The organism is Pseudomonas fluorescens, assembly GCF_001307275.1.
Classification (GTDB): Bacteria; Pseudomonadota; Gammaproteobacteria; order Pseudomonadales; family Pseudomonadaceae; genus Aquipseudomonas; species Aquipseudomonas fluorescens_AA.
Window position 1 is genome coordinate 3,779,420 of the sequence record NZ_CP012831.1, and the last position, 230,686, is coordinate 4,010,105.

200 protein-coding genes and 1 other RNA gene (1 of these 201 only partly in view) are annotated in these 230,686 nt (G+C 61.5%); 110 read left to right on the forward strand and 91 right to left on the reverse strand.

Features of this window, described 5'->3' with window-relative positions; all coding sequences use genetic code 11:
• The 6 genes from AO356_RS16795 to AO356_RS16820 form a co-directional block, all read left to right on the forward strand.
• Positions 1-450: the 3' portion of a class II aldolase/adducin family protein gene (locus AO356_RS16795; protein ID WP_060740697.1), read on the forward strand. 333 nt of this gene lie to the left of the window's left edge; 450 of the gene's 783 nt are visible here — the last part of the coding sequence; its start codon lies off the left edge, out of view; the stop codon is at positions 448-450.
• Positions 450-1,352: an alpha/beta fold hydrolase gene (locus tag AO356_RS16800; RefSeq protein ID WP_060740698.1), complete on the forward strand. Its 903-nt coding sequence runs from the start codon at positions 450-452 to the stop codon at positions 1,350-1,352. The genes AO356_RS16795 and AO356_RS16800 overlap by 1 nt, the downstream gene beginning before the upstream one ends.
• Before the next feature lie 287 nt (positions 1,353-1,639).
• A complete protein-coding gene (locus AO356_RS16805) occupies positions 1,640-2,551 on the forward strand; it encodes an SDR family oxidoreductase (RefSeq protein WP_060740699.1) in 912 nt (303 codons plus the stop codon).
• 639 nt (positions 2,552-3,190) lie between these two features.
• Positions 3,191-4,984, forward strand: a complete 1,794-nt coding sequence (locus AO356_RS16810) for a DUF1302 domain-containing protein (protein WP_060740700.1) — start codon at positions 3,191-3,193, stop codon at positions 4,982-4,984.
• Positions 4,985-5,006: 22 nt separating this feature from the next.
• Entirely contained in the window at positions 5,007-6,374 is a 1,368-nt protein-coding gene (locus AO356_RS16815) for a DUF1329 domain-containing protein (protein ID WP_060740701.1), read from the forward strand.
• A 299-nt stretch (positions 6,375-6,673) separates the two neighbouring features.
• A complete protein-coding gene (locus tag AO356_RS16820; protein ID WP_060740702.1) occupies positions 6,674-9,223 on the forward strand; it encodes a helix-turn-helix transcriptional regulator in 2,550 nt (849 codons plus the stop codon).
• A gap of 332 nt (positions 9,224-9,555) precedes the next feature.
• Here AO356_RS16820 and AO356_RS16825 read toward each other — a convergent pair whose 3' ends face one another.
• Together AO356_RS16825 and AO356_RS16830 are read right to left on the reverse strand one after the other, a co-directional pair.
• Entirely contained in the window at positions 9,556-10,560 is a 1,005-nt protein-coding gene (locus tag AO356_RS16825; protein ID WP_060740703.1) for a hypothetical protein, read from the reverse strand.
• Positions 10,561-10,565: 5 nt separating this feature from the next.
• A complete protein-coding gene (locus AO356_RS16830; RefSeq protein ID WP_060740704.1) occupies positions 10,566-11,318 on the reverse strand; it encodes a hypothetical protein in 753 nt (250 codons plus the stop codon).
• A 558-nt stretch (positions 11,319-11,876) separates the two neighbouring features.
• Here AO356_RS16830 and AO356_RS16835 point away from each other — a divergent pair.
• Positions 11,877-12,578 (forward strand): hypothetical protein, encoded by a 702-nt coding sequence (locus tag AO356_RS16835; RefSeq protein WP_060740705.1) that lies wholly within the window; start codon positions 11,877-11,879, stop codon positions 12,576-12,578.
• On the opposite strand, the gene AO356_RS16840 is transcribed toward AO356_RS16835, so the two are convergent.
• The gene (locus AO356_RS16840) at positions 12,543-13,364 is read right to left on the reverse strand and encodes an IclR family transcriptional regulator (RefSeq protein ID WP_060740706.1); all 822 of its coding nucleotides are present in this window, start codon (positions 13,362-13,364) and stop codon (positions 12,543-12,545) included. The two genes, AO356_RS16835 and AO356_RS16840, sit on opposite strands and share 36 nt — an antisense overlap.
• Before the next feature lie 152 nt (positions 13,365-13,516).
• On the opposite strand from AO356_RS16840, the gene hmgA reads away from it, so the two are divergent.
• The 3 genes from hmgA to maiA are packed head-to-tail and all read left to right on the forward strand — an operon-like array spanning position 13,517 to position 16,776.
• A complete protein-coding gene (hmgA, locus tag AO356_RS16845) occupies positions 13,517-14,821 on the forward strand; it encodes a homogentisate 1,2-dioxygenase (protein WP_060740707.1) in 1,305 nt (434 codons plus the stop codon).
• Positions 14,822-14,823: 2 nt separating this feature from the next.
• On the forward strand, positions 14,824-16,128 hold the full coding sequence (gene fahA, locus AO356_RS16850; RefSeq protein WP_060740708.1) for a fumarylacetoacetase: 1,305 nt from the start codon (positions 14,824-14,826) through the stop codon (positions 16,126-16,128).
• A gap of 12 nt (positions 16,129-16,140) precedes the next feature.
• Positions 16,141-16,776 (forward strand): maleylacetoacetate isomerase, encoded by a 636-nt coding sequence (gene maiA / locus AO356_RS16855; RefSeq protein ID WP_060740709.1) that lies wholly within the window; start codon positions 16,141-16,143, stop codon positions 16,774-16,776.
• Between the two features lie 162 nt (positions 16,777-16,938).
• Here the strand turns inward: maiA and AO356_RS16860 are convergent, their stop codons facing one another.
• Complete coding sequence (locus tag AO356_RS16860; RefSeq protein WP_060740710.1) at positions 16,939-17,742, reverse strand: SirB1 family protein; 804 nt, start codon at positions 17,740-17,742, stop codon at positions 16,939-16,941.
• Between the two features lie 187 nt (positions 17,743-17,929).
• Here AO356_RS16860 and AO356_RS16865 point away from each other — a divergent pair, with 187 nt between their 5' ends.
• Positions 17,930-18,949: a Glu/Leu/Phe/Val dehydrogenase family protein gene (locus tag AO356_RS16865; protein WP_060740711.1), complete on the forward strand. Its 1,020-nt coding sequence runs from the start codon at positions 17,930-17,932 to the stop codon at positions 18,947-18,949.
• 138 nt (positions 18,950-19,087) lie between these two features.
• Here AO356_RS16865 and glyA read toward each other — a convergent pair whose 3' ends face one another.
• The 5 genes from glyA to AO356_RS16890 all read right to left on the reverse strand — a co-directional run bounded on the left by glyA (position 19,088) and on the right by AO356_RS16890 (position 24,520).
• The gene (gene glyA / locus AO356_RS16870) at positions 19,088-20,326 is read right to left on the reverse strand and encodes a serine hydroxymethyltransferase (protein ID WP_060740712.1); all 1,239 of its coding nucleotides are present in this window, start codon (positions 20,324-20,326) and stop codon (positions 19,088-19,090) included.
• A gap of 12 nt (positions 20,327-20,338) precedes the next feature.
• Positions 20,339-21,592 (reverse strand): threonine synthase, encoded by a 1,254-nt coding sequence (thrC, locus tag AO356_RS16875; protein WP_060740713.1) that lies wholly within the window; start codon positions 21,590-21,592, stop codon positions 20,339-20,341.
• A 94-nt stretch (positions 21,593-21,686) separates the two neighbouring features.
• Positions 21,687-22,118, reverse strand: coding sequence for a Rid family detoxifying hydrolase (locus AO356_RS16880; protein WP_060740714.1), 432 nt, complete (start codon positions 22,116-22,118; stop codon positions 21,687-21,689).
• Between the two features lie 27 nt (positions 22,119-22,145).
• Positions 22,146-23,318, reverse strand: a complete 1,173-nt coding sequence (locus AO356_RS16885; protein ID WP_060740715.1) for an NAD(P)/FAD-dependent oxidoreductase — start codon at positions 23,316-23,318, stop codon at positions 22,146-22,148.
• Positions 23,315-24,520 (reverse strand): benzoate/H(+) symporter BenE family transporter, encoded by a 1,206-nt coding sequence (locus AO356_RS16890; protein WP_060740716.1) that lies wholly within the window; start codon positions 24,518-24,520, stop codon positions 23,315-23,317. Before AO356_RS16890 ends, AO356_RS16885 begins: the two co-directional genes overlap by 4 nt.
• Before the next feature lie 342 nt (positions 24,521-24,862).
• Between AO356_RS16890 and AO356_RS16895 the strand changes: the two genes are divergently transcribed.
• Entirely contained in the window at positions 24,863-26,254 is a 1,392-nt protein-coding gene (locus AO356_RS16895) for a PLP-dependent aminotransferase family protein (RefSeq protein ID WP_060740717.1), read from the forward strand.
• A gap of 74 nt (positions 26,255-26,328) precedes the next feature.
• Here the strand turns inward: AO356_RS16895 and AO356_RS16900 are convergent, their stop codons facing one another.
• Complete coding sequence (locus AO356_RS16900; protein ID WP_003205410.1) at positions 26,329-26,589, reverse strand: YebG family protein; 261 nt, start codon at positions 26,587-26,589, stop codon at positions 26,329-26,331.
• A gap of 322 nt (positions 26,590-26,911) precedes the next feature.
• Between AO356_RS16900 and AO356_RS16905 the strand changes: the two genes are divergently transcribed.
• Positions 26,912-27,412, forward strand: coding sequence for a phosphate-starvation-inducible protein PsiE (locus tag AO356_RS16905; RefSeq protein WP_053125067.1), 501 nt, complete (start codon positions 26,912-26,914; stop codon positions 27,410-27,412).
• On the opposite strand, the gene AO356_RS16910 is transcribed toward AO356_RS16905, so the two are convergent.
• The gene (locus tag AO356_RS16910; protein ID WP_060740718.1) at positions 27,409-27,726 is read right to left on the reverse strand and encodes a DUF3509 domain-containing protein; all 318 of its coding nucleotides are present in this window, start codon (positions 27,724-27,726) and stop codon (positions 27,409-27,411) included. The genes AO356_RS16905 and AO356_RS16910 overlap by 4 nt on opposite strands.
• 496 nt (positions 27,727-28,222) lie before the next feature.
• Here AO356_RS16910 and AO356_RS16915 point away from each other — a divergent pair, with 496 nt between their 5' ends.
• Positions 28,223-28,633 (forward strand): HPF/RaiA family ribosome-associated protein, encoded by a 411-nt coding sequence (locus AO356_RS16915; RefSeq protein WP_060740719.1) that lies wholly within the window; start codon positions 28,223-28,225, stop codon positions 28,631-28,633.
• Between the two features lie 81 nt (positions 28,634-28,714).
• Here AO356_RS16915 and fecA read toward each other — a convergent pair whose 3' ends face one another.
• From fecA to AO356_RS16935, 4 genes are all read right to left on the reverse strand, one after another.
• A complete protein-coding gene (gene fecA / locus AO356_RS16920) occupies positions 28,715-31,054 on the reverse strand; it encodes a TonB-dependent Fe(3+) dicitrate receptor FecA (RefSeq protein WP_060740720.1) in 2,340 nt (779 codons plus the stop codon).
• Positions 31,055-31,164: 110 nt separating this feature from the next.
• On the reverse strand, positions 31,165-32,124 hold the full coding sequence (locus AO356_RS16925; RefSeq protein ID WP_060740721.1) for a FecR domain-containing protein: 960 nt from the start codon (positions 32,122-32,124) through the stop codon (positions 31,165-31,167).
• Positions 32,121-32,609, reverse strand: coding sequence for a sigma-70 family RNA polymerase sigma factor (locus tag AO356_RS16930; protein ID WP_060740722.1), 489 nt, complete (start codon positions 32,607-32,609; stop codon positions 32,121-32,123). The genes AO356_RS16925 and AO356_RS16930 overlap by 4 nt, the downstream gene beginning before the upstream one ends.
• 129 nt (positions 32,610-32,738) lie before the next feature.
• Positions 32,739-33,614, reverse strand: coding sequence for a helix-turn-helix domain-containing protein (locus AO356_RS16935; protein ID WP_060740723.1), 876 nt, complete (start codon positions 33,612-33,614; stop codon positions 32,739-32,741).
• Positions 33,615-33,753: 139 nt separating this feature from the next.
• On the opposite strand from AO356_RS16935, the gene AO356_RS16940 reads away from it, so the two are divergent.
• The gene (locus tag AO356_RS16940) at positions 33,754-34,656 is read left to right on the forward strand and encodes a DMT family transporter (protein WP_060740724.1); all 903 of its coding nucleotides are present in this window, start codon (positions 33,754-33,756) and stop codon (positions 34,654-34,656) included.
• Positions 34,657-34,836: 180 nt separating this feature from the next.
• Here AO356_RS16940 and AO356_RS16945 read toward each other — a convergent pair whose 3' ends face one another.
• The 5 genes from AO356_RS16945 to norR form a co-directional block, all read right to left on the reverse strand.
• Positions 34,837-35,808 (reverse strand): 2-hydroxyacid dehydrogenase, encoded by a 972-nt coding sequence (locus AO356_RS16945; RefSeq protein ID WP_060740725.1) that lies wholly within the window; start codon positions 35,806-35,808, stop codon positions 34,837-34,839.
• A 201-nt stretch (positions 35,809-36,009) separates the two neighbouring features.
• Entirely contained in the window at positions 36,010-36,759 is a 750-nt protein-coding gene (locus AO356_RS16950) for a YkgJ family cysteine cluster protein (RefSeq protein WP_060740726.1), read from the reverse strand.
• 79 nt (positions 36,760-36,838) lie between these two features.
• Positions 36,839-37,168: a hypothetical protein gene (locus tag AO356_RS16955; RefSeq protein ID WP_060740727.1), complete on the reverse strand. Its 330-nt coding sequence runs from the start codon at positions 37,166-37,168 to the stop codon at positions 36,839-36,841.
• A gap of 133 nt (positions 37,169-37,301) precedes the next feature.
• Positions 37,302-38,204 carry a chemotaxis protein CheV gene (locus AO356_RS16960; RefSeq protein ID WP_030139917.1) on the reverse strand — a complete coding sequence of 301 codons (903 nt, stop codon included), beginning with the start codon at positions 38,202-38,204 and terminating at the stop codon, positions 37,302-37,304.
• 280 nt (positions 38,205-38,484) lie between these two features.
• The gene (gene norR / locus AO356_RS16965; RefSeq protein WP_060740728.1) at positions 38,485-40,041 is read right to left on the reverse strand and encodes a nitric oxide reductase transcriptional regulator NorR; all 1,557 of its coding nucleotides are present in this window, start codon (positions 40,039-40,041) and stop codon (positions 38,485-38,487) included.
• A 153-nt stretch (positions 40,042-40,194) separates the two neighbouring features.
• On the opposite strand from norR, the gene hmpA reads away from it, so the two are divergent.
• The 9 genes from hmpA (at position 40,195) to AO356_RS17010 (ending at position 48,737) form a co-directional block, all read left to right on the forward strand.
• Positions 40,195-41,376: an NO-inducible flavohemoprotein gene (hmpA, locus tag AO356_RS16970; protein ID WP_060740729.1), complete on the forward strand. Its 1,182-nt coding sequence runs from the start codon at positions 40,195-40,197 to the stop codon at positions 41,374-41,376.
• Positions 41,377-41,961: 585 nt separating this feature from the next.
• Positions 41,962-42,471 (forward strand): disulfide bond formation protein B, encoded by a 510-nt coding sequence (locus AO356_RS16975; protein ID WP_060740730.1) that lies wholly within the window; start codon positions 41,962-41,964, stop codon positions 42,469-42,471.
• 93 nt (positions 42,472-42,564) lie between these two features.
• Positions 42,565-42,912, forward strand: a complete 348-nt coding sequence (locus AO356_RS32590; protein ID WP_146042604.1) for a hypothetical protein — start codon at positions 42,565-42,567, stop codon at positions 42,910-42,912.
• A 333-nt stretch (positions 42,913-43,245) separates the two neighbouring features.
• Positions 43,246-44,193 (forward strand): ubiquinol oxidase subunit II, encoded by a 948-nt coding sequence (gene cyoA, locus AO356_RS16980; protein ID WP_060740731.1) that lies wholly within the window; start codon positions 43,246-43,248, stop codon positions 44,191-44,193.
• A 3-nt stretch (positions 44,194-44,196) separates the two neighbouring features.
• Complete coding sequence (gene cyoB, locus AO356_RS16985) at positions 44,197-46,227, forward strand: cytochrome o ubiquinol oxidase subunit I (RefSeq protein ID WP_060740732.1); 2,031 nt, start codon at positions 44,197-44,199, stop codon at positions 46,225-46,227.
• Between the two features lie 3 nt (positions 46,228-46,230).
• Positions 46,231-46,857: a cytochrome o ubiquinol oxidase subunit III gene (locus AO356_RS16990; RefSeq protein ID WP_060740733.1), complete on the forward strand. Its 627-nt coding sequence runs from the start codon at positions 46,231-46,233 to the stop codon at positions 46,855-46,857.
• Positions 46,858-47,193 (forward strand): cytochrome o ubiquinol oxidase subunit IV, encoded by a 336-nt coding sequence (gene cyoD, locus AO356_RS16995; RefSeq protein WP_014340102.1) that lies wholly within the window; start codon positions 46,858-46,860, stop codon positions 47,191-47,193.
• A gap of 11 nt (positions 47,194-47,204) precedes the next feature.
• On the forward strand, positions 47,205-48,092 hold the full coding sequence (gene cyoE / locus AO356_RS17000; RefSeq protein WP_003178131.1) for a heme o synthase: 888 nt from the start codon (positions 47,205-47,207) through the stop codon (positions 48,090-48,092).
• Positions 48,093-48,422: 330 nt separating this feature from the next.
• Complete coding sequence (locus tag AO356_RS17010) at positions 48,423-48,737, forward strand: helix-turn-helix domain-containing protein (RefSeq protein WP_060740734.1); 315 nt, start codon at positions 48,423-48,425, stop codon at positions 48,735-48,737.
• Positions 48,738-48,930: 193 nt separating this feature from the next.
• Here the strand turns inward: AO356_RS17010 and AO356_RS17015 are convergent, their stop codons facing one another.
• The 4 genes from AO356_RS17015 to AO356_RS17025 form a co-directional block, all read right to left on the reverse strand.
• Positions 48,931-49,632: a hypothetical protein gene (locus tag AO356_RS17015; RefSeq protein ID WP_060740735.1), complete on the reverse strand. Its 702-nt coding sequence runs from the start codon at positions 49,630-49,632 to the stop codon at positions 48,931-48,933.
• A 91-nt stretch (positions 49,633-49,723) separates the two neighbouring features.
• A complete protein-coding gene (locus AO356_RS32730; protein WP_146042603.1) occupies positions 49,724-49,867 on the reverse strand; it encodes a DUF72 domain-containing protein in 144 nt (47 codons plus the stop codon).
• Entirely contained in the window at positions 49,864-50,877 is a 1,014-nt protein-coding gene (locus tag AO356_RS17020) for a sensor domain-containing diguanylate cyclase (RefSeq protein WP_060740736.1), read from the reverse strand. Before AO356_RS17020 ends, AO356_RS32730 begins: the two co-directional genes overlap by 4 nt.
• 242 nt (positions 50,878-51,119) lie before the next feature.
• On the reverse strand, positions 51,120-52,037 hold the full coding sequence (locus AO356_RS17025; RefSeq protein ID WP_060740737.1) for a LysR family transcriptional regulator: 918 nt from the start codon (positions 52,035-52,037) through the stop codon (positions 51,120-51,122).
• 98 nt (positions 52,038-52,135) lie between these two features.
• Here AO356_RS17025 and AO356_RS17030 point away from each other — a divergent pair, with 98 nt between their 5' ends.
• Positions 52,136-53,311: an aspartate aminotransferase family protein gene (locus AO356_RS17030; RefSeq protein WP_060740738.1), complete on the forward strand. Its 1,176-nt coding sequence runs from the start codon at positions 52,136-52,138 to the stop codon at positions 53,309-53,311.
• A 150-nt stretch (positions 53,312-53,461) separates the two neighbouring features.
• On the forward strand, positions 53,462-54,199 hold the full coding sequence (locus tag AO356_RS17035; RefSeq protein WP_060740739.1) for an OmpA family protein: 738 nt from the start codon (positions 53,462-53,464) through the stop codon (positions 54,197-54,199).
• A 230-nt stretch (positions 54,200-54,429) separates the two neighbouring features.
• Here AO356_RS17035 and AO356_RS17040 read toward each other — a convergent pair whose 3' ends face one another.
• Positions 54,430-54,867 carry a YhcB family protein gene (locus AO356_RS17040; RefSeq protein ID WP_003205372.1) on the reverse strand — a complete coding sequence of 146 codons (438 nt, stop codon included), beginning with the start codon at positions 54,865-54,867 and terminating at the stop codon, positions 54,430-54,432.
• Positions 54,868-55,014: 147 nt separating this feature from the next.
• Between AO356_RS17040 and AO356_RS17045 the strand changes: the two genes are divergently transcribed.
• The 3 genes from AO356_RS17045 (at position 55,015) to zapE (ending at position 58,221) form a co-directional block, all read left to right on the forward strand.
• Positions 55,015-55,644 (forward strand): alpha/beta hydrolase, encoded by a 630-nt coding sequence (locus AO356_RS17045; RefSeq protein ID WP_060740740.1) that lies wholly within the window; start codon positions 55,015-55,017, stop codon positions 55,642-55,644.
• Between the two features lie 24 nt (positions 55,645-55,668).
• Positions 55,669-57,024, forward strand: coding sequence for a tryptophan--tRNA ligase (locus tag AO356_RS17050; RefSeq protein WP_060740741.1), 1,356 nt, complete (start codon positions 55,669-55,671; stop codon positions 57,022-57,024).
• A gap of 102 nt (positions 57,025-57,126) precedes the next feature.
• The gene (zapE, locus tag AO356_RS17055) at positions 57,127-58,221 is read left to right on the forward strand and encodes a cell division protein ZapE (RefSeq protein ID WP_060740742.1); all 1,095 of its coding nucleotides are present in this window, start codon (positions 57,127-57,129) and stop codon (positions 58,219-58,221) included.
• Between the two features lie 190 nt (positions 58,222-58,411).
• Here the strand turns inward: zapE and AO356_RS17060 are convergent, their stop codons facing one another.
• Positions 58,412-59,308 (reverse strand): GlxA family transcriptional regulator, encoded by an 897-nt coding sequence (locus AO356_RS17060; RefSeq protein ID WP_203225795.1) that lies wholly within the window; start codon positions 59,306-59,308, stop codon positions 58,412-58,414.
• Between the two features lie 244 nt (positions 59,309-59,552).
• Here AO356_RS17060 and AO356_RS17065 point away from each other — a divergent pair, with 244 nt between their 5' ends.
• Positions 59,553-60,689 carry an acyl-CoA dehydrogenase family protein gene (locus AO356_RS17065; protein WP_060740744.1) on the forward strand — a complete coding sequence of 379 codons (1,137 nt, stop codon included), beginning with the start codon at positions 59,553-59,555 and terminating at the stop codon, positions 60,687-60,689.
• Between the two features lie 116 nt (positions 60,690-60,805).
• Here the strand turns inward: AO356_RS17065 and AO356_RS17070 are convergent, their stop codons facing one another.
• A complete protein-coding gene (locus AO356_RS17070; protein ID WP_060740745.1) occupies positions 60,806-61,846 on the reverse strand; it encodes an NADP(H)-dependent aldo-keto reductase in 1,041 nt (346 codons plus the stop codon).
• A gap of 245 nt (positions 61,847-62,091) precedes the next feature.
• On the opposite strand from AO356_RS17070, the gene rplM reads away from it, so the two are divergent.
• From rplM to AO356_RS17105, 7 genes are all read left to right on the forward strand, one after another.
• Positions 62,092-62,520 (forward strand): 50S ribosomal protein L13, encoded by a 429-nt coding sequence (gene rplM, locus AO356_RS17075; protein WP_003205365.1) that lies wholly within the window; start codon positions 62,092-62,094, stop codon positions 62,518-62,520.
• 14 nt (positions 62,521-62,534) lie between these two features.
• Positions 62,535-62,927 (forward strand): 30S ribosomal protein S9, encoded by a 393-nt coding sequence (gene rpsI / locus AO356_RS17080; RefSeq protein ID WP_003205364.1) that lies wholly within the window; start codon positions 62,535-62,537, stop codon positions 62,925-62,927.
• Between the two features lie 256 nt (positions 62,928-63,183).
• Positions 63,184-63,777: a ubiquinol-cytochrome c reductase iron-sulfur subunit gene (gene petA / locus AO356_RS17085; protein ID WP_060740746.1), complete on the forward strand. Its 594-nt coding sequence runs from the start codon at positions 63,184-63,186 to the stop codon at positions 63,775-63,777.
• Positions 63,777-64,988 (forward strand): cytochrome b, encoded by a 1,212-nt coding sequence (locus AO356_RS17090; RefSeq protein ID WP_030138561.1) that lies wholly within the window; start codon positions 63,777-63,779, stop codon positions 64,986-64,988. Before petA ends, AO356_RS17090 begins: the two co-directional genes overlap by 1 nt.
• Positions 64,988-65,770 carry a cytochrome c1 gene (locus AO356_RS17095; RefSeq protein WP_060740747.1) on the forward strand — a complete coding sequence of 261 codons (783 nt, stop codon included), beginning with the start codon at positions 64,988-64,990 and terminating at the stop codon, positions 65,768-65,770. The genes AO356_RS17090 and AO356_RS17095 overlap by 1 nt, the downstream gene beginning before the upstream one ends.
• Before the next feature lie 151 nt (positions 65,771-65,921).
• Positions 65,922-66,539: a glutathione S-transferase N-terminal domain-containing protein gene (locus tag AO356_RS17100; protein ID WP_003178195.1), complete on the forward strand. Its 618-nt coding sequence runs from the start codon at positions 65,922-65,924 to the stop codon at positions 66,537-66,539.
• Positions 66,540-66,555: 16 nt separating this feature from the next.
• A complete protein-coding gene (locus AO356_RS17105; RefSeq protein ID WP_053124982.1) occupies positions 66,556-66,969 on the forward strand; it encodes a ClpXP protease specificity-enhancing factor in 414 nt (137 codons plus the stop codon).
• A 676-nt stretch (positions 66,970-67,645) separates the two neighbouring features.
• On the opposite strand, the gene AO356_RS17110 is transcribed toward AO356_RS17105, so the two are convergent.
• The 4 genes from AO356_RS17110 to AO356_RS17125 all read right to left on the reverse strand — a co-directional run bounded on the left by AO356_RS17110 (position 67,646) and on the right by AO356_RS17125 (position 71,090).
• The gene (locus AO356_RS17110) at positions 67,646-68,224 is read right to left on the reverse strand and encodes a BON domain-containing protein (RefSeq protein WP_030139689.1); all 579 of its coding nucleotides are present in this window, start codon (positions 68,222-68,224) and stop codon (positions 67,646-67,648) included.
• Entirely contained in the window at positions 68,221-68,814 is a 594-nt protein-coding gene (locus tag AO356_RS17115) for a phosphoheptose isomerase (protein ID WP_007928463.1), read from the reverse strand. Before AO356_RS17115 ends, AO356_RS17110 begins: the two co-directional genes overlap by 4 nt.
• 102 nt (positions 68,815-68,916) lie before the next feature.
• Positions 68,917-69,279 carry a YraN family protein gene (locus AO356_RS17120; RefSeq protein ID WP_060740748.1) on the reverse strand — a complete coding sequence of 121 codons (363 nt, stop codon included), beginning with the start codon at positions 69,277-69,279 and terminating at the stop codon, positions 68,917-68,919.
• Positions 69,279-71,090, reverse strand: coding sequence for a penicillin-binding protein activator (locus tag AO356_RS17125; RefSeq protein WP_060740749.1), 1,812 nt, complete (start codon positions 71,088-71,090; stop codon positions 69,279-69,281). The genes AO356_RS17120 and AO356_RS17125 overlap by 1 nt, the downstream gene beginning before the upstream one ends.
• Before the next feature lie 207 nt (positions 71,091-71,297).
• On the opposite strand from AO356_RS17125, the gene rsmI reads away from it, so the two are divergent.
• From rsmI to lpxC, 18 genes are all read left to right on the forward strand, one after another.
• A complete protein-coding gene (rsmI, locus tag AO356_RS17130; protein WP_060740750.1) occupies positions 71,298-72,170 on the forward strand; it encodes a 16S rRNA (cytidine(1402)-2'-O)-methyltransferase in 873 nt (290 codons plus the stop codon).
• Between the two features lie 74 nt (positions 72,171-72,244).
• An RNA gene (gene rnpB / locus AO356_RS17135) (RNase P RNA component class A) lies at positions 72,245-72,598 on the forward strand.
• Positions 72,599-72,906: 308 nt separating this feature from the next.
• Complete coding sequence (mraZ, locus tag AO356_RS17140; RefSeq protein ID WP_011063319.1) at positions 72,907-73,362, forward strand: division/cell wall cluster transcriptional repressor MraZ; 456 nt, start codon at positions 72,907-72,909, stop codon at positions 73,360-73,362.
• A complete protein-coding gene (gene rsmH, locus AO356_RS17145; protein ID WP_060740751.1) occupies positions 73,359-74,306 on the forward strand; it encodes a 16S rRNA (cytosine(1402)-N(4))-methyltransferase RsmH in 948 nt (315 codons plus the stop codon). The genes mraZ and rsmH overlap by 4 nt, the downstream gene beginning before the upstream one ends.
• Positions 74,303-74,596: a cell division protein FtsL gene (gene ftsL, locus AO356_RS17150; RefSeq protein ID WP_003178214.1), complete on the forward strand. Its 294-nt coding sequence runs from the start codon at positions 74,303-74,305 to the stop codon at positions 74,594-74,596. The genes rsmH and ftsL overlap by 4 nt, the downstream gene beginning before the upstream one ends.
• Entirely contained in the window at positions 74,596-76,335 is a 1,740-nt protein-coding gene (locus AO356_RS17155) for a peptidoglycan D,D-transpeptidase FtsI family protein (RefSeq protein WP_170842280.1), read from the forward strand. Before ftsL ends, AO356_RS17155 begins: the two co-directional genes overlap by 1 nt.
• The gene (locus tag AO356_RS17160) at positions 76,335-77,798 is read left to right on the forward strand and encodes a UDP-N-acetylmuramoyl-L-alanyl-D-glutamate--2,6-diaminopimelate ligase (protein ID WP_060740753.1); all 1,464 of its coding nucleotides are present in this window, start codon (positions 76,335-76,337) and stop codon (positions 77,796-77,798) included. Before AO356_RS17155 ends, AO356_RS17160 begins: the two co-directional genes overlap by 1 nt.
• Positions 77,791-79,158, forward strand: a complete 1,368-nt coding sequence (locus AO356_RS17165) for a UDP-N-acetylmuramoyl-tripeptide--D-alanyl-D-alanine ligase (RefSeq protein WP_060740754.1) — start codon at positions 77,791-77,793, stop codon at positions 79,156-79,158. Before AO356_RS17160 ends, AO356_RS17165 begins: the two co-directional genes overlap by 8 nt.
• Positions 79,158-80,240 carry a phospho-N-acetylmuramoyl-pentapeptide-transferase gene (gene mraY / locus AO356_RS17170; protein WP_003205349.1) on the forward strand — a complete coding sequence of 361 codons (1,083 nt, stop codon included), beginning with the start codon at positions 79,158-79,160 and terminating at the stop codon, positions 80,238-80,240. Before AO356_RS17165 ends, mraY begins: the two co-directional genes overlap by 1 nt.
• A 5-nt stretch (positions 80,241-80,245) precedes the next feature.
• Positions 80,246-81,592: a UDP-N-acetylmuramoyl-L-alanine--D-glutamate ligase gene (murD, locus tag AO356_RS17175; protein WP_060740755.1), complete on the forward strand. Its 1,347-nt coding sequence runs from the start codon at positions 80,246-80,248 to the stop codon at positions 81,590-81,592.
• Positions 81,589-82,806: a putative lipid II flippase FtsW gene (gene ftsW, locus AO356_RS17180; protein ID WP_060740756.1), complete on the forward strand. Its 1,218-nt coding sequence runs from the start codon at positions 81,589-81,591 to the stop codon at positions 82,804-82,806. The genes murD and ftsW overlap by 4 nt, the downstream gene beginning before the upstream one ends.
• Complete coding sequence (murG, locus tag AO356_RS17185) at positions 82,796-83,866, forward strand: undecaprenyldiphospho-muramoylpentapeptide beta-N-acetylglucosaminyltransferase (RefSeq protein WP_060740757.1); 1,071 nt, start codon at positions 82,796-82,798, stop codon at positions 83,864-83,866. The genes ftsW and murG overlap by 11 nt, the downstream gene beginning before the upstream one ends.
• Positions 83,859-85,319 (forward strand): UDP-N-acetylmuramate--L-alanine ligase, encoded by a 1,461-nt coding sequence (gene murC / locus AO356_RS17190; RefSeq protein WP_060740758.1) that lies wholly within the window; start codon positions 83,859-83,861, stop codon positions 85,317-85,319. The genes murG and murC overlap by 8 nt, the downstream gene beginning before the upstream one ends.
• Positions 85,316-86,281 carry a D-alanine--D-alanine ligase gene (locus tag AO356_RS17195; RefSeq protein ID WP_060740759.1) on the forward strand — a complete coding sequence of 322 codons (966 nt, stop codon included), beginning with the start codon at positions 85,316-85,318 and terminating at the stop codon, positions 86,279-86,281. Before murC ends, AO356_RS17195 begins: the two co-directional genes overlap by 4 nt.
• A 3-nt stretch (positions 86,282-86,284) precedes the next feature.
• Complete coding sequence (locus AO356_RS17200) at positions 86,285-87,151, forward strand: cell division protein FtsQ/DivIB (protein WP_042729561.1); 867 nt, start codon at positions 86,285-86,287, stop codon at positions 87,149-87,151.
• Positions 87,152-87,166: 15 nt separating this feature from the next.
• Positions 87,167-88,426, forward strand: coding sequence for a cell division protein FtsA (gene ftsA / locus AO356_RS17205; protein WP_003205342.1), 1,260 nt, complete (start codon positions 87,167-87,169; stop codon positions 88,424-88,426).
• 98 nt (positions 88,427-88,524) lie between these two features.
• Entirely contained in the window at positions 88,525-89,718 is a 1,194-nt protein-coding gene (gene ftsZ / locus AO356_RS17210) for a cell division protein FtsZ (RefSeq protein WP_003205341.1), read from the forward strand.
• Between the two features lie 112 nt (positions 89,719-89,830).
• Positions 89,831-90,742 carry a UDP-3-O-acyl-N-acetylglucosamine deacetylase gene (gene lpxC, locus AO356_RS17215; RefSeq protein WP_003178240.1) on the forward strand — a complete coding sequence of 304 codons (912 nt, stop codon included), beginning with the start codon at positions 89,831-89,833 and terminating at the stop codon, positions 90,740-90,742.
• 252 nt (positions 90,743-90,994) lie between these two features.
• On the opposite strand, the gene AO356_RS17220 is transcribed toward lpxC, so the two are convergent.
• The 5 genes from AO356_RS17220 to AO356_RS17240 form a co-directional block, all read right to left on the reverse strand.
• Positions 90,995-92,488 carry a sensor domain-containing diguanylate cyclase gene (locus AO356_RS17220; protein ID WP_060740760.1) on the reverse strand — a complete coding sequence of 498 codons (1,494 nt, stop codon included), beginning with the start codon at positions 92,486-92,488 and terminating at the stop codon, positions 90,995-90,997.
• 261 nt (positions 92,489-92,749) lie between these two features.
• Positions 92,750-94,117, reverse strand: coding sequence for a heavy metal sensor histidine kinase (locus AO356_RS17225; RefSeq protein WP_060740761.1), 1,368 nt, complete (start codon positions 94,115-94,117; stop codon positions 92,750-92,752).
• A complete protein-coding gene (locus AO356_RS17230; protein ID WP_060740762.1) occupies positions 94,104-94,787 on the reverse strand; it encodes a heavy metal response regulator transcription factor in 684 nt (227 codons plus the stop codon). Before AO356_RS17230 ends, AO356_RS17225 begins: the two co-directional genes overlap by 14 nt.
• Before the next feature lie 9 nt (positions 94,788-94,796).
• Positions 94,797-97,910 carry a multidrug efflux RND transporter permease subunit gene (locus tag AO356_RS17235; RefSeq protein ID WP_060740763.1) on the reverse strand — a complete coding sequence of 1,038 codons (3,114 nt, stop codon included), beginning with the start codon at positions 97,908-97,910 and terminating at the stop codon, positions 94,797-94,799.
• A complete protein-coding gene (locus AO356_RS17240) occupies positions 97,907-99,064 on the reverse strand; it encodes an efflux RND transporter periplasmic adaptor subunit (protein ID WP_060740764.1) in 1,158 nt (385 codons plus the stop codon). Before AO356_RS17240 ends, AO356_RS17235 begins: the two co-directional genes overlap by 4 nt.
• Before the next feature lie 235 nt (positions 99,065-99,299).
• On the opposite strand from AO356_RS17240, the gene AO356_RS17245 reads away from it, so the two are divergent.
• Entirely contained in the window at positions 99,300-99,557 is a 258-nt protein-coding gene (locus AO356_RS17245) for a hypothetical protein (RefSeq protein ID WP_060740765.1), read from the forward strand.
• 27 nt (positions 99,558-99,584) lie between these two features.
• On the opposite strand, the gene AO356_RS17250 is transcribed toward AO356_RS17245, so the two are convergent.
• Positions 99,585-100,553 carry a LysR family transcriptional regulator gene (locus AO356_RS17250; protein WP_060740766.1) on the reverse strand — a complete coding sequence of 323 codons (969 nt, stop codon included), beginning with the start codon at positions 100,551-100,553 and terminating at the stop codon, positions 99,585-99,587.
• A gap of 324 nt (positions 100,554-100,877) precedes the next feature.
• On the opposite strand from AO356_RS17250, the gene AO356_RS17255 reads away from it, so the two are divergent.
• From AO356_RS17255 to AO356_RS17270, 4 genes are read left to right on the forward strand one after another with little or no spacing between them, the layout of a single operon-like run.
• Positions 100,878-102,353 carry an efflux transporter outer membrane subunit gene (locus AO356_RS17255; protein ID WP_060740767.1) on the forward strand — a complete coding sequence of 492 codons (1,476 nt, stop codon included), beginning with the start codon at positions 100,878-100,880 and terminating at the stop codon, positions 102,351-102,353.
• A gap of 7 nt (positions 102,354-102,360) precedes the next feature.
• A complete protein-coding gene (locus AO356_RS17260; RefSeq protein ID WP_060743136.1) occupies positions 102,361-104,565 on the forward strand; it encodes an FUSC family protein in 2,205 nt (734 codons plus the stop codon).
• Positions 104,555-104,755 (forward strand): DUF1656 domain-containing protein, encoded by a 201-nt coding sequence (locus tag AO356_RS17265; protein WP_003205331.1) that lies wholly within the window; start codon positions 104,555-104,557, stop codon positions 104,753-104,755. The genes AO356_RS17260 and AO356_RS17265 overlap by 11 nt, the downstream gene beginning before the upstream one ends.
• Positions 104,756-104,765: 10 nt before the next feature.
• The gene (locus AO356_RS17270; RefSeq protein WP_060740768.1) at positions 104,766-105,629 is read left to right on the forward strand and encodes an HlyD family secretion protein; all 864 of its coding nucleotides are present in this window, start codon (positions 104,766-104,768) and stop codon (positions 105,627-105,629) included.
• A 448-nt stretch (positions 105,630-106,077) separates the two neighbouring features.
• Here AO356_RS17270 and AO356_RS17275 read toward each other — a convergent pair whose 3' ends face one another.
• From AO356_RS17275 to AO356_RS17340, 14 genes are all read right to left on the reverse strand, one after another.
• Positions 106,078-106,902, reverse strand: a complete 825-nt coding sequence (locus AO356_RS17275) for an SDR family oxidoreductase (RefSeq protein WP_060740769.1) — start codon at positions 106,900-106,902, stop codon at positions 106,078-106,080.
• A gap of 35 nt (positions 106,903-106,937) precedes the next feature.
• Complete coding sequence (locus AO356_RS17280; RefSeq protein ID WP_060740770.1) at positions 106,938-107,402, reverse strand: hypothetical protein; 465 nt, start codon at positions 107,400-107,402, stop codon at positions 106,938-106,940.
• Positions 107,403-107,584: 182 nt separating this feature from the next.
• Positions 107,585-109,036 (reverse strand): mannose-1-phosphate guanylyltransferase/mannose-6-phosphate isomerase, encoded by a 1,452-nt coding sequence (locus tag AO356_RS17285; RefSeq protein WP_060740771.1) that lies wholly within the window; start codon positions 109,034-109,036, stop codon positions 107,585-107,587.
• A 216-nt stretch (positions 109,037-109,252) separates the two neighbouring features.
• Positions 109,253-109,918 carry an alginate O-acetyltransferase AlgF gene (locus tag AO356_RS17290; RefSeq protein ID WP_060740772.1) on the reverse strand — a complete coding sequence of 222 codons (666 nt, stop codon included), beginning with the start codon at positions 109,916-109,918 and terminating at the stop codon, positions 109,253-109,255.
• Between the two features lie 14 nt (positions 109,919-109,932).
• Positions 109,933-111,108 carry an alginate O-acetyltransferase gene (locus tag AO356_RS17295; protein ID WP_060740773.1) on the reverse strand — a complete coding sequence of 392 codons (1,176 nt, stop codon included), beginning with the start codon at positions 111,106-111,108 and terminating at the stop codon, positions 109,933-109,935.
• A gap of 11 nt (positions 111,109-111,119) precedes the next feature.
• The gene (locus AO356_RS17300; RefSeq protein ID WP_060740774.1) at positions 111,120-112,685 is read right to left on the reverse strand and encodes an MBOAT family O-acyltransferase; all 1,566 of its coding nucleotides are present in this window, start codon (positions 112,683-112,685) and stop codon (positions 111,120-111,122) included.
• Between the two features lie 220 nt (positions 112,686-112,905).
• A complete protein-coding gene (locus AO356_RS17305; RefSeq protein ID WP_060740775.1) occupies positions 112,906-114,042 on the reverse strand; it encodes a mannuronate-specific alginate lyase in 1,137 nt (378 codons plus the stop codon).
• An 11-nt stretch (positions 114,043-114,053) separates the two neighbouring features.
• Positions 114,054-115,505 (reverse strand): alginate O-acetyltransferase, encoded by a 1,452-nt coding sequence (locus AO356_RS17310; RefSeq protein ID WP_060740776.1) that lies wholly within the window; start codon positions 115,503-115,505, stop codon positions 114,054-114,056.
• An 11-nt stretch (positions 115,506-115,516) separates the two neighbouring features.
• On the reverse strand, positions 115,517-117,106 hold the full coding sequence (gene algG / locus AO356_RS17315; protein ID WP_060740777.1) for a mannuronan 5-epimerase AlgG: 1,590 nt from the start codon (positions 117,104-117,106) through the stop codon (positions 115,517-115,519).
• Between the two features lie 26 nt (positions 117,107-117,132).
• Entirely contained in the window at positions 117,133-118,623 is a 1,491-nt protein-coding gene (locus AO356_RS17320) for an alginate export family protein (RefSeq protein ID WP_060743137.1), read from the reverse strand.
• Positions 118,624-118,628: 5 nt separating this feature from the next.
• Positions 118,629-120,140 (reverse strand): alginate biosynthesis TPR repeat lipoprotein AlgK, encoded by a 1,512-nt coding sequence (gene algK / locus AO356_RS17325; protein ID WP_103310896.1) that lies wholly within the window; start codon positions 120,138-120,140, stop codon positions 118,629-118,631.
• Positions 120,141-120,149: 9 nt separating this feature from the next.
• Positions 120,150-121,319, reverse strand: a complete 1,170-nt coding sequence (locus AO356_RS17330) for an alginate biosynthesis protein Alg44 (protein WP_060740778.1) — start codon at positions 121,317-121,319, stop codon at positions 120,150-120,152.
• A 35-nt stretch (positions 121,320-121,354) separates the two neighbouring features.
• Positions 121,355-122,836 carry a mannuronan synthase gene (gene alg8 / locus AO356_RS17335; RefSeq protein WP_371919231.1) on the reverse strand — a complete coding sequence of 494 codons (1,482 nt, stop codon included), beginning with the start codon at positions 122,834-122,836 and terminating at the stop codon, positions 121,355-121,357.
• Between the two features lie 100 nt (positions 122,837-122,936).
• Complete coding sequence (locus tag AO356_RS17340) at positions 122,937-124,253, reverse strand: nucleotide sugar dehydrogenase (protein ID WP_053124910.1); 1,317 nt, start codon at positions 124,251-124,253, stop codon at positions 122,937-122,939.
• A 472-nt stretch (positions 124,254-124,725) separates the two neighbouring features.
• On the opposite strand from AO356_RS17340, the gene AO356_RS32595 reads away from it, so the two are divergent.
• Positions 124,726-125,079 carry a hypothetical protein gene (locus tag AO356_RS32595; RefSeq protein ID WP_146042675.1) on the forward strand — a complete coding sequence of 118 codons (354 nt, stop codon included), beginning with the start codon at positions 124,726-124,728 and terminating at the stop codon, positions 125,077-125,079.
• On the opposite strand, the gene yaaA is transcribed toward AO356_RS32595, so the two are convergent.
• A complete protein-coding gene (gene yaaA / locus AO356_RS17345) occupies positions 125,064-125,843 on the reverse strand; it encodes a peroxide stress protein YaaA (RefSeq protein WP_060740780.1) in 780 nt (259 codons plus the stop codon). The genes AO356_RS32595 and yaaA overlap by 16 nt on opposite strands.
• 292 nt (positions 125,844-126,135) lie before the next feature.
• Here yaaA and AO356_RS17350 point away from each other — a divergent pair, with 292 nt between their 5' ends.
• The 6 genes from AO356_RS17350 to AO356_RS17375 all read left to right on the forward strand — a co-directional run bounded on the left by AO356_RS17350 (position 126,136) and on the right by AO356_RS17375 (position 131,445).
• A complete protein-coding gene (locus AO356_RS17350; protein WP_060740781.1) occupies positions 126,136-127,260 on the forward strand; it encodes a polysaccharide deacetylase family protein in 1,125 nt (374 codons plus the stop codon).
• Positions 127,261-127,596: 336 nt separating this feature from the next.
• Positions 127,597-128,991, forward strand: coding sequence for a PhoH family protein (locus AO356_RS17355; protein ID WP_060740782.1), 1,395 nt, complete (start codon positions 127,597-127,599; stop codon positions 128,989-128,991).
• A 256-nt stretch (positions 128,992-129,247) separates the two neighbouring features.
• The gene (moaC, locus tag AO356_RS17360) at positions 129,248-129,721 is read left to right on the forward strand and encodes a cyclic pyranopterin monophosphate synthase MoaC (RefSeq protein WP_060740783.1); all 474 of its coding nucleotides are present in this window, start codon (positions 129,248-129,250) and stop codon (positions 129,719-129,721) included.
• A complete protein-coding gene (gene moaD, locus AO356_RS17365) occupies positions 129,718-129,960 on the forward strand; it encodes a molybdopterin converting factor subunit 1 (protein ID WP_060740784.1) in 243 nt (80 codons plus the stop codon). The genes moaC and moaD overlap by 4 nt, the downstream gene beginning before the upstream one ends.
• Positions 129,961-129,963: 3 nt before the next feature.
• Positions 129,964-130,416, forward strand: coding sequence for a molybdopterin synthase catalytic subunit MoaE (gene moaE, locus AO356_RS17370; protein WP_060740785.1), 453 nt, complete (start codon positions 129,964-129,966; stop codon positions 130,414-130,416).
• A gap of 252 nt (positions 130,417-130,668) precedes the next feature.
• Positions 130,669-131,445, forward strand: coding sequence for an ABC transporter substrate-binding protein (locus AO356_RS17375; protein WP_060740786.1), 777 nt, complete (start codon positions 130,669-130,671; stop codon positions 131,443-131,445).
• A 126-nt stretch (positions 131,446-131,571) separates the two neighbouring features.
• Here the strand turns inward: AO356_RS17375 and AO356_RS17380 are convergent, their stop codons facing one another.
• The 5 genes from AO356_RS17380 to AO356_RS17400 all read right to left on the reverse strand — a co-directional run bounded on the left by AO356_RS17380 (position 131,572) and on the right by AO356_RS17400 (position 136,854).
• On the reverse strand, positions 131,572-132,198 hold the full coding sequence (locus AO356_RS17380; RefSeq protein ID WP_060740787.1) for a helix-turn-helix transcriptional regulator: 627 nt from the start codon (positions 132,196-132,198) through the stop codon (positions 131,572-131,574).
• Between the two features lie 88 nt (positions 132,199-132,286).
• Complete coding sequence (locus AO356_RS17385) at positions 132,287-133,414, reverse strand: NAD(P)/FAD-dependent oxidoreductase (RefSeq protein ID WP_060740788.1); 1,128 nt, start codon at positions 133,412-133,414, stop codon at positions 132,287-132,289.
• Positions 133,415-133,564: 150 nt separating this feature from the next.
• On the reverse strand, positions 133,565-134,512 hold the full coding sequence (locus AO356_RS17390) for an ornithine cyclodeaminase family protein (protein ID WP_060740789.1): 948 nt from the start codon (positions 134,510-134,512) through the stop codon (positions 133,565-133,567).
• 123 nt (positions 134,513-134,635) lie between these two features.
• On the reverse strand, positions 134,636-136,099 hold the full coding sequence (gene rhlB, locus AO356_RS17395) for an ATP-dependent RNA helicase RhlB (RefSeq protein ID WP_060740790.1): 1,464 nt from the start codon (positions 136,097-136,099) through the stop codon (positions 134,636-134,638).
• 98 nt (positions 136,100-136,197) lie between these two features.
• On the reverse strand, positions 136,198-136,854 hold the full coding sequence (locus AO356_RS17400; protein ID WP_060740791.1) for an alpha/beta hydrolase: 657 nt from the start codon (positions 136,852-136,854) through the stop codon (positions 136,198-136,200).
• 472 nt (positions 136,855-137,326) lie between these two features.
• Here AO356_RS17400 and AO356_RS17405 point away from each other — a divergent pair, with 472 nt between their 5' ends.
• The 4 genes from AO356_RS17405 to AO356_RS17420 all read left to right on the forward strand — a co-directional run bounded on the left by AO356_RS17405 (position 137,327) and on the right by AO356_RS17420 (position 141,489).
• Complete coding sequence (locus tag AO356_RS17405; protein ID WP_060740792.1) at positions 137,327-138,358, forward strand: amino acid ABC transporter substrate-binding protein; 1,032 nt, start codon at positions 137,327-137,329, stop codon at positions 138,356-138,358.
• A gap of 65 nt (positions 138,359-138,423) precedes the next feature.
• Positions 138,424-139,605, forward strand: coding sequence for an amino acid ABC transporter permease (locus tag AO356_RS17410; RefSeq protein ID WP_060740793.1), 1,182 nt, complete (start codon positions 138,424-138,426; stop codon positions 139,603-139,605).
• Positions 139,606-139,615: 10 nt separating this feature from the next.
• Complete coding sequence (locus AO356_RS17415) at positions 139,616-140,713, forward strand: amino acid ABC transporter permease (protein ID WP_060740794.1); 1,098 nt, start codon at positions 139,616-139,618, stop codon at positions 140,711-140,713.
• Positions 140,714-140,724: 11 nt separating this feature from the next.
• Complete coding sequence (locus AO356_RS17420) at positions 140,725-141,489, forward strand: amino acid ABC transporter ATP-binding protein (RefSeq protein ID WP_003205299.1); 765 nt, start codon at positions 140,725-140,727, stop codon at positions 141,487-141,489.
• Positions 141,490-141,551: 62 nt separating this feature from the next.
• On the opposite strand, the gene AO356_RS17425 is transcribed toward AO356_RS17420, so the two are convergent.
• Entirely contained in the window at positions 141,552-142,034 is a 483-nt protein-coding gene (locus tag AO356_RS17425; protein WP_060740795.1) for a type II toxin-antitoxin system MqsA family antitoxin, read from the reverse strand.
• On the reverse strand, positions 142,031-142,342 hold the full coding sequence (locus tag AO356_RS17430) for a type II toxin-antitoxin system MqsR family toxin (protein WP_053213349.1): 312 nt from the start codon (positions 142,340-142,342) through the stop codon (positions 142,031-142,033). Before AO356_RS17430 ends, AO356_RS17425 begins: the two co-directional genes overlap by 4 nt.
• A 164-nt stretch (positions 142,343-142,506) precedes the next feature.
• Between AO356_RS17430 and AO356_RS17435 the strand changes: the two genes are divergently transcribed.
• The 5 genes from AO356_RS17435 to AO356_RS17455 all read left to right on the forward strand — a co-directional run bounded on the left by AO356_RS17435 (position 142,507) and on the right by AO356_RS17455 (position 146,421).
• Positions 142,507-143,166, forward strand: coding sequence for a FadR/GntR family transcriptional regulator (locus AO356_RS17435; protein ID WP_060740796.1), 660 nt, complete (start codon positions 142,507-142,509; stop codon positions 143,164-143,166).
• Positions 143,156-144,484 (forward strand): CynX/NimT family MFS transporter, encoded by a 1,329-nt coding sequence (locus tag AO356_RS17440; RefSeq protein ID WP_060740797.1) that lies wholly within the window; start codon positions 143,156-143,158, stop codon positions 144,482-144,484. The genes AO356_RS17435 and AO356_RS17440 overlap by 11 nt, the downstream gene beginning before the upstream one ends.
• A gap of 87 nt (positions 144,485-144,571) precedes the next feature.
• On the forward strand, positions 144,572-145,042 hold the full coding sequence (locus AO356_RS17445; RefSeq protein ID WP_060740798.1) for a nuclear transport factor 2 family protein: 471 nt from the start codon (positions 144,572-144,574) through the stop codon (positions 145,040-145,042).
• Between the two features lie 40 nt (positions 145,043-145,082).
• Entirely contained in the window at positions 145,083-145,406 is a 324-nt protein-coding gene (locus AO356_RS17450) for a GIY-YIG nuclease family protein (protein WP_060740799.1), read from the forward strand.
• Positions 145,407-145,485: 79 nt separating this feature from the next.
• Positions 145,486-146,421 carry a glutathione S-transferase family protein gene (locus AO356_RS17455; RefSeq protein WP_060740800.1) on the forward strand — a complete coding sequence of 312 codons (936 nt, stop codon included), beginning with the start codon at positions 145,486-145,488 and terminating at the stop codon, positions 146,419-146,421.
• 121 nt (positions 146,422-146,542) lie between these two features.
• On the opposite strand, the gene AO356_RS17460 is transcribed toward AO356_RS17455, so the two are convergent.
• Both AO356_RS17460 and yejK read right to left on the reverse strand, forming a co-directional pair.
• Positions 146,543-146,899, reverse strand: coding sequence for a glutaredoxin family protein (locus AO356_RS17460; protein WP_060740801.1), 357 nt, complete (start codon positions 146,897-146,899; stop codon positions 146,543-146,545).
• Positions 146,899-147,903, reverse strand: a complete 1,005-nt coding sequence (yejK, locus tag AO356_RS17465; RefSeq protein ID WP_014340016.1) for a nucleoid-associated protein YejK — start codon at positions 147,901-147,903, stop codon at positions 146,899-146,901. The genes AO356_RS17460 and yejK overlap by 1 nt, the downstream gene beginning before the upstream one ends.
• A 395-nt stretch (positions 147,904-148,298) precedes the next feature.
• Here yejK and AO356_RS17470 point away from each other — a divergent pair, with 395 nt between their 5' ends.
• Positions 148,299-148,580, forward strand: a complete 282-nt coding sequence (locus AO356_RS17470; protein WP_007905514.1) for an HU family DNA-binding protein — start codon at positions 148,299-148,301, stop codon at positions 148,578-148,580.
• Positions 148,581-148,771: 191 nt separating this feature from the next.
• Here the strand turns inward: AO356_RS17470 and rlmF are convergent, their stop codons facing one another.
• The 5 genes from rlmF to AO356_RS17495 all read right to left on the reverse strand — a co-directional run bounded on the left by rlmF (position 148,772) and on the right by AO356_RS17495 (position 155,486).
• On the reverse strand, positions 148,772-149,797 hold the full coding sequence (rlmF, locus tag AO356_RS17475; protein WP_060740802.1) for a 23S rRNA (adenine(1618)-N(6))-methyltransferase RlmF: 1,026 nt from the start codon (positions 149,795-149,797) through the stop codon (positions 148,772-148,774).
• 253 nt (positions 149,798-150,050) lie between these two features.
• A complete protein-coding gene (locus AO356_RS17480) occupies positions 150,051-152,897 on the reverse strand; it encodes a valine--tRNA ligase (RefSeq protein WP_060740803.1) in 2,847 nt (948 codons plus the stop codon).
• Positions 152,898-153,132: 235 nt separating this feature from the next.
• Positions 153,133-153,498 carry a hypothetical protein gene (locus tag AO356_RS17485; protein ID WP_060740804.1) on the reverse strand — a complete coding sequence of 122 codons (366 nt, stop codon included), beginning with the start codon at positions 153,496-153,498 and terminating at the stop codon, positions 153,133-153,135.
• Positions 153,499-153,506: 8 nt separating this feature from the next.
• Positions 153,507-153,935, reverse strand: a complete 429-nt coding sequence (locus AO356_RS17490; RefSeq protein WP_060740805.1) for a DNA polymerase III subunit chi — start codon at positions 153,933-153,935, stop codon at positions 153,507-153,509.
• 60 nt (positions 153,936-153,995) lie between these two features.
• Positions 153,996-155,486, reverse strand: coding sequence for a leucyl aminopeptidase (locus AO356_RS17495; RefSeq protein WP_060740806.1), 1,491 nt, complete (start codon positions 155,484-155,486; stop codon positions 153,996-153,998).
• Positions 155,487-155,799: 313 nt separating this feature from the next.
• Between AO356_RS17495 and lptF the strand changes: the two genes are divergently transcribed.
• The 8 genes from lptF to pdxJ all read left to right on the forward strand — a co-directional run bounded on the left by lptF (position 155,800) and on the right by pdxJ (position 164,314).
• Positions 155,800-156,921 (forward strand): LPS export ABC transporter permease LptF, encoded by a 1,122-nt coding sequence (gene lptF, locus AO356_RS17500; protein ID WP_060740807.1) that lies wholly within the window; start codon positions 155,800-155,802, stop codon positions 156,919-156,921.
• Complete coding sequence (gene lptG, locus AO356_RS17505) at positions 156,914-157,975, forward strand: LPS export ABC transporter permease LptG (RefSeq protein ID WP_060740808.1); 1,062 nt, start codon at positions 156,914-156,916, stop codon at positions 157,973-157,975. Before lptF ends, lptG begins: the two co-directional genes overlap by 8 nt.
• Before the next feature lie 256 nt (positions 157,976-158,231).
• Positions 158,232-160,031 carry a translation elongation factor 4 gene (lepA, locus tag AO356_RS17510; protein WP_060740809.1) on the forward strand — a complete coding sequence of 600 codons (1,800 nt, stop codon included), beginning with the start codon at positions 158,232-158,234 and terminating at the stop codon, positions 160,029-160,031.
• A gap of 5 nt (positions 160,032-160,036) precedes the next feature.
• The gene (gene lepB, locus AO356_RS17515) at positions 160,037-160,891 is read left to right on the forward strand and encodes a signal peptidase I (RefSeq protein ID WP_060740810.1); all 855 of its coding nucleotides are present in this window, start codon (positions 160,037-160,039) and stop codon (positions 160,889-160,891) included.
• A gap of 184 nt (positions 160,892-161,075) precedes the next feature.
• Entirely contained in the window at positions 161,076-161,765 is a 690-nt protein-coding gene (rnc, locus tag AO356_RS17520) for a ribonuclease III (RefSeq protein ID WP_060740811.1), read from the forward strand.
• On the forward strand, positions 161,758-162,660 hold the full coding sequence (era, locus tag AO356_RS17525) for a GTPase Era (RefSeq protein WP_003205264.1): 903 nt from the start codon (positions 161,758-161,760) through the stop codon (positions 162,658-162,660). Before rnc ends, era begins: the two co-directional genes overlap by 8 nt.
• Positions 162,661-162,831: 171 nt before the next feature.
• A complete protein-coding gene (recO, locus tag AO356_RS17530; protein ID WP_060740812.1) occupies positions 162,832-163,521 on the forward strand; it encodes a DNA repair protein RecO in 690 nt (229 codons plus the stop codon).
• A 49-nt stretch (positions 163,522-163,570) separates the two neighbouring features.
• The gene (gene pdxJ, locus AO356_RS17535) at positions 163,571-164,314 is read left to right on the forward strand and encodes a pyridoxine 5'-phosphate synthase (RefSeq protein ID WP_060740813.1); all 744 of its coding nucleotides are present in this window, start codon (positions 163,571-163,573) and stop codon (positions 164,312-164,314) included.
• Positions 164,315-164,480: 166 nt separating this feature from the next.
• Here pdxJ and mltF read toward each other — a convergent pair whose 3' ends face one another.
• Entirely contained in the window at positions 164,481-165,941 is a 1,461-nt protein-coding gene (gene mltF / locus AO356_RS17540) for a membrane-bound lytic murein transglycosylase MltF (protein ID WP_081015374.1), read from the reverse strand.
• A 288-nt stretch (positions 165,942-166,229) separates the two neighbouring features.
• On the opposite strand from mltF, the gene purL reads away from it, so the two are divergent.
• Complete coding sequence (gene purL, locus AO356_RS17545) at positions 166,230-170,126, forward strand: phosphoribosylformylglycinamidine synthase (protein ID WP_060740815.1); 3,897 nt, start codon at positions 166,230-166,232, stop codon at positions 170,124-170,126.
• A 4-nt stretch (positions 170,127-170,130) separates the two neighbouring features.
• Positions 170,131-170,442 carry a YqfO family protein gene (locus AO356_RS17550; protein ID WP_060740816.1) on the forward strand — a complete coding sequence of 104 codons (312 nt, stop codon included), beginning with the start codon at positions 170,131-170,133 and terminating at the stop codon, positions 170,440-170,442.
• Positions 170,443-170,819: 377 nt separating this feature from the next.
• On the opposite strand, the gene AO356_RS17555 is transcribed toward AO356_RS17550, so the two are convergent.
• The 8 genes from AO356_RS17555 to AO356_RS17590 all read right to left on the reverse strand — a co-directional run bounded on the left by AO356_RS17555 (position 170,820) and on the right by AO356_RS17590 (position 181,799).
• Complete coding sequence (locus AO356_RS17555) at positions 170,820-171,902, reverse strand: scabin-related ADP-ribosyltransferase (RefSeq protein WP_146042669.1); 1,083 nt, start codon at positions 171,900-171,902, stop codon at positions 170,820-170,822.
• A 516-nt stretch (positions 171,903-172,418) separates the two neighbouring features.
• A complete protein-coding gene (gene nagE, locus AO356_RS17560; RefSeq protein WP_060740818.1) occupies positions 172,419-174,134 on the reverse strand; it encodes an N-acetylglucosamine-specific PTS transporter subunit IIBC in 1,716 nt (571 codons plus the stop codon).
• A gap of 33 nt (positions 174,135-174,167) precedes the next feature.
• Entirely contained in the window at positions 174,168-176,681 is a 2,514-nt protein-coding gene (gene ptsP, locus AO356_RS17565) for a phosphoenolpyruvate--protein phosphotransferase (protein WP_060740819.1), read from the reverse strand.
• Positions 176,682-176,722: 41 nt separating this feature from the next.
• A complete protein-coding gene (locus tag AO356_RS17570; RefSeq protein WP_109791076.1) occupies positions 176,723-177,745 on the reverse strand; it encodes an SIS domain-containing protein in 1,023 nt (340 codons plus the stop codon).
• Positions 177,726-178,832 (reverse strand): N-acetylglucosamine-6-phosphate deacetylase, encoded by a 1,107-nt coding sequence (nagA, locus tag AO356_RS17575; protein ID WP_060740821.1) that lies wholly within the window; start codon positions 178,830-178,832, stop codon positions 177,726-177,728. Before nagA ends, AO356_RS17570 begins: the two co-directional genes overlap by 20 nt.
• Positions 178,833-178,850: 18 nt before the next feature.
• Positions 178,851-179,582: a GntR family transcriptional regulator gene (locus tag AO356_RS17580; protein ID WP_060740822.1), complete on the reverse strand. Its 732-nt coding sequence runs from the start codon at positions 179,580-179,582 to the stop codon at positions 178,851-178,853.
• A gap of 1,118 nt (positions 179,583-180,700) precedes the next feature.
• Complete coding sequence (locus AO356_RS17585) at positions 180,701-181,207, reverse strand: L,D-transpeptidase family protein (RefSeq protein WP_053124801.1); 507 nt, start codon at positions 181,205-181,207, stop codon at positions 180,701-180,703.
• A 40-nt stretch (positions 181,208-181,247) separates the two neighbouring features.
• On the reverse strand, positions 181,248-181,799 hold the full coding sequence (locus AO356_RS17590) for an NUDIX hydrolase (protein ID WP_060740823.1): 552 nt from the start codon (positions 181,797-181,799) through the stop codon (positions 181,248-181,250).
• 146 nt (positions 181,800-181,945) lie between these two features.
• On the opposite strand from AO356_RS17590, the gene AO356_RS17595 reads away from it, so the two are divergent.
• Genes AO356_RS17595 through AO356_RS17605 form a run of 3 tightly spaced genes read left to right on the forward strand, consistent with a single transcriptional unit; the run spans position 181,946 to position 183,292 of the window.
• Positions 181,946-182,545 carry a CoA pyrophosphatase gene (locus tag AO356_RS17595; RefSeq protein WP_060740824.1) on the forward strand — a complete coding sequence of 200 codons (600 nt, stop codon included), beginning with the start codon at positions 181,946-181,948 and terminating at the stop codon, positions 182,543-182,545.
• 16 nt (positions 182,546-182,561) lie between these two features.
• Positions 182,562-183,086, forward strand: a complete 525-nt coding sequence (locus AO356_RS17600) for a gamma carbonic anhydrase family protein (RefSeq protein ID WP_060740825.1) — start codon at positions 182,562-182,564, stop codon at positions 183,084-183,086.
• Positions 183,083-183,292 carry a DUF1289 domain-containing protein gene (locus AO356_RS17605; RefSeq protein ID WP_024619283.1) on the forward strand — a complete coding sequence of 70 codons (210 nt, stop codon included), beginning with the start codon at positions 183,083-183,085 and terminating at the stop codon, positions 183,290-183,292. The genes AO356_RS17600 and AO356_RS17605 overlap by 4 nt, the downstream gene beginning before the upstream one ends.
• 116 nt (positions 183,293-183,408) lie before the next feature.
• Here the strand turns inward: AO356_RS17605 and AO356_RS17610 are convergent, their stop codons facing one another.
• Both AO356_RS17610 and AO356_RS17615 read right to left on the reverse strand, forming a co-directional pair.
• Entirely contained in the window at positions 183,409-184,071 is a 663-nt protein-coding gene (locus AO356_RS17610) for a Pr6Pr family membrane protein (RefSeq protein ID WP_060740826.1), read from the reverse strand.
• A gap of 6 nt (positions 184,072-184,077) precedes the next feature.
• A complete protein-coding gene (locus AO356_RS17615) occupies positions 184,078-184,308 on the reverse strand; it encodes a VF530 family DNA-binding protein (RefSeq protein ID WP_003205228.1) in 231 nt (76 codons plus the stop codon).
• 497 nt (positions 184,309-184,805) lie between these two features.
• Between AO356_RS17615 and AO356_RS17625 the strand changes: the two genes are divergently transcribed.
• On the forward strand, positions 184,806-187,220 hold the full coding sequence (locus AO356_RS17625; RefSeq protein ID WP_060740828.1) for a glucose/quinate/shikimate family membrane-bound PQQ-dependent dehydrogenase: 2,415 nt from the start codon (positions 184,806-184,808) through the stop codon (positions 187,218-187,220).
• A gap of 266 nt (positions 187,221-187,486) precedes the next feature.
• Here AO356_RS17625 and purT read toward each other — a convergent pair whose 3' ends face one another.
• The 4 genes from purT to AO356_RS17645 all read right to left on the reverse strand — a co-directional run bounded on the left by purT (position 187,487) and on the right by AO356_RS17645 (position 190,828).
• Positions 187,487-188,668: a formate-dependent phosphoribosylglycinamide formyltransferase gene (gene purT / locus AO356_RS17630; protein WP_060740829.1), complete on the reverse strand. Its 1,182-nt coding sequence runs from the start codon at positions 188,666-188,668 to the stop codon at positions 187,487-187,489.
• Positions 188,669-188,770: 102 nt separating this feature from the next.
• The gene (locus AO356_RS17635; RefSeq protein ID WP_060740830.1) at positions 188,771-189,238 is read right to left on the reverse strand and encodes a preQ0 transporter; all 468 of its coding nucleotides are present in this window, start codon (positions 189,236-189,238) and stop codon (positions 188,771-188,773) included.
• 230 nt (positions 189,239-189,468) lie between these two features.
• Positions 189,469-190,254, reverse strand: a complete 786-nt coding sequence (locus AO356_RS17640) for a siderophore-interacting protein (RefSeq protein ID WP_060740831.1) — start codon at positions 190,252-190,254, stop codon at positions 189,469-189,471.
• On the reverse strand, positions 190,247-190,828 hold the full coding sequence (locus AO356_RS17645) for a PadR family transcriptional regulator (RefSeq protein WP_060740832.1): 582 nt from the start codon (positions 190,826-190,828) through the stop codon (positions 190,247-190,249). The genes AO356_RS17640 and AO356_RS17645 overlap by 8 nt, the downstream gene beginning before the upstream one ends.
• A 422-nt stretch (positions 190,829-191,250) precedes the next feature.
• On the opposite strand from AO356_RS17645, the gene AO356_RS17650 reads away from it, so the two are divergent.
• From AO356_RS17650 to AO356_RS17680, 7 genes are all read left to right on the forward strand, one after another.
• Entirely contained in the window at positions 191,251-191,736 is a 486-nt protein-coding gene (locus tag AO356_RS17650) for a CS1 type fimbrial major subunit (protein ID WP_060740833.1), read from the forward strand.
• 125 nt (positions 191,737-191,861) lie between these two features.
• Positions 191,862-194,396 carry a CS1-pili formation C-terminal domain-containing protein gene (locus AO356_RS17655; protein WP_060740834.1) on the forward strand — a complete coding sequence of 845 codons (2,535 nt, stop codon included), beginning with the start codon at positions 191,862-191,864 and terminating at the stop codon, positions 194,394-194,396.
• Positions 194,397-194,550: 154 nt separating this feature from the next.
• Positions 194,551-195,795 carry a hypothetical protein gene (locus AO356_RS17660; protein ID WP_060740835.1) on the forward strand — a complete coding sequence of 415 codons (1,245 nt, stop codon included), beginning with the start codon at positions 194,551-194,553 and terminating at the stop codon, positions 195,793-195,795.
• Positions 195,796-195,841: 46 nt separating this feature from the next.
• On the forward strand, positions 195,842-197,089 hold the full coding sequence (locus tag AO356_RS17665; protein WP_060740836.1) for a hypothetical protein: 1,248 nt from the start codon (positions 195,842-195,844) through the stop codon (positions 197,087-197,089).
• A gap of 59 nt (positions 197,090-197,148) precedes the next feature.
• On the forward strand, positions 197,149-197,892 hold the full coding sequence (locus tag AO356_RS17670; RefSeq protein ID WP_060740837.1) for a hypothetical protein: 744 nt from the start codon (positions 197,149-197,151) through the stop codon (positions 197,890-197,892).
• A 45-nt stretch (positions 197,893-197,937) separates the two neighbouring features.
• Positions 197,938-198,420, forward strand: coding sequence for a CS1 type fimbrial major subunit (locus AO356_RS17675; RefSeq protein ID WP_060740838.1), 483 nt, complete (start codon positions 197,938-197,940; stop codon positions 198,418-198,420).
• A 125-nt stretch (positions 198,421-198,545) separates the two neighbouring features.
• Positions 198,546-199,055 carry a CS1 type fimbrial major subunit gene (locus AO356_RS17680; protein WP_060740839.1) on the forward strand — a complete coding sequence of 170 codons (510 nt, stop codon included), beginning with the start codon at positions 198,546-198,548 and terminating at the stop codon, positions 199,053-199,055.
• 66 nt (positions 199,056-199,121) lie between these two features.
• Here the strand turns inward: AO356_RS17680 and AO356_RS17685 are convergent, their stop codons facing one another.
• Positions 199,122-202,229: a transglycosylase domain-containing protein gene (locus tag AO356_RS17685; protein ID WP_060740840.1), complete on the reverse strand. Its 3,108-nt coding sequence runs from the start codon at positions 202,227-202,229 to the stop codon at positions 199,122-199,124.
• A gap of 233 nt (positions 202,230-202,462) precedes the next feature.
• On the opposite strand from AO356_RS17685, the gene AO356_RS17690 reads away from it, so the two are divergent.
• The 4 genes from AO356_RS17690 to AO356_RS17705 all read left to right on the forward strand — a co-directional run bounded on the left by AO356_RS17690 (position 202,463) and on the right by AO356_RS17705 (position 207,515).
• Entirely contained in the window at positions 202,463-202,921 is a 459-nt protein-coding gene (locus AO356_RS17690) for an REP-associated tyrosine transposase (RefSeq protein WP_060740841.1), read from the forward strand.
• Between the two features lie 594 nt (positions 202,922-203,515).
• On the forward strand, positions 203,516-204,937 hold the full coding sequence (locus tag AO356_RS17695; protein ID WP_060740842.1) for an amino acid permease: 1,422 nt from the start codon (positions 203,516-203,518) through the stop codon (positions 204,935-204,937).
• A 163-nt stretch (positions 204,938-205,100) separates the two neighbouring features.
• Entirely contained in the window at positions 205,101-205,475 is a 375-nt protein-coding gene (locus AO356_RS17700; RefSeq protein ID WP_060740843.1) for a GtrA family protein, read from the forward strand.
• Positions 205,476-205,994: 519 nt separating this feature from the next.
• Positions 205,995-207,515, forward strand: coding sequence for a glucosyltransferase domain-containing protein (locus tag AO356_RS17705; RefSeq protein WP_404942823.1), 1,521 nt, complete (start codon positions 205,995-205,997; stop codon positions 207,513-207,515).
• Between the two features lie 72 nt (positions 207,516-207,587).
• Here the strand turns inward: AO356_RS17705 and AO356_RS17710 are convergent, their stop codons facing one another.
• From AO356_RS17710 to AO356_RS17735, 6 genes are all read right to left on the reverse strand, one after another.
• Positions 207,588-209,207 carry an FMN-binding glutamate synthase family protein gene (locus AO356_RS17710; protein WP_060740845.1) on the reverse strand — a complete coding sequence of 540 codons (1,620 nt, stop codon included), beginning with the start codon at positions 209,205-209,207 and terminating at the stop codon, positions 207,588-207,590.
• 388 nt (positions 209,208-209,595) lie between these two features.
• Positions 209,596-211,002, reverse strand: a complete 1,407-nt coding sequence (locus AO356_RS17715) for an ATP-binding protein (protein WP_060740846.1) — start codon at positions 211,000-211,002, stop codon at positions 209,596-209,598.
• Positions 210,999-212,801 (reverse strand): DAHL domain-containing protein, encoded by a 1,803-nt coding sequence (locus AO356_RS17720; protein ID WP_060740847.1) that lies wholly within the window; start codon positions 212,799-212,801, stop codon positions 210,999-211,001. The genes AO356_RS17715 and AO356_RS17720 overlap by 4 nt, the downstream gene beginning before the upstream one ends.
• Positions 212,798-213,757 (reverse strand): cytochrome-c peroxidase, encoded by a 960-nt coding sequence (locus AO356_RS17725; RefSeq protein WP_060740848.1) that lies wholly within the window; start codon positions 213,755-213,757, stop codon positions 212,798-212,800. Before AO356_RS17725 ends, AO356_RS17720 begins: the two co-directional genes overlap by 4 nt.
• A 42-nt stretch (positions 213,758-213,799) precedes the next feature.
• On the reverse strand, positions 213,800-215,674 hold the full coding sequence (locus tag AO356_RS17730) for a putative bifunctional diguanylate cyclase/phosphodiesterase (RefSeq protein ID WP_060740849.1): 1,875 nt from the start codon (positions 215,672-215,674) through the stop codon (positions 213,800-213,802).
• Entirely contained in the window at positions 215,671-217,962 is a 2,292-nt protein-coding gene (locus AO356_RS17735; protein WP_060740850.1) for an EAL domain-containing protein, read from the reverse strand. The genes AO356_RS17730 and AO356_RS17735 overlap by 4 nt, the downstream gene beginning before the upstream one ends.
• A 226-nt stretch (positions 217,963-218,188) precedes the next feature.
• Between AO356_RS17735 and AO356_RS17740 the strand changes: the two genes are divergently transcribed.
• The 4 genes from AO356_RS17740 (at position 218,189) to AO356_RS17755 (ending at position 221,337) form a co-directional block, all read left to right on the forward strand.
• Complete coding sequence (locus AO356_RS17740) at positions 218,189-219,556, forward strand: HD domain-containing phosphohydrolase (RefSeq protein ID WP_060740851.1); 1,368 nt, start codon at positions 218,189-218,191, stop codon at positions 219,554-219,556.
• Between the two features lie 207 nt (positions 219,557-219,763).
• Positions 219,764-220,180: an NUDIX hydrolase gene (locus AO356_RS17745; RefSeq protein WP_060740852.1), complete on the forward strand. Its 417-nt coding sequence runs from the start codon at positions 219,764-219,766 to the stop codon at positions 220,178-220,180.
• Positions 220,181-220,204: 24 nt separating this feature from the next.
• On the forward strand, positions 220,205-220,843 hold the full coding sequence (locus AO356_RS17750; protein ID WP_053124734.1) for a LysE family translocator: 639 nt from the start codon (positions 220,205-220,207) through the stop codon (positions 220,841-220,843).
• Positions 220,840-221,337: a GNAT family N-acetyltransferase gene (locus AO356_RS17755; protein ID WP_060740853.1), complete on the forward strand. Its 498-nt coding sequence runs from the start codon at positions 220,840-220,842 to the stop codon at positions 221,335-221,337. The genes AO356_RS17750 and AO356_RS17755 overlap by 4 nt, the downstream gene beginning before the upstream one ends.
• Positions 221,338-221,444: 107 nt before the next feature.
• Here AO356_RS17755 and metR read toward each other — a convergent pair whose 3' ends face one another.
• Positions 221,445-222,362, reverse strand: coding sequence for a transcriptional regulator MetR (gene metR, locus AO356_RS17760; RefSeq protein WP_060740854.1), 918 nt, complete (start codon positions 222,360-222,362; stop codon positions 221,445-221,447).
• 109 nt (positions 222,363-222,471) lie between these two features.
• Here metR and metE point away from each other — a divergent pair, with 109 nt between their 5' ends.
• Positions 222,472-224,784 carry a 5-methyltetrahydropteroyltriglutamate--homocysteine S-methyltransferase gene (metE, locus tag AO356_RS17765; protein WP_060740855.1) on the forward strand — a complete coding sequence of 771 codons (2,313 nt, stop codon included), beginning with the start codon at positions 222,472-222,474 and terminating at the stop codon, positions 224,782-224,784.
• Between the two features lie 306 nt (positions 224,785-225,090).
• Positions 225,091-226,110, forward strand: a complete 1,020-nt coding sequence (locus AO356_RS17770; protein WP_060740856.1) for an alpha/beta fold hydrolase — start codon at positions 225,091-225,093, stop codon at positions 226,108-226,110.
• Positions 226,111-226,252: 142 nt separating this feature from the next.
• Here the strand turns inward: AO356_RS17770 and AO356_RS17775 are convergent, their stop codons facing one another.
• Complete coding sequence (locus AO356_RS17775; RefSeq protein WP_060743139.1) at positions 226,253-227,134, reverse strand: LysR substrate-binding domain-containing protein; 882 nt, start codon at positions 227,132-227,134, stop codon at positions 226,253-226,255.
• A 157-nt stretch (positions 227,135-227,291) separates the two neighbouring features.
• Here AO356_RS17775 and AO356_RS17780 point away from each other — a divergent pair, with 157 nt between their 5' ends.
• Positions 227,292-228,923, forward strand: a complete 1,632-nt coding sequence (locus tag AO356_RS17780; protein WP_060740857.1) for a 5-guanidino-2-oxopentanoate decarboxylase — start codon at positions 227,292-227,294, stop codon at positions 228,921-228,923.
• A 141-nt stretch (positions 228,924-229,064) separates the two neighbouring features.
• On the opposite strand, the gene AO356_RS17785 is transcribed toward AO356_RS17780, so the two are convergent.
• On the reverse strand, positions 229,065-229,994 hold the full coding sequence (locus AO356_RS17785; protein WP_060740858.1) for an AraC family transcriptional regulator: 930 nt from the start codon (positions 229,992-229,994) through the stop codon (positions 229,065-229,067).
• 327 nt (positions 229,995-230,321) lie between these two features.
• On the opposite strand from AO356_RS17785, the gene AO356_RS17790 reads away from it, so the two are divergent.
• Positions 230,322-230,675, forward strand: a complete 354-nt coding sequence (locus tag AO356_RS17790; protein WP_060740859.1) for a putative quinol monooxygenase — start codon at positions 230,322-230,324, stop codon at positions 230,673-230,675.
• The last annotated feature ends 11 nt before the right edge of the window (positions 230,676-230,686 follow it).

A 230,686-nucleotide genomic window follows, 5' to 3' on the forward strand; every position in this document is an offset into this window, starting at 1 on the left:
GTGCTGCACACCCACACCGCCGCCGGTGTCGCGGTGTCGGCGCAGAAGCAAGGCGTGTTGCCGATCAGCCAGCAAGCGTTGTTCGTGCTGTCGAGCCTGGCCTATCACGCTTACGAAGGGGTGGCCTTGAATCACGAAGAAAAGGCGCGCCTGCAGGCCGATCTGGGCGACAGCAATTTCCTGATGCTGCACAACCATGGCTTGCTGACATGCGGCGGAACCATCGCCGACACCTTCCTGATGATGTTCACCTTTCAACGGGCCTGTGACATCCAGGTCCTGGCCCAGAACGGCGGGGCCGAATTGATTGCCATCGAACCGCAGATTCTGGCCGGCGCCCGGGCGATGATCGCCGGGGTGACCAAAAGCGCCCAAGGCATGGGCGGCGCCTTGGCCTGGCCGGCGTTGCTGCGCAAGCTTGATCAACAAGACACCGGGTATAGAAGCTGATGCCCCTGGCCCAGATTCCCCTGCGTATTTGGCGCCAGCGCGGCCAGACTTTCCTGTTCCGTGGCCACGCCATCCGTTACTGGGTGGCGGGCCAGGGTGAGCCGCTGCTGTTGATCCATGGTTTTCCCACCGCCAGTTGGGATTGGCATTACCTGTGGCAACCCTTGGCGCAACGCTACCGGGTGATCGCGTGCGACATGCTCGGTTTCGGCGATTCCGCCAAACCGATGGATCACGCTTACAGCCTGCTGGAGCAAGCCGATCTGCAGCAAGCCTTGCTGGCGCACTTGAATGTGAAGGGCGCGGTGCATGTGCTGGCCCACGATTACGGTGACAGCGTGGCCCAGGAACTGCTCGCCCGGCATTACGAAGCACGCATCCACCTTGAGAGTTGTGTCTTTCTCAATGGCGGCCTGTTCCCCGAAACACACCGGCCGGTATGGGCTCAGAAACTCTTGTTGAGCCCCCTGGGCTGGCTGCTGGGGCGGATGTTCTCCCGGGAAAGCCTGGCCAGCAACTTTCGGCAGATTTTCGGCCCCGGGACCGGCCCTACCGAAAGCGAGCTGGATGACTTCTGGAGCCTCGTGGAGGCTCATCACGGTCCGCGGATCATGCACAAACTCATCGGCTATATTCCCGAACGCCGTGTGCAGCGTGATCGCTGGGTGCTGGCGATGCAGCGCGGCGAAGTGCCGTTGCGGGTGATCGACGGTGCGGTCGATCCGATTTCCGGTGAACACATGGTGGCGCGCTACGAGGCCCTGATCCCAAACCCGGACACGGTGTTGCTGCCCGACATCGGGCATTACCCGCACACCGAGGCACCGGTGCAGGTGCTCAAGCATTACCTGGCGTTTCGCGAAACCATCGTCGCGCCGCACAGACAAATGGCCTGTTCCTGACGACATCTCTTCTGACTGAAAGACCGCTATCGCGAGCAAGCTCGCTCCCACAGTGGGTCGATTGTAAATACGGAATTTGTGAACAACAAAATCCCTTGTGGGAGCGAGCTTGCTCGCGATAGCGGTCCCCTGGCCAGCAGGAAAATCGAATGCGCTGCCGTCGCTTGGGCCTGCATCATCCCCCCGCCTTATCGGCCACCATTCACTGGCAGTCGTGTTGATTGTGACCGGCCGAGAGGTGCCGGACACTCGTGGTCATTGTCCTGTCCGCCTGCTGGAGTTCTGCCATGAGTGAGTCTGTGCGCTTCGAAGATAAAGTCGTGATCGTCACGGGAGCCGGCGGAGGCCTGGGACGCGCCCATGCGTTGCTGTTCGCCAGACAAGGCGCGAAAGTGCTTGTCAACGATCTTGGCGGCTCGGCGCAAGGGGAAGGGGCCAATGCCTCGGCAGCGGATCGGGTGGTCGCCGAAATCCGCGAGGCGGGCGGCATCGCCGAGGCCAACCACGACTCGGTCACCGATGGCGACAAGCTGGTACAAAACGCGCTCGATGCGTTCGGTCGCGTCGACGTGGTGGTCAACAATGCCGGGATCCTGCGGGACAAGACGTTCCACAAAATGGACGACGCCGATTGGGACCTGGTCTACCGCGTCCACGTCGAGGGTGCCTACAAGGTGACCCGGGCCGCATGGCCGCACCTGCGTGAGCAAAACTACGGGCGGGTGATCTTCACCGCGTCCACCTCGGGCATCTACGGCAACTTCGGCCAATCCAACTACGGCATGGCCAAGCTCGGCCTTTATGGCCTGACGCGGACCCTGGCCATCGAAGGCCGCAAGAACAACATCCTGGTCAATGCCATCGCCCCCACTGGCGGCACCCGCATGACCGAAGGCCTGATCCCGCCGCAGGTGTTCGAACAACTCAAGCCCGAACTCGTCAGCCCGCTGGTGGTGTACCTGGCCAGTGAGACCTGCCAGGAAACCTCCGGCTTGTTCGAAGTGGGCGGCGGCTGGATGGGCAAGGTGCGCTGGGAGCGCAGCCTGGGTGCGGGCTTCGACCCGCGCAAAGGCTTTTCGCCCGAAGACGTCGCCGCCCATTGGCAGCAGATCTGCGACTTCGAGGATGCGGTACACCCGAACGACAACCTGGAAGCCTTGAAAGAAATGATGGCGAATCTGCAACGCCACGCTATCTAAACCTCACCGCCCGTGCCGCTTGCCGCCAGGCGCGGCAAGCGTGCTGATGGACAATTCTTTGTTCACCCGGGCCGCCAGGTTCGCGGTGGTCTCGATAGGGCCCTATCTCACACGGCTCAACATCCAGGCAAAGCGCGCGCCGGGGATTTCCTACAGCAACGTAGGAAACAAGAAGTTTTAACTCGGAAATCACCGCACATAAAAAAGGCCGCTGCAAAAAGCAGCGGCCTAAGCGTGACGTTGCAAAGGAGCTACAAACCAACGTCGATAAACACGGGATGATGGACCGATACACCAATCCATCCGAATGACGGTGCGCCAGGCTGGAGGGAAAGCCATGGCGACTTGCGCTTGCAGGCCCGTTGCCCTGCAAGCCCGGCCAGCATAGGGAACGAGCCCGACGGGAAACAGCCCGGATCCGGACATGCACCGTTGCAGGGCGCGTAACAGTCGCAGGCGGGGCAGGAATATGCGTGGCGCTGATGGCCCATCATCCAGTCCGTCCATGGGGCGCGCAAACGCCCGTCCCGCAGGGGCTGTAATCCTTTTGAGGTACAGCGCGAATACCTCCTTGGTGCGCTTATCGCCCATGGCGTGCGGCAGTAGGGTGAAGCCTCTGTCACTCACCGGGGAAGACGCATGACAACAATAACAATGCGCGCCATCTTCAAGCCGCAGGCGCTGGCCGTCGCGGTGGCCTTGGGTTGCTCTGCCCAGGCGCAGGCCGTTTCATTCAACATTGGCGAGATCGAGGGTCAGTTCGATTCGTCGCTGTCCGTGGGCGCGAGCTGGGGCATGCGCGATGCCGACAAAGACCTGGTCGGCACGGTCAACGGCGGGCGAGGCCAATCCTCCACCGGTGATGACGGACGGCTGAATTTCAAGAAAGGCGAGACCTTTTCCAAAATCTTCAAGGGCCTGCACGACCTCGAGCTCAAGTACGGCGATACCGGTGTGTTCGTGCGTGGCAAGTACTGGTATGACTTCGAGCTCAAGGATGAGGGCCGCGAGTTCAAGGACATCAGCGACAGCAATCGCAAGGAAGGCGCCAAGTCCTCGGGGGCACAGATTCTCGATGCCTTCGTCTATCACAACTATTCCATCGCCGATTTGCCAGGCACCGTGCGCGCCGGCAAGCAGGTGGTCAGCTGGGGGGAAAGCACCTTCATCGGCAACTCCATCAACAGCATCAACCCGGTGGACGTGTCCGCGTTCCGTCGCCCCGGTGCGGAGATCAAGGAAGGCCTGATCCCGGTGAACATGCTGTTCGCCTCCCAGGGCCTGACCGACAAGCTCACCATCGAAGGTTTCTACCAGTTGGAGTGGGATCAGACCGTGGTGGATAACTGCGGCACGTTCTTCGGCAATGACGTGGTGGCCGATGGTTGCACCAGTGGTTACACCGTGGGCAGTCCGGCGATTGCGCCGTTCGTGCCCTTGACCCAGGCATTCGGCCAGGAGATCCAGGTGTCCAGCGAAGGGGTGATCATTCCCCGTGGCGGCGACCGCGACGCTCGCGACTCCGGCCAGTGGGGCACGGCGTTGCGCTGGCTCGGCGATGACACCGAGTATGGCCTGTACTTCATGAATTACCACAGCCGTACGCCTACCGTCGGGACCACCACGGCGGGGCTGTCGACGCTGGCGGCGTTGCCGGGAATGGTCGCGATCGCCAACGGCCTGGCCCCTGGCAGCGGTGCGGGTCTGGCGCAAAGCGTGATGCTGGGCCGTGGTGGGTACTACCTTGAATACCCGGAAGACATCCGCCTGTACGGCGCCAGTTTCTCCACGACGTTGCCCACCGGCACCGCCTGGACCGGGGAAGTCAGCTACCGTCCCAACGCGCCGGTGCAGGTCAATACCAACGACCTGACCCTGGCCCTGGTCAACCCGATTGCCGGTGGCGCGGCATCGCCCATCGCGACCGCACCGGGAGCCGACAACACCGGTTACCGGCGCAAGGAAGTGACCCAGGTCCAGAGCACCCTGACGCACTTCTTCGATCAGGTGCTGGGGGCTGATCGCCTGACCCTGGTCGGTGAGGCTGCGGTGGTGCATGTCGGTGGCCTGGAGTCCAAGGACAAGCTGCGTTATGGCCGTGACTCGGTCTATGGCCAATACGGCTTCCAGGGCGACACCGATGGTTTCGTCACCTCGACGTCCTGGGGCTACCGCGCCCGGGCGATTCTCGATTACTCCAACGTGATCGGCGGAGTGAACTTCAAGCCCAATGTGTCCTGGTCCCACGACGTGGCCGGCTATGGCCCCAACGGTCTGTTCAACGAAGGCGCCAAGGCCATCAGCGTTGGTGTCGATGCCGATTACCGCAACACCTACACCGCCAGCTTGAGCTACACCGACTTTTTTGGCGGCGATTACAACGTTCTCGAAGACCGCGATTTCCTCGCGCTGAGCTTCGGCGTGAACTTCTGATCTGGCTGACAAGGAAAACCCAATGCGCAAGATGATCCTGCAATGCGGTGCCCTGGCCTTGAGCCTGCTGGCCGCGAACGTGATGGCGGCGGTTTCGCCGGAGGAAGCGAACAAACTGGGCACCAGCCTCACGCCGTTGGGCGCGGAAAAAGCCGGCAATGCCGATGGCTCGATCCCGGCCTGGACCGGTGGCATCGCGAAAAACGCCGGGGCGGTGGACAGCAAGGGCTTTTTGGCCGACCCGTTCGCCAATGAAAAACCGTTGTTCACCATCACTGCCGCGACCGTGGACAAGTACAAGGACAAGCTCTCCGAAGGGCAGGTGGCGATGTTCAAACGCTACCCGGAGACCTACAAGATCCCGGTCTACCCGACCCATCGAAGTGTCGCGTTGCCGCCGGAAATCTACGAGTCGGCCAAGCGCAGCGCCCTCAACGTGACGTCCATCAACGACGGTAACGGCTTGTCCAACTTCACCGGCAACCGTTACTACGCCTTCCCGATTCCCAAGAACGGCGTGGAAGTCATATGGAACCACATCACCCGTTATCACGGCGGCAACCTGCGACGCATCATTACCCAGGCTACGCCACAGACCAATGGCGGCTTCACGCCGATCCGCTTCGAAGAAGAAATCGCCGTGCCGTTCCTGATCAAGGATGCCGACCCGGAAAAGGCCAGTAACGTACTGACCTATTTCAAGCAGGAGGTCACCGCCCCGGCACGCCTGGCCGGTAACGTGCTGCTGGTGCATGAAACCCTCGACCAAGTGAAGGAACCTCGCCTGGCCTGGATCTACAACGCCGGCCAACGCCGTGTGCGTCGTGCCCCGCAAGTGGCCTACGACGGCCCGGGCACCGCCGCCGACGGGTTGCGCACCTCCGACAACTTCGACCTGTTTTCCGGCGCGCCGGACCGCTACGACTGGAAGCTGATCGGCAAGAAGGAAATGTACATCCCGTACAACAGCTACAAGCTTGATTCGCCCAGCCTCAAGTACGATGACGTGATCAAGGCCGGTCATATCAACCAGGACCTGACCCGCTATGAACTGCACCGGGTCTGGGAAGTGGTCGGGACGGTCAAGCCCAGCGAGCGGCATATCTACGCCAAACGCCACATGTACTTCGACGAAGACAGCTGGCAGGCGGCGCTGGTGGACCACTACGACGGTCGCGGTCAACTGTGGCGGGTGGCCGAAGGTCATGCCCAGTTCTACTACGACCATCAGAACCCGGGCTACACCCTGGAGGCGCTCTACGACATCATCGCCGGCCGCTACATCGCGCTGGGGATGAAGAACGAAGAGAAACACAGCTACGAGTACGGCTTCGAAGCCCGGGCAGCCGACTACACGCCGGCGGCGCTGCGTTCGACCGGGGTTCGGTAAGGTCTGACTGTTGGAAAGAGAACGGTAGCGAGTGGATTTATCAGTGGGAGCAAGGCTTGCCCGCGATGGCCGCACCGCAGTCTGAAAGCTGAACCGCGTTATCGTTCATCGCGGGCAAGCCTTGCTCCCACGGTGAATCCTTTCCCCACAAGGTTGTGCCTGACTTGATAATCGTGATCGACCGGCAGCCCCTCTGCCGGTCGTTTTTTTATGAGCGACAATCAGCGCGCTGAATACTTCTCCAAAGGTCGGCGACACAGGACTAGGGTGGTGAGATAACAATAAACAGGATCACCCACATGACCGCCATGACTCCGTGTCCGGACCGTCCAGGATTGCTGCCTCGTCTGTCCTCGACACATCTGCCGCGGCGGTCCCTGAGCGAGCCGCTGCTGGCTTCCGAGGCGCGGGTCAAACTGCTCTGCGCGCCGGCGGGCAGCGGCAAGAGTGCGTTGTTCGCCGAGTGCTTCCTGCAAGCGCCCAGCGACTGTCGGCTGCATTGGTTGCCCTTGGGGGGCGTGGCGTTAAGCGCGGTGCAAATGTGCGAGCGCCTGGCGCAGACCCTCGGGCTGCCGGTGCTGGACGAAACGGGGTTGTTGGCCCACCTGGCGCGTTTGCAAACCCCCACCTGGTTATTCCTGGACGACTATTGCCGGGTGCCGAACCCCGAGCTGGACCAACTGCTCGACCGTTTGTTGAACACCAGCAGCCCGGCATTGCACCTGTGGTTGAATGGCCGCCGCCGCCCCCACTGCAACTGGCCGCGACTGTTGCTCGATGACGAACTGCACGAGTTTGATCCGCAGGCGTTGTTCTTCACCCCTGATGATGTCCAGCCACTGCTTCGTCATCTGCCCGGCCCCCAGGCTGCCCGCACGGCTCGCGAGGTGATTCAGCGCAATGGTGGCTGGTGTGCCGGTGTGCGCATCACCCTGCTCGAGCGCTGCGAATGGGCGCGCAGTCATGCGACACCGGGGCGGCCGGGGACCTTGCTCGACTACCTGGAGTACGAACTGTTCAGCACGCTGACTCCGGACCTGGCACAGGCCTGGCGCGTGCTGGCGCATCTGCCGCGGTTCAATGCCCGGCTGTGCGAGCACTTGTTCGGCGACACGGTGGGCGCCCAATGCCTGCCGTTGTTGCTGGAGCTGGGGTGTTTCATCGAGCCGTGGGAGCAGACCTCGGATTGGTTGCAAATCTTCCCGGCCCTGGCCCGGTTGGTGCGTGAAGAGCCCTGGTCCCAGGGGCGCTCCTGGCACCGCCGGGCCTGCCAGTGGTTTGCCGCCGAGCAGGACTGGCAAATGGCGTTCGAGCAAGCCATGTTGGCCGAGGAGTTCGAGACCGCGGTCAGTTTCTTGCAGCATTTGAATTTCGAGCACGTCTTGCAGCGCCGTAACGTGGTGTTGTTGCTGAGCTTGCACGATCAACAAGGCGAAGCGCTGACCCTTGATACGCCGCAGTCGGTGGGGTTGGTCACCGCTGCGCTGTTGTTCGCCGGACGCTTCGATGAGGCGTCGACATGCATCGAGCAACTGGCCAGGTTTCTGCCGCAGCCTTCGGCCTGTCGGCAGCGACAGGTGCTGGCCAGGTGGCTGGTCTTGCGCGGCTGGTTGCTGCACCTCTCGGGCGATGGCGAACCGGCGCGCGAACATTTCCTCCAGGCCCAGGCCAGCCTGGACCCCGAGGCCTGGTCCCAACGGGTGCTGTGCCTGGGTGGGCTGACGCAGCAGGCGCTGCTGGCTGGCGAACTGGCCTCGGCCCAATGGATCAACCGCCAGGCGTTATGCCTGGCGCGTGCGCAGGGTTCGCTGGTCTTTGAAGGATTGCTGGAACTGGACCACGCCCAGGTCCTGGAGCAACGCGGCGCGCCGCATCGGGCCGATCATTTGCTGGCCGCTGTCCAGGCACTGCTGGATAAACCGGGCCAGGACTTTTCTGCGCTGTTGGGACGGATTGCCTTGCGGCGCGGGCGCCTGGCGTTGCGCATGGGGTTTGAGGAACGGGCCGCCGAGCACTTTCAAACGGGCTTGGAAACGGGCCTGCACAGCCAGGACAAACAGGTGCTCTATGGCTTTCTCGGCAAGGCCTGCCTGGCTGCCAACCAGGGCGACTACGGCGAGGCCTTCATGCACCTGCGCGATGCCGAGCGGGTCATGCAGCAGCGCCACATTCCCGACACCGTTTACCGTGGCGTGTTGTTGCAAACCAGCTGCCAGTTCTGGTTGCAACAGGGGCGGGCGGAACTGGCCCATGAAGCCTTGACCCGCGTCTTGCGGCATTTTCGCGGACCCCAGGCCAAGCACGCGCCTCCCGCGACCCTGGAACTGATTGCGCGACTTGAATACCTGCTGGTGCTGGCCGAAGTCTACTTGCAGCGGGCGCAGGCGCCACAGGCGCGCCTGCAGGCCATGATCGCCCAGGCGCAGCACGGTGAAATGCACAGCCTGGAAGCCGAACTGCACCTGGTGCTGACGGAGGTCGTCTGGTTGTCCGGCGATCGTGCCCAGGCCCGCGCACTGCTGCAAGAGGGGCTCAAGCGAGTCACGTGCTGGCGGGCCCAGCAAGCGTTGTGCGAACTGCGCTTGCGCCAGCCCGAACTGTTGCGCTGGGGCCAATCGGCAGAACAGGCCGAGTCGCCTGTCACCGCCGAGGACACCTTGCTCAGTCATCGCGAGCTGGAGGTCCTGGAGCTGATTGCCCAAGGGCATTCAAACCAGCAGATTGCCGAACAGTTGTTCATCTCGTTGCACACGGTGAAAACCCATGCGCGTCGCATCCACAGCAAGTTGGGTGTGCAACGACGTACCCAGGCGGTGGCAAAAGCCAAGGGCATGGGGGTGATGGGGTAGCGGCAATGAGTGATTTGAAACCTAAGGAAGCTCTGAAAAAAACCGCATGTTAAGAAGTGAAAGGTCTGTAACCTGCTAGGTTACTGGGCTTTATCTTTTGGAGGGGAGCTTTTTTCGGCCATCCTTAGTGAAGGCGTAATTCATGTTTCAAGTTGGACTATGGGCTTTTTATTTGGTTCTATAATAGAAGGATTGCCTAAAGCTAACTTGAAGGATTTTGGGTTGAAGTTGGTGTGCAAAACATTGTTTAGGGTTGGGTTGTAAGCGTTGGCTAGGATAATAGCTGCTCTCGCCTTGCTCTTTTTTGTATAGGAGGTTGTTATAGGTCTAAGTTAGTTTTTGATGCGTTTGGAGATGCAACTGTCAATGTCGGTGATTTTGTCAATGCCACAGCTTGAAGTGTTTTTTATTGTTGATAGGCACTTTTCGCGCTCTTGAAAATTTGGGTTTTCTTCATATTTTATACAGGTGCTTATTTGTGGGATGATTATGCTCGCCTCTCCTTTTTTTGGAGTGTTGTTGGATGGGTTGTATTTTTTGCTGAATTCAGTGCATATTTTTTTTGTTGTGATTTCTTGGCCGCACAAGTTGATAATGCATTGATCTTGTTGAGATTTTAAGTTAATGCAGTCGTTTCGGGCTTCGGTTGTTTTGGCTTTGTCATGTTCGGATTTTGTTTGTTTATCTTTGGCCAATTGTTCGTTCTCTTTTTTTTGAATCTCTCCCTGAACAATTGCTTCCCCTATGCTGTTCCATTCTCTGGACTCTGGTTTCGTGCCGATCTCGCTAGGGTTAAGTTTATTGAGTTTGGTGAAGCTCGGTTGAGGTGTCTCTTCAGAGGTTGCGGCGTCTAGCTTTTCAAACTTACGTTCTAAAGCTGCTGAGCGGTCAGCATCGCTCTGTTCCACTTCTTTGAAATGTTCGGCTAAGCTTTTTTTCTGTGCGGATTTCGCAGTGGTCTCTTCGGAGTTTTCATCTGCTTCCTTGATTTGATCTGCTAAAGAAACTTTAGTGGCGGGTTGCTTTAGTTCTTTTGTTGATTCATTTGTTGCGCACCAAGCGTATGTGACACCTTTACAGAACCAATAGCCTCTGCGGTTCTGTTTGCAGTCTGGGGCCTGTTTTTCAGTGGCGATTTTCACACATCCGTATGAGCTTATGGCGTTCTCGATGGCGCTTTGGCTAGGGTATGCGGCATTCCTTCTCGCTAAGTTGAGATCTTTTTCTCCAACTATCTGAGCCTCTCCATACACAGGGGTTGCGGCGCTGGCTATCTGAACGTGTGTGGTCAGCACGATAGCCGCTAAAAGTGAAGTGGAATATTTATGCATCAACATAGTTGCTACATCTCGGATATTAGTTGAGTGGTCCGTTCATAATACTTTCCTGTCTTGCCGTATTTTGCGAGGTATTTCTTAAGGTAGATCATTGCTTTTTTTGACTCGCCAGACATTTTCAGTGATTTGGCATAGTAATAGTAAAAGTCCTCGGGCAGATCCTGTTGACGGCGCTCAAGCATGGAAAAATACAGGAGTGACTCTTTGTATGAGTTGTTTTCGATTAGATTGGCAATTTTCTTCAAGATGATTTGTTGTGCGGTTTCATCATCAAGGTCGGCATATGGATCGCTGTCGATAAAAGAAAAATAACCATCGGTATAATTCAGCGCCTCGCCTACGGTAGAGGGCGGTAGTTCCCTTTTGGAAGAGATTTGTAAAACGCAATTATCACTCTTGGGGATTTCGTCAGAAGAGAAGTAAAAATCAAGGTAGTATTCATTCCATCTTTCGTTGGCATTATTTAGCATGGGTAGTACTGATTGTTGTACGTTTGAGATGTGCAGTAAGGTTGTATTTTCTTTGAGGCGCTGCAGGTGGTCGCAGCTAATAATAAAGCCTCTGGGGTCTGTGGATGAGCTTTCTATTGTGTGGCGATACACATTATATTTATCGCGAAAAACTTCTAGCTGTATTTCCTTGTTGACTTTAATTGCCAAGGAGGGGGGGAGGTCTTTGATTGACGTGTCTAGAGGGAGCTCTTGGCCAAGTGCGCTTAGTGAAAATAGTAGCGTTGATGTCAGAAATATTTTATTCATGGGTTCCTTTTGGCTATGTTTTAATCTTTGCTATTAGTGTTGTTTGATTTATTGATTTTGTGCAGTTGACGCTGTATGGGTGAATCCTACTCCGCTCTTCATAGTTACGCCAATTTTTAAGTGGAACAAAAAATCCTTTAGAAAACTCTGAAGAAGGCGTCCTGCATTTGGCAGAATAGCCTGACGCCACCCGCCGAGTTTTCCGATGAGCCAGACCCAGCGATGGAAGAGGCGCTGTACGAGACCACGATTCTGCGTCAGTTCGCTAGGCTGATCAATGCGCACAACTCGACCAACAGTAGTTTTTGATCGACTCACCATTTTTTAAATCGGCGGAGGCTGAAGGCAGCCAGAATACATGGCTACTTCAGACCATCCCTAACGCACGCTTACACTTGCCTTTTTTACAGTCGGGCGCTGGTCTGTGTATAACGGCCTGACTGAAGTTCAACTCTCAAGTTGCCGCTTCAGTTGACCGGATGCCATGTTGTTGCATCGCGCACCCCCCATAACGGCTTGAACAGGAAGTTCGAGCCCATGAAATGACAAGGATGTCTTATGAATACCCCGTTGTTTTCTTCTCACTCCGAAAGACTGCTAGCACTGAAAAACACGCGCGTGGATTTTGCCGTGCAGGTGCTATTGGATCATTACCTGGAGCCATTGGACGTCAACCCATTCACGGCCTATGTGAACACGTTGATGGACTTCCCCAAACTCGAAACAGGAATTTCTCGAACGTTATTCGAGGAAACGCTGGCCTGGGTTGAAAAGCAAAGTCTGCCAACCTATACACAAGGAATCAGTAATGTGTTCAGCAGGCGTTATTCCTTTGCTGCCGAAGATCGGCTAAAGACCCTGGACTTGATCGCCTTTGAAAAAATCGTCATAGACATCGTTGCAAGTTTGACGGAAAAACCTGCAATCGATTTATCCCCGCGCCCCCTCAGGCCATTGACCGCCGAGGATGTTCATGGGGCTTTGAAAGTTCATGCACCCAACATCTATCCAGAGGGCGTGTATGTGACCAGTTTTATTGACCATGGCCTCGGCAGGCGCATGGTGTTGTCTTCCGAGAGGCTGGTTGAGTATCTACTGGGTCATTTCAAGAACGATGTGATTCCCTTCCATTCGAAGGGCAGCCAGCAAGGCATTTATACCGTCGGCTTCAGCGGCGAAGAGCGCCACCTCCATCCGCAACTGATCATCCCGCATCTCAATGATCTAGTGATCAGGATTGTCCCGGATTTCCTGGGCTGATCCTGGACCCGCCTCATACCCCATCCGCCAACTCACGGCCCGGGTCGCCGCCAACAGTCGTTGCGCCGCCGGGCCGTTTTCGTCGGCGTGGAACAGCGAGGTCGGGCCGACGACGGTCATCACAGCCTTTACTTCGCCGACCGCATTGAAGACCGGGGCGGACAAGGCGTCCACGCCCGGCATCAGCAAACCGTGCACATGGTGCAGGCCACGGCGGCGAATCTGCTCGCACAGGGTGGCATAGGCGCGATCATCGGCCAGGGCGTGGTGCTCGGTGTCTCGCACTTCCTGCTCGCGCAGGCCGATCGTCTCGCGCGCTGGCAGATAGGCGCTGAACACCAGCCCCGTGGACGAGCTGAGCAGCGGCAACACCGAGCCCAGTTGCGTCACCACGGTCACGGCCCGCACGGCGGGTTCGATACGCACCACGGTCGCGCCATGGTTGCCCCACACCGCCAGGAAGCAGGTTTCGTTCAAGTCATCGCGCAACTCGGCCAGGGGCAGGGCGGCCACTTGCAGCACGTCCATGCCGTTCAACGCGGCCAGGCCCACGCGCAGGGCCTCGCGGCCCAGGCCGTAGTGGTTGGTGGCGGTGTTCTGCTCGGCGAACCCGCTGGCGATCAAGGCCTGCAAGTAGCGATGGACCTTGCTCGCCGGCATCTGCACGTGCTCGGCCAGGCGCGACAGGGACGTGGAGGGGGAGAGTTCGGCCAGGGCCTTGAGAATGTCGGTGCCGACTTCGGCCGAGCGGACTTTCTGTTTACCGTTGCTGAGCGGGGTTTCCATGGAGGCGCAGGGTCCAGAGGCGAATGGGCGTCTTTATAGCTTGACGGTCGCCGTCGAGCAAATTACGTTATGCGTAATTGAATTACGATAAAAATAACCCGGTGCGCCTCAACCACTCCATTGAGTGACAGGCCGCAGTCCCAGGAGGCTCCATGAACCTCGATTCCACCATGTCGGACCTGGCTTACCAGTCAGGCTTGGGCAACGAATTTGCCAGCGAAGCCTTGCCCGGCGCCTTGCCCATCGGCCAGAACTCCCCGCAGAAAGCCCCGTACGGTCTCTACGCCGAGTTGTTTTCTGGCACGGCGTTCACCATGGCCCGTAGCGAAGCGCGGCGTACCTGGATGTATCGCATCCGGCCGTCGGCCAATCACCCGGCCTTCACCAGGCTCGAACGGCAATTGGCGGGTGGCCCGCTGGGTGAGGTCACGCCCAATCGCCTGCGCTGGAACCCGCTGGACATTCCCGCCGAGCCCACCGATTTCCTCGACGGGCTGGTGTGCATGGCGGCCAATGCCGGCGCGGACAAGCCAGCCGGCGTCAGCCTTTATCACTACCGGGCCAACCGCTCCATGGAGCGGGTGTTTTTCAATGCCGACGGTGAGTGGTTGATCGTGCCGCAACTGGGACGGCTGCGGATCGCCACCGAACTGGGCGTACTGGAACTGGCGCCGCTGGAAATCGCCGTGCTGCCCCGGGGCCTGAAATTTCGCGTTGAACTGCTCGACCCGCAGGCCCGGGGTTACCTCGCCGAAAACCATGGCGCGCCGCTGCGCCTGCCGGACCTGGGGCCCATCGGCAGCAACGGCCTGGCGAACCCGCGGGACTTCCTGACGCCGGTCGCCCGTTACGAGAACCTCGCGCAACCGACCACCCTGGTGCAGAAATTCCTCGGTGAACTGTGGGGTTGCGAGCTGGATCATTCGCCTCTTGACGTGGTGGCCTGGCACGGCAACAACGTGCCGTACAAGTATGACCTGCGCCGTTTCAACACGATTGGCACGGTCAGCTTCGATCACCCGGATCCGTCGATTTTCACCGTGCTGACCTCGCCCACCAGCGTCCACGGCTTGGCCAACCTCGATTTCGTGATTTTCCCGCCCCGTTGGATGGTGGCGGAAAACACCTTCCGTCCGCCGTGGTTCCACCGCAACCTGATGAACGAATTCATGGGCCTGATCCAGGGCGCCTACGATGCCAAGGCCGAAGGTTTCCTGCCGGGCGGTACGTCCTTGCACAGTTGCATGAGCGCCCATGGCCCGGACGGCGAGACCTGCACCAAGGCGATCAACGCTGATCTTCAGCCGGCGAAAATCGACAACACCATGGCCTTCATGTTCGAGACCAGCCAGGTCTTGCGCCCAAGCCGTTTCGCCCTGGACTGCCCGCAACTGCAAACCGACTACGATGCTTGTTGGGCCTCGCTGCCTGTCACGTTCGACCCGACCCGGAGATAACCATGACTCAAAGTTCCCCTGACCGTAGCTGGGTCGCCAGTGCCAACGGCCACGCCGACTTCCCGTTGCAGAACCTGCCATTGGGTGTCTTCAGCGTCGATGGCGGTGCCTTGCGCTGCGGCGTGGCGATTGGCGAGCGGATTTTCGATCTGCAGGTGGCGCTGCAAGCGGGCTTGTTTGATGGCGCGGCGCAACAAGCCGTCGAAGCCATGGCCGGCGGCCAGTTGAATGGTTTTTTCGACCTGGGCCGCAGCGCCCGGGTTGCCCTGCGTGAACGACTGCTGGAACTGTTGCGCGAAGACAGTCCGTTGCGCGGCAAGGTCGAAGCGCTGGAGGCGAAGCTGCTGCTCCTCGCCGCCGACTGCCAGATGCACCTGCCGGCCAGGATCAACGATTACACCGATTTCTACGTGGGTATCGAACACGCGCAGAATGTCGGCAAGCTGTTTCGCCCCGACAATCCATTGCTGCCCAACTACAAATACGTGCCCATCGGTTACCACGGTCGCGCTTCGACCATTCGCCCGTCCGGCACCGACGTGCGCCGTCCCAGGGGCCAGACCCTGCCGGCGGGCCAGACCGAACCGACCTTCGGCCCGTGTGCGCGGCTGGACTATGAGCTGGAGCTGGGCATCTGGATCGGCAAGGGCAATGCGCTGGGCGAACCGATCCCCATTGGCGATGCCGCCGAGCACATTGGCGGGTTCTGCCTGCTCAACGACTGGTCGGCCCGGGATATCCAGGCCTGGGAATACCAGCCCCTGGGGCCGTTTCTGTCGAAGAGTTTCCTGACCAGCATTTCGCCATGGGTGGTCACGGCCGAGGCCCTGGAACCGTTCCGCCGCCCGCAACCGGCCCGTCCGGAAGGCGATCCGCAACCGCTGCCGTATCTGCTGGACACGCGGGACCAGGCCGGCGGTGCCTTCGACATCGAACTGGAAGTCCTGTTGCTGACCGAGGCCATGGTCGAGCAGAACCTGCCGGCCCAGCGCCTGACCCTGAGCAACACCCGGTACATGTACTGGACCGTGGCGCAAATGGTCGCGCACCACAGCGTCAACGGCTGCCAGTTGCAGGCCGGCGACCTGTTTGGCTCGGGCACCTTGTCGGGGCCTGAAAACCATCAATTCGGCAGCCTGCTGGAAATCACCGAGGGCGGTAAGAAACCGATCGAACTGGCGTCTGGCGAAGTGCGCCGATTCCTCGAGGACGGTGACGAAATCATCTTGCGGGCCCGTTGCCGCCGCGAGGGTTTCGCCTCCATCGGTTTCGGCGAGTGCCGGGGCAAGATCCTGCCGGCGCGTTGAGGGGGGGAGTGCATGGAACTCTATACCTACTACCGCTCCACCTCGTCCTATCGGGTGCGCATTGCGTTGGCGCTCAAGGGCCTGGATTACCAGGCCTTGCCCGTCAACCTGATCGCTGCCCCTGGGGGCGAGCATCGCCAGCCGGCCTACCTGGCGATCAACCCCCAGGGCCGGGTGCCGGCGCTGCGTACCGATGAGGGCGCGTTGCTGGTGCAATCGCCGGCCATCATCGAATACCTGGAGGAGCGTTATCCCCAGGTGCCGCTGCTCAGCGCCGACCTGGCGGTGCGCGCCCACGAGCGTGGGGTCGCCGCATTGATCGGTTGCGACATTCATCCCCTGCACAACGTCAGCGTGCTCAACCAGCTGCGGCAGTGGGGCCACGATGAAGCGCAGGTGACAGAGTGGATCGGGCATTGGATCAGCCAGGGCCTGGCGGCGGTGGAGCAGTTGATTGGCGACGACGGCTACTGCTTCGGCGCGCTGCCGGGGTTGGCGGATGTGTTCTTGATCCCGCAGTTGTATGCGGCCGAGCGGTTCAATGTTTCCTTGCAGGGGTATCCACGGATCCGTCGCGTGGCGGCATTGGCGGCTGTGCATCCAGCGTTCCAACAGGCGCATCCGGCGAAGCAGCCGGATACCCCCTGAGGGCTTACACGGGTCTGACGACCAGGTGATCTTATGGCGAGGGAGCTTGCTCCCGCTGGGACGCGAAGCGGCCCCAAGCTTTTTGGCGGTTGCTGCGCAACCGAGCGGGAGCAAGCTCCCTCGCCACAGGGCTGTCATCGCTCCGGAACAAAGTCCACCGGCTCAATGCACCACCGAATTCGGCGGCAAATGCCCCAGCCGCTCAGTCAGTCGGATTCGCTGGATCGGATCGTCGCTGAGCATCAGGGCATGCTCCAGGTCGAAGCGTTCGGCGTTGGGGCAATCGAGTCGCTGATACAGGCTGGCGCGGGCCAGGTAATCGGCGGCGCTGGCGTTGCCCAGTTCCAGCACCCGTTCGGCGTCGATCAGGGCCGCGATGTAATCGTCGTTCGCCAGATGCAGTTGGCGCAGGTTGCGCGACAGGCGCTGCAGCATCTGCATCGGCTCGGCGTTGACCAGGTGTTCCGCCTTGAGCAGCATGTTCGCGCCGTATTGGCGCTGTAGCAGTTCCCGGCAGTCATTGGGGTACAACCGGCGCCCACCGCACGGATCGAGCAGGTGATCGGCGCCGGGCACCTTCAACAGGAAATGCCCGGGGAAATTGACACCGACCATCGGAATTTCCAGGCCACGGGCCAGTTCCAGGGCAATCAACCCGAGGGCCAGGGGCTGCCCGCGCTTGCGGGCCAGGACTTGGTCCAGCAACGCCGCGCGTGGTCGCAGGGGAGTGAAGTCGTCTTGGGCGAAACCCAGGTCATTGAGCCGTCGCAACAAGGGCTGGCCCAGCTCGCTGACAGGCAGCATCGGCAGGCCATGGCTGACCCGCTGTTGCAGCTCCTTGAAATCCTTCAGCAAGGCCGGGACGTCGACGTCGCGATCATGTTCGGCAGCGATCCACAACGCCGCTTCGAACAGCGCCGGTGGTGAGCGGTGCAGACAGTCAAAAAAGGCTTGGCGCGGTTTCATCGAACTCTCCGGGCTATGCTCCCGTTTTAGCCCTGCCATGGATTTTCGTCCAGTCTCGAACAGCCGCTGTCACAGGTTATGCCGAAAAAGACTGACCGCCCTGGCGACTTATTCCGGCGTGCTCCAGCAATTTTCGACTGCACGCCTATACTGGCGAAACAAACAAAAGTGATTCGGGAGCCTTACGATGTTTGCTCTCATGCAAAGCTCCCGCCTTGAATCGCTGCACCTAAGCGTAGACCCGACGACCGGGTTGAAGGCGGTGATTGCTATTCATTGCAGCCGTCCCGGGCCAGCCCTGGGGGGCTGTCGTTATCTTGCCTACCCCGACGACGAAAGTGCCGTGGCAGACGCCGTGCGCCTGGCTCAAGGCATGAGCTACAAGGCGGCGCTGGCCGGCTTGCCCGTGGGCGGCGGGGTTGCGGTGATCATGCGTCCGGCCCATGTCGAGAGTCGGGCGGCGCTGTTCGAAGCCTTTGGTCGTTGCATCGAGCAATTGGACGGACGCTACATCACGGCCATCGACAGCGGCACATCGGTGGCCGACATGGATTGCATCGCCCAGCAGACCCGCCATGTCACCAGCACCACGGCCTCGGGAGACCCCGCGCCCCACGCGGCAATGGGCGTTTTTGCCGGCATTCGTGCCACCGCCATGGCCCGCCTGGGCAGCGATAACCTCGAAAGCCTGCGGGTGGCGATCCAGGGCCTGGGCAATGTCGGTTATGCCCTGGCCGAACAACTGCACGCGGCGGGTGCCGAACTGCTGGTCAGCGACATTGACCCTGGCAAGGTGCAACTGGCCATGGAGCAACTGGGCGCCCATCCGATCGCCAACGACGCCCTGCTCAGCACCCCCTGCGACATCCTCGCCCCCTGCGGCCTGGGTGGGGTGCTCAACAGCCACAGCGTGGCGCAACTGCGCTGCTCGGCCGTTGCCGGCTCGGCCCACAATCAGTTGAGCAGCCTGCAGGTGGCCGACCAGTTGGAAAGGCGCGGGATTCTTTATGCGCCGGACTACGTGATCAACTCCGGCGGGTTGATCTATGTCGCGCTGAAGCATCGCGGCGAAGAACTGTCGACGATCACCGCACATTTGTCGAAGATCGGCGCCCGGCTCACGGAAGTCTTCGCCCACGCCCAGGCGGAGAAGCGCTCACCGGCGCGGGTGGCCGATGAGTTGGCAGAGCGCCTGCTGTACCGCTGAAAATCAAAAGGAAGCAATGGGTAGCAGTGAAGCAGCCTAGCTGTGGGAGCAAGGCTTGCCCGCGATGCAGACGCCGCGATTGTTCAGGCTAACCGAGTCATCGTTCATCGCGAGCAAGCTTTGCTCCCACAGCTGCAATTACCTCAGCAGGTACACCGGAAAGCATTCACACAAATGCATCACCCGGCGTCGGGTGTTATCCAGGCGTGCGGCGTTGTCCGGTTGTTCCAGCAGGTCGGCGATCAGATTCGCCACTTCGGCACATTCCGCTTCACCAAAGCCACGAGTGGTCAGCGCTGGGGTGCCGATGCGAATGCCACTGGTGACCGCCGGTTTTTGCGGATCATTGGGGATCGCGTTTTTGTTCAGGGTGATGTGGGCGCTTTCCAGCAACGCCTCGGCGTCTTTGCCGGTGATGTTCATCGAGCGCAGATCGAGCAGGAACATGTGGCAGTCGGTACCGCCGGACACCACCCGCAACCCGCGCCGGGTCAGCACATCGGCCATGACCCGGGCGTTGTCGATCACCCGCTGCTGGTAATGCTTGAACCCGTCGCCCAGGGCTTCGTTGAAGGCCACGGCCTTGGCGGCAATGACATGCATCAGCGGGCCGCCCTGGTACACCGGGAAAATTGTCTTGTCGAGCAGGGCGGCGTATTGCGCCTTGGCCAGGATCAAGCCGCCGCGGGGGCCGCGCAGGGTTTTGTGGGTGGTGGAGGTGATGAAGTCGGCGATGCCCACCGGCGAGGGGTACACGCCGGCAGCGATCAACCCGGCGTAGTGCGCCATGTCCACCATCAGGTAGGCGCCGACTTCATCGCAGATCTTGCGAAAGCGCTGGAAGTCGAGGGTCCGCGAATAGGCCGAGGCCCCGGCGATGATCATTTTCGGCCGGTGTTCCCGGGCCAGGGCTTCCATTTCTTCGTAGTCGAGGGTTTCGGTTTCCGTGTCCAGGCCATAGGAAAAGGCCCGGTAGAGCTTGCCGGAAAAATTGACCGAGGCGCCGTGGGTCAGGTGGCCGCCGTGGGCCAGGGACATGCCCAGGATCGTGTCGCCGGGTTCAAGTACCGCCAGGAAAACCGCCTGGTTGGCCTGGGAGCCGGAGTGCGGCTGCACATTGACGTATTCGCAGTTGAACAACTTGCGAGCGCGTTCGATGGCCAGGTTCTCGATCTCATCGACGACCTTGCAGCCGCCGTAGTAACGCTTGCCCGGATAGCCTTCGGCGTACTTGTTGGTGAGCACGGAGCCCTGGGCCTGGAGCACTTCTTCGCTGACGTAGTTTTCCGAAGCGATCAGCTCCAGGTGGGTTTCCTGGCGATTGCGCTCGCGGTCGATCAGGCGGGCAATGGCGGGATCGAAATTTTGCAGGCTCATGGTGTGGATTCCTTAGATAAGCGCTTCGGCCGGTGGCGCAGTCACGTGATGTGGCAACACCCGTGGCTGGCTTTTGGACGAATCGGATAGAAAAATGGAGGTGTCTTTCAAACCGCTGCCGGTGATCAGGATCACGGCGGTTTGCGGTGTGTCGGGGTGCGTTTCTGCGTACTTGAGCAGGCCGGCGAAGGCGCTGGCGGCGCCGGCTTCCGGAAACACACCGGTGCTGGCGGCCAATCGGGAAGCGGCGGCGACAATGCTCGGGTCGCTGACGCAAATGAACTCGCCGTCGCTGGCGGTCACCGCGCGCATGGCCTTGAGACGATCACGCGGCAGCGCCACGTTGATGCTGCTGGCCAGGCTGGTGGGCGGCAGGCGTTCGGTTTGCTGCATCGAGCGGTCGTGGCGCCAGGCGCGGTACATGAAGTTGCTGTGCTCGGCCTGCACGCCGATCAGGCGTGGGATACGTTCGATCCAGCCCAATTGCAGCAAGTCGAAAAAGCCTTTGTAGACCGAGCCCAGGATGCAGCCGTTGCCGACGGGCACGAACACCAGGTCCGGCACCTGCCAGTTGAGTTGTTCGCACATCTCGAAGGCGACGGTCTTCTTGCCTTCGCTCATGTACGAGTTGATCCCGGTGGTGCGGTTGTACCAGCCATGTTTTTCGCAAGCGTTGAGGCATTGTTCGAAAGCTTCGTCGTATTGCCCGTCGACCAGCACGATCTCCGCGCCGTAGCCTTGCATCTGCGCGAGCTTTTCGCGGGGTGCGCTCTTGGGCAGGTAAATGACGTTGTGCAAGCCCAGGCTGGCGCTCATTCCGGCCAATGCCGAAGCGGCATTGCCGGTGCTGGCCACCGCCACGGTGCGTGCACCGGACTGCATGGCGTGGGCCACGGCCAGGGCGCTGGCGCGATCCTTCAATGACCCGGTCGGTTGCCGCGATTCGTCTTTTACGAAGACTTTGATCCGGGCACCTTTGCCGAGCAGTTCCGGGCGCGAGTACAGCGGCGTATTGCCCACCAGTAACGGTGGAATGAACTGCGTCGAGCTCAACGGCATCAAGCGGTCATAGCGCCACATGCCACGGGCGTGGTCATGGGCCAGGCTGTCCCGGGACCATTCGCGCTTGAGCGTCGGGTAATCGTAAAGCGCGTCCAGGGCACCGTCGATGTTGCAATGAGGGCAGTAGTAGCTGACCTCATGGGGCTGGTAGCTTCGATCGCAAACCAGGCACTGCAATACATACTCTCTGTACGAATTTTTCATGGTCACCCTCTGAAAGTACGCTGTGCTGGTGCTTTCCTTGCCAACGTCGATCCGGCTCACCGGACCGACGGGCACTCTGCTGACAGAAGGTGTTTCAGATCACCATGATGGCGTCGATGGCAACCAGGGTATTGCGGGCCAGCGCGCTGGCGCCGGCGGTGGTGCGGGCCGGATAGGGCTTGGTGAAGTACTCTTCCATGACGCGGTTGAGGGTCGGGAACTCACTCAAGTCAGTGATGAACGCCGTGACCTTGACCACGTTCGCCAGGGTGCCGCCCGCCGCTTCGGCCATTTGCACCAGGTTGTCGAGGGTCTGGCGCAGTTGGCCTTCGAAATCCTTGGCCAGTACTTCGTTGTTCAGCGCCGAGACCGGGGTCTGTGCCGACAGGTAGATGGTCTGCCCGTGGCTGACCTTGATGCCCTGGGAGTAGGTGCCCAGTGGCAGTGGCGCCTTGTCGGTGAAAATGACGTTCTCTTCGCCCAGGAAAGGTTTGGTGGCGGACTGGATTTGAGCGGTGGTTTGCATGGTGACGTTCCTTGTTAAGTGGATGGGTTAGTGCAAATCGGCAACCTGCTTGACGGCCAGGCTGGAAAATTCCTCGTCGCGGCAGCGGGCCGGGGAAAAGTGCTGGTAGTTGAGTTGCAGTGCCGCCAGGTCGGCCGGCATGGCGATGCCCAGCGCCGCATGACTGCACAGGCGTGCAATGGCGGGCGCGGCCTGGATGCCGTAGCCACCAAGGGCGGCGAGCCAGATAAAGCGCTCTTGCTGCGGGTCCTGGCCAAGCACCGGCGAGCGGTCGGCGACGAAGGTGCGCAGCCCCGCCCATTTATTGATGATCGAGCGGGGGCGCAGGCGCGTGGTGTTCTGCAGGCGATCCATGGTGATGGCCAGGTCAAGCTCTTCCGGCAATGCATCGCAGGGCAACGACGGGCTTTCATCGCAGGGGGAGACGATCAGGCGCCCGGCTTCAGGCTTGATGAAAATGTCCTCGTCCACCGTGCCCAGGTAGGGCGTGTGGTGCACGTCGCACTGCGGGTCGACCGCCAGCACGGTGCGCCGCAACGGCCGGACACCGACCTTGGGCACGCCGCAGCGCTCAGCGATTTCATCGGCCCAGGCCCCCGCGGCGTTGACCACGATGGCGGCTTGCAGGGACTGGCCGTCCCGGGTGTGCAAGCGCCAGTGCCCGTCACGATATTCGCCACGCAGCACTTCGGTCTCGCGCTTGACCACGCCACCACGGGCACGCAGGCCACTCAGGTAAGCCCCATGAATGCCATGCACATCCAGGTCGAAGGCGCTGGGCTCGTAGATCCCTGCGCTCCAGGCACCTTCGGCGAGGTAGGGGACCAGCTCTTGCACGTGCTTGTCGTCGAGCAGCTCGGCCGTGGGCACTTGCTCCAGCACGGCGTTGAAACGCGCTTTGAGTTTGTCCACCCGTGCCGCCTGGGCCACGATCAGTGCGCCCCGCGGCGCCCATAGCGGATGCTCGGCCAAACCCTCGGGCGGGTTCTCGAAAAAGCGTCGGGACGCACAGGTCAGCGAACGGATCTGCTGGTTGCCGTAGCTTTCCATCGAGATCGCGGCCGACCGCCCCGTGGTGTGATAAGCCAGTTGCTGTTCCTGTTCGAGCAGGCAGACGCTGCCATGGCCCGCCAGTTCATAAGCGGCTGAGACGCCGGCGATGCCGCCACCGACCACGATGAAGTCGTAACGAGCGATCATGGTCGGCTGCCCTCGGCGATAGCGGCGGCTTTGCTTTCCCGGGTGTAGGTCAGCACGAAGTGCGCCACGAGACCAAAGATCAGCCCCCAGAACGCGGCGGCCAGGCCGAGGAAGCTCATGCCCGAGGCCGTCACCAGGAAGGTGATCAGCGCAGCTTCCCGCTGCTTCTCATCGGCCATGGCCCCGGTCAGCCCGGCACTGATCGCGCCAAACAAGGCGAGGCCGGCGAGGGAGGCGATCAATTCCTTTGGCAGTGCGGAAAACACCGAGGCCAGGGTCGCGCCGAAGGTGCCCATCAGGATGTAGAACACTCCGCAGGCAATCCCGGCGATGTAGCGTTTGTCGCGGTCCTCGTGGGCTTCTCGACCGGTGCAGATCGCTGCGGTAATGGCCGCCAGGTTAAGGCCGTGGGACCCGAACGGGGCCATCAGGGCCGAGCCGATCGCGGTGACCGAAATGATCGAGCGCGCTGGCGTGTTGTAGCCCGAGGTGCGCAATACAGCCATGCCGGGCACGTACTGGCCGGTCAAGGTCACCAGCGCCAGTGGCAGGCCGATGTTGATGATCGCGTGCCAGTTCCATTGCGGTGCGATGAAGACCGGATGGGCCACGGCGATGGTGATCGAGTTGCTGTTGAGTTCACCGAACGAGGCAGCCACCGCGCAGCCGATGATCAGCACCGACAGAATGGCGTAGCGTGGTGAAAAACGCTTGAAGACCAGGTAGGCCGCGATCATCGCCAGCACCATCGCCGGTTGCAGCTTGATCGACGTGAACAGCTCGGCACCGAAGCGGAACAGGATGCCGGCGAGCATGGCGGCGGCAATGGCCTTGGGCAGGCGGCTCATCAGTTTGTCGAATGCCCCGGACAAACCGACCACGGCGATGATCACCGACGCCACCACATAGGCACCGATGGCCTGGGGCAGGGTCACGGTGGGCAGCATCGATACCAGCAATGCCGCCCCCGGTGTCGACCACGCGGTGATGACGGGGACACGCAGGCGCCAGCTCAGGAGCAGGCCGGTAATTCCGCTGCCGATGGAAATGGCCCAGATCCACGAAGACACCACGTCATCGGGCAGGTGGGCTTCCTTGGCTGCCTGGAACACGATGATGAGCGGGCCGGCGTAGGAAATGATCACGGCGATGAAACCCGCGATGATCGCTGACAGGGATAGATCCTTTCTGAATGTGTCCATGATGTCTCGACTTGGCGCGGCAGGAGCCCGCAGTGGATGATTGAGTCGATTGCTTCGATTCGAGATCAGTGTATTTGAATGAATTGAGTTGATTCAATAGGTGGCGGGATTGTTACGAGATATTTTTCTGCCATGGCGGGGTTTTTTTAGTGATTTTTGTGGTTAATTATTTGATTTATATTGATATTATTTGCTGTAAAAATTTCTTCATGTCCCATTGATTAACGATTCAATAATCGTATCAATCGACTCAATTCGGCGGGTGTGTCGAATTATTAGTTGCCTAACCTCCATGTGATATGCTCGGATATTCATCATTTCTACGATGGGCAGTGATCATTCATGTGGGTTCCCCAGCTAAGCGAGTTCAGCCAGCCGATGTATTTGTCGATTGCCGATGCGTTGGCGCGCGATATCAACAACGGCGTGCTGAACGAGGGTGATCGCTTGCCGACCTTGCGGGAGCTGGCGACTACCTTGAATGTCACGCCGGGCACCATCAGCCGGGCCTATAGCGAAGCCCATCGGCGTCGGCTGGTGCAGGGGGAAGTGGGGCGTGGCACTTATGTGCTCAACCAGAAGCAGCTGGAACTGCCGGCCAGCAACAGCGCCGCTGCGCCGTTGAACCTGGGGCAATCCGAACTGCTTGATCTTTCGATCATCAAGCCCTACAGCGAGACCCTGGAGTACTGGTTGCGCGGCGCGCTGGTGGGCATGGCCAAAAGTACCGATTTCGCGCGCGCGCTGGATTACGCGCCGGACGGCGGTCACCCGGCGCATCGTGAGGCGGGGGCTCAATGGTTGCGTCATTCATTGCCCGACGCGCAATGGCAGCAAGTGGTGATTACCGCCGGGGCCCAGCATGGCTTGATGGTTGCGATGAGCGCCCTGACCAACGCCGGTGACCTGGTGCTCTGCGAGGCGCTGTGCTATCCCGGCATCATTTCCCTGGCCCACGGCCTCGAGCGTCGCCTGCGTGGCGTGCCGATGGATGACGAAGGCATCATCCCCGAAGCCTTGCGCGAACTGTGCCTGCGAGAGAAGCCGGCGATGCTGGTGTGCGTGGCGACCTGCCAGAACCCGACGGCGGCGATCATGTCGCAGAAACGTCGGGCCCAGATTGCCGCGCTGGCCGAGGAATTCGATTTCATCATCCTGGACGATGACATCTATGGCTTCCTGGCTACCGATCCGTCGATCAAGCCGTTGTCGGCCTTTGCGCCGGATCGTTCGGTGTACCTGACCAGCCTGTCGAAATCGGTCATGCCGGCGCTTCGCATCGGTTACATCTACAGCCCGCCGAAATTGCTGTCGCGCCTGACTTCGATGGTCCGCAGCAGTGTCTGGATGCCGTCGCCGTTGACGGCGCAGCTGGCCAGCAATGTGATTACCGAAGGCCTGGACAAGAAACTGATCCGCATCCAGCGCAACGAGGCGGCGGGGCGGCAAGCGATCGCCCGGGAAATTTTTGCCAATTTCGAGCTCAAGACCCAGCCGTACTCCTATCACGTCTGGTTGACACTGCCCGAGCCATGGACCAGCGACGAGTTCACCATGCTTGCCCGGGCCAACGGTGTATTGGTGCTCAGCGGCACCCAGTTCCAGGCTGAGCGTTCAGGTACCACCCGGTGCGTGCGGTTGGTGTTGATGTCGCCCACCAGTCAGGACGAACTGCGCTTCGCCTTGACGAAGCTGGCGAGCCTGATCGATTCGGATCCGCGTCGTTATTACTAAAAAGATCGCAGCCTTCGGCAGCTCCTACACGGTTGTTCCATGTGGGAGCTGCCGAAGGCTGCGATCTTTTTGGGTTACTCGTCCGACGGGTTGAGCAGTTCGGACAAGGCGTCCGGCTGGCTCTTGAAAGCCTTGGCGAACACATCCCGATTCTTCGCCATGTAGATCCCGGCTTCTTCGACCTGTTGCTCGCTCAGCGATGGAACGGCTTTTTGCAACACTTCGGCCAGCAATTCGGCGAGCTCCAGCATTTTGTCATGACGGTCAGCTTCGGCTTTATCCATGAACAAGCGCTCCAGATCTCGGCTGCTGCGGTATACCACTTCGACGGCCATTCACCACCTCACATGCCTTCACATTGGTTTGTCTTTGCGACTACTGTATTTATATACAGGCAAAAGAATAAGCGAATCCTGTTGCTTTGGATAGTGGCTTTTTAATGTAGACCGATTTCGGCATGTGAGAGCGAAGCGTGTGTGAGCAAAGCTTGTGTGGGAGCAAAGCTTGCTCGCGACAAGGCCGAATGAAGCGCCCAAAAGTGCCGGATACCAGCCTATCGCCATCTCACCCTCAGTCGCTGGCCTTTTTTCTGCATGCAGAACAACCGTCACGTCCAATCCGCATCATCCGGTCGAGCCGACCTAAGGAAACTACATCGTGAAAATAAACTGGGCCGAGAACCTGCGCCAGAACGTCCATCAACTGGCCGAGTCCCTGGGAAACCTGTTCGTCGAGACCTTCCACTACCTGGCGCTGTTCGCCATCGGTGCGGTCACCGCGTGGGCGGCGGTGATGGAGTTCTTGCAGATGCTCGAGGCGGGGCACATCAAGATCGACGACATCCTGCTGCTGTTCATCTACCTGGAATTGGGGGCGATGGTCGGGATCTACTTCAAGACCAACCATATGCCGGTACGGTTTCTGATCTACGTGGCGATCACCGCGCTGACGCGGTTGCTGATTTCCAACGTTTCCCACCACAGCCCGCCCGACCTGGGGATCATCTACCTGTGCGGTGGCATCCTGCTGCTGGCGTTTTCGATCCTGGTGGTGCGCTACGCTTCGTCGCAGTTCCCTTCGGTGAAGATCGAGCACCCGCACCGCAAGGTCGGCGCGGGCTCCAGCGAACATGCCGAAGTGGAGAAGGGTGAGATTTAAAGGCCGGCGGCAGAAGGTGCCGCCCCCTGTGCATGCGGTGGTGGCAGCTTGATGTTGTCGCCGCCGGTCATGGCTTCGAGGATGGCCACGGCACTGTGGCCCTGCTCGATGGCGATGCCGAACTGAATGCTTTGCACCAGGCGCTTGAGCCGCTCCGGGTCGTTGCGTTGCTGGGCGCTGATCATGCGTTTGGCGACGATGCGCCCGCTCTTGGACAGGGTCAGCATGATGCTGCCATCCAGGCCCTGGATACTCAGGTTGATTTGATAGTGCGGCGCAAAAGCGTCGGTAATGATCTGAAAAGGGTTGTCCATGATGCGTCACCGCCTGATTGAACGTGCAGTTGTTGACCGGCCGTGATCGGGATTAGTTCGCAACACTGGACCATCGGCCATTCCATGATCGTGTTCATCTCGAATTTTCCAGGGCTGGGCAGGCTTCAAACCGAAAGTCGCAGTCTGCGGCAGCGCCTACAGGGAGTTAGCAAGTGGCATGCCGGAAAAACCGTCGGACAATGATCCCGGCGCCCAAGCGCCGAACGGTCTGGAATGCGGCTGCCCGTTTCGGGGCAATAACGGGCGGATGTTCGTTGACGGTGCAGCAGGGGAGGCGATTTGCGGCGGGTGGGCAGGGCGGGGCAACTCCCGACCTTAACAGTGCCTTTGCCCGTTGTCCGGCTTTATTTGCAAATGGATATTTATATTTTCCCAGGGGTTGAATTGTTCTTCCGCCAGCCCGACTCTGTATTCAAGGGGCCGTTGCATTCACGTCGATGGCCCCCGGCGAGCTAGCTGAAATAAGGGATGAACTATGCAAATCCAAGTCAACAGCGATAACCATATTCAAAGCAGCATCCGACTGGAGGAGTGGGTACGTACTACCATCGAAAGCACGCTCGAACGTTATGAAGAAGACCTGACACGGGTCGAGGTTCATTTGCGGGACGAGAACGGCGACAAGCCCGGTCCCCATGACCTGCGTTGCCAGCTTGAAGCGCGGCCTAAAGGCCACCAGCCGATTTCCGTGACGCACAAGGCCGATACGCTGGAACTGGCGATCGAGGGGGCGGCCACCAAGCTTGAAAACGCCTTGGAGCACTTGTTCGGCAAACTGCGCGGCAAGCGCGCTGCCATTGCGACACCGACCGAATCCGTTGCCTTGGCCGATGCGCTATTGGAAGAAGAATTCCTGGAGAACGAACGGGCCGCACTCAACGGCTGAGCCTGATCGCTTAAAGTCACCCACCGAACGGGCCTGCAATCGCAGGCCCGTCTTGTTTCAGCGGTTCACCGTAGCCCCGAATCAAAACGCCACGGACGTTTGCACATACAGCGTGCGCGGCTCCCCCACGTACTTGCCTCGGTTGTTGTCGTCGAACGAGCGGGTGAAATATTGGGTATTGAAGATGTTCTTCACGCCCACCGCCACGTTCAGGTCCGACAGTTGCGGGCCGAAATCATAGGCAGCGCGGCTGCTGAACAGCATGTAGCCGGGGATATTGCCGGTACTGCCGTCGGCGCTTTCAGCCCGGGTGTTGGCGTTGTCGGCAAACTGCGCGCTCTGATAGGTGCTGTCCAGGTTCAGCTTCCACGGCCCGTCCGTATAACCCACGCCCAGTGTGCCTTTGTGCTTCGAAGAGAATGGCACGCGGTTGCCTTTGTTCGGCCCGTCTTCACGAATGGTGGCATCGACGAAGGCATACGTGGCATACACGTCGAAACCGGCCAGTGCAGGGCTCAGGCCATCAAGGGCGTAATTGATGCTGGTTTCGATGCCTTGGTGGCGAGTCTCGCCGCGGGCAATCACTGAATCGTTGGTCTGGTTGCTTTCATACTGGTTGTCGAAGTTGATCAGGAATGCGCCGATCTCCGCCCGCAGGTTGCCATCGTCATAGCGTGTACCAAGCTCCCAGGTGCGGGCCTTTTCCGGTTTCACTTCACCGCTGCTGACACGGTTGGGCATCTGGCTGTACTGCACACTGCCGAACGAGCCTTCGGTATTGGCATACAGATTCCACTCATCGGTCAGGTGATACAGCACGTTCAATGCCGGCAAGGCCGTGTTGTAGTCGCCCTTGTACTTCACATTCGTCAGGTTGTTGGTCTGCTGGGATTCGATCATTTCGTAGCGAACACCCGGCGTGATGGTCCATTTCCCGATGTCGATCCGGTCATCGATGAAAAACGCATTGGCCTCGGTGCCCCCACGCGTATCACGGTCGTTGCGACTGGAGGTGGTCGGCAATTCGTTGCTGGCGATGGGCGTGCGATAACGCAGCTCATGGCCCGCCTCGTTGATGTAGCGATAGCCGACGCCGACCTCATGGCTGGTGGGGCCGAGGTCGAAGCCTTGGGCGAAACGGGTTTCCAGGCCGCGGACCCAATATTCGCGAGGCGACAGGGACAGGAAGGTGCCCTGGTCCAGGTAGCCGCTGCGCAAAGTCTTGGTGAAGAACGTGCTGGCGGTGAATTCCCGGCGGTCCTGTTGGTAGCGGTAGCCGAAATTGACCAGGGTGCGACGGCCCCAGAAACGGTCGTTCGGGCGTGTGGATTGATACGGGTTGGCATCGTAGTCGGCCACATTCAGGCCGCCGGGCATATCGGCCTCGCCTTCGTAATATTGGGCCATGGCATTGAAACTGTTGGCCTCGTCCAACTGGTAGTTACCCTTGAGGATCAGGTCATCGATTTGTGTGTCGCTGTGTTCGCGCCAGTCGCCGCCGCGGGTGCCGGAATACAGCAGGGCACCGCCCAAGCCGTTGTCGGCGGTGCCGCCCGCCAGCAGATTGGAGGACGTTTTGAAACCGTCATGGCTGGAGGATGGGTTCGTCTCGGTCTGGAAGCCCCCCTTTACCGTGGGTGCATCGGGAATCGCCCGCGTCACGAAGTTGACCACGCCGCCGACGTTTTGCGGGCCGTAGCGCACTGCGCCGCCGCCGCGCACGACATCCACCGCGTCCATGTTGCCCATGCTGACCGGCGCGAACGATAGTTGCGGTTGGCCGTAAGGTGCGAAAGGCACCGGGATGCCGTCCATCAGCACCGTGGAGCGTGAGGCCAGGCGTGGGTTGAGCCCGCGAATACCAAAGTTCAGCGCCATGTCATGGCTACCGGTGCCGTTGTTTTCCGGTGCGTTGACGCCGGGAATGCGATTGAGCACATCCCGCGCCTGCGTCGCACCTTGGCGTTCGAACGCTTCACGGCGGATGACGTCACGGGCGCCGGGGTGTTCGAAGACATTGGCTTGCGCGGCGTCGCCGAGCCAGTCGCCGACCACGGTGGTGGTGCCGATGTCCAGCGCGGTGGTGGTGGCCGGTTGCAGGCTGAAGGCGTTATCTCCCTCGGGCCGGGCTTGCAGGCCTGTGCCTTCGAGCAGCGCGCTCAGCCCTTGCTCCGGGCTGTAGCTGCCTTCCAGGCCGCGACTCTGCAGGCCAGCGGTTGTCTGTGAGCCGAAGGAAATCAACACCCCGGCCTCGCGTCCGAACTGATTGAGGGCGTTTTCCAGTGACGACGGCGCGATGTGATAGGCCTTGGCATCGGCAGCCTGTACGCAAGGCAGTGCGACGAAACTCAAGCTGGCCCCCAGGAGCCATTGACGCATGGTACGGGCGAGCGGGGTGAGACGGGTAGGTTGCTGCGGCATGGATGAGGATCCCGAGAAGGTTGTATCGAAGTGGCTTTCCTTCTCTGTCACCCGAGGCGGGGAAAACGGCTCACGGTTGCGTGTTTTTTTTCCAGCAGGACGGTCATGGTTCAAGCACGAGCCTCGACCGAGACCCAATAGCGGGTAAAGCGGCGTACTTTGACCGGCAGGCTGACCTCCAGCAGATCGAGGATTCGTTCGCTGTTGTCCAGTGGATAAGTTCCGGAGATCAGAAGGTTGGCGACCGCCTCGTCGCAGTGCAATTGGCCGCGGCGGTACCGGCCGAGCTCGTCGAGAAAGTCCGCCAGGCGCATGTGCGCGGCTATCAGCATGCCTTCCGTCCAGGCGCCGCTGTTGGCATCCAGCGCCGTGGCGGGCCCGGCGCCGTTGATGCCAAGGCTCAGTTGCCGTGATGCACCCAGCAACGAAGACGGGCCGTGTCGGCTGTGAATGTCCACCTCGCCTTCAAACACCGCCACCTGGGTGTGTTCCGGATATTCGCGTACGTTGAACCGGGCGTTGCGGCTTTCCAGCCGGCCATGGGCGGTCAGTACGTGCAGGGGCCTGGGGTCCCGGGCCGCCGTCAACAACAGTTCACCCTCCAGCAGGCGGATCAAGCGGCGTTGAGCGTCGAAGCGAACGTCGACCGCGCTGCCGCTGTTGAGCTGCAACTGGCTGCCGTCATCCAGCATCAGGCGACGCCGTTCGCCCACCGGGCTGCGGAAATCGGCCATCAAGGGTGGCAGCCACTGGCGTTCACGCAGGCCCCAGGCCAACGTTGAGCCGGCCCCCAGTACCAGTAACGTTTTGAGCGCCCGCCGCCGCATGGCGGACTTCGGTGCATTGAGGGTCGCATGGGCTAACGCAGGGGATACGCTGCGTAGCCGTTGATTGACCCGTTGGATATGTTCCCAGGCGCGGCGATGCTCGCTATGAGCATCGAGCCATTGCTCCCAGGCTTGCTGTTGGCGGGTGTCGAGTGGGCCTTGCTGCATTTCCAGGAGCCAGTGCACGGCCTGCTCGGCGACTTGGGCGCTGACGTCAGGTGCGCCGTTGATCGACGGGGTCATAAGGCGAAGTAGCAGCGCATCGCTGCCTTGTTCAGATGGCGCTTGACCGTTGCCAGGGAAATCCCCAGTTCACGGGCGATTTCGTTGTAGGTCAGGCCATCGACCTGGGCCAGCAGAAACGCCTGCTTGACCGCTCGCGGCAACCCATCGAGCAGTTGGTCCAGTTCCGTCAGGGTTTGCAGGATGATTGCCCGTTCTTCCTCCGACGGCGTCACTTGCTCCGGCAGTTGGGCGAGGGTGTCGAGGTAGGCGCGCTCGAGGTCCTGGCGGCGGTAATGGTTGAACAGTACGCGCTTGGCAATGGTCGTAAGGAACGCGCGGGGTTCCAGGACAGGCTGCGGATTGCGCGTCGTCAGTACGCGCATGAAGGTGTCCTGCGCCAGGTCGGCGGCGCTGTCGGGGCACCCGAGTTTTCTTCGCAACCAGCTGTTGAGCCAACTGTGATGGGCGTTGTAGAGCACTTCGACGGTGTGTGCATGCGGCAACGAGGAACATCCCGACAGCGCTGAGCTGTGCTAGAGAACAAGAATTGTTCGCATTGTAGAGGCGCGGCAGTGGCTACGGCAATCGGGATCAGTGCCGGGTTGTTTCATTTGGCTGGAGCGCGGTGGCGCCTAGCGCAAGAATGCCTGTCGATATTCCCCGGGGCTCGCCCCCAAGGTCTGGCGAAAACGGTTGGTGAAGTGGCTGGCGCTGGCGAATCCGCAGGCCAGTGCCACCTCGCCCAACGGTTGTGAGGTGGTGCGCAGCAAGTGTTGCGCGCAAGCCAGGCGCCGGGCCAGTACATACTGATGGGGCGGCAGCCCGAAGCTTTCGCGGAACATCCGCGCGAAGTGGTATTCGGATAACGCGCACAACGTCGCCAATTGCCCGAGGCTGATGGGGTCGGCCAGGTGGCTGTCGACGTAATCCACCAGCAACCGCCGCTGGTGAGCCGCCAGGCCGCCCTTGAGGCGAAGCCCCTGGCGTTGGCCGACCTGGCTGAGCAGCAGGTGGTTGAGCAGGTCATGGGCCAGGCTGGTGGTCAACAGGCGTTCCCCGGGCTCGTCCCAGTTCAGCGCGATCAACTGGCGAAAGCGATGCGCCTGCTGCGGGTCGTCGAGGAATGTCTCCTCGTGCAATTGCACCTGCCGCGGTTCGCGGTCCAGTAGCGTGATGCACCCAAGGGCGAATTGTTCAGCGCTGAAATACAGATGGGCGAGGCGAATGTCGCCGTTGATGACCCAGGCCGATTCATGGCCGGCGGGCAGTACGCAGAGTTTGCCCGGCGCCCCTGTGGTATCGGGTCGTTCGCGGCGAAACGTACCGGTGCCACCGGCGATGTAGCAGGACAACGTATGGTGGGTCGGCGCCTCGTAGTCCTGGGCATCGTGATGGTTGCTCCACAAAGCGGCCGCCATGCCGTCTCCGAGCTCGGCGCTGTGCTCCAGGCGAGCATTGGGCGAGCTGTTGAGGGCTTGGAAGACTTGCAGGCTTTGCAATGTGGGCATGATCGGTTCTCTCCAACGCCTTGCATCCTACTCCCTCGCCCCGCTCCTGCCAGCCCGCCAGCCGACAAAACCGCAAGTTTATGCAAGTGCCGCAGCTGCGGCGGCGTGACACTGAAGGTCATTGTCAGGAGCCGTCACCATGAACCTCTCGTTGTACCTGCTTACCGTGCTCATCTGGGGCACGACCTGGATCGCCCTGAAACTGCAGTTGGGCGTGGTCGCCATCCCCGTGTCGATTGTCTATCGCTTCGGTCTCGCGGCGCTGATCCTGTTTGCCATGCTCCTGCTCAGCCGCCGCTTGCAGGTGATGAACCGGCGCGGCCATTTGATTTGCGTTGCCCAGGGCCTGTGCCTGTTCTGCATCAACTTCATGTGCTTCCTGACTGCCAGCCAGTGGATCCCCAGTGGTTTGGTCGCCGTGGTGTTTTCCACGGCCACCCTCTGGAACGCCCTCAATGCCCGGGTTTTCTTCGGTCAGCGGATTGCCCGTAACGTGCTGTTGGGAGGCGCCCTGGGGCTTTCGGGGCTGGCCTTGTTGTTCTGGCCGGAACTGGCCGGCCACAGCGCAAGCCCGCAAACGATGCTCGGATTGGCACTGGCGCTGCTGGGGACGTTGTGTTTCTCGGCGGGCAACATGCTCTCGAGCCTGCAACAGAAAGCCGGCCTCAAGCCATTGACCACCAATGCCTGGGGCATGGCTTATGGCGCAGCGATGTTGGCGGTGTGGTGTGGGTTCAAAGGCATTCCGTTCAACATGGAATGGAACACGCGCTACATCGGTTCGTTGTTGTACCTGGTCATCCCGGGGTCGGTGATCGGCTTTACCGCCTACCTGACACTGGTCGGGCGCATGGGGCCGGAACGGGCAGCGTATTGCACCGTGCTGTTCCCGGTGGTGGCGTTGAATGTCTCGGCGTTTGTCGAGGGCTACCAGTGGACAGTGCCGGCATTGGTGGGGTTGGTGCTGGTGATGCTGGGGAACGTGCTGGTGTTCCGCAAGCCACGGCCGGTGGCGACGAATGTCGCCTTGGGCGCACGCTGACATATAACGTCCAGAGATAAACCTGTGGCGAGGGAGCTTGCTCCCGCTGGGTTGCGAAGCGACCCCAAGGTCTATCTGTCACCGCAATGCGTCAGATAAACCGCAGGGGGCTGCTGCGCAGCCCAGCGGGAGCAAGCTCCCTCGCCACGGTGTGTTCCCCCGGGGGCTTTTGCGGAGGATTTATTTCCAGACTTGCGGGTTGACCAGGTTCTGCGGTCGCTCACCCAACAAGGCACTGCGCAAGTTATCCACAGCCAGATTGGCCATGGCCTCACGGGTTTCGTGAGTCGCCGAGCCAATGTGGGGCAGGGTCACGGCGTTTTTCAGCTGGAACAGCGGCGATTCGGCCAATGGCTCTTTCTCGTAGACATCCAGCCCGGCACCGCGGATGCGGTTGTTCTGCAACGCTTCGATCAGCGCGGGTTCGTCTACCACAGGGCCACGGGAAATGTTGACCAGAATGGCACTCGGCTTCATCAGGCCCAGTTCACGCTGGCCGATCAGATGGCGGGTTTTCTCGCTCAACGGCACCACGAGGCAAACGAAATCGGCTTCGGCCAGCAATTGGTCCAGTTCGCGAAATTGTGCGCCCAACTGGTTTTCCAGCTCGGTCTTGCGACTGTTGCCGCTGTAGATAATCGGCATGTTGAACCCCAGCCGGCCACGCCGGGCAATGGCTGCGCCGATGTTGCCCATGCCGACGATGCCCAGGGTCTTGCCATGTACGTCGCTGCCGAACAACTGCGGGCCGACCGTCGCTTGCCATTGCCCGGCCTTGGTCCAGGCGTCCAGTTCGGCCACGCGCCGGGCGCTGCTCATCAGCAGGGCGAAGGCCAGGTCGGCGGTGCTTTCGGTGAGCACGTCGGGGGTGTTGGTGAGCATGATCCCACGTTCATTGAAGTAGGCCAGGTCATAGTTGTCGTAGCCCACCGACACGCTGGAGACCACTTGCAGGTTCGTGGCGCTCTGCAGTTGCTCGCGGCCGAGCTTGCGACCGACACCGATCAGCCCGTGGACGTGAGGCAAGGCTTCGTTGAACTGCGCGTTGATGTCGCCGTGCGACGGGTTGGGGACGATCACTTCGAAGTCCTGGCGCAGGCGTTCGATCATCGGGGGCGTGATACGGCTGAAGGCAAGTACGGTTTTTTTCATCGTGCAAGGCTCATCTGCAGGGAATACCAAGCACGCTAACATTCCTGGCGCGGGTTAGGCGAGAGGGGAGGGTGTAATCGCAGCGCCGCCAGTCTTCTGTGGGAGCGAGCTTGCTCGCGATAGCGGTCTGTCAGTCCATTGCGAGGGACTGGGCTGGCGCCATCGCGAGCAAGCTCGCTCCCACAGGGGATCTTTACAAACTCAGGCGGCTCGCAGGGAAATGAAGGCGTAGGTGACCGGTGCTTCAGTGACCACCCGCGCGCCGCTGGCCGAGACCTGGTTGGCCACGTCCTCGCCGGACAGGTGGAACTGCCATTCGCCAGCCGCCTGGTCCAACGGCTGCGAGCGGGCTTGATCGATAGCGGCGGCAAACGCAGCCATGTTCGGCAGGTAGGCCGTGAATCCGTCGCCCTTCAACGCCGTCGTGTGGATGCCCAGCGACATGCAGATGCGTTCCTTGAGCGCGATTTCCTCACGATCGGCCTGGCGTGAACGCTCGATCAAGCGGGCCAGTTCCTGGTCCACCAATTCACCGCCCAGTATCAACTGCGGCCCCGTTTCCCACGACTCCGGTGGGCAATCCTTGGCGGCGGGATTGAGCGGGATGTGTGGATTGATTTCCATGGGATAAATACGGCATACCAAGGGTCTGCGCTCATAGATGCGGCACAGGTTTTCGTCGTCCAGATTATGGCAACGACCCACGTTATAAGCGGCGAACGTGATCGCCACCAGCGCGTCGCTCGTGCCGCTACGGACCACTGCCGAGCGTCGTTCGGCATGTTCACGTTGCGCCACCGGAAGGCCGAGGCCATTGGGCAGGAAGGCCTCGACCAGAACAATCACCTGGCCGCCGTCATTGGCCCACATCCTGGCTTCGTCGAGGGTCAGGGGAACGTGATGGCCGGTACAGCATTTACCGCACCCTACACAGGAAAACGTGGTGTTCATTGATCGACCGAAGGCAATAGGCTGAAAGCAGCGCCGGAAAAACGCCGCGATAAGCCCTGCGAAGCAAGTTATGCGCCATTCATCGAGGGGCATCGGTCGAGCGGATCGAGTCCCATTCGGTGACGAAGGCGGTCCTGGTTTTCTTGCGGTAGAGGCACAACTCGGTGCCGGTTGCGCCTTTCATGTGTTTCTGTGGGTATTGGCCTTGCAGCAACACAGCGGTGTAGCCCACCCGATCGTCGAATTGCGCGGCGGTGCCGACGGGTTCGGGGTCTTTAAGGCCGCTGGCCTTCAGGCAACTGGCGAGCACTTTTTTGTCGTAGGCGGCCCAGGCGTCGGGGCTGGAAGCCTGAGCCTGAAAGGCCATGGCGGCAGTGAGGCCGAGGAGCATCAGCGCAGGGGTTTTCATCAACAATGTCCTTGTTCAGGGGAACCAGGACAGGAGTATGCCTGAGGTCGGAGCTGCCTGAAGTTGGAGCAGTGTTCAGAGGCCGCGAGGATCGCAGCCTCCTGGCGTTTGCCTGCCTTGTCGCGGGTGAGTGTCAGCGCCCTTGTTCGGCGACGGCCTTGGCCGCGGTGATCAGGCACTTGGTCAATTCCGGCGAGGAGAACTTGGTGAGCACCCCGTTTGCGCCGGCCAGTCGGGCTTTCTCACTGTTCATGGCGCTGTCGAGCGACGTGTGCAGCAACACGTAGAGGTGAGCGAAGTCCGGTGTTTCGCGCAGGGTCCGGGTGAGGGCGTAGCCGTCCATTTCCGACATTTCGATATCGGAAACGATCAGGTTGATCTCCTGCGCAGTGCCCTGCAGTTCCAGCAGGCAGTCGATGGCCTCCTTGGCGCTGCGGGCGGTGTGGCATTGCAGGCCCAGGTTGCGCAGGGTATGCACCGATTGCTGCAACGCCACCTGGCTGTCATCGACCACCAGGATCCGGGCGTTGCCCAGGACCTCGGCGTCTTCCATGCTCAGTTCGGTCGGCGCGGTTTCGATCTGCGCCGGTGCGATGCCGTGGATCACCTTTTCGATGTCCAGCACTTGCACCAGCGTGCCGTCCACCGAGGTCACGCCGGTGATGAACGCACGTACGCCGCCGGAGCCGTAGGGCGGCGGTTTGATGTCGGTGGTCAGGCAATGCACGATCTTGCTCACCGCCTGCACATGCAGGCCCTGTTTGGAGCGGCTCACGTCGGTGACGATCAGGCAACCGCCGTCCGGATCTTCCAGCGGCCGTTCGCCAATGGCGCGGCTCAGGTCGATCACCGACAACGACGTCCCGCGCAGGGTGGCGATGCCTTTGACGTGCGGATGGGACTCCGGCAGTTTGGTCAACGGTGGGCAGGGAATGATTTCACTGACCTTGAGCAGGTTGATCGCCATCAGCTTGCCGCTGCGCAAGGTAAACAGCAGAAGCGAAAGTGAATCTGCGCGGGCTTTGTTGGAAGACATAAAAACCTTCTGTGGAAAAAGGTGGGGCGAGCCTGAAGATCGCCAAAACAGCTTTTGATATTGGGTTATCGACTTGTCGGGGGCAGGCTTTAGGACGAAAGCGGTCGACAACAGGGATCGTTGTAACAAGATCCCTGTGGTGGGGCGTTTTTGTGGCGAGGGAGCTTGCTCCCGCTCGAGCGCGCAGCGGTCGCCCGATCAACATCGCGCCGCAGCCGATAGGGAGTGCTTCGCACTCCAGCGGGAGCAAGCTCCCTCGCCACGGGAAGCGCACGGTCGATCACTTGAGCCCCAACCGCCGGGCCATCCGCCCCAGGTTCGCCCGATCCAGCCCCAGCTCCCGGGCGGCGCTGGCCCAGTTGTGCTGGTGCCGCTCCAGGCTGGCGGCGATCAGATTGCGTTGGAATTCGTCCACCGCTTCGCGCATGTCTCCCGTCACGCCCAATAGGGTCGGTGCCGGGCCGGTGGACGATGGGGCAGGGTTATCCACAGGGGCTTGGGGCAAACCCAGGTCCTGGGCGCTGAGGCTGAGGATCTTCGGGCGTGTCGGGCAGCGGCCCAAGGCCTTCAGGGCACTGCGGCCAATCAGGTGTTCCAGTTCGCGTACGTTGCCCGGCCAGTCGTAGGCCACCAGTGCGGCCTGGGCGTCGTTGGTCAGGCGCAGGCTGCCCAGGCCCATGCGTGAACGATTCTGTTCCAGGAAGAAGCCGCTGAGCAGCAATACGTCCCGTCCGCGCTCACGCAGCGCCGGTACCTGCAATGGATACACGCTCAAGCGATGGTAGAAATCGGCCCGATAACGGCCGTTGCGCACTTCTTCGGCGAGGTCGCGATTGGTGGCCGCGATCAGGCGCACATCGACCCGGTGCTCCTTGTCCGAACCCAGGCGCTGCAGTTGGCCGCTTTGCAACACCCGCAGCAACTTGGCCTGGACAGTCAGGGACAACTCACCCACCTCATCGAGGAACAGGGTGCCGCCGTCGGCCAGTTCGAATTTGCCGCGCCGGTCGTTCGTCGCCCCGGTGAAGGCGCCCCGTACGTGGCCGAAGAGTTCACTTTCCACCAGCGTATCCGGCAGGGCGGCGCAGTTGAGGCTGATGAGCGGCTGCCCGGCGCGTTTCGACGCGGCATGGATGGCCTGGGCGACCAGCTCCTTGCCCACACCGGTTTCGCCCGTGATCAATACGGTCAGGTCGCTGCCGCCCACCAGCGTGATCTCTTCCACCAGGCGCTTGTGGGCCTTGCTCTGGCCGACCATGTCGCGATGTTGCTGGCCGCTGGCCTGGCGATAGACCTCGGCGCGACGGTGCTCATCCTCGGCCTTCAAGGCCAGGCGCTCGATGCGTTCGGCGGCGCTGACCGTGGCGGCGGCGAGGCTGGCGAAGGCTTGCAAAGCGCTCAGGTCGATGGGTTCGAAGCGTTCCGGGTCCAGCGAATCCAGGGTTAGCAGGCCCCAGGGCCGCTCGTCGACAAACAGCGGACACCCCATGCAGTCATGGACTTCCAAGTGCTCGGCCAGCCCGTCGACCAACCCGTCGTACGGATCGGGCAGGCCGCTGTCGGCGGCGAAGCGGGTGGGCTGCGGGTTCGCCAGCAGCGCTTCGAAGCGTGGGTGTTCGCTGACCCGGAATCGCCGGCCCAGTGTATCGGTGCTCAAACCGTCCACCGCCAGGGGCACGAGGCAGTCCCCGTCCAGGCGTAGCAGCGCGGCTGCGTCACAGGGCAGCAGCGCGCGCAGGGCGCCCAGCAAGCGGCGATAGCGCTCGCCTTCAGGCAGTTCGCGGGACAGGTCTGCTACCAGGGGCAGTAAGGCTGTGAGTAGAGAGGTTGCAGTCATAAGGACTCCATGTAGTCCAAAAGACTCTAAATCGTTCCGTGTCTTTATGACTACTTTTTATTTAACTGATTGAAAAATAAATAAATAAATTATGGCACGGAAACTGATAGTAGAGCCGTAGTTGTTATTCAAGTCCTTGCATGGAGTCACCTTATGCTCAGCCAAGAAGAACGCGCCATCATTCGTTCCACTGTTCCCTTGTTGGAAAGCGGTGGTGAAGCGCTCATTACTCACTTCTATCGCATGATGCTGTCCGAATACCCGCAAGTGCGCCCCCTGTTCAACCAGGCTCACCAGGCCAGTGGCGATCAACCCCGTGCGCTGGCCAACGGCGTGTTGATGTATGCGCGGCACATTGACCAGCTCGACCAGCTGGGCGACCTGGTGGCGAAAATCGTCAACAAGCACGTTGCCTTGCAGATCCTGCCGGAACATTACCCGATTGTCGGTGCGTGCCTGCTGCGAGCCATTGCCGAGGTGTTGGGCGCAGAGATCGCCACGCCCGAGGTGATCGCGGCGTGGGGCGCTGCCTACAACCAGTTGGCCGATATCCTGATCGGTGCCGAAGCCGGCATGTACGACAAGAAGGCCGAGGCGCCGGGCGGCTGGCGTGGCGAGCGTGAGTTCATCCTGGCGGCCAAGGTCCAGGAAAGCTCGGAGATCACCTCGTTCTACTTCGAACCGGCGGACAAGGGCCCGATCCTGGTGGCCGAGCCGGGCCAGTACATCGGCATGAAGCTCATCCTCGATGGCGAGGAAGTGCGCCGTAACTATTCGCTGTCGGCCCTGGCGGACAATGGTCGGTATCGGATCAGCGTCAAGCGCGAGCCGGGCGGGCGGGTGTCGAACCACCTGCATCATCATTTCGAAGTCGGCAACCGTATCCAGTTGTTCCCGCCGTCCGGGGATTTCTACCTGACCGCCAGTGACAAGCCGCTGGTGCTGATCAGCGGCGGCGTTGGCATCACACCCACCCTGGCCATGCTGCAGGCGGCACTGCAAACCGAGCGGCCGGTGCATTTCATTCACTGTGCACGCAACGGCCGCGCCCATGCCTTTCGCGACTGGATCGACGACTTGGCCAGGCGGCATCCGCAACTCAAGCGCTTCTACTGCTACGACGAAGACGATGGCTTGAGCCCGGCGGCGGATAAGGTGGGGCTGCTGAGCCAGGAGCAATTGGCGCAATGGCTGCCGGAGCAGCGTGACCTGGACGCCTATTTCCTTGGGCCGAAGGGTTTCATGGGCGCCGTCAAGCGCCACCTCAAGGCCCTGGGCGTGCCGGACCGGCAGAGCCGCTACGAATTCTTCGGTCCGGCGGCGGCGCTGGAGTAAGGTCGCGGCGAACCGGGAGACCGGGTTGCCTTCATCGCGAGCAGGCTCGCTCCCACAAGGGATTAGTGCTGGACACAATTCCTGTGGACACCGCAAAAAACTGTGGGAGCGAGCTTGCTCGCGATGGCATTGTCACATTCAACAGCAATGCAAGCTGACCCACCGCTATCGCGAGCAAGCTCGCTCCCACAAGGGATTAGCGGCGGACACGACGCCTGTGAGCACCGCAAAAAACTGTGGGAGCGAGCTTGCTCGCGATGGCATTGTCACATTCAACAGCAATGCAAGCTGACCCACCGCTATCGCGAGCAAGCTCGCTCCCACAAGGGATTAGCGGCGGACACGGCGCCTGTGAGCACCGCAAAAAACTGTGGGAGCGAGCCTGCTCGCGATAGCGGCAGCAGCCCCATCCCTGTCCAACTGCCAGAATTAATCCCCGCTTAACCTTCTTGCGGTCTATTCCCTCCAATGTCGACGCTCGCTGCTCGTTCACTGTCATGGTCAGCGTGTAGACTTCGGTACATCCGATCGCGCGCCGGGTGTCGCGAGGCTGCGCGTCGATCCATGCAGACAAAGGGAAACGCAATGAGTGAGGAAATGATGCGGCTAGGCCGTGAGCGGCGCTATCTGGTGCTGCTGGGGCTGATCTGCCTGGCGCTGATCGGCGGTGCGCTGTACATGCAGGTGGCCCTCGGCGAGGCACCGTGCCCGCTGTGTATCTTGCAACGCTATGCGCTGTTGCTGATCGCGATCTTTGCCTTCATCGGCGCCGCCATGCGCACCCGCCGCAGCCTGACGATCTTCGAAGGCCTGGTGGTGCTCTGTGCCCTGGCCGGTGCCGGTGTGGCAGGGCATCACGTGTACACCCAGTTCTTCCCCGCGGTCAGTTGCGGCATCGACGTATTGCAACCGATTGTCGATGACCTGCCGCTGGCGAAGATCTTCCCGCTGGGTTTCCAGGTCGATGGCTTTTGCTCCACGCCCTACCCACCGATCCTGGGCCTGTCCCTGGCGCAATGGGCGCTGGTGGCCTTCGTGTTGACGGTGGTGCTGGTGCCGTTGCTGGTGTCGCGTAACCGCAAACCGCTTCGCTGAAACGCCTCGATGAAACGCCCCGGTTCTCTCCTGGAGAGCCGGGGCGTTTTACGTTTCACGCTCAAGACGGAGCGTCCTTGATCCGAGGCAAGAATGACCTGCGGCAATGTGCGACACGTTGTCACATATCTTGCGGCGCTCAGCCTTTGCGAGAGAGATAACGCACGCTTTCCTGTAACAAAAAAATGTCTGGTTTCGCAACTGGCGTATCGCCTGCAGCAGGCATTTTTAACAGCGACGCGTCAGGCGCCGAAGGCCCCGAAAACTGGGCGCTTGTCGGGCAAAAAACCTCTTGATGATCCTCTCGAGCTGTCTAAATCGGGCGTAGTAGACCTACGTTTTTTGGGGTTCTTGTTGAGAATGAATTTCGATAACATGCTGGCCCGTTGCAATATCGGCAAGAGATTGTTGCCGGATCGGATAAAAATTATTTCGGGATGAGACATGGTCTACAGCGCGTCACCTCACTACAATCGCCCGCACCGATTTTCCGACCCGGCTCAGGCTTGAGCATGAGAGTGGTCGAAGGGCGCCAGCGCCCCATGCGACCCCAGGTGTCGGTGCCTCCAACTACCCGCACCAAATGGAATTGGGCTTGAACTAGGCCTTTTGACCAACGAATAAGAACTCACTGCTGGCCCGGGATGTGTCGAACAGCCGCTGACGTTCGATGGGCAGCCCTTATTCAATCCAAGAAATGCCAACCCTTGGCAGGGTGAAGTGTTGGCGATCAAAACCCAACTGCATTGCGCAAGCTGCTTTAGAGGTCGTGAGATGAGTAAAAACAGGTACCCCCGATTACTAGGCTTGTTGCCGCTGCTTGGCACGTTGCTGCTGGGAGGCTGCAACATGACCTTGCTCGATCCCAAGGGCCAGGTCGGCCTGGATGAACGAAACCTGATCATCACCGCCACACTGCTGATGTTGCTGGTCGTCGTGCCGGTCATCGTCATGACCTTCCTGTTCGCCTGGAAGTACCGCGCAACCAACACCAAGGCCACGTACACGCCGAAATGGTCGCATTCGACCAAGATCGAAGTGGCGGTGTGGACGATTCCAGTGCTGATCATCATTGCCCTGGGTTACATCACCTACAAGTCGACCCACGCCCTGGACCCGTATCGTCCACTGGATTCGGACGTCAAGCCGATCACCATTGAAGTGGTTTCGATGGACTGGAAATGGCTGTTCATCTATCCGGAACAAGGCATCGCCACCGTCAACAAGATCGTGTTCCCGGCCCACACGCCGATCAACTTCAAGGTCACCTCCGACACCGTGATGAACTCGTTCTTCATCCCGGGCCTGGGCGGCCAGATCTACGCGATGGCGGGCATGCAGACCAAGCTGCACCTGATCGCCAACCAGAACGCCGAACTCGACGGTATCTCCGCCAACTACAGTGGCGCGGGTTTCACCGGCATGAAGTTCAAAGCAATCGCCACGACCCAGGAAGATTTCGACGCCTGGGTCAACGATGTGAAGAAGGCACCTAAACAGCTTGAAAAAGCTGAATACGAAGCCCTTTCCAAACCGAGCCAGAACAACCCAGTCGAACTCTACTCGTCGGTTACGCCGAACCTGTTCCAGACCATCATCGACAAGTATGAAGGGATGAATCCGGGCAAGCCGATGCACCACGAGAAGAACGAGAAGGAAGTGGCTCACAACATGGAAGGGATGGACATGAGCTCGCATTCAGCTGCCGGGGCAGAGGAGTAAACGATGTTTGGTAAATTAAGTTGGGAAGCGATCCCGTTCCACGAGCCGATTGTCATGGTGACCCTCGCCATCATCGCGCTCGGTGGTCTGGCATTGTTTGCAGGCATCACTTATTTCAAGAAGTGGACCTACCTGTGGACCGAATGGCTGACCTCGGTCGACCACAAGAAAATCGGCGTGATGTACATCATCGTCGCCATGGTCATGCTGCTGCGCGGCTTTGCCGACGCCATCATGATGCGTACCCAACTGGCCATGGCCACCGAGGGTTCGCCCGGCTACCTGCCGCCTGAACACTATGACCAGATCTTCACCGCCCACGGTGTGATCATGATCATCTTCATGGCGATGCCGTTCTTCACTGGCCTGATGAACCTTGCAGTGCCGCTGCAGATCGGTGCCCGTGACGTTGCCTTCCCGTTCCTGAACTCCCTGAGCTTCTGGCTGCTGGTGTCCGGCGTGGTGCTGATCAACCTGTCCCTGGGCGTTGGCGAATTCGCCAAGACCGGCTGGGTGGCCTATCCGCCGCTGTCGGGCTTGCAATACAGTCCGGGCGTGGGGATGGATTACTACATCTGGGCGCTACAGCTATCCGGGTTGGGGACAACGCTGACGGGGGTCAACTTCCTGGCCACCGTGCTGAAGATGCGTACCCCGGGCATGAAGCTGATGGACATGCCGATCTTCACCTGGACCTGCACCTGGGCCAACGTCCTGATCGTCGCTTCCTTCCCGATCCTGACCGCTACCCTGGCTTTGCTGACGCTTGACCGCTACATGGATTTCCACATTTTCACCAATGAGCTGGGTGGAAATCCGATGATGTACGTGAACCTGTTCTGGGCCTGGGGTCACCCCGAGGTGTACATCCTGATCCTGCCGGCGTTCGGGATTTTCTCCGAAGTCATCTCGACCTTCTCTGGCAAGAAACTGTTCGGCCACCACTCGATGATCTACGCTTCCGGCGCGATCTCGGTACTGGGCTTCATGGTCTGGCTGCACCACTTCTTCACCATGGGTTCGGGTGCCAGCGTCAACGCCTTCTTCGGCCTGGCGACGATGCTGATTTCGATCCCGACGGGGGTGAAGCTGTTCAACTGGCTGTTCACCATCTACCAGGGCCGCCTGCGTTTCACCAGCCACGTGATGTGGACCCTGGGCTTCATGGTGACCTTCGCCATCGGCGGCATGACCGGCGTACTGCTGGCCATCCCGGGTGCTGACTTCGTGTTGCACAACAGCCTGTTCGTGATCGCGCACTTCCACAACGTGATCATCGGCGGCGCAGTGTTCGGCTACATCGCCGGCTTTGCCTTCTACTTCCCGAAAGCGTTCGGCTTCAAGCTGCACGAAGGCTGGGGCAAGGCAGCGTTCTGGTTCTGGATCACCGGCTTCTTCGTCGCGTTCATGCCGCTCTATGTACTGGGCTTCATGGGCATGACCCGTCGCCTGAACACCACCACCAACCCTGAGTGGGTGCCGTACCTGTACGTCGCCATGTTCGGTGCGGTGATGATCGCTGTCGGTATCGCCTGCCAGTTGATCCAGTTGTATGTCAGCGTGCGCGACCGCAACAAGCCAGAGAACATGTGCGAACACGGCGACCCGTGGAATGCCCATACCCTGGAATGGTCGACCTCTTCGCCACCGCCGTTCTACAACTTTGCCGTGCTGCCAAAAGCAGACGTCATCGACCCGTTCACCGAAGCCAAGGAAGCCGGCACCGCGTACCAGGCTCCGACCAAGTACGAGCCGATCCACATGCCTAACAACACCGCCACCGGTGTGGTCATGGGCGCGCTGTTGACCGTGTTCGGTTTCGCGATGATCTGGCACATCTGGTGGCTGGCCATCGCCAGCCTGGTCGGCACCGTGGTGTATTTCGTGATCCATGCCGCCCGTGACGATCAGGGCTACATGGTGCCGGTGGATGTCATCGAACGCATCGAAGCCGAGCAGCACAAGCGCCTGGTAGCGGCCGGGAAAGTCCCCGCCACCGCCACCCGTGTTGAAACCTCGTTGGAACAGGCTTAAACCATGTCGAACTTAGTGACCAATGTTGGACACGCCCATGGTCATGACCATGGGCACGATGACCATCACCACGACTCGGGCGAGATGACCGTATTCGGTTTCTGGCTCTACCTGATGACCGACTGCATTCTGTTTGCGTCGATTTTCGCGGCGTACGCGGTGCTGGTTAACAACGTCGCCGGTGGCCCGTCGGGCCACGACATCTTCGAACTGCCGTACGTGCTGGGCGAAACCGCGCTGCTGCTGTTCAGCTCGATCACCTACGGCTTCGCCATGCTGGCGTTGTTCAAGGGCAAGAAAAACCAGGTCCTGGGCTGGCTGGCCATGACCTTCCTGTTCGGTGCCGGCTTCATCGGCATGGAGATCAATGAGTTCCACGTATTGATCTCCGAAGGCTACGGTCCTAGCCGCAGTGGCTTCCTGTCCGGGTTCTTCACCCTGGTCGGCACCCACGGCCTGCACGTGACCAGCGGCCTGATCTGGATGGCGATCATGATGTATCAGGTCCAGAAAAACGGCCTGACTGCCACCAACAAGACGCGCCTGAGCTGCCTGAGCCTGTTCTGGCACTTCCTGGACGTGGTGTGGATCTGCGTATTCACCGTTGTTTATCTGATGGGGACCCTGTAAATGGCTAACGCACATTCCCATGATGGCCATGACGCCGGCCACGGCAGCGTCAAGTCCTACGCCATCGGTTTCATCCTGTCGGTGATCCTGACCGTCATCCCGTTCGGCCTGGTGATGTACCCGTCGCTGCCCAAGAGCCTGACCCTGTGGATCATCCTGATCTTCGCCGTGGTCCAGGTATTGGTGCACCTGGTGTACTTCCTGCACCTGGACCGCTCCGCCGCCCAACGTAACAACGTGGTCGCGTTTGTCTTTGCCGCGATCGTGATTGTCCTGCTGGTTGGCCTGTCGTTGTGGATCATGTTCAGCATCCACACCAACATGATGGCGCACTGAGGAAAGTCCGGATGTCCCTGAAGCACTTTATCCAAATCACCAAGCCGGGGATCATTTTCGGTAACGTGCTTTCTGTGGCAGGCGGGTTTTTCCTGGCCTCGAAAGGGCATGTCGATCTGGCCATCTTTCTGGCGGCGATGATCGGCACTTCCCTGGTGGTGGCGTCCGGTTGCGTGTTCAATAACTGCATCGACCGCGACATCGACATCAAGATGGAACGCACCAAGAATCGGGCGCTGGTCCAAGGCCTGATTCCGGTGCAACTGGCCCTGGCATTCGCCACGGTGCTGGGTGTGGCCGGGGTGGCGCTGCTGTACTGGGTCGCCAACCCGTTGGCGGCGCTGTTCGCGGTGATCGGTTTTGTCATCTACGTCGGCCTCTACAGCCTGTACCTCAAGCGCAAGTCGGTCCACGGCACGCTGGTGGGCAGCCTGTCGGGGGCGATGCCGCCGGTGATCGGCTACGTGGCGGTGAGCAACAGCTTCGACATGGCGGCGCTGACGCTGCTGGTGATGTTCAGCCTGTGGCAGATGCCGCATTCCTACGCCATCGCGATCTTCCGCTTCAACGACTACCTGGCGGCCTCGATTCCGGTGCTGCCGGTCAAGCGCGGCATCCGCGTGGCCAAGAAGCACATCCTGCTCTACATCCTGGCCTTCCTGGTGGCGACCTTGATGCTGACCTTCAGCGGCTACGCCGGCATGAGCTACCTCGCCGTCGCCGCCGCCATGGGCATGTACTGGCTGTACATGGCCTGGACCGGCTACAAGGCGGTGGATGACACGGTCTGGGCACGCAAGCTGTTCGTGTTCTCGATCTTCACCATCACTGCCCTGAGCGTCATGATGTCCCTGGACTTCAAAGTGCCGAGTGAGCTGTTGCTGACGTACGCGCCTTAAGCTTCAGATGCTGCAAAAAAAGCCCCGCCTTCGAGAGAAGCGCGGGGCTTTTTCATGGACGTTGCCCTGGCTGCCGATGTTCCTGTGGGAGCGAGCTTGCTCGCGATAGCGGTGGTTCAGCCTGCATGAGTGTTGAATATGACGGCCTCATCGCGAGCAAGCTCGCTCCCACAAGGGTTGCGGAGTATCTGTTATTGCCTTATGAATGCTGGTCGGTTTTGGATGTTCGCTATCTCTGATAAGCAAGGACGAGTTGGAAAACCTGACCTCCGAGCAAGAGAAGATGCTCAAGCGCGCCATAGAAGCTGAGTTGAAAGTGCGAGGTACCTTATGAAAAAACGTGATCTGTTTGCCGAGATGATACAAGGCGTCGAGGAGATGGCCGCTCACCGGGAGGGCAAGATCACCCTTCGTCAGCTGTCGATCGAGGATAAACCGGTTCCCGAGGTGTCGGCTCGGGAAATCGTGGCGTTGCGCGACAAGCTCCATATGTCTCAGGCCGTTTTCGCCAAGAGCATCAGGACCAGTCCTGGCACCCTTAGGAACTGGGAGCAGGAGAAGTCCAAACCCAACGCCCAGGCGGCTCTTCTGATCAGGTTGGTCGAGAAGTTTCCAGACATGGTCGAGCGGCTCGGCGCTGTTTGAGGAACTCATATCTCTCCCATGAAAAAGCCCCGCCTTCGAGAGAAGCGCGGGGCTTTTTCATGGGGGTTGCGGGCTGTCGATGTTCCTATGGGAGCGAGCTTGCTCGCGATAGCGGTGGTTCAGCCTGCATGAGTGCTGAATGTGCCGGCTTCATCGCGAGCAAGCTCGCTCCCACAGTGGCCTCGGGTGAGGCTTATTGCTGGGCGATGCTGTAGCCGTCGAAGGCTTTCTGCTGTTGCAACGCAGTGACGATGCCTTTGCGGGTGGCCGGTTGTTCGGTGCCGTCGTTGTCCAGGAAGGTTTCGCTTTCCAACTCGGCTTCGTCGCCTTCGCCTACGAAGTTGAAGCCCAGGAACTCGAAGGCTTCGCGGTCGACGTTCGGCTTGGAGCGTGGTGTGCGCAGGGGCAGGGTGACGCTGATGCCGTCCTTGCTGATGACAAACACTTCGGCTTCCTTCTTGCGCGAGGCCTTGCCCTTGCTGCCGCTTGGGTTGCTGATGGCCTGATGGGTCTGGTTCAGTACTTTCAGGGCCAGGCCGTAGACCAGTTCCTGGAACGATGGGTCGTCCTTGTAGCTGGAGAGGATGCGGCTGATCGGGAAGCGGCTGCTCAGGTCTTCCAGGGCCGCGAAGTCAGCGGCTTCGGCGTCCTTGAGCTGTTTGAGCTGGCCCATCAGTTCGTAGGCCTTGTCGTCGTCGAAGGCATCGTGGGCCTGACGGATGGCGTTGCGCAGTTCGCGGATCTGGTCGCTTTCGCGGTTCGACTGGAACGCATCGAGGACCATTTCGCTGATGGTTTTGGCCTGGGGCAGATGCTGTGAAAGATTGATGGAGTTTTCGTATTCCGCTTTGGACGACAGGGTGACTACGGATTCAGCGGTGTTGGAATCGGACATTGAAATTTCACTACTTCTGTTAGCGGGATGAGGCGAGAAAGGCATTGAGCTTTTTTCCGGTCGCCTAATCTATTGGACCCGAGCGGTGTTGTCACGGTCGGACCGGCAGCAACTGACCATTTGTTGCCGGTGACGGCTTTGCGTCTTGCATCAGGCCCATCAAGCGCAACGCGTCGGCGGTCGCGGCGCCACTGGCGGTGTTGTCGAAGATGCACCAGGTCGGGGTACCGTTCATTCGCAAATCACATTCTTGCCCGCCATCTTGGAGCGATACAGTGCCTGGTCTGCCCGGTGCAGCAACGCCGAGTGCTGTTCATCCTCCAAGCGCTGCACTACGCCAAAACTCATGGTGATCTGGAAGTCGCCCACCGGCAGCAGGTCGGACAGGCCACGACGAATGCTTTCCGCCAGCAGGCGGGCGTCGGCCAGGGTGGTGTTGGGCAAGATCATGATGAATTCGTCGCCGCCCCAGCGCACCAGCAGGTCACTGCCGCGCTCGCAGCGCTTGACGCTCTGTACCACTTGCACCAGCGCTGCGTCACCGAAGGCGTGGCCGTAGCGATCGTTGATGTCCTTGAAGTCATCGACGTCCATGGCGATCAGCGACAACGGCTCGCGGAAACGCTGTGCGCGCTCACAGGCCAGCGGCAGTGCCTGGTCCAGGCGATAACGGTTGGCGACCCGCGTCAGGGCATCGGTTTCGGCAAGCCTGCGGTTTTCGTCGAGTTGGAGCTGCAACTGATGGTTGACCCGGGACAGTTCGCGGGTGCGTTCTTCAATGATGGCTTCCAAGGATTTGTTACGCCGTTCCAATTGTTCGAACAGGCGCTTCTTGTCGTCGATACTGCGATGGGCGCCGATCATGCGGGCCACCGTGCCGTCCGGATTGCGGGCGATCACGTAGCCGCGATCCTCGATCCAGATGTAGGACCCGTCGCACGTGCGGCAACGGTACTCGGCTTGGTAGCGGTGGGATCGTTGTTCCAGGTAGTCGTCGAACAACGCCATGACCCGTGGGTAATCCTCCGGGTGGATCACGCTTTCCCAGGTCAGCACGGTGTTGTCCAGTGAATGAGGCAGGTAGCCAAGCATCGTGTACCAGCCGGGGTTGCGGTAGACGAAGCCGGTGTTGGCATTCCAGTCCCAGATGCCATCGCTGACCAGTTCCAGGATGGTGTGCAGTACGCCTTCGTCCAGATCGGACAGGTCGAACCGCAGCATGTCGATGTTCGAGGCATCTCCCATCGTCGTTTCCTCATCACCCTTGATATCAAAATGCTCGTCCAAGGAGGAAGAGTAGCTGATGGGGGTGTGGGGAACTAGCGGCGGATGTTCAGACGGGTTTGCTTTTGTGGCGAGGGGATTTATCCCCGCTGGATCGCGTAGCGGCCCCCCAAAAGTCATCAAACCCGGCCCACCTGCGATGTGCACCGACAGTCTTGGGGTTGCTGCGCAACCCAGCGGGGATAAATCCCCTCGCCACAGCATCATTGGGCTGGGGCTTGGGGTTTACCCCATTTCTCCAACGCGAACTCGACAAAACTGCGCAGTTTCGGCAAGCGGTAGCGATCCTGCGCGTACATCAGGCTCATCGGCCGATGGGGCAATTGGTAGCCCTGCAGCAACGCCACCAAGTGCCCCTCCTTCAGGTCCTGGGCCACCAGGGCATCGGGCAGCATCACCACGCCCATCCCGGCCAGGGCGGCGCGATGCAGGCCCGAGGAACTGTTGATCAGCATCGGTCCGTTCACCGGGACTTTGATCTCGCCGTCCGGCCCGTTGATGGGCCAGTGATCCTGGGCGAAGCGCCATTCGTCTGCTGCCGAATAGGCAAACGACAGGCAGTCGTGTCGTTGCAGGTCCGCCGGTTGTTCCGGCGTGCCGCGCCGGGCCAGGTAAGCGGGGGAGGCGCAGATGGTCAGGGTGTAGTCCAGCAACGGACGGGCAATCAGCTTCGGGTCGGGATGGCCGAGGCGGATGGCGACGTCGAAGCCATGGTCGAGCAGGTCCAGGCGCTGGTTGGTCAGCACCACGTCGAGCTTGACCTGGGCGAAGCGCTGGCTGAATTCGGCCAGCGCCGGTGAAAGGCGTTCGGTACCGAAGGTCAGTGGTGCGGTGATGCGCAGGGTGCCGGTGGGCTCGCCTTGGGTCTGTTCGGCCAGGCGTTCGGAGTCGGCCACCAGCCCCAGTACTTCCAGACAGCGCTGGTAGTAGGCCGAGCCGAATTCGGTCAGGCGCTGGCGCCGCGTCGTACGGTTGATCAGGCGCACGCCGAGGCGTTGCTCCAGGGCACGAAGATGATTGCCCACCATGGTGGTGGACATTTCGCACGCCTGGGCCGCCGCCGTCAGGCTCCCGGTTTCTACCACCTTCACGTAAACGGTCATCGCCTGGAACAGGTCCATTATCAAGCTCAGCTTATAAATGATTGAAGTAAAGCAGCGTTTATCCAGCCTTGGTGGCTAACCATACTGGAAAAAACCACCCGATGGAGCTTGATGCCATGACCGCTGCCTGCCTGATGACCACTTACCAACCCCTGGCGCTGAATTTCACCCATGGTTTGGGGACGCGCCTGTGGGATCAGGACGGTCGCGAATACCTCGATGCGGTGGCGGGCGTGGCGGTGACCAATGTCGGCCATTCCCACCCGCGGCTGGTGGCCGCCATCAGCGAGCAGGCCGGCCTGCTGTTACACACCTCCAACCTGTACAGCATCGATTGGCAGCAACGCCTGGCGCAAAAGCTCACCCAGCTGTCGGGGATGGAGCGGGCGTTTTTCAATAACTCAGGCGCCGAGGCCAACGAAACCGCGCTGAAGCTGGCGCGCCTCTACGGCTGGCACAAGGGTATCGAGCAGCCCTTGGTGGTGGTCATGGACAACGCATTCCATGGACGCACCTTGGGCACCATGTCCGCCAGTGACGGTCCGTCCGTGCGGCTGGGTTACAACCGGTTGCCGGGGGATTTCATCAAGGTGCCGTTCGGCGATCTCGCGGCGCTGGAACAGATTCAACAGGCTCACGCCGAACGCATCGTCGCGGTGCTGGTGGAGCCGATCCAGGGTGAGAGCGGTGTGCAACTCGCCCCACCAGGGTACCTCAAGGCCTTGCGGCAGTTATGCAGTCGGCGCGCCTGGCTGTTGATGCTCGACGAGATCCAGACCGGCATCGGGCGCACCGGCCAATGGTTCGCGTTCCAGCACGAGGGCATCGTGCCGGATGTCATGACCCTGGCCAAAGGCCTGGGCAACGGTGTGCCTATCGGTGCCTGCCTGGCACGGGGCAAGGCTGCCGAGCTGTTTACCCCTGGCAGCCATGGCAGTACGTTCGGCGGCAATCCGCTGGCCTGTCGGGTCGGTTGCACAGTGTTGGACATCATCGAGGAGCAAGCGCTGGTGGGTAACGCCAGGCACCAGGGCGAGCAATTGCTGAGCCGGCTGCGGACCGAGCTGGCGGAAAACCCGAATGTCTTGGCGATTCGCGGCCAGGGCTTGATGATCGGCATCGAACTCAAGCAACCGGTCCGCGACCTGACCCTTCGCGCCGCCCGGGACCACGGCCTGCTGATCAATGTCACCCGGGGCCAGACCATCCGTCTGCTGCCGCCACTGACGATCGATGGGCGGGAAGTGGAGATGATTGTCAGGGGCGTGAGCCGCTGCCTGGCGCAAGGCTGAGGCAACCCGCCCAGACGACGGTTTTTTCTGAAGCAGCCGGGCGAAGCGCAACGCAGCGGGACGGAATTTTTAACGATTGCCGCGTTCCAACGCCTGCCAGAGTCGATTGCCTACGCCCTGGCACTTCAGACTGAAAACCAGGAGCATTCCATGTTCACCTCGCGTCGCTTGATCGTTGTCGCTACTGCTGTGGCCTTGTTGTCCGGCTGTGCGTCGCCTAACCCCTATGACAACCAAGGCCAGGCCTCTACCGAATCGTCGGGCATGAGCAAAACCGCCAAGTACGGCGGCCTCGGTGCACTGGCGGGGGCGTTGGCCGGTGCGGCCATCGGTCACGATAACCGGGGCAAGGGTGCGTTGATCGGTGCGGCGGTGGTGGGGGCTTCCGCGGCCGGCTACGGTTACTACGCCGACCAGCAGGAAAAGAAACTGCGCGCCAGCATGGCCAATACCGGCGTTGAAGTGCAGCGCCAGGGCGACCAGATCAAGCTGATCATGCCCGGCAACATCACCTTCGCCACCGACTCGGCGAACATCGCGTCCAGCTTCTACCAGCCGCTGAACAACCTGGCCAACTCCCTCAAGGAGTTCAACCAGAACCAGATCGAGATCGTCGGTTACACCGACAGCACCGGCAGCCGCCAGCACAACATGGACCTGTCCCAGCGCCGTGCCCAGAGCGTGGCGACCTACCTGACGTCCCAGGGCGTGAGCGGTGCCAACCTCTCGGCCCGTGGCGCCGGCCCGGACAACCCGGTGGCCAGCAACGCCGGCGTCAATGGCCGCGCGCAAAACCGTCGTGTCGAGGTCAACCTCAAGGCCATTCCTGGCCAGCAATATCAGGAGGCGCCGCAGCAGCAGGGGCAGACTTACCAACAGTACCCATGATCGCTGGGCGGTAAATGAAACGGGGGCTCTGGAAACAGGGCCCCCGTTTTTTGTGGCTGGCGCCACCCCTGTGGGAGCGAGCTTGCTCGCGATAGCGGTCTGCCTGAGCCGGTGATGTGGGATGTGCCGCCATCATCGCGAGCAAGCTCGCTCCCACAGGGGATTTTCCTGGACTAAAAAAAAGCCCGCCCGATCATGTGATCGGGCGGGCTTTTGGTGTCGCTCGCAAATTACTTCTTCAAACCGTAATGCTCATCGAGCATGCCGGGCGAATTCGGGGCCTTGGGGGCGTAGTCCCGCGGCGGTTCCTGGATCCCTTTTGGTGGGGTCAGGCGTTCCCGTGGAGTCTGTGCCGCATCGGCTTGCAGGGCGGCCAGCAGGCGCTGGCGAGTCTGCTCGTCCAGGGCCAGGCGATTGGCACCCTCGGACAAATGATCCTGGACATCCTGGTAGCTCTGGGTGAGTTTTTTCACCAGAGAAGCGGTGCTGTTGAAGTGGGTGACCACTTCATTCTGATAACTGTCGAAACGTTCCTGAATGTCGTCCAGCTGACGTTGCGTGCTGTTGGGCACCGCATTGGGCAGCAGTCGGGCAAGCAGGAATCCAATGGCGACACCGGCAACCAGGGCAAGAGTCGGCAACAACCAAACTAAGAGCGAGTGTTCCACGAGTCCTTCCTCTATAAACGGCTTTGCTTTACGTTAACGGCTCGGACCTGCGCTGTATACCGCGAAGAACATCGCAATCATGCCAGGCACAGACTTTAGCTAGACGAGTCGACCCAATTCGGGGTCACGGAGTTCTTTCCCTTGCTTATGCGCGAAACCCCTGTCGTCATCGATGGCCCCGTGGGCCAACTGGAAGCCTTGTACCTGGACAGCGAGGCCCCCCGTGGCCTGGCGCTGATCTGCCACCCGAACCCGGTGCAGGGCGGGACCATGCTCAACAAAGTGGTCTCGACCCTGCAACGCACTGCCCGCGATGCTGGGCTCGTTACGTTGCGTTTCAATTATCGTGGCGTGGGTGCCAGCGCCGGCACCCATGACATGGGCACTGGCGAAGTGGATGACGCCCAGGCTGTTGCCCAATGGTTGCGTGAAAAATACCCGCAATTGCCCCTGACCCTGTTCGGTTTTTCCTTTGGCGGCTTTGTCGCCGCCAGCCTGGGCGGGCGCCTGGAAGCCCAGGGGCAACCGGTCAAGCACCTGTTCATGGTGGCCCCGGCGGTGATGCGCCTGGACGAGCGATCGCCCTTGCCGACCGGTGGCGAATTGACCGTGATCCAGCCGGAAACCGACGAAGTGGTCGATCCGCAGCTGGTTTACGAATGGTCCGACACGCTCCAACGCCCCCATGAGCTGCTGAAAGTGGCAGAATGCGGACACTTTTTTCATGGCAAGCTGACCGATCTCAAGGATCTGATCCTGCCGCGCCTCTCGAATTGATAGCAGTCTGACAAGCGATAACCCATGACGACGCGTACCCGTATCCTGACCGGCATCACCACCACCGGCACCCCGCACCTGGGCAACTATGCCGGCGCCATCCGTCCGGCGATCCTCGCCAGCCGCGACAGCAACGCCGATTCGTTCTACTTCCTGGCCGACTACCACGCCCTGATCAAGTGCGATGACCCGCTGCGTATCCAGCGTTCGCGCCTGGAGATCGCCGCCACTTGGCTGGCCGGCGGCCTGGATGTGGACCGCGTGACGTTCTATCGCCAGTCCGATATTCCCGAGATCCCGGAACTGACCTGGCTGCTGACCTGCGTCGCGGCCAAGGGCCTGCTCAACCGTGCCCACGCCTACAAGGCCTCGGTGGACAAGAATGTCGAGGCCGGCGAAGACCCGGACGCCGGTGTCACCATGGGCCTCTACAGCTACCCGATCCTCATGGCCGCCGACATTCTGATGTTCAACGCCCACAAGGTCCCGGTCGGTCGCGACCAGATCCAGCACGTGGAAATGGCCCGCGACATCGGCCAGCGCTTCAATCACCTGTTCGGCCAGGGCAAGGAGTTCTTCACCATGCCCGAGGCGCTGATCGAAGAAAGCGTGGCCACGCTGCCGGGCCTCGATGGCCGCAAGATGTCCAAGAGCTATGACAACACCATCCCGTTGTTCAGCAGCGCCAAGGACATGAAGGACGCGATCTCGCGGATCGTCACCGACTCCCGTGCCCCGGGCGAAGCCAAGGATCCGGACAATTCGCATCTGTTCACCCTGTTCCAGGCCTTCGCCACTGCAGAACAGTCCGCCGAGTTCCGCAGCGAACTGCTGCAAGGCCTGGGTTGGGGCGAAGCCAAGAACCGCCTGTTCCAGTTGCTCGACAACGAGCTGGGTGAAGCGCGCGAGCGTTATCACCAGTTCATCGAACGTCCGTCGGACCTTGAAGACATCCTGCAACTGGGCGCGAGCAAGGCCCGGGCCGTGGCAACGCCGTTCCTCAACGAACTGCGCGAGGCCGTTGGTCTGCGTTCGTTCGTCAGCCAGGTCCAGGTGGCAACCCAGGTCAAAAAGAAAGCGGCCAAGGCGGCTCGTTTCGTCAGCTTCCGCGAGGATGACGGCAGTTTCCGTTTCCGCCTGCTTTCTGCCGATGGCGAGCAACTGTTGCTCTCGAACAATTTTGCCGATGGCAAGACTGCAGGGCAGGTGACCAAGCAATTGCAATCCGGCCAACCCTTGGACGTGCGCAGCGACGACCTGGGTTTCAGCGTCTGGCTCGACGGTGAGTGCGTGGCGAACAGCCCGGCCTTCGCCGACAGCGCCGCCCGGGATGCCGCCATCGATGCGCTGCGCGTTGCCCTGACACCTGCCCAGGACTGATCGCTGCGCGTCACCCGACCATCGGCCCGAATAAGGGCCGATTGCCATTCCTCTGGGCCATCGCTACAGTGACGGCCCGTTTTTGTTGCCTTGCTAACGAATATGACGCCCCTAGAACGATATCAAGCTGATCTGAAACGCCCGGAGTTCTTCCACGACGCAGCCCAGGAAACGGCGGTGCGGCATTTGCAGCGCCTGTACGACGACCTGGTCGCGGCCTCGAACAACAAGCCGGGCCTGTTGGGCAAACTGTTCGGCAAAAAAGACCAGGCACCGGTCAAGGGCCTGTATTTCTGGGGCGGCGTTGGCCGTGGCAAGACCTACCTGGTGGACACCTTCTTCGAAGCGCTGCCGTTCAAGGAAAAGACACGCACGCACTTCCACCGCTTCATGAAGCGCGTGCACGAGGAAATGAAGACCCTGGGGGGCGAGAAGAACCCGCTGACCATCATCGCCAAGCGTTTTGCCGACGAGACCCGGGTGATCTGCTTCGATGAGTTCTTCGTTTCCGACATCACCGACGCCATGATCCTGGGCACCTTGATGGAAGAGCTGTTCAAGAATGGCGTGACCCTGGTCGCCACCTCGAACATCGTGCCGGACGGCCTGTACAAGGACGGCCTGCAGCGGGCGCGGTTCCTGCCGGCCATCGCGCTGATCAAGGAACACACCGAAATCGTCAACGTCGACAGCGGCGTCGACTACCGCCTGCGTCACCTCGAACAAGCGGAGTTGTTCCACTTTCCGTTGGATGCCGCCGCCGAAGAAAGCCTGCGCAAGAGCTTCCGCGCCCTGACGCCGGAATGCACCCAGGCGGTGGAAAACGATGTGCTGATCATCGAAAACCGCGAGATCCGAGCCATCCGCACCTGTGACGACGTGGCCTGGTTCGACTTCCGCGAACTGTGCGACGGCCCGCGCAGCCAGAACGACTACATCGAGCTGGGCAAGATCTTCCACGCCGTGTTGCTCAGCGGCGTCGAGCAGATGAGCGTCACCACCGACGACATCGCCCGTCGCTTCATCAACATGGTCGACGAGTTCTACGACCGTAACGTGAAGCTGATCATTTCGGCCGAAGTCGAACTCAAGGACCTCTACACCGGCGGTCGCCTGACCTTCGAGTTCCAGCGGACCTTGAGTCGTTTGCTGGAGATGCAGTCCCACGAATTCCTGTCGCGAGCGCATAAGCCGTAGGGTGATTCGCAAAGCAAAGAAGGCCTGCGTTCGCAGGCCTTTTTTGTACGCTCGAAATCAGTCGGTCACTGCAAAACCCTGTGGGAGCGAGCTTGCTCGCGATGGCGTCTTGTCAGTCAACATCAGGCCTGCTGAACCACCGCCATCGCGAGCAAGCTCGCTCCCACATGGGATTGCATTCAGCTCTGGTTCACGCCGCCTGCTGAAACTGCTGCCGATACTGGTTCGGCGACAGGTCGGTATGTTGCCGGAACAAGCGTGCGAAAAAGCTCGCGTCGTCGTAGCCGACTTCGTAGCTGATGGTCTTGATGCTCTTGCGACTGCCGGAGAGCAGGCCCTTGGCGGTTTCGATCCGCAGTCGTTGCAGGTAATGCAGCGGCTTGTCGCCCGTGGCGGTCTGGAAGCGGCGCATGAAATTGCGGATGCTCATGCCATGCTCCCGGGCAACATCCTCGAAGCGGAATTTATCGGCGAAGTGCTCTTCGAGCCATTGCTGGATCTGCAGGATGATCACGTCCTGGTGCAGTTTCTGCCCGCCAAAGCCGATCCGTCCCGGCGAATAGCTGCGTTGCACTTCATACAGGATGTCCCGCGCCACGGCCTGGGCCACATTGGCGCCGCAGAAGCGTTCAATGAGGTAAATGTAGAGGTCGCAGGCTGAGGTCGTGCCGCCGGCGCAAAACAGGTTGTCGGCGTCGGTCAGGTGCTTGTCCTGGTTCAGGTGCACCTGGGGGAAGCGCTCCTTGAAGGCGTTGAAGAAGCGCCAGTAGGTGGTCGCTTCCTTGCCGTCGAGCAGACCGGCTTCGGCCAGCCAGAACACCCCGGTGGCTTCGCCGCAGAGGACCGCGCCGCGAGCGTGTTGTTCGCGTAGCCAGGGCAGTACCTGGGGGTAGCGTTGGCAGAGGCTGGCGAAATCATCCCAGAAGGCCGGCAGGATGATGACGTCGGTGTTTTCCAGGCCTCCGTCCACCGGCATGATCACATCGCTGAAGCTGTTCACCGGTTTGCCATCGGGGCTGACCACCCGGGTTTCAAACGCCGGTGTCAGACCGTGGCCCAGCTGTTTGCCATAGCGCAGGCTGGCCAGGTGGAAAAAATCCTTGGCTTGCATGAGGGTGAAGGCGAAGACCCGGTCGATTGCCAGGATGCTGACGCGCCGCAAGGGCGTGGAGGCGTGCATAGACATAATTCATCTTTATTTTTATAGGGGAAAGTGGTCACTAGACGGCTGGATCGTCTTATTTTTTGTCGGATGTGTCCAGTGTCCTGTCGTACACCGCAGGCTTAGGCTCTGTCGGATAACCACGTCCAACAATAATCAAAGGTGCGCCATGATCCCAAGAACACTGTTCAGTCCCGAGCACGAATTGTTTCGCGACAGCGTACGAACCTTCCTCGAAAAAGAAGCCGTGCCGTACCACAGTCAGTGGGAAAAACAGGGGCATGTCGATCGCCAGCTCTGGAACAAGGCGGGGGAGGCGGGCATGTTGTGCTCGCACCTTCCAGAGGCTTATGGCGGGTTGGACGCGGACTTCCTCTACAGCACGGTGGTGATCGAGGAGATCGGCCGCCTGGGGCTGACGGGGATCGGTTTCTCGCTGCATTCCGACATCGTCGCGCCGTACATCCTGCATTACGGCAGTGAGGCGCTGAAACACAAGTACCTGCCGAAACTGGTGTCTGGCGAAATGGTCACGGCCATCGCCATGACCGAGCCGGGCGCCGGTTCCGACCTGCAAGGGGTGAAGACCACGGCGGTGCTGGACGGTGACGAATACGTCATCAACGGCTCCAAGACGTTCATCACCAATGGTTTCCTGGCGGACCTGGTGATTGTGGTCGCCAAGACCGATCCCAAGGCTGGCGCCAAGGGCACCAGCCTGTTCCTGGTGGAGGCGGGCACGCCGGGCTTCGAAAAGGGCAAGCGCCTGGAAAAAGTCGGAATGAAGGCCCAGGACACGTCGGAACTGTTCTTCCAGGATGTCCGCGTGCCGAAGGACAACCTGCTCGGGCAGGCCGGAATGGGCTTTGCCTACCTGATGCAAGAGCTCCCCCAGGAGCGCCTGACCGTCGCCATCGGCGGCCTGGCTTCGGCCGAAGCGGCGCTGCAATGGACCCTGGACTACACCCGCGAGCGCAAGGCGTTCGGCAAAACCATCGCTGACTTCCAGAACACCCGTTTCAAGCTCGCGGAAATGGCTACCGAAATCCAGATTGGCCGGGTCTTCGTCGACCGCTGCCTGGAACTGCACCTGCAAGGCAAGCTGGACGTGCCGACGGCGGCGATGGCCAAGTACTGGGGCACCGACCTGCAATGCAAGGTGCTCGACGAGTGCGTGCAGTTGCATGGCGGCTACGGCTTCATGTGGGAATACCCGATTGCCCGGGCATGGGCGGATGCGCGGGTGCAGCGGATCTATGCCGGGACCAATGAAATCATGAAGGAGATCATTGCGCGGTCGCTTTGATGCGGTGGTGGGCTTGGGTCCGCTATCACGTGCAAGCTCGCTCCCACATGGGGCTCCTGCATTGGCGCAGAAACCCTGTGGGAGCGAGCTTGCTCGTGATGGGGCCTATGAATCAATCAAGGCGCAGGGTTCGGCTGATCCTTGTGAATCGCCTCGATCCCCGCCAGCACTTCGTCCGACAGCTTCAGGTCGGCGCTTTCGATGTTGCTGTCCAGTTGCTCCAGGGTGGTGGCGCCAATGATGTTGCTGGTCACGAACGGCTGTTGGGTGACGAACGCCAGGGCCATCTGCGCCGGGTCCAGGCCGTGCTCACGGGCCAGCGCCACGTACCGGCTGCACGCGGCTTCCGATTGAGCGTTGAAATAGCGTGTGAAGCGGCTGTAGAGCGTCAAACGACCCTTGGCCGGTCGTGCGCCGTTCTCATATTTGCCCGACAGGAAGCCGAACGCCAAGGGTGAGTAAGCCAGCAGGCCGCACTGTTCACGGATGGCGATTTCCGCCAGGCCGACCTCGAAGCTGCGGTTGAGCAGGTTGTACGGGTTCTGGATCGACACCGCCCGCGGCCAGCCACGGGCCTCGGCCAGGGCCAGGAACTTCATGGTGCCCCACGGTGTTTCGTTGGACAGGCCGATGTGGCGGATCTTGCCGGCCCGGACCTGTTCGTCCAGGGCTTCGAGGGTTTCCTCCAGTGGGGTGAACGTTTCGTCGGCCTTGTGCTGGTAGCCCAGTTGACCGAAGAAGTTGGTGCTGCGCTCCGGCCAGTGCAACTGATAGAGGTCGATGTAGTCGGTTTGCAGGCGCTTGAGGCTGGCGTCCAGCGCTTCGACGATGTGCTGGCGGTTGTGCTTGAGGTTCTTGTCGCGGATGTAGTCGATGGTGTTGCCGGGACCGGCGATCTTGCTCGCCAGGATCCAGTCGGCACGGTCGCCGCGGCTTTTGAAATAATTGCCGATGTAGCGCTCGGTGGTGGCGTAGGTCTCGGCCTTGGGGGGCACCGGGTACATCTCGGCGGTGTCCATGAAATTGATGCCGGCACCCTTGGCGCGTTCGATCTGGGCGAAGGCCTCGGCCTCGCTGTTCTGCTCACCCCAGGTCATGGTGCCGAGGCACAGGGCACTCACGTTCAGATCGGTACGGCCTAGCTGGCGATAGTCCATCGGGAACTCCTTGGGCAAAACAATCATAAAAGCAGGTTGAAATATTTTTCGCAATCTGCATAATTGCGCACCTCTTTCTGCAGTGGAAGTGATGCGCCGCCGCCGAAGAATCTTGCCGTTGAACGGACGCGCCGACCCGAGCCCCCGAAAGCGTCTGTATCCGGCTGCCTTTGACTTGTCAAAGTACGCACTATTCAGTAAGATCCGCCGTCTAATTTACAGGGCGGCCCCTGAGGCTATAAAGAATGAAAACTTTTACTGCTAAACCGGAAACAGTAAAGCGCGACTGGTTTGTCGTCGACGCTGCTGGTCAGACCCTGGGTCGTCTGGCCACCGAAATCGCGAGCCGTCTGCGTGGCAAGCACAAGCCTGAGTACACCCCTCACGTTGACACCGGTGACTACATCGTCGTGATCAACGCTGAGCAAGTACGTGTTACTGGCGCTAAAACCACTGACAAAATGTACTACTCCCACTCCGGTTTTCCTGGCGGCATCAAGTCGATCAACTTTGAAAAGCTGATCGCCAAAGCCCCTGAGCGCGTGATCGAGACCGCGGTTAAAGGCATGCTGCCTAAGAACCCACTGGGTCGCGACATGTATCGTAAGCTGAAGGTTTATGCGGGCGCTGCTCACCCTCATACTGCTCAGCAGCCCCAAGAACTGAAGTTTTAACGGAATAGTTCATTATGTCGGCGACTCAAAATTACGGCACTGGCCGTCGCAAGACTGCAACCGCACGCGTTTTCCTGCGTCCGGGCACTGGTAACATCTCCATCAACAACCGCTCCCTGGATAACTTCTTCGGCCGCGAAACTGCCCGCATGGTAGTTCGTCAGCCGCTGGAACTGACCGAGACCGTCGAAAAATTCGACATCTACGTCACTGTTATCGGTGGTGGTGTAAGTGGTCAAGCTGGCGCAATCCGCCACGGCATCACTCGCGCCCTGATGGATTACGACGAGACTCTGCGTGGTGCTCTGCGCAAAGCCGGCTTCGTAACTCGCGATGCTCGCGAAGTTGAACGTAAGAAAGTCGGTCTGCGTAAAGCGCGTAAGCGTCCGCAGTACTCGAAGCGTTAATTTCGCTTCCGCTTTCAAAAGGCGCCCAGTTCCTCACGGAGCTGGGCGTTTTTTTATGGGCAAAAGAATTGCTCTGTGACAACTTGCCACATTCGTAGAGCCCCTATACTACAAGGCTTGGCGGTTTGGCCGCTTGGTAATTACCTTGTCAGAATTGGGGCTTTTCATTACCATTCGGCAAAATTTTTATAAGTTCAGATTTTTACTTAGTAGACGCCTGATCTAACAGGCCACAAAGCTGATGGGAGAGGACTGAATGAGCAATGACGGCGTGAATGCAGGCCGGCGTCGCTTCCTGGTAGCAGCCACATCCGTGGTGGGTGCTGCAGGAGCGGTGGGGGCTGCGGTCCCGTTCGTGGGGTCATGGTTTCCCAGCGCCAAGGCGAAAGCCGCAGGTGCACCGGTGAAAGTGAATGTCAGCAAGATCGAGCCAGGCCAGCAGATGATTGCTGAGTGGCGCGGCCAGCCGGTGTTCATCGTCCGCCGTACAGAGGAAATCCTGGGGAATCTGAAAAAGATCGAGGGTCAGTTGTCCGACCCGTCCTCGAAGAACTCTACGCAACCGACCTATGTCGACCCGCAGACGCGTTCGATCAAGCCAGAGGTCCTGCTGCTGATCGGGATCTGTACGCACCTGGGTTGCTCGCCAACGTTCCGCCCTGAAGTGGCGCCTGCCGACCTGGGCAAGGACTGGGTCGGTGGTTATTTCTGCCCTTGCCACGGCTCCCACTACGACCTGGCCGGTCGCGTCTACAAGTCGCAGCCTGCACCTCTGAACCTGCCAGTTCCCCCGCATTCCTATGAGACCGATGACATCATTGTCGTTGGCGTCGATACGGAGAAAGCGTGATGAGCAAACTAATGGATTGGGTTGATGCGCGCTTTCCCGCGACCAAAATGTGGGAAGACCATCTCAGCAAGTACTACGCTCCGAAGAACTTCAACTTCTTCTACTTCTTTGGCTCCCTGGCGCTGCTCGTTCTGGTCAACCAGATCGTCACCGGTGTCTGGCTGACCATGAGCTACACCCCGTCGGCGGAAGAAGCGTTTGCCTCCGTCGAATACATCATGCGCGACGTCGAGTACGGCTCGATCCTGCGTCTGCTGCACTCCACCGGCGCTTCGGCGTTCTTCATCGTGGTCTACCTGCACATGTTCCGTGGCTTGCTCTACGGTTCGTACCAGAAGCCGCGTGAACTGGTGTGGGTCTTCGGCATGCTGATCTACCTGGCGCTGATGGCCGAGGCCTTCATGGGCTACCTGCTGCCGTGGGGCCAGATGTCCTACTGGGGTGCCCAGGTGATCATCTCGCTGTTCGGTGCGATCCCGGTCATCGGTGACGACCTGACCCAGTGGATTCGTGGTGACTACCTGATCTCGGGCATTACCCTGAACCGCTTCTTCGCCCTGCACGTGGTCGCCCTGCCGATCGTGATCCTCGGCCTGGTGGTGCTGCACATCCTCGCGCTGCACGAAGTCGGCTCGAACAACCCGGATGGCGTGGACATCAAGAAACACAAGGACGAGAACGGCGTACCGCTGGATGGCATTGCCTTCCACCCGTACTACACCGTGAAAGACATCGTCGGCGTGGTGGTCTTCCTGTTCATCTTCTGCTCCATCGTGTTCTTCTTCCCGGAAATGGGTGGTTACTTCCTCGAGAAGCCGAACTTCGAGCAGGCAAACGCGTTCAAGACCCCTGAGCACATTGCCCCGGTCTGGTACTTCACGCCGTTCTACGCGATCCTGCGGGCGATCCCGGACAAGCTGCTGGGCGTTATCGCCATGGGCGCGGCCATTGCCGTGCTGTTCGTCCTGCCGTGGCTGGACCGCAGCCCCGTCAAGTCGATGCGCTACAAAGGCTGGCTGAGCAAGATCTGGCTCGTGGTGTTCTGCATCTCGTTCGTAATCCTGGGCGTGCTGGGCGTACTGGCACCGACACCAGGGCGCACGTTGCTGTCGCAGGTTTGCACCTTCCTGTACTTCGCCTACTTCATTCTGATGCCTTTCTACACCAGGCTCGAGAAGACCAAACCGGTTCCGGAAAGGGTGACTGGCTGATGAAAAAGCTATTTGCTGTACTGATTCTTGCTGCTATGCCTGTACTGTCCTTCGCGGCTGAACACGGTGGTCCGGAGCTGGAAAAAGTCGACATCGACGTTTCCGACAAAGCGGCCATGCAGGACGGCGCACGTACGTTCGCCAACTACTGCATGGGTTGCCACAGTGCCAAGTTCCAGCGCTATGAGCGCGTTGCCGATGACCTGGGTATCCCCCATGAGCTGATGCTCGAGAAGCTTGTGTTCACCGGTGCCAAACTGGGCGATCACATGACCATCGGCATGCAGCCTGCGGACGCCAAGACCTGGTTCGGCGCCGCGCCGCCGGACCTGACCCTGGTGGCCCGCGTGCGTGGCACCGACTGGCTTTACGGTTACCTGCGTTCGTTCTACGAAGACCCTGCACGTCCATGGGGCGTGAACAACAAGGTCTTCCCGAACGTCGGCATGCCTAACGTTCTGGTCGGCCTCCAGGGGCGCCAGGTGGTAGGCTGCAAACAGGTTCAGATCGTTGAAGACGGCAAAAAGCAATTCGATCCGCTGACTGGCTCCGCTTTGACCCATGAAGCCTGCGACCAGCTGACTGTATTGCCGAACACCGGCAGCCTGACCCCGGAGCAGTTCGATGAGAAGGTCAAGAACCTGGTGACCTTCCTGGCCTACTCGGCCAACCCGGTGAAGCTGGAGCATCAGCGCATCGGTACCTATGTATTGCTGTACCTGGCGTTCTTCTTCGTATTCGCTTACCTGCTCAAGCGTGAATACTGGAAAGACGTGCATTGATAAAGCTGTAAGCCATTGCTGTGAATCGTGCGCGCCCAAGGGCGTCTCTAGACATGTAACGAGCCTGGCCCGCCAGGTGTTACGGGAGACGCCCTCTGGGCGCGCTCGTTTTTCCGTTTTTCGATAATTTCAACAAGCGAGGAGGATCGCCATGGGCGTGACCAATCGGTTGGCCTGTTACTCCGACCCCGCCGACCACTATTCCCACCGGGTACGCATCGTACTGGCAGAGAAGGGTGTCAGCGCCGAGATCATTTACGTCGAAGCGGGTCGTCAGCCGCCGAAGCTGATCGAAGTGAACCCTTACGGCAGCCTGCCCACATTGGTCGATCGTGACCTGGCGTTGTGGGAGTCGACCGTGGTGATGGAATACCTGGATGAGCGTTATCCGCATCCACCCTTGCTGCCGGTTTATCCTGTCGCGCGTGCCAACAGCCGTTTGCTGATCCATCGCATCCAGCGTGACTGGTGCGGGTTGGTGGATCTGATCCTGGATTCCCGGACCAAGGAGCCGGCGCGGGTCGTGGCGCGCAAGGAATTGCGTGAAAGCCTGACGGGCGTATCGCCGTTGTTCGTCGACAAGCCGTTTTTCCTCAGTGAGGAACAAAGTCTGGTGGATTGCTGCCTATTGCCCATACTCTGGCGTTTGCCGATTCTGGGTATCGAACTGCCGCGGCCTGCCAAGCCGCTGCTTGATTATATGGAGCGCCAATTTGCGCGTGAGGCATTCCAGGCGAGTCTGTCTGGTGTCGAACGCGACATGCGCTAAGGCTTAGGGAGCCGCTATGAACTCCAGTCGACCTTATCTGGTCCGCGCGCTCTACGAGTGGATTGTGGACAATGATTGCACCCCGCACATGCTCGTCAATGCCGAGTTTCCATCGGTGCAGGTGCCGCAGGGTTTTGCCAATGATGGGCAGATTGTCCTGAACGTGTCGCCAGCCGCTGTGCGTCACCTGCACATGGATAATGATGCCGTCAGTTTTGAAGGGCGCTTTGGTGGTGTGCCACACACCCTGTACGTGCCTGTTGCGGCGATTCTGGGGATTTATGCCCGGGAGAATGGCCAGGGCATGGTGTTTGAGCTGGAAGCGCCGTTGGACGGTGAAGAAGAGTTCGAGCCGGATGATGACCTGCCACCGCCGGATGACGAGCCGCCGCGGCCTAGTGGTCGGCCTAGTCTTAAGGTGGTGAAGTAGCGGGGCAGGTAATCTGTTCGCTGTTCGCTGAGGAAAATGCCCGTGTCGTGAGATGTGGGCATTTTTTTTGGCTGCATTCACTGGTGGATTGGTGTGTATATCCGTTTCTGCGGTTACGGCCGCTGGCGGTTCCGCCCTTACGGCGGCTCACTTTTGAGAAGCGCAAAAGTAAGCAAAACGCTTTTTGCCCCACCACTAGGCACCTCGCCTAGGCTCGGTGTTCCCTCACTCCGGCATTGCTCCGTGGGCCGCCGCGAAGGGCCATCCATGGCCCAGCGCGGCTATCCCGGCATCCATGCCGGGATGCCCACTGCGCAATGCCTGCGTTCGGCCGGCGTGGTTAATGGGGCGCCCAGATCAAAAGCAAAAGCGAGGCGGCCTTATGGCCGACCTGTCTCCTCCGGCTGTACCCGATGATCCCATTGTGGGAGCGAGCTTGCTCGCGATGGCGTCAGGTCAGCGGCATTGATGTTGGCTGATACACCGCAATCGCGAGCGAGCTCGCTCCCACAGTTGATTGGGGTGCAGCCAGAGAGGTGGGTCGGCTATAAGGCCGCCTCGCTTTTGCTTTTGATCTTGATCTGGGCGCCCCGACCAAATAAAAAAACGGCGCTCCTCTGTATGAGTGAGCGCCGTTTTTTCCAGCCACATGCAGCCTCAAGAGCCGCGAGTCGCCTCAGTCGATGTATTCAAACAACTTGACGATTTTCTGCACGCCGGACACACCCTGCACCAGGTTGGTCGCCTGGGCGGCTTCCTGCTTGGTCAGCAGGCCCAACAGATAGACGATGCCGTTCTCGGTCACAACCTTGATGCGCGAGCCAGGAATGCTGGCGTCGGTGAGCATCTGGGTCTTGATCTTGGTGGTCAGCCACGCATCGTTCTGGCGCGCCAGCAGAGAGGAGGGTTGCAGGACCTGCAGTTCGTTATGCACGGTCTTGACCCGCTGTACGGCGCTGGCTTCCTGCTCGGCCTTGGCCTTGAGGTCGGCACGTGGGGTCTGGCCGGCCAGCAGTACGACACCGTTGAAGCTGGTGACGACGATGTGCGAGTTGTTGTCCAGGTCCGGGTCGGCCTTGGCAATGTTCACGCCGACCTTGGTTTCAATCAGGGAGTCGTCGATCTTGCTGCCGAAGGTGCGGGTGCCGCGGTCGTCTTCAATCGGCTTTTCCCGGCTGGCGTTAACCACCGATGTGCAGCCGCTGATGCCGAGGCACAGGGTCAGGGCCAGAAGGCCTAGGCGATTAGGGGTCATTCTTCACTCCCGAACAGTTGGCTGTCGATCAAGTCGCAAAGGCAGTGGATCGCCAGCAGGTGGACTTCCTGGATACGTGCGGTGACATTGGCCGGTACGCGGATCTCGACGTCTTCGGGCAATAGCAGTGATGCCATGCCGCCGCCGTCACGACCGGTCAATGCTACGACAATCATTTCGCGATCATGTGCGGCCTGGATCGCTTGAATAATATTGGCCGAGTTGCCGCTGGTGGAAATCGCCAGCAGCACATCGCCGGGTTGGCCCAGGGCGCGGATCTGTTTGGAGAAGACTTCGTTGTAGCTGTAGTCGTTGGCGATCGAGGTGATCGTCGAGCTGTCGGTGGTCAGGGCGATTGCCGGCAGGCTCGGGCGTTCGCGCTCGAAGCGGTTGAGCAGCTCCGACGAGAAATGCTGGGCGTCGCCGGCCGAGCCGCCATTGCCGCACGAAAGCATTTTGCCCTCGTTGAGCAAGGCGTTGACCATCACTTGGCTGGCTTGCTCGATGTGCGGTGCAAGTACGTCCATCGCCTGTTGCTTGGTGTCGATACTGGCCTGAAAAAGCTGGCGAATTCGCGATTGCATGTCCATCTGTGTGACCTTAAGTAGCGCGGCTTATGGGCACAAACATGTGCGGCGCGCAAAGCAAAGAGCAAAAAAGTTAGGTGAAGGTGTCCGGCTCGGCATGGGCGCTCAACTGTCGAAGGCGTTCTGCAGCCAGTTCAACTGGGCGGCGTTGCTGTCGATGGCAACCACGTCGAAGCGGCAGGGGTAATCGGCCCAGCGAGACTCGCGTTGCAGGAAATACTGCGCGGCGAACACCAGCTTCTGGCGCTTGCGCTCGTCAATGCTGTCGAGCGCGCCACCCCATTGGGTATTTTTTCTGTAGCGGACTTCGACGAATACTACTGTATCGCCGTCAAGCATGACCAGATCAAGCTCGCCGCGTTTGCACAACCAGTTCTGCGCCACCAGCCGCAGACCGTGTTGCTGGAGATGCGCGAGGGCCTGGCCCTCGGCATCCCGTCCGCTTTGCTGGCGTGATCGGTCAGGCATCAGCGCTGGGTGTCCGGCAGGCGCTGCACCTGGCCATTGACGAACTCGGCCCATGGCAGTTGACGCTGTACGCGCTGGGTGGGCGACACGGCCAGACTGCCCGACAAGCCTTCGATGCGGCTGTCCGGCAACGTCTTGAGTTGGCCAAGGCGTGGTGCCAGGCGATAGGCATCTGCGCCCATCGCGTACAGCCGACCCAGGCTGCCACCCGCCTGGGGCCACTGCGCCGTGACCTGCTTGCGCAGCGGGTCATTGGCGTCGAGCAGCCACGGAGTTTCGCAGAAGCGGATGCCGCTCATGTCGTTGTACTGGTTCTGGTCGCCGCTGGCGCTGAACACCGAAGACGTCGCGTAGACCGGCACGTCGCCGGCGTATTGGAAGTTCAGGGTTGGCTTGATCTGCTGGGCCTGCTGCGGTGTCGAGGCCAGGAAGATGAATTCGATGTCCTGGCGACGGGACGGCTGGGCCGCGACCGTGGTGCCCACGGTGCTTTGCAGGCTCTTGGCGCGACCTTCGCTCTGGCGCAACTGGAACATGTCGGCGATCTGCTGGGCCAGTTGGACCGGCTGGTCGACCCGTTCGATCGCGACGATGGTGCCGCCGTTGGCCTGCCAGTCCTGGCTGAAGGCTTTCAGTACACGATCGCCCCATTCGCCCTTCGGCACCATGGCGGCGGCGCGGTGCAGGCCATCGGCGCGGGCGCGACGGGACACTTCGCGAGCTTCATCCTCGGGTGCCAGGCCGAACTGGAACAGTTGCGGTGGCCCTTGTTCACCTTCGCTGTAGTTCAGCGCCAGGGTAGTGATTGGCAATTGCGGGCGGGTGCTGATCTGCTTGACCAGGGGTTTTTCCAGCGGGCCGATGACCAGTTGCACGCCGTCGGCCTGGGCCTTGCGATAGAACTCGTCCATGGAGGTCAGGCTGGCGCTGTCATAGAACTGGATGCTTGGTGGCGTTTGCCCGGCCTGCTGGGCCTGGTAGTGCGCGGCCATGAAACCCTCGCGCAAGGCCTTGGCAACCGCTGCCAGCTGGCCACTTTGTGGCAGCAGCAGGGCGATCTTGCTCAGTGGCTGGCTGGCCAGTTCCTTGAGCTTGACCAGGGGCGTCGGCAGTTGCAGGGCCGCGGGATGCTTCGGGTTCTGTTCGCGCCAGTGGTCGATGGCCGCCTGCTGCTGTTCCAGGGTGCCGGCGGTCTTGACGGCCTGGGCCAGGCTCAGCCAGCCGCCGAGGTCGTCGTTGGAGGCGGGCTGCAACTGGTCGGTGGGCAGCGAGGCGATCAGCGACCAGATGGCTTCGTGGTTTTTCGCCGCGGCGTCGTCCTTCAGCAAGGGCGCGATGAAGATGCGCTCCTTGGCGGCGGCCAGGGTCTGGCCGTCGGCTTCGAGGGCGCGGGCGCGGACGGTCCCGGTGCGGACCTGCTGCTCCACTGGCATTTCGCTCAGGTGTTGCAGGCTTGGGTGGCTCAGGGCGGTCAGCGCGGCCTTGGGCTGGTTGCGGGTCATCGCCAGTTCCGCCGACAGCGTGCTGGCGAAAATCTGCTGGCCGGGCTTGAGTTGTTCCATCGGCACTTGTTGCAGGATCTGTGCGGACTGGCCGGCATTGCCCTGGCGGTAGGCCAGGTCTGCGGCGCTCAGGCGCAGCAGGGCGGCTTTTTCCGGGGTTTTGCTTTGGGTGGCCTGTTCGAGCAACTGCTCGATACTGGCATCCGGGGTCCGTGGAAGTTCGCCAAGGCTGGACGAGGGCGAGCTGGCGCAGGCCGCCAGGAGGGCAGCGAGGCAGAGGGCGGAGAGCAGCCGCAGGCAAGCGATCATGTAAGTGTTCCTGATACGAGATCAAATTAGCGTCGAATTGTACCCAAGCACTGGCCGGGGCGCGATGTTACTGGCGTGAATCGATCAATTTAGGTATTTCAAAGAGTGCGGCGCGCCACAAAAGACAGGGTATTGCCTCTGTGGTGAACAGCTTAGGCGGCCGTCACACGCTACAATGGCGGTTTTTACGATCATGAGGTGCGCGTTTTGACTGCTCCAGGTGCTTTGAATTCCGCTGCCGGCTCGCTTTATGTGGTGGCGACGCCCATCGGCAACCTGGACGATATCAGTGCCCGGGCGCTGAAAATCCTGCAGGAGGTCGCGCTGATCGCGGCTGAAGATACGCGTCACTCCCAGCGCCTGCTGCAACATTTCGGCATCTCCACGCCGTTGGCGGCCTGTCATGAGCACAATGAGCGGGACGAAGGCAGTCGTTTTATTACCCGGCTGCTGGCTGGCGATAACATCGCGCTGATTTCCGATGCGGGTACGCCGTTGATTTCCGACCCCGGCTATCATCTGGTGCGCCAGGCCCGGGCGGTGGGTATCAGTGTGGTACCGGTGCCGGGGGCTTGCGCGTTGATCGCGGCGCTGTCGGCGGCAGGCCTGCCGTCGGACCGTTTCATCTTCGAAGGTTTCCTGCCGGCCAAGGCGGTGGGGCGGCGGGCGCGCCTGGAAGCTATAAAGGAAGAGCCGCGCACGCTGATCTTCTATGAGGCGCCGCACCGCATTCTGGAGTGCCTGCAGGACATGGAGCTGGTGTTCGGTGCCGAACGCCAGGCGCTGCTGGCCCGGGAGTTGACCAAGACCTTTGAAACCCTCAAGGGGCTGCCGTTGACCGAGTTGCGCGCCTTTGTGGAAAACGACAGCAACCAGCAGCGCGGCGAGTGCGTCGTGCTGGTGGCGGGCTGGACGCCGCCGCAAAGCGAGGATGCCGTCAGCGGCGAGGCGATGCGCGTCCTGAACCTGCTGCTCGAGGAAATGCCCCTCAAGCGCGCCGCGGCCCTTGCGGCGCAGATCACTGGCGAGCGCAAGAATGTGCTGTATCAGGTCGCACTGGAAAAACAGAAAGACCAGTGAAACCGGGACAAGGTGCTGGCCCGGGGCTTTTAGCGCTTGTTCTTCAAGCGCTCTACCGTTAACCTTCGCGGCGGAGAGTCGATCGGACAGTCGCTGCCCTCTATGAGAATTAGGGGGGGGAGGAAAGTCCGGGCTCCATAGGGCGAAGTGCCAGGTAATGCCTGGGAGGCGTGAGCCTACGGAAAGTGCCACAGAAAATAACCGCCTAAGCGTTTCGGCGCCGGTAAGGGTGAAAAGGTGCGGTAAGAGCGCACCGCACGGCTGGCAACAGTTCGTGGCTAGGTAAACCCCACTTGGAGCAAGACCAAATAGGGTCCCAAGGCGTGGCCCGCGCTGGGACCGGGTAGGTTGCTAAAGATGTCCAGTGATGGCCATCGTAGACGAATGACTGTTCAAGACAGAACCCGGCTTACAGATCGACTCTCCACCTTTTCCCTTCCTGCCGGAATCACTGGCAGACGCAGTTCCTAAGACCAAAAAAATCTTACTCTTAACAAATCACTTTAACTTGTGCGCGCAGTCCCCTGTGCTGCTTCAGGTTGGGGCGAATTTTCCTACGTCAGATTCTTGTTACCCCTCCTGAAACGCTCCTAAATCTCCGATCTATAAGGCTTTTCCTTCATTACGCGCCTTGACGGTGCGGTGGGCGCATTCCTATAGTGTGCGCAAGTGGCGGAAAGTGGCATGAAGTGGGTTTTTTTGAAGGTAAAACGCCAAAAAGTGGAGAAACGCTGACGTGTTTCGCGGAGCTAACGCTATCAGTCTCGATGCAAAAGGCCGGCTTGCCATGCCCAGCCGGTATCGTGACGAGCTCGTTTCGCGAAGTTCGGGGCAGTTAATCGTCACGATCGACGCCGTTGACCCATGTTTGTGTGTTTACCCTCTGGATGAGTGGGAACTTATCGAAACCAAACTGCGCGCACTGCCTTCGCTGCGTGAAGAAAACCGCCGTCTGCAACGCTTGCTGATCGGTAATGCCGTCGACCTCGAGCTCGATGGCAGTGGTCGTTTCCTGGTGCCGCCGCGCCTGCGCGAGTACGCCAAGCTGGACAAGCGCGCGATGCTGGTGGGCCAACTGAACAAGTTCCAACTGTGGGACGAAGATGCCTGGAATGCGGTTTCTGCCGCTGACCTCGCTGCTATTCAACAACCGGGCGCCATGCCTGACGAACTGCGTGATTTGATCCTGTGACTATTGATAGCGGCTTTAACCACATCACCGTACTGCTTGACGAAGCCGTCGAGGCTCTCGCCGTACGTCCTGATGGTTGCTATCTGGACGGCACGTTCGGGCGTGGCGGGCACAGCCGGTTGATTCTCAGCCAGCTCGGGCCGGACGGCCGGTTGCTGGGGTTCGACAAGGATCCTCAAGCGATTGCCACCGGGCAAGCGCTGGCGGCCGAAGACGGCCGCTTTGTCGTTGTGCAGCGCAGCTTTGCCGAGCTGGGCGCGGAAGTCGCCGAGCGTGGCCTGGCCGGCAAGGTCAGTGGCGTGCTGCTCGACCTGGGCGTGTCGTCGCCACAACTGGACGACCCGGAGCGCGGCTTCAGTTTCCTCAATGACGGCCCGCTGGACATGCGCATGGACCCGTCCCGCGGGATCAGCGCCGCCGAATTCGTCAACACCGCCCCGGTGGAAGAAATCGCCCGTGTCTTCAAGGAGTACGGTGAAGAGCGTTTCTCCGGTCGCATGGCCCGCGCCGTGGTCGAGCGCCGCGACATCAAGCCTTTCGAGCGCACCGGCGACCTGGCCGAGGTGTTGAAAGTGGCCAACCCGGCCTGGGAAAAGGGCAAGAACCCGGCGACCCGGGCTTTCCAGGGCCTGCGCATCCACGTCAATAACGAACTGGGCGATCTGCAAGTGGGTCTCGAAGCGGCACTCGAGGCACTGGAAATCGGCGGTCGTCTGGTGGTGATCAGCTTCCATTCCCTGGAAGACCGCATCGTCAAGCTGTTCATGCGCAAGCTCACCAAGGGTGAAGCCGATAACCTGCCGCGCAACCTGCCGGTGCGTTTCGAAGCCTTCGTGCCGAAAATCAAGATCCATGGCAAAGCGCAGTTCGCTTCCGAAGCTGAACTCAAGGCCAACCCACGTGCCCGTAGCGCCGTCATGCGCGTCGCGGAGAAGTTGCGGTGAGCAAGCTCTTCGCCAAGCCCCTGCCCGGCGGCAGCTTTTTCATGCTGCTGCTGTTTATCGGCGTGCTCGTGTCGGCCATCGCCGTGTCCTATAGCGCGCACTGGAACCGGCAGTTGCTCAATACCCTTTATAACGAACTCAGCGTGCGCGACAAAGCGCAGGCCGAGTGGGGGCGGTTGATCCTGGAGCAGAGCACCTGGACCGCCCACAGCCGTATCGAAGTCCTGGCCACCGAACAGTTGAAAATGCGCATTCCCGGCGCCGCCGAAGTGCAGATGGTGGCGCCATGATGAAACTCGAAGGGGCGCTGTTCCCGTGGCGGTTTCGTCTGGTCCTGGGCTTGCTCGGGATCATGGTGGCGGCGATTTCGTGGCGCATCATCGACCTGCAGGTCGTCGACCGTGATTTCCTCAAGGGGCAGGGCGATGCCCGCAGTGTGCGGCATATTCCGATCCCGGCTCACCGTGGCCTGATCACCGACCGCAATGGCGAACCCCTGGCCGTGAGTACCCCGGTGACCACCTTGTGGGCCAACGCCAAGGAAATGCAGTTGGCCAAGGAAAAATGGCCGGCCTTGGCCGCCGCCCTCGGGCAGGACCCCAAGGCCCTGGCCGAGCGCCTCGAAGCCCAGGCCAACAAGGAATTCATTTACCTGGTGCGCGGCTTGACGCCCGAGCAGGGCCAGAGCGTGCTCGACTTGAAAGTACCCGGTGTCTACGGCATCGAAGAGTTCCGGCGTTTCTACCCGGCCGGTGAAGTCACGGCCCACATGGTCGGGTTTACCGACATCGATGACCGGGGCCGGGAAGGTGTCGAACTGGCCTATGACGAATGGCTCGCCGGGGTCGCCGGCAAGCGACAGGTCATCAAGGACCGGCGCGGCCGGCTGATCAAGGATGTCCAAGTCACCAAAAACGCCAAGGCCGGCAAGCCCTTGGCGTTGTCCATTGACCTGCGCCTGCAATATCTTGCCAACCGCGAGCTGCGCAATGCCATCGTCGAGAACGGTGCCAAGGCTGGCAGCCTGGTGATCATGGACGTGAAGACCGGCGAGATCCTGGCGATGGTCAATCAGCCGACCTACAACCCGAACAACCGTCGCAACCTGCAGCCGGCGATGATGCGCAACCGCGCGATGATCGACGTGTTCGAGCCGGGTTCGACCATGAAGGCCGTGTCCATGGCCGCCGCCCTGGAAACCGGGCGCTGGAAGCCGAGCGATACCGTCGAGGTGTACCCGGGCACCCTGCAGATTGGCAAGTACACCATTCGCGACGTGTCCAAGACCGAAGGTCCGGTGCTCGACCTGACCGGCATCCTGATCAACTCCAGTAACGTTGGCATGAGCAAGATCGCCTTCGATATCGGCGGCGAAACGATCTATCGCCTGGCCCAGAAAATCGGCCTCGGCCAGGACACCGGCCTGGGCTTCCCGGGCGAGCGTGTCGGCAACCTGCCGAACTACCGTGACTGGCGCAAGGCTGAAACCGCCACGTTGTCCTACGGCTACGGTGTTTCCGTGACCGCGATCCAGTTGGTCCATGCGTTTTCCGCCCTGGCGAACAACGGGCGCATGGCACCGCTGACCCTGATCAAGACCGACAAGGCGCCGCAGACCACCCAGGTGATCCCGGAAAATGTCGCCAAGACCATGCAGGGCATGCTGCAGCAGGTGATCGAGGCGCCGCGTGGTGTCTATCGCGCCCAGGTGCCGGCGTACCACGTGGCAGGTAAATCGGGTACGGCCCGTAAAACCTCCGTGGGCACCAAAGGCTACGCCGAGAACTCCTACCGTTCGCTGTTTGCCGGCTTCGGCCCGATGAGCGACCCGCGCTACGCCATCGTCGTGGTCATCGACGAACCGAGCAAGGCGGGTTATTTCGGTGGCCTGGTCTCGGCGCCGGTGTTCAGCAAAGTGATGTCCGGCACCCTGCGCCTGATGAACATTACCCCGGATAACCTGCCGCCGACCCAGCAGGCCAATACCGCACCGGTCGTTCCCTTGAAAGCCGAAGGAGGGCGTGGCTGATGTCCTTGAGCCTGAACAAGATTTTCGCCCACGCCGGTCACGATCTGCTGATTCGTGAATTGGCCCTGGACAGCCGCAATGTACGTGCCGGGGACTTGTTCCTGGCAGTGCCGGGCGCCCGTGTCGATGGCCGCGACCATATCGCCGACGCCTTGAAGCGTGGCGCGGCTGCCGTGGCTTATGAAGTGCAAGGCGCCACCGTGCTGCCCATCACTGATGTTCCCTTGATTCCGGTCAAGGGCCTGGCGGCGCAGCTGTCGGACATCGCCGGGCGTTTTTATGGCGACCCGAGCCGTCACCTGAACCTGGTGGGCGTGACGGGTACCAACGGCAAGACCAGCGTGACCCAGTTGGTGGCCCAGGCGTTGGACCTGCTCGGCCAGCATTGCGGCATTGTCGGCACCTTGGGCAACGGTTTTCATGGCGCGCTGGAAAGCGGCCTGCACACCACGCCGAACCCGATTGCCGTGCAAGCGACCCTGGCGGACCTGAAGAAGGCCGGTGCCAAGGCCGTTGCGATGGAAGTCTCGTCCCATGGCCTGGACCAGGGCCGAGTGACGGCGCTGGCATTCGATGTGGCGGTGTTGACCAACCTGTCCCGGGACCACCTGGATTACCACGGCACCATGCAGGCCTACGGCGAAGCCAAGGCCAAGCTGTTTGCCTGGAATGATTTGAAATGCCGGGTCATCAACCTCGATGACGAGTTCGGTCGGCAACTGGCCGCCGACAAGCGCGAGTCCCGGTTGATCACCTATAGCCTGGAAGATACCAGCGCCTACCTTTATATACGTCAGGCGCAGTTCAATGACGAAGGCGTGCGCGCCACGCTGGTCACGCCCCAGGGCGAGCACCATTTGCGCAGCACCTTGCTCGGCCGCTTCAACCTGAGCAACGTATTGGCGGCCATTGGCGCCTTGCTCGGCCTGGACTATGCGCTGGACGAAATTCTCAAGGTGTTGCCAAAGCTCGAAGGGCCAGCCGGGCGCATGCAGCGCCTTGGCGGTGGGGCCCAACCGTTGGTGGTGGTCGATTACGCCCATACCCCTGACGCGTTGGAAAAAGTCCTCACGGCCCTGCGTCCTCACGCCAAGGGCAAGTTGCTGTGCCTGTTCGGCTGCGGTGGCGATCGTGATCGCGGCAAGCGGCCATTGATGGCCGAAGTCGTGGAGCGGCTGGCAGACGGCGTGCTGGTCACCGACGACAACCCGCGCAGCGAAGACCCACTGCGAATTTTCGACGACATCCGCGCCGGTTTTACCGCTGTGGATAAGGTCAACTTCGTCGCTGGTCGCGGCCAGGCCATCGCCCAGTTGATCGCCAGCGCCTCGGCGGACGATGTCATCGTCCTGGCAGGCAAGGGCCACGAGGACTATCAGGAAATCAACGGCGAACGCCATGCGTTCTCCGATCTGGTGGAAGCCGATCACGCCCTGACCGCGTGGGAGGTGGCTCATGCTTAAGGCCCTGAAACTCAGCGAACTGACCAACGCCCTGAATGCGCGCCTCATCGCCGCGGACGCCAGCTTCGACGGCGTCAGCATCGACAGCCGGGCGATCGCACCGGGGCAATTGTTCGTCGCCCTGGCCGGGCCGCGTTTCGATGGCCACGATTACTTGAACGAGGTCGCGGGCAAAGGTGCGGTCGCAGCCCTGGTCGAGCGGGAAGTGAGCAACAGCACGTTGCCGCAATTGCTCGTCAACGACACTCGCCAGGCCCTGGGCCAGCTCGGTGCACTGAACCGTGCGGCGTATGGCAACCCGGTCGCCGCCATCACCGGCTCCAGCGGCAAGACCACGGTCAAGGAAATGCTTGCCAGCATCCTGCGCACCCGCGGTCCGGTGCTGGCGACCCGTGGCAACCTGAACAACGACCTCGGCGTGCCGCTGACCTTGCTGGAGCTGGCGCCGGAACACAGCGCCGCCGTCATCGAGCTGGGGGCTTCGCGGCTCGGCGAGATTGCCTACACCGTGGCGATGACCAAGCCTCATGTGGCGGTGCTCAACAACGCCGGTACCGCCCACGTCGGCGAGTTCGGCGGCCCGGAAAAAATCGTCGAGGCCAAGGGCGAGATCATCGAAGGGCTGGATGCCGATGGCGTCGCCGTGCTGAATCTCGACGACAAGGCTTTCGAAATCTGGAAGACCCGGGCGGGCGAGCGCAAGGTGCTGACCTTTGCCCTGAGCAACCTCGCCGCGAATTTCTACGCCAGCGACCTGGACCGTGATGCCCGTGGTTGCCCGGCCTTCAACCTGCACAGCCCCGACGGCGCCGAGCGGGTCCAGCTGAACCTGCTGGGTACCCATAACGTTGCCAACGCCCTGGCCGCGGCGGCTGCCGCCCATGCCCTGGGTGTGTCGCTGCCGGGCATCGTCGCCGGGCTGAACGCCGTGCAGCCGGTCAAGGGCCGCTCCGTCGCGCAACTGGCCAGCAACGGCATGCGCGTCATCGACGACACCTACAACGCCAACCCGTCGTCCATGTGCGCGGCCGTGGACATCCTCGCCGGTTTCTCCGGCCGCACCGTGCTGGTGCTGGGGGATATCGGTGAACTGGGCGAGTGGGCGCAACAGGGCCATCACGACGTTGGTGCCTATGCCCGCGGCAAGGTCGATGCGCTGTATGCGGTCGGTCCGATGATGGCCCATGCGGTCGCCGCGTTTGGCGAACACGCGCGGCATTTCACCACTCAAGCCGAACTGATCCAGGCCCTGGGCGCCGAGCAGGACCCGAACACCACCTTATTGATCAAGGGCTCACGCAGCGCAGCGATGGAAAACATCGTCGCGGCACTGTGCGGCGCCTCCACGGAGAAACATTAATGCTGCTGCTGCTAGCGGAGTACCTGCAACAGTTCCACAAAGGCTTCGCGGTCTTCCAGTACCTGACCCTGCGCGGGATCCTGGGTGTGCTGACCGCGTTGTCGTTGTCGCTGTTCCTGGGCCCGTGGATGATCCGCACCCTGCAGAACCTGCAGATCGGCCAGTCGGTCCGTAACGACGGTCCGCAATCGCACCTGTCCAAATCCGGCACCCCGACCATGGGTGGCGCGTTGATCCTGTCGTCCATCGGCATCAGCACCTTGCTCTGGGCCGACCTGGCGAACCGCTACGTCTGGGTCGTGCTGTTGGTGACTTTGCTTTTCGGTGCCATCGGCTGGGTCGATGATTACCGCAAGGTGATCGAGAAGAACTCCCGGGGGCTGCCGAGCCGCTGGAAATATTTCTGGCAGTCGGTGTTCGGCCTCGGCGCGGCGATCTTCCTTTACATGACCGCCGCCTCGCCGGTGGAAACCACCCTGATCCTGCCGATGCTCAAGGACTACAGCATTCCGCTGGGCGCCGGTTTCATCGTGCTGACCTACCTGGTGATCGTTGGCTCGAGCAACGCGGTCAACCTCACCGACGGCCTCGACGGCCTGGCGATCATGCCGACGGTCATGGTCGGCGGCGCGTTGGGAATCTTCTGCTACCTGTCGGGTAACGTGAAGTTCGCCGAATACCTGCTGATCCCTTATGTGCCGGGGGCGGGCGAGCTGATCGTGTTCTGCGGTGCACTGATCGGTGCCGGCCTGGGCTTTTTGTGGTTCAACACCTACCCGGCGCAAGTCTTCATGGGCGATGTCGGCGCGCTGGCGCTGGGCGCGGCCCTGGGCACCATCGCGGTGATCGTTCGCCAGGAAATCGTCCTGTTCATCATGGGCGGCGTGTTCGTGATGGAGACCCTGTCAGTCGTCATTCAGGTTGCTTCCTTTAAATTGACCGGCCGCCGCGTATTCCGCATGGCGCCGATCCACCACCACTTTGAACTCAAGGGCTGGCCCGAGCCGCGTGTGATCGTCCGTTTCTGGATCATCACCGTGATTCTGGTGCTGATCGGCCTTGCCACCCTGAAGCTGAGGTAGAACGAGTGTCCCTGATCGCTTCTGACCACTTCCGCATCGTTGTCGGCCTCGGCAAGAGCGGCATGTCCCTGGTTCGCTTCCTGGCGAACCGGGGCGTGTCGTTTGCCGTGGCCGACACGCGGGAAAATCCGCCTGAGCTGGCCACGCTGCGCCGTGACTATCCCCAGGTGGACGTGCGTTGTGGCGAGCTGGACGTCGAATTCCTGTGCCGCGCCGATGAGCTCTACGTGAGCCCCGGCCTGGCCCTGGCGACTCCGGCCCTGCAGGCGGCCGCTGCCCGTGGCGTGAAACTGTCCGGCGACATCGAGCTGTTCGCGCGTAACGCCAAGGCGCCGATCGTTGCCATCAGCGGTTCGAACGCCAAGAGCACCGTCACCACCCTGGTGGGCGAGATGGCCACGGCGGCCGGCAAGCGCGTCGCCGTGGGCGGCAACCTCGGTACCCCGGCCCTGGACCTGCTCAGCGACGACGTCGAGCTGTACGTGATGGAGCTGTCGAGCTTCCAGCTGGAAACCACCGACCACCTGGGCGCCGAAGTGGCCACCGTGCTCAACGTCAGCGAAGACCACATGGACCGCTACAGCGGCCTGCCGGCCTATCACCTGGCCAAGCACCGGATCTTCCGCGGGGCCCGGCAGGTGGTGTTCAACCGCCAGGACGCCTTGACCCGTCCGTTGCTGGGCGAGGGCATGCCGTGCTGGTCCTTCGGCCTGGGGGTTCCGGATTTCAAAGGCTTCGGCTTGCGCGAAGAGAATGGCGAGAAATACCTGGCCTTCGAATTCCAGAACCTGATGCCGGTGCGCGAACTGAAGATTCGTGGCGCCCATAACCAGGCCAATGCCCTGGCCGCGTTGGCCCTGGGGCATGCGGTCGGCCTGCCGTTCGACGCCATGCTATCGGCCCTGCGCACGTTTGCCGGTCTCGAACACCGCTGCCAGTGGGTGCGCGACCTTGATGGCGTGGCCTGGTACAACGACTCCAAGGCCACCAACGTCGGTGCCGCGCTGGCGGCCATCGAAGGGTTGGGGGCGGACATCGCAGGCAAGCTCGTGCTGATTGCCGGCGGCGACGGCAAGGGCGCCGACTTCAAGGACTTGCGCGACCCCGTGGCAGCCAACTGCCGTGCCGTGGTGCTGATGGGCCGCGACCGCGAATTGATCGCCCAGGCCCTCGGCGATGCCGTGCCGCTGGTTCGCGTCGGTTCGCTGGACGAGGCGGTGCAGCAATGCCGCGCTCTCGCGCAGCCGGGCGACGCGGTGCTGTTGTCGCCGGCCTGCGCCAGTTTCGACATGTTCAAGAACTATGAAGAGCGCGGGCAGTTGTTCGCCCGGGCCGCGGAGGACTTGGCATGAGCCTGATGAACATCATCAAGCCGTACCCGTCGCCGTTGATCACCGGACGTGGCATCGACCTGGATTTCCCGATGCTCGCCGGTTGCCTGGCCTTGCTGGGACTGGGCCTGGTGATGATCACCTCCGCGTCGTCGGAAGTGGCCGCCGTGCAGTCGGGCAACACCCTTTACCACATGATCCGCCACCTGGTTTACCTGGTGATCGGCCTGGGCGCGTGCGTTGTCACCATGATGGTGCCAATCGCCACCTGGCAACGCCTGGGCTGGTTGATGCTGCTCGGTGCCTTCGGCCTGTTGGTGATGGTGCTGGTGCCGGGGATCGGCCGCGAGGTCAACGGCTCGATGCGCTGGATCGGCTTCAGCTTCTTCAACGTGCAGCCCTCGGAGATCGCCAAGGTCTTCGTGGTGATTTTCCTGGCCGGTTATCTGGTGCGTCGCCAGAAAGAAGTGCGCGAGAGCTGGATGGGCTTCTTCAAGCCGTTCATCGTCTTGCTGCCCATGGCGGGCCTGCTGCTGATGGAGCCGGACTTCGGCGCCACGGTGGTGATGATGGGCGCCGCCGCGGCGATGCTGTTCCTCGGTGGGGTCGGGCTGTTTCGCTTCATCCTGATGGTGGCGTTGGCGGTGGCGGCCGTGACCGTGCTGGTTCAGGCGCAACCGTACCGGATGGCGCGCCTGATCACCTTCACCGACCCGTGGGCCGACCAGTTCGGTTCCGGCTATCAATTGACCCAGGCCTTGATTGCCTTCGGTCGCGGCGAATGGTTGGGCGTGGGCCTGGGCAACAGCGTGCAGAAGCAGTTCTACCTGCCGGAAGCCCACACCGACTTCGTATTCTCGGTACTGGCCGAAGAGCTGGGCGTCGTCGGCTCCCTGTGCACCGTCGCCCTGTTCGTGTTCGTCTGTGTGCGCGGCATGTACATCGGCTTGTGGGCCGAAAAGGCCAAGCAGTTTTTCGCCGCTTACGTGGCGTATGGCTTGTCGTTCCTGTGGATCGGCCAGTTCCTGATCAACATCGGCGTGAACGTCGGCCTCTTGCCGACCAAAGGTCTGACGCTGCCGTTCCTCAGTTATGGCGGCAGTTCCCTGGTGATCTGCTGTGCCTGTCTCGGTCTGTTGCTGCGTATCGAATGGGAGAGCCGAACCCACCTGGGCAGCGAAGAGATGGAATTCCAGGAGAGCGACTTCGCCGAGGAGCCGACTCATGGGCGCTAACGTGCTGATCATGGCGGGCGGTACCGGCGGGCACGTGTTCCCGGCGCTGGCCTGTGCCCGGGAGTTCCAGTCACGGGGCTACACCGTGCACTGGCTGGGTACGCCGCGGGGCATCGAGAACGAATTGGTGCCTGGCGCCGGCCTCGAACTGCACCGGATCGACGCCAGCGGCCTGCGGGGCAAGGGCAAGTTGTCGTTGCTCAAGGCGCCGCTGATGCTGCTCAAGTCGATCTGGCAGGCGCGAGCGATCATTCGTCGGTTGCGCCCGGTGTGCGTGGTCGGGTTCGGTGGTTATGTGACCGGCCCTGGCGGCGTTGCGGCAAAACTGGCCGGCGTGCCGGTGATCGTCCACGAGCAGAACGCCGTGGCCGGTACCGCCAATCGGTTACTGGTGCCGTTGGCCGCCCGGGTCTGTGAAGCCTTTCCCGACACCTTTACCCTGTCGGGCAGCCGCCGCACCACCGGTAATCCGGTGCGTACCGAGCTGTTCCTGGAGACACCGCGCCCGGCCCTGGCTGGACGCAAGGCGCGTTTGCTGATCCTGGGTGGAAGCCTGGGGGCGGAACCGTTGAACAAATTGCTGCCCGAAGCCTTGTCGCTGGTCGCTCCCGACCTGCGGCCGGAAGTGTTCCATCAGGCAGGCAAACATCACGATGAAGTGACCGCCGAGCGCTACCGCGCCGCCGGCGTCGAGGCGCAAGTGCAGCCTTTCATCAAAGACATGGCCCAAGCCTATGGCTGGGCCGACCTGGTGGTCTGCCGCGCAGGCGCGCTGACCATCAGTGAACTGGCTGCCGCCGGTCTGCCCTCGATGCTGGTGCCTTTGCCCCACGCCATCGACGATCACCAGACCCGTAACGCCGATTATTTGGCCCGTGAAGGCGCTGCCTTCCTGATGCCGCAAAGAACGACTGGCGCCGCGGATCTCGCCGCCCGCCTGACAGAGGTTTTGATGCAGCCGCAACGACTTGAAGACATGGCCCGCGCCGCCCGCCGCCTGGCCAAACCCGATGCCACGGCCCAAGTGGTCGATACCTGCCTGGAGGTGGCCCATGGTTGAGAATCGCAAAGCCATGCCGCAACCGGAAATGCGCCGTATCCGCCGTATCCACTTCGTCGGTATCGGCGGCGTGGGCATGTGCGGGATCGCCGAGGTATTGCTGAACCTGGGTTACCAGGTCTCGGGTTCCGACCTGAAAGCTTCCCCGGTCACCGAGCGCCTGGAGTCCTTCGGTGCGCAGATCTTTATCGGTCACCGTGCCGAGAACGCCGCCGATGCTGACGTACTGGTGGTTTCCAGCGCCGTGAACACCTCCAACCCGGAAGTCGCCACCGCCCTGGAACGCCGCATTCCGGTGGTGCCACGGGCTGAGATGCTCGCCGAGCTGATGCGCTATCGCCATGGCATCGCCGTCGCCGGTACCCACGGCAAAACCACCACCACCAGCCTGATCGCCTCGGTGTTCGCGGCCGGTGGCCTGGACCCGACGTTCGTGATCGGTGGTCGTCTGAATGCCGCGGGCACCAATGCCCAGCTGGGCACCAGCCGCTACCTGATCGCCGAAGCCGACGAGAGCGATGCGAGCTTCCTGCACCTGCAACCGCTGGTGGCCGTGGTGACCAACATCGACGCCGACCACATGGCGACCTACGACGGTGACTTCAACAAACTGAAGAAAACCTTCGTCGAGTTCCTCCACAACCTGCCGTTCTACGGTCTGGCCGTGGTGTGCCTGGACGACCCGGTGGTGCGTGAAATCCTGCCGCTGATCAAGCGTCCGACCGTGACCTACGGCTTTGGCGAAGACGCCGACGTGCGCGCCATCAATGTGCGCCAGCAAGGCATGCAGACGTTCTTCACCGTCTTGCGCCCTGATCGCGAGCCGTTGGACGTGTCGGTGAACATGCCCGGCAACCACAACGTGCTCAATTCCTTGGCCACCATCTGCATCGCCACCGACGAAGGCGTCAGCGATGAAGCCATCGTCCAGGGCCTGTCCGGGTTCCAGGGCGTGGGCCGACGTTTCCAGGTCTACGGCGAACTGCCGGTGGACGGCGGCAACGTGATGCTGGTGGACGACTATGGCCACCACCCGACCGAAGTCGCGGCGGTGATCAAGGCCGTGCGCGGTGGCTGGCCGGAGCGGCGCCTGGTGATGGTCTACCAGCCGCACCGCTATAGCCGCACCCGCGACCTGTATGACGATTTCGTCCAGGTGCTGGCCGACGCCAACGTGCTGCTGTTGATGGAAGTCTACCCGGCCGGTGAAGAGCCGATCCCCGGGGCCGACAGCCGCCAGCTGTGCCACAGCATTCGTCAACGCGGCCAGTTGGACCCGATCTACATCGAACGTGGCGTGGACCTCGCGCCGCTGGTCAAGCCGTTGCTGCGCGCCGGCGACATCCTGCTGTGCCAGGGGGCCGGTGACATCGGTGGCCTGGCCCCGAAACTGTTGAAAAGTCCGTTATTCGCCGGAGCAATCGTGGCCTCCAGCGAGGGGAAACTGAAATGACTGCTGCCTACGCCAACCTGGTCTCGACCCTCGATCCGCAAGCCTTCGGCCGCGTGGCCGTGCTGTTCGGTGGCAAGAGCGCCGAGCGCGAGGTGTCCCTCAAGTCCGGCAACGCCGTGTTGCAAGCCTTGCAAAGTGCCGGCGTCGACGCCTTCGGCATCGACGTGGGCGACGATTTCCTGCAGCGCCTGCTGAGCGAAAAGATCGATCGCGCGTTCATCATCCTCCATGGTCGCGGCGGCGAAGACGGCAGCATGCAAGGCCTGCTCGAATGCCTGGGGATCCCCTACACCGGCAGCGGCATCCTGGCATCCGCCCTGGCGATGGATAAACTGCGCACCAAGCAGGTCTGGCACAGCCTCGGTATTCCGACGCCGCGTCACGCCGTGCTGGCGTCCGAGGCCGATTGTATTTCGGCGGCCACGGAACTGGGCTTCCCTTTGATCGTCAAACCGGCCCATGAAGGTTCAAGTATCGGCATGGCGAAAGTGAATTCGCTGCCTGAGTTGACCGCGGCATGGAAGGACGCCAGTTCCTACGATTCGCAAGTGTTGGTCGAACAATGGATCACCGGTCCCGAGTTCACCATCGCCACCCTGCGTGACCAGGTGTTGCCCCCGATTGCGCTGGGCACGCCCCACACGTTCTACGACTACGACGCCAAGTACATCGCCAACGATACCCAGTACCGCATTCCCTGCGGGCTGGACGCTGCCAAGGAAAAAGAACTGATGGACCTCACGGCCAAGGCCTGTGAGGCGCTGGGTATCGCCGGTTGGGGCCGGGCAGACGTGATGCAGGACGCCGATGGGCAGTTCTGGTTCCTGGAAGTCAACACCGCGCCCGGCATGACCGATCACAGCCTGGTACCGATGGCGGCCCGTGCCGCCGGTCTGGATTTCCAGCAACTGGTGCTGTCGATCCTGGCGGCCAGTGTCGGCCCTCAAGAGCCAAGAGGTTAAGCCATGCAAGGCGCATCGCTTCGTCATCAGCCATCCGCACCCGGTCGCAAGCCGGTGCCGCGGGGTGCCAGCCGAATGGTGGCCAAAGAGCCGATGTCGGCGCGCTTGCCGAAAGCCAACTTTGGTTTTCTCAAGAGCCTGTTCTGGCCGGTGCTGCTGGTGGCGTTGGGGTTCGGTACCTATGAAGGCGCGCAACGGTTGCTGCCTTATGCCGACCGGCCGATCGCCCGGATCAACGTCCAGGGCGACCTGAGCTACATCAGCCAGCAGGCAGTGCAGCAGCGGATCGCCCCGTTCGTCGCGTCGAGTTTCTTCACCATCGACCTGGCGGGCATGCGCACGGAGCTGGAGCAGATGCCCTGGATCGCTCACGCCGAAGTCCGGCGGGTGTGGCCCGACCAGGTGTCGATTCGCCTGGAAGAGCAACTGCCGGTGGCCCGTTGGGGCGACGAGTCGTTGCTGAACAACCAGGGCCAGGCGTTTACGCCGCGAGAACTGGCCAACTATGAACATTTGCCACAACTGTTCGGTCCACAGCGGGCCCAGCAGCAAGTGATGCAGCAATACCAGGTGTTGAGCCAGATGCTGCGGCCGTTGGGCTTCTCCATCGCGCGCCTGGAATTGCGTGAGCGCGGCAGTTGGTTCCTGACCACTGGCGCGGGCAGCTCGGGGCCGGGCATCGAGCTGTTGCTCGGGCGCGGCAACCTGGTGGAAAAGATGCGCCGCTTCATCGCCATCTATGACAAGACGCTCAAAGAACAGATTACGAACATTGCGCGCATCGATCTGCGCTACGCCAACGGCCTGGCCGTTGGCTGGCGGGAACCTGTAGCGCCGACGACGGCCGAACCCGCCGTCGCGAAGAATTAAGAAGAGGCAGGACCCATGGCAAACGTGCAAAGCGGGAAAATGATCGTCGGTCTCGATATCGGCACTTCCAAGGTGGTGGCGCTGGTAGGCGAAGTCGCGGACGACGGCACGCTGGTCATCGTCGGGATCGGTACACACCCGTCCCGCGGCTTGAAAAAAGGCGTGGTGGTGAATATCGAGTCCACCGTGCAATCGATCCAGCGCGCCATCGAAGAGGCGCAGCTGATGGCCGGTTGCCGGATCCACTCGGCGTTCGTCGGCGTGGCGGGCAATCACATCCGCAGCCTGAACTCCCACGGCATCGTGGCGATTCGTGATCGCGAAGTCAGCTCCGCGGACCTTGAGCGCGTACTCGACGCGGCCCAGGCCGTGGCGATCCCGGCCGACCAGCGTGTGCTGCACACCCTGCCGCAGGATTACGTGATCGATAACCAGGAAGGCGTGCGTGAGCCCCTGGGCATGTCCGGCGTGCGCCTGGAAGCCAAGGTCCACGTGGTGACCTGTGCGGTGAACGCCGCGCAGAACATCGAGAAATGCGTGCGTCGCTGCGGCCTGGAAATCGACGACATCATCCTCGAGCAACTGGCCTCGGCCTACTCGGTGCTGACCGACGACGAGAAAGAACTGGGCGTGTGCCTGGTGGACATCGGCGGCGGCACCACCGACATCGCAATCTTCACCGAAGGCGCGATCCGCCACACGGCCGTGATCCCGATTGCCGGCGACCAGGTGACCAACGACATCGCCATGGCGTTGCGCACTCCGACCCAGTACGCCGAGGAAATCAAGATCCGTTACGCCTGCGCCCTGGCGAAGCTGGCCGGTGCCGGTGAAACCATCAAGGTGCCAAGCGTCGGCGACCGTCCACCGCGCGAATTGTCGCGCCAGGCCCTGGCCGAAGTGGTCGAGCCGCGCTACGACGAGCTGTTCACGCTGATCCAGGCCGAACTGCGTCGCAGCGGCTACGAAGACCTGATCCCGGCCGGCATCGTGCTGACCGGCGGTACGTCGAAGATGGAAGGTGCGGTCGAGCTGGCCGAAGAGATTTTCCACATGCCGGTGCGCCTGGGCGTGCCCCATGGCGTCAAGGGCCTGGATGACGTGGTCCGCAACCCGATCTATTCCACCGGCGTGGGCCTGTTGATGTACGGCCTGCAGAAACAGTCCGACGGGATCTCGTTTTCAGGGATCGGCAGCCGCGACAGCTACAGCAGCGACGAGCCGAAGGCACCGCTGTTCGAGCGGCTCCAGGCTTGGGTCAAAGGCAACTTCTAAACAGTTTCAAAGCTTCACGCGGCAGGTTTCAGGCTTGGCGCTGGAAGACGCAGCAAACGCAGTAGGCGAAAAAACTAGAGAATGAAAGGAGAGGGAAAATGTTCGAACTCGTAGACAACATCCCCGCTAGCCCGGTTATCAAAGTAATCGGTGTCGGCGGCGGCGGCGGCAACGCTGTCAACCACATGGTCAAGAGCAACATTGAAGGCGTTGAATTCATCTGCGCCAACACTGATGCCCAGGCGCTGAAATCCATCGGCGCGCGGACCATCCTGCAACTGGGCACTGGCGTGACCAAAGGCCTGGGTGCCGGCGCCAACCCTGAGGTCGGTCGTCAGGCCGCTCTCGAAGACCGTGAGCGCATCGCTGAAGTCCTGCAAGGCACCAACATGGTGTTCATCACCACCGGCATGGGCGGCGGCACCGGTACGGGTGCGGCGCCAATCATCGCCGAAGTGGCCAAGGAAATGGGGATCCTCACCGTTGCGGTGGTGACCCGTCCGTTCCCTTTCGAAGGCCGCAAGCGTATGCAGATCGCCGACGAAGGTATCCGTCTGCTGTCTGAAAGCGTCGACTCGTTGATCACCATTCCCAACGAGAAGCTGCTGACCATCCTGGGTAAAGACGCAAGCCTGCTGTCGGCTTTCGCCAAGGCTGACGATGTACTGGCCGGTGCCGTTCGCGGTATCTCCGACATCATCAAGCGTCCAGGCATGATCAACGTCGACTTTGCCGACGTACGGACTGTCATGAGCGAAATGGGCATGGCGATGATGGGCACTGGCTGCGCCAGCGGTCCGAACCGTGCTCGCGAGGCCACCGAAGCGGCCATCCGCAACCCGTTGCTCGAAGACGTGAACCTGCAAGGTGCACGCGGCATCCTGGTGAACATCACCGCCGGTCCTGACCTGTCCCTGGGTGAGTACTCCGACGTGGGTAGCATCATCGAAGCCTTCGCTTCCGAGCACGCGATGGTCAAGGTCGGTACCGTTATCGATCCGGACATGCGCGACGAGTTGCACGTTACCGTGGTTGCCACCGGTCTGGGCGCGAAAATCGAGAAGCCTGTGAAGGTCATCGACAACACCGTTCACACCTCCATGGCTTCGCAACCGCAACAACAAGTGGCTTCGCGCCAGGAAGCGCCTGCGGTGAACTACCGTGACCTGGACCGTCCGACCGTCATGCGCAACCAGGCTCAGGCCGGTACTGCGACTGCCGCGAAGATGAATCCGCAAGACGATCTGGATTACCTGGACATCCCGGCTTTCCTGCGTCGTCAGGCCGATTGATGAAATGTATCAGGGGGATACGGGTGATTGGTGTTCAGCAAAGGTCTGGTCTGCTATCATCGCCAGCCTTTGTTGATACCAGTTCGCAATTTGCGCTGAAGCGGCCCATGCCATGATTAAACAACGCACCCTGAAGAATATTATCCGTGCCACAGGTGTCGGCTTGCACTCCGGCGAGAAGGTCTACCTGACCCTCAAGCCCGCGCCTATCGATACCGGCATTGTGTTTTGTCGTGCCGACCTCGACCCTGTGGTGCAGATTCCTGCTCGCGCGGAAAACGTTGGTGAAACCACTATGTCGACCACACTGGTCAACGGTGACACCAAAGTGGATACGGTGGAGCATTTGCTCTCGGCCATGGCTGGCCTGGGCATCGATAACGCCTACGTCGAGCTCTCCGCGTCCGAAGTCCCGATCATGGATGGCAGTGCCGGACCCTTCGTATTCCTGATTCAATCGGCTGGCCTGGAAGAGCAGGACGCAGCCAAGAAGTTCATCCGCATCCTGCGGGAAGTGACAGTGGAAGACGGCGACAAGCGCGCCACTTTCGTCCCTTTCGAAGGTTTCAAGGTGAGCTTCGAGATCGATTTCGATCATCCGGTTTTCCGTGACCGCACCCAGAGTGCAAGCGTGGATTTTTCCAGTACTTCGTTCGTAAAAGAAGTCAGCCGCGCCCGTACCTTTGGTTTCATGAGTGATATCGAGTACCTGCGCAAGCACAACCTCGCACTCGGCGGCAGTGTTGAAAACGCGATCGTGGTCGATTCCGATGGTGTATTGAACGAAGACGGTCTTCGTTATGAAGACGAATTCGTCAAGCACAAGATCCTCGATGCAATCGGCGACCTCTACCTGCTGGGCAATAGCCTGATTGGTGAGTTCAAGGGCTTCAAGTCCGGCCACGCACTGAACAACCAGCTGCTGCGCAAGTTGATTGAGCAGAAAGATGCTTGGGAAGTCGTGACGTTCGAAGACGCCAGCACCGCACCAATCTCTTACATGCGCCCTGTCGCGGCGGTGTAAGCAAAAAACCTCTCTAGTTTTTAAGGGCTGCCTTCGGGTGGCCTTTTTTTATGGTCGGGTTTTCGTCGGGGGCGAAGGGGAAACTTGTGGCGAGGGAGCTTGCTCCCGCTGGGGCGTGCAGCGGCCCTGAAATCTGGCGCCGCGGTGTTTCAAACTCATTAGTCAGGGCCGTTTGGGGCTGCTGCGCAGCCCAGCGGGAGCAAGCTCCCTCGCCACCGAGCGCAGTGTCCATAGCCTTTGGGTGCTCCGGTGTTACATCGCGCAGACCACACGGTTGCGCCCGCTGGCCTTGGCCTGGTACAGCGCCTTGTCCGCGGCGAACAAGAGTTGTTCGAGTTCGCTGTACGGTCCCTGAGTCCAAGTGGCGATGCCGATACTGACCGTCATGGGCGCTTCCCCCTCGGACACCGGTGGCAATTGTTCCACCGCGTCACGAATATTCTGGGCCATGGTGAAGGCGCCAGCGGTGGTGGTCTCCGGCAGCACCACCGAGAACTCCTCACCGCCATAGCGCGCCGCCAGGTCGGCGGGGCGTCGGACATGCTGGCCGATCAATTGCGCCAAGGTGCGCAGGGCCTCGTCACCCTGCTGATGACCATGGCGATCGTTGAACGCCTTGAAATGATCGGCATCGATCATCAGCACAGACAACGGTTGGCCCGAACGTTGGGCGCGCAGCCATTCCTGTTGCAATGTTTCGTCCAGTGTTCGTCGGTTGGCCAGGCCTGTGAGGGCGTCGACGGACGCCAGTTGGGCCAATTCCCGTTCAGCTCTGTAACGGCGGCGCAATTCGCGGCGCAGCAGCCAGGTGAGCCAGAGCAAACCGATGCACAGCGCGCCGGTGGCGCCGCTGACCAACAACGCCGTGCGTTGCCATGAGGCGAAAACCTCTTGGTAGGAGAGCGCTACCACGACGATCAATGGCAGGTTGCCCACCTGGGAAAAGGTGTACAGCCGCTGTGTCTGATCAACACTGGAGATGCCGGTAAAACTGCCGTTACCTTCACGCAGAATGCGTACGAAGTTCGGTCGGTTGCTGAAGTCCTTGCCGATCATGTCGTCGGCCAGGGGCGGTTCCTGGGCTAGCAGAATCCCATCGCGGCTGACCAGGTTGACCGTCCCGTGGCCGACGTTCAGGCTTTTGAACAGCTGGCTGAAGTAGTTCAGGCGCATCGCGGCCTCGGCCACGCCCATGAACTCACCCCGCTCGTCGCTCAGTCGATAGCTGAAACTGATGCGCCAATCGTGGGTGGCACTCCTGGAACGGAACGGGCGACTGATCATCATGCCCAGGCTCGGGTCCTGGACATGGGACTGGAAATATTCCCGGTCGGCGTAATTGCCTTTGCGCGGTTCGACCGAGGCGGAGTCGGCGATTACATCGCCACGCTTGTCGAGCAGCAGGATGTCGCCTTTGTAGGGGGCGGCGGTGGCGCGGTCGAACAGCGCCAGATGGCGAATCGCCGGCGAAACGTTTTTCAGGTCGTCGCGTTTGGCGGCGGCGGCCAAACCTTGCAGCGACAGATCGTAGAGCTCCACGTTACGCAGCACATCGGCGTCAATCAATTGCACGATATTGGTCGCCGCACGTGTTGCCGCCTGTTGTGCGGCGGCATGTTCGCGGATCAACAGAAACGTCACGATGCTCAGGATGGCAATGACAACCAGCGAGCTGGCCAGTACGAATACCCGTTCCGAACGTCTCGAAAGCGGGGTGTTGCCGGGTGTCGCACTGCGCGTGCTCATGGTTCCGATGTCTGCATTGTCATGTGGCTGGGATCCGTCCCAAAGGATTGCAAACCGGCAATGAACCAGATGCTGGCCTTTTGCTGATTGTGCTTGGATCAATGAGAGCGGGCAATCAGTGTTTGCGCGATTACCCGGTAATTAATGAAAGCTGGGGGCGCGTTCGGACGGTATTCCGATTTTGCTACAGTTGGCTTTCGCCCAGCATTCATTGGCCTGGAAAGACCTGAAGAGGCGTACAAACTTATGGGAGGAGGGGCGTCAGGCTGGCAAGCGGATCCCGAACGTGTTGGCACCCTGGTCGCTGTGCACAAACACATCGCCACCATGCATCAGTGCAATGGCCTTGACGATGGCCAGCCCCAACCCATGGTTGGCGCCACTGTTGCTGCGCGAGGCATCGACGCGATAGAAGCGTTCGAACAGGCGTGGCAGATGCTCGCCGGCAATCGGTTCGCCGGGGTTGGTGACGGCGAGGGTGATCTGGTCGCCAAGGGCTTCGATGCGCACGTCGATCACTTGCCCGGGCGCGGTGTGCTGTACAGCGTTGCTCAGCAGGTTGATCAGTGCCCGCCGCAGGTGAGCGATCTCGATGTTGGCCTGGGCGTCGCCGCTGACCCGGACCTGGACCTGGGCATCTTCCAGAATGAAGTCCAGGTAATCGAGGGTGGTCGCCACTTCGCCGGCCAGGGAGGCGCTGGTCAACTTGGTGGCCTTGCTGCCTTGGTCGGCACTGGCCAGGAATAGCATGTCGTTGATGATCGAGCGCAGCCGCTCCAGCTCCTCGAGATTCGATTGCAACACTTCGAAGTAATGTTCAGCCGAGCGGCCACGGGTCAGTGCCACCTGGGTCTGGCCGATCAGGTTGGTCAGGGGCGAGCGTAATTCATGGGCGACGTCGGCATTGAACGACTCCAGCCGCGAGTAAGCCTGTTCGACCCGGTCCAGTGTGGCGTTGAAGGAACTGACGAACTGGCTCAGCTCCGGCGGCAAGGGCGACAGTTGCAAGCGCCCGGACAGGCGGGGTGGGGCCAGGCGCCGGGCTTCCTCGGACAGCTTGATCAGCGGTTTGAGACCGATGCGTGCGACCCAGTAGCCCAGCAACGAGGCCAGGACTACGCCGACAATCGCCAGGCTCACCAGCGCCACCAACAGGCGATGCTGGGTCTGGTAGAAGGTCTCGGTGTCGATGCCGATCATGAAGCGCAGCGGCGGGCGTTGGTCCTTGGCCGGGAATTGGCTCACCAGCACTTTCATCGGGTAGTGCCGATGGGGCAACGTCAGGTCGCGCTTACCCAGCGGGCCTTGGGCAAAGGTGCGGATCTGCGCATCGGGATCGCCGTATTCAAAGCGCGGATCGTCGCTGACGATCCAGAAATGGATGCGCTTGTCTTCTTCACCGAGCAATCGCAGCTTGTTGTTGATCTTCACCCAGTGTTCAGGCGTGCCGTAGCGGCCGACGGTGGACTCCAGGACACTGTAGCGGGCATCGAGCTCGGCTTCGGGCAACAGGCCCAGGCCCTTGCCGACCTGTTGGTACAAAGCGCCCCCGATCAACAGGAACACCAGCGCCGCCACCAGCGTGAACATGGCGCTCAAGCGCAGGGCGATGCTCTCAGGGACGCTCATCGCTGCGACTCTCCAGCACATAACCCATGCCGCGAATGGTGTGCAGCAACTTCTGTTCGAACGGCCCGTCGAGCTTGGCCCGCAAGCGTTTGATCGCCACTTCCACCACGTTGGCGTCACTGTCGAAGTTGATGTCCCAGACCATTTCGGCAATGGCGGTTTTCGAGAGGATTTCGCCCTGGCGGCGAGCCAGGACGCTGAGCAGGGAGAACTCCTTGGCGGTCAGGTCCAGGCGTTGGCCGGCGCGGGTGGCCTTGCGGCTGATCAGGTCGATCCACAGGTCGGCGATGCTCACCTGCACCGGTTCATGGCCGCCGCTGCGGCGGGTCAGGGCTTGCAGGCGCGCCACCAGTTCGAGGAAGGAGAAGGGCTTGCCCAGGTAGTCATCGGCCCCGTCGCGCAAGCCCTTGATGCGGTCTTCGACCCGTTCCCGGGCGGTGAGCATGATCACCGGTGTCTGCTTGCGGGCGCGCAGGGCCCGCAGTACGCCGAAGCCGTCCAGGCCCGGCAGCATCACGTCGAGCACGATCACCGCATAGTCGGTTTCCAGGGCCAGGTGCAGCCCTTCGATACCGTCTGGCGCCACGTCCACGGTGTAGCCCTGTTCGGTCAGGCCGCGGTGCAGGTAGTCCGCGGTTTTTTCTTCGTCTTCAATGATCAGAACGCGCATGGCCCCGCCTCAGTGGTCTGTGCTCGCCAGCGCCGTCGGCGCCGACCCTGGCTGATGGGCGGGCCGATGGAACACTCGCTCGAGCCACAAGTATATGACCGGTGTCGTGAACAGCGTCAGCGCCTGGCTCACCAACAGGCCGCCCACCACCGCGATGCCCAGGGGCTGGCGCAGTTCCGCGCCGGGGCCATAGCCGAGCATCAGCGGCAGGGCACCGAGCAGGGCCGCCAGGGTGGTCATCATGATCGGGCGGAAGCGTGTCAGGCACGCCTGGAAAATCGCCTCCTGGGGGGCCAGCCCTTTGTTGCGCTGGGCGTCGAGGGCGAAGTCGATCATCAGGATGCCGTTCTTCTTGACGATCCCGATCAGCAGCACCAGCCCGATCAGCGCCATGATCGAAAAGTCCTGGCCCAGCAGCCAGAGCATGATCAGCGCGCCGAGGCCGGCCGAGGGCAGGGTGGAGATGATCGTCAGCGGGTGCACGAAGCTCTCGTAGAGCACGCCGAGAATGATGTACACGGCCACCAGCGCGGCGAGGATCAGCCACGGCTGGCTCGCCAGCGAGCTTTGGAAGGCCTGGGCCGCGCCCTGGAAATTGCCGGTGATGGCGGCCGGCATGCCGATTTCGTTCTTCGCCTGGTCGAGCAGGCGCACCGCGTCTCCCAGGGCCACGCCGGGCGCCAGGTTGAACGACAGGTTGGCGGCCGGGAACATGCCGTCGTGGGCAATCGACAACGGGCCGTTGCTCGGCGCATCGAAGCGGGCCAGGGCCGAGAGCGGCACCATTTCCCCACTCAGGGGCGAACGCAGGTAGAAATACGCCAGGCTTTCGGCCTTGCCCCGCTGCGCGGTATCGAGCTCCAGGATCACGTTGTACTGGTTGGTCTCGGTCTGGAATTCATTGATCTGCCGCTGGCCGAAGGCGTCGTACAGGGCCTGGTCGACATCGGTCGCGGTGAGGCCGAAGCGCGCCGCCGCGCTGCGGTCGATGTTGATGTGGGTGATGCTGCCGCCCAGTTGCAGGTCGTTGGAAATGTCACGGAACGCCGGATTGCCGCGCAGCTTGTCGGTGAGTTTTTGCGTCCAGGCGTTGAGGCTCGGCCCGTCGTTGCTCTTGAGCACGTATTGATACTGGGCGCGACTGGGACCGGAGCTGAGGTTGATGTCCTGCCCGGCCCTGAGGTACAGCACCACGCCGGGGATTTTCAGCAGTTGCGGGCGGATCCGGTCGATGAAGCCGCTGGCCGACACGTCACGCTCGCCCCGGGGCTTGAGGGCGATCCAGAAACGGCCGTTGGCGATGGTCTGGTTGTTGCCCGAGACGCCGACGGAGTGGGAGAAGGTCTGCACCGCAGGGTCGGCGGCGACGATGTCGGCCAGGGCCTTGTGCTTGGCCACCATGTCCGGGAACGACACATCGGCGGCGGCTTCGCTGGTGCCCAGCACCAGGCCGGTGTCCTGTACCGGGAAGAAACCCTTGGGAATGAACACATAGCCCACCACCGCCATCGCCAGGGTCAGGCCGAACACGCCGATCATCAGCTTCTGATGGGCCAGGGCCTTGCGCAGGCCCCGCTCATACCCGCCCAGCAGGCGTTCGCCGAACCCCGCCTCGCCATGGGCGTGATGCACCGGGGCGCGCATGAACAGCGCGGCCAGGGTCGGCGCCAACGTGAGGGACACGACCACCGAGATCAGGATGGTCGAGGTGGCGGTCAGGGCAAACTCCTTGAACAGGCGCCCGACCACGCCGCCCATGAACAGCAGCGGAATGAACGCGGCGATCAGCGAGAAACTGATGGAGACCACGGTAAAGCCGATTTCGCCGGCCCCCTTGATCGCCGCCTCGCGCATGCCATCGCCGGCCTCCAGGTGCCGGTGGATGTTCTCCACCACCACAATCGCATCGTCCACCACGAACCCTACCGAGATGACGATCGCCACCAGGGTCAGGTTGTTCAGGCTGAAACCCATCACGTACATCAGGGCGAAACTGGCGGTCAGCGACACCCCCAGCACCGCCGAGACGATCAGGGTCGCCGAGAGCTGGCGCAGGAACAACGCCATCACCGCCACCACCAGCAGCACCGCGATCAGCAAGGTGATTTCCACTTCGTGCAGCGAGGCGCGAATAGTCTGGGTGCGGTCGATCAGCACCTTGACCTGCACCGCCGCGGGCAACATGGCTTGCAGGGTGGGCAGGGCCGCCTGGATGCGGTCGACGGTCTCGACGATATTGGCCCCCGGTTGCCGGAAAATCACCAGGTTGACCCCGGGCTCGTTGTCGGACCAGGCCTGGACGTAGGCGTTTTCCGAGCCGTTGACCACCTTGGCGATGTCCTTGAGGTGAACCGGTGCCCCGTCCCGGTAGGACACGATCAGCTCTCCGTACTCCGCAGGCTTGAACAACTGGTCGTTGGTGGACAGGGTGGAAATGCTCGATTCACCGTACAAGGCGCCCTTGGCCAGGTTGAGGCTGGCCTGTTGGAGCGCCAGGCGAATGTCCGCCAGGGTCAGGCCGATGGCGGCGAGCCGGTCGGCCGAGGCCTGGACCCGGATCGCCGGACGTTGCTGGCCGGTGATGTAGATTTGTCCTACGCCATCGATCTGGCTGATCTGACGGGAGAGCAGGGTTTCGACGTAGTCGCTCAGTTCGGTGCCGGGCATCAGCGTGGAACTGATGCTGAGGATCAGCACCGGACTGTCGGCGGGGTTGACCTTGCGCCAGGTCGGCAGGTTCGGCATGTCGTTGGGCAGTTTGCCGGCGGCGGTGTTGATCGCCGCCTGCACTTCCTGGGCGGCGGTGTCGATGCTTTTATCGAGGCTGAATTGCAGGATCAGGTTGGTCGAGCCCAGGGCGCTGCTGGAGGTCATCTGGGTAATGCCGGGAATGGCACTGAATTGCACTTCCAGCGGCGTCGCCACCGACGACGCCATGGTTTCGGGGCTGGCCCCGGGCAACTGGGCGTTGACCTGGATGGTCGGGAATTCCGCCTCCGGCAACGGCGCGACGGGCAGGCGAGGAAACGCGATCACCCCCAGCAGCACCAGGGCAAAGGTCAGCAGTACCGTGGCGATAGGGTGGTCGATGCACCACGCCGAAACCGAACCGCGTCCCTTCATGGCTGCGGCTCCGCGGTCTTGGCCAGGGCGGGTGGATCGCTGAGCACCTGGATGTGGCTGCCCGGCTTGAGCCGCGACTGGCCGTCGCTCACCAGTTGGTCGCCGGCATTCACCCCCTTGATGATGTGCAGGTCGCTGTCCTGGTAAACCATCACCACCGGCACGCTCTCGACCTTGTCGCCCTTTATGCGGTACACGAAGTGTTGCTCCAGGCCGCGCTGGACCACGGTAGGCGGTACCACCAGGGCGTCCTTGTCGATGGCGGTCTGGATTTTCAGTGTCACCAGTTGCCCCGGCCACAGCCGTTGCGCGGCGTTGTTGAATTCAGCCTTGGCCCGCAGGGTTCCGGTGTTGGCGTTGATCTGGTTGTCGATGAGGCTCAGGCGCCCCTCGCCGAGCAGCTCCCCGGTGGCGCCATCGGCGCCGATATAGGCCTTGACCAAGGCTTGCTCGGGGGCGGCGATCAACCGTTGCAAGGTGGGCAGCATTTGCTGGGGCAGGGAGAACTCCACGGCGATGGGGTCGATCTGGGTCACCGTGAACAGGCCTTCGGCGTCGCTGGTGCGCAGGAAGTTGCCTTCGTCCACGTTGCGAATGCCGACGCGACCGCTCACCGGGGAGCGGATCTGGGTATAGGACAGTTGCACCTGTGCCGAGTCAATGGCCGCCTGGTTGCCCTGGGCGGTCGCCTTGAGCTGGTTGACCAGCGCCTGTTGCTGGTCGTAGGTCTGCTTCGAGACGCCGTCATCGACGCTCAGCAATTTGTAGCGCTTGAGATTGACCTGGGCCACCGCCAGTTGTGCCTGGCTTTCGCCGAGCTGGGCCCGGGCCTGGTCGAGGCTGGCGCGGATCGAGCGGTCGTCGATGGTCGCCAGCAGGTCACCCTTCTTGACCAGTTGCCCCTCCTTGACCAGCAGTTGGGTGAGGATGCCGTCGATCTGCGGGCGGATCACCACGCTGTGCAGCGACAGCACCGTGCCGATGCCGCTGGCGAAGCGCGGTACATCCTTTTGCATCACGCTGACGGCCCGTACCGGAACGGCGGCGGGAGCACCGGGCCTGGCGGTCACGGGCTTGAGCACAAACCAGAGGGCGAGGGCCGCCAGGGCGATCAGCAGCACGACAATCAGGACAGTTTTCTTCTGGATGCGCATGGATATGAAGGGCCGGTTCGAGACGCAAGAGTTGGAGCTTTCTTATATAGCGTTGCGAGCCGGTCAGGAAGGTGACGCCTAACTGACAGGCTTGTCAGTTTTGTCCCGGCTTGCTGTCGGATGAATGCATATGCCGGATGAAACTGCCAGCGCGCAGTGATATCGGGCAGGTATACTGCCGCCTTTCGCGGCTCGCCCTTCGGGCCCGACTTGCATGCATGACCCGGAGCCTTACATGACTTCCCCGACACCTTCGCCCGCGGACGATCTCCCCGGCGGCGAACAGGCCGATTTGCCCGTCAGCGATGTTTCCAGCAGCGAGGACATCAAAGCGGCGATCCCGGCTTTCAAATTCCCGTTCAAACCCGGTGAGCTGGCGGCGGCCAAGGGCGCCGGGCAACAGCCGTGGTACAAGAACGGCGCGAAGAATGGCCATACCAAGACCCCGGGCGCTGCGCCTCCCGGCACGCGGCGTTCCATGGGCAAGCGCTGAATTGCTCCTTCGAGCACGGGGGCGACTTCAGCTCGTGACCCGTGCGCCTGCCAGGCTGCCACTCAATTCGTAAGCCGTCAGCTCAGCCTGGTGCGCCGCGAGGATTTCCGGCAACGAGCCGCGCAGGTACTCGACCCAGGTCTTGATCTTCGCATCCAGGTATTGGCGCGACGGGTAGATGGCGTAGAGGTTCAGTTCCTGGGAGCGGTAGTTGGGCATGACCCGCACCAGCGTGCCGTTGCGCAAGCCTTCGATGGCCGCGTACACCGGCAATACCCCCACGCCCATGCCGCTGGTGATCGCGGTTTTCATCGCATCGGCGGAGTTCACCAGGAACGGTGAACTGTTGATGGTGACCATCTCTTGGCCTTCCGGGCCGTCGAACACCCATTTTTCCAGCGGAATGACCGGGCTGACCAGGCGCAGGCAGGCGTGGTTGAGCAGGTCGCTGGGTTTTTGCGGACAGCCGCTGGCTTTCACGTAGGCGGGCGAGGCGCAGACAATGCTGTAGGTGATCCCCAGGCGCTGGGAGACGAAGCCCGAATCCGGCAGTTCGCTGGCGAGCACGATGGAGACGTCGTAGCCCTCATCGAGGATGTCCGGCACCCGGTTGGCCAGGGTCAGGTCGAAGGTCACGTCCGGATGCGTCTTGCGGTAGCGGGCGATGGCGTCGATCACGAAATGCTGGCCGATGCCGGTCATGGTGTGGACCTTCAACTGCCCGGCCGGTCGCGCGTGGGCGTCGCTGGCCTCGGCTTCCGCTTCTTCGACGTAAGCCAGGATCTGCTCGCAACGCAGCAAGTAGCGTTTACCCGCCTCGGTGAGTGCAATGCGCCGCGTGGTGCGGTTGAGCAGGCGGGTTTGCAGATGGGCTTCCAGGTTGGAAACCGCACGCGAGACGTTGGCTGTGGTGGTATCCAGTTGCACGGCGGCAGCGGTGAAACTGCCGGCTTCGGCCACACAGCTGAACGCGCGCATGTTTTGCAAGGTGTCCATGGAGGGCTCTCTTGGGAGGTGGCAAATTGTGACATGAAGTTACAGAGATGCGGGACCCGACTAATGGATTATCGCGTTAACGGTAACAAAGATTCGCAGAAAGGTCGGCTTATCGCCGTTCGGCGGGGTGCCTAGAATTGCCGCCAAAGCAGGAGCGGGCCTTGGTGGGCACCTGTGGGAGCGAGCTTGCTCGCGATGAGGTCATTGCATTCAACATTTGAGGTGAATGTCCGGACGCCATCGCGAGCAAGCTCGCTCCCACAAGTTTGCGTCAACAGGCAGCCATCCTCGTCGTCATGCCCCTCCCTCAGGAATTTTGCGCAAGTGCCGCGTTGCATCAGCAGAGAGCTGAAGACTCTCAGTGTTTGGGTTCTGACATTAACCATCAGCGGTTGCATTGGCACAGGTGGTATTGCACCGCAAGGCCAGGTGTTGCCGGCCAATCAACTGGCGACCGATGCCGCCATCCGCGAGGCCGCCCGCGATGCCCACTGGCCCACCCGCCAGTGGTGGCAAGCCTATGGCGATCGGCAACTGGATCGCTGGATCGACCTGGCCGTGCAAGGCAGCCCGAGCCTGGCCATGGCCGCGGCACGAGTACGCCAGGCCAAGGCCATGGCCGGTATTGCCGAGGCCGCCGAGTCGTTGCAGATCAATGGCGAGTCGACCCTCAAGCGCCATAACTGGCCCACCGATCAGTTCTACGGCCCGGGCGAGTTGGCCGACACCACGACCTGGGACAACAATGCTGCCCTGGGCTTGAGTTATGCCCTGGACCTGTGGGGCCGTGAGCGCAATGCCAGCGAACGGGCGGTTGACCTGGCCCACGTCAGCATCGCCGAGGCACGGCAGGCGCAACTGGAATTGCAGAACAACATCGTGCGCGCCTATATCCAGTTTTCGTTGCACTACGCCCAGCGCGATATCGTCGCTGCGACCCTGCGCCAACAAGAGCAGATTCTCGACCTGGCGCAGAAGCGCCTGGACGGTGGCATCGGCACCCATTTCGAAGTCAGCCAGGCCCAGGCGCCGCTGCCCGAGACCCATCGCCAACTCGATGCCCTGGACGAGGCCATCGCCTTGAGCCGCAATCAATTGGCGGCCTTGGCGGGCCAGGGGCCGGGAGCGGGTGCGCAGTTGCAACGTCCGACCCTGGTCCTCGGCGCGCCCTTGAAGCTGCCGTCGGCCTTGCCCGCCGAACTGCTTGGCCAGCGTCCGGATGTGGTGGCCGGGCGTTGGCAAGTGGCGGCCCAGGCCCGGGGCATCGATGTGGCCCGGGCCGGCTTCTATCCCAACGTCGATCTGGTGGGGAGCCTCGGCTACATGGCCACCGGTGGCGGGGCGCTGGAGTTTTTGACCGGCAAGAAACTCACCTACAACGTCGGGCCGGCGATCACGTTGCCGATCTTCGACGGCGGGCGCCTGCGTTCGCAGTTGGGCGAGGCGGCCGCCGGGTATGACATCGCCGTGGCGCACTACAACCAGACACTGGTGAACGCGCTCAAGAGCATTTCCGATCAGTTGATCCGTCGCGAATCCATGGACAAGCAGCAGGCCTTCGCCGCCGAATCGGTGGCCGCGGCCCAGCGTACCTACGACATCGCAAAGGTGGCGTTCCAGCGCGGCCTGACGGACTACCTCAATGTGCTCAACGCCCAAAGCCTGTTGTTCAAGCAGCAACAGGTGCAACAACAGGTGGAGGCGGCTCGCCTGACGGCCCATGCCGATCTGGTGACGGCGTTGGGCGGTGGGCTGGAGGCCGGCAGCGACAGCCCCGACCTGAACCACAATGCTGAGTAGGCCTGTCGTGATGTCCTTACTTGCCCCCGCACGCCGGCTGTATCGCCTCGAATGGCGCCGTGGTTTCTTCGACTGGGCCCGCAGCGACGGGGTGACCTGGGTCTATATCTTCAAGGTCCTGTTTGCCGCGTTCCTGACCTTGTGGCTGGCTATGCGCCTGGAATTGCCACAACCGCGCACGGCCATGATCACCGTGTTCATCGTCATGCAGCCCCAGAGCGGGCAGGTGTTCGCCAAGAGCTTCTACCGTTTCCTCGGCACCCTGGCGGGTTCTGCGGTGATGGTGGCGCTGATCGCCCTGTTCGCCCAGAACACCGAGCTGTTCCTTGGCTGCCTGGCGATTTGGGTCGGCATCTGTTCGGCAGGGGCGGCGCGGTATCGTAACTTCCGTGCCTATGGTTTCGTGCTGGCTGGCTACACCGCGGCGATGATCGGCTTGCCAGCGTTGGCCCACCCCGAAGGGGCGTTCATGGCGGCGGTCTGGCGGGTGCTGGAGATTTCCCTGGGAATTCTCTGCTCGACCCTGGTCAGTGCCGCGATCCTGCCGCAAACCGCCAGCGCCGCCATGCGCAACGCCTTGTACCAGCGCTTTGGCGTGTTCGCCCTGTTTGTCACCGACGGCTTGCGCGGACGCAGCAAGCGGGAGGCCTTCGAGGCCGGTAACGTGCGCTTCATCGCCGAAGCCGTCGGCCTGGAGAGCCTGCGCAGCGTGACGGTGTTCGAAGACCCGCACATGCGTCGGCGCAATGGTCGGCTCAGTCGCTTGAACAGCGAATTCATGGGTGTCACCACCCGTTTCAATGCCTTGCACCAATTGCTCGAGCGCTTGCGCGGCGGGGCGGCGGATCATGTGGTGAACGCCATCAAGCCTGGTTTGCAAAACCTGGCCGAGCTGCTGGACGGCTTCAGCGCACGGGCCTTGACCGACGCCGACGCAGCGCGGTTGGCGGCGGCGCTGGCAGACTACAAGGCCGACCTGCCGGCCCAGGTACGGCGCTTGCGGGCAGCGTTCCAGGGCACCGCGCCAAGCGATGGCGAGCAGTTGGACTTTCATACCGCTTATGAGCTGCTTTATCGCTTTGTCGACGACTTGCACGGCTACGCCCTGACCCATGCCTCCCTGGCCGAGCATCGCCACGAGCGCGAGCGCTGGGACGAACCGTTCGTGCCCCAGACCAACTGGCTGGCCGCCGCGGCATCGGGGTTTCGCGCCGCTTTCATCCTGCTGGTCCTGGGCAGCTATTGGGTCGCCACGGCCTGGCCGAGCGGCGCGACCATGACCATGATCGCCGCGGCCACCGTGGGCCTCTCGGCCGCCACCCCGAACCCCAAGCGCATGGCTTTCCAGATGGCCTGCGGTACGTTGTTCGGGGCGCTGGTCGGCTTCGTCGAGATGTTTTTCATTTTCCCGCTGATCGATGGTTTTCCGTTGCTCTGCGTGATGCTCGCTCCCGTCATCATGTTCGGTTCGTTCCTCAGTTCCAGGCCGCAATACGCCGGGGTCGGCCTGGGGCTGCTGATTTTCTTTTGCACCGGCTCAGTGCCGGACAACCTGACGGTCTACAACCCTTACGCCTTCATCAACGACTACATCGCGATGATCCTCGGCATGTTGGTGTGCGCCGCTGCCGGGGCGATCATCCTGCCGCCCAACAGCCGCTGGTTGTGGCGTCGATTGGAGCAGGACCTGCGCGAGCAAGTGGTGTTCGCCATTAGCGGTCGTCTGAAGGGGCTGGCCTCGAGTTTTGAGAGCCGCACCCGCGACCTGCTGCACCAGGCCTACGGTCTGGCGGCGGGGCAACCCCAAGTGCAACGGGACTTGCTGCGCTGGATGTTCGTGGTGCTGGAAGTCGGTCACGCGATCATTGAGTTGCGCAAGGAGCAGGCCATCTTGCCGGTTCACCCGGCGTATGCCGAAAGCCAGCCATGGCGCCAGGCGATTCGGGTGATGGGGCGGGCGCTGGTGCGACTGTTCCGCCAGCCGGGCCAGAGCAATCTGGAGCGTGCGTTGGTGGCGGTGGATCATGCCATCGGCCGCGTGCAGGCCACCGACGAACCCTTCGCCCCGCATTTCGACACCTCGGCCCTGCGCCGGGTGAAGAGCTACCTGCATTTCATCCGCACTTCGCTGCTGGACCCGCAATCGCCATTGGCCGGCTATGCCATGGCGCATGCCACATCGCTTCCCCAGGAACCTGAACATGCCCCGTGAGATCGCCTTCCATGGCGTGTACATGCCCACCATGACCCTGATGTTTTTCATCGCCGCCGGCCTGGCCTGGGCCTTGGACCGCTTCCTGTCGGGGTTGGACCTGTACCGTTTCTTCTGGCACCCGGCGTTGTTGCGCCTGAGTCTGTTTACCTGTCTGTTCGGCGCGCTGGCGCTGACGGTCTACCGTTGAGATCGATGCGATGAAAAAGTTTTTCAGCCTGCTGGCGACGCTGTTGGTACTGGCCCTGGCGTTGTGGATCGGCCGTACGCTGTGGGTCCATTACATGAACACGCCCTGGACCCGCGATGGCCGGGTGCGGGCCGACATCATCAATGTGGCCGCCGATGTCAGCGGCGAGGTGGTCGAGGTGTCGGTGCGCGACAACCAGTTGGTGAAAAAGGGCGACTTGTTGATGCGCATCGACCCCGAGCATTACCGCATCGCCGTGAAGCAGGCGCGCTCCCTGGTGGCGTCGCGCAAGGCCACCTGGGAGATGCGCAAGGTCAACGCCCATCGACGTGCCGACTTGGACAACCTGGTGATCTCCCGGGAAAACCGCGACGACGCCAGCAACATCGCCGACTCGGCCCTGGCCGACTACCAGCAGGCCCAGGCCCAGTTGGAAGCCGCGGAGCTGAACCTGTCGCGCACCGACGTTCGCGCGGCGGTGGATGGCTACGTCACCAACCTCAACGTGCACCGCGGCGACTATGCGCGCATCGGCGAGGCGAAAATGGCCGTGGTGGACATGCATTCGTTCTGGGTCTACGGCTTCTTCGAAGAGACCAAGTTGCCCAAGGTGCGGGTCGGCGATTCGGCGCAGTTGCAGTTGATGAGCGGTGAGACGCTCAAGGGCCATGTGGAAAGTATTTCCCGAGGCATCTACGACCGCGACAACCCCGAAAGCCGCGAACTGATCGCCGATGTGAACCCCACGTTCAACTGGGTTCGCCTGGCCCAGCGAGTGCCGGTGCGCATTCATCTGGATGAAGTGCCGGACGGCGTGCTGCTGGCGGCGGGGATGACCTGCACGGTGGTGGTGGAGCCCCACGCCAAGCGCTGAGGCATCGCATCATTTGTGGGGGGATGGTGAGATTTGATCTACACCACAAATCCCTGTGGGAGCGAGCTTGCTCGCGATAGCGGTGGTTCAGCCGCATCGAGGGTGGCAGACACGCCGTCATCGCGAGCAAGCTCGCTCCCACATTTTTTCCGGGGTGATGGCGAGATTTGGTGTACACCACAAGTCTCCTGTGGGAGCGAGCTTGCTCGCGATAGCGGTGGTTCAGCCGCATCGAGGGTGGCAGACACGCCGTCATCGCGAGCAAGCTCGCTCCCACATTTTTTCCGGGGTGATGGCGAGATTTGGTGTACACCACAAGTCTCCTGTGGGAGCGAGCTTGCTCGCGATAGCGGTGGTTCAGCCGCATCGAGGGTGGCAGACACGCCGTCATCGCGAGCAAGCTCGCTCCCACAGGAATTGACCACAACAGCAAAAAAGCCTGCGTTGATTACAGCGATTTTCCCAACCCGAACCGCTTCATCAACCCCTTCTCCAGTAACCCTTTGGGCAACAAACCCGCCATCAACGGCAGCGCCCGGCTGCCGTTGCCCAGACGCAGCAAGCGGGGTGGCTTGGGTTGTTGAACCGCCTTGAGCAGCGCCGCGGCGAATTCGTGGGTGGGGGTCGGGTTGTCCTGGGAAGCCTTGGCCCGGGCGCGGATGCCATCGCGCAGGGGCCACCAGGGCGATTGTTCGCTGATCAATTGTTCGGCTTCATGACCGGCATTCTTGGCGAAGCTGGAGGCAATCGCGCCGGGCTGGACCTCCATCACGCGGATGTCGAAGGGTGCCAGCTCCATGCGCAAGGCATCGCTCAAGGCATGCACCGCCGCCTTCGAAGCGCAATAAGCGCCAGCGAACGGCGTGACCAGCACCCCGGAAACGCTGCCGATGTTCACCACCAGCCCCCTGGCCCGGCGCAGCACCGGGAACAGCGCCCGGGTGACCCCGACGATGGCGAATACGTTGGTTTCGAACTGACGCTGCATGGCCGGCACGCCGCCGTCCAGCAGCGGGCCCATGGCGCCGTAGCCGGCATTGTTGACCAGCACATCCAGGCCGCCACATTGCTGGTTGATCCGCTCACCCAGTTGTTCCAGGGCCTGGCCATCGTTGACGTCCAGTTGCACGGCGGTGAACCCGGCGGTGGCGAGTGTCGCCACGTCTTCAGCCTTGCGCGCCGTGGCCCAGACCTGATAACCCGCGGCCTTGAAGGCGTCGGCGAGGGCGCGGCCAATGCCGCTGGAACATCCGGTAATCAACGCAACAGGCATGGCGCGGTCCTTGTGCAAAAAGTGGGGAAGGGCAATCAGTTGGAAAAGCTACCGTGCAATCGCTCGGCGCGAAACTCCAGGGTCTGCGGACGATAACCCGGGCGCAGAGGCGGCAGCGGCAGGCAATCTTGCCAGTCGGCGCCGGCTTGCAGTTCGCCGGGGCCACGGTAGCGCGGAGCGTTGTAGGGGCTGTCGGCGAGGTTGATGGTGTCCCCAAGCGCATAGGCCGCGACCCGCCAGCGCAGCTCGATCAGCGGCACGTCGTTGTTGTTTTTCAGGGTCAGCGACAGCGGCCGGTCGGCAGGGCATTGTTCGGGGGCATAGCGGATGCGCAGTTCCAGGCGCTCCAGTTGCCGGGTCTCGCGGTTTTCCTGCCAGAGCACCCACGCGGCGACCAGTCCCAGCCCGATGAAGGCCGCCAGGGAGACCGGCAAGGCCTTGGCCGGGTAGCGCAACAGCAAGATGAGCCAGGTGATGACCAGCAAAACGCCGATAAGCATGGTGGAAGCCTCCGTTACCGTAGGCACATCCTACCGAAGGGCGCGGGCAATGTTGAAGCAATGATGCCAGGCGATCATCCGACTCAAAAAAAAGCCCCCACCCAACCCACTGCGGATAGGGGACGCAGTGGGCTGGACGGGGGCTTCTCGTAACGCTGATCTTTACTGATCGTTGTCGATCATTACTGGGCGATGGTTTTCACCGAGACGCCGCGTTCGATCGGGGTGGAGCGACCGTAGATGTCTTCGAAACGTTCGATGTCATCTTCGCCCAGGTAGCTGCCGGACTGCACTTCGATGATTTCCAGCGGGATCTTGCCCGGGTTGCGCAGGCGGTGGACCGACGCGATCGGGATGTAGGTCGACTGGTTTTCGCAGAGCAGGAACACGTTCTCGTCGCAGGTCACTTCGGCGGTGCCGCTGACCACGATCCAGTGTTCGGCGCGGTGGTGGTGCATCTGCAGCGACAGGCACGCGCCCGGCTTGACCGAGATGTGCTTGACCTGGAAACGACCGCCCATGTCCACCGAGTCATAGGAACCCCACGGACGATAGACCTCGCAGTGGTTCTGGGTTTCGGTGCGGCCCTGTGCGTTGAGGGTGTTGACCATCTGCTTGACGCCTTGGACCTTGTCCTTGTGGGCGATCATCATGGCGTCCTTGGTTTCGACCACCACGATGTTGTCCAGGCCGATCACCGACACCAGCTTGCCGTTGCCGTGGATCATGCAGTTGCGGCTGTCCTGGACGACCACGTCGCCCTTGGTGACGTTGCCGTTGGCGTCCTTGGCATTGACTTCCCACAGCGACGACCAGCAGCCGACATCGCTCCAACCGGCCGACAGTGGGACCACACAGGCGCGCTGGGTCTTTTCCATCACCGCGTAGTCGATGGAGTTGTCCGGGCAGCAGGCGAAGGTGGCTTCGTCGAGGGTAATGGTGTCGGCCGTCTGCTCACTGCGCTCCAGGGTCAGCAGGCAGGTGTCGTAGATGTCCGGATCGTGCTTTTTCAGCTCTTCGAGGAAGCGGCTGGCGCGGAACAGGAACATGCCGCTGTTCCAGAAGTAACCGCCGGCCTCGACGAACTCGGTGGCACGCTTGACGTCGGGTTTTTCGACGAAGTGCGAGACGCGGCTCACGCCTTCGGGCAGCAGCGCATCGTTGGTCGACTTGATGTAGCCATAGCCGGTTTCCGGTTTGGTGGCCGGTACGCCGAACAGCACCATCTCGCCACGCTCGGCGGCCACGGTGGCCAGGGCCAGGGCGCGTTGCAGGGCTTTCTGGTCTTCCAGCACGTGGTCGGCCGGCAGCACCAGCATCAACTCGTCGCGGCCTTCGTTGACCAGCATCATGGCCGTCAGCGCCACGGCCGGTGCGGTGTTGCGCCCGAACGGTTCCATCAGGATGCGCTGGGCTTCGAGCTTACGGTTGGCCAACTGTTCGTTGACGATGAAACGGTGGTCTTTGTTGCAGACCACGATCGGCGTGTCCATGCCTTCGAACACCAGGCGCTCGAGGGTCTGCTGGAACAGGGTGTGTTCACCGGTCAGGGCCAGGAACTGTTTAGGGAATTGCTTGCGCGAAAGCGGCCAAAGACGTGAGCCACTACCACCTGACAAGATCACCGGAATCATGTTTGTTACTCCTTGAAGCGAAATGGTTGTTAGAGCTACTGCGTTCTGTCGTTTCACTCTCTTGTTGTTGTTCCGTACCCGAATGACAGCTGTGTCCAGTGTGGGAGCGAGCTTGCTCGCGATGGCGGTGTATCAATCGACATCCATGTTGAATGTCAGATAGCTATCGCGAGCAAGCTCGCTCCCACAGGGCACAGCGTCAGTCAGGAAATCTCATCAGCGGGTCGACACCGGGCGTTTCACCCACACTGGCGACAGGCTGCTGCCCGAACCGGTGACGTACAGCACGGCCGCTTCGCCGCGCTCCAGGGCCACAGGCTTGAGGTCGCCGACTTTCTTGTCGCCTTCGAACAGGGCCAGGGACACTTTCACCGGGTTGATCTCGCGTTCGCCACGGCCCTTGGCAGCCACGTTCGGCACCACTTCGGTCTTGCCGTCGGCGGTCTTGAGGGTCAGTGCCTTGTCGCTGAGGTTCTGTACGCGGACCAGGGACTTCTGCTTGTTCTTGAATGGCGGTTCTTCGATCAGTTGCGGCTGGCCAGTGGCGTTGTTGACCAGGGTGTAATAGTGATCGGAGGCCAGTTTCACCGGCACGGTCTGGCTGCCGACCTTGGCGCTGTAGTCGCCACCGGGCATGAAGCTGAAGTCGCTGCTGGCCAGGGGGGCTACATCGCTGATATTGGTGCTGCCGACGGTGGCGCTGACTTCGGCGTTGGCGGCGTTATAGACCCGCACGAAGCTCGAGCCTTTTGGCGCGACCGGGCCGTACAGGGCCGAGTCACCGGCAAAGGCGGACAACGAGAGGGCGCTCATGCTGGCGACGAGGGCAACGGCCTTGAAGGAGCGAGCAGCGAGACGGCGAGGAGTAGTGTTGAAAGTCATGGTGGACCTCTCTTTCAGTTTTGCGCCCGGTCGGGCGTCTCGGATGGGGTGTTGGCGGCTACGTTCTGTTGGCGAGCGCCGGCTTGCTTGAGCTCTGCGACCCACTGTGGGTCGGCGTCGCCGATTTCGTTGTTTACAGGCAGGTAACGTTCAGGGAACTCCCAGATCAGCACCTGTGGCGGGCTGTTCTTGAAGGCATCGCTCTTGAGATAACTGAGCATTGGCAGAATCGGGCCGTGGCCGTCTTCGGCGTAGTTCACGACATCGCTGTGCAGGGCTTGCTTGAGTGCACCGACGAAGTTCCAGTTAGGGTTGGCGCTGTAGCTGGTGCCGATCAGGGCCACGGGCACCTGGGCATCGGCGAACAGCGCGTCGTCGCCGGCCGGCTGGTCGTCGGCTTCGCGGGTGTTGCGCTTGACCAGCGGCTCCTGGGCTGGCATCAGGTTTTCGAACAGCGGGTCCAGCGGCAGGAACTGGCGCAGGTCGCCCTTGTGGGTGATTTTTTCTGCAGGCTCGGTGACGAAGCGCTGCGGCTCGCCGTTGAGCGGCGTGCGCTCGGCAATGGCCTTGGCCAGGTTCTCGGCAGCGACCTGGGCGCCTTCCGGGGTCCAGTGGGTGTCGGTGCGCAGGAACACTTGCTGGCCGTTTTGCTTGGCCTGTTGCAGCGGGCCGAGCAGGTCAGGCGCAAGGATATTGTCCGCCGCGACGCGAGCATGGAAATCCTGGTAGAGGTTGGCGTGGATGCTCGAAGGCTTCACTTCGCCCAGGTGCTCGGGGTACAGCCGCGCCTTGGCCGGCACGATCGCCATGACCAGGGTGATGCCTTGTTCCTTGAGCTTCTGACGCACGCCTTCGACCAGTGCGTAGTTGCCTTGCAGGTTCAGCTCTTCGTTGACGATCGGGTTGAACTCTTCGTCGCTGTACAGCCACTGGTCGCGGCCCAGGACCACGCCCTTGCGGCCTTCGTTGAACAGCTTGTAGTCCAGCGCGGCCCAGATGTTGGTGCCCAGGCGCTTGATCGGGAACTCTTCGTCGTAGTGCGTTTCCACGGCCTTGGCCCAGCGCCCGTTGAGCACAGTCGCGTCGGGGTTGGTGCTGAAGCCGAAGAAGCTGCGCATCGACCAAATACCCAGGGCTGTCAGGATCAGCATGAACAGCACGACGTAGAAGATGCGTAATGAGCGGGTCATATTCAGATCCCTCAGAACTGGAAGTAAAGGAACGGCGAGAAGCTTTGCGCCGAGAGTTTGAGAATCGAAGCGATGAACAGCAGCAGCACGAGGGCGCGCATCACGTAGCGCGACCAGTCCACGGTCCAGTAGGCCGGTTGCACCTGGGCTTCGACACCCACGGTGTAGCCCGGTTCATGGATCGCCGCCGGGTTGTCACCCGGTACCGCCTTGATCAGCCCCGGCTGCGCGGTGGCCGGGCCGTTGGCCTCGGTGTTGACCTCAGGCTTGGCCTTGACCGGCGGACGGTTGGTGTAGAAGTCCCGCAGGCCGAAGAAGGCGAGGGTCACGTAGGCCACCACCAGCGTGGCGATCTGCAGGCCGGTGAGGTTGGCGCGAGTCAGTTCCGACAGCGACCAGTCGCCGAAGCTGAACATGGCGCCGTACATGCGACCGGCCACGTGCAGGTTCTCGGCCCGGAAGATCACCCAGCCCATCACCACCAGCAGGAAAGTCAGCGCCCAGCGGATCGGGTTGATGCTGCGTGGCGTGGTGTTGATGCCCACCGCTTTTTCGATGGCCAGCCACATGCCGTGCCAGGCACCCCAGATCACGTAGGTGATGTTCGCGCCGTGCCACAGACCACCGAGGAGCATGGTCAGGAACAGGTTGCGATAGGTCATCAGCGTGCCTTTGCGGTTACCGCCCAGGGTGATGTAGAGGTAGTCACGAAGCCAGGTCGACAGGCTGATGTGCCAGCGGCGCCAGAACTCGGTGATCGACTGGCTGATGTAGGGCTGCTTGAAGTTTTCCATGAAACGGAAACCCATCATCAGGCCCAGGCCGATGGCCATGTCGCTGTAGCCGGAGAAGTCGAAGTACAGCTGCGCGGTGTAGGCTAGGGCGCCGAGCCAGGCATCGCCCGTGGTCGGGTTCTGCAAGGCGAAGCAATGGTCGGCCACCACCGCCAGGGTGTCGGCGATGAACACTTTCTTGATGAAGCCCTGCATGAAGCGCGTGCAGCCTTCGGAGAACTTGTCCAGCGTGTGGGTGCGGTTGTTGAACTGGTCGGCCAGGTCGCGGAAACGCAACACGGGGCCGGCGATCAGGTGCGGGAAAATCGCCACGAACGCTGCGAAGTCGATCAGGTTGCGGGTCGCCGGCGTGTCACCGCGATAGACGTCGATGATGTAGCTGATGGACTCGAAGATGTAGAACGAGATCCCGATCGGCAACAACACGTGGGTCAGGATGAACGGGTTGAGACCGAAGCCGGTGATGATGGCGTTGAGGCTGTCCACGCCGAAGTTGGCGTATTTGAAATAGCCCAGGATGGCCAAGTCCACGCCCACGCCGAGCAACAGCCAGCGCTGGGCCGGTTTGGTGCGCACACCGGCGGCGCCGACTTTCAGGCCGATCCAGTAGTTCCACAGGGTCACGCCGGCGAACAGGGCGAGGAAGTCCACACGCCACCAGGCATAGAACACGTAGCTGGCGATCAGCAGCAGCAGGTTGCGATAGCGTTGCCCGCTCAAGTAGTACAAGCCGAGAAAGATCGGCAAGAACAGGAACAGGAACACGTTGGATGAAAATACCATCCCGATCTCTCCATGTTGAATCAACAGTCAAGGGCCAGAGCCCCCCCAAACCCCCCCATGAAAACCGGGAGGTTGATTACATTCGAAACAGACCACATTCCCTGTGGGAGCGAGCTTGCTCGCGATCGCGATCTGACATTCACTTTGGTGGCGACTGACATACCGTCATCGCGAGCAAGCTCGCTCCCACAGGATTCCCCGCCAGGCAGGGAGGGTGGGCTCAGCTTCCTTTTTCGCCTTTCTCCCGCGACGGGTCATACACCCGGGTCAAGTCCCCGCCGAGGCGGAAGGTCTTGAACGGTTGCATTTCATGCTTGCGCTCCAACACATCCTCGGAGCAGGTGTAGAGGCTGCAGAACGGTTCGAGCCAGGCGAATTTCGAATCGACCTTCAGGTCTTTCATGTCCTGCTCTTCGCCGTTCTTCTCTTCGAAGATGTCCGGGTCTTTCACCCCCGCCAGCACCCGGTCACCCAGTCGCTTGAGGGCGCCGTTGTTTTCCTGGCGCAGGTCCACACCGTTGACCTGGGCGAAGCTGGCGATCATCGCCAACGGCGGCAGGGCATAGTTGTGGTAGGACAGGGCCCGTTGCTTGCGCTTGAGTTCGTTGGGCAGGAAACCGTCGGCATCGACCTGGTTGACGCCGACCTTGTATTCCTTGACAGCCCAGTCGAACAGGTCGCGACGGTTGGTTGCCACGGAGGTGGCCATCACCGACCAGGCGGCCCAGTAGGAATGGTTGTTGGTCTTGTCCAACGGCAGGTTGTCCCAGTCGCTGACCACCTGATCGGCCATCCGGCTGAACCAGCCTTCGATCAGTTGCGCCTGCTCCGGGTGGTTGGCCAGTGGGCGCGACTCGGAGAACTTCAGGCGCACATAGGCCGAAGCCATGCTGCCCAGCGCCCATTTGCGCATGGACTTGCCGGTGTGGTTGAAGTCCTTGGACATCAGCGCATCGGCCTGGGCCCAGGCGGTCAGCCAGTTCAGCGTGCATTCCAACTGCTCGGGGCGGCCGTCACGCATGAACTGCATGACTTGTTTGCTGACGCCACGCTCGATCTTGGTGATGTCGGCGGTGCTGTCGCGGAAGGCTTTTTCCGATTGCACGTTCAACGTCGCGCGGGCCTTGTCGGAGCCCTCGTACTTGCTGCGAAATTGCAGGGAACCGGTATAGGGCGTCGGCGTGGCGTCGCAACCTTTGGCCGCTTCGCCGGCCTTGACCTTTTCGATCGGTGCGAAGTAACCCTGTGGCGGGCGCAGCGGGGCCGCGGCCTGCGTGGCCCCGGCGAACAGTGCCAGGGTCAGCAGGGAGGGCGCCAGCAGCGTTTTCAACGTTCGGGTGCGCGTGGTACTGGTCATGAGACGAGACCTCATTGTCCGATTTGAGCCGTTTGTTGCCCGGCTTGCGGAGATGCGTTGCGTTTGCAGATTTTCGCTTCGATTTGCAGTGGCTCTTTACCGGCTTCAGGGCCCTGGACTTCAACGGCTAGCAGGTTCTGCGAAGCCCAGTCCTCGTCGGTGCGCAATTGGAAGGCGAAACGTCCGTCGGTGTCGGAGGTATCCGGTTTTTCGATCTTGATATCCTCGTGGCGCCCATTCATGTACCAGAGGGTGGCTTGCAAGGTTTTCACCGAGGTGTCGGCGAAGCGGATGTCGACCTGGTGGCTGCTGTTACGCAGATCCATGTTCTTGGTATTGACCATCAATTCGTTCTTGCCTGGCTTGAGCGCGGTCTTGCTGCTCATGAGGGCCGGCTTGCCTTCGCAACCGTTGTTGTCCAGCAGCGCCATCATCTGGCGGTAGATGGTTTCCTGGTCCAGGCGATACAGCGGCGAGAACTCCCAGATGAGGATTTTCGGCGGGCTCTTCTGGAACTCTTCGCTGCCCAGGTACTGGATCATCGCGCCTTCCAGACCACCGCCAGGGAAGGCGACGTTGAGGATGTCGGCGCCGATGGCTTCTTCCAGGAAACCGGCAAAGTTGTAGTTCTTGCCGCTGTGACTGGTGCCCACGAGAGTGATCTGCGGGTTGCCGGAATCGCTGAACAGGTCGCCGTCGCCAGCCTCGCCCTTGGGTTCGGTGGTGAACTGGTCCATGTACTGGATCGCATAGCTGGTGCCGCACAGCTGCCCGGCCATGTTGTGCAGGGTGCCGGTCTTGCCCATGCGGCCGGACTTCTTGGTCTCGAACTCACGCTTGGGAATGTCGGCGAAGGCCGGGATCTGCTTGACCTTCTCGGCGACGATCTTGGCCGTGCGCTGGGCGCCATACGGCGTCCAGTGCTGGTCGCCACGGAAATAGAAATCGTGGGCCGGCAGCGTATCGGGCAGGTTTTCGTTGGTCAGCGGCGACAGGTCCGGCACCACATAACCCATCTGGGCGAAGCGGCCGAGCATGGATTTGTAGTTGGTCAGGGCTTTCTCGTAGTCGAAGGCGGCCTTTTCCTGTGGGTTGAGCTTGTTGCGGTTCACCAGGCCCCGGGTCGGCTGGTAGACGATCACCAGCTCGACGCCTTTTGCCTTGAACGCATCGTGCAACTGTTGCATGCGCTTGTAGCCGGCGGGGGTGGTGTTGAACTCGGTGCGCAGGTCTTCCTGGGTCCGGAACAGCCAGTCGCCCTGGGCCTGCACCAGCGTGGTGAAGTTCTGCTGGTAGCGCGTGGTGTAGTTCTTCGCGTCATGGGCCGCCGGGCACAGGTTGCAGCATGGTTCGGCGGTGAAGCTCGGTGCCTTGATTTCATCGGCGCGCGCGCCGCTTGCAGCGGCGAGAATGCCGGCAGCCAGGGCGGACAGGCCCAAAAGTTTGATCATCTGTGGGTTCATAAAGGTCATCCTCAGTCCCGCAATTCGGTCTGGCGTTCGACAGGGTCGATCAGCACGGCTTTCTGCTGGCGCACCAACAGGTCGAGGATTTCATCCTGGCGTTCGCCAAGGATCCCCGTGAAGCTGATGCCGCTGGATTTGGTCGGCGCGAGCATGGACACGCGGTACAGCTCGACGCTCAACGGCGAGTCGATGGACAGCGGGCCACTGCCGTTGGCAGCCAGTTCGCCGCCGACCACGATCAGCGAGACTTCGGCGTCGAACGGGTCGAGCTTGATGTCACGGTCGGTGTCGGACAGGTCCTTGATGTGACCGTAGATACCGGTCAGGCCGTTGGCCATGGACACGTTTTCGTAGAGGCGGATGTTCACGCTGTTACGAATCCGGATGCCGTGGCGGCGGTTGCTGATCACCTTGTTGCCCCACAACAGGTTGTCAGCACTCTCATAGAGCGTGATGCCGTCGGTGTGGTTCTTGTAGATCTCGTTGTAGGCGATCAGGTTGTTCACGCTGTTACGGTCGATCACCAGGCCCGAGAGTTTGTTGTCGTAGCTGCGGTTGTTGAAAATGAAGCTGTCGTTGACCTCACGGGAAACAATGATCCCGTGCTTTTTCTTGGTCCCGTAGACGGTGTTGTCGGCGATGATCAGCCGATGGGAACGGTCATGGGGGTCGATGCCGTAGACGATGTTGTCTTTGTAAGTGTTGCCCTTGACCACGAAGTCGCGGGTTTCGTAGCAGTAGAAGCCGTACCACATGTCCGAGAACTCGGAACCGATGATCCAGCCGGTCGGTTCCGGACGCTTGAGGACCTTGGCCATGTTCGGCGTGTACTGGGAAATACTCACCCCGTACGACTTACTGTTGGCGTAGCCGAAACTCGCCATCTTGGTGTTGACGATGTAGGTCTCGGTGCCACCCCAGGCCAGCAGGAACGGACGGAATTCCTTGGGCGAGCGGAACGTGGCGGGGCCGTTGTCCTTTTCACGCCAGCCGGTGACCTTGGTGTCGCGGATGAACATATGGCCATCGTTGACCAGGAACGAGCCGCCCTCTTGTGACAGGCGCAGTTCCTGGGTCTGTTTGTCGATTTCCAGGATGCCTTTCTGGCCGACCACGATCGGAATCTTCGCCAGGTAGACACCTGGCGAAGTTTCGATGATGTACTTGGGCGCCTTCTTGGCCAGGTCCTTGAGGTTCATGTAGCCATCGTCGAGGAAGATGGCCTGTGGGATACCGTGCTGACGCACCACCCACTCGGCCATCTTGTTGTCGCCGCCGATGAAGTCCTTCAAGGCGTTTTCCTGCATCATCCGGCGCACGCTGACCTTGCCGGGCTTGGTGCGGACGATTTTTGCCGCGACCGCTTCGGCGGTATAGCCGGAGAGGTCGGGCAGGGTTGGCTTGGCCAGTTCCAGTGGTGCGGTCGGTGCACTGTTGACGGTGTAGGTCTTGGCCCGTTGCAGTTCCTTGACCACGTTGCCCGGTTTGACCACCGGTTCAACGTTGGCGAACGCCGGCGAGCCGGCCAGCAGCATCGCTGCGACCAACAGGCTGATCGAACCTTTCATCGCCTGGCTGTTCCTGAGGTAGCGGTTCATATCGGGCACTCCCATGGCCATTCGCATCAGAAGCGCCAGATCACGTCGACAAAGGCGCGATGCATGTACGAATCGACCTCTTTGCCGTAGGCGTCGCCTGGCTTGAACACGCCGCCACGAAAGCGCACCAGCGCCGACGGCTCATCAATGGACTGACTCAGCGCGGCCGGCAGCAGGCCTTGCTTGAAGTACTTGGTAACGACCAGGTCGACTTCCTGGCCCAGGTCCTTGTCGCCATCACGCAGCGGCAGGGTCGAGGTGGACAGGATCGCGCCGGTCACGTCATCGGTGTTGTTTTCCACGGCGTTGATGCCGTTGCTGCCCACCGGCTTGTTACCGTCCACGCGCCAGAACTTGTGGTACACCAGGCTGGCGTCGTATTCGTCACGCAACTGCCAGGAACCGAACAGGCTGGCGCTCTGGGTGTTGGCCATTTCGCCCCGGAACGCTTCGCCGAAACGGTGGACCCGCGAGCGGGTGCCGGTGAAGTTCGAGCGGTTGCTTTGCAGGCCGTTCTGTTCGTAGTCCTCGCTGGCGCGGGCATAGGCCGCACCGACTTGCCATTGCGGGTCGAGACGCAAGCGGATACCCAGGTCAGTGGCCCAGCCGTCTACATCATCGCTGTGCTTGGCTTCTGTCGGGCGCGTGCCGTCGGCGTTGAGCGGGTTGACGGTGTCGCGGTCGCCGGTCATGCCGGTGATGCTGGCCCAGTAGTTGACGGTGTTGGTGTTGCGCCAGTTGTAGGCGTCGCTGTTGGCTTCCAGGCCGAGCCAGGTCAAGTCGCCGTTCTGGGTCTTGTCCAGGGTGTCGGTGGCTTCGCCCGGGGTCGGGTAGTCGAGGCTGCCATTGTCATGAGAGTGGTGGGCGCGGATACCGGCCCACTGGCCTGGCATCCACTGGTAGCCCACGTCGCCATAGACGTGCAGGCGGTCCTTGTCCTTGGGGGACAGTTCCTTGAGGTCGGTGCGGTATTCGCTGAAGCGTTCGGCCACGCCGAGGTTGGCCCGCAGCAAGGTGGTGTCGAAGGTCCAGTTCAGGGCTTCGATGTTGGTGTCGCGCCATTGGCCGTCGTCATTGCGCAGGCGTTGGCGACCGAACTTCAACTGCTCGCCCGGGTAGGGGGTCAGGCCGCGGTAGCCGATCCAGAACTCGCGCATGGCCAGGTAGCTTTTCTTGGCTTCGCGATCGCCGCTGTCGGTTTGCTGGGTGCTGCCATCGGACTGCTGCAGGGTGTCGGTCTCGATGATGTCGGAGGACGTCACGGCCTGGGCCATGGCGTAGGCACTCCAGGCACCGCTTTCGCTTTCACCGTAGACCCAGGGACGCAGGTCCAGGCCGACACCGTTGACGTCGCCACCGCTCTGGGTGCCGAGGTCACGGTCGTCTTCGGACTGGCCGGTGATCTTCACTTCCAGGCCGAAATTCTTGGTGTCGGTCAGGGCCGCCAGGGTCGGGCAGGACCACAGCAGGGCACACGTCAGGCCAATTCCGGCCTGCACGAAAGGATTGAGCTTCAAAGGCTTCATAGAGGTTCCTCGCCGTCATCTTCTTTTAGGGCTTGCAGTTCCAGCGTATCGGGGCTCATGGCGCCGCGAATGGCCTGCTCTTGTTTTAGCAGGCGCTGGGCTTGTGCAAGTTGTTCCGGCGGTAATTGTGCTTCGAGGGTTTGGGCAAGCTCGGTGGCTTGCGGGGTGTTCTGCACCTTGGCCAACTGGCTGAACACATAAGCGTTGACCGGGTTGGGCTTGGTGCCCTTGCCCTGGGAGAACAGCTGGGCAATGGCGAAGTCGGCACTGTTCTGGCCGTTGCGGGCGGCCTTGAGCAGGTGGTCCAGGGCTTTTTGCGAGTACACCTGGCCCAGGTAACCGCGGCGATAGATCTGGCCGAGGTAGTAATCGGCGGCCACTTCGCGGCCAACGGCTTTCTGGAAATGCGCCTCGGCGGCCTTGGCATCGGCCGGGACCCACTTGCCTTCGTAGTACAGCTTGCCCAGCAACAGCTCGGCGCGAGGCTGGTCGGCGGCGCGGCCGTTTTCCAGGTATTGCATCATCTTGTCGACGTCACCCAGTTCCGGGAAGTCGTAGAGCAGTTGCGCCAGGCTGACCCAGGCAGCGGGGTAGCCAGGGGCGATGCCTTCGAGCAACGACTGGGCGGTCTTTTCGTCAGTCTTGCCCAGGCTGGCATCGGCCAGGACACGGGCGACGCTGTCCACGCGCTGGGCAGATACGACGCCACGGGCGTGACCGTCCTGCATCTGCTTGAGCAATGCGGCCTGCTGTTCCGGCTGGCCGCGTTTCTGATAGACCGTGGCCAGTTCGACGTAGCAGATGTCCGTGGTCGCCAGCGCGGCCTTGCAGACCTTCTCGACTTCATCCAGGTGCTGGTCGTAGGTGCCCTGGGTGCGGTAGAGCAGAATCTGCGCCAGGCCCGCTTCCGGGTAGCCGGCGCTGCGCCATTGGCTGATCTGCTGCTGGGCGTTGACGTTCGGGAAGCTGTGGGGATATTGCAGGTACAGCATCGCCAGCGGGATCAGGGTGTTACCTTCGCCGTTGGCGAAGGCTTTCTTCAACAGGCCTTCGGCTTCGTGTTTTTCCGCTTCGGTGGAGCCGGGCTTGGCCACCAGCAGGCGACCCAGGCGAGCCTGGGCCCGTGGCGAGATATCGGCCGCGGCGCGGTAAGTCGCCTCGGCTTTTTTCATCTGCTCGGGGTCGCGGCTGTCCACCTGGATGTCGGCCAGGCCCACCTGGGCCTCGCTGTAGCCCAGGTCGGCCAGTTGCTGATAGTTCTGCTGCGCCAGCGCCGTGTCGCCGCGCTTGAGCGCTTCGTTGGCCAGGCGCTGGTCGGGCAGGCCGGCACAGCCGCTGAGACTGACTGCCAGCGCCAGAGCACACAACGCATATCCTGTGTGGGAGCGAGCCTGCTCGCGATGCAGGCCGCTCGGTGTACCAGACAGACCGCGTCGATCCCATCGCGAGCAAGCTCGCTCCCACAGGGAATGCGGTGCATTGTTGTTTTGTGGAGTGGTCACGGGCATATCCTCGACTTAAATACCGACGGCCATGGCTTTGTCGATCAGCCAGTTCAGGTTCGGGCCACGGTCGCTGGTGACTTCAACCGGACGGCCGGCCAGCGAGCTGTCCAGGGGTTCGTCAGGTTGGATCAGCACACGGATATCGGAAGACAGGTCGGCGCTTTTCAGGCTGGTGCTGCTGACGATCTTGCCGGTACGGGTGGTGTCTTCGCCGGCGACCTGGAAGCTGACCGGGGTGCCTGGGCGCACGTCGCTGAACTGGCGATAGGAGAAGCGCGCTTCGACGTTGGCTTCGGTGCCTCGTGGGACCAGTTGGAAGATCACGTCGCCCTTGCTGGCGTACTGGCCGTTGGCGACCAGTTGCTGGGCCACGATGCAGTCGCACGGGGAGGTCAGGGTGCCGGTCATTTGCTTGCCAAACAGCTCCTCGACCTTGGCCGGCTGCAACTGGTTGTCGTCCAGGTGACCCTTGAGCACGTCGAGCATGCTGGTGCTGAAGGTCGCCAGCGGGGCGCCCTTGGCGGCCACACCGTCAGCCTTGACCAGGCTCTGCACGGTGCCGTCGCGCGGCATGGTGATGGCCATGCCCGGTACGTTCACCAGGCCGGCCTGGGCGTGGCTGACGAAGTACATGCCGTACACCGACTTGAAGATGAAACCGAACGCCGCCAGGCCAACGACGAAGACCCCCAGGCTGAAGGTCACGGCGCGCAGGCGACCCATGGCACTCATGCCACCGTTTTCGTCTTTCTGCTTGCGGGCCTTGGTGAAGTTGTCGCGCTGCAGGGTCGCCAGCACGTCACCGACACCGACGATGTCGCCGGCCAGGTGCGAGGTGATGATGTGACGCAGTGTCGAGATGTCCCGCGGCTCCAGGTTCTGGAACTGGCAACCGGTGCGGCCGGTCTGGCGGTCGTAGGAACGGATCTGCAACTCCACGTCCATGGCCAGGCCAAGGTTGTCGATCACGAACTGCAGGCGAGCCTTGTAGGTCTCGCCAACCTTGAGCGGCAGTTGGCCGGCGTTGAAGCACAGCCCACCGGCGGACAGGTCCAGGACCTTGACTTCCATGGGCGTGCGGTCGGGGCCGAAGAAGCGCAGCTTGGCCGGGATTTTGACCCGGGCATGTTGGCGCTGGGCTTCGGATTCATGCACTACGTTGACATTCACGGCGGTGTTCATAGGGGCGATTTCCTAGTTAATTCATTCAAGTCCGGTCAGACCATCGTCAGCAGCACGGCGACAAAAATGCTGCCGGCGGAGAAGGTCATGGTCCGAGACGACCAAGTGTTGAACCAACGTTGAAAGCTGGCGAGATCACGGGTCAGTGAGGTGGGCTGGCGGGTCCAGGACTGCTGGTCAAGGCGGAAGAACACGTAGATCTTCACCAGGGCCCCGACGATCTGGTTGTAATAGAGAATCGCCGGGTAGGCAGGGCCGATCTTGTGTCCGGAGCACGACAGCAACAGGGTCAACAGCAACCGGGTGATGCCGATCCACAGCAGGTACACCAGGATGAACGCGGTGCCGTACTTGAAGCTGGCGATCAGTGCCACGGTCAGGCCCAGCAGCGAGGTCCACATCGACACGCGCTGGTCGAACAGCACCACCGAGGTGAACAGGCCCAGACGGCGCATGCCCAGGCCCAGTGCCCGGGAGTTCTGCCGCAGGTTGTTGCCGTACCAGCGGAACATCAGCTTGCGGCTGGCCTTGATGAAGCTCTTCTCCGGCGGATGCTCGACGGTGTTGATCGCCGCATCGGGCACGTAGAACGTGTCGTAGCCCAGGCGCATCAGGCTGAACCAGCTCGACTTGTCGTCGCCGGTCAGGAACTTGAAGCGGCCCAGGCGCCAGTGTTGCAGCGAGTCGCTTTCCACGTCGGCGATGAAGTCCGGGTTGGTGACCACGGTGGCGCGGAACACCGACATGCGCCCGGTCATGGTCAGCACGCGCTTGGACAAGGCCATGGAGCACATGTTGATGTGGCGTTGGGCGAAGCGCAGTTTGTGCCACTCGCTCATGATGTAGCCGCCGCGCACTTCGCAGAACTCGTTGGTGGTCAGGCCGCCGACGTTGCCGAACAACTGGAACCACGGCACGGTCTTGCGCACGACGCCTTCGGCGAGCACGGTGTCGCCATCGATCACGGCGACCACGGCGCGGTCGTCCGGCAGGTGGCGGGAGATGGCGCGGAAGCCGTAGGCCAGGCCGTCACGCTTGCCGGTGCCAGGGATACGCACGAAGTCCAGCTTGACCCGCGCAGGCGGGTTCATGCGGGCCCAGAGGCTCTTGACCAGCAATTCGTCGGACATTTCCACGATGGAGCAGACCACGGTGGTGGGCAGCCCGCAGTCGATGGCCTCGCGGATCACCGAGCCATACACCTGGGCAGTGGTCAGCGCGTCGATCCGGAAGCTGGTGACCATCAGGTACACGTGGGACGGATCCGCCGCCTTGCCCAGCTTGCGGACCTTGCGGCGCAGGTGTGGGTAGACGATGTACAGGAAGATCATGCCGCGCACGAAATGCGTCGCTCCCATGGAGTAACGCCAGATGCCCACGGCACCGATCAGGAAGATGAAGTCCTTGGATTCGGAGTCGAACGTGGACGTGGGCAGCGCCATGGCGATGCCCATCAATAAACTCAAGTAAAACAGCCAACCGGCGGCCTGAAGCAGGCCGTGCTTTAGCCTGTGCATAATCTGCATCCGTCTCTATCTCGGGCGGGCCTTGTGGGCGGCCCGATGGGTTAAGGCAGGCGAAAGGCCGGCCGAGGCATGCCCCGGCCGGCAAACAGACTTACCAGCAGATGCCTTCGGTCCGGCCACTCGGGTTGGTGGCCTTGGACATGAAGCCGACCAGGTCGATGACCTGCTTGCCTTCCGGTACGTTTTCGGTCAGCGCGCGGAACTTCTCGTCGCGGTTACCCAGGATGATGATGTCGGAGCTGTCGATCACCGAGTCGAAGTCGGCGTTGAGCAAGGACGAGACGTGAGGAATCTTCGACTCGATGTAATCCTTGTTCGCACCGTGGACGCGGGCGTATTCGACGTTGCTGTCGTAGATCTTCAGGTCGAAACCCTTGCCGATCAGCATTTCCGCCAATTCCACCAGCGGGCTTTCACGCAGGTCGTCGGTGCCGGCCTTGAAGCTCAGGCCCAACAGGGCGACTTTGCGCTTGTCGTGGCTGGAAACGATGTCGAAGGCGTTCTGCACCTGGGACTCGTTGCTGCGCATCAGCGAGTTGAGCAGCGGCGCTTCCACGTCCAGGGCGCCGGCGCGGTAGGTCAGGGCGCGAACGTCCTTGGGCAGGCAGGAGCCGCCGAAGGCGAAGCCTGGGCGCATGTAGTACTGGGACAGGTTCAGGGTCTTGTCCTGGCAGACCACGTCCATCACTTCACGACCATCGACGCCGACGGCCTTGGCAATGTTGCCGATCTCGTTGGCGAAGGTCACCTTGGTGGCGTGCCACACGTTGCAGGTGTACTTGATCATCTCGGCGACAGCGATGTCCTTGCGGATGATCGGCGCATCGAGCTCTTCGTACAGCGACTGCAGGACGTCACCGGAGGCGGTGTCGAACTCACCGATAACGGTCATTGGCGGCTGGTCGTAGTCTTTGATCGCGGTGCTTTCACGCAGGAACTCAGGGTTGACCGCGACACCGAAATCGACGCCGGCTTTCTTGCCGGAGCAGTCTTCCAGGATCGGGATGACAACGTTTGCCACGGTGCCTGGCAATACGGTGCTGCGCACTACGATAGTGTGGCGGGTGGTCTTGTCACGCAGGACAAAACCGATCTCGCGGCACACCGCTTCGATGTAGTTCAGTTCCAGGTCGCCGTTCTTTTTGCTCGGTGTACCGACGCAAATCATCGACAAGTCAGTATCGCGAATGGCTTCGGCGAAGTTGGTCGTGCCGCGCAGTCGGCCAGTTTGAATGCCTTGCGCCAACAGCTCGCCAAGACCCGGTTCAACGATTGGCGATTTGCCGGCGTTGATCATGTCGATTTTGTCTTTGGCGACATCCACGCCAACTACATCATGGCCCCGTGCAGACAGGCAACCGGCACATACTGCACCGACGTAACCCAAACCAAATATGCTAATGCGCATCGCATTTACCTCTGTTTTCACGCCATTAAATGGCCGGAGTTAATAGTGTTCAGCGGTCATCGAGCACTCGGAAGTGTGGAATGCAGGCGCCACAGTGCCGTGTGCAGGCATACAAAGTTCCGAGTGTCTAAATAAGTGCACTCAAGTTGTGCGCAAAGCGGCCTAGTTGTTATGACCTGCCCTGTTATGCAGCCAGTCCCTGTTAATCAAGAACGCTCGTGCAAAAAGTCTCTCACCTCTGATCCCTGGCAAAAGCCCACAAAATCAGAAGCTTGTGTGCTCGGGTGAGCACGTTATAGGGGCGCAGCCTTGGCCTTGTAGGGGATAGTAATGGTGCGTTATCTCCTGTCCTTTATAAGATGGATCCAAATAGGCGACCGTTTCGCTAAATTGCCATGACAACTTGGTTACTTGGATCGACGGCCTATGTAAGTCATCTCTTACACGCTCCGTGAGAATCGTTACGGGTGGTATGAGCCGTGCAATTTCACATAGTTCCGATCCGCTCATCGCGATTTTCGTAATTTTTCGAAATATTATCGAAGATGGCACTGCCCTCAATATGATGGCACTTGCCGTTTCATCCTTTGTTAATGGGGAGTTAGGTGGGGTAGATAGTTTTGTGCCACTACGGATAAAAAATTTTGGTGCCACTACGCAAAAAACTGACGAGTGTCGAGTGAAAGAAAAGTTAGCGGGGGAGTGGGGCGATTTATTGACGTCACGAAACTGGCGAAACAGGCGGGGAACTAAGATGACCGATCGGGGCTTGATCGAAGTCCCCGATCAGGGACGATATAAGGTTATGCCTTATTCGGGAGCGTGATCGCGCAAGAACACGAGTTTGTCCTGGCTCGATTGTTGTGCGTTGAAGCGATAGCCCTGAACATCGAATTGGCTGAGTGCCGCGGGGTCGTTGATGCGTTCTTCAATGACGAAACGACTCATCAGGCCCCGGGCCTTTTTGGCGTAGAAGCTGATGATCTTGTACTGGCCATTTTTCAAGTCGCGGAATTCGGTATCGATGACGCGCGCTTTCAGTGCGCTGCGCTTGACCGCCGAGAAGTATTCATTGGACGCCAGGTTCAGCAGTACGTCGTCGCCCTGGTCGGCGAGGGCTTCGTTCAGCCATTCGCTGATGCGCGTGCCCCAGAAGGCGTACAGGTCCTTGCCGCGGGTATTGGCCAGCTTCGTGCCCATTTCCAGGCGATAGGGTTGCATCAGGTCCAGTGGGCGCAGCAGGCCATAGAGGCCGGAGAGCATGCGCAGATGTTGCTGGGCATAGTCGAAGTCGGCTTCGCCAAAGCTTTGCGCATCGAGGCCGGTGTACACGTCACCCTTGAAGGCCAGCAGCGCCTGCTTGGCGTTGGCCGGGGTGAACGCCGGCGTCCAGCTGCCGAATCGCGCGGCATTGAGGCCGCCGATCTTATCGGAGACATGCATCAGCTCGCTGATCTGTGCCGGCGAGAGTTCGCGCAGCTGTTCGATCAGCTCCTGGGAGTGATCCAGGTACTGCGGCTGGGTAAAGCGCGCGGTGGCCGGCGGTGTTTCGTAATCGAGGGTCTTGGCGGGGGAAATCACCATCAGCATGCAATCGTCTCCTTGAAGGTTCGGCGATTCTAGGGGGTTGTCCGGGTGGACTCCAGCTATCGAGGCAATAGGTGATGGATGGGCGAGCATTGATGGGTTTTGTGGCGAGGGAGCTGTGGGAGCAAAGCTTGCTCGCGATGAACGATGACGCAGTCTTGCAGATGGACCGTGTCACCTGCATCGCGAGCAAGCTTTGCTCCCACAGGTCTGCTCCCCAAGTCCACTGACCGCAAGGGTATTGCGCCAGGATCGGCTATGATGCCGCGCGGGTTTCGTTATGGAGACATCCCTTTTGCGCATCGCCCTTGTGTTATCGGCCTGGCTGTTGAGCTTCGGCGCCCTCGCGGCGCCCAACGACGTCGCCACCCTGGACCGCACGACCTGGCCGGAACAACTCACCAGCCCGACGCTGTTCGACGTGGCTTCGCGGGCCGAGATCCTGATGTTCGCCCGGGGCTTGCTGGACGTCGATGCCATGGATGAAATCGCGCTCAAGCAGTACCTGGGGCTGCGCACGGTCAATATGGCCGCGATCGACGCCCTGCGCGCCCGGCTGTGGCAACGGTTGCTGAGCAACTACAACTTTGCCCAGCGCAGTTGCGATCAGGATGCGTCCTTCTGTTACCTGGTCGAGGACATGGCGACCCTGCGTGAAGAGGCTCGCAGGTTCCATCTCGATGACAACTCCTACTACATCAAATGGGCGGCGCCGAGCCAGATCTTTCATACGCAATATCGTGATGAACTGCTGCGCAAAGCCGCGCTTTTTCCGCAAACCAGCAGTGAAATCGCCCGTTTTGGCGAGTACGAGCGCAACGGCGAGGAGATGAACGACCGGCTGTTCCTGTTGACCTTCGACAGCGCCGCCAACGTCGTGCCGGACAACACCCCGTGGCTGACCGACTACCTGCGCAAGGCGAACATGAACGGCACCTTCTTCGTGCTGGGCAAGGACATTCAGGCGCGGTTGGAAGAGCGCTCGGTCAACAGTCTCCAGATGTTGTATGCGGGACAGTGCGTGGGTGTGCAGGGCTGGGAGTTCCGTTCCCACAGCCATTGGCAGGACTGGCAAGACTCGGTCCGGCGCAGTGTCGAGCTGGTCAAGGGCAAGCTGCCCGAGAATTACGTGCCGCTGTTCCGCCCGCCCCAAGGCCAGCGTCGTGGCGATGCCGAAGGATTTTTCCGGCAGCAGGGCCTGCAGGTGGCGCTATGGGACATCGATCCCCAGGACAGCGGCAATCGGCTCAAGCCTGAGCAAAGCGCTCAGCGTGTGCTGACCCTCATGTTGCTGTGGCGCCACGGGGTGATCAATTTCAGCGCCAAGCAGGATGGGGTGAAAACGGCGATGCCCTGGCTCATGGCGCAAACGGCGCAGAGCGGGATCGGTTGGGCGGACTGTCAGGAGGCGTTTCGCTGAAACCGGGAAAGGCCCGGAAACATTGGGGAAGGAGGAAAATCCGGGACACATTCATGACAACCGGACTTTCGACTTTAACGGTGCGACGGCGGTACGCCAAGGGTTATTCGTCACTCTGAAAAATAAACTTCAAAAAAGCGTCAAAGTGCTTTTTCCTGTCATGGTTTTTGGAGTATCAAGAAGTCAGACCGCCGAAACCTGCAACACAGGTGGCGTCTTCCAAGACCCAGATTGTGTGCAGTTCACCTGAATCCTCGCGGGTGAATTCGGTGGCTACCTCGAGGCGCAGCACTGTCACGGTATTGCGTCGAATGGCCCCCACATAGGTGACCGAGTATGGATGACCACGGACGTAGCCCTTCCTCCAACCAGCCAATCCTCTATGTACTCGATACCAACGTATTGATCCACGATCCAAACGCGCTCCTGAACTTCGAAGAACACCACGTCGCCATCCCGATGACCGTGCTTGAAGAGCTGGACAAGCTCAAGAGCGGGCACCACAGCGTTGCGGCCGAATGCCGGCAGGCGATCCGCCTGATCGACAAGACCTTGGGGGATGCCTCCCCGGAAGACGTTGAGCTCGGCGTGCCGATCCAGCGCGGCAAAAGTGGTCCCAAGGGCTTGCTTTCGATCCTGATGAGCAAGCGCACCGAACCCAACCTGGTGCTGCCTGAACACCTGAACGACAACATCATCATCAACCAGTTGATCGACCTGCACGCGCGCAACAAGGACCAGTCCGTGGTGCTGGTGACCAAAGACATCAACATGCGCCTCAAGGCCCGCGCCTGCGGGATCGCGGCGGAGGACTACAGCACCGACCAACTGGTTGACGACGTTTCGCTGTTGCCCAACGGCTACCACACCATGACCGGCTCCTTCTGGGACCGTGTGAGCAAGGTCGAGACTCGCCAGGACCATGGCCGCACCTGGCACCAGGTGCAACTGATCGACAACCTGCCGGCCGTGCACATCAACGAGTTCATCATCGACGAACAAGGCTTCGTCGGCTGGATCAAGGAAATCCAGGTCGACAAACTGCTGATCCTCGACTTGCACCAGGAACCGCTGCTGCACCAGGAAGCCTGGGGCCTCAAGCCTCGTGACATCTACCAGAGCCTGGCCCTGTTCGCCTTGCTCGACCCGGATATCCACCTGGTCAACCTGTCCGGCGCCGCCGGTTCCGGCAAGACCATCCTGGCCCTGGCCGCCGCCATCGAGCAGACCATGGTCAGCAAGCGCTACCGGCGCATCATCGCCACCCGCAGCGTGCAGGGCCTGGACCAGGAAATCGGTTTCCTGCCCGGCACCGAGGCGGAGAAAATGGAGCCGTGGCTGGGGGCGATCACCGACAACCTCGAAGCCTTGCACATGGATGACGAAAGCACCCATGGCAGCGTCGATTACATCCTCAGCAAAGTGCCGTTGCAGTTCAAATCCCTCAACTACATTCGCGGGCGCAGCTTCCAGCAGAGCCTGATCCTGATCGACGAATGCCAGAACCTGACCCCGCACCAGATGAAAACCATCATCACCCGTGCCGGCGCCGGTTCCAAAGTGGTGTGCCTGGGTAACCTGGCGCAGATCGACACCCCTTACCTGTCCGCGACCAGCTCCGGGCTGACCTACCTGACCGAACGCTTCAAGGACTTCCCCAACGGGGTCCACATCACCCTGCAGGGCGTACCGCGCTCGATCCTGGCCGAATACGCCGAATCCCACCTGTAACCCCAACCCAACCGGGCGGCCTTCAAGCCGCCCGGTTTTTCATGGCTGTACAAAAACTGTGGGAGCGAGCTTGCTCGCGATGACGGCGTATCAGATAAAAAATAAGTGTCTGACCCACCGCCATCGCGAGCAAGCTCGCTCCCACAAGGTTTTGCGCTGACTTTCGAGTCCGATACGCAAGTGGGGTGCGACAATCAACCCTGCCGGAATCTGACCCACAGGTTTACAATCGACATTCCCGATCAGGAGTAACCCTGTGCTGACTCATCTCGATTCCCAAGGTCGCGCCAATATGGTCGACGTGACCGACAAGGCCGTGACGTTCCGTGAAGCCACGGCCGAGGCCTTTGTGCGCATGCTGCCCGACACGCTGCAGATGATCGTCAGCGGCGGTCACCCCAAGGGCGATGTGTTCGCCGTCGCGCGCATTGCCGGCATCCAGGCGGCCAAGAAAACCAGTGACCTGATTCCGCTCTGCCACCCGTTGCTGCTCACCGGCGTCAGGGTCGAGCTCAACGCCGAGGGCGAGGACCGGGTGCGCATTGTCGCCCGCTGCAAACTGTCGGGGCAGACCGGCGTGGAAATGGAGGCCCTCACGGCCGCCAGCGTCGCCGCGCTGACCATCTACGACATGTGCAAGGCCGTCGACCGTGGCATGACCATCGAAGGCGTGCGAGTGCTGGAGAAACTCGGCGGCAAGAGCGGCCATTTCCAGGCGGATGCGTCATGAAGATTACCGTGAAGTTCTTTGCCCGTTACCGTGAAGCACTGGGTGTGGATGCGGTAAAGGTGGACGGCGATTTCGCCACGGTCGACGATGTGCGCGTGCTGCTTGCCCAGCGTGACGGTGCCGACGTGCTGAAGGAGCAGAACCTGATGTGCGCGCGCAACGAAGAGCTGTGCCAGCTCGATGAACCGTTGGAGGAGGGTGACGAAGTCGCGTTCTTCCCCACTGTGACGGGAGGCTGAAGCATGGCGATTCGTGTGCAGGTCGAACCGTTCGACCCGGGCGTCGAAGTCAACGCGATGCACGCGGCCAATGTCGGCGTGGGGGCGGTGGTGAGCTTCGTCGGCTACGTGCGCGACTTCAATGACGGCCTCGACGTGTCCGGGATGTTCCTGGAGCACTATCCGGGCATGACTGAAAAGGCTCTCGGCAAGATCGCCAGCGAGGCCGAGCAACGCTGGCCGTTGCTCAAGCTGGAAGTGCTGCACCGCATCGGTGCCCTGGAACCGGGCGAGCCGATAGTCTTCGTCGCGGCCGCCAGTGCTCATCGCCAGGCGGCGTTCGACGCCTGCGCCTTTGTCATGGACTACCTCAAGACCCGTGCGCCGTTCTGGAAAAAGGAAAACACCGTCGACGGCCCACGCTGGGTTGAAGGGCGGGACAGTGATCATGCGGCGGCGGATCGCTGGAAGCAGTAAGCCCCCCTGTAGTTTTTTTGCAAGCCATGAGTCCGTCATCGCGAGCAAGCTCGCTCCCACACTAGATCTTTATGCATCAAGGATCCCCTGTGGGAGCGAGCTTGCTCGCGATGAGGCCATCAGCCACCCATCACATCCCCCTGCCTACCGATTGACGGTGTGTACATTAAAGTCCAGTATGGATTTATAAGTACAAAACAACTGCATCCACCTTTCTCTGCCAAACCAACAACAACCTGCGAGAGATTGATCATGAGCAAACTCCCCCTCATCACCGGCCTGGCCTTGAGCCTGTTGGCCTCCAGTAGCCTGTTCGCCGCTGAGAAAACCTTGCGCATCGGCATCGAGGCAGCTTATCCGCCGTTTGCTTCCAAGACCTCGGAAGGGAAAATCGAGGGGTTCGACTACGACATCGGCAATGCCCTGTGCGCGCAGATGCAGGTCAAGTGCCAATGGATCGAGGGTGAGTTCGACGGGCTGATTCCATCGCTCAAGGTGAAGAAGATCGACCTGGCGTTGTCGTCCATGACCATCACCGAAGAGCGCAAGAAGTCGGTGGATTTCACCCACAAGTACTACTTCACCTCATCGCGCCTGGTCATGAAGGAAGGGGCAGTGGTCGATGACCAGTATGCCAGCCTCAAGGGCAAGACCGTGGGCGTGCAACGGGCCACCACCACTGACCGCTACGCCACTGAAGTGCTCGAACCCAAGGGTGTGACGGTCAAGCGCTACAGCAACAACGAAGAAATCTACATGGACCTGGCGTCCGGTCGCCTGGACGCGATTTTCGCCGACACCATCCCGCTGGAAGACTTCCTGTCGATGCCCCGGGGCAAGGGCTACGCGTTTGTCGGTCCCGAACTCAAGGACCCGAAATACGTCGGTGAGGGCGCCGGTATCGCGGTGCGCAAAGGCAATACCCAACTGGTGGCGGACTTGAACAAGGCCATCGATGGGATTCGGGCCAATGGGAAGTACCAGGAGATCCAGGCCAAGTATTTCAAGTCGGATATCTATGGTGACTGATTAATCGCTATCGCGAGCAAGCTCGCTCCCACAGGGGATTGGTGTCGTACACGATATCTGTGTGCAATGAGATCGAATGTGGGAGCGAGCTTGCTCGCGAAGGCGCCAGGCCAGGCAATACAAATCTCAGCCCTTCAACTCCTTCAAATGCTTGTACACCGTCGCCCGCCCCATGTTCAGCACATTGGCCACATAGTTGGACGCGCTCTTGCCCTTGAACGCGCCTTCGGCATGCAGCGCCAGCACCAGCTCGCGTTTGTGATCGCGGGTCAACAGGTTCAGGCTCAGCTGACGCTCGCGCATCCAGGCGTGGAGGAAGGTGTTGATCCGCTCCTGCCAGTCATCGCGAAACAGTGAGTCCGGCTGGGGAATCAACTTGCCCGGCGAGAGGAACAAATCCAACGCGGCCTTGGCATTCTCGAACAGCGAAATATTCAGGTTGATGCACAGCACCGCCAGCGGATGACCGTGGGCGTCGCGCAGGACGCTGCTGAGGCTGCGAATCTTCTGTCCGTCCCAGTTCAGTTTCTCGTACGGCCCGATGTTACGTTCGCTGACGTCTTCACTGAGCATGTCTTCCAGGGACGAGTCATCGCCAATCTCGCGCTTGGACAGGTTATTGGCGATGTAATCGACTTTCTGGCTGCGCAGGTCGTGCAGCACCACTTCGGCGTGGGGGTAGAACAGCGTGGCGATGGCGTCGGCGATGGTGCGGAAGTTTTCCAGCGCCGGATCGGATGGCGAAGCGGTCATGACAGGGCTCCAGGCAGCGTCAGCGCCCCGTGGAACAGGGGCGCGGGGGAGTGTGCCGCAATCGTGGCGATGCGTCACCCCGGTTGGCTCACCCCAAGCGCTTGGGGGAGAGCATGGCGCTGCTCAGGCCGAAACGGGCCAGGGCTTCGGGCAGCGGTTCGCCACGTACCAGCGCGGCGCTGGCCTGGCCCATGGCCGGTGACGTCTGGATGCCGTAGCCGCCCTGGGCCGCGACCCAGAACAGTCCGGGCACCTGTGGATCGAAACCGGACAGCAGATCACCGTCGTGGACGAAACTGCGCAATCCGGCCCAGGTGCGGGTCGGGCGGCGGATGGTCAGGGTGGTGGCTTCTTCGATCTGGTAGATGCCCATGGCGATGTCCAGTTCTTCCGGCTGAACGTCGTGAGGCTCCACCGGGTCGGCGTTGGCCGGCGAGCCGAGGAACATGCCGGCGTCGGGCTTCATGTAGAAGGATTCGTCCAGGCTCACCAGCATCGGCCAGTCATGGATATCCACGCCTTCGGGGCCGGCGAAGATGAATGCCGCACGCCGCTTGGGTTGCAACCCCAGCTTCCGGGCGCCAGCCAGGACGGCCACCTGATCGGCCCAGGCGCCGGCGGCGTTGATCACGATGGGGGCGGTGAAGCGTTGGCTGGCGGTCTTCACCTGCCAAAGTCCCTGGTCGTCGCGGCTCAGGCCCAGCACTTCACTGTCGGTGTGCACTTCACCGCCATTGCGGCGAATACCGCGCAAGTAGCCCTGGTGCAGGGCGTCGGTGTCGATGTCGCAGGCCGTCGGGTCATAGATCGCCCCGTGGACCTTGTCCCGTCGCAGGATCGGCAGCCGCACACAGGCTTCTTCGGCGCTGAGCAGTTGCATCTGCGGCACCGTGGCCTTGGCGCTCAGGTACTGGTTGTTCAGCTCGGCAGGATCGCCGGTGAAATCCACGGTCATTTCGCCCCGTGGACTCAGCAACGGGTGCTCGCAGAAACCGGCCGGCGGGGCGTCGAAAAAATCCCGGCTGGCCTGGGTCAGCGCCCGCACCTGCGGGGTGCCGTAGGCGGCGGTGTACAGCGCCGCCGAACGTCCGGTGGAGTGATAGGCCGGATGGGATTCGCGTTCGAGCACAATCACCCGGCCGTGGGGTGCCAGCCAGTAACCGGTGGAAGCACCGGCAATGCCGCCGCCGATGATGATGAAGTCTGCTGAGGTCATGAAATGCTCCTGTGGAACACAGTGCCGGGACTCTGGAAAAAACGGTGGGAGCGAGCTTGCTCGCGATGGCGGCCTGACAGTCGACATGGGTGGTGACTGACCCACCGCTATCGCGAGCAAGCTCGCTCCCACAAGGGAAACTGGGGTGTGTCAGTTGCGAAGTCGGTACAACGCATTCGCCAGCGCAACATCCTCCAGCCCCAGGCCGATGGAGCGGAAGAACACGTGGCGTTGGTAGTCGGGACGCGCCACGTGTTCGCTGAGCAATTCAGGCAAGTCGCCGACGATGCGCGACGCCTCCCAGCCGTGTTGTTCGCCGGCGATCAGCATTTCACCGGCCGAGCCCGGGGTGGTCTGACGATAGTCGCAGAACACGTCCATGTCGTTGAGGCGTTGGGGCGGTATTTCGTGGGCGCGTGGGGCGTTGGTGCTGATGGAGGTGATCAGCGCCGGTTTGTCCAAGGTCTGCGGGTCGAGCACAGCTTTGGCGGACGAAGTGCAGAGCATCACCACATCGGCGTCGTGCAGCGCGGCTTCGAGGGTGTCGACGATTTGCAGGCGCGGGTCCAAGCCGGTGAGCGAGGCACGTTCCTGTGCCGACTTGGTCTTCAGGCCTGGCGAGTAGAGGCGGATGCCTTGCCAGTCCCGCAGGTTCTTGACGTAGTGCACGTGCGCCTGGGCCACCGCGCCGCTGCCGATGACCGCCAGGCGCCTGGCGTTGTGCGGGGCAAGGGCATCGACGGCGACGGCGGTGGTGGCGGCGGTACGGGCGGTGGTCAGTTCGGCGGCGTCGCACAGCAACAGCGGCTGGCCGGTCTGCATTGACATCAGCAAGGTCCAGGCGGTGACCAATGGGCCTTGCTCGCGCACGATATAGGGCGAGGTCTTGACCCCATAGACCTGGTCTTCAGCCATCACGCCCAGGTAGTTGATGAAATCCCCGGCGCCGTGGGGAAACACCACCAGTTGCTGAGGCGGCTGCACCGCTTGCCCGGCCGCCAGATCACGAAACAGCTGGCGCAGGATGTGCGGCACGTCGATTTGCCCGAGCAGTTCACGGACTTGGGCTTGGGTCATCACAGAGGGCGTGCTGGGCATGGAGGCTCCGGGTACCGTGTAAACTAATTTGTCCATTATGGACTTTTAGTTTAATCGAGCAATATCCCGGGGCAAAAAAAAGCGCAGCTCGTTCTGGCTGCGCTTTTTGCTCTGTGGAGACGGTTAAGGGCGCTTGCGCTCGACCGGTCGCAACAGGTGGGTCGGTGGCATTTCACAGCTGATCTTGCGCCCCAGCAACGCCTCGATCGACGGCAACTGGTAGGAGTCGTCTTCACCGGCGAAGCTGATCGAAACCCCGGCGGCCCCGGCACGCCCGGTACGGCCGATACGGTGCACGTAGTCGTCCGGTACTTCCGGCAGGGTGAAGTTGATCACGTGGCTGATGCCGTCGATGTGGATGCCGCGGCCGGCCACGTCGGTGGCAACCAGCACGCGGATCTTGCCTTCGCGGAAACCTTCGAGGGTCTTGATGCGCTTGTGCTGCGGCACGTCGCCCGAGAGCTGGGCCGCGTTGACGCCATCGCGCACCAGGCGTTCTTCGATGCGCCGCACTTCGTCCTTGCGGTTGGCGAACACCATCACGCGCTCCCAACCGTTGTCGTTGACCAGGTTGTAGAGCAGCTTGTACTTGTCGGCACCGGCGACTGCGTAGATATGTTGCTCGACGTTTTCGCTGGCGACGTTCTCGGCTTCGATCTCGACGATGGCCGGGTCGGTGGTCCACTGCTTCGCCAGGTTCATCACGTCCTCGGTGAAGGTGGCGGAGAACAGCAGGGTCTGGCGTTCGCTTTTGGGTGGGGTCTGGCGAATGATCTGGCGCACTTGCGGGATGAAGCCCATGTCGAGCATGCGGTCGGCTTCGTCCAGCACCATCACTTCGACCATGTCCAGGTGCACGTCGCCGCGCTGGTTGAAGTCCAGCAGACGGCCCGGCGTGGCGACCAGGATGTCGCAATGGCGGGCTTCGAGGTGCTTGAGCTGCTTGTCGAAATCCATGCCGCCCACGAACGTCATGACGTTCAGGCCGGTGTATTTGGTCAGGTCGGCGGCGTCCTTGGCGATCTGCACCACCAACTCACGGGTCGGGGCGATGATCAGCGCCCGTGGTTCGCCCATGTAGCGTTCTTTGGGCGGCGGGGTCTGGAGCAACTGGGTGATGATGGAAATCAGGAACGCGGCGGTCTTGCCGGTGCCGGTCTGGGCGCGACCGATGGCGTCCTTGCCGGCGAGGGTGTAACCCAGCACTTGCGCCTGGATCGGCGTGCAGTATGGGAAACCCAGGTCCTGGATGGCGTGCATCAGTTCCGGGGCGAGCTTGAAGTCGTGGAAGCGCGTCTTGCCTTCCTGGGGTTCTACGGCGAAGTCCTCGAGTTTCCAGGCGACGACCGGCGGTTTGGGTGCGCGTTCGCGACGCGGCCGGGGGGCTTCGTTGCGGGGTGTCTCGGGCTCGGGGGACTTGACTGGCTGGGCGACGGGTTCTTTTTTCGCCTGTGCAACGGGGGCCGTCCGGCGCGGTTGTTGCGCATCGGTACGGCTCGGGCCGTGGGTCGGCGCAGTGGAGCCAGGCGCGAGTTGCTCGGCCTCGCTTTTACCGAACATCTTCTTGAGTGCTTTGAGCACGGTCATCTCATCGATTGGTTAAGGAATGTACGCCGGCCAGTGTAATGCAAGAAACGGGCGCGGCGTAGTGGGATCGTCAAAGGACCGGCGTGGCGATTGGCCTCTTAGCGCAACCGTTCGGCCAGCCAGGTGCCGATGTCATGAATCTCCTCGGGTAACACTTCGTGGCCCATTGGGTATTCCTGCCATGTCACGGTGACACCATGCTGCTTCAAATACTCTTTTGCGGTCCGGCCCATGGGGTTGAGTACCACTTCGTCGTATTGGCCGTGCAGGGCCAGGACCGGAGTGCGTTGCTGGCTGGCCGACAATTGCAGTTCATCGCTGAACGTCGGTGCATAAGTAGACAGTGCGATCACGCCGCCCAGTGGCCCCTGCCATTTCACGAAGGCGGTGTGATAGACCACCGCGCCTCCTTGGGAAAAACCGGCGAGGAAAATCCGCGAGGCGTCTATTCCGCTGGCTCGCTGGGTTTCGACCAGGTCGATGACCCGTTGCGCCGAGGCTTCGAGTTGTTGTTCGTCAATGGCCCGCGCCGGGCTCAAGGCGCGGATGTCGTACCAACTGGGCATCTCATAGCCGCCGTTGATCGTTACTGGCTGGGTTGGCGCCTGGGGTAGAACGAAACGTGTGGTGAGCAGTTTTTGCTGCAGCATTTCGGCCACTGGCAGGAAATCATAACGATCGGCGCCCAGGCCGTGGAGCCAGATAACGCACGCGTCAACAGTGCCGCTGGGCTCGAGAATCAAGGGGTCGGTCATGGTTGTGCTCCAAATCTGTGCGGGTGCGCCCAATCAGTGCGTGATTACAGTGCGCTCCCGGTGCCTCAGTTAATTAGATGTCGCAAAGTTGAAAGTTTTTGTCTTGACGTGTTTTACATGGCCCAAGCGCAGCGGTCTGGTACGGGCTTTGCTATGGGGTTGCTGAGTGATGATTCTTACGCTGCGCGGTAACACTATCAGTTAGACGCGCCGCATGGGATATCAGAAATCCGGTGATGAATGTTCGCCAGCAGCCGCTACGGGCTTCGCGAACGTGAAGGGCTACAGCCCGTTCGGCCGATTGGTGAGAGATGGGCATGACCACTGTTTACGGACATCCTCATTATTAGACTCATAGCGAAGGTCCAGACGTCGGTTGACCCTAAAAAAAGCCAACAAGGGTCGGCAATGCCTCAAAAGGGTGCGACAGGACTCGAGCTCCGACACAACAAGAGCAAAACTGGAGGTTTGAATGAAGTTACTGAAATCCACCCTGGCAGTCGTGACTGCAGCAGCAGTACTCGGTGTCAGCGGGTTCGCTCAGGCGGGTGCAACCCTGGATGCCGTGCAGAAGAAAGGTTTTGTGCAATGTGGTGTGAGTGATGGCTTGCCGGGTTTCTCGGTGCCTGATTCGACCGGCAAGATCGTCGGTATCGACGCTGACTTCTGCCGTGCCGTTGCCGCTGCGGTATTCGGCGATGCGACCAAGGTCAAGTTCAGCCAGTTGAACGCCAAGGAGCGCTTCACCGCGCTGCAGTCCGGCGAAATCGACATGCTCTCGCGCAACTCCACCATGACCAGTTCCCGTGACGCGGGCATGGGCCTGAAATTCCCAGGCTTCATCACCTACTACGATGGCATCGGCTTCCTGGCCAACAACAAGCTGGGCGTCAAGAGCGCCAAGGAACTGGACGGTGCAACCATCTGCATCCAGGCCGGTACCACCACCGAGCTGAACGTTTCCGACTACTTCCGCGCCAACGGCCTGAAGTACACCCCGATCACCTTCGACACCTCCGATGAAAGCGCCAAGTCGCTGGAATCCGGTCGTTGCGACGTGCTGACCTCCGACAAGTCCCAACTGTTCGCCCAGCGCAGCAAGCTGGCTTCGCCGAAGGACTACGTGGTTCTGCCGGAAACCATTTCCAAGGAGCCCCTGGGTCCGGTCGTGCGTAACGGTGACGACGAGTGGCTGGCCATCGTGCGCTGGACTGGCTACGCACTGCTCAACGCTGAAGAAGCTGGCGTGACCTCGAAGAACGTCGAGGCCGAAGCCAAATCCACCAAGAACCCGGACGTGGCTCGTATGCTCGGCGCTGACGGTGAATACGGCAAGGATCTGAAACTGCCGAAAGACTGGGTCGTGCAGATCGTCAAGCAAGTCGGCAACTACGGTGAAATGTTCGAGCGCAACCTCGGCAAGAGCACTCCGCTGGAAATCGACCGCGGCCTGAACGCTCTGTGGAACGCTGGCGGCATTCAATACGCACCACCAGTGCGCTGATGGTTCTATCACCCGGTGGGCCAACCACCGGGTGATGTTCTGTTCCATTCTTTGCGGGGCACTTCATGCAAAATTCAATCGGCGCACCTAAGCAGAGGCTTAGCCTCAGCGATCCACGAGTGCGTGCGTGGGTATTTCAGATCGTCACCATCGTGGCGGTTATTTCGCTGGGCTGGTTTCTGTTCGATAACACGCAGACCAACCTCGCGCACCGGGGCATCACTTCCGGTTTCGGCTTCCTGGAACGCAGTGCCGGCTTCGGCATTGCCCAACACCTGATCGACTACACCGAAGCGGACAGCTATGCCCGCGTCTTTGTCATCGGGTTGCTCAACACGCTGCTGGTGACGTTCATCGGCGTGATCCTGGCGACCATCCTCGGCTTCATCGTCGGCGTGGCGCGGTTGTCGCAGAACTGGATCATCGCCAAGCTGGCAACCGTCTATGTGGAGGTTTTCCGCAACATCCCGCCACTGCTGCAAATCCTGTTCTGGTACTTTGCCGTGTTCCTGAGCATGCCGGGACCGCGAGCCGCCCATAACTTCGGCGACACCTTCTTTGTCAGCAGCCGCGGCCTGAACATGCCTGCCGCGCTGGTGGCCGAAGGGTTCTGGCCGTTCGTGATCAGCATCGTGCTGGCGATTGTCGCCATCGTGCTGATGGCCCGTTGGGCCAACAAGCGTTTCGAAGCGACCGGTGAACCGTTCCATAAATTCTGGGTCGGCCTGGCGCTGTTCCTGGTGATCCCGGCCTTGAGCGCGCTGCTTTTTGGTGCGCCGGTGCACTGGGAAATGCCGGAGCTCAAGGGTTTCAACTTCGTCGGTGGTTGGGTTCTGATTCCTGAGCTGCTGGCCTTGACCCTCGCCTTGACCGTATATACCGCGGCGTTCATCGCCGAGATCGTGCGTTCGGGCATCAAGTCGGTGAGCCATGGCCAGACCGAAGCGGCCCGCTCCCTGGGGCTGCGCAACGGTCCGACCCTGCGCAAGGTGATCATCCCGCAAGCCCTGCGCGTGATCATTCCACCGTTGACCAGCCAATACCTGAACCTGGCGAAAAACTCCTCCCTGGCCGCCGGTATCGGCTACCCGGAAATGGTGTCGTTGTTTGCCGGCACGGTGTTGAACCAGACCGGCCAGGCCATCGAGGTGATCGCGATCACCATGAGTGTGTACCTGGCGATCAGTATCAGCATTTCCTTGCTGATGAACTGGTACAACAAGCGCATTGCGCTGATCGAGCGGTGAGGAAACGCGCATGACGACTCATACTTTCAAACCTGACATGCCCCCGCCGAGCAGTAGCATCGGCGTGGTGGCGTGGATGCGCGCCAACATGTTCTCCAGCTGGCTCAACACGCTGCTGACGTTGTTCGCGTTCTACCTGATCTACCTGATCGTACCGCCGCTGCTGCAATGGGCGATCCTCGATGCCAACTGGGTCGGTACCACTCGCGCCGACTGCACGAAGGAGGGCGCCTGCTGGGTGTTCATCCAGCAGCGCTTCGGCCAGTTCATGTACGGCTACTACCCGGCGGACCTGCGCTGGCGCGTAGACCTGACCGTGTGGGCGGCAGTGCTCGGCGTGGCGCCGCTGTTCATCTCGCGCTTCCCGCGCAAGGCGATCTACGGCCTGAGCTTCCTGGTACTGTACCCGATCATTGCCTGGTGCCTGCTGCACGGTGGCGTTTTCGGTCTGGATGCCGTGGCGACCAGTCAGTGGGGCGGCCTGATGCTGACGTTGGTGATCGCCACCGTCGGTATCGTCGGCGCACTGCCGCTGGGCATCGTCCTGGCCCTGGGCCGGCGTTCGAACATGCCGGCGATCCGTGTGGTCTGCGTGACCTTCATCGAGTTCTGGCGCGGTGTGCCGTTGATCACGGTGCTGTTCATGTCGTCGGTGATGCTGCCGCTGTTCCTGCCCGAAGGCATGAACTTCGACAAGCTGCTGCGAGCACTGATCGGGGTGATCCTGTTCCAGTCGGCCTACGTGGCCGAAGTGGTGCGCGGCGGCCTGCAAGCCATTCCCAAGGGCCAGTACGAAGCGGCCGCGGCGATGGGCCTGGGGTACTGGCGCAGCATGGGCCTGGTGATTCTGCCGCAAGCCCTGAAGCTGGTGATCCCGGGTATCGTCAACACCTTCATTGCGTTGTTCAAGGACACGAGCCTGGTGATCATCATCGGCCTGTTCGACCTGCTCAACAGCGTGAAACAAGCTGCCGCCGACCCGAAATGGCTGGGCATGGCCACTGAAGGCTATGTGTTCGCCGCCCTGGTGTTCTGGATTTTCTGTTTTGGTATGTCCCGCTATTCCATGCATTTGGAACGCAAGCTGGACACTGGCCACAAGCGTTAGGAGCGTAGTTTATGAGTGAAGCGATCAAACAGCCTGTGAGCCCTGAAGGCATTATTCAGATGCAGGGCGTCAACAAGTGGTACGGCCAGTTCCACGTGTTGAAAGACATCAACCTGAACGTCAAGCAGGGCGAGCGTATCGTGCTGTGCGGCCCGTCGGGCTCCGGTAAGTCCACCACCATCCGCTGCCTCAACCGCCTGGAAGAGCACCAGCAGGGTCGCATTGTGGTCGACGGCGTGGAACTGACCAACGACCTCAAGCAGATCGAAGCGATCCGCCGTGAAGTCGGCATGGTGTTCCAGCACTTCAACCTGTTCCCGCACCTGACCATCCTGCAGAACTGCACCCTGGCGCCGATGTGGGTACGCAAGATGCCCAAGCGCAAGGCCGAGGAAATCGCCATGCATTACCTGGAGCGCGTGCGCATTCCAGAGCAGGCGAACAAGTATCCGGGCCAGCTCTCCGGCGGTCAGCAACAGCGTGTGGCTATCGCCCGTGCCCTGTGCATGAAACCGAAAATCATGCTGTTCGACGAGCCGACCTCGGCCCTCGACCCGGAAATGGTGAAAGAGGTGCTGGACACCATGATCGGCCTGGCCGAAGACGGCATGACCATGCTCTGCGTGACCCACGAAATGGGCTTCGCCCGCACCGTGGCCAACCGCGTGATCTTCATGGACAAGGGTGAAATCGTCGAACAGGCCGCGCCGAACGACTTCTTCGACAACCCGCAGAACGACCGCACCAAGCTGTTCCTGAGCCAGATTCTGCATTGATCCAGTCTTAGGCAGTGAAATAAACCCGGACGTGTTCCGGGTTTATTTTTGTGCATCGGTGCTCAGGAAACCGTGAGGGTCTCGTGTTCCTTGTGCACCGTCGTTTTGAATTGCCGCAAGTCTGCGTCTTCAGCGAAGGCATGGACATCGGCAAGCAAATGCGGATAGCGATCAAGCAGGCGCATCAGCAAGATCAACGCCTTGGGTGGCACTACCTCGCCGCGCTCGTAGCGGGAAAACGCATTGTGTCCACCGCCCGATAGCAGCAGTACCGCTTCCTTTTGCGATAGATGCAGTTTGCGCCGGACACGTTTGATCTCTTCGCCGATCATTCGCCTGGCCGCGTTGACCAGCTCATCACCTGCGTGGTCGTAGCGATCCGAGCAGCTTGAATCGAGCTCGACTTCGCCGCACATCTGACATTCCCAGCCAGACAAGTCATCGACCCGGCGTTCCAGTCCCTTGACGCTCATGGTTTCGCCGCGACCTTCGAAATGCAACATGCCTTCCGGGGCACCACAGCTGAAGCATTGCTGGTGTTTCATGAGTTTTTCTCCTTGAAGGAAATGACCGGTGGGCCTCCGCTGGGGCGGTACGTCACCTTCAGGTAAATCTGCAGACCGTGTGAATTGGCGTGGTAGACGTCATGCCAGACTCGATGATCGTCATAGGTGGTCATCGATTTGTAGAACTGTTTTCGCTCAAGCCCATGGATGACCTGCTGCATGTCCGAGACGTTTAAACCGAGCGTCCGAGCAGTGTTCTTCGCAGTGCTGGTGAAAGCTTTCCCTTTAAGCCGCCTGACATCTGCCTGTATCGCCGCCAAGGCGTAGTGGGGTGTGTTCTTTTCCATAGAACGGCGTGCCTTGTCCTTAAAATTACCCTCAAAGGGTAATTTTGACTAATCGAAAATATCGTTTCTTTACCTCCCGTTGACCCTAGGCGGTTGCCGTCCTACGCGAAGCTGACTAACATGTCAGAAAATTCATCCTATGATTGGATGAAAGGGTGAGCTCCATGTCAGACATTTCTCCATTAATTAAGCGGTCCTTGGTCGATCAAGCCCTGGACCAACTGCGCCAGCGCATCAGTGATGGCGTGTGGGTCGTGGGCCAGCGTTTGCCCACCGAGCCCGAGTTGGTGGCCGAGCTGGGTATCAGCCGCAATACCGTGCGCGAAGCCATGCGCGTGCTGGCGTTTTCCGGGCTGATCGAGATCCGCCAGGGCGACGGCAGTTATGTACGGGCGACGGTGGACCCGCTCGATACCCTCAAGGTGCTGTCGCGCTGTTCGCTGGACCAGGCCCGGGAAACCCGGCATATCCTCGAAGTCGAGGCCATTGGCCTGGCCGCGCTGCGGCGCACCGAGGAAGACTTGCTGGCCTTGCGCAAGGCGCTCCAGGCCAGTGGCGAGCATTACCACGGCGACCTGGAGCATTACATCACCTGCGACCTGGTGTTCCACCGCCTGCTGGTGGATGCCGCGCACAATCCAACGCTCAGCGAGCTTTATCGTTACTTTTCCAGCGTGATCGGCGCGCAGTTGCGCCACAGCCTCAATATCGTGCCGCGCCATCAGCATGTGTTCGACCTGCACGTCGACATTCTCGAAGCGGTCGAACGCCAAGACGCGGAGCAGGCCAAGGCCCTGTGCCGGCAGTTGATCAATGAACCCTGAACCCGAGCTTTCCATGTCCCGCGATCTGCTTGACCCTGCCACCTCGACGGCGTGCAAACGTGCCGCCGAACTCGAAGAACTGTTGATCGATGCCGAGGCTGACGATGAACAGGCCCAGCAACGCCATCCTCTGGTGCGCCGGCCCTGGCTGTTGCTGCTCGGGCTGATCCTGGTGGCGCTGAACTTGCGCCCGGCGTTGTCGAGCATGGCGCCGCTGCTCAGCGAAGTGTCAAGAAGCCTTGGCCTGTCGGCTGCCCAGGCCGGTTTGCTGACTACGTTGCCAGTGCTTTGCCTGGGCCTGTTCGCGCCGCTGGCGCCGGTGCTGGCGCGGCGCTTCGGGGCCGAGCGTGTGGTGCTGGGGATCTTGCTGACACTGGCGGGCGGGATTGTCCTGCGCAGTGCGTTCGGTCAGGTTGGGCTGTTCGCCGGCAGTATCCTGGCCGGTGCGAGCATCGGTGTGATCGGCGTGCTGCTGCCGGGCATCGTCAAGCGCGACTTCGCCAAGCAGGCCGGCGCCATGACCGGTGTCTACACCATGGCGCTGTGCCTGGGCGCGGCGCTGGCGGCCGGGGCGACAGTGCCGTTGAGCGAACACCTTGGCCACAACTGGGCCTTGGGCCTGGGGTTCTGGGTGGTCCCGGCGCTGTTGGCCGCGGTGTTCTGGTTGCCGCAAGTGGGCGAGAAACACGGCGCCCATCAGGTGGCGTACCGGGTCCGCGGCTTGCTGCGTGATCCCCTGGCCTGGCAAGTGACCTTGTACATGGGGCTGCAATCGTCCCTGGCCTATATCGTCTTTGGCTGGCTGCCCTCGATCCTGATTGGACGTGGCCTGACCCCGACCCAGGCCGGGCTCGTGCTGTCCGGCTCGGTCATCGTGCAATTGATCAGTTCCCTCGCGGCGCCCTGGCTGGCAACGCGTGGCAAGGACCAGCGCCTGGCCATTGTGATCGTCATGCTCATGACCCTGGGTGGGCTGTTCGGTTGCCTCTACGCTCCTATCGATGGCTTGTGGGGCTGGGCGATATTGCTGGGCCTGGGGCAGGGCGCGACGTTCAGCCTGGCGCTCACGCTGATCGTGTTGCGTTCGCGGGATGCCCATGTGGCCGCCAACCTGTCCAGCATGGCCCAGGGCTTCGGCTATACGCTGGCGTCGCTGGGGCCCTTCGCCGTGGGGGTGGTCCATGACTTGACCGGGGGCTGGAATGCCCTCGGCTGGATCTTCGGCCTGGTTGGCCTGGGGGCGATCATCGCGGGCATCGGCGCAGGCCGGGCGCTGTACGTCGGGGTCGAAAGCGAAAGAGTCACCGACCTTCGTTGATATCATTTTCATGGCGAATGACGATAGTTTTCCCCGCGTTGGCAGATTATCGTGCAGGCCTACTGAAACGTTTTTCGGAGCCGGTCCATGAGTGATGCCCACAACGCCTTGATCACCCGTTTTTATCAGGCCTTCCAGCGCCTGGACGCCGACGCCATGAGCGCCTGCTACACCGACGACGTGCTGTTCAGCGATCCGGCGTTTGGCGAGCTGCGTGGGCGCGATGCCGGCGACATGTGGCGCATGTTGACGACCCGGGCCAAGGACTTTTCCCTGACCTTCGATAACGTGCGCAGCGACGAGCGTACCGGCGGTGCTCACTGGGTGGCGACGTACCTGTTCAGCCAGACCGGCAACATCGTGATCAACGACATCCAGGCGCGCTTCGTGTTTCGCGATGGCAAGATCTGCGAGCACCATGACAGCTTCGATCTGTGGCGCTGGTCCCGCCAGGCGTTGGGCACCAAGGGCCTGCTGCTGGGGTGGACGCCGCTGGTGCGCAACGCCGTCAGGGCCCAGGCGCTGAAGGGGTTGCGGGCGTTCCAGGGCAGTCGCTGATAAGATTGCGGCTTGTCTTTGCCCACCTGTTGACCATCTTGTGACGACCGCCGACCTCTCTCCCGATCTGCCTGCGCAAGGCCCCGCCGAAGCGGACAAACCCTGGTTCGTCTACTTGGTGCGGGCTGCCAATGGCTCGCTGTACTGCGGCATCAGTGATGACCCGGTGCGGCGCTTCGCCAAGCATCAAAGCGGCAAGGGCGCGCGCTTTTTCCTGTCCAGCCCGGCAGTGGCCCTGGTGTATACCGAGGCCTGTCGTGACAAGGGCGAGGCCCTGCGCCAGGAGCGACTGATCAAAAAGCTCAAGAAAAGCGCCAAGGAATGCCTGGTGGCCAGTGCGCTGTCGCTTCATCAGCCTGGCTGATAGGCCTTTATCAGGCCGGTAGGCTGGCCCGGTCAGTCGCGCTAAGCTGCAAGACTTCATTCCTGCAGTGGCGAGTCTCATGTCAGAGCTGATTCTTCATCATTACCCAACGTCTCCTTTCGCGGAAAAAGCCCGGCTGTTGCTGGGCTTCAAGGGCCTGTCCTGGCGTTCGGCGAGCATTCCGCCAATGATGCCCAAGCCTGACCTGACGGCGCTGACGGGCGGCTATCGCAAGACGCCGGTATTGCAGGCCGGCGCGGACATCTATTGCGATACGTCCCTGATCGCCCGTCGGCTGGAGCAGGAAAAAGCCTCGCCGGCCCTGTTCCCCGAAGGCCGGGAAATGCTGGCTGCGTCCTTTGCCGCCTGGGCCGATTCGGTGGTGTTTCAGCACGCGGTGAGCCTGGTGTTCCAGCCTGAGTCGGTGGCGGTGCGTTTCGCCAAGCTATCGCCTGAAGCCATCAAGGCGTTCATCAGCGACCGCGCCGGGCTGTTCAGTGGCGGCACGACCACGCGCTTGCCTGCCGACCAGGCCAAGCACCAGTGGCCGACGATCATGGCGCGCCTGGAGCAGCAGTTGCAGCGCGAGGAGGGCGATTTCCTGTTGGGTGATCCGTCGATTGCCGACTTCGCCATGGCCCATCCGCTGTGGTTCCTCAAGGCCACCCCGGTGACCTCGCCGCTGGTGGACGCGTATCCGGCTGTTTCGGCATGGTTGGCACGGGTGCTGGGTTTCGGCCATGGCGCATCGAGCCAGATAAGTGCCGAAGAAGCCTTGGAGGTTGCCCGCAACGCGACACCGGCAGCGCTGCCGGATGAGTCGTTCGAAGAGCCGAACGGCTTCACGGCAGGGCAGCAGGTGACCATCGCCGCGACGGACTATGGCGTTGATCCGGTAGTCGGGGAGTTATTGTTTGCGGGCAGCGAAGAATTGATTCTGCGTCGCGAAGATGAGCGTGGCGGGGTGGTGCATGTGCACTTTCCGCGGTTCGGGTTTCGGATCGAGGCTCGCTGAGCGACGAACGACCTGTGGGAGCGAGCTTGCTCGCGATGGCGGCGACACATCCGACATTGATGCAAGCTGACCCATCGCTATCGCGAGCAAGCTCGCTCCCACAGGGGATTTGCCACGATGACTAGATGGCAGACAACGCCTTGAGAATATTCTCCGGCTCGTACCCACGAATCAACGTGCCATTCACATCGAGGATCGGAATCCCCCGGCCACCCAACGCCTCGTAGGCCTTGCGCGCCTCGGTGTCCTTCTCGATATCGAACTCGCGAAACGGCACGCCTTTTTCATCCAGGAACCGTCGTGTGGCCTTGCAGTAGCCGCACCAGTCGGTGGCATACAGCACGACCCGAGCATGGGTTCGGACCTGCTCGGAAACCATCTGTGATGGGTTGAACACCCGCTCGATCTTGCCCCAGTTCTGGTACGCCACCACTACCAGCAGAATCAGCAGAAACTTCTTCAGCACCCTACCGAGCATCAATTACGCCGCTTGAGCTGGTCGGTCAGCGAGGTCGGCAATCCCTTGATGATCAACGTACCGGCTTCCTCGTCATACTCGATCTTGGAGCCCAGCAAGTGCGCTTCGAAGCTGATGGACAAGCCTTCGGCGCGACCGGTGAACCGGCGGAACTGGTTGAGGGTTCGTTTATCCGCCGGGATTTCCGGCGACAACCCGTAGTCCTTGTTGCGGATGTGGTCGTAGAAGGCTTTCGGGCGATCTTCGTCGATCAACTCGGACAGTTCTTCCAGGCCCATGGGCTCGCCGAGCTTGGCCTGACTGCTGGCGTAGTCCACCAGGGTCTTGGTTTTTTCCCGGGCATCGTCTTCCGGCAAGTCTTCGCTTTCGACGAAATCGCTGAAGGCCTTGAGCAGGGTGCGGGTCTCGCCGGGGCCGTCGACGCCTTCCTGGCAGCCGATGAAGTCGCGGAAGTACTCCGAGACCTTCTTGCCGTTCTTGCCCTTGATAAACGAAATGTACTGTTTCGATTGTTTGTTGTTCTGCCATTCCGACACGTTGATCCGCGCCGCCAGGTGCAACTGGCCCAGGTCCAGGTGGCGGGACGGGGTCACGTCCAGTTCATCGGTCACCGCCACGCCTTCGCTGTGGTGCAGCAGGGCGATGGCCAGGTAGTCGGTCATGCCCTGCTGGTAATGCGCGAACAACACGTGGCCGCCCACCGACAGGTTGGACTCTTCCATCAGTTTTTGCAGGTGTTCCACCGCCACTCGACTGAACGCGGTGAAATCCTTCCCGCCATCCAGGTACTCCTTCAGCCAGCCGCTGAACGGATGTGCCCCGGACTCGGCATGGAAAAACCCCCAGGCCTTGCCTTGCTTGGCGTTATAGCTTTCGTTGAGGTCGGCGAGCATGTTCTCGATGGCCGTGGACTCTGCCAGTTCGGAGTCGCGGGCATGGAGCACAGCAGGGGTGCCGTCGGGTTTTTTGTCGATCAGGTGGACGATGCAATGACGGATCGGCATGGATTTCTCGGCTGATGAAAGAGAGGAGGGCGTGCTCCCCGAAAAAGGCCCAGTGTACCGCAATCACTGGTTTTGGAACCCGGCAAAGGCCCTTTCAGAGCCGTCGGACTGCCTATATGCATTTTTTTAACGTTTTAGCGCAAGAAAGCTGACCAAATGGGTAGCTAGAGGCGGATATTTCAGAGGCGTTGTGCTAGTTTTGCCCGGTCTTACGCGAAGTCACTGCGTTAAGCGTGCATTCAGCATTTGTCAGGTCGAACCAAACCCGGTTTTCGGCATCTATTACCCCGATCCGTCGTGGTGATTGCCGAGGGTGCCTGATCCAGAGGGATCGGGCTCGATGGCTGACACTGCACTCTGCAATCCATATGAATTTGATAGGGAAGGAACACTACATGGCTCTTACTAAAGACCAACTGATCGCTGACATCGCTGAAGCTATCGACGCGCCAAAAACCACCGCGCGTAACGCTTTGGACCAACTGGGCCAAATCGTTGCCGATCAGCTGGAAAACGGCGGCGAAATCACTCTGCCAGGTATCGGCAAGCTGAAAGTCACCGAGCGTCCTGCCCGTACCGGCCGTAACCCTTCGACTGGCGCTGCCATCGAAATCGCTGCCAAGAAAGTGATCAAGCTGGTTGTGGCCAAAGGCCTGACCGACGCGGTCAACAAGTAAGATCGCTGTAAAAAAAACCGTGCCTCGGAGCGATCCGGGCACGGTTTTTTATTGCCTTGGGAAACCGCCCGTAGGAGCTGTCGAGCGGAGCGAGGCTGCGATCTTTCCCCTGGCTGTTAAATTTCAAGCGAAAGATCAAAAGATCGCAGCCTCGCTTCGCTCGGCAGCTCCTACGCTAGCGCAATGTCCTTCTAATCTTTGCGAACCCAGCGCGCCTGGCGCCAGGCCTGTTGCTGCGCCTCGGTCTGGAAGGTCCAGGCCACGAAACGACTCTGCTTCTGGCCCTGGGACATCTCCACCACGTGGCTGTGCAGCGCCCCGGCCTTTTTCAGCGCGGCCTGAATCGCCGGCAGGTTCGACGCCTTCGACACCAGGGTGCTGAACCACAGCACTTGGTTGGCCAGTTGTGCGCTTTCGCTGATCAATTGCGTGACGAACCGGGCTTCCCCACCCTCGCACCACAACTCCGCAGCCTGGCCGCCAAAATTCAGCACCGGCAGCTTGCGTTTCGGATCGGCCTTGCCCAACGCACGCCACTTGCGCTGGCTACCCTTGGTGGCTTCTTCCAGGGACGCATGGAACGGTGGGTTGCACATCGTCAGGTCGAACCGTTCGCCATCCTCCAGCAGACCCAGGAGGATCTGCTTGCGGTTGGCTTGCTGGCGCAACTGGATGGCCTTGCTCAAGCCGTTGGATTGGACGATGGCCTTGGCCGAGGCAATGGCGGTCGGGTCGATCTCCGAGCCCAGGAAGTGCCAGCGGTAGTCGCTGTAGCCGATCAACGGATAGACGCAGTTGGCGCCAGTGCCGATGTCCAGCACTTTGACGGCCGCCCCGCGGGGGATTTCACCGTCGTTGTGGCTGGCGAGCAGATCGGCGAGGAAATGCACATAATCCGCCCGGCCAGGCACTGGGGGGCACAGGTAGTCGGCTGGAATGTCCCAATGGGCGATGCCATAGAAGGCTTTGAGCAGCGCCCGATTGAACACCCGCACAGCTTCGGGGCTGGCGAAGTCGATGCTTTCCTTGCCGTAGGGGTTGATGATCACGAACTTGGCCAGCTCTGGCGTGGACTTGATCAGCGCGGGGAAGTCGTAGCGACCCTGATGGCGGTTGCGCGGGTGGAGGCCGGCCTTCTCCCGCGGCACCACAGGTTTGGCCTCGATGGCGGGCTTGGGCTTCTGGCGGACAGGTTTTGGGGCGCGAGGGGCAGTCATGGGCGGGTCGATTCGGGGTGGCTCAAAAAGTGGCGGGTATTGTCCCACATCCAGCCTGGTCTTGATGACTGCACAGTTCAAATGTGGGAGCGAGCTTGCTCGCGATGGCGGCGACACATCCGGCATTGATGCAAGCGGACCCTCCGCTATCGCGAGCAAGCTCGCTCCCACAGAGGGGCTCAGCATGAGTAAGAAAGTGCCAGGCAGAAAAAAGGAGGCCACCAGGGCCTCCTTCTTCAGTGACGAACCGCCGTTACAGGCTGGAGATCCGCCCATGCTGTTCGGCCAGCTTGCCCAGGGCCTGTTCGGCCTCGGCCAGTTTGGCCCGTTCCTTCTCGATGACTTCGGCCGGAGCCTTGTCGACGAAACCGGCGTTGGACAGCTTGCCGCCGACCCGCTGCACTTCACCCTTCAGGCGCAGGATTTCCTTGTCCAGGCGCGCCAGTTCGGCGGCCTTGTCGATCAGGCCAGCCATCGGCACCAGCACTTCCATCTCGCCGACCAGGGCGGTGGCGGACAGTGGTGCTTCTTCGCCGGTGGCCAGTACCGTCACCGACTCGAGCTTCGCCAGCTTCTTGAGCAGCGCTTCGTTTTCGTTGAGGCGGCGCAGGTCTTCGGCGCTGGCATTCTTCAGGAACAGAGCCAGCGGCTTGCCCGGGCCGATGTTCATTTCGGCGCGGATGTTACGCAGGCCCAGCATGAAGGTCTTGAGCCATTCGATGTCGTCTTCGGCTGCCGGATCGATGCGGGTCTCGTTGGCCACCGGCCACGGTTGCAGCATGATCGTCTTGCCCTGGATGCCCGCCAGCGGTGCGATGCGCTGCCAGATTTCCTCGGTGATGAACGGCATGAACGGATGCGCCAGGCGCAGGGCCACTTCCAGTACGCGAACCAGGGTGCGACGGGTGCCGCGCTGGCGCTCGACCGGTGCGTTTTCGTCCCACAGCACCGGCTTGGACAGCTCCAGGTACCAGTCGCAGTACTGGTTCCAGATGAACTCGTACAAGGCTTGTGCAGCCAGGTCGAAACGGAACTGGTCCAGTTGGCGGGTCACTTCGGCTTCGGTGCGTTGCAACTGGGAAATGATCCAGCGATCGGCCAGGGTCAGCTCGTAGGCTTCGCCGTTCTGGCCGCAGTCTTCGCCTTTATCCAGCACGTAGCGCGCGGCGTTCCAGATCTTGTTGCAGAAGTTGCGATAGCCTTCGACGCGACCCATGTCGAACTTGATGTCGCGACCGGTGGACGCCAGCGAGCAGAAAGTGAAACGCAGGGCATCGGTGCCGTAGCTGGCGATGCCCTCGGCGAATTCTTCGCGGGTGGCTTTCTCGATCTTCTTCGCCAGTTTCGGCTGCATCAGGCCGGAGGTGCGTTTCTGCACCAGGGTTTCCAGGTCGATGCCGTCGATGATGTCCAGCGGGTCCAGGACATTGCCCTTGGACTTGGACATCTTCTGGCCCTGGCCGTCGCGCACCAGGCCATGAACGTAGACCGTCTTGAACGGTACTTGCGGGGTACCGTCTTCGTTCTTCATCAGGTGCATGGTCATCATGATCATCCGGGCGACCCAGAAGAAAATGATGTCGAAACCGGTGACCAGCACGTCGGTGGAGTGGAATTTCTTCAGGAACTCGGTCTGTTGCGGCCAGCCCAGGGTGGAGAAGGTCCACAGGCCCGAGCTGAACCAGGTGTCGAGGACGTCGTTGTCCTGCGTCAGGGCGACGTCCGGCCCGAGGTTGTGCTTGGCGCGGACTTCGGCTTCATCGCGGCCGACATAGACCTTGCCCGATTCGTCGTACCAGGCCGGGATGCGATGGCCCCACCACAGCTGACGGCTGATGCACCAATCCTGGATGTCGCGCATCCACGAGAAGTACATGTTTTCGTATTGCTTGGGCACGAACTGGATGCGGCCGTCTTCCACGGCGGCAATCGCCGGCTCGGCCAGCGGTTTGGTGGACACGTACCACTGGTCGGTCAGCCACGGCTCGATGATGGTGCCGGAGCGGTCGCCTTTCGGGACTTTCAGGGCGTGATCGTCGACGCTGACCAGCAGGCCGGCAGCCTCGAATGCCGCGACGATCTGCTTGCGCGCCTCGAAGCGGTCCAGGCCGGCGTATTCGGCCGGCAGCGTGCCGTCGACGTTTTCGTTCAGCGTGCCGTCGAGGTTGAACACCTGGGCCGCCGGCAACACGTTGGCGTTCTTGTCGAAGATGTTCAGCAGTGGCAGGTTGTGGCGTTTGCCGACTTCGTAGTCGTTGAAATCGTGGGCCGGGGTGATTTTCACACAGCCGGTGCCGAATTCAGGGTCGCAGTAATCGTCGCCGATGATCGGGATGCGACGGCCAACCAGGGGCAGCTCGACGAACTTGCCGATCAGTGCCTGGTAGCGCTCATCGTTCGGGTTTACCGCCACGGCGGCGTCACCCAGCATGGTTTCCGGACGCGTGGTGGCGACGATCAGGTAATCCTTGCCTTCGGCGGTCTTGGCGCCGTCGGCCAGCGGGTACTTGAGGTTCCACAGGAAACCTTTCTCGTCGTGGTTCTCCACTTCGAGGTCGGAAATGGCCGTGTGCAACTTGGTGTCCCAGTTGACCAGGCGCTTGCCGCGATAGATCAGCCCGTCTTCATGCAGGCGCACGAAGGCTTCCTTCACCGCTTCCGAAAGACCGTCGTCCATGGTGAAGCGCTCGCGGCTCCAGTCCACGGACGAGCCGAGGCGACGGATCTGGCGGCTGATGTTGCCACCGGACTCGTCTTTCCATTCCCAGACTTTCTCGAGGAATTTCTCGCGGCCCAGGTCGTGGCGATTCTGGCCTTGGGCTTCGAGGCGACGTTCCACCAGCATCTGCGTGGCGATACCGGCATGGTCGGTGCCCGGCTGCCACAAGGTGTTGCGACCTTGCATGCGACGGAAACGGATCAGGGCGTCCATGATCGCGTTGTTGAAGCCGTGGCCCATGTGCAGGCTGCCGGTGACGTTCGGCGGCGGGATCATGATGGTGTAGGAATCGCCCGCGCCTTGCGGAGCGAAATAATTCTCGGACTCCCAGGTGTTGTACCAGGAAGTTTCAATGGCGTGCGGCTGGTAGGTCTTATCCATGCGCGGCGGGACCCTATTGGCATTTATTCAGGAAAAGCCGGGAAGTATAGCGGGCGGGGCTGGTGCAAGCCACAGGCTGGAGGCGCCGGGCGCAGAGTTTGTGGGCACTGTCGAACCCTGTGGGAGCCGAGCTTGCTCGCGATGGCGGCGGATCCGCTGCATCAATGCCGGATGTGCCGCCGCCATCGCGAGCAAGCTCGGCTCCCACAAGGTGTCCACTGTGAGGCAGGAAAACCTACTCGTAGTGGCTGAGCAACCGCTCCATCCGCGCATCCAGCCGGCGCTTGATCTCGGTTTCGATGTGCGGGGCGAAGTCGTCGATGACGTCTTGCATGATCAACTGCGCCGCAGCGCGCAATTCGCGGTCCAGGTGCAGCAGGGCGTCGGGGCCCTTGGCTTCGGCCTTGGCGGCAGGCTCGGGTTCGGGCTGGCCGTTGATCGGATCGAACAGCAGGGGAATCTGCTCGTCATGCACCGGCTCGTGCACGACCGTGTCGGTCAGCAGTGGCGGTTGCAGGTTGTCGTCGCCGAGCAACTGGCGGATCGACTCGAGGTCATCCAGCAGGTGCGCGGGCTTTTGTGGCGATTTTGGAGTGTCCATCGTAGGGCTCAGAGTCGCTGTAAACGGTGGTCTTGCAGAGGATAGCCCTGTTCGCGGTAGAAACGGAAACTCTCCCGCGCGGCTTGTCGGATGGCCGGGTCTTCCACCACCACTTCCGCCACACGGGCGAAGCGCTGGGCAAAGGCCGGTACTTTCAGGTCGAGGTTGACCAACAGGTCCTGGTGCTGGCCGCAGTCATCTCCCAGCCCCAGCACGATCAATCCCTCGGGTTCGCTTTCGGCCGGGCCGTGGGGCACGAAACTCTCGCCCTTGAAAGCCCATAGGCGTGCGTCCAGGTCATCACGCTGGGTGGCATCGCTGCAATGCAGGTAGATGCGGTGTCCCATGCGCCAGGCCTTTTCGACGAGCTTGCAGGCGAAATCCAGCCGCGCCGACGGATCGGCGCTGGGCAGGATATAGAAATCGACTTTGGTCATTGCGGTTCCTGAGCCGTCGCTGGCACCACCCGAGGGCGACGCCAACGCCGGTCATTGGTGTCAGGCCTTGGCGCGGTCCAGCAGGTACTGGGTCAGCAGGGGCACTGGACGACCGGTGGCGCCCTTGTCCTTGCCGCCGCTGGTCCAGGCCGTGCCGGCGATGTCCAGGTGCGCCCAGTTCAGGTTCTTGGTGAAACGCGACAGGAAGCAGGCTGCGGTGATGGTCCCGGCTTTCGGGCCGCCGATGTTGGCGATGTCGGCGAACGGGCTGTCCAGTTGTTCCTGGTACTCGTCGAACAAGGGCAACTGCCAGGCGCGGTCGTCGGCTTGCTGGCCGGCGCTGAGCAATTGGCCGATCAGTTCGTCGTTGTTGCCCAGCAGGCCCGAGGTGTGGGCACCGAGGGCGACGACGCAGGCACCGGTCAGGGTGGCGATGTCGATCACCGCTTGCGGCTTGAAGCGCTCGGAGTAGGTGAGGGCGTCACACAGCACCAGGCGGCCTTCGGCGTCGGTGTTGAGGATTTCCACGGTCTGGCCGCTCATGGTGGTGACGATGTCGCCCGGACGCGAGGCCGTACCGCTGGGCATGTTCTCGGCGCAGGCCAGGATGCACACCAGGTTGATCGGCAGTTGCAGTTCGAGCACGGCGCGCAGGGTGCCGAACACGCTCGCGGCGCCGCCCATGTCGTACTTCATTTCATCCATGCCGGCGCCTGGCTTGAGGCTGATGCCGCCGGTGTCGAAGGTGATGCCCTTGCCGACCAGCGCGTAAGGCTTCTCGGACTTCTTGCCGCCGTTGTATTGCATGACGATCAGGCGTGGCGGCTGGGCGCTGCCCTGGCCGACGGAATAGAACGAACCCATGCCCAGGTCCTTGATCTTCTTCTCGTCGAAGACTTCGACTTTCAGGCCCTTGAACTCCTTGCCCAGTGCCTTGGCCCGTTCGCCGAGGAACGTCGGGTGGCAGATGTTCGGCGGCAGGTTGCCCAGGTCGCGGGTGAAGGCCATGCCGTTGGCAATCGCGGTGGCGTGGGTCACGGCACGCTGGACTTCAGCCTGGGCGGCCTTGATGGTCAGCAGGGTGATTTTCTTCAGGGCGCGGGGTTCGGCTTTCTGGCTCTTGAACTGGTCGAACTGGTATTCGCCGTCCACCAGGGTTTCCGCCAGCAGGCGGTTCTTGCCATAGCTGTCGCGACCCTTGACCACCAACTCGTCCAACGCCAGGACGGCATCAGCGCCGCCCAGGCCCTTGAGGGTGCCCAACACGCCGGCGATGATTTTACGGAACGGACGGTCGCCCAGTTCGGCGTCCTTGCCCACGCCCACCAGCAGCACCCGATCGGCCTTGAGGTTGGGCAAGCTGTGCAGCAACAGGCTCTGGCCGACCTTGCCGGCCAGGTCGCCGCGCTTGAGCACGGCGCTGATGGCACCGCCGCTCAGGCTGTCGAGCTGGGTGGCGACGACGCCGAGCTTGCGGTTTTCACCGACGGCAACCACCAGCGTGGCGGTTTTCAACGTTTCTGGGCTGACGCTTTTTACAACCAGTTCCATGTCCGGATCCCTGAGTGAATGGTCAAGAGGCCAGGCGCCGACACAATGGCGCGCTGAGCGAGCTTCTTCTATATAAAAGAAGCGCCGGTGCTTGCCGGCGACAAAGGCCGCAGTTTGAACCCCGGCGCCCGAGCCTGACAACCCTCGACGGCGCTAACTTTTGGCTTTAAGCAGCGGTTTAAAGCGTGCGAAGTGACAGGCGCCTCCAATCACAGGATAATGCGGCTCTTTTTTCGGCGGTTCGCGTTGGCGGACCGGCTCGATACGTTTGCTTGTTTGGCCGCCTTAGCCTGACAACCTTGGAGTGTCTGGTTTGATCGTCTTTCGTTATCTATCCCGCGAAGTCCTGCTGACCCTGAGCGCCGTGAGCGCCGTGCTGCTGGTCATCATCATGAGCGGACGCTTCATCAAGTACCTTGCCCAGGCGGCCTCCGGCGCCCTGGATCCGGGCTCCCTGTTCCTGATCATGGGGTTCCGCCTGCCGGGCTTCCTGCAATTGATCCTGCCGCTGGGGTTGTTCCTCGGCATTTTGCTGGCCTATGGGCGCTTGTACCTGGACAGCGAAATGACCGTGTTGTCGGCCACCGGCATGAGCCAGCAACGGCTGTTTCGCATGACCCTGTTCCCGGCCACATTGGTGGCGCTGGTGGTGGCCTGGCTGAGCCTGAGCCTGTCGCCCCAGGGCGCCAACCAATTCCAGCTGCTGATCAACCAGCAGGACGCCATGACCGAATTCGACACCCTGGTGCCAGGGCGTTTCCAGGCCCTGCGCGACGGCACGCGGGTGACCTACACCGAACAGCTCTCGGATGACCGGATCGACCTGGGCGGCGTCTTCATTACACAAAAGAACCTGTCTTCGGACTCCAAGAAGGACCGTGGCATTTCCGTGCTGGTGGCCGAGAAGGGCCGGCAGGAAATCAACCCCGACGGCAACCGCTACCTGATCCTGCACAATGGCTATCGCTACGATGGCAAGCCGGGGCAGGCCGACTACCGGGCCATCAAGTACGACACCTATGGCGTGCTGTTGCCCAAGCCCGAGGTCAGCGACGAAGTCACCGACCGCGACGCGATGCCCACCGCCAGCCTGCTGGGCAACAAGGACATTCGTGCCCGCACCGAGCTGCAATGGCGCCTGTCGTTGCCGTTGCTGGTGTTCATCGTGACCCTCATGGCGGTCCCGCTGTCGCGGGTCAACCCGCGCCAGGGTCGTTTCCTCAAGTTGCTGCCGGCGATTCTCCTGTATATGGCTTACCTGACCATCCTGATTTCCGCACGCGGCGCCCTGGAGAAGGGCAAGATCCCGCCAGCGCTGGGCTTGTGGTGGGTGCATGGCATCTTCCTGGCCATCGGCCTGGGGCTGCTCTATTGGGAACCGCTGCGCCTGAAACTGGCCAGTCGTCGCAGCGCGCTGGAGGTGGCCCGTGGTTAAACTCGACCGCTACATCGGCAGCAGTGTGTTCATGGCGATTCTCGCGGTGCTGGGGATCATCCTTGGCCTGGCGACCCTGTTTGCCTTCATCGATGAAATGAGCGACGTCAGCGACACCTATACCCTCACGGACGTGGCGAGCTACGTGCTGCTGACCGCGCCTAGGCGCCTGTACGACATGCTGCCGATGGCGGCGCTGATCGGCTGCCTGATCGGCCTGGGCAGCCTGGCCAGCAACAGCGAGCTGACCATCATGCGCGCCGCAGGCGTGTCCATTGGTCGGATCGTCTGGGCGGTGATGAAGCCGATGCTGGTGCTGATGCTGGTGGGTGTGTTGATCGGCGAATACATCGCCCCGGCCACCGAGAACACCGCCCAGGCCAACCGTTCCCTGGCCCAGGGCGGCGGTGATGCGCAAAGCGCCAAGCACGGCCTGTGGCACCGCCAGGGTGACGAGTTCATCCACATCAACTCGGTCCAGCCCAATGGCATCCTCTATGGCGTGACCCGCTATCGTTTCGACGACCAGCGGCACATGCTGTCATCGAGCTTCGCCAAGCGCGCGAACTTCGCCGAGGACCACTGGCAATTGAGTGATGTCACCACCACCCTGTTCCATGACAAGCGCACCGAAGTGGTCGCCGCCCCGCAAGAGCGTTGGGACGTGTCGATCAGCCCGCAGTTGCTCAGTACCGTGGTGATGGCGCCGGAATCGCTGTCGATTACCGGTTTGTGGGGCTATATCCACTATCTGGCGGACCAGGGCCTGAACAATGGCCGCTACTGGCTGGCTTTTTGGGTCAAGGTGTTGCAACCGCTGGTCACCGCCGCCCTGGTGTTGATGGCGATTTCCTTCATTTTCGGCCCGCTGCGTTCGGTGACCCTCGGTCAACGGGTGTTTACTGGCGTACTGGTAGGTTTCACCTTCCGTATCGCCCAGGATCTGCTGGGGCCGTCGAGCCTGGTGTTCGGTTTCTCGCCGCTGTTCGCGGTGCTGGTCCCCGCCGGTGTCTGCGCGTTGGCCGGGCTCTGGTTGCTGCGTCGGGCGGGTTGAGCTACATCCAACGTGGCGAGCGGGCTCCTGTGGCGAGGGAGCTTGCTCCCGCTGGACTGCGCAGCAGTCCCCTACCGTCTGCCTGACATATCGCCGTGGCGGGTAAATCGAGGGCCGCTTCGCAGCCCAACGGGAGCAAGCTCCCTCGCCACAAGAGCTCATCGACAGGCGAACGTGACGCTTGCGCGGTGTATCAGGTACAATTCCCGGCTATTTTTCGGCGGGCCATGCCTGCAGCCTTTTTGAGTGTTGATCCGTGAGTGATTTGAGTCATATCCGCAATTTCTCCATCATCGCCCACATTGACCATGGCAAGTCGACGCTGGCTGATCGCTTCATCCAGATGTGCGGCGGCCTGGCCGAGCGTGAAATGGAAGCCCAGGTCCTGGACTCCATGGACCTCGAGCGCGAGCGCGGGATCACCATCAAGGCCCACAGCGTTACCCTCTATTACAAGGCCCGCGACGGCGTCACCTATCAGCTGAACTTCATCGATACCCCGGGCCACGTCGACTTCACCTATGAAGTCAGCCGGTCGCTGGCGGCCTGTGAGGGTGCATTGCTGGTGGTCGATGCCGGCCAGGGCGTCGAGGCCCAGTCGGTCGCCAACTGCTACACGGCCATCGAGCAGGGCCTGGAAGTCATGCCAGTGCTGAACAAGATCGACCTGCCCCAGGCCGATCCGGACCGCGTGAAGGAAGAAATCGAGAAAATCATCGGCATCGACGCCACCGACGCGGTCACCTGCAGCGCCAAGACCGGCCTGGGCGTGGATGAAGTGCTCGAACGCCTGGTCACCACCATTCCCGCGCCAACCGGCAACATCGAAGATCCGCTGCAGGCGTTGATCATCGACTCCTGGTTCGACAACTACCTGGGCGTAGTCTCCCTGGTTCGCGTGCGCCATGGCCGCGTGAAGAAGGGCGACAAGATCCTGGTCAAGTCCACCGGCAAGATCCACCTGGTGGACAGCGTCGGGGTCTTCAACCCGAAACATACCGCCACCGTCGACCTGAAGGCCGGTGAAGTGGGCTTCATCATCGCGGGCATCAAGGACATCCACGGGGCGCCGGTCGGCGACACCCTGACCTTGAGCTCCACCCCCGACGTCGATGTGCTGCCCGGTTTCAAGCGCATCCAGCCGCAGGTCTATGCCGGCCTGTTCCCGGTCAGTTCCGACGACTTCGAGGATTTCCGCGAAGCCCTGCAAAAGCTGACCCTGAACGACTCGTCCCTGCAATACACTCCGGAAAGCTCCGACGCCCTGGGCTTCGGCTTCCGCTGCGGGTTCCTGGGCATGCTGCACATGGAAATCATCCAGGAGCGCCTGGAGCGCGAGTACGACCTGGACCTGATCACCACGGCACCGACGGTAATCTTCGAGCTGCTGCTCAAGAACGGCGAAACCCTCTACGTCGACAACCCGTCCAAGCTGCCGGACCTGTCGGCCATCGAAGACATGCGCGAGCCGATCGTGCGGGCCAACATCCTTGTGCCTCAGGAGCACCTGGGTAACGTCATTACCCTGTGCATCGAGAAACGCGGTGTGCAACACGACATGCTGTTCCTCGGCACGCAGGTCCAGGTGACCTACGACCTGCCGATGAACGAAGTGGTGCTGGACTTCTTCGACCGCCTCAAATCCACCAGTCGCGGCTATGCTTCGCTGGACTATCATTTCGATCGTTACCAATCGGCTAATCTGGTGAAGCTGGATGTGCTGATCAACGGTGAGAAAGTCGATGCCCTGGCATTGATCGTGCACCGTGACAACGCGCACTACAAAGGTCGTGCATTGACCGAGAAGATGAAGGAACTGATTCCGCGGCAGATGTTCGATGTGGCAATCCAGGCCGCCATTGGCGGGCAGATTGTGGCGCGTACAACCGTCAAGGCGCTCAGAAAGAACGTATTGGCCAAATGCTACGGCGGCGACGTCAGCCGTAAGCGCAAGCTGTTGGAAAAGCAGAAGGCCGGTAAAAAACGCATGAAGCAGGTCGGTAACGTGGAAATTCCACAGGAAGCCTTCCTTGCGGTGCTCAGGTTGGATAGTTAGGTCCTATGTCGCTAAATTTCCCGCTGTTGCTGGTTATCGCCGTGTTTGTCTGCGGCCTGTTGGCGTTGCTTGATCTGTTGTTCCTGGCGCCTCGGCGCCGGGCGGCCATCGCCTCTTATCAGGGCAGCGTCAGCCAGCCTGATGGCGTGGTGGTCGAAAAGCTCAACAAGGAACCGCTGCTGGTCGAATACGGCAAGTCGTTCTTTCCGGTGCTGTTCATCGTGCTGGTGCTGCGCTCGTTCCTGGTGGAACCGTTCCAGATCCCGTCCGGCTCGATGAAGCCGACCCTGGACGTGGGCGATTTCATTCTGGTGAACAAGTTCTCCTACGGGATCCGCCTGCCGGTGATCGACAAGAAAGTCATCGAGGTGGGTGACCCGCAGCGTGGCGATGTCATGGTGTTCCGCTTCCCGAGCGACCCGAACGTCAACTACATCAAGCGCGTGGTCGGCTTGCCGGGCGACACGATCCGCTACACCGCCGACAAGCGTCTGTTCGTCAATGGCGAGTCAGTGGCCGAACAATTGCTCGGCTCCGAGCCGGGTACGCTGGGCAGTGCCGAACTCTACCGGGAAAAACTCGGCGAGGCCGAACACCTGATCCGCAAGGAAATGAGCCGCTACCGCGCAACGCCGGACCGCTCGTGGACCGTGCCGGCGGGGCACTATTTCATGATGGGCGACAACCGCGACAACTCCAACGACAGCCGTTACTGGGATGATCCGAACATTCCCAAGGACTTGCTGGGCATGGTCCCGGACCGAAACATCGTCGGCAAGGCCTTTGCGGTCTGGATGAGCTGGCCGGAACCCAAACTCAGCCACCTGCCGAATTTCTCGCGGGTTGGCCTGATCAAGTAATCACACACGGCGCTGTTGAACACAGCGCCGAATGCTTTTCTGGAGCCTGCACAAGGTTGCCCGGAGGCATGAAGCCAACGATAGTCAGGACGTCATTTTTGAACACAGCGTTAATTGTCCCAAGCCAACGGTGCCTTGCCACCGTGGCGGTGGAATCCAGCCACGAACTCAGCGTGGGTAAACCGTGAGCGTTTCTCTAAGCCGTCTCGAGCGTCAGCTCGGCTACACCTTCAAGGACCCGGACCTGATGCTCCTGGCCCTCACTCACCGCAGTTTTGCCGGGCGCAACAACGAGCGCCTGGAATTCCTCGGCGATGCCATCCTCAACTTCGTGGCCGGCGAGGCGCTGTTCGAGCGCTTCCCGCTGGCCCGCGAAGGCCAGTTGTCGCGTTTGCGCGCGCGGTTGGTAAAAGGTGAGACCCTGGCCGTGCTGGCCCGTGGTTTCGACCTGGGCGAATACCTGCGCCTGGGCTCCGGTGAATTGAAAAGCGGCGGTTTCCGTCGCGAGTCGATCCTGGCCGATGCCCTGGAAGCGTTGATTGGCGCGATCTACCTGGACTCCGGCATGGACATGGCGCGCGAACGCGTGCTGGCCTGGCTGACTTCCGAGATCGACAGCCTGACGCTGGTGGACACCAACAAGGATCCGAAGACCCGTTTGCAGGAATTCCTGCAATCGCGCAGTTGCGAACTGCCGCGCTACGAAGTGGTGGATATCCAGGGTGAGCCGCATTGCCGAACCTTCTTCGTCGAATGCGAAGTTGTCCTACTGAATGAGAAAAGCCGGGGTCAGGGTGTGAGTCGTCGTATTGCCGAACAGGTAGCGGCCGCCGCAGCACTGATTGCCCTGGGCGTGGAGAATGGCAATGACTGATACAACCGTCACCCGCTGCGGCTATGTCGCCATTGTCGGTCGGCCGAACGTGGGCAAGTCCACGTTGCTGAACCACATCCTGGGCCAGAAACTGGCGATCACCTCGCGCAAGCCCCAGACCACCCGCCACAACATGCTGGGCATCAAGACCGAAGGCGCCGTGCAGGCGATCTACGTCGACACCCCGGGCATGCACAAGGGTGGCGAAAAGGCCTTGAACCGCTACATGAACAAGACTGCCTCGGCGGCGTTGAAAGACGTCGACGTGGTGATCTTCGTGGTCGACCGCACCAAATGGACCGAAGAAGACCAGATGGTCCTCGAGCGCGTCCAGTACGTGACAGGGCCGTTGATCGTGGCGCTGAACAAGACCGATCGCATCGAAGACAAGGCTGAACTGATGCCGCACCTGACCTGGCTGCAGGAACAGTTGCCCAATGCCCAGATCATCCCGATCTCTGCCCAGCACGGCCATAACCTCGACGCGCTGGAGCGGGTGATTGCCGAACACCTGCCGGAAAATGATCATTTCTTCCCTGAAGACCAGATCACCGACCGTAGCAGCCGTTTCCTCGCCGCCGAGCTGGTGCGCGAGAAAATCATGCGCCAGATGGGCGCCGAGCTGCCTTACCAGATCACGGTCGAGATCGAGGAGTTCAAGCAACAGGGCAAGACCCTGCACATCCATGCGTTGATCCTCGTCGAACGTGACGGCCAGAAGAAAATCATCATTGGCGACAAGGGCGAGCGCATCAAGCGCATCGGCACCGAGGCGCGCAAGGACATGGAGCTGCTGTTCGACTCCAAGATCATGCTCAACCTGTGGGTCAAGGTGAAGGGCGGCTGGTCCGATGACGAGCGTGCGCTGCGTTCGTTGGGTTACGGCGACCTCTGATCAGCTGACTGGATGTACCAAGAACCATTGTGGGAGCGAGCTTGCTCGCGATGAGGGCCTGATGTTCAACATGGATGTTGACTGACAGACCGCTATCGCGAGCAAGCTCGCTCCCACATTGGTTTGGGGTTGTTGAAAAACTCTGCTCGTCTATTGAGAACTCTGATTTCCATGCCCCCAACCCAACCCACCGGCCAATCCGCCTACGTCCTCCACAGCCGCGCCTACCGCGAAAGCAGCGCCCTGGTGGACTTCCTCACGCCCCAGGGGCGGCTGCGGGCGGTGTTGCGGGGGGCGCGGGGCAAGGCGGGGACGCTGGCGCGGCCGTTCGTGCCGCTGGAAGTCGAATTTCGCGGGCGGGGCGAGTTGAAGAACGTCGGGCGCATGGAAAGCAACGGCGTCGCCGCCTGGCTCAACGGCGAGGCGTTGTTCAGCGGCTTGTACCTCAATGAACTGCTGATCCGCCTGCTGCCCGCCGAAGATCCTCACCCGGCCGTCTTCGACCACTACGCCGCCACGCTGCTGGCCCTGGCCGAAGGCCGTCCGCTGGAACCGCTGCTGCGGTCGTTCGAATGGCGCCTGCTGGATGACCTGGGCTATGGCTTCGCCTTGAGCACCGACCTGCACGGTGAGCCCATCGCCGCCGACGGCCTCTACCGTTTGCAAGTGGATGCTGGCCTGGAGCGGGTCTACCTGCTGCAACCGGGGCTGTTCAACGGCGCCGAGCTGCTGGCCATGGCCGAGGCCGACTGGAGCGCGCCGGGCGCCTTGTCGGCGGCCAAGCGCCTGATGCGCCAAGCCTTGGCCGTGCATTTGGGCGGTCGGCCCCTGGTCAGTCGCGAGCTGTTTCGCAAGCCCTGATCAACCCGTATGCTGTGGGCCGACTATCTGTCCCTTCAGGAGCCTTTTTGTGAGCACCAGCAATCGCATTCTTCTCGGCGTGAACATCGACCATGTCGCCACCCTGCGCCAGGCCCGCGGTACGCGCTACCCGGATCCGGTCAAGGCCGCGCTGGACGCGGAAGAGGCGGGTGCCGACGGCATCACCGTGCACCTGCGTGAAGACCGTCGCCACATCCAGGAGCGCGACGTGCTGCTGCTCAAGGACGTGCTGCAAACCCGCATGAACTTCGAAATGGGCGTGACCGAGGAAATGATGGCGTTCGCTGAGCTCATCCGCCCGGCGCACATCTGCCTGGTGCCGGAGACGCGCCAGGAACTGACCACCGAAGGCGGCCTCGACGTAGCGGGGCAGGAATCGCGGATCAGCCTGGCGGTGGAGCGCTTGTCGAAGATCGGCGCCGAGGTGTCGCTGTTCATCGATGCCGACGAACGGCAGATCGAAGCGTCCAAGCGGGTCGGCGCCCCGGCCATCGAACTGCACACCGGTCGTTACGCCGATGCCGAAACCCCCACCGAGGTGGCCGACGAGCTGCAGCGGGTCGCCGATGGCGTCGCCTTTGGCCTGGCCCAGGGCTTGATCGTCAACGCCGGCCATGGCCTGCACTACCACAACGTTGAAGCCGTCGCGGCCATCAAGGGCATCAACGAGCTGAACATCGGCCACGCGCTGGTGGCCCATGCGTTGTTCGTCGGGTTCAAGTCGGCGGTGGCGGAAATGAAAGCGCTGATCCTGGCTGCCGCCAAGTCCTGACCGCAGCCACCATCCCCTGTGGGAGCTAGCCTGTGGGAGCAAAGCTTGCTCGCGATAGAGGACTGACAGTCAAACCGCTATCGCGAGCAAGCTTTGCTCCCACAGATCTGCTCCCACAGGCTAGCTCCCGCAGGCCCGCTCCCACATTAAGGGTTGTGTACAGCTGTCAGAGCTGCGGGGATTCCTGGTTCGGCTTGCTCTTGTCCACACCCGGCACGTGCAGGTTGCCCTCGGCCACCTGGTCGCCTTCGAGCTGCGGCTGCGTCACCCAGGTCAGGATGTCGTAGTAGCGACGGATGTTCGCCACGAAATGCACGGGCTCGCCGCCCCGGGCGTAGCCGTAGCGGGTCTTGCTGTACCACTGCTTCTGGGACAGGCGCGGCAGGATTTTCTTCACATCCAGCCACTTGTCCGGGTTCAGCCCTTCCTTGGCCGCCAGTTTGCGGGCGTCGTCCAGGTGGCCGCTGCCGACGTTATAGGCAGCCAGGGCGAACCAGGTGCGGTCGGGCTCCTGGATGCTTTCGTCCAGTTGGTCCTTCATGTAGGCCAGGTACTTGGCGCCGCCCATGATGCTTTGCTTCGGGTCCAGGCGGTTGGACACGCCCATGGCCTGGGCGGTGTTCTGGGTCAGCATCATCAGGCCGCGCACGCCGGTCTTGGACGTGACCGCCGGTTGCCACAGTGATTCCTGGTAGCCGATCGCGGCCAGCAGGCGCCAATCGACTTTTTCCTGCTTGGCGTAGGCCTTGAAGTGCTGCTCGTATTTGGGCAGGCGTTGTTGCAGATGCTGGGCGAACGTGGTGGCGCCCATGTAGCCGAGGACATCGACGTGGCCGTAGTAGCGGTCCTTGAGGCGTTGCAGCGTGCCGTTCTTCTGCACCTTGTCGAGGTAGCTGTTGATCTCGTTGAGCAGGCTGTTGTCTTCACCAGGGGCCACCGCCCAGCTCTGGTTGCGGGCATCGCCGAGGTCGAAGGCCACGCGCACGTTGGGGAAGTACACCTGATTCATCGCCACTTCGTTGGAGTCCACCAGGGTGAGGTCGATCTGGCCCTCGTCGACCATGCGCAGCAGGTCGACCACTTCAACCGCGTCGGACTCTTCGTATTCGATGCCGGGGTATTGCTGTTTCAGCTGCGCCAGCTGTTCGGCGTGGCTGCTGCCCTTGAGCACCATGATCTTCTTGCCCGCCAGGGCGGCCGCGTCGGTGGGGCGTGACTGGCCATTGCGGTAGATGACCTGCGGGGTGACTTCCAGGTAGGCGTGGGAAAACCGCACCTGCTTCTTGCGCTGTTCGCTGCTGACCAGGCCTGCGGCCGCCAATACCGGACCGTTGGGTTTGCCGATCTGGTTGAACAGGTCGTCGAGGTTGTCGGCGGTCTCGATCTTCAGTTCCACCCCCAAATCGTCGGCGAAGCGCTTCACCAGCTCGTATTCGAAGCCGGTTTCACCGTTACGATCCTCAAAGTAGGTGGCGGGGCTGTTTCGGGTAACCACCCGCAGCACGCCATCCTCCTTTACGCGCTCCAGTGTGTTGGGTTTCTCAACACAACCACTGAGCACCAGGAAGAGTCCGGTTGCGATCAGCCATCTGGCATATCGCGGACGCAAAGCCGTTGGGGAAAACATCTGCGCAGTATACGCAAACGGCCCCTACCGCCATATCTCGACAGCAAAAGGCCAGTCTGCTAGCGGTTGCAAAACATGTCCGCAACACCGGCCCGCCGAGGTGTGGCGGGCTTTGCACCGCTGAAAAATATCTCTGCGCGAACCTTGGCACGGGGGCTCAATACCTCCGTACGCGTAAAGACCGACATTCGGCCAGCACCGTGCGTGCCGTTTCGGGTGCCGTTGCCGGCGGTTTAGGCTAGAATGCACGGCCTCAAAGCACACCCCCTTCCCGAGGCTGTCCCGAAGATGTTGATCCTGCGCGGCGCTCCTGCCCTTTCTGCCTTTCGCCACAGCAAACTCCTTGAGCAACTGAGCCAAAAGGTTCCGGCTGTCAGTGGCTTGTATGCTGAATTCGCTCACTTCGCCGAAGTCACCGGCGGTTTGACCGGCGACGAACAGCAGGTGCTCGCGCGCCTTCTGAAGTACGGCCCCAGTGTTCCTGTCCAGGAGCCGGCCGGTCGCCTGTTCCTGGTGCTGCCGCGTTTCGGCACCATTTCGCCATGGTCGAGCAAGGCCAGCGACATCGCCCGCAATTGCGGCCTGACGAAGGTCCAGCGCCTGGAGCGCGGCATTGCCTTTTATGTCGCCGGTGAGTTCAGCGAGGCCGAGGCCCAATTGATCGCCGAAGGCCTGCATGACCGCATGACCCAGGTCGTGCTGGGCAACCTGGAGCAGGCCGCCGGTCTGTTCAGCCACGCCGAGCCCAAGCCGCTGACGGCCATCGACGTACTGGGCGGCGGCCGTGCCGCACTGGAAAACGCCAACGCCGAACTGGGCCTGGCCCTGGCCGAAGACGAGATCGATTACCTGGTCAACGCCTTCCAGGGCTTGAAGCGCAACCCGCACGACATCGAACTGATGATGTTCGCCCAGGCCAACTCCGAGCACTGCCGCCACAAGATCTTCAACGCCAGTTGGGACATTGACGGCCAGAGCCAGGAAAAAAGCCTGTTCGGCATGATCAAGAACACCTATCAGATGCATAACGAAGGTGTGCTGTCGGCCTACAAGGACAACGCGGCGGTGATCGTCGGCAACGTTGCTGGTCGCTTCTACCCGAACCCCGAGACCCGCCAGTACGGTGCGGTCCAGGAGCCGGTGCACATCCTGATGAAGGTCGAGACCCACAACCACCCGACCGCCATTGCGCCGTTCCCGGGCGCGTCCACCGGTTCCGGTGGCGAGATCCGCGACGAAGGCGCCACCGGGCGCGGTGCCAAGCCCAAGGCCGGCCTGACCGGCTTCACCGTGTCGAACCTGCAGATCCCGGGCTTCGAACAGCCGTGGGAAAAGCCCTACGGCAAGCCTGAGCGTATCGTCAACGCCCTCGACATCATGATCGAAGGTCCCCTGGGGGGCGCGGCGTTCAACAACGAATTCGGCCGTCCGGCCCTGACCGGCTACTTCCGTACCTTCGAACAGTCCATCACCACCCCCCGTGGTGAGGAAGTCCGTGGTTACCACAAGCCGATCATGCTCGCGGGCGGCATGGGCAACATCCGCGCCGAACACGTACAAAAAGGCGAGATCCTGGTCGGCTCCAAGCTGATCGTCCTCGGCGGCCCGGCCATGCTGATCGGCCTGGGTGGCGGCGCGGCTTCCTCCATGGCCACCGGCACCAGCTCGGCCGACCTGGACTTCGCCTCGGTCCAGCGGGAAAACCCGGAAATGGAACGCCGTTGCCAGGAAGTCATCGACCGTTGCTGGCAGTTGGGTGAACACAACCCCATCAGCTTCATCCACGACGTCGGCGCGGGCGGCCTGTCCAACGCCTTCCCGGAACTGGTCAACGACGGCGGCCGCGGTGGCCGTTTCGAACTGCGCAACATTCCGAACGACGAGCCGGGCATGGCCCCGCACGAAATCTGGAGCAACGAATCCCAGGAACGTTACGTCCTGGCGGTCGGCCCGGCCGACTTCGAACGCTTCCAGGCCATTTGCGAGCGCGAGCGCTGCCCGTTCGCGGTAGTGGGTGAAGCCACCGCCGAGCCGCAACTGACCGTGACCGACAGCCACTTCGGCAACAGCCCGGTGGACATGCCGCTGGAAGTGCTGCTGGGCAAGGCCCCGCGCATGCACCGTTCGGCGGTTCGCGAAGCGGAGCTGGGCGATGATTTCGATCCGTCGACCCTCGACCTCGCCGAGTCCATCGAGCGCGTGCTGCATCACCCGGCCGTGGCGAGCAAGAGCTTCCTGATCACCATCGGCGACCGCACCATCACCGGCCTCGTGGCCCGTGACCAGATGGTCGGCCCATGGCAGGTGCCGGTGGCCGACGTGGCCGTGACCGCCACCAGCTTCGACGTCTACACCGGCGAAGCCATGGCGATGGGCGAGCGCACGCCGCTGGCGCTGCTGGATGCCCCGGCCTCGGGCCGCATGGCGATCGGCGAGACCCTGACCAACATCGCGGCTTCGCGCATCGGCAAGATTTCCGACATCAAGCTGTCGGCCAACTGGATGTCCGCCGCCGGTCACCCGGGTGAAGATGCCCGCCTGTACGACACCGTCAAGGCTGTCGGCATGGAGCTGTGCCCGGAGCTGGGCATCACCATTCCGGTGGGCAAGGACTCCATGTCCATGGCCACGCGCTGGAACGACGAAGGCGTGGACAAGAGCGTGACCTCGCCGCTGTCGCTGATCGTGACCGGTTTCGCCCCGGTCACCGACATCCGCCAGACCCTGACCCCGCAACTGCGCATGGACAAGGGCACCACCGACCTGATCCTGATCGACCTGGGCCGTGGCCAGAACCGCATGGGCGCCTCGATCCTGGCCCAGGTGCATGGCAAGCTCGGTTCGCAAGCGCCGGACGTCGACGATGCCGAAGACCTGAAGGCGTTCTTCGCCGTCATCCAGGGCCTCAACGCCGACGGTCACCTGCTGGCCTACCACGACCGTTCCGACGGTGGTTTGCTGACCACCGTGGTGGAAATGGCCTTCGCCGGTCACTGTGGCCTGAGCCTGACCCTCGACAGCGTGGCCGAGTCCACGGCTGAAATCCCGGCCATCCTGTTCAACGAAGAACTGGGTGCGGTGATCCAGGTTCGCCAGGACGCCACCCCGGACATCCTCGCCCAGTTCAGCGCCGCCGGCCTGGCCGATTGCGTCTCGGTGATCGGCCAGCCGATCAACAACGCCCACATCAACATCACCTTCAACGGCGACACCGTCTTCGAAGGCCAGCGCAGTCTGTTGCAGCGTCAGTGGGCTGAAACCAGCTACCAGATCCAGCGCCTGCGCGACAACGCCGAGTGTGCCGAGCAGGAGTTCGATGCGCTGCTGGAAGAAGACAACCCGGGCCTGAGCGCCAAGCTCAGCTACGACGTCAACCTCGACGTGGCCGCGCCCTACATCAAGAAAGGCATTCGCCCACAAGTGGCGGTCCTGCGCGAGCAGGGCGTCAATGGCCAGGTGGAGATGGCGGCAGCGTTCGACCGCGCCGGTTTCAACGCGATCGACGTGCACATGAGCGACATCCTGGCCGGTCGTGTCGACCTGAACGACTTCAAGGGCATGGTCGCCTGCGGCGGTTTCTCCTACGGCGACGTGCTCGGTGCCGGTGAAGGCTGGGCCAAGTCGGCGCTGTTCAACAGCCGCGCCCGCGACGCGTTCCAAGGTTTCTTCGAGCGTAACGACAGCTTCACCCTCGGCGTGTGCAACGGTTGCCAGATGATGTCCAACCTGCACGAGCTGATCCCGGGCAGCGAATTCTGGCCGCACTTCGTGCGTAACCGTTCCGAGCAGTTCGAAGCGCGCGTGGCGATGGTCCAGGTCCAGGAGTCGAACTCGATCTTCCTGCAGGGCATGGCCGGTTCGCGCATGCCGATCGCCATCGCCCACGGCGAAGGCCATGCGGAGTTCGAAAGCGAAGAAGCCCTGCTCGAAGCCGACCTGTCCGGTTGCGTGTCGCTGCGTTTTGTCGACAACCACGGCAAGGTCACCGAAACCTACCCGGCCAACCCGAACGGCTCGCCGCGCGGGATCACCGGTCTGACCAGCCGCGACGGCCGTGTCACGATCATGATGCCGCACCCGGAGCGGGTGTTCCGCGCGGTGCAGAACTCGTGGCGTTCGGACGACTGGAACGAAGACGCGCCCTGGATGCGCATGTTCCGTAACGCCCGCGTCTGGGTGAACTGAGACGGTGTACAAGCTCTGCTTCTTCGTCCCGGCCAGTCACGTGGACGAGGTCAAAAGCGCCGTATTCGCTGCCGGTGGCGGGCGAATCGGCGGCTATGACCACTGTGCCTGGCAAGTGTTGGGCCTGGGCCAGTTTCGCCCGTTGGACGGCAGCCAGCCGTTCATTGGCGAGGCGGGGCAGGTCGAGCAGGTCGAGGAGTGGAAGGTAGAGCTTGTCGTTGCCGATGAGCTGATTCGTGGGGTGGTGAAGGCGCTGAAACAAAGCCATCCCTACGAGACGCCAGCGTATGAAGTGTGGCGGTTGGAGGATTTCTGATCCTCGGTTCGCTGAAATGAAAAACCGCTGATTGAACCAGCGGTTTTTTATTGCCCGGGTGAATGGCAAAACCATGCCCGCCAGCGCAAGCAGGTCCAGTGATCCCAGAACCTGCGCTTGGCACAATCCACCCTGTGGGAGCGAGCTTGCTCGCGATAGCGGTAGGTCAGCTTACATAAACGGTGGATGTGCCGCCGTCATCGCGAGCAAGCTCGCTCCCACATGGGACCTCCAGTGGGCTCGAAATATGTGCTCGACGCCAATCAACTGTGGGAGCGGGCTTGCCCGCGAAGGCGTCGGGTCAGCTTGCATTGATGTTGGATGTACTGGCCTCTTCGCGAGCAAGCTCGCTCCCACACGGGGTCGTCCTAGTCTGTCTATTGATGCCGGTTTTCGAGGCGGCAAGCTTCTTTTTCAATGCCGATGCACTCGACCGGTTCGCCCACGCCTTTCTCGAACCGGCGAGCATTCATCAATAGCCCGCCCTTGATGCCGCCAATGAATGCGAAGGCGCCTGGACGGTTGCCGGTATTCTCCCCTGACAGATCCACCGCCACACTGTTGGGCCTGACCTCATACACCCAGCCGCCGTCTGCCGCTTCCGTGACCGCCCAGATCTTGGCGTCGCTATAGTCACGAAACGCCACGACGACCGATTGAATGGAAGGAGACTCCGGGCTGCTCGCCCAGCGCAAGACCGGTGGTTGCGAGTTTTTTGCCCGTAACCCACGGGCAAGTGCGTCCGCTCCTTGCACTGGGTTGATCCTCGAGGAACCCACCGCCCAGAGTGATTCCTTGTTCGTCACCCAGGCCAGGCCTTCTGGCGGGGTGATCTTGCTCCAATCGATGGGCGTCGCTGCGACTTCCAGCATCGTCTCGTGACCGGAGGGTTCGCGATAGTCCGGGTTGGCGATGCAATCGGCCAGGTCGGTTTTCTTGCAGGCCTGCTTGATAAAGTGCCCTTTGACCCCGCCGGGGTAGCTGATCTCTTCCTCGCCGATAATAGGTCCCCCCGATTCCTGTTGGTCGATGCCATGGGGGGCCTTGAATTCGAATACCCATTCGTTGGCGAAGCTCTGGGCGATACGCTGGCTGCGCGTGGTACTGCTGTAGACCGAGCGCTGGGCCCCGGCCCCGTGCTTGAACCAGTTGTACATCCATGTGTCCTCGGGGAAGGTCACGGATTTGGGCAGCAAGCCGTCCCGGAAGGCCTCGAGGCCTTGATTGGTGGTGTCTCCCCGATAGAGCGTGTCCAGGTCGGTCCGCCAGCGCAATAAGGGTTGGGTCTTGCGGATATCCACGCTGGGATCCGCCGTGACCTGGAGCCAGGCCTGGTACCAAGGTTCATCCTTCCGCGCCGAGTCCTGGGTCGTTGCCCACGCATTGGGGTTCGCTTGCCAGGTGCCTGCCAATACCATGGCGACAGTCGCCGCCCGTATAAAACCGCTGCTTCTACTCATGATGTGGACACCTCTCCTGAAACGAGGATGCCAATCGAATCACATACTTCATTACGACCTATTCTTCGAATTGACAGTTTAATTGTCGATTGCTCAGTGCCAAGGCAACGCTGGGGTGTGCCTCGGTTCACTGCGTGAGAGTGAGAATAGATGACTGTGCTGGGCTGTAAGATCTTATTTTGTAACAAGCATCTCAGTTGGAAGCGACCGCGAATATCAGCATGTGTTTGTTGGCTGTTACTGGTCGGAATTATCCGTTACCTGTTATTTCTGACAGTTGCTGGCTCTTGGTCGATGACCTTTAATCGAGGGTTTTGTCGAGGGTTCGCGCTAGATAACTTTTCGGTTGGGTACAGGCTCGGACTTGATGCAATAAGTACCGGCCTCATCGCGAGCAAGCTCGCTCCCACAGGAGGCAGGTGTCGATCACAGGTTTTGTGAACAACACCCAGCCACTGTGGGAGCGAGCTTGCTCGCGATAAATCGAAAGACGAATACAAAAATCCCGGTAGAACACTAGGCCCCTGCATCGACCTTGCGGCCATGCGCCAGGCCGTCCAATGCCTGCCATAACCGCGGCGCCTTCTCCCCCAGCAGCAAGTGCCAGACGCCATCCTCCAACGAGCTCATACCCTGACACCCCAACCCTTTGAGCCGGCTTTCCGACAAGCCCTTGTCATCGGCCAGCCGCACCCGTAGCCGGCTCGTCGCCACGCACTCGAGTTGCAGGACATTGTCCTGGCCTCCGAGGGCGTCCAGCCATTGTTGCGCTTCAGTGCTGGAAAGGGCGGCAGGCGTTGTCGGTGCAGGGGCATTCGGCACCGGTGCGGTGACCGGGCGAAGGGAGGAGGGCACCGCCAGGCGGATTTCATCGGCAATGCTGTCGGCCATCGGCCCCACCACCACCTGCAGGCTCCCGCCGTTACCGGGGCGCACCACGGCCATGGCGCCGAGGGCCTTGAGCTGGGCGTCGGAGGCCTTGTTGCGATCCACCATGTCCAGCCGCAAGCGCGTGGTGCAGGCACCGATGGTGATCAGGTTGTCAGCGCCGCCCAACGCCTGGATGTAGGCCGCGGCCCGCTGGTTTTCGGCGATGGCCGGTTTGTCGCCTGCCGGTACCTCTTCACGCCCCGGGGTCTTCAGGTCGAAGCGGCGGATGCAGAAGTCGAACACCAGGTAGTAGATTGCCGCGTAGGCCAGGCCCACCGGGACGACCAACCAGCCGTTGGTGGATTTGCCCCAGCCCAGGACCATGTCGATGAAGCCGCCGGAGAAGGTAAAGCCCAGGTGAATGCCCAGCAGATTGGTCACGGCCATCGACACACCGGTGAGCAGCGCGTGGACCAGGAACAACAAGGGCGCGAGGAACATGAAGGCGAATTCGATCGGCTCGGTGACACCGGTCAGAAACGAGGTCAGCGCCATGGACAGCAGGATCCCCCCCATGACCTTGCGCCGCTGGGGCAAGGCATTGCGGTACATCGCCAGGCACGCGGCGGGCAGGCCGAAGAGCATCACCGGGAACATGCCGGTCATGAACTGGCCACCCTTGGGGTCGCCGGCGAAATAACGGCTCAGGTCACCGGTGACCACCGCACCGGTGGCGGGGTCGGTGAAACTGCCGAAGATGAACCAGGCCATGTTATTGAGGATGTGGTGCAGGCCGGTAACGATCAGCAATCGGTTGAACACCCCGAACACGAAGGCGCCGAAACTGCCGCTTTCCATCAGCAAGGCGCCGAAACCGTTGATACCCTGCTGGATCGGTGGCCAGATAAGGCCGAACACCACGCCCAGCCCGACGGCGCTGAAGCCGGTGACAATCGGCACGAAGCGCCGGCCACCAAAGAACGCCAGGTACTCCGGCAGCTTGATGTCCTTGAAGCGGTTGTACAGCGCCCCCGCCAGCAGGCCGCTGATGATCCCGGCGAGCATGCCCATGTTGATGCTGGCATCGAGCACCTTCAGGGTCGCGATCATCACCAGGTAGCCGATGGCCCCGGCCAACCCCGCCGTACCGTTGTTGTCCCGGGCGAAGCCCACGGCGATGCCGATGGCGAAGATCATCGCCAGGTTGGCGAAAATTGCCTGGCCGGCATCGTGGATGATGGCGATGTCCAAGAGATCGGTGTCGCCCAGGCGCAGCAACAGGCCGGCGATGGGCAGGATCGCGATGGGCAGCATCAGTGCCCGGCCGAGGCGTTGCAGCCCTTCGATGAAATGCTGGTACATGGCGTCTCTCCCTTTATTGTTCTTCGAAGTGGCTCAGCCCAGGGGCCAGTGTCGATGGCAGGCACGGCGTACCGCGAGTGCGCTGCCCAGGTTCAGCAGTTCGTTGCTCAAGCGGGCGCATTGCGCGGCGTCGAGGTGGCGCACGCGGTCCTTGATTTCGCCGATCTGCGGCGGGCTGACCGACAGTTCCCGTACACCCAGGCCGATCAGTACAGGCGTGGCCAACGGGTCCGAGGCCAGGGCCCCGCACACGCCGACCCAACGCCCATGCTTGGCGGCACCGGCGCAGGTCTGGGCGATCAGCCGCAGCAACGCGGGGTGCAAGGCATCGACCCGGGCGGCGAGGCCGGCGTGGTCGCGGTCCATGGCCAGGGTGTATTGCGACAGGTCGTTGGTGCCGATGGACAGGAAATCCGCATGTTCGGCCAATTGTTCGGCCAGCAACGCGGCGGCCGGCACTTCGACCATCACCCCCAGTTGCGGGCGTTCGCTCAGGCCCAGTTCAGAGCCAAGGGCATCGAGGCGTTTGCGGATGTGCAGCAGTTCGTCGACTTCGGTGACCATGGGCAACAGGATCCGGCAGCGGTCCAGCGGACGGGTTTGCAGCAAGGCGCGCAGTTGCTGGTCAAGCAGATCCGGTCGCACCTGGGCCAGGCGAATGCCGCGCAGGCCCAGTACCGGGTTGGCTTCGCTCGGCAGGGGCAGGTAGTCCAGTTGCTTGTCACCGCCCACGTCGATGGTGCGAATGATCACCGGTTTGTCGCCCATGGCCTCGAGCACGGCTTGATAGGCCTGGCGCTGCTCTTCTTCGTCGGGGGCGGTGTGGCGGTCGACGAAGAGAAATTCGGTGCGCAACAAGCCAACGCCATCGGCACCGTTGGCCAAGCTTTCGCCGGCTTCGGCGCTGGAGGCCACGTTAGCGGCGACTTCCACCTCCACGCCATCGACGGTCCGCGCCGGTGTGTGGGCGAGGCTCTGTTGTTGGGCGCGCAGGGCCGTGCGTCGGGTCTGTGCTTGCCGCACCTGCGCCAGGCGCTCGACGGTTGGCGTCAGTTCGAGGCGGCCACCGTCGGCGTCCAGTACCACCGCTTGGCCTTGTTCCTGGGCAAGCAGTTCGTCGCCCAGCGCCACCAGGCACGGCAGGCCTTTGCCCCGGGCCAGGATCGCCACATGGGACGTCGCGCCACCCTCGACCATGCACACGCCGGCCACGCCTTGGGCGCTGAGTTGCAGCAGGTCCGACGGGGTCAGTTCCTGGGCGGCGACGATGGCGCCCGCCGCGACGTCGAACTGCCAGGCCTCACCCAGCAACACCCGCAGGACCCGCTGGCGCAAGTCACGCAAGTCGTTGGCGCGCTCGGCCAGCAGCGTGCTGCCCAGTTGTTGCAGGACCTGGCATTGCGTGTCGATGGAGCGGCTCCAGGCGTGGGGCGCGGCACTGCCTTGTTCGATGAAGAGGTCGGCGGCATCCAACAGCACCGGGTCCTCCAGCAGCGCCAGGTGGGCACTGAAGATCGCCTCTTCATCGCGGTGCTGCCTGGCCCGGGCGTGCTCCAGCGTGAGGTGGATCTCGCCACGGACCTGGGCCAGAGCGTCACTCAGACGTTGGCGCTGCTCTTCGATGGCATGGCCGCCGATGTCTTCCGGCAATTGAATGCCGCTCAACCGAACCAGCGGCCCGGTCACCAGCCCGGGCGCGGCACATACGCCATGCAACACACCTTCTTCTGCATTCGCCCGTGGTGGTTCGGGCGGCGGCGCGCTGGCATGGGCTTCTTCCACCAGGGCTGTGGATAAGGTCGTCAGCAAGGCTTGCAGCGCCGCCTCGGCATCGCTGCCCCGGCAACTGACGTGCACTTGCGCCTGTTCGGTGATGGCCAGCCCCATCATCCCCATTACGCTGTCGCACGAGGCTGACTTGCCGCTGAAGTGCAGCTGCGAGCGGCTCTTGAAGCCTTGCGCGGTCTGGCGCACCAGCGCCGCCGGGCGGGCGTGAAGACCGCCGCGATGGGCGATGCGGACCTGGCCGAACACTTCGATGCCGCTGTCTTGGTCGTGATGTTCCGCCTGGCCGACGGCCTTGGCGAGAATGTGCAGCAGCGGTTCGCCGACCTTCACCCCTTTGAGGGTGATGGGCCGCGCCTGGAAGTGTTCGCCATTGGTGATGACCAACAGGCTGACCAGGCTCTTGCAGCGCAGCGCCACTTTATCCACGTCATAGCGCAGCAGCGGCTGGCCATGGCTGACCCGTGCACCTTCCTTGACCAGCATGGAAAACCCCTCGCCCTGCAGCTCGACCGTATCCAGGCCCAGGTGCAGCAGCAGTTCGGCGCCATTGTCGGCCCGCAGGGTCACGGCGTGGCCGGTGCGGGCGACGTGGATCACTTCAGCGTCGCATGGTGCGTAGAGGGTGTCGTTCAGCGGGTCGATGGCGATCCCATCGCCCATGGCGCCGCTGGCGAACACCGCGTCCGGGACATTGGCGAGGGTGAGCACCGGGCCGCTGAGGGGGGCGCTGAGGATCAGCTCTTTATTGTTGTTGGGCATGGGCTCGCTCTCTTCAGGCTCTTGTTTGAAAAGCAGTCGGATCAGTGGGTACGGGTGACCTTGCTCAGGTGCCGTGGCTGGTCCGGGTCCAGGCCTCGGGCCACGGCCAGGCTCGCGGCCATCGCGTAGAAGCTCTGGATCGCCAGGATCGGGTCCAGGGCCGGGTGTTCGGCGCGGCTCAAGGTCAGGTCGCGTTCGACAATGTCATCAGGTGCCGCCAGCAGGACCCGGGCACCGCGCTGGCGCATGTCCGCGGCCAGGCTCAACACGCCGGCCTGTTCGGCACCGCGCGGGGCGAACACCAGCAGGGGGTAGTCATGGTCGATCAGCGCCATGGGCCCGTGGCGAACTTCGGCACTGCTGAAGGCTTCGGCCTGGATCGCCGAGGTTTCCTTGAACTTGAGTGCTGCTTCCTGGGCGATGGCGAACCCGGCGCCCCGGCCGATCACCATCAACCGCTGACAGTCGCGCAGGGCGTCGACAGCGCTGTGCCAGTCCTGGCGGGCGGCCTCGCGCAGGCCCTCGGGCAGGGCACCGCCGGCTTCGAGCAACTCGGCGTCAGCTTTCCAGTGGGCCACCAGTCGCGCACTGGCGCTGAGGGTGGCAATGAAGCTCTTGGTCGCGGCGACGCTGCTCTCGACGTCGGCACACAGCGGCACGCTGAATTCACAGGCGGCTTCCAGAGGCGAGTCGGTGGCGTTGACCAGGGCCACGCTCAAGGCGCCACGCTTGCGCAACAGGCGCAGGCTGTTCACCAGGTCCGGGCTCTGTCCCGACTGGGAAAAACCGAACGCCACCTGGCCGCTGACCTTCAGCGGCGCCTGTTGCATGGTCACCACCGACATCGGCAGCGAGGCCACCGGGATGCCCAGTTGCTGCATGGTCAGGTAAGCGAAATAGCTGGCGGCGTGATCGGAGCTGCCCCGGGCGACAGTCATCGCCACTTGCGGTGGCTGGCGGCGTAGGCGTCCGGCGATTTCCTCGAGGGCCGGGTCCAGTCGCTGCAACTGGCGCTCGACCGCTTCATGGGAGGCCAGGGCCTCTTCAAGCATTTTGGAAGTCAATGGCTTCTCCTTCGACCATCACGTCGGTCAGGGTCAGGGAACGGTCAAGGCGTACGCAGTCGGCCCAGGCGCCGGGTTGCAGGCGGCCGCGCTCGGGCAGGCCGAGGTAGTCGGCGGGAAATTGGGACAGACGCTGGGAGGCTTCGGCGATGGGCAGGCCGATTTTCACCAGGTTGCGCAGGGCCTGGTCCATGGTCAGGGTGCTGCCGGCCAGGGTGCCATCGGCCAGACGCACCCCGCCCAGGCACTTGGTCACGGTGTGGCTGCCCAGCTTGTATTCGCCGTCGGGCATGCCGGCGGCGGCGGTGGAGTCGGTGACGCAATACAGGCACGGGATCGAACGCAAGGCCACGCGCATCGCACCGGGGTGCACGTGGAGCAAGTCCGGGATCAACTCGGCATATTGCGCATGGGCGAGGGCCGCACCGACGATACCTGGCTCGCGGTGATGCAACGGACTCATGGCGTTGTACAGGTGAGTGAAACTGCTGGCCCCGGCCGCCAACGCCGCGACGCCTTCTTCGTAGCTGCCCAGGGTATGGCCGATCTGCATGCGCACGCCTCGGGCGCTGAGGGCACGGATCAAGGCATCATGACCGGCGATTTCCGGGGCGATGGTAATCACCCGGATCGGCGCCAGGGCCAGGTAGCTCTCCACCTCGGCCAGCAGCGCGGTGTGGGCGAAATTCGGTTGCGCGCCGAGTTTTCCGGGGTTGATGTAAGGGCCTTCCAAGTGCACGCCCAGGACCCGGGCGCTGCCGTTCGGACGCTGCTCACAGAACTCGCCGAGGGCCTGCAGCACGCTGGCGATCTCTTCGCTGGGCGCGGTCATGGTGGTGGCCAAGAGTGCGGTGGTGCCAAAACGCAGGTGGGTGCGGGCGATGGTCTCGAACGCCGAAGCCCCTTGCATGATGTCCTTGCCGCCGCCGCCGTGGACATGCAAGTCGATAAAGCCGGGCAGCAGGTAGGGTAGGTCGTTGCTCGCCGGATCGCAGGGCTGGCCTTCGATGGCCACGACTCTACCGTGCTCATGGAGCAGGCGGCCGCGAACCCAGCCGTCACAGGTGAGGATGTTGTCTTCGGACATGGGAAATTCTCTGCTCGTCTAGCGCCGCAGCTCTGCGACAAAGTCGTAGTAGTCGTTGCGGCAATAGGTGTCGGTGACTTCGATGGGGGTGTTGTCTTCCAGGTAGCCGACCCGGGTCATCAGCAACATCGCGGTGCCGGGGGCGATGCCCACCAGGGCGGCGAATTCGTCCGAGGCGTTGATGGCCTGGATGTGTTGCAGGGCGCGCACCACTGGCTTGCCGATGCCGTCGAGAAATGCGTAGAGGGAATCGCCCACCGCTTGCGGTTTGGGAATGATCGAGGCGGGCAGGGTGCTCATTTCAATGGCCATGACCGTGTCGTCGGCCTTGCGCAGACGCTTGAGCCGCGCGACTTTGTCGGTGGGCGACAGGCCCAGCCGGATCAGTTCTTCGTGGGTGGGCGGGGTGATTTCCCGTTCCAGCCATTGGGACCCGGGCACAAAGCCCTTGAGCCGCAGCATCTCGCTGAAGCCGCTGAGGCGTGACAGCGGCTGTTCCAGGCGCGGGGTGATAAAGGTGCCCGAACCCTGGTTGCGGCGAATCAAGCCTTGTTCGAACAGCACTTCCAAGGCCTTGCGCGCGGTGACTCGGGAAATGCCCAGTTGCTCGCTCAAGCTGCGCTCGGACGGCATCGCCTGCTCGGCTTTCCACTGGCCGGCATGAATCGCCGTCTCCAGGTTTCGCGCCAATTGCAGGTACAGCGGCGTGGGTTGGGTGTCGTCAGGGCGCAGGGCCAGGATGTCGTTCATATCGGTGTCCGATGCGGTTATTGAGTTGTTGTCGCTCGGTAAGTGGGGTGGAAGCTAATACCACTTGAATACCATGTCAACGCCGCTTTCCTGGGTTATAGAGGCGTTGTTAAAGGGTTTTTTCGGGGTGGGATTGAAGTGGTATTAGTGGAAGGGAGTTCGAACGCAAAGATCTGCAGCCGCGACAACGCCTACGGGGTGAACTGGTATTCATCTGTAGGTAATTTCTGAAGATGGTTTTTTTTGATTTTATTTTTCGATGCTGACGGGCGGTCGTCCGAGCCTATCAAGGCTAACGAGCTGTCGTGGCGAGGGAGCTTGCTCCCGCTAGGGCGCGAAGCGGCCTCAAACCTGACAACCCGGTGTGTCAGGCAAATGGAGTTGCCTGCTTTGGGTCTGCTGCGCAGCCCAGCGGGAGCAAGCTCCCTCGCCACAAGGGGATACGCAGGTGATTGAGTTGGGGGGGCGAACAAGGCCTTGGGCCGGGTAGCGCTTCGGACTTGATGCAATAACTGCCGGCCTCATCGCGAGCAAGCTCGCTCCCACAGGGGGTTATGCACAACACAAAACTACTGTGGGAGCTTGCTCGCGATGAGGCCAGATCAGGCAACGAAGATTTGATGCCGGGTCAGAGGGCTTTTGTGGCGAGGGAGCTTGCTCCCGCCAGGACGCGAAGCGGCCTCAAACCTGACAACCCGGTGTGTCAGGCAAATGGAGTTGCCTGCTTTGGGTCTGCTGCGCAGCCCAGCGGGAGCAAGCTCCCTCGCCACAAGGGGATACGCAGGTGATTGAGTTGGGGGGGGCGAACAAGGCCTTGGACCGGGTAGCGCTTCGGACTTGATGCAATAACTGCCGGCCTCATCGCGAGCAAGCTCGCTCCCACAGGGGGTTATGCACAACACAAAACTACTGTGGGAGCGAGCTTGCTCGCGATGAGGCCAGATCAGGCAACGAAGATTTGATGCCGGACCAGAGGGCTTTTGTGGCGAGGGAGCTTGCTCCCGCCAGGGCGCGAAGCGGCCTCAAAACCTGACAACCCGGTGTGTCAGGCAAGTGGGGTTGCCTGCTTTGGGTCTGCTGCGCAGCCCAGCGGGAGCAAGCTCCCTCGCCACAGGGGGTTACGGACGAATTTCGATCATCGTGCCATCCGGCACCAGGTTCCAGACTTCGCGCATGTCCACGTTGCGCATGGCGATGCAGCCATCGGTCCAGTCCAGCGTATGGAACAGCTGTTCAGGGTTTTCCTCCGAATCAGGCGTGCCGTGGATCATGATCATGCCCCCCGGCTCCACGCCTTCACGGCGGGCGCGGGCGGCGTCGCTGATGTTGGGGTAGGAAATGTGCATCGACAGGTAGAACCGGTCACTGGTCTTGCGCCAGTCCAGCCAATAAAAACCTTCGGGGGTGCGCTTGTCGCCCTCGATCAGCTTGGGGCCTTTCTTGGCGCCCTTGCCCAGGGAGATGCGATAGGTCTTGAGCGGCTTGCCGTCGTTGATCAATTGCAATTGATGAGCGGACTTGAGCACCAACACTTTTTCGATGACCTTGCCGTTGTAGGTTCCCACCGCGGCGGCCTGGGACACAGCGGTGAATGACAAGCAGAACAGGACAAGCAACCAGCGCATTGAAACGATATCCCTAGAGGTGTTTCGACTGTATGGGTTTTCAGGTGTTGGCCGGCTGAGCCAGCGGCGGGATCGATTCGGATCGCACCGGGTAATCCTCGGCCCGGCGGTCGGCATAGAAATATTCCAGGGTGCGGCCCACCGTACGGAAAGCCAGCTCGTCCCAGGGAATCTCCGCTTCTTCGAACAACTTCACTTCCAGGCTCTCGGGCCCGGCGGCGAAGTCCTCGTCCACCAGTTCGGCGCGGAAGAATACATGTACCTGGCTGATATGCGGTACGTCAATCAGCGTATAGATGCTCAAGTTTCGCACCCGGGCGCAAGCCTCTTCGGCAGTTTCGCGCACGGCGGCCTGTTCGATGGTCTCGCCGTTCTCCATGAAACCTGCCGGCAGGGTCCAGTAACCGCGCCGCGGCTCGATGGCACGCCGGCACAACAGGACTTTGCTACCCCAGGTCGGTACGCAACCGGCCACGATGTTGGGGTTCTGGTAGTGGATGGTGTGGCAGGTGTCGCAAACGAAGCGCAGGCGCGAGTCGCCTTCGGGTATGCGCTGGGTCACCGGGTTACCGCACTGGCTGCAGAATTTCATGCTTGGGTTCCTGAATGCTGCGCCTATCTTGGCGTGCGCGGGCCGGTGTCGGCAAGTTGTCGTTTCGCGACACGACGCGGTGCGGGGGTTGGGCCGCTTGAATGATTGGTGCATGATGCAAGGTAGCGAATAAATCGAGAAGTCTCATGCTGGACGAGCTACTGCATCGAGTAAGCAACCATACCCCGCACGATCTGCAGGCCGATCGACGTTTTCCTGAAGCCGCGGTGCTGGTGCCGATCACCCGCAGTGATGAACCGGAGCTGGTACTGACCCTGCGCGCCAGTGGGCTCTCGACCCATGGCGGTGAAGTGGCGTTCCCCGGTGGGCGTCGCGACCCGGAAGACCCGGACCTGATCTTCACCGCCCTGCGCGAAGCCGAAGAAGAAATCGGCCTGCCGCCCGGCCTGGTGGAAGTGATCGGCCCCCTCAGCCCGTTGATCTCGCTGCATGGCATCAAGGTCACGCCCTATGTCGGGGTGATTCCAGACTACGTCGAATACCAGGCCAACGATGCCGAGATCGCGGCGGTATTCAGCGTGCCGCTGGAGTTTTTCCGCAAGGATCCGCGCGAACACACGCACCGGATCGATTACCAGGGTCGTAGTTGGTATGTGCCCAGCTATCGGTTTGGCGAGTACAAGATCTGGGGGCTGACGGCGATCATGATCGTCGAGCTGGTCAACCTGCTGTACGACGCCGAGATCGACCTGCACACCCCGCCAAAGAGTTTCATCAATACCTGATGCCCCGAGGATTCCCATGAAATACCGCCTGGGCGATGCCCGTGTCGAAACCCACCCACAGAGCTGGGTTGCACCCAACGCCACGCTGGTGGGCAAGGTCCGCCTCGAAGAGGGCGCCAATGTCTGGTTCAACGCCGTGCTGCGCGGCGACAACGAGCTGATCCTGATCGGCAAGGACAGCAACGTGCAGGACGGCACGGTGATGCACACCGACATGGGGTATCCACTGACCATCGGCACCGGCGTGACCATCGGCCACAACGCCATGCTCCATGGCTGTACGGTGGGCGACTACAGCCTCATCGGCATCAACGCAGTGATCCTCAACGGCGCGAAGATCGGCAAGCACTGCATCATCGGCGCCAATGCGCTGATCGGCGAAAACAAGGAAATTCCCGACGGCTCGCTGGTGATGGGCTCGCCCGGCAAGGTGGTGCGTGAATTGACCGAAGCCCAGAAGAACATGCTCGTGGCCAGCGCAGCCCACTACGTCCACAACTCGCAGCGCTACGCCCGCGACCTGGCCGAGCAGGAACCATGAGCGCCCCTGAACGCCCGGTGCCTTCGCCCTGCGTGAACATCTGCGCGCTGGACGATGACGACATCTGCACCGGCTGCCAGCGCACCGTGGCGGAAATCACCCGGTGGAGCCGGATGGATAACGACGAACGCCGCGGGGTCTTGGCGTTGTGTCATGAACGGGCCAAGGCCAGTGGGTTGGTGTGGATGTTGCCGGCGAGGCGGTGATGTCGGAGATGGAACGCAACCCCTGTGGGAGCGAGCTTGCTCGCGATGACGGAGGCACATTCAACAGTGTCTCGCGCTGACCACCGCTATCGCGAGCAAGCTCGCTCCCACAGGGATCATGGTGTTTGCTTGAATCCCGTCCACCGATCCAACCCCAGCACCGTCAGTGCAATCCCGACAAATCCCGCCAGTATCCCCCCAGCATTGATGAACACCTGTGGATAACCCAGGCTCGCCACGTCGATGAAAGGGTAGGGGTAGGCCGCCAGTAAATCCCCCCGCAGCAGGACATAGGCGAAATAGACCAGGGGATAGATCATCCACAACCCGATGTGGCCCAGGCGCAAGCTGCCTTTGGGCACCCAGCGCCACCAATAGGCGATGTAGAGCAAGGGCACCACGTCATGCAGTAGTTCGTCGGCCACGAACTGCCAGCCTTCGGGTTGCCAGAGGTGGCGCAGCAGCAGGTTGTAGGCCAGGCTGACCAGGGCGATGCTCACGGCAACTCCGCTGCGTACGCTGGGCTGCAGGAACCAGCGGCGGGCCGGGGCTGGGCGAGGGGTCAGCTCCCAGGTCAGGACCACCGCCACCCACAAGTTGGTCAGCACCGTGAAGAAACTGAAGAAACTCACCAACCCGCCCAGCAGGCTCGCCCCCAGTTCCCAGCGACCCAGCAGGATCAGATACAACTGGATGCTCAACCCCGCCCAGGCCAGCAGCGCCGTGACCGACACGAAGCGCTGGCGCAGGGTGAGGCGAGGGCCTCTATCAATCTCCACGGCGGCTCAGACCGGCCGTTTGGTGCGCATCAACTTGATGTACAAGCGCTCGACTTTCTCCCGCGCCCACGGGGTCTTGCGCAAGAAGGTCAGGCTCGACTTGATGCTGGGGTCGCTTTTGAAGCAGCGGATATCGATGCGTTCAGCCAGGCCCGACCATTCGTAGTGCTGCACGAGGGCGTTGAGGATCTGCTCCAGCGTCACGCCGTGCAGCGGGTTGTTGTTGGGTTCGGTCATGGGAGGCCTTCGCACAAAAAAGGGTAAAGCCGCGCACCTTAGCCGAGGTGCCCTTGTGGTGGAAGCATAGCCTTCATCGTGGGGCTCCCGGGCCAGGCGCACTGTTACCAAATCCGAGATGATCCATGTCAACAAAAGCCCTTTCTCTATCGAGAACAGGACATTATCCTTGTGCCGCCTGCTGAAACGCTTCTTCTGTTGTGCCGAAGCCTCTGCGTCCAGCTCATTCCTGCTGAAAGATCTGATGAATGCCCGATGTCCTGACCCTGAAAGACAGCGCTGTCTTGGTGAATTCCTGCGGGAGCGAGCTTGCTCGCGATAACGATTGCACATTCGACATTGAAGCCGACTGACACGCCGCCATCGCGAGCAAGCTCGCTCCCACAGGGATCGCGGCAGCCAATTTGCCTTTTTCAACTGAACCATGCCCCCTCAAGATCGTCATCTACAGTGACTACTTGCGCGGGCCTCCTTAAAACATCACGGAGAATCACACTATGAGCACTGAGGGTGCTTTGAGTCGAAGCCGTCTGCTACCGAGCCTGCTCGGCATTCTGCTTCTATTGATGGGCCTGGCCCTGCTGGCCGGGGGAGTCAAGCTGAGCACGCTGGGCGGCTCGTGGTATTACCTGCTGGCCGGTATCGGCCTGGCGCTGACCGGCGTGCTGCTGATCATGGCCCGTCGCGCGGCCCTCGGCCTGTACGCGTTGGTGCTGTTCGCCAGCACCGTGTGGGCGCTGTGGGAAGTGGGCCTGGACTGGTGGCAACTGGTGCCGCGCCTGGCGATGCTGTTTGCCCTGGGCATCGTCATGTTGCTGCCGTGGTTCCGCCGTCCGCTGTTGACCGCCGACGCCTCGGCCACGGGTACCCGCGCACTGGGCGCCGCCGTGGTCATCGCCGGTGTCGCGGCGCTCGCCAGCCAGTTCACCAACCCGGGTGAAATCAAAGGTCAATTGGACCGTGACGCCGTGCCGGGCATGACCAACACCGCTCCGGCCATGCCGGACGGCGACTGGAACTCCTATGGCCGCAGCGCCCACGGCGACCGCTATTCGCCGCTGGCGCAGATCACCCCCGAGAACGTCAGCAAGCTGAAAGAAGCTTGGACCTACCGCACTGGCGACCTGCCAGGGCCGAACGACCCGGGTGAAACCACCGCCGAAAACACCCCGCTGAAGGTCAACGGCATGCTCTACGTGTGCACGCCTCACAGCCAGGTGATTGCCCTGGAGCCTGAAACCGGCAAGGAAATCTGGCGTTTCGATCCGAAGCTTTCCACGCAAAAAGCGGAAAACTTCAAAGGTTGGGCCCACATGACCTGCCGTGGCGTGACCTATCACGATGACGCGGTGTACGCCTCCGCCGAACAGAGCCCCACCGGCACCGCCAGCACCGCACCGGCCAGCACCGTCTGCCCGCGGCGGATCTTCCTGCCGACCGCCGACACCCGCCTGATCGCCCTCAACGCCGACACCGGCAAGATGTGTGAAGACTTCGGCGACAAAGGCCAGGTCGACCTCACCGCCAACATCGGCGGCTTCACGGCCGGCGGTTACTACTCCACCTCGCCACCGGCGGTCACCCAGAACCTGGTAGTGATCGGCGGCCACGTCACCGACAACGTCTCCACCGACGAGCCGAGCGGTGTGATCCGCGCCTACGACGTACACACCGGCAAGCTGGTATGGAACTGGGACAGCGGCAACCCGGACGACACCACGCCGATTGCCGAAGGCCAGACCTACACCCGCAATTCGCCGAACATGTGGTCCATGTTCAGCGTCGATGAAAAACTCGGCATGCTCTACCTGCCGATGGGTAACCAGACCCCCGACCAGTTCGGTGGCCTGCGTACCCCGGAATCGGAAAAATACGCCGCCGGCCTGACCGCCCTGGACATTGCCACCGGCAAGGTGCGCTGGTACTTCCAGTTCACCCACCACGACCTGTGGGACATGGACGTCGGCGGTCAACCGACGCTGATGAACATGAAGACCGCCGATGGCGTGAAACCCGCCGTCCTGGCGTCGACCAAGCAGGGCAGCATCTACGTGCTGGACCGCAGCAATGGCCAGCCGATCGTGCCGATCAAGGAAATCCCGGTGCCGCAAGGCGCGGTAGAGGGCGACCACACCTCGCCGACCCAACCGATGTCCGACCTGAACTTCGTGCCGCCGGTCCTCAAGGAGCGCGACATGTGGGGCGTGACCCCGTTCGACCAGATGTTGTGCCGGATCGACTTCAAGTCGCTGCGCTATGACGGCATGTTCACCCCGCCGTCGCTGCAAGGTTCGATCGTCTACCCGGGCAACTTCGGCGTATTCGACTGGGGCGGCATTTCGGTGGACCCGGTGCGCCAGATCGCCTTCGTCAACCCGAGCTACATGGCGTTCAAGTCGAAGTTGGTGCCAGCGGCGGAAGTGGCCGGTGGTCCGGGTCGCAAGAGCGAAACCGAAGGCGTGCAGCCGAACAAAGGCGCGCCGTATGGCGTGATCCTCGAAGCGCTGCTCTCGCCGATGGGCCTGCCTTGCCAGGCGCCGGCGTGGGGTTATGTCGCGGCGGTGGACCTGACCAACAACAAGACCCTGTGGAAACACAAGAACGGCACCGTGCGCGACAGCTCGCCGGTCCCGATCCCGTTGAGCATGGGGGTTCCGAGCCTGGGTGGCACGTTCACCACTGGCAGCGGCCTGGCATTCCTCAGCGGTACGCTGGACCAGTACCTGCGAGCCTATGATGTGAAAAACGGCAAGCAGCTGTGGGAAGGCCGCCTGCCCGCCGGTGCCCAGACCACGCCGATGACCTACACCGGCAAGGACGGCAAGCAATACGTGCTGGTCGTTGCGGGTGGTCATGGCTCCCTGGGGACCAAGCAGGGTGACTATGTGATTGCCTACAAGCTGCCGGATTAAGCAAAACCGGCGCCAATGAAAAAGGCGACACCCTTGCGGGTGTCGCCTTTTTTTGTGCCAATTTCACTCAGGTTGAGGCTGCACCTGGTTTCTGTGGCGAGGGGATTTATCCCCGCTGGGCTGCGAAGCGGCCCCCCAAAGCAGTCGCCTCAATCTTTCTGATCCACCGAGTTGTCAGGTTTTAGGGCTGCTGCGCAGCCCAGCGGGGATAAATCCCCTCGCCACAGATAAATCCCTCACTACAGGGGACTGTACCCCGCCCAGTTTTACAATTCGATCTTCACCGCCTGGGAAGCCCGGGTCGCCTTGGCACGGGCTGCTTCGATGGACTCGTCGCGGGCCAGGGCCACGCCCAGGCGGCGCTGGCCGTTGACTTCCGGTTTGCCGAACAGGCGCAGGGCGGTGTCCGGTTCGCTCAGGGCCACGCCCAGGTTGGCGAACGCGGTCTGGGTCGATTGGCCTTCCACCAGGATCACCGACGATGCCGAGGGGCCGAACTGGCGGATCAGCGGGATCGGCAGGCCGAGAATGGCGCGGGCGTGCAAGGCGAACTGCGACAGGTCCTGGGAAATCAGCGTCACCAGACCCGTGTCATGCGGGCGTGGCGAGACTTCGCTGAACCACACCTGGTCGCCCTTGATGAACAGCTCGACGCCAAACAGGCCACGACCACCCAGGGCCTCGGTCACGGCCTTGGCCACGCGCTCGGATTCGGCCAGGGCCACCGGGCTCATGGCCTGGGGCTGCCAGGATTCCTGATAGTCGCCTTTTTCCTGACGGTGGCCGACGGGCGCGCAGAAGGTGGTACCGCCGACATGACGCACAGTGAGCAGGGTGATTTCATAGTCGAAATCGATAAAGCCTTCGATGATCACCCGGCCCTTGCCGGCACGGCCGCCTTCCTGGGCGTAGTCCCAGGCTTTTTGCACGTCATCGGCGCTGCGCAACAGGCTCTGGCCCTTGCCCGAGGAACTCATCACCGGCTTGACCACACAGGGGAAGCCCAGGGTTTCCACGGCCTTGCGGTAGTCTTCGACGGTGTCGGCGAAGAAGTACGGCGACGTCGGCAGGCCCAGTTCTTCGGCGGCCAGGCGTCGGATGCCTTCACGGTTCATGGTCAACTGCGCGGCGCGGGCGGTGGGGATCACGGTGAAGCCTTCGGCTTCCAGTTCCACCAGGGTGGCGGTGGCGATGGCTTCGATTTCCGGCACGATGAAGTGCGGTTTCTCGGCCTCGATCACCGCACGCAGGGCGGCGCCGTCGAGCATGTTGATCACATGGCTGCGGTGGGCCACTTGCATGGCCGGCGCGTTGGCGTAGCGATCCACGGCAATCACCTCGACGCCCAGGCGCTGCAGCTCGATTACCACTTCCTTGCCCAGCTCACCGCTGCCACACAACAAAACGCGGGTCGCGGTGGGCGACAATGGGGTTCCGATACGGGTCATCTGAAGGTCCTCAAACAGGAGCGGATCATCGGGGGGCGCGCGCCGGGCGAGCTTCCCATGGGGAGAAAGCGCGGCATTTTACATGAACAGCGGGGTTTGGCTTCAGGTGGCGACGGTTTGCTTGCGCAAACGCCAGGCCATGATCAGCCAGACGACCGTGACCCCGGCGAATTTCGAGGCCAGGGCGGTGATCACCACGCCTGGCGTCAGGGCATCGATCAGGCCGAAGAAAATGAAGGTGTCGAGGGGAATGCTCAGGGCCGAACTGATCCACAGCCGATCATGGAGCGGGCGCTTGGTAATCGTGAACACCAGCCAGTCGATGCACTCGGACACGGCGAATGCCGTGGCGCTGGCCAGGGCGATGGTCGGGTCCGAAGTGACGTAGGACAACACCAGCGCCACCAGCATCGCCACGATGGCGCCATGACCGAAACGCGTTTGCACCATGTCCCGCAGGATGAACACCAGCCCGCCCCAGGCCGACCAGATGATGTCCAGGTGCGGCGCGGCGGAAAACGCGAAGTTGATCAGCACGACGCTGGCGATATAGGCGAGGAGGAAGAGCATGGGATACCTGGTGAAATGTCTTGTGAATCATTAAGAACAGCGATATCCCCGTGGCGAGGGAGCTTGCTCCCGCTGGGCTGCGCAGCAGCCCCAATGCAGCCAACTCAATTTTCCTGATACACCGGGTTGTCAGGTTTTGGGGCCGCTTCGCGCCCCAGCGGGAGCAAGCTCCCTCGCCACGGGGTTCTGTGTGGTCCAGTGGACAGGGTAGTTCAGCCGCCGCCAGTCTCTCAATCTTCCTCACTACCCTCCGCCTTCCAATACCCCACGGCCTTCACAAAGTCCTGGTCCAACCCTTTCTCCTCCAGCAACACCTTGCGAATCTGCCGCGACACCTTGCTCTCGGTCGCGACCCAGGCGTACAGCTTGCCGCCGGGCATTTCCAACTGTTGCACGGTTCGCAGCAGGTTGTCCTGGCGGCCTTCGCGCAATACCCAGATCACCTGGACCTGCGCCGGGCTCTGGAGGATCTGCTGTTCGGCGCCGTTTTCCACTTCAACCACCACCAGGGCCCGTCGGTTCGGCGCCAGGCCTTCGAGGCGGCGGGCGATGGCGGGCAGGGCGGTTTCGTCGCCGACCAGCAGGTAGCTGTCAAAGATGTCCGGCACGATCATCGAGCCCCGGGGCCCGGCGATGTTCAGGTATTGCCCGGGGGCGGCCTGGGCCGCCCAGGTCGAGGCAGGGCCGTCGCCGTGGAGCACGAAATCGATGTCCAGCTCCAAGGTGTCCAGGTCATAGCGCCGTGGCGTGTAGTCGCGCATCTCGGGCATCGGACCCTGGGCCTTGCCCGCGCTGGGGTTGAAGTTATCCAGGGCGGCCTGTTCCTCGGCGTTCTGCGGGAACAGCAATTTCACATGGTCATCCGTGCCCAGGCTGGCGAACCCGGCCAGTTCCGGCCCGCCGAGGGTGATACGGCGCATGCGTGGGGTCAGGTCCACCACTTGCAACACTTGCAGGCGGCGACGCTTGATCTCGTGGCTGACGCGGTGAATGGTGTTTGGATCGTGTTCAGTCATTGCTTGACTCCGAAACTGAGGGACGGGCAGGGCCGTCGACGATGGCTTTGACGGTGTCGTTGAGCAGGCCGCTTACCCGCAGGATTTCTTCCGGGCTCCAGCGGCCTTGATGCATCTGTAGCGCATCACGCAGGTGACCCACCGCTTCGTGGATCTCGGCAGGCCGATCCTGGTCACGCAGGGTGCGCTTGCTGGTTTCGATGCGCATCCGCACGCCGTCCAGCGCTTCGGCCTGGTCTTGAAGGAATAGACGTCCGGCATCGGTCGCGCTGTAACATTTTTTTCCACCCTCGGCGTCGCCGCTGATCATCTTACCCATTTCAAGGTGGGTCAGGGTCGGGTAGATCACGCCGGGGCTGGGACTGTAGGCACCGTCGAACATGGACTCGATCTGCCGGATCAGCTCGTAGCCGTGGCAAGGTTTCTCGGCAATCAGGGCCAGCAACAGCAATTTCAAGTCGCCAGCGGCGAAAACCCGTGGGCCGCGACTGCCGCGATCGCGACCGGACGGGCGTCGTTCGAAGCCATCCTGACGACCCTGTTCATGAGAGGAAGGGGAATAAAGGACTGTCATGTGTTTGCTCTCTGTTGCGCATAAATAGAATCGAGATATATCTTTGACTTCAGATATATCTTCGCTTATATAGATACATCTTGAAATGAAGATATATCTTAGTTGTGTCCTACAAGAGGTGAAGTATGACCTTACCTGAATCCCTTAAGTTTGCGGGACGAAACTGGGTGGGTATCAGGAAGTATTAACCGTAACTAGTGGGAATGTGGGAATGCTCTTACATTAAAAGTTACGTTTTATCGAAAATTGCGTATTTTTCTCTGTGTTGTATGTTCGCTTTACTACAAGCCTATGCGAACTTTCCTGCTTATTTTTAATTAAAGAGCGACGATCATGCACCGGCGTTGAAAGGGGCACGCCAAGCTGTATTTGGCCTGCAACTTCAACCCTTCCCTCTTTATTGCTATGAACAGGTGTTAACAATGCTCATGAAAATCGTAACCGCAGCTTCCCTGACCGCTGCGGCCCTGAGTTCTTCGCTGGCGTTCGCTCTGGATGATGCGCGTTCCTCCATCCACATCACGGCGAACATTCCGACCCAGCAGTTCCACGTGCAGCCACGTGACCCGAACTGGGGTAAGAATGAAACCATGAACTACAACACCGTCAGCGGCACCCTGACGTCGCTGCGTCAGACCTACGACGTGAAGAACACCGAAGGTTCGGTCAACGCCTACATCGAAAACGGCCCGGCTTCGCTGTTCAACGGCAGCGATGCCATCGCCCTGACCACCGCTTTCAACGGTGTCACCCTGACCGCCATCCCCCAGGAAGTGGTGGACGACGCGACCTCCACACCGGGCACCCAGGCTGAGATGACCATTAGCCCGGCCAAGCCTCTGGCTACTCAGAACGGCGTATACACCGCTGACATGACCGTCATCTTCGACGCCGTGCCGCGCCCGTAATGCCCTCTGCCGCCCGGTGAGTTCCACCTCTTCCCGGGCCGCGCGACAGGCCTGCCGGCGCTCCCCAGCCGGCAGGCCTGTACCTGGAATGCCTTGATAGCTCGCTGATAATGAGAGTCCCGTTGATGTTTTCGATGACACCCATCGCAGGTGCGCTCGCGCTATTGTTGTGCGCCAATGCATTGGCCGCGCCAACTGCACCCGGTACGACACCCACGAGCCTGCTGTCCCAGGCCAAGGGGTTGCCGGCGGAGTTTGAAGCCCACTTCTTCGATGTGCCGCTCGCGGTTCGTATTGAACTCAATCAACAGTATCTCGGTGAGGCCATGGTGGTCTTGACGCGAGATGATCGTATTACCCTGCTCGAGTTCACCGAAACCCAGGAGAGTTCGATCAAGGCTGTCGAACGCGAGCAATGGGAACAACGCCTCAAGCAGGGCATCACGCTCGGTGCCTGTGAAACCAATTGTTCGGCGGGGTTGCTGGCCGTGCATTACAGTCTCGAGAATTCATTGGTGTCGATCCTGACCCAAGACGTCGAGCGCTCGACCGAGCCCCGGCGTTTTTACGACCAGCCCAAAGAGGGCAGCTTCGGTCTTATCTTCAATAACCAACTCAATCTCAATGGTGGCCAGGAACAGGACACCGGGGGGCGCTATGGCCTCAACGCCAGTTCCAGCGTGGGCAACTGGAGCCAGTCCCTGGACCTTCAGCTCTCGCGTCTTGGCGGGCCGGACGACAAGATTTACCACGCCGTCCACGAGCTCTATACCCAACGAGAGTTGGAAGGACAATTTTTCCGCCTGGGTTACTTCACGCCCAGCTCCGATGGCCTGAACCGTCAGATCCGTTCGTTCGGCGCCAACCCGGACACTGCGCTGGGGGTGATGTTCGGCAGTTCCGACAGCCTGGTCGTCGACAATCCCAAGCCCAGCGTCTACCCCATTTATGTCACCGCCAGCCGCCAGGCGTCGGTGGAGATTTATCGCAGCGGCCTGTTGATCAACACCCAGGCCGTCAGCGCCGGCTTGCAGAGCCTGGACACCCGGCCATTGCCTGGCGGTATCTACGAGGTGGAAGTTCGACTGATCGAGGACGGGCAAACCACCGCCACCAGCCAGGAACTGGTCTACAAACCCAGCAATTGGAGCAGCACGGAAGATCGCTGGCGCTACAACCTGTTCGCCGGGCGCGAAACCCGGTTGTGGAGCAACTGGGACGACCAGCCCTCGGGTTTCACCACGGCGGGCCTCGGCGTCAATTACCTGCTGCACCCACGGGTGATCCTGGGGGGCTCCATGCGCCAGGTGCAGGACAAACTGCAAGTGGGCACTTCGGTGGACTGGACGCTGGCCAGCAGTACCAGCCTGTACGCCAATGTCTACCAGACCGAACAGTACGGCAATGGCATGGACTTGCAGGGCATGTACAGCTACGGCAGTGGCAGCGTCGTGGCCAGCCACAACCGCAGTTGGCTGGATACCCGCAACACCTACGAGACCCTGCCGGATGGCACCCGTATCCGCCAGCGCGACGTGTACGTCGGCCACACCAGCAACTCGTCGCTGTCGGTCAATCATCGCTTGAGCAACAAGACCTCCATCAACGGGCGGCTGGCCTACAGCGAAGGCAATGTCCAGGGCACGGGCCTGGACCTGGGCTGGACCCAGCGCGGCAAGCTGCGTGGCAGCGATGCCAACTGGCGGTTGTCGGTGTTCGACCGTCCTGGCTCTTCGAGCACCAACGACCGGCGTAATCGCGGCGTGGACCTGAGCCTCAGCGTGGCCTTGGGCGGCCCGGGCGAATACTGGTCGGGCAGCATTGGCACCCGCACCTCCCGCGAAGGCGACCGGGACAACAATGCCTCGCTGACCTATCGCCGCGACCTCCAGGACCACGTGTTGCAAAGCGTCTCCGCCACGGCGCTGGCCGATACCTATGGCGTGGGCCTGTCCGGCCTCGCCAGCTTCAGTACCGACTCGCTCTACGGCGATGGTTTCATCCAGCGCTCGTCCTACAACGACAACCTTACTGGCGGCCTGAACCTCAGCAGCACGGTCGCCGTGGGCGGCCAGAAAGCCACCTTCACCGGGGTGCCGCAAGGTCGCGGCGCAGGGATGATCGTCGACGTGGAGACCGACCTGGACAACATCGTGCTGCGCGCCGACGACCTGACTGGCGGCAGCACCACGTTGCACCCCGGCCGTAACTTCGTGCCGATCACCGCTTATAAAAACAGCATGGTCACCTTCGACTTCGAGGGCGTCCATCCGCCAGCGGCGAGCATCGAGCCCACACGCACCCGCTATCACCTGAACAAGGGCGGCGTGGACTACCGCAAGGTCAGCGTGATGAAAACCGTGACCGTGCTCGGCCGCCTGCTGGACGAACAGGGCCAGCCGCTCAAGGGCCATCACGTGATCAACCACGCCAGCCGCGGCGTCAGCGAGGTGGACGGGTTCTTCTCCATGGAGATGAATGCCGCGTCCCCGACCCTGGAAGTGCGCTACGGCAACGAGTTGTTCTGCCGCTTCCGCCTCGACCCGGAAACCGCCAGCGAGGAAGGCGACGTGTTGATGATCGGCGACCTGCGCTGCACCCCGGACAGCCTGGCCGATAGCACGTTGGCCGCGGCTGACCCGGCGAAGCAGCGCTCATGACATGAGCTGTGAGAGCAAGGCTTGCCCGCGATGAACGATAACACCAACTCACCAGGAGAGCGGGGTGCCTGCATCGCGGGCAAGCCTTGCTCCCACGGTGAAGTTTTCCCCCAAAAACCTGCAAGGATTCGCATTGATGTATGAGGTTGTATAGATGAAACCTTTTTCGGTAGCCGTGCGCAGCGTGGTTTCAGTGTTGTTGTTTGCTTGCGTGCCTGCTGCCAATGCCGTGAGTCGGGATATCACAGCGATATTCAGGCCCGATGCTTCGAAGCCCCAAGAAAATGTGTTTCTCAACACCACTCCGATCGGTGGCTACTGTCAGCATCAGCCGCAGATATGCAAGAACCAGAATATCGCCAGCATCCTGTTGCCTGTGACCTTTGATTCGAACAGTCCTTTTGAGGCGAATCACAGTGACCCTCGTAAAGGCGCGATGTTCAGGACGCCCGCCGGTTGGCGCACGCTACAGGTGACCCATGCAGAGTCAGGTGAAACGGAAACCGTTGAAATGCGCTGGGTTGGCATAGGGGCAACCTATCGGCTCCCTTCTCCTGCCGTCAATCTGGTGGGTGGCGGTGTGGACCTCAGGACGGCCCATGGAATGCTCTGGGGGACTAATTGGCAGACTGCTCCGGCGCCATGTCAGAGCGCTGGTTGGATAGGCGCCAGCCATACGGATTTCCCGTTTTTCTGGAAGACTCCGGTAGAGGGCGTGTGCGCCAAGACGGCCCGTTATCCGATCCCCAGTCTGAAGTATCTATCGGTGGATTTTGCCTATGAACTGCGTACACCCAACCCGTTGAAAATGTCATCAGGCCAGTACACGGGTTCTCTGAATTACACCATTGGGCCGGGGCAGGACTTTGACGCGGGAGATGTCATGATTCCTAGCGACTCGTTGTTGACTCTCAACTTCAAACTCACCGTCGAACACACCCTCAAGGTCGAAGTTCCCCCCGGCGGCAACCGCGTGGAACTGGTCCCCCAGGACGGCTGGCAAGCCTGGCTCAACAGCGGCCGCAAACCGACTCGGCTGTTTCGCGACCAGCGCTTCCATATCTCCGCCTCTTCCCGTTTCAAGATGGCGCTGGAATGCCAGCACATCAGCGGCAATACCTGCGCGATCACCGAGACCGGCACCGGCCATGCCGTGCCGGTGGACGTCAGCGTGACCCTGCCGGATGGCTTGACGGACGCCAGCGGGCAACCGGTCAACCGTCGCCGGCTGTTGCGCGATGGCAGTGGCACCGAGTTGTTCCAGCCGGGCTTATATGTCGACCGCAGGCCGGGAATGCTGCACTTCGAGATCGGCCGTAGCAGCGTCGAAGAGATGCTGGACGGCGGCGCCACGCGCTATAGCGGCGATGTCACGGTGATCTGGGATTCGGAAGTTTAAAAGGCGTGGCTTGGCCAGTCCGAGCCGATATGAGGGTGGGGTGTAGATGAAGCAGTTACCAGTGGCAGTGCAAGGCATGGTTTCGGTGTTGTTGTTGACCTGTGCATCGACGGCTGATGCCGTGAGCAAGGATGTCACCGCCATCTTCAGGCCGGATCCCTCGAAGCCCAATGAAAACTCCTTTCTCAATACCACCCCGGTATCGGGTTACTGCGGACTGTATCCGGCGGTATGTGAGCGGGAAAAAATGTTCAGTATTCAGGTGCCCATTACTTTCGAATCGGCTCGTCCGATTCAGGCAAATCATGGGGATCCCCGGCAAGGGGCGATGTTCGATGTGCCGGCCAGCTGGCGTTTGGCGCAGGTGACCCATACCGGTACAGGCGAAACAGAGATCGTTCAAGTGCGGATATCCGGCGTGGGCTCGCGGTATCAGTTTCCTGGCAGCGTGGTCGATTTGGTCGGCGGCGGCGTAAACGCTCTACAGGCCCATCAGAGGTTATGGAGCGGCTCCAGTTGGCTTTATGCGCCTTCGCCTTGTCGAGGTAGCGGCTATTCGACCTACAACCACAATATCTACAACTTTTTCTGGAAGACACCTACCGAAGGTGTGTGCGCCAAAAGAGCCAATTACCTGATCCCCAGCATGTCCTACCGCAATCTGGATTTCGCCTACGAACTGCGCACACCCAACCCTTTGAAAATGTCGTCTGGCCTATATACCGGTTCTCTGACCTACGGCGTCGGACCAGGGCAGGACTTTGACATGGGGGATGTGATGATCCCCACGGATTCGGTGATCACCCTCAATCTCAAACTGACGGTCGAACACACCCTCAAAGTAGAAGTACCCCCCGGCGGCAACCGCGTCGAACTGGTCCCCCAGGAAGGCTGGCAAGCCTGGCTGAACAGCGGGCGCAAACCCACGCGATTGTTCCGCGACCAGCGTTTTCATATCTCGGCCTCGTCACGCTTCAAGATGGCCCTCGAATGCCAGCACGTCAGCGCCAATACCTGCGCCATCTCCGAAACCGCCACAGGGCACGCCGTGCCGGTGGAGGTCAGCGTGACCCTGCCCGAGGGCCTGACGGATGCCGCCGGGCAACCGATCAGCCACCGCCCGTTGTTTCGTGACGGCACGGGCACCGAGTTGATCCAGCCGGGGTTTTATGTCGATCGACGGCCAGGAACGCTGCACTTCGAGGTGGTGCGCGGCAATGTCGAGGAGATGTTGGACAGCGGCGCCAAGGCCTACTCCGGCAACGTCACGGTGGTCTGGGATTCTGAAATTTAAACGGCCGGTCGGCCAGGATTTTTAGTGAGTTGCGTGAAATGCATGAGGTTGGAAAAGCGATGAAACATCTATTGGCATGGGTTGGACTCTATCTGTTTTGCGGCGTGGCCCAGGCCGGTCCGCAGATCGGCGTCGGGGTGGTCTACGACTACCTGGACGGCAACAAGACCACCTACATGAAGCGGATATTCAATGGCGGCACGTCCACGGCGTTCGTCAAGGTCAATATCCTGGAGATTATCTATAACGAGGACGGCAGCTACCAGGAAGTGCCGTTGCAGAACCAGGCCAGTGCCCAGGCCAAGGACGGGTTGATGGCCAGCCCGGCGCGGCTGATCGTGCCGGCCAACGGGGTGCAGGGCACGCGCTTGCTGTTCATGGGCAACCGCGACAAGGAACGGTACTTCCGCGTGCGCTTCGTGCCGGTGGTGCCGGAGGCCGAAGACGAGTTCGCCATCAGCAAGGAGGAGCGCGAGGAATACAAGAAGGAGCGCGTCGGGGCGGGGGTCAAGGTGCTGGCGGGCTACGGCACGGTGTTTTTCGTACGGCCCAAGGACACCCGCTTCGAGACCGTGATCGATGACAGCGCCAATCGCTACCAGATACGCAATAACGGCAACAGCGTGCTGGTGATCGATGAGTTCAAGGACTGCGAAGCGAAGAAAGAGAACGAGTGCCGGCCCACCACCAAGCACCACATCATGGCCGGCCGGACGTTCTCGTTCGACAAGGAGGCGGGGCGCGAATATCGCTTCACGCTGATCGAAGGCAGCGAGCAGAAAAACGTCGAGATCAAAGGTTGACGGTCGCCGTCGCCGAACCGTCGTTGACGCCACAGGTAATCAAATATGTTCAAGACACTGGTACGCCCCCTCGCACTGAGCGCCGTTATGTTGCCCTGGGTCCAGGCCTGGGGCGCGGTCGAACGGGAAACCTTCGAGGTCTACGTGACCATCCCCACCGTCGACTTTCATGTGGTGCCCCTCGACCCGCAACTGGTCCAGCGCGAACAGCGCCTGCCCTTCAGCACCATCACCGGCGAGCTCAGCCCGTTGCGGGCCACCTACGAGGTGAAGAACAGCAACGGTGCCATCGGTGCCCGCCTGGGGGAAGAGGCGTATCTGTCCAATGGACGTGAGCGCATCGATCTGCGGGTGACCTTCAATGGCGTCGCACTGACCCTGGATTCGGCCCAGGTGGTCACGGCCACCGAAGCCCGGCCCGGACGCCAGGTGCCGTTGGAAATTGCCGCCATCAGGCCCGATGACGATTACAAGCCGGGGGACTACTACGGCACGGTGCACATGGTGTTCGACGCCACCGCGCCGTAGCAACCGCGAACCCTGCGGCAAAGATCATTTGAACCAGCACTCCTGTGGCGAGGGAGCGCTGGGTCAGTGACGGTGGGAGCAAGTTTTGCTCCTGCGCTTTTTATTACTAAAAAAAGGTATCAAGCATGTTCAAGAAAGTTTTATCCGTTATTGCTTTGGGGACTGCCGCGCTAAGTTCGCCGCTGGTGCTGGGCGCCGATGATGCACGTTCATCCATCCATATCGAGGCGAACATTCCGACCAAGCAGTTCCACGTGCAGCCCCGGAATCCGGATTTTGGTAAGGACGAATACATGTACTACAACCCCCTGACCTACAAATTCACCCCTTTGCGCCACACCTTTGACGTAAAGAACACCGATGGTTCGGTCCACGCCTACATCGAGAACGGGGCGAGTACAGGGGCCATCCACTTGACCAACGGTGTCGATGTTGTCTCCCTGAGGGCTTTATTCAACGGTGTACCTCTGGACGACCGACCTCAGGAAGTCGTCGACGATGCCACGTCCACACCCGGTACCCAGGCGGACATGTACATCGTGGTTGCGAACTCGCCGACTCGCCCTCTCTCTCCCGGCATGTATAACGCCGACTTCACCGTGATCTTCGACGCGGTGCCTCGGGTCAATCCCTGATCTGGGGCAACCCCTGATCTGAGGGCAACCCCTCGCCACAGGGTACTTGCACCACATTCCCGTGACTCATTGCCTCGCCACCAACGGCTTGCACTGGGTATGACTGCCCGGCTGCAAGTAAGGCGAGAGAAACGGCGCCATGCCCTTGAGTACTTGTACCGGCAAGGCCGAGGTGAACTTGAAGTTCTGCGCCGAGGCCCCCGGTACATAGGCGGTGAGGGTGCCGAAATGACTGTCGCCGATGTAGAACACGAAGGTGGCGGTGCGGTTGATTGATTTGGAACTGATCACTCGTCCGCCGGAGCCGACCGCTTCGATGCGGTTGTCGCCGGTGCCGGTCTTGCCGCCCATCGCCAGCGGCGTACCGTCGGCCAGCTTGAAACTGCCGGCCACGCGTTTCGCGGTGCCGGCATCCACCACCTGGGACAGCGCACCGCGCAAGGCCTGGGCCACTTCCACTGGCATCACGCGCTTGCCGTTGTCCGGGTTGTTCAGCAGCCGTGTCTCGTAAGGCGTGCCGACGGCAAAGTCGAGGCTGTCCACCCGCAGCGCCGGTTGGCGGATGCCATCGTTGAGGATGGTGCCCACCAGTTCGGCAAGCGCAGCCGGGCGGTCCCCGGAGCTGCCGATGGCGGTGGCCAGCGACGGTACCAGGTGATCGAACGGGTAACCGACTTTCTGCCAGCGCTGGTGGATATCCAAAAAGGCCTCGATCTCCAGCATGGTACGGATGCGACTGTCGCGGGCACTCTTGTGCCGGCTCTTGAACAGCCAGCTGTAGACTTCCTGGCGCTCGAACTGGCTGGCCTTGACGATCTGGCTGAACTTGGCGTCGGGGTTGTTCAGCAGGTAACCCATCAACCACAGGTCCAATGGGTGGACCTTGGCGATGAAGCCCTGGTCCGGCAGGTCATAGGCGCCGGGGCCATAACTTTGGTAGAGCCGTTCGAGGCGTTCGTCGGTGAGTTTTTCGGCGCTCTTGGCCGACTTCAAGTGGGCGCGCACGAAGCGGTTGAAGCTCTCCTGGCTGTCGTTGGGAAAGAAATAGCGGTGCACGGCGGCCAGGCGGATAGCGGTAGGGCGCATGCCGTCGAGGAACGTTTCCAGGCGCTGGCCGGTGTCCTTTTTCTGGTATTTCTTCCAGAACCTGAGCAGGAACGAGGTACCTTCGCGGTCGGCGAACTGGGCCAGGTATTCCTGGCGGCGCGGGTCCTTGTCGTCCTTGAGCAGTTCGGAACTGTTGTTGGGCCCGGCATAGGTGGCGTAGCGCACTAGGTCGCGCATCAGGCGGATGAACGGCAGGTTGATGGATTCTCGCAAGGCGTCGCGCAGCGTGGGCAGGCGACCGTCGTCTTCCCTGCGGAAGTTGTGGAAGGTGTGCAGCCCGCCACCGGTAAAAAAGGCTTCGCCAGGGCTGGCCGAGTAGGTCCGGTCCAACGCGGCCTCGAGCATCGTCGGCAGGCTGCGGTCGGTGTTCTGGATCAGGTAGTCGACGGCCCAGCGGGAGAGGCGGTCCTGCTCGGCGACTTCGGTTTTCTTCAACGCCGCCGGGGTCTGCTGGGCATAACGCTCGTGCAGTTCGGCGATGATCTGCAGGTAGGTGGTGAGCACCCGCAACTTGGCGGTGGAGCCCAGTTCCAGCTTGCTGCCTTCGTTGATGTCGAAAGGCTGGTCGGTGCTGTCGGTCTGCACTCGCACACGCGAGCCATCGGGGGTCAGTTCCAGCAGGGTGAAGCTGTAGCGCACCTGGGTGGTGCTGGTGGGAGTCAGCAGGCGTTCTCCCATCAGGCCGATCTCGGTGGCGAAGGCCGGGTCGGCCAAGCGCTTGAGGTAGTCGGTGGCCTGGGCCTGCAAATCGCTTTGCAAGGTGCTGGTGGCGGACAGGTCGAGGCGATCGAGGTCGTACAGCGGGCGGTTGAGCAGGGCGGCGAGGCGACTGCGGGCGGCGCTGATGCCTTTGTTGGTTTCGTTGGGCTGCACGGTCGGGTCCTGGACCCAGTCGCGATAGCTGACCTTGCTCGCCAGGGCTGCGTCGGCCAGGGCCGCGTCGATCACGCCGTTCTGTGCCAACAGGCGGATGTGGCTGTCGGTCAGGCGCGCCAGTTCATCATGACCCTTGGACAGGTAATGGGACGGCCGGCGCTGGGCGATCATCAACGACAGCATTTCCCGCAGGGCCAGGCCTTTTTCCGCCAGGCTCTGGGGATCGGTCGCGGTGCTGGCCAAGCGTTCATTGGCCCGATTGAAGTCGGCGCCATACCAGACCCGCAAGCCTTCGGCCATGCCGTGGACTTCACCATGCCCCGGCACGGCGGAGAGCGGCACGCTGTTGAGGTAGTCGCGGATGATCCGCTGCCGCGCCTCGAGGGTTTGCGGGCCGCCCTGGTAAGCGCGCACGCTGGCGGAAATCATCTGGCGGATTTTCTCCGCGCCGGACACGGTCAGGCCCTCTGGCGAGTGACGGTATTTCTCCAGTTGTGTGGCCAGGGTGCTGCCCCCGGCGGATTGCCCCGGCAGGCTCAAAAGCTTGGCGACTTGCGACCAGGCCGCCATGCCGAAGCGCGGCCAGTCCACGGCCGGGTTGGCCAAGGGTTGCTTGGGGTCGAGCAGAAAACGGTTCTCGATGAACAACAGGCTCTGCACCACCACGGGCGGGATCGCTTCGAAGTTCGCATACAGCTGCTGCGGGTACTTGAACTGATAGACCGGCGCGGCGCGGCAGTCGGTGATGGTCAATCCAGCCTGGATCTTTTCCGTGTAGGGCACGAACAGGCCTTTTTCGACGTAGCCCATCAACGCCGGCGAAAACCGCGCCTGGGCCTGGATCACATAGTCACGCTTGAGCAGGCGCGGCAGGAATTCCCCCAGCGCGCTGTAGCCCAGGCGCCGGTCGAACGGGCCTGCGCCAGGGTAGACGATGGCATCGCTGGGCCCCGGCTGCACCGAGTAGCTCAGGGATTCGGCATACTTGCTGAGCTCCCGGGCCTGAAATCGCGACGTGCGCATTTCCTTGGCCACCGCCAGGCCGACCACCACCACGATAATCAGCAACAACAACCAGAATGCCCGCCAGCCATGCCGTGCGCGGCGTTTTTTTTGAGGTAAAGGCGCTTCTTCCATACGTTCAGTCGGGACCACAGGTTCATTCGAATCGGTTTGCCACAAAGCGCCCATAGTCGACTGATCCATTAAGCAGATTGATCGGACTTGCTTGAAGCTTAGACGGTGGTTGGCGTGGGGGGAGGGGAAATTGTGGGTACCGGTCTGTCATGACTCCCACTAGCCACAGATAAGTCCCTACATCACAAGTACTACATAAGCTTCGGAGTATTCGCTCGACCTTCTCAGCGTCGATCAAACAACAGCATGGCTACGCTGCATCCAAACCCTCTCAAAGGAAGCAAGGAATGCATCCACGCCCCAACTCACATCGCTTGCGTCGAGGACGTTATTCGGAGCAAGGACGCGCCTACCTGGTGACGGCCGTTAGTCATCAGCGCCGTCCTGTTTTTGCCAACTGGAAGGTTGGAAGATTGTTGGTTGCAGAATTCAAATGCGCCCATGATTCTGGCCTGGTGAACTCTTTAGCCTGGGTGGTGATGCCGGATCATTTTCACTGGTTGCTGCAACTCCACGACGGCCATCTGAGTCGTGTCATCGGTGCCACCAAGGCTCGATGCACCCATCACGTCAATAACATGACCAAAACCTCTGGCCCGCTTTGGCAAAGCGGCTTCCATGATCGCGCGATTCGTGACAACGAGGAGCTGCGGCCCTCCGCCGACTACATCATTGATAATCCGCTGCGGGCTGGGCTGGTGGAATGTATCGGCGATTACCCTCTCTGGGATACTGCATGGCTTTGAAGTGACTCATGCTCCCTGTCTGGCCCGAGGAACATGGATTCCCTGTAGTGAGGAGATTTATCTGCGGTTGGATTTCTCTGTGGCGAGGGGATTTATCCCCGCTGGGCTGCGAAGCAGCCCCAATACAGGCAACTCGATTGTCCAGAAATACCCGGGCTGCGGTTGAGGGGCTGCTGCGCAGCCCAACGGGGATAAATCCCCTCGCCACAAATAAATCCCCTGCCACAGATAATCCCCATCATAACGGGCAGTGGTGTCCGGAAAACCCTGCGCTAGAGCCATCGCCCCATGCCAAAACATGACGCTGCACCATCACTGTGCAATACTCGGCGGCGTTTCCGAATGACCTGAATCCCAGACAACACCTCTCTAAAAGCTGCTTCTGGCGCAGGCTTATCCCTGAAATTTCCAGGTTTTACAGTGAATCTCTCTATCCCTGGCTTTTTATACTGCACGACCCGCTGATCCTGAGGTTGTCGTTCCACAGGACGGTCTGCCCAAAAGACAGACCCGGTTTCGGCAAGGCGGCAGGCTTACCGGCCTGTGGCTTTGGACACTCGGTGGCTAATCCAATAACAAGACGAGGTTACCCCTATGCCTGTCGGCAATCATCTGCCCCATGGCGAGACCGCCCAGGGCGGTCCGCTCAAACGTGAACTCGGCGAGCGGCATATCCGCCTGATGGCGCTTGGCGCCTGCATCGGTGTCGGGCTGTTCCTCGGCTCGGCCAAGGCCATCGAAATGGCCGGCCCGGCGATCATGCTGTCCTACATCATTGGCGGCCTGGCGATCCTGGTGATCATGCGCGCCCTCGGTGAGATGGCCGTGCACAACCCGGTGGCCGGTTCGTTCAGCCGCTATGCCCAGGATTACCTCGGCCCACTGGCAGGTTTCCTGACCGGTTGGAACTACTGGTTCCTGTGGCTGGTGACCTGTGTAGCGGAGATCACCGCCGTGGCGGTGTACATGGGCATCTGGTTCCCCGACGTGCCCCGCTGGATCTGGGCCTTGGCGGCACTGGTCAGCATGGGCTCGATCAACCTGATCGCGGTCAAGGCCTTCGGTGAATTCGAGTTCTGGTTCGCCCTGATCAAGATCGTCACCATCATCGCCATGGTCATCGGCGGCGTCGGCATCATCGCCTTTGGCTTCGGCAACGACGGTGTGGCCCTGGGCATTTCCAACCTCTGGGCCCACGGCGGCTTCATGCCCAACGGCGTGTCCGGCGTGTTGATGTCCCTGCAAATGGTCATGTTCGCCTACCTGGGCGTGGAGATGATCGGCCTGACCGCCGGTGAGGCGAAGAACCCACAGAAAACCATCCCCAACGCCATCGGTTCGGTGTTCTGGCGGATCCTGCTGTTCTACGTCGGCGCGCTGTTCGTGATCCTGTCGATCTACCCGTGGAACGAGATCGGCACCCAAGGCAGTCCATTCGTGATGACTTTCGAGCGCCTGGGCATCAAGACCGCCGCCGGCATCATCAACTTCGTGGTGATCACCGCGGCACTGTCGTCCTGCAACGGCGGCATCTTCAGCACCGGACGGATGCTCTACAGCCTGGCGCAGAACGGCCAGGCCCCGGCCGGTTTCGCCAAGACCTCGACCAACGGCGTGCCGCGTCGCGCATTGCTGCTGTCCATCGCCGCGCTGCTGCTGGGCGTGTTGCTCAATTACCTGGTGCCGGAGAAGGTCTTCGTCTGGGTGACCTCCATCGCCACCTTCGGCGCGATCTGGACCTGGGTGATGATCCTGCTGGCCCAGCTCAAATTCCGCAAAAGCCTGAGCGCTTCGGAGCGTGCGGCCCTCAAGTACCGCATGTGGCTGTACCCGGTCAGCTCGTACCTGGCACTGGCGTTCCTGGTGCTGGTGGTGGGCCTGATGGCGTACTTCCCGGATACCCGTGTGGCGCTTTATGTGGGGCCGGCGTTTCTGGTGTTGCTGACGGTGTTGTTTTACACCTTCAAGTTGCAACCGACCGGTGATGTGCAGAGGGCGGTGCGTTCAGCTTCGTAAGTTGACGGCGATGTAGAAGAGAGCCCCGGTCGGATGATCGGGGCTTTTTTTGTGCGCCACAGCCAGCTGAACTACAGGACACCTGTTAGTTCTTACAGTAGACCGAGTATCGACAGAACCCTAGATTGAATAGCCTTACGAACCGTCCCGGTCGGGGGCATCCATGAAAACGTTATGGAAAGGCTTTTTCAGTTACGCCCTGATTGGGCTGGCCAATACGCTGATCCATTGGCAAGTGTTTTTCGTGCTGCGGGTGGCGTTCGGCCTCAATCAAGCGTTGAGTAACTTCACTGCCTTTTGCGTGGCGGCCTCGTTCTCTTTTTATGTCAATGCGCTCTACACATTCGAGGCCAAGACCTCAGTGTTGGGCTATGTTCTTTTCTTATGTGTCATGGGGACGCTCAGTTTCATCGTGGGTTACTTGGGTGATCGCTGGCAGGTCCATGGCCTGCTGACTGTCGCGGTATTTTCACTGTTGAGCCTGGTGATCGGTTTCCTGTTGTCCCGATTTGTGGTGTTTCGTGGACATCGCCAATGAACGTTTCGTTGATCGTTCAGCTTTGGCGGCTGTGCTAGCCCTTGCGCTCGTGGTACGTTTTCACGGAATCACGGCTCCCGCTATCTGGTATGACAAGGCTTTCAGTGTGCTGCTTGCCAGGCACGAGTCTTGGCAGATCTGGTCCATCACGGCGCGAGACGTTCTTCCACCACTGTATTACCTCATGTCAGGCCTCTATTTGATAACGATTGGAAGCCAATCGTTGTCTTGACCAAGGGGAAGATGACTGCTTCCCTGTTCATTCCTATAGCGACAGCTGTGTCAACTGAGGCAGGCGATCAAGTCACTATTACGCAGCTACCCACTCCTGCGGTTCAAAACTCTCCGCCCGCACCATCTGCCACATCCGCGACTCTGTTTCCAGGCGGGATGCAATGGGTCGGCATTGGAGTATTGGGTGAGTACGTCGGACGGATATCTGAAGACCAGGCACCGACCCTGGCATGTCATCAAGGAAATGATCCGGAAAAGCAGGCTGAAATCCCGGGATGAATCATGATGAGCGACTTTTTCTATCGCGAGCTCAATCGTCGTCAGGTCGCGCTGTTTTTTTCAACGGCGATATTGCTTTACGTCCTGCCGTTGATCCTCGCTGATTTTCGCTATATCGACGATAACTGGCGGGCACTGGAAGCTGGAATGGCCTGGACCAACCAAGGGCGCTGGTTTTCTGATCTGTTGTATCAAGTGCTGTCCCTCACCCGCGCCGCGCCGGACATTTTTCCGCTGCCGTTGTTGCTCGCCGCATTGGCCATGTCCCTAGCTTTGACTCGCCTGACCTTTCATTACTTCCCTCAGCCGACACTGGTCTGTTGTTTGGTCCCGTTGCCCCTCTGGTACAACCCCTTCCTGTTGCAGAACCTGTCGTATCAATACGACGGCCCCGCGATGGCACTGAGTCTGGTCGCGGTCATTTACGCAATGACCTTTCAGGGGACTTCGCGAATACGTCAGTGGTGGGTGCCAGCCGGTTTGTTGGTGCTGGCATTCGGGCTCTATCAAGTCAGCTTCAATGTGTTTCTGGGCCTGTGTTGCCTGGAATTGCTCACAGCGGCATATAAACGGGAACCGTACCTGCAATGGCTGGAAATGCTGGGTTGGAAGTTGGCTCAGCTTGGTTTGGCCGTTCTGATTTACTTTGCCACCGCCGTGTTGCTCATGGGGCCGGAGCGGACTGCATTGTTGAATTGGAAAGCCGATCCGTTGCTGCAAATCGGCATCAACATGGAACGGGTGGCCGAGAAAGTTGCGCTGCTGTTTCACGGCGGCCACGCCTGGTTGCTAGCCGCGCTGGTTGTGTTGGCGCTGATCGGCGCCATACGATTGGGCAACAGGTTGCTGGAGCGTGAGGAGCAGGGTTGGAAAACTTTCGTGTTGTTTCTGGGATGTTCGATGACGCTGCCCTTATTGATCCTGCTGGTGCCTGGTATCACGCTGGTTTTTCGTGATTTCAACGAAGGCGCGCGTACCTTGATGGGCTTCGGTGTGCTTCTGATGTTCTGCTTTTATCTTGCGTATCTGGCTCTTTCTCCAATCCATCCTCGTTTGCCGTTATTGCTCCTCCTTCCGCTTCTGGCGACGCTTTCACTGTCCTTCGCTTATGGTCGGGTGCTGACTCTGCAAAAAACCTTCGCCGACGGTGCGCTTTACAGTTTGGGGTACGACATCACTTCACACCGGGAACTGTACGAAGCAAAGCGGATTTATCTATCGATCACCTATTCCGAGTACTGGCTGGTAAGCGCTTGCGGTTCGTTCCGAGAGCTTCCGGTGCTGCCTTATTTGCTAAATATCGACTACTTCATGCTCTCGGAACGCTTACCGTTAATGGGCATCACCAACGTGGCAAAGGAACGTGAGCGGCGCAATGCGACCCGTGTGGGTTATTTAGTTTATGCGCCCATCGTGGACAACCAGTATTACCGGATTTATCTGCTGGGCGACTATGGTTTCATCGTTATGAAAGAGCCTACGCAAATCAGCCGCCGTGTTGCCGACTGTAGCGACTTGACTCGATAGTCAGAGACTGCCCTGTTCCTTCCGATGCAAGGAAAATTGCGCAGCGTCGAAACGGTTCGCTGCGCGATTGGTTCACGCCGCCACCACCTCCATCGGCTCAAAACTATCCGCCCGCGCCATCTGCCACATCCGCGAATAAAACGCCCCGTTGACCTCACCCGTCAGCAATTCCCCCGGCTTCAGAAACACATGCAGCTGGGAAAACAACTTGACCTCGGTAGCCGACATCCGCCGCACCAGATGCTTGGGCTGCAATTGCGACGGGTGCTCGAGCCCGGCGGCGGCGAGCATTTCGGCCAGGGCCTTGAGGGTGTTGCGGTGGAAGTTGTAGACCCGCTGGGCCTTGTCCGGGACGACCAGGGCGCGCTGGCGCAGGGTGTCCTGGGTGGCGACGCCGGTGGGGCATTTGTTGGTGTGGCAGCTTTGGGACTGGATGCAGCCGATGGCGAACATGAAGCCGCGCGCGGCGTTGGCCCAGTCGGCACCGATGGCCAGGACGCTGGCGATGTCGAAGGCGCTGACGATCTTGCCACTGGCGCCGAGCTTGATCTTGTCCCGCAGGTTCAGGCCCACCAGGGTGTTGTGCACGAACAGCAGGCCCTCGCGCAGCGGCACGCCGATGTGATCGGTGAACTCCACTGGCGCCGCGCCCGTGCCGCCTTCCTTGCCGTCCACTACGATGAAGTCGGGCAGGATCCCGGTTTCCAGCATCGCCTTGGCGATGCCCATGAATTCCCAGGGATGGCCCAGGCAGAATTTGAAGCCCACCGGTTTGCCGCCGGACAGCTCACGCAACTGCTGGGCGAATTGCATCAGTTCGATCGGCGTGGAAAACGCGCTGTGGCATGACGGCGAAATACAATCCTCGCCCATGAGGATGCCGCGGGTCTCGGCGATTTCCCGGGTGACCTTGTGCTTGGGCAGGATCCCGCCATGGCCGGGTTTGGCGCCTTGGCTCATCTTGATTTCGATCATCCGCACCTGCGGGTTCTGTGCCTGGGCGGCGAAGCGCTCGGGGTCGAAGCGTCCGTCGCTGGTGCGACAGCCAAAATAACCGCTGCCCAGTTCCCAGGTCAGGTCGCCACCGTGTTCGCGGTGGTAGGGGCTGATACTGCCTTCACCGGTGTCATGGGCGAAGTTGCCCAGCTTCGCGCCTTGGTTCAACGCCCGGATGGCGTTGGCGCTCAGGGAGCCAAAGCTCATGGCCGAGATGTTGAACACCGATGCTGAGTACGGCTGCGTGCACTGCGGGCCGCCGACGGTCACGCGAAAACCGCTGGGGTCGCTCAGCGGGGCCGGGCGCATGGAATGGCCGATGAATTCGAAGCCGGTCTGGTACACGTCGATCAAGGTGCCGAACGGTTTGTCGGCGCTTTCGTTCTTGGCCCGGGAGTACACCAGCGAGCGCTGGGCCCGGGAGAAGGGCAGGGCATCGCTGTCGGATTCGAGCAGGTACTGGCGGATCTCCGGGCGGATGCCTTCGACCAGGTAGCGGATATTGCCCAGGATCGGGTAGTTGCGCCGTACGGCATGACGGCTTTGCAGCAGGTCGAACACCCCCAACAGGCTCAACAGCCCGGTCACCAGCGCAATGGGCCAGAGCCAGTCGTGTTGCAGGAATGGCAGGCTGGCGAGGGTGAAGATGACACAGCCAGCAAAGAAGGCGTAACGACTCAGCAGAGACAGGCTCATACGGTTTCCTTGGGGGTGAGCAATTGGCGAGACATTAGCTTGGAATTCAGCTTGTGGCGAGGGAGCTTGCTCGCGATGGTGGTCGCACATTCAACACCTGCATTGACTGACCCACCGTTATCGCGAGCAAGCTCGCTCCCACAATTGGATTGGCGACGATGCTCGGCAGTTGTGGTGCGGAAGCTTGCCACAGGGGCTGTGTGTTGGCTGGAACAACAGTTTATGAGAACCAGAAAACCTGTGGGAGCGAGCTTGCTCGCGATGGCGGTTGTACGTTCAACACCTGCATTGACTGACCCACCGTTATCGCGAGCAAGCTCGCTCCCACAATTGGATTGGCAGTTGTGGTGAGGGAGCTCGCTCCCACCGATTGAACTGCCGGGATGGCTCAGCTCGCCTGTTTCATCTGCCGCAACGGTAATTCCACGCGGAAGGTGGTGCCGACGCCGACTTCGCTGCGTACGGTGATCTCGCCGTTGTGTTTTTTCACGATGCCGTAGGACAACGACAGCCCGAGTCCTGTGCCCTGGCCGATGGGTTTGGTGGTGAAGAACGGATCGAAGATTTTCTGCAGGGTCTCGGGGGGAATGCCCGAGCCGTTATCCGCCACTTCGATCCAGACGGTTTCTTCACCGACCCCATTGCGCAGGGTGATGGTGCCGCGTTCGGGGCCGATGGCCTGGGCGGCGTTGACGATCAGGTTCATGATCACCTGGTTGATCTGCGACGGCAGGCATTCCACCTCCGGCAAGGGTGTGTATTCCTTGACCACGTCGGCCTTGTACTTGATTTCATTGGCGACGATGTTCAACGTCGAATCCATGCCCTGCTGCAAATTGGCCATCTGCCATTCCTGGCTGGAATCAACGCGGGAGAAGTCCTTCAGGTCCTTGACGATCTGTCCGACCCGGCCAATGCCATCCTTGGATTCCTTGATCAGCAGGGGGATGTCCTCGACCAGGAAATCCAGCTCCACCTGTTCACGCAGCTTTCTCAAGTTCACCACCAGCTCCGGCGAAGTGATGGCCTCCTCGGCGCTGCCGTAGGCGGTGAGCATTTCCTGGAGTTTGCCGAAGTAGCCGTCCAGCGCCCCCAGGTTGGAAGAAATGAAGCCGATCGGGTTGTTGATTTCGTGGGCCACCCCGGCCGCCAACTGGCCCAGCGAGGCGAGCTTTTCCGATTGCACCAATTGGGTTTCCAGCATCTTGCGTTCGTCGATCTCCATTTGCAGCAGCTCGCTTGCCTGTCGGAAGGCTTGGGTGCGTTGTTCTACCAGGTCTTCGAGCTTGTTCATTTTCAGTTGCGCGCGAGAGGTCATTTCCCATTTGGTGGTCAGGGTGTTGGCCATCTGCTGGACTTCGATGTTGTCGAACGGCTTCTTCAGGATCAGCAAGCGGTCGTGGCCGTTCAGACGGTCGAGCAATTCATCCCAGGAATAATCCGAATAGGCGGTGCAAACCACCACTTGCAACTGCGGGTCGCGCTTCCAGAGTTCTTCGATGGTCTTGGCGCCGTCCCAGCCTTCGGGCATGCGCATGTCGACAAAGGCCAGGGCATAGGGACGCTCCTTGGCCATTGCCCCCAGCAATTTGTTCAGGCCTTCCTGTCCACCGTAGGCCGAGTCGAGTTCGAACACGGTGGCGGCAGCTTTCGGTGCTTCGCCAAACAGCGCGCTCTCCATGTCCTGCAAATCCGTGTTGCTGTCATCCTCCGGAGTGAGGATCTTGCGGAAATCTTCATGAATGGCGGGTGTATCGTCGATCAACAGGATGCGGCGGTTACTCAGGCTGTTCATGGTTCACCTTCTGCAAGTTTCAGGGGCACCTGCAATTGGAATGTCGCTCCTTTGCCTGGCCCCTCACTGTGGGCGGTGAGGTGGCCGTTCATTTCGATGGCCGCCAATGCGCAGCTGTGCAGGCCAAAGCCGTGGCCTTCCTTACGCGTGGTAAAACCATGGGCGAAGATGCGCGTCATGTTTTCCTCCGGGATACCTTCGCCTTCGTCCTTGACGCTGATTTGCAAGGTCTGGCCATCGACGACGGCGGCCTTGAGGGTCATGTTCCGCGCATGGTTGGACACCCCGGCCATGGCGTATTTGGCATTGCTGATCAGGTTGATCAGGATCAGCAGCAAGCGGTGCTTGTCGCCCATGATCCGCGGCACGTCACCGTATTCCTTGATCACCGTAACATGATGGCGGGTCAGGGCGCCGGAGTTCATGCGCAAGGCGTCTTCGAGCAGTTCGCTGACCACCAAAGGCTCCAGCAGGCTGCTGGCCCCGGCATAGGATTGCTGCGTGGAGACGATGTCCTTGATGTGGTCCACGCTCTTGCTCAACTGGGCCAGTTCATCGGTCAGGCTCTGCTGTTCCGACGCGATGGCCTCGACCAGTTGGTTGAGGTAGCCGGGCAGCAGCTTGCCCTTGGCGTCCTCGGTGAGGAAGTGCCCAAGGTCATCGGCGTGTTCGTTGATCAGCTGCATCGCCTTGCCCAGCCCCAGGGCCTTGCTGCTGCGCAGTTTGCGGCTGACCAGATCGGCGGAGATGTTCACACTGTTGAGAACGTTGCCGACGTTGTGCAACACGTTGGTGGCGATTTCCGCCATGCCGGCCTGGCGGGCGGTGTCCATCAACTCGCTCTGGGTGTCCTTGAGCTGGCGGGTACGCTCTTCGACCCGCTGTTCCAGCTCGTCGTTGGCGGTTTGCAGGGCGTTGTTGACCCGATTGATTTCGGCGAAGCTGCGTATCAACCGGATCGCCAGCCAGATCAGTATCAAGACCAGGAGCGTGGCGAACACCAACAGGTAAATGTGGTTGCGCTCGTACTGGGCGGCGGCTTTTTCCTGGTCCTTCTCGAGCAGGTGGCTGATGGTGTCCAGGCGATCGGCCAAGGGGATCGCTCCGATTCCCAGCAGTAACTCATTCACCTTGGGTTGTTCGCGCAGGATCACCCCGATGTGCCTGCGCAGGACTTCGATGGAGTTGAGCAACCCTTCAGGCAGGCGCTCCTTGTTGACATCCAACTGGTTCAAGCCCAGCAGGACCTCGGCTGCGATCTCCGGGGAACTGAGCTGGGCGAACTCCATGCTGCTGAGCAACAGGTCGTAAGTGTCGATGGCAACGTTCTGCAACTCCAGTTTGTAGGTGTCGGGCAGCCGGGCGAACTGGCCCTGGATGTCGTCCTCGCCGGTGGGCAGGAAGGCCAGGGAGTTGCGCAACACCGCGTTATGGGACTTGAACTGTTCTATCAGGCGGGTCTTTTCCTTGACCAGCTTGAGGTATTCGTCGCGCTGGGCCTCCCAGAGCGACGGCCCGTGGCGCTCCGGTTCCGATTCGATGGCGTCCAGACGCTGCCACAGGCGTGCCATTTCGTGCAGGGGGGAGACCAGCGGATCGTAGTTGTGGGTCAGGGCGATCCGCGACTTGAGGACTTCGTTGTCCCAGATGGCGTCCTGTTGCTTGAGCAGGCGAATCAGGTCACGGGATTCAATGTACGAGGCGGCCTGCTGGGCCCCCGAATTGACGTACATGAACAGCAGGATCGAAGCCAGCAGCAGGCCGATGAAGGCAAGACCGAGGCGGCGCAGAGCGGTCATAGGGGCTTGCCCTCCGATTCACCCGTCAGGGTCTTGAGGAACTCGACGATCAGTGTCGTATCGTTCTTGAGGGGCTCACGACCCAGTTGGTACTTGAACATCACCTCCACCGCGTGCTCCAGAGTCGTCGCCGACCCGTCATGGAAATACGGCGCGGTAATGGCCACGTTACGCAGGCTGGGTACCTTGAAGACCTGGCGGTCCGCTTCATCGCCGGTGATGTTGAAACGTCCTTCGTCGGCCCGGGTCGGGTTGCCCCGGTCGCCGACGTAGTCACCCATGACGCCGAATTTCTGGAACATGTTGCCGCCGATGTTCACGCCCTGGTGGCAAGCGATGCAGCCGTACTCCTTGAACCGCTGGTAACCGAACTTTTCCCGGGGCGTGAGGGCGTCGGTATTGCCCAGCAGGTACTGGTCGAAACGCGAATTGGGTGTTTGCAAAGTGCGTTCGTAGTCGGCCAGGGCGCCCTGGATATTGGGCTTGGTCACGCCGTCGGAGTAGGTGTCCTTGAAGTCCTTGGCGTAGCCGGGGTCATCGGCGATACGCTTGACCACCGACTCCCAGGTGCTGCCCATTTCCACCGGGCTGGTCACGACCTCGTGGACCTGTTCTTCCAGCGTATCGACGCGGCCATCCCAGAACTGGTGGAAGTTCAGGCCGGCGTTGAACACCGTAGGCGTATTGACCTCCACCGGCTTGCCATCGAAGCCCAGGGAAAACGGCTTGTCGTCGGCGCCGCCCTTGTCCAGGCGATGGCAACTGGCGCAGGACAGGGTGTTGTTGACCGACAGCCGTGGGTCATTGAACAGCCGCAGCCCCAGCTGGACGCGCTTGGGGTCCAGGGCCGGCACCGGTGGCAGGGGCTTGAGGGGTTCGTCCAAAGGCGCGGCGTGAGCGGTTACGCTTGCTCCCACCAGCAGGCCGAGCGCCAGAATCAGTCCATGTAACGCCATGGGATCTTTTCCTTGAAACTTTGGTTGAGGACACTCAGGTGTTCACGAAAACGGGTTCTGGCGTTTTTCCCACTCGGTCATCCAATCGGCAAAGGCCTGCGGTTCGACGGCCTTGCTGAAGTAATAACCCTGGACTTCCTCACAGTGGTGCTTCTTGAGAAATTCAAGCTGCTCAAGGGTTTCCACCCCTTCGGCGATGATGTGCAAGTTCAGGCTCTTGCCCAGGCTGATGATGGTGCTCACCAGCTTGGCGTCATTGCTGTCGATGCTCAGGTCACCGACGAACGACTGGTCGATCTTCAGCACATCCACCGGAAATTTCTGCAAGTAGCTCAGGCTCGAATAGCCGGTGCCGAAATCGTCGATGGCCAGGCGTATCCCCTGTTGCTTGATGGCCTTTAGGATGGCGACCGTGGTATCGATGTTCTGCATCAGTACGCTTTCGGTGATCTCCAGTTCTAATTGTGTCGGGTCCAGGCCGGTTTCCTTGAGGGTGCGGGTGATGCCTTCGACGAAGCCGCGCTGGCGAAAATCGATGGCCGAGATGTTCACCGACAGGCACAGCGGCCGCATGCCCTGGGCTTGCCAGCGGCAGGCCTGCTGGCAGGCTTCCTGAAGCACCCATTGGCTCAGCGGAACGATCAAGCCGCTGTCCTCGGCCACCGGAATGAAATCCCCCGGGTAGACCAGGCCATGTTCCGGCCTGTTCCAGCGTACCAACGCCTCGACCCCGACCACCTTGCCGCTCCCGAGGTCGAGCTTGGGTTGGTAATGCAGTACGAATTCCTTGCGTTGCAGGGCCAGGCGCAGGCCCGATTCGATGGTCTGCTGCTGCCGTGCCCGACGGTTCATGTCTTCGGTGAAGAAACGGTAGTCGTTGGGGCCGGTCTCCTTGACGTTGCGCATCGCCGTCTCGGCTTTCTTGATCAGCGCCACAGCGTCGAAACCGTCGGTCGGGTACACGCTGATGCCCAAACTCGCGGTGACGCTCAGGTCATGGCCGTCGATGGGTTGCGGGGAGCTGATGGCCGCCAGCAATTTCTCGGCCACGCCCTTGGTCTGCTGCGGGTCGACGATGTCCCCCAGCACCACCACGAATTCATCGGAACCGTAGCGAAACACCGAGTCGGACTCACGCACCACGGTGGCCAGCGTCCGGGCCACCCGCTTGAGCATCTCGTCGCCCACCGGATGGCCCAGCGCGTTGTTGATGCGCTTGAAGCGGTCCAGGCCGATGAACATCACCGCCAGTTGCCGGTCGTGCCGACGGCACTGGGCCATGGCCTGGGTCAGGCGATCGCCCAGCAACATGCTGTTGGGCAGCTCGGTGAGTACGTCGTATTGCAGCAGGTGAGACACCTTGAGCAGTTCCTGGACGCGCTCTTCGATCGTGCGTTCCAGGCTGCGCATTTTCCGCGCCGCATCCTGGGCCAGCTGCCATTTCCAGGTCATGGCGCTGGCCATCTGGCGAATTTCCAGGGTATCGAAGGGCTTCTTGAGGATCAGCAACTGATCGTCGAACTCGATCCGTTCGGACATGGTTTCCCAGGAGTAGTCCGAGAAGGCCGTGCACAGGGCGATTTGCAGCCGCGGGTCGGCCTCCCACAACCGTTCGATGGTCTGCAGGCCATCCCAGCCCGGTGGCATGCGCATGTCGGCGAACACCAGCGCATAGGGCTGGCCTTCGGCCTGGGCGCGCTTGACCAGTTCCAGCGCCTCCTCGCCCTGGTAGGCCGAGTCGATCTGGAATTGCAGCCGGCTGACCTGCGGGGTGCCGAACAGCAGGCTTTCGGTGTCGTCCAGCGAGTCATCGCTGCCGGCGCTGGGGCTGAGGATCTTGCGAAAGTCCTGGTGGATCGCCGGTGTGTCGTCCACCACCAGGATCCGCCGGTTGGCAGGCACCGACATGGGGTTCATGGATTGCTCTCCGATAGCTGGCTCGCTGGTCGGGTCCAGTGGTCTGTCGCGGGAATGATGGTGCCGGCCTTGAGCAGTTCGGCGGCTTGGCCGCTGTCGACCACGGTGCTGAAGTAATGCCCCTGGGCCTGCATCGCGCCGCCGCTGGACATCAGTGTGGTGCGTTGTTCCTGGGTCTCGACGCCCTCGGCAATGATCCCGATGCCCACGTCCCGGGCGAAGTTGATGATCGCCCGCAACGTCGTGGCGTTCTCGGGGTCGGCGTTGGCGCTGTCGAGAAAGCGCTGGGCGAGCTTGAGGTGATTGACCCGGTAGGTCTTGAGGTAATCGAACGAGGAATATTCGGTGCCGAAGTCATCGATGGCGATCTGCACGCCCAATTCGCAGAGGCGCGGCAGCACGTCGTTGTGGGTCCACTTGGTCTGGGCCAGGGTGGCTTCGGTGACGTCGAAACGCAGGTCCCAGGGTGCCAGTTCCCAGCGCGCGGTGGTGCGCAGCACGTCGTAGATCAGTTCCGGTCCGGTCTTGAGCTGGGTCAGGGACAGGTCGATGGCGATCACCGGCGGCGCCATGCCCTGGTCGCGCCATTGGCGCATCTGTTGACAGGCCTGGTCCAGTACCCAATGCCCCAGGCCAATGATGATCCCGGTCTTTTCCGCCGCTGGCATGAAGGCCGCCGGTTCCAGCCAGCCCCGTTGGGGGTGGTTCCAGCGCACCTGCACGCCCATGCCGAGGATCTTGCCGGAGCCGAGGTCGACTTCCGGCAGGTAGTGCAGGTGCAGTTCCTGGTTTTCGATGGCTTGGCGCAGATCGTTGGCCAGGGCGACCCGGTCGGTGACTTCCTGGTTAATTTCCTCATTGTGGAAGTGATACTGGTTGCGACCCTTTTCCTTGGAGCGGTACAGGGCCATGTCGGATTGCGCCATCAGGCTGTCGGCACTCAGGCTCTGCGGGGTGTACAGGGCGATGCCGATGCTCACCGAGATCCGCACGTCGTTGCCGTCCAGGGAATACGGTGCCACCAGCGCATCACGGATCTTGCCCGCCAGCGCGGCGCAGTGGGTCGCTTCATGGACGTCCAGTTGCAGCAGGGCGAATTCGTCGCCGCCCAGGCGCGCCACCACATCGTTTTCCCGGGTACAGGACTTGATGCGGGCGGCGACTTCCTGCAACAGCAGGTCACCGATGGGATGGCCCAAGGTGTCGTTGATGCGTTTGAAGTGGTCCAGGTCCAGGTAGAACATGGCGAACGGTGCCGCTCCCCGACGAGCGGCGGCGAAGGCCTGGTGCAGGCGCTCGATCATGGTGGCGCGGTTGGCCAGCCCGGTCAGGCCGTCGGTGCGGGCGAGCAGGGCAATCTTCTCTTCGGCCAGCTTGCGTTCGGTGATGTCGAGGATGATGCCTTCCACTTCCAGCAACAGGCCCTGGTCGTTGCGTACCGGGATGTAGCGGTTCTCCACCCAGCGGAACGTGTCGTCGCCGGTGCGCATGCGAAACTCGATGGAGGCCCCGGCAGTGTCCCGGTCGAGGACACGGACCATGGCCTCCCGGACTTTGTCCTGGTCGTCGGGGTGGATCAGGGTTTGCGCCCAGTCCGGCGCGTTGATCAGTTGCGCCGCGGAATGACCGAACTTGGTGATGTTATGGGAGATGTACATCAACGCGAACGGCGGCTCGCCCCGCAGGCGATAGAGAATGGTCGGGCTGTTCTGCACGATGATATTGGCGTCGGCCAACTCGCGGGTGCGTTCCTCGACCGCCCGTTCGAGCATGTCCATTTTCAGCGCCGCGTCCTCGGTCATCTGCCATTTGACGGTCAAGGCGCTGGCCATCTGGCGGATCTCGATGGCGTCGAAGGGTTTTTTCAGGATGAGCAGGCGGTCGCCCAGTTCGAGGCGCTCGGAAATATCTTCCCAGGAATAATCCGAGTAAGCGGTGCACAGGGCCACTTGCAGCTTGGGGTCGGCGCGCCACAGCCGTTCGATGGTTTCCAGGCCGTCCCAGCCCGGTGGCATGCGCATGTCGATGAACGCCATGGCGAAGGGCTGCCCTTGGGCCAGCGCCTTCTCGACCTTGTTCAAGGCTTCCATGCCCTGGAACGCCGAATCGAGCACGAAACTCATGGCGGCGACCGCTACCGGCGCGCCAAACAGAGCCTCTTCGGCACTGCTCAGGTTGTCTTCGGCGTTCATCTGGGGGCTGAGGATCTTGCGAAAATCCTCATGGATGGTCGGGGTGTCGTCGACGATCAGGATCCGCCGATTGGTTTTATCCAAAGGCAGGCTCATGGCCGTGCACCACTTTGATGCTGACTATAGAACCCTGGAAACATCTGATATCCCTTTCACTGGCATGAGTATTCGGCCTGTACATGGCCCTTCATGGGGTAGAGCATAGTCGCCTCATCGCGATGCGCTCGGCCACTGATGGCAAATGTGTCTAAATTTTCGCAATCTACTAGGCTGTAATTCGGGGCCAGGTAGAACGGTTGTCGTGAACAGGAGGGGGTTTCAAATGGAAGATCAATCGCCGGACGTTCCGGTAAAGAAGCCGGTGGTGCTGCTGGTCGATGACGAAGAGTCGATTCTCAATAGCCTGCGCCGGCTATTGCGCAGCCAGCCGTACGAGATCCTGCTGGCCGACAGTGGCGCCAAGGCCCTGGAGATTCTCAAGGAGCGGCCGGTCGACCTGGTGATGACCGACGCGCGCATGCCGAACATGGACGGTGCCACGCTGTTGGCCGAGATCCGCAAGCTGTACCCCTCGACGTTGCGCATCCTGCTCACCGGTTATGCCGATGTGGACATGATGACCAAGGCCATCAACGAGGGGCAACTCTATCGTTACCTCAGCAAGCCCTGGAACGATGAGGAACTGGTGCAGGCCTTGCGCCAGGCCCTGGCCCACCAGCATTCCGAAAGTGAGCGCCAGCGCCTCGAAGCGCTGAACCGCGAGCAGAACCAGCAACTCAAGACCCTGAACGCCACCCTGGAAAAACGCGTGGCGTCGCGCACCTCCGAGCTGCAGCAGACCGCTGACATGCTCGACCTGGCCTATGACGAGCTCAAGCGCAGTTATGTGACCAGCACCGAGGTGTTTTCGCTGATCGCCAACCTGCGCCTGCCCAAGCCCAAGCAGACCAACCGGCAGATCATCGAGTTGATCAGGGTCTACAGCCGACTGCATTTTCTCGATGAGTCCACCGACCGTGACCTGACCATGGCCGCGGCGCTCTACAACATCGGCAAGCTGAGCTGGACCGACAATATGATGGTCACGCCCGCCGACCTGCTGCACCACAATGAACTCGATCTCTATCGGTCCTATCCGAAGCAGAGCGAGTCGCTGCTGATGACCCTGGACCCGATGAAGGACGCGGCCCGGATCATCCGCCATCACCAGGAGCGCTGGGACGGCAGCGGTTTCCCAGAGCACCTCAAGGGCGAGGCCATTCCGTTCGGCTCGCGGCTGTTGAAACTGGCGGTGGATTTCATCGAGCTGCAGCGCGGGTTGATCCTCGAACGACAGATGAACAGCGACGAAGCGCTGGTCTACATCCGCAAGTACGCCGGCAAGCTGTACGACCCGGACATGATCGAGGACTTCATCAAGGCCTGCGGCGAGTACCTGGATGACGTGACCCTGTCCGACCCGACGGTCAAGGTCATGAACACCCGCGAACTGGTGGCCGGCATGATCCTGGCGCGCAACCTCAACGCCGACAACGGCATGCTGCTGCTCAACGCCGGCAAGGTCATGAGCGGCCCGCTGGTGGAAAAGCTCATCGCCTTCGAGTCGATGGAAGGGGCCCGGTACAGCGTGTTCGTCAAGATCCCCGAAGAACTGGCCGACCCTTCGGCGCCGAAGCCGATTTTGGGGTGATGCGGATCTGAAGATGCCTGTGGGAGCGAGCTTGCTCGCGATAGCGGAGTGTCAGTGACTGCAGTGTCGACTGACCGGACGCTATCGCGAGCAAGCTCGCTCCCACAGGGGGAGTGTGTTGATTTTCAGTCCAGCGCCAGGCTTTGCTCCCTGCCACTGTGGTCTGTAATCTCCCTGGCATTTTTCTGCCCAAGGCTTTGACTCATCATGACCACCTCCCTCATCCGCATCGCCGCCGCCCTGCTGCTCGGGCCGGATGGGCGAACCCTGCTGGTGCGCAAGCGTGGCACCCGGGCCTTCATGCAGCCGGGGGGCAAGATCGAGGCCCATGAACAACCGGTGCAGGCGCTGGTCCGGGAACTGGAAGAAGAGCTTGGGTTGCGGATCGACCCGGCCCAGGCCCGCCCCCTGGGTGTGTTCAGAGCACCGGCGGCCAACGAACCGGGGTTTATCGTGCAGGCCGAGGTGTTTTTGCTGAACATCGACGCCCCGGTTTCGCCAGCCGCCGAAATCGAAGAGGTGTGCTGGATCGACCCGGCCGGCGACAGCGATCTTGTGCTCGCACCGTTGACAGGCGAGGTGATCCTGCCGTTTTATCGAGCGACACACCTCGCCACTTGCTGATTCACGCCTCAAGGACTGACGCCCATGATTCCATTGCCGGACCTGTTGATTTTCGCCGCCGCCGCGTTGCTGATGGTACTGACGCCCGGCCCGAACATGATCTACCTGATTTCCCGTTCGATCTGCCAGGGCCGCAAGGCCGGCGTCACGTCGCTGTTGGGCGTGGTGGCGGGGTTCTTCGTGCACATGTTCGCCGCCGCCGCGGGGCTGACGGCGGTGTTCCTGGCGGTGCCCATGGCCTATGAAGTGTTGAAGTGGGCCGGCGCGCTGTACCTGTTGTGGCTGGCCTGGCAGGCAGTGAAACCGGGCGCGCGTTCGCCCTTCGAGGCCCAGCAGTTGCCGGCGGACTCGACACGCAAGCTGATCACCATGGGCTTTCTCACCAGTGCGCTGAACCCCAAGATCGCGGTGTTCTATCTGTCGGTGTTCCCGCAGTTCATCAGCCCGGAACACGGCTCGCTGTTCACCCAGAGCATCATCCTCGGGCTGACCCAGATCAGCGTCAGTTTCAGCGTCAACCTGCTGATCGCCCTGTTCGCCGCCGGCATTGCCTCGTGGTTTGTCCACAACCCGAGCTGGCTGGCGGTGCAGCGCTACTTCATGGGGTTTGTCCTCGGTGCCCTGGCGCTGCGCCTGATGCTCGAGCAACGGCGTTCGGCGTGAACATCCGACGCCTGCGGGCCGGCGATGCCCTGGTGTATCGCGAGCTGATGCTCCAGGCGTACGCCTTGCACCCCCAGGCCTTCACCTCCAGCGTCGGCGAACGGGCGAAGTTGCCCATCAACTGGTGGGAGTCACGCCTGGGCAGCCGGCTCGATGTACTGTTGGGGGCGTTTGTCGAGCAAGAACTGGTCGGCATCGTCGGCCTGGCCCTGGAGCCTCGGGAAAAAGCCCGGCACAAGGCGCTGCTGTTCGGCATGTACGTCGCCGACGCACATCGCCATCGGGGCTTCGGCTACCAACTGGTGCAGGCGGCCCTCGACGAAGCCCGGCGCCACACCTTCCTGCGCCTGGTGCAACTGACCGTCACTGCGGGCAACGCCCCGGCGCTCAAGCTCTACCAGCGCTGCGGCTTCGTCCTGTACGGCCTCGAACCGATGGCGATCCGCGTGGAGGATGAGTTCCTCGACAAAATCCACATGTGGCTCGAGCTCTAAAACCACCACCATTCCCTGCTGTGTGTGTTTTTTGTGGGAGCAAGGCTTGCCCGCGATGGCGTTTTCGCAATCGCCATCGCGGGCAAGCCTTGCTCCCACAGAAGCTATCAGCGAACGGCACTGACACCGTCGAGTGTGGAAAACGATGTGTCCTTGGCCGTCAGCAAAAAATCGCGCATGTACGGCGCGTCGAGCATGTCGGTGCGCACCGCCGCGTACAGCGTGGCGAACAGACCTTTCTCCCCCAGCCGCTTGGCCTTCACGTAGCCCCGCGAGCTGTATTCATGCAGCGCCCAGTGCGGCATGCCGCAGACGCCACGGCCGCTGGCCACCAGTTGCATCATCATCACCGTCAGCTCGGATGTGCGCACCTGGGCCGGTTCGATGTCGGCCGGTTCCAGGAAGCGGGTGAAGATGTCCAGCCGGTCGCGCTCCACCGGGTAGGTGATCAGGGTTTCGCTGATCAGGTCCTCGGGCACGATGTAGGGCTTGCCCGCCAACCGATGCTGGTTGGCCACGGCGAGCATCGCTTCGTAGGTGAACAGCGGCACGTACGTGATGCCGGCCAGTTCCAGCGGGTCGGAGGTCACCACCAAATCGAGGTCGCCCCGGGCCAGGGCCGGCAAGGGGGCGAAGGCGAAACCCGAGGCCAGGTCCAGCTCGACTTCCGGCCAGGCATCGCGGAACTGGTCGATGGTCGGCATCAGCCACTGGAAGCAGCTGTGGCACTCGATGGCCATGTGCAGGCGCCCGGCGGTGCCGCCCGCCAAGCGGGCGATGTCCCGTTCAGCGCTGCGCAGTAACGGCAGGGCGGCATCGGCCAGTTGCAACAGGCGCAGGCCGGCGCTGGTGAAGCGTACGGGCTTGGTCTTGCGCACGAACAACTGCATGCCCAGGCGCTCTTCCAGTTCCTTGAACTGGTGGGAGAGGGCGGACTGGGTCAGGTGCAGGCGTTCGGCGGCTTCGACCAGGCTGTCGGCTTCACGCAGGGCGTGCAGGGTCTTGAGGTGACGGAGTTCAAGCACCGGAGTGGCTCCATGAGTAAAACTTGTGATCAACACGAAAAGGTTGAGTTTGTCTCATGTGGGTCGAGCTGTCGACAATGGCGCCATCTTTTACAGGAGGACGCACACCATGGCCCTGGCCCACACCCTCGGTTTTCCCCGCATCGGCGCCGACCGCGAACTGAAGAAAGCCCTCGAAGCCTATTGGAAGGGCGACCTGGCCCCGGCTGCGTTGCAAGCCGTGGGTCGTGAACTGCGGGCCCGGCACTGGCAACTGCAGAAAGACGCCGGCATCGACCTGCTGCCCGTCGGCGATTTTGCCTGGTACGACCAGGTGCTCAGCCACACCTTGACCCTGGGCGCCGTCCCGCAACGTTTCCACGGCACCTTGAATGCCCAGGGCCGACCGACCCTCGACACCCTGTTCGCCATGGCCCGTGGCGCCACGGCCAGTTGCTGCGGTGCCGAGCACGGCCAGGCGCAATACGCCCAGGAACTGACCAAGTGGTTCGACACCAACTACCACTACCTGGTCCCGGAGTTTTCCGCCGACCAGACCTTCGCCCTGAGCTGGGAACAGTTGTTCGACGAAGTGGACGAGGCCCATGCCTTGGGCCACCAGGTCAAACCGGTGATCATCGGCCCGTTGACCTACTTGTGGCTGGGCAAGGCCAAGGGCGAGGCGTTCGACAAGCTCGGCCTGCTGGAGCGCCTGCTGCCGGTCTACGGTGAAATCCTCAACCGCCTCAAGGCCCAGGGCGTGGAATGGGTGCAGATCGACGAGCCGATCCTCACCCTGGACCTGCCCCTGGCCTGGAGGAGCGCCTTCGAGCGGGCCTACCACATCCTCCAGTACTCGCCGTTGAAAAAACTCGTGGCCACCTATTTCAGTGGCCTGCAAGACAACCTCGGCCTGGCGGTGAGCCTGCCGGTGGACGGCTTGCACATCGACGCGGTACGTGACCCGGAACAACTGGGCCAGGTGCTGGACCGCCTGCCGACCTACAAGATTCTCTCGGTGGGCCTGGTCAACGGTCGCAACGTCTGGCGCTGCGAACTGGAGCAGGCGCTGGCGCAATTGCAAGCGGCCCAGGAGCGCTTTGGCGACAACCTTTGGGTCAGCACCTCGTGCTCGTTGTTGCACAGCCCGGTGGACCTGGAGCGTGAAGACCGGCTCGATCCCGAACTCAAGAGCTGGCTCGCCTTCGCCGTGCAGAAGTGCGGTGAAGTCGCGGTGTTGCGTGATGCGCTGAACGATCCACAGGCCCCCGCCGTGCTGCAGGCGTTGAGCGACAGCCGCGAGGTGCAGGCCCGTCGCGCCGGTTCGGCGCGCATTCACAAAGCCGAGGTCCAGGCGCGCCTGGCGGCGATCGGGCCACAGGATAGCCAGCGGCATTCGCCGTTTGCCCAGCGCATCGAACGCCAGCGCGCACGTTTGGCGTTGCCGGCCTTTCCTACCACCACCATCGGCTCCTTCCCGCAGACCCCGGCCATACGCCTGGCCCGTCAGGCCTACAAGCAGGGCAAGTTGTCGGCCAACGATTATCAGGACGCCATGCACACCGAGATCCGCCATGCCGTACAGATCCAGGAACGCCTGGGCCTGGACGTGTTGGTGCACGGTGAAGCCGAGCGCAACGACATGGTGGAATACTTTGCCGAGCAACTGGACGGCTACGCCTTCACCCGTTTCGGCTGGGTACAGAGTTACGGCTCGCGTTGCGTGAAGCCGGCGATCATCTACGGCGACATCAGCCGCCCGAAAGCCATGACCGTCGACTGGATCCGTTACGCGCAAAGCCTGACCGACAAGGTCATGAAAGGCATGCTCACCGGCCCCGTGACCATGCTGATGTGGTCGTTCCCCCGCGAAGACGTGTCGCGCCAGGTCCAGGCCCGACAACTGGCCCTGGCCCTGCGCGACGAGGTGCTGGACCTGGAAAAGGCCGGGATCAGAATCGTGCAGATCGACGAGGCGGCGTTCCGCGAAGGGCTGCCACTGCGTCGCGGGCAATGGCAGCACTACCTGGACTGGGCCGTGGAGGCGTTCCGCTTGTGCGCATCGGGCGTGGGTGATGACACCCAGATCCATACCCACATGTGCTACAGCGAGTTCAATGACGTGATCAAGGCCATCGCCGACATGGACGCCGATGTCATCACCATCGAGACCTCCCGTTCGGACATGGAGTTGCTGGAAGCGTTCGAGGCGTTCGACTACCCGAACGACATCGGCCCGGGCGTCTACGACATCCACTCGCCACGGGTGCCGGACACGGCCGAGATGGTTGCGCTGATGAGCAAGGCGGTGAAACGCATCGCCGCCGAGCGGCTGTGGATCAACCCCGACTGCGGGCTGAAGACCCGGGGCTGGCCAGAAACGGAAGCGGCGCTGGTGAACATGGTGGCGGCGGCGCGGCAGTTGCGTAGCGAGTTGGCCTGAGGCCCGGATGTTGTGGGCGAGCCCCCTGGCTCTGGCAAGGGGAGCTTTTTTGTGGCGAGGGAGCTTGCTCCCGCTGGGCTGCGCAGCAGCCCCAAATGTCATGTCTTGATCATATTTTGAGGTCGAAGCCTTTTGGGACCGCTTCGCGGTCCAGCGGGAGCAAGCTCCCTCGCCACAGGGTGCCCACATGACTTCAGGTCACCACTCGACAATCTTCATCAAACTGTCACGCAACTGTGGCAGCGCGCTTGAACAAACTTCATCAGACTCGCGCTCTACTGGGGTTCTGCGTTTCGGTGTTTCTTCATGCGTGTACTTATTTTCCTGGCCGCGTTGTTTTTCGGCCTGCCGTCGATGGCGGCATCTCGTTGTGATGTCAATGTTGCGACCCAACGGGTCGATCTGGATCAGGTCAGCCTGGCCTACCAGAGCATTGGCCGTGCCTCGGATCCTGCATTGCTGTTGGTGATGGGCCTGGGTGGGCAGTTGATCCACTGGCCGGACGAAGTGGTGGTCGCCCTGTGCGAGCAGGGTTTCCGGGTGATTCGCTACGATAACCGCGATGTCGGCCTGAGCACTTGGCGCCAGGCGCCCGGCAGCGCCAACCTGACCTTTGAAGCCCTGCGCTACAAGCTCGGCTTGCCCGTGGCCGCGCCGTATACCCTCACCGATATGGCCGACGACGGGCTCGGGCTGATGGACGCGTTGCATGTACAAAGCTTCCACGTACTGGGCGCGAGCATGGGCGGGATGATCGCCCAGCACATGGCGGCCATGGCGCCTGAGCGGGTTGAAAGCCTGACCCTGATCATGACCAGTTCCAGTGCCGCAGGCTTGCCCGCGCCCAGCGAAAGACTGGTGCAACTGTTGTCCCGGCGCGGTGCTCCGAATCGCGAAATGGCCCTTGAACAGCAGGCCGACCTGCTGGCCGCGTTGGGCAGCCCGATGGTGGTGGATGATCGTCAGGCCTTGTTGCATCAGGCTGCACTGGCCTATGACCGGGCCTTCAACCCCGAAGGCGTGAAGCGCCAGATCATGGCGATCATGGCCGAGCCGAGCCGGGTAGCCCTGCTCAATCAACTGCGGGTGCCGACCCTGGTCGTCCACGGCACCGCCGACCCGTTGCTGCCGGTGATGCACGGCGTGCACCTGGCGGCGCACATCCAAGGCAGCCAACTGAAACTGATCCCGGGCCTGGCCCATCGCTTCCAGGACGCGTTCAAGGCGCCGTTGCTGGGGGCGGTGTTGCCGTACCTGCAGCAGCACCGCGAAGACACGTCCCACTGGGCACAGATCGAACCGGTGCAGGCGCCGAATCTGCTCTGATAACCCTGATGGCTGGCTTTTGTGGCAATGGGATGTGTGGGAGCAAAGCTTGCTCGCGAAACAGCCACCTCAATCTCTGAGGGACCGCGTCGCCTTCATCGCGGGCAAGCCTTGCTCCCACAGGGGGCTCGCTGTGACGTTGCTACCGCACCTGCGCCTGCGCCACCAACCAGTCCATCAACTCCAGCAACGGCCCCGAAGCCTGGGGCTTGCGCGGGTGTACCAGGTGATAGCCCAGCCCGGTTTTGACTTTCAGCTCGAACGGCATCACCAGCCGGCCGGCGCTCAGGTCGTCGCCGATCAGCGACCAGTCGCCAATCGCCACGCCGGTGCCCTGGGAGGCCATGGACATCGCCAGGTCCAGGGTTTCGAAATGCTGGCCCTTGCTGACGTGGTTCAAATGCACATCGGCCGCCGCCAGCCAGGCGTTCCAGTCGCGCTCGTCAAGGGCCGGGTGCAACAGCAAGTGGTGCTGCAGGTCGGCGGGTTCATGCAGCGGCACCGGTCCTTCCAGGATCGGGCGGGAGCAGACAGGCGTCAGCTGTTCATCGAACAGGTGCAGGCACGCCAGCGAGGCATCCGGTGGTGGGCCATAGACCACCGCGGCGTCGAAGGCTTCGCGCTGGAAATCCACGCCGTGCCTGACCGTCGTGGTCAGTTCCACCGGCACGTCCGGTCGTTCCTTCTGCCACTGCAACAGGCGCGGCAGCAACCAGCGCATCACACAGGTCGGGGCCTTGAGCTGTAGGGTCTGGCGTTTTTCGCCGATCTGCTGGACCGCATCGCCGATCAGGCTGAACACCTGCTGCACCCGTGGCAGCCACGCCTGGCCCTCGGCGGTCAGGCTCAGGCCGCGGGCCTGGCGCTGGAACAACGCATAACCCAAATGATCTTCCAGCCCGGCGATCTGCCGGCTCACCGCGCCCTGGGTGATGTGCAGGTGTTCGGCGGCCCGGGTGAAGTTGCAGCATTGGGCCGTGATCAGAAATGTGTGCAGCGCCGGCAACGGGGGGAGTCGTTTCATTTCGATCCAAGCCATGACGTGAGGACATGGCTAGTATGACTTTTTATCCATTGTTGTCGCCATGCCCCGCCCGTTCCAATAACGCCATTCCCAAGACAAAAGGGGCCCGTCGCATGCGCTGCGTGGCCCTTTACCCGACCAGAAAAAGGCAATGGCAATGGCGACGTGCGGCGAAGTATTGGTCAAGTTACTCGAAGGTTATGGCGTGGAGCAGGTGTTCGGCATTCCCGGCGTGCACACCGTCGAGTTGTACCGCGGGCTGGCCCGTTCCAGTATTCGCCATGTGACGCCGCGTCATGAACAGGGCGCAGGTTTCATGGCCGACGGTTACGCCCGGGTCAGCGGCAAGCCCGGCGTATGTTTCATCATCACCGGTCCCGGCATGACCAACATCACCACCGCCATGGGCCAGGCCTACGCCGATTCGATCCCGATGCTGGTGATCTCCAGCGTGCAGTCGCGCAGTCAGTTGGGCGGTGGACGCGGCAAGCTGCATGAACTGCTGAACCAGTCTGCGTTGGTGGGCGGTGTCGCGGCGTTTTCCCACACGCTGATGTCCGCCGCCGAATTGCCCGGCGTGCTGGCCCGGGCGTTCGCGGTGTTCCAGGCCGGGCGCCCGCGGCCGGTGCACATTGAAATCCCGCTGGACGTTTTGGTCGAAGACGCCGACGCCTTGCTCGCCAGCGTGCCGGTGAACATCAGCCGCGCCGGTGCCGCACCGGGTGCGGTAAAACAAATGGCCGACCTGCTGGCGACGGCTCGGCGGCCTCTGATCCTGGTCGGTGGCGGGGCCATCGACGCGAGGGCCGAATTGACCGAACTGGCCGAACGTCTCGGCGCGCCAGTGGCGTTGACCATCAATGCCAAAGGCCTGCTGCCTGCGCGCCATCCGTTGCTGATCGGCTCCACCCAGAGCCTGGTGGTCACCCGTGCGTTGGTGGCCGAGGCGGACGTGGTGCTGGCCATCGGCACCGAACTGGCCGAGACCGATTACGACATTACCTTTGCCGGCGGCTTCGAGATTCCCGGCGCGCTGCTGCGCATCGACATCGACCCGGACCAGACCGTGCGCAACTACCCGCCGCACCTGGCGCTGGTGGCCGACGCCGGTGTCGCCGCCCGGGCCTTGCTCGACGAATTGGACCAGCGACCCTTGGCCGAACGCCAAGCCGATTGGGGACCGGCCCGTGCCGCCCGGTTGCGTGCGGAGCTTCAAGGCAGTTGGGACGCCGCGACCCGCGCCCAGACCGTGTTTCTCGACACGGTCTTGCAGACGCTACCGGAGGCGGTGTTCGTCGGTGACTCCACGCAACCGGTGTACACCGGCAACCTGACCTTCAACCCGGAGCAGCCGCGCCGCTGGTTCAACTCCTCCACCGGCTACGGCACCCTTGGCTACGCGTTGCCGGCGGCCATCGGCGCCTGGCTCGGCGGCAAGGACCTGGGCCACGGCCGCCCTGCGGTGGTGTGCCTGATCGGTGATGGCGGGTTGCAGTTCACCCTGCCGGAGCTGGCCAGCGCCGTGGAGGCGAGCACACCGGTGATCGTGCTGCTGTGGAATAACCAGGGCTACGAAGAGATCAAGAAATACATGCTCAATCGCGCCATCGAACCGGTGGGGGTGGACATCTACACCCCGGATTTCATCGGGGTCGCCAAGGCCTTGGGCTGCTTTGCCCAAGCCATCGACGATGTGCCGTCACTGCGTGCGGCGTTGCTGGCGGCCCGTGAGCGGCAGGGGCCGACGTTGATTGAGATTGACCAGGGGGTTTGGGCATCGAAGTGTTGAGGTGTTTTGACTGGCCTCATCGCGAGCAAGCTCGCTCCCACACGGAATCTTCAGTGAATACAGGTTCTCTGTTCACAACAGGCCCAATGTGGGAGCGAGCTTGCTCGCGATGAGGTCGGCCCAGCCAACACAAAACCCGGGTCAGACAGTCATCCGCAACCGCGCCAGATCCCGCAACGGCGGCGCGCCGAACAATCGGCTGTACTCGCGGCTGAACTGCGAAGGGCTTTCATAACCCACCCGATACCCCGCCGCCGAAGCTTCCAGCCCTTCGGCCAGCATCAGCCGGCGGGCTTCCTGCAAGCGCAGTTGCTTCTGGTATTGCAGTGGGCTCATGGCCGTCATGGCCTTGAAGCGGTGATGCAGGGTCGAGACGCTGAGGTTCACTTCCCGGGCCAGGTCATCGATGCGCAGCGGCTGTTCGAAATGGCCGTTGAGCCATTTGATCGCCTGGCTGATGCGATGGCTCTGACTGTTGGCGATGGCGATTTCATACAGCCGATAGCCCTGTGGACTGCGCAGCAGGCGATAGAGGATTTCCCGGCGCACCAGGGGCGCGAGCATGGCGATGTCTTTCGGTGTGTCCAGCAGCCGTGCCAAGCGCAGCACAGCGTCGAGCATCGGCGTGTCCAGGCGTTCGACATACAGCCCGCGCCCGGCGGGGCGGGTCGGCACGCCCAAGGGGCCGGCATCGGCGATCAACGCAGTGATTTCCGCCGGGTCGATGTCCAGGCGCAGGGCCAGGATCGGCTGCTCGGGCGATACGTCAGCGACGCAACCGCTGAGCGGCATCGAGACCGAGACCACCAGGTAATGGAGCGGATCGTAGTTGAAGAACTCATCCGCCAGGCGCACCTGTTTGCTGCCCTGGGCCATGATGCACAGCGCCGGTTGCGCCAGCACCGGGGCGAATTTGTGCGGCTGGCTGTGCCGCGACAGGTTCAGCGAGCCGATGGCTGTGGCGTAGCTGCCGTCTTCGCCGGTGTTGCGGTCGATGATCGATGCCAGTTCGGCGCGCTGTTGTTCCAGGTATGTGTCCAGCGGGACGTGGGCGTGATCGAGTGGCGACATGCCGGGATCCTCAGGCGATAGGGAACGATGAACAAAGCTTATGTTTGTGCAAGGCGCAGCGGTAGCAACATCCTGTTGAAAGCTTGCCTGATCCTGCACGGCGCAATGGTCCGTGACGGGGCAACGCTCGCGAAACTTGCTTGAAACCTTTTGTTTCAACTTCTTGGGTGGCAACTGGATCGACGACGAATTTTGTGCGGCCGATGCGCAGGATTGTGCAATGGGTCGGCAGGAATCGACTAACGAAGCTGGCGTCGTGACGCTTAACCTTTGATCCTGTCGCAGCCTGTCCCCGGCTGCACAACGGATTACCTGGGAGGGTTGAGCATGACTACACAGATCCCCGTCAGCCACATGGCTTTTGTCCGGGCCCGCAGTGGTTGCTCCAAGCAACTGGGTGCACGCCTGAGTACGCTGATCGCGCCCTCGCGCCAGGCGCCCGGTTGCCTGCACTTTGCCTTGCAGCAATCGCAATGCGACGCTGATTTGTGGCTGGTGTCCGGGCTCTGGGTCAATCAGCCGTCGATGGACGCCTACTTCAATTCACCGGCCATGGCGATTTTCGCCGAGCTGGTGCAGGACCTGGTGGTGAGCAGCCTGGATTTCCACACCTTCAGGGAAGTCTCCGCCGCCCAGGCGACCGAAGGGTGCCGGGCGCAGGTACACAAACTGGCCGGTTGAAGGTTTAATGA

Bases quoted from the DNA above. Each gene is read 5' to 3' on its own strand.
- AO356_RS16800 (WP_060740698.1), top strand. From the start codon at position 450: ATGCCCCTGGCCCAGATTCCCCTGCGTATTTGGCGCCAGCGCGGCCAG.
- AO356_RS16805 (WP_060740699.1), top strand. From the start codon at position 1,640: ATGAGTGAGTCTGTGCGCTTCGAAGATAAAGTCGTGATCGTCACGGGA.
- AO356_RS16810 (WP_060740700.1), top strand. From the start codon at position 3,191: ATGACAACAATAACAATGCGCGCCATCTTCAAGCCGCAGGCGCTGGCC.
- AO356_RS16815 (WP_060740701.1), top strand. From the start codon at position 5,007: ATGCGCAAGATGATCCTGCAATGCGGTGCCCTGGCCTTGAGCCTGCTG.
- AO356_RS16820 (WP_060740702.1), top strand. From the start codon at position 6,674: ATGACCGCCATGACTCCGTGTCCGGACCGTCCAGGATTGCTGCCTCGT.
- AO356_RS16825 (WP_060740703.1), bottom strand. From the start codon at position 10,560: ATGTTGATGCATAAATATTCCACTTCACTTTTAGCGGCTATCGTGCTG.
- AO356_RS16830 (WP_060740704.1), bottom strand. From the start codon at position 11,318: ATGAATAAAATATTTCTGACATCAACGCTACTATTTTCACTAAGCGCA.
- AO356_RS16835 (WP_060740705.1), top strand. From the start codon at position 11,877: ATGAATACCCCGTTGTTTTCTTCTCACTCCGAAAGACTGCTAGCACTG.
- AO356_RS16840 (WP_060740706.1), bottom strand. From the start codon at position 13,364: ATGGAAACCCCGCTCAGCAACGGTAAACAGAAAGTCCGCTCGGCCGAA.
- hmgA (WP_060740707.1), top strand. From the start codon at position 13,517: ATGAACCTCGATTCCACCATGTCGGACCTGGCTTACCAGTCAGGCTTG.
- fahA (WP_060740708.1), top strand. From the start codon at position 14,824: ATGACTCAAAGTTCCCCTGACCGTAGCTGGGTCGCCAGTGCCAACGGC.
- maiA (WP_060740709.1), top strand. From the start codon at position 16,141: ATGGAACTCTATACCTACTACCGCTCCACCTCGTCCTATCGGGTGCGC.
- AO356_RS16860 (WP_060740710.1), bottom strand. From the start codon at position 17,742: ATGAAACCGCGCCAAGCCTTTTTTGACTGTCTGCACCGCTCACCACCG.
- AO356_RS16865 (WP_060740711.1), top strand. From the start codon at position 17,930: ATGTTTGCTCTCATGCAAAGCTCCCGCCTTGAATCGCTGCACCTAAGC.
- glyA (WP_060740712.1), bottom strand. From the start codon at position 20,326: ATGAGCCTGCAAAATTTCGATCCCGCCATTGCCCGCCTGATCGACCGC.
- thrC (WP_060740713.1), bottom strand. From the start codon at position 21,592: ATGAAAAATTCGTACAGAGAGTATGTATTGCAGTGCCTGGTTTGCGAT.
- AO356_RS16880 (WP_060740714.1), bottom strand. From the start codon at position 22,118: ATGCAAACCACCGCTCAAATCCAGTCCGCCACCAAACCTTTCCTGGGC.
- AO356_RS16885 (WP_060740715.1), bottom strand. From the start codon at position 23,318: ATGATCGCTCGTTACGACTTCATCGTGGTCGGTGGCGGCATCGCCGGC.
- AO356_RS16890 (WP_060740716.1), bottom strand. From the start codon at position 24,520: ATGGACACATTCAGAAAGGATCTATCCCTGTCAGCGATCATCGCGGGT.
- AO356_RS16895 (WP_060740717.1), top strand. From the start codon at position 24,863: ATGTGGGTTCCCCAGCTAAGCGAGTTCAGCCAGCCGATGTATTTGTCG.
- AO356_RS16900 (WP_003205410.1), bottom strand. From the start codon at position 26,589: ATGGCCGTCGAAGTGGTATACCGCAGCAGCCGAGATCTGGAGCGCTTG.
- AO356_RS16910 (WP_060740718.1), bottom strand. From the start codon at position 27,726: ATGGACAACCCTTTTCAGATCATTACCGACGCTTTTGCGCCGCACTAT.
- AO356_RS16915 (WP_060740719.1), top strand. From the start codon at position 28,223: ATGCAAATCCAAGTCAACAGCGATAACCATATTCAAAGCAGCATCCGA.
- fecA (WP_060740720.1), bottom strand. From the start codon at position 31,054: ATGCCGCAGCAACCTACCCGTCTCACCCCGCTCGCCCGTACCATGCGT.
- AO356_RS16925 (WP_060740721.1), bottom strand. From the start codon at position 32,124: ATGACCCCGTCGATCAACGGCGCACCTGACGTCAGCGCCCAAGTCGCC.
- AO356_RS16935 (WP_060740723.1), bottom strand. From the start codon at position 33,614: ATGCCCACATTGCAAAGCCTGCAAGTCTTCCAAGCCCTCAACAGCTCG.
- AO356_RS16940 (WP_060740724.1), top strand. From the start codon at position 33,754: ATGAACCTCTCGTTGTACCTGCTTACCGTGCTCATCTGGGGCACGACC.
- AO356_RS16945 (WP_060740725.1), bottom strand. From the start codon at position 35,808: ATGAAAAAAACCGTACTTGCCTTCAGCCGTATCACGCCCCCGATGATC.
- AO356_RS16950 (WP_060740726.1), bottom strand. From the start codon at position 36,759: ATGAACACCACGTTTTCCTGTGTAGGGTGCGGTAAATGCTGTACCGGC.
- AO356_RS16955 (WP_060740727.1), bottom strand. From the start codon at position 37,168: ATGAAAACCCCTGCGCTGATGCTCCTCGGCCTCACTGCCGCCATGGCC.
- AO356_RS16960 (WP_030139917.1), bottom strand. From the start codon at position 38,204: ATGTCTTCCAACAAAGCCCGCGCAGATTCACTTTCGCTTCTGCTGTTT.
- norR (WP_060740728.1), bottom strand. From the start codon at position 40,041: ATGACTGCAACCTCTCTACTCACAGCCTTACTGCCCCTGGTAGCAGAC.
- hmpA (WP_060740729.1), top strand. From the start codon at position 40,195: ATGCTCAGCCAAGAAGAACGCGCCATCATTCGTTCCACTGTTCCCTTG.
- AO356_RS16975 (WP_060740730.1), top strand. From the start codon at position 41,962: ATGAGTGAGGAAATGATGCGGCTAGGCCGTGAGCGGCGCTATCTGGTG.
- AO356_RS32590 (WP_146042604.1), top strand. From the start codon at position 42,565: ATGACCTGCGGCAATGTGCGACACGTTGTCACATATCTTGCGGCGCTC.
- cyoA (WP_060740731.1), top strand. From the start codon at position 43,246: ATGAGTAAAAACAGGTACCCCCGATTACTAGGCTTGTTGCCGCTGCTT.
- cyoB (WP_060740732.1), top strand. From the start codon at position 44,197: ATGTTTGGTAAATTAAGTTGGGAAGCGATCCCGTTCCACGAGCCGATT.
- AO356_RS16990 (WP_060740733.1), top strand. From the start codon at position 46,231: ATGTCGAACTTAGTGACCAATGTTGGACACGCCCATGGTCATGACCAT.
- cyoD (WP_014340102.1), top strand. From the start codon at position 46,858: ATGGCTAACGCACATTCCCATGATGGCCATGACGCCGGCCACGGCAGC.
- cyoE (WP_003178131.1), top strand. From the start codon at position 47,205: ATGTCCCTGAAGCACTTTATCCAAATCACCAAGCCGGGGATCATTTTC.
- AO356_RS17010 (WP_060740734.1), top strand. From the start codon at position 48,423: ATGAAAAAACGTGATCTGTTTGCCGAGATGATACAAGGCGTCGAGGAG.
- AO356_RS17015 (WP_060740735.1), bottom strand. From the start codon at position 49,632: ATGTCCGATTCCAACACCGCTGAATCCGTAGTCACCCTGTCGTCCAAA.
- AO356_RS32730 (WP_146042603.1), bottom strand. From the start codon at position 49,867: ATGAACGGTACCCCGACCTGGTGCATCTTCGACAACACCGCCAGTGGC.
- AO356_RS17020 (WP_060740736.1), bottom strand. From the start codon at position 50,877: ATGGGAGATGCCTCGAACATCGACATGCTGCGGTTCGACCTGTCCGAT.
- AO356_RS17025 (WP_060740737.1), bottom strand. From the start codon at position 52,037: ATGGACCTGTTCCAGGCGATGACCGTTTACGTGAAGGTGGTAGAAACC.
- AO356_RS17030 (WP_060740738.1), top strand. From the start codon at position 52,136: ATGACCGCTGCCTGCCTGATGACCACTTACCAACCCCTGGCGCTGAAT.
- AO356_RS17035 (WP_060740739.1), top strand. From the start codon at position 53,462: ATGTTCACCTCGCGTCGCTTGATCGTTGTCGCTACTGCTGTGGCCTTG.
- AO356_RS17045 (WP_060740740.1), top strand. From the start codon at position 55,015: ATGCGCGAAACCCCTGTCGTCATCGATGGCCCCGTGGGCCAACTGGAA.
- AO356_RS17050 (WP_060740741.1), top strand. From the start codon at position 55,669: ATGACGACGCGTACCCGTATCCTGACCGGCATCACCACCACCGGCACC.
- zapE (WP_060740742.1), top strand. From the start codon at position 57,127: ATGACGCCCCTAGAACGATATCAAGCTGATCTGAAACGCCCGGAGTTC.
- AO356_RS17065 (WP_060740744.1), top strand. From the start codon at position 59,553: ATGATCCCAAGAACACTGTTCAGTCCCGAGCACGAATTGTTTCGCGAC.
- AO356_RS17070 (WP_060740745.1), bottom strand. From the start codon at position 61,846: ATGGACTATCGCCAGCTAGGCCGTACCGATCTGAACGTGAGTGCCCTG.
- rplM (WP_003205365.1), top strand. From the start codon at position 62,092: ATGAAAACTTTTACTGCTAAACCGGAAACAGTAAAGCGCGACTGGTTT.
- rpsI (WP_003205364.1), top strand. From the start codon at position 62,535: ATGTCGGCGACTCAAAATTACGGCACTGGCCGTCGCAAGACTGCAACC.
- petA (WP_060740746.1), top strand. From the start codon at position 63,184: ATGAGCAATGACGGCGTGAATGCAGGCCGGCGTCGCTTCCTGGTAGCA.
- AO356_RS17090 (WP_030138561.1), top strand. From the start codon at position 63,777: ATGAGCAAACTAATGGATTGGGTTGATGCGCGCTTTCCCGCGACCAAA.
- AO356_RS17095 (WP_060740747.1), top strand. From the start codon at position 64,988: ATGAAAAAGCTATTTGCTGTACTGATTCTTGCTGCTATGCCTGTACTG.
- AO356_RS17100 (WP_003178195.1), top strand. From the start codon at position 65,922: ATGGGCGTGACCAATCGGTTGGCCTGTTACTCCGACCCCGCCGACCAC.
- AO356_RS17105 (WP_053124982.1), top strand. From the start codon at position 66,556: ATGAACTCCAGTCGACCTTATCTGGTCCGCGCGCTCTACGAGTGGATT.
- AO356_RS17110 (WP_030139689.1), bottom strand. From the start codon at position 68,224: ATGACCCCTAATCGCCTAGGCCTTCTGGCCCTGACCCTGTGCCTCGGC.
- AO356_RS17115 (WP_007928463.1), bottom strand. From the start codon at position 68,814: ATGGACATGCAATCGCGAATTCGCCAGCTTTTTCAGGCCAGTATCGAC.
- AO356_RS17120 (WP_060740748.1), bottom strand. From the start codon at position 69,279: ATGCCTGACCGATCACGCCAGCAAAGCGGACGGGATGCCGAGGGCCAG.
- AO356_RS17125 (WP_060740749.1), bottom strand. From the start codon at position 71,090: ATGATCGCTTGCCTGCGGCTGCTCTCCGCCCTCTGCCTCGCTGCCCTC.
- AO356_RS17155 (WP_170842280.1), top strand. From the start codon at position 74,596: ATGAAACTCGAAGGGGCGCTGTTCCCGTGGCGGTTTCGTCTGGTCCTG.
- AO356_RS17160 (WP_060740753.1), top strand. From the start codon at position 76,335: ATGTCCTTGAGCCTGAACAAGATTTTCGCCCACGCCGGTCACGATCTG.
- AO356_RS17165 (WP_060740754.1), top strand. From the start codon at position 77,791: ATGCTTAAGGCCCTGAAACTCAGCGAACTGACCAACGCCCTGAATGCG.
- mraY (WP_003205349.1), top strand. From the start codon at position 79,158: ATGCTGCTGCTGCTAGCGGAGTACCTGCAACAGTTCCACAAAGGCTTC.
- ftsW (WP_060740756.1), top strand. From the start codon at position 81,589: ATGAGCCTGATGAACATCATCAAGCCGTACCCGTCGCCGTTGATCACC.
- murG (WP_060740757.1), top strand. From the start codon at position 82,796: ATGGGCGCTAACGTGCTGATCATGGCGGGCGGTACCGGCGGGCACGTG.
- murC (WP_060740758.1), top strand. From the start codon at position 83,859: ATGGTTGAGAATCGCAAAGCCATGCCGCAACCGGAAATGCGCCGTATC.
- AO356_RS17195 (WP_060740759.1), top strand. From the start codon at position 85,316: ATGACTGCTGCCTACGCCAACCTGGTCTCGACCCTCGATCCGCAAGCC.
- AO356_RS17200 (WP_042729561.1), top strand. From the start codon at position 86,285: ATGCAAGGCGCATCGCTTCGTCATCAGCCATCCGCACCCGGTCGCAAG.
- ftsA (WP_003205342.1), top strand. From the start codon at position 87,167: ATGGCAAACGTGCAAAGCGGGAAAATGATCGTCGGTCTCGATATCGGC.
- ftsZ (WP_003205341.1), top strand. From the start codon at position 88,525: ATGTTCGAACTCGTAGACAACATCCCCGCTAGCCCGGTTATCAAAGTA.
- lpxC (WP_003178240.1), top strand. From the start codon at position 89,831: ATGATTAAACAACGCACCCTGAAGAATATTATCCGTGCCACAGGTGTC.
- AO356_RS17220 (WP_060740760.1), bottom strand. From the start codon at position 92,488: ATGAGCACGCGCAGTGCGACACCCGGCAACACCCCGCTTTCGAGACGT.
- AO356_RS17225 (WP_060740761.1), bottom strand. From the start codon at position 94,117: ATGAGCGTCCCTGAGAGCATCGCCCTGCGCTTGAGCGCCATGTTCACG.
- AO356_RS17230 (WP_060740762.1), bottom strand. From the start codon at position 94,787: ATGCGCGTTCTGATCATTGAAGACGAAGAAAAAACCGCGGACTACCTG.
- AO356_RS17235 (WP_060740763.1), bottom strand. From the start codon at position 97,910: ATGAAGGGACGCGGTTCGGTTTCGGCGTGGTGCATCGACCACCCTATC.
- AO356_RS17240 (WP_060740764.1), bottom strand. From the start codon at position 99,064: ATGCGCATCCAGAAGAAAACTGTCCTGATTGTCGTGCTGCTGATCGCC.
- AO356_RS17245 (WP_060740765.1), top strand. From the start codon at position 99,300: ATGACTTCCCCGACACCTTCGCCCGCGGACGATCTCCCCGGCGGCGAA.
- AO356_RS17250 (WP_060740766.1), bottom strand. From the start codon at position 100,553: ATGGACACCTTGCAAAACATGCGCGCGTTCAGCTGTGTGGCCGAAGCC.
- AO356_RS17265 (WP_003205331.1), top strand. From the start codon at position 104,555: ATGCCCCGTGAGATCGCCTTCCATGGCGTGTACATGCCCACCATGACC.
- AO356_RS17270 (WP_060740768.1), top strand. From the start codon at position 104,766: ATGAAAAAGTTTTTCAGCCTGCTGGCGACGCTGTTGGTACTGGCCCTG.
- AO356_RS17275 (WP_060740769.1), bottom strand. From the start codon at position 106,902: ATGCCTGTTGCGTTGATTACCGGATGTTCCAGCGGCATTGGCCGCGCC.
- AO356_RS17280 (WP_060740770.1), bottom strand. From the start codon at position 107,402: ATGCTTATCGGCGTTTTGCTGGTCATCACCTGGCTCATCTTGCTGTTG.
- AO356_RS17285 (WP_060740771.1), bottom strand. From the start codon at position 109,036: ATGATTCCGGTGATCTTGTCAGGTGGTAGTGGCTCACGTCTTTGGCCG.
- AO356_RS17290 (WP_060740772.1), bottom strand. From the start codon at position 109,918: ATGACTTTCAACACTACTCCTCGCCGTCTCGCTGCTCGCTCCTTCAAG.
- AO356_RS17295 (WP_060740773.1), bottom strand. From the start codon at position 111,108: ATGACCCGCTCATTACGCATCTTCTACGTCGTGCTGTTCATGCTGATC.
- AO356_RS17300 (WP_060740774.1), bottom strand. From the start codon at position 112,685: ATGGTATTTTCATCCAACGTGTTCCTGTTCCTGTTCTTGCCGATCTTT.
- AO356_RS17305 (WP_060740775.1), bottom strand. From the start codon at position 114,042: ATGACCAGTACCACGCGCACCCGAACGTTGAAAACGCTGCTGGCGCCC.
- AO356_RS17310 (WP_060740776.1), bottom strand. From the start codon at position 115,505: ATGAACCCACAGATGATCAAACTTTTGGGCCTGTCCGCCCTGGCTGCC.
- algG (WP_060740777.1), bottom strand. From the start codon at position 117,106: ATGAACCGCTACCTCAGGAACAGCCAGGCGATGAAAGGTTCGATCAGC.
- algK (WP_103310896.1), bottom strand. From the start codon at position 120,140: ATGCCCGTGACCACTCCACAAAACAACAATGCACCGCATTCCCTGTGG.
- AO356_RS17330 (WP_060740778.1), bottom strand. From the start codon at position 121,319: ATGAACACCGCCGTGAATGTCAACGTAGTGCATGAATCCGAAGCCCAG.
- alg8 (WP_371919231.1), bottom strand. From the start codon at position 122,836: ATGCACAGGCTAAAGCACGGCCTGCTTCAGGCCGCCGGTTGGCTGTTT.
- AO356_RS17340 (WP_053124910.1), bottom strand. From the start codon at position 124,253: ATGCGCATTAGCATATTTGGTTTGGGTTACGTCGGTGCAGTATGTGCC.
- AO356_RS32595 (WP_146042675.1), top strand. From the start codon at position 124,726: ATGAGCCGTGCAATTTCACATAGTTCCGATCCGCTCATCGCGATTTTC.
- yaaA (WP_060740780.1), bottom strand. From the start codon at position 125,843: ATGCTGATGGTGATTTCCCCCGCCAAGACCCTCGATTACGAAACACCG.
- AO356_RS17355 (WP_060740782.1), top strand. From the start codon at position 127,597: ATGGATGACCACGGACGTAGCCCTTCCTCCAACCAGCCAATCCTCTAT.
- moaD (WP_060740784.1), top strand. From the start codon at position 129,718: ATGAAGATTACCGTGAAGTTCTTTGCCCGTTACCGTGAAGCACTGGGT.
- moaE (WP_060740785.1), top strand. From the start codon at position 129,964: ATGGCGATTCGTGTGCAGGTCGAACCGTTCGACCCGGGCGTCGAAGTC.
- AO356_RS17375 (WP_060740786.1), top strand. From the start codon at position 130,669: ATGAGCAAACTCCCCCTCATCACCGGCCTGGCCTTGAGCCTGTTGGCC.
- AO356_RS17380 (WP_060740787.1), bottom strand. From the start codon at position 132,198: ATGACCGCTTCGCCATCCGATCCGGCGCTGGAAAACTTCCGCACCATC.
- AO356_RS17385 (WP_060740788.1), bottom strand. From the start codon at position 133,414: ATGACCTCAGCAGACTTCATCATCATCGGCGGCGGCATTGCCGGTGCT.
- AO356_RS17390 (WP_060740789.1), bottom strand. From the start codon at position 134,512: ATGCCCAGCACGCCCTCTGTGATGACCCAAGCCCAAGTCCGTGAACTG.
- rhlB (WP_060740790.1), bottom strand. From the start codon at position 136,099: ATGACCGTGCTCAAAGCACTCAAGAAGATGTTCGGTAAAAGCGAGGCC.
- AO356_RS17400 (WP_060740791.1), bottom strand. From the start codon at position 136,854: ATGACCGACCCCTTGATTCTCGAGCCCAGCGGCACTGTTGACGCGTGC.
- AO356_RS17405 (WP_060740792.1), top strand. From the start codon at position 137,327: ATGAAGTTACTGAAATCCACCCTGGCAGTCGTGACTGCAGCAGCAGTA.
- AO356_RS17410 (WP_060740793.1), top strand. From the start codon at position 138,424: ATGCAAAATTCAATCGGCGCACCTAAGCAGAGGCTTAGCCTCAGCGAT.
- AO356_RS17415 (WP_060740794.1), top strand. From the start codon at position 139,616: ATGACGACTCATACTTTCAAACCTGACATGCCCCCGCCGAGCAGTAGC.
- AO356_RS17420 (WP_003205299.1), top strand. From the start codon at position 140,725: ATGAGTGAAGCGATCAAACAGCCTGTGAGCCCTGAAGGCATTATTCAG.
- AO356_RS17425 (WP_060740795.1), bottom strand. From the start codon at position 142,034: ATGAAACACCAGCAATGCTTCAGCTGTGGTGCCCCGGAAGGCATGTTG.
- AO356_RS17430 (WP_053213349.1), bottom strand. From the start codon at position 142,342: ATGGAAAAGAACACACCCCACTACGCCTTGGCGGCGATACAGGCAGAT.
- AO356_RS17435 (WP_060740796.1), top strand. From the start codon at position 142,507: ATGTCAGACATTTCTCCATTAATTAAGCGGTCCTTGGTCGATCAAGCC.
- AO356_RS17440 (WP_060740797.1), top strand. From the start codon at position 143,156: ATGAACCCTGAACCCGAGCTTTCCATGTCCCGCGATCTGCTTGACCCT.
- AO356_RS17445 (WP_060740798.1), top strand. From the start codon at position 144,572: ATGAGTGATGCCCACAACGCCTTGATCACCCGTTTTTATCAGGCCTTC.
- AO356_RS17455 (WP_060740800.1), top strand. From the start codon at position 145,486: ATGTCAGAGCTGATTCTTCATCATTACCCAACGTCTCCTTTCGCGGAA.
- AO356_RS17460 (WP_060740801.1), bottom strand. From the start codon at position 146,899: ATGCTCGGTAGGGTGCTGAAGAAGTTTCTGCTGATTCTGCTGGTAGTG.
- yejK (WP_014340016.1), bottom strand. From the start codon at position 147,903: ATGCCGATCCGTCATTGCATCGTCCACCTGATCGACAAAAAACCCGAC.
- AO356_RS17470 (WP_007905514.1), top strand. From the start codon at position 148,299: ATGGCTCTTACTAAAGACCAACTGATCGCTGACATCGCTGAAGCTATC.
- rlmF (WP_060740802.1), bottom strand. From the start codon at position 149,797: ATGACTGCCCCTCGCGCCCCAAAACCTGTCCGCCAGAAGCCCAAGCCC.
- AO356_RS17480 (WP_060740803.1), bottom strand. From the start codon at position 152,897: ATGGATAAGACCTACCAGCCGCACGCCATTGAAACTTCCTGGTACAAC.
- AO356_RS17485 (WP_060740804.1), bottom strand. From the start codon at position 153,498: ATGGACACTCCAAAATCGCCACAAAAGCCCGCGCACCTGCTGGATGAC.
- AO356_RS17490 (WP_060740805.1), bottom strand. From the start codon at position 153,935: ATGACCAAAGTCGATTTCTATATCCTGCCCAGCGCCGATCCGTCGGCG.
- AO356_RS17495 (WP_060740806.1), bottom strand. From the start codon at position 155,486: ATGGAACTGGTTGTAAAAAGCGTCAGCCCAGAAACGTTGAAAACCGCC.
- lepB (WP_060740810.1), top strand. From the start codon at position 160,037: ATGTCGCTAAATTTCCCGCTGTTGCTGGTTATCGCCGTGTTTGTCTGC.
- era (WP_003205264.1), top strand. From the start codon at position 161,758: ATGACTGATACAACCGTCACCCGCTGCGGCTATGTCGCCATTGTCGGT.
- recO (WP_060740812.1), top strand. From the start codon at position 162,832: ATGCCCCCAACCCAACCCACCGGCCAATCCGCCTACGTCCTCCACAGC.
- mltF (WP_081015374.1), bottom strand. From the start codon at position 165,941: ATGTTTTCCCCAACGGCTTTGCGTCCGCGATATGCCAGATGGCTGATC.
- purL (WP_060740815.1), top strand. From the start codon at position 166,230: ATGTTGATCCTGCGCGGCGCTCCTGCCCTTTCTGCCTTTCGCCACAGC.
- AO356_RS17555 (WP_146042669.1), bottom strand. From the start codon at position 171,902: ATGAGTAGAAGCAGCGGTTTTATACGGGCGGCGACTGTCGCCATGGTA.
- nagE (WP_060740818.1), bottom strand. From the start codon at position 174,134: ATGTACCAGCATTTCATCGAAGGGCTGCAACGCCTCGGCCGGGCACTG.
- ptsP (WP_060740819.1), bottom strand. From the start codon at position 176,681: ATGCCCAACAACAATAAAGAGCTGATCCTCAGCGCCCCCCTCAGCGGC.
- nagA (WP_060740821.1), bottom strand. From the start codon at position 178,832: ATGTCCGAAGACAACATCCTCACCTGTGACGGCTGGGTTCGCGGCCGC.
- AO356_RS17580 (WP_060740822.1), bottom strand. From the start codon at position 179,582: ATGAACGACATCCTGGCCCTGCGCCCTGACGACACCCAACCCACGCCG.
- AO356_RS17585 (WP_053124801.1), bottom strand. From the start codon at position 181,207: ATGCGCTGGTTGCTTGTCCTGTTCTGCTTGTCATTCACCGCTGTGTCC.
- AO356_RS17590 (WP_060740823.1), bottom strand. From the start codon at position 181,799: ATGAAATTCTGCAGCCAGTGCGGTAACCCGGTGACCCAGCGCATACCC.
- AO356_RS17595 (WP_060740824.1), top strand. From the start codon at position 181,946: ATGCTGGACGAGCTACTGCATCGAGTAAGCAACCATACCCCGCACGAT.
- AO356_RS17600 (WP_060740825.1), top strand. From the start codon at position 182,562: ATGAAATACCGCCTGGGCGATGCCCGTGTCGAAACCCACCCACAGAGC.
- AO356_RS17605 (WP_024619283.1), top strand. From the start codon at position 183,083: ATGAGCGCCCCTGAACGCCCGGTGCCTTCGCCCTGCGTGAACATCTGC.
- AO356_RS17615 (WP_003205228.1), bottom strand. From the start codon at position 184,308: ATGACCGAACCCAACAACAACCCGCTGCACGGCGTGACGCTGGAGCAG.
- AO356_RS17625 (WP_060740828.1), top strand. From the start codon at position 184,806: ATGAGCACTGAGGGTGCTTTGAGTCGAAGCCGTCTGCTACCGAGCCTG.
- purT (WP_060740829.1), bottom strand. From the start codon at position 188,668: ATGACCCGTATCGGAACCCCATTGTCGCCCACCGCGACCCGCGTTTTG.
- AO356_RS17635 (WP_060740830.1), bottom strand. From the start codon at position 189,238: ATGCTCTTCCTCCTCGCCTATATCGCCAGCGTCGTGCTGATCAACTTC.
- AO356_RS17640 (WP_060740831.1), bottom strand. From the start codon at position 190,254: ATGACTGAACACGATCCAAACACCATTCACCGCGTCAGCCACGAGATC.
- AO356_RS17645 (WP_060740832.1), bottom strand. From the start codon at position 190,828: ATGACAGTCCTTTATTCCCCTTCCTCTCATGAACAGGGTCGTCAGGAT.
- AO356_RS17650 (WP_060740833.1), top strand. From the start codon at position 191,251: ATGCTCATGAAAATCGTAACCGCAGCTTCCCTGACCGCTGCGGCCCTG.
- AO356_RS17655 (WP_060740834.1), top strand. From the start codon at position 191,862: ATGTTTTCGATGACACCCATCGCAGGTGCGCTCGCGCTATTGTTGTGC.
- AO356_RS17660 (WP_060740835.1), top strand. From the start codon at position 194,551: ATGAAACCTTTTTCGGTAGCCGTGCGCAGCGTGGTTTCAGTGTTGTTG.
- AO356_RS17665 (WP_060740836.1), top strand. From the start codon at position 195,842: ATGAAGCAGTTACCAGTGGCAGTGCAAGGCATGGTTTCGGTGTTGTTG.
- AO356_RS17670 (WP_060740837.1), top strand. From the start codon at position 197,149: ATGAAACATCTATTGGCATGGGTTGGACTCTATCTGTTTTGCGGCGTG.
- AO356_RS17675 (WP_060740838.1), top strand. From the start codon at position 197,938: ATGTTCAAGACACTGGTACGCCCCCTCGCACTGAGCGCCGTTATGTTG.
- AO356_RS17680 (WP_060740839.1), top strand. From the start codon at position 198,546: ATGTTCAAGAAAGTTTTATCCGTTATTGCTTTGGGGACTGCCGCGCTA.
- AO356_RS17685 (WP_060740840.1), bottom strand. From the start codon at position 202,229: ATGGGCGCTTTGTGGCAAACCGATTCGAATGAACCTGTGGTCCCGACT.
- AO356_RS17690 (WP_060740841.1), top strand. From the start codon at position 202,463: ATGCATCCACGCCCCAACTCACATCGCTTGCGTCGAGGACGTTATTCG.
- AO356_RS17695 (WP_060740842.1), top strand. From the start codon at position 203,516: ATGCCTGTCGGCAATCATCTGCCCCATGGCGAGACCGCCCAGGGCGGT.
- AO356_RS17700 (WP_060740843.1), top strand. From the start codon at position 205,101: ATGAAAACGTTATGGAAAGGCTTTTTCAGTTACGCCCTGATTGGGCTG.
- AO356_RS17705 (WP_404942823.1), top strand. From the start codon at position 205,995: ATGAGCGACTTTTTCTATCGCGAGCTCAATCGTCGTCAGGTCGCGCTG.
- AO356_RS17710 (WP_060740845.1), bottom strand. From the start codon at position 209,207: ATGAGCCTGTCTCTGCTGAGTCGTTACGCCTTCTTTGCTGGCTGTGTC.
- AO356_RS17715 (WP_060740846.1), bottom strand. From the start codon at position 211,002: ATGAACAGCCTGAGTAACCGCCGCATCCTGTTGATCGACGATACACCC.
- AO356_RS17720 (WP_060740847.1), bottom strand. From the start codon at position 212,801: ATGACCGCTCTGCGCCGCCTCGGTCTTGCCTTCATCGGCCTGCTGCTG.
- AO356_RS17725 (WP_060740848.1), bottom strand. From the start codon at position 213,757: ATGGCGTTACATGGACTGATTCTGGCGCTCGGCCTGCTGGTGGGAGCA.
- AO356_RS17730 (WP_060740849.1), bottom strand. From the start codon at position 215,674: ATGAACCCCATGTCGGTGCCTGCCAACCGGCGGATCCTGGTGGTGGAC.
- AO356_RS17735 (WP_060740850.1), bottom strand. From the start codon at position 217,962: ATGAGCCTGCCTTTGGATAAAACCAATCGGCGGATCCTGATCGTCGAC.
- AO356_RS17740 (WP_060740851.1), top strand. From the start codon at position 218,189: ATGGAAGATCAATCGCCGGACGTTCCGGTAAAGAAGCCGGTGGTGCTG.
- AO356_RS17745 (WP_060740852.1), top strand. From the start codon at position 219,764: ATGACCACCTCCCTCATCCGCATCGCCGCCGCCCTGCTGCTCGGGCCG.
- AO356_RS17750 (WP_053124734.1), top strand. From the start codon at position 220,205: ATGATTCCATTGCCGGACCTGTTGATTTTCGCCGCCGCCGCGTTGCTG.
- metE (WP_060740855.1), top strand. From the start codon at position 222,472: ATGGCCCTGGCCCACACCCTCGGTTTTCCCCGCATCGGCGCCGACCGC.
- AO356_RS17770 (WP_060740856.1), top strand. From the start codon at position 225,091: ATGCGTGTACTTATTTTCCTGGCCGCGTTGTTTTTCGGCCTGCCGTCG.
- AO356_RS17775 (WP_060743139.1), bottom strand. From the start codon at position 227,134: ATGAAACGACTCCCCCCGTTGCCGGCGCTGCACACATTTCTGATCACG.
- AO356_RS17780 (WP_060740857.1), top strand. From the start codon at position 227,292: ATGGCGACGTGCGGCGAAGTATTGGTCAAGTTACTCGAAGGTTATGGC.
- AO356_RS17785 (WP_060740858.1), bottom strand. From the start codon at position 229,994: ATGTCGCCACTCGATCACGCCCACGTCCCGCTGGACACATACCTGGAA.
- AO356_RS17790 (WP_060740859.1), top strand. From the start codon at position 230,322: ATGACTACACAGATCCCCGTCAGCCACATGGCTTTTGTCCGGGCCCGC.